This is a genomic window from Winogradskyella schleiferi, assembly GCF_013394655.1.
In the GTDB taxonomy this organism is placed as follows: domain Bacteria; phylum Bacteroidota; class Bacteroidia; order Flavobacteriales; family Flavobacteriaceae; genus Winogradskyella; species Winogradskyella schleiferi.
This window is the reverse complement of record NZ_CP053351.1, coordinates 2392230-2622915: the sequence shown is the minus strand read 5'-3', so window position 1 is coordinate 2622915 and position 230686 is coordinate 2392230. Positions and strand designations below refer to the sequence as shown.

The 230686-nt window shown below is 34.2% G+C and carries 192 protein-coding genes, 3 pseudogenes and 1 riboswitch (2 of these 196 only partly in view); of the genes and pseudogenes, 123 read left to right on the top strand and 72 right to left on the bottom strand.

Annotated features, from left to right (window positions below; all coding sequences use genetic code 11):
• The 4 genes from HM990_RS11330 to HM990_RS11315 all read left to right on the top strand — a co-directional run.
• On the top strand, positions 1 to 3845 hold the 3' portion of the coding sequence (locus tag HM990_RS11330) for a PKD domain-containing protein (RefSeq protein WP_178989045.1). It extends 1831 nt beyond the left edge of the window; the window shows 3845 of its 5676 coding nt (coding positions 1832-5676); the start codon falls outside the window, past its left edge; it ends in the stop codon at positions 3843 to 3845.
• Positions 3846 to 3852: 7 nt separating this feature from the next.
• A complete protein-coding gene (locus HM990_RS11325) occupies positions 3853 to 4857 on the top strand; it encodes a PorP/SprF family type IX secretion system membrane protein (protein ID WP_178989044.1) in 1005 nt (334 codons plus the stop codon).
• Positions 4858 to 5068: 211 nt separating this feature from the next.
• The gene (locus tag HM990_RS11320) at positions 5069 to 5467 is read left to right on the top strand and encodes a transposase (RefSeq protein ID WP_178987625.1); all 399 of its coding nucleotides are present in this window, start codon (positions 5069 to 5071) and stop codon (positions 5465 to 5467) included.
• Positions 5468 to 5475: 8 nt separating this feature from the next.
• Complete coding sequence (locus HM990_RS11315) at positions 5476 to 6312, top strand: IS3 family transposase (RefSeq protein ID WP_178987626.1); 837 nt, start codon at positions 5476 to 5478, stop codon at positions 6310 to 6312.
• 39 nt (positions 6313 to 6351) lie between these two features.
• On the opposite strand, the gene HM990_RS11310 is transcribed toward HM990_RS11315, so the two are convergent.
• Positions 6352 to 7794, bottom strand: coding sequence for an SLC13 family permease (locus HM990_RS11310; RefSeq protein ID WP_178989043.1), 1443 nt, complete (start codon positions 7792 to 7794; stop codon positions 6352 to 6354).
• A 266-nt stretch (positions 7795 to 8060) separates the two neighbouring features.
• On the opposite strand from HM990_RS11310, the gene HM990_RS11305 reads away from it, so the two are divergent.
• From HM990_RS11305 to HM990_RS11225, 17 genes are all read left to right on the top strand, one after another.
• Positions 8061 to 9632 carry a T9SS type A sorting domain-containing protein gene (locus HM990_RS11305; protein ID WP_178989042.1) on the top strand — a complete coding sequence of 524 codons (1572 nt, stop codon included), beginning with the start codon at positions 8061 to 8063 and terminating at the stop codon, positions 9630 to 9632.
• Positions 9633 to 9872: 240 nt separating this feature from the next.
• On the top strand, positions 9873 to 11333 hold the full coding sequence (locus HM990_RS11300; protein WP_178989041.1) for a hypothetical protein: 1461 nt from the start codon (positions 9873 to 9875) through the stop codon (positions 11331 to 11333).
• A 311-nt stretch (positions 11334 to 11644) separates the two neighbouring features.
• Positions 11645 to 12196, top strand: a complete 552-nt coding sequence (locus HM990_RS11295) for a hypothetical protein (RefSeq protein WP_178989040.1) — start codon at positions 11645 to 11647, stop codon at positions 12194 to 12196.
• Between the two features lie 188 nt (positions 12197 to 12384).
• The gene (locus tag HM990_RS11290) at positions 12385 to 13152 is read left to right on the top strand and encodes a LytR/AlgR family response regulator transcription factor (protein WP_178989039.1); all 768 of its coding nucleotides are present in this window, start codon (positions 12385 to 12387) and stop codon (positions 13150 to 13152) included.
• Positions 13149 to 14261, top strand: a complete 1113-nt coding sequence (locus HM990_RS11285; RefSeq protein ID WP_178989038.1) for a sensor histidine kinase — start codon at positions 13149 to 13151, stop codon at positions 14259 to 14261. Before HM990_RS11290 ends, HM990_RS11285 begins: the two co-directional genes overlap by 4 nt.
• A 778-nt stretch (positions 14262 to 15039) precedes the next feature.
• The gene (locus HM990_RS11280; protein ID WP_178989037.1) at positions 15040 to 15840 is read left to right on the top strand and encodes a hypothetical protein; all 801 of its coding nucleotides are present in this window, start codon (positions 15040 to 15042) and stop codon (positions 15838 to 15840) included.
• 2274 nt (positions 15841 to 18114) lie between these two features.
• On the top strand, positions 18115 to 19170 hold the full coding sequence (locus HM990_RS11275; protein WP_178989036.1) for an endonuclease/exonuclease/phosphatase family protein: 1056 nt from the start codon (positions 18115 to 18117) through the stop codon (positions 19168 to 19170).
• 78 nt (positions 19171 to 19248) lie between these two features.
• Positions 19249 to 20775 carry a hypothetical protein gene (locus HM990_RS11270; RefSeq protein ID WP_178989035.1) on the top strand — a complete coding sequence of 509 codons (1527 nt, stop codon included), beginning with the start codon at positions 19249 to 19251 and terminating at the stop codon, positions 20773 to 20775.
• A 74-nt stretch (positions 20776 to 20849) separates the two neighbouring features.
• On the top strand, positions 20850 to 23657 hold the full coding sequence (locus HM990_RS11265; protein ID WP_178989034.1) for a type I restriction endonuclease subunit R: 2808 nt from the start codon (positions 20850 to 20852) through the stop codon (positions 23655 to 23657).
• Between the two features lies 1 nt (position 23658).
• On the top strand, positions 23659 to 24927 hold the full coding sequence (locus HM990_RS11260) for a DUF6161 domain-containing protein (RefSeq protein WP_178989033.1): 1269 nt from the start codon (positions 23659 to 23661) through the stop codon (positions 24925 to 24927).
• Positions 24924 to 25085 carry a type I restriction-modification enzyme R subunit C-terminal domain-containing protein gene (locus tag HM990_RS11255; protein ID WP_178989032.1) on the top strand — a complete coding sequence of 54 codons (162 nt, stop codon included), beginning with the start codon at positions 24924 to 24926 and terminating at the stop codon, positions 25083 to 25085. The genes HM990_RS11260 and HM990_RS11255 overlap by 4 nt, the downstream gene beginning before the upstream one ends.
• Entirely contained in the window at positions 25085 to 26725 is a 1641-nt protein-coding gene (locus HM990_RS11250; protein ID WP_178989031.1) for a hypothetical protein, read from the top strand. The genes HM990_RS11255 and HM990_RS11250 overlap by 1 nt, the downstream gene beginning before the upstream one ends.
• On the top strand, positions 26722 to 28002 hold the full coding sequence (locus HM990_RS11245) for a restriction endonuclease subunit S (RefSeq protein WP_178989030.1): 1281 nt from the start codon (positions 26722 to 26724) through the stop codon (positions 28000 to 28002). Before HM990_RS11250 ends, HM990_RS11245 begins: the two co-directional genes overlap by 4 nt.
• A gap of 5 nt (positions 28003 to 28007) precedes the next feature.
• The gene (locus tag HM990_RS11240; protein WP_178989029.1) at positions 28008 to 29075 is read left to right on the top strand and encodes a DNA/RNA non-specific endonuclease; all 1068 of its coding nucleotides are present in this window, start codon (positions 28008 to 28010) and stop codon (positions 29073 to 29075) included.
• Positions 29076 to 29379: 304 nt separating this feature from the next.
• Positions 29380 to 30678, top strand: coding sequence for a DUF3883 domain-containing protein (locus HM990_RS11235; protein WP_178989028.1), 1299 nt, complete (start codon positions 29380 to 29382; stop codon positions 30676 to 30678).
• Positions 30675 to 32195, top strand: coding sequence for a class I SAM-dependent DNA methyltransferase (locus HM990_RS11230; protein WP_178989027.1), 1521 nt, complete (start codon positions 30675 to 30677; stop codon positions 32193 to 32195). The genes HM990_RS11235 and HM990_RS11230 overlap by 4 nt, the downstream gene beginning before the upstream one ends.
• A 175-nt stretch (positions 32196 to 32370) precedes the next feature.
• Complete coding sequence (locus tag HM990_RS11225) at positions 32371 to 33252, top strand: phospholipase D family protein (RefSeq protein ID WP_178989026.1); 882 nt, start codon at positions 32371 to 32373, stop codon at positions 33250 to 33252.
• A 160-nt stretch (positions 33253 to 33412) separates the two neighbouring features.
• Here HM990_RS11225 and HM990_RS11220 read toward each other — a convergent pair whose 3' ends face one another.
• Together HM990_RS11220 and HM990_RS11215 are read right to left on the bottom strand one after the other, a co-directional pair.
• Positions 33413 to 34156 (bottom strand): LytR/AlgR family response regulator transcription factor, encoded by a 744-nt coding sequence (locus HM990_RS11220; RefSeq protein ID WP_178989025.1) that lies wholly within the window; start codon positions 34154 to 34156, stop codon positions 33413 to 33415.
• A complete protein-coding gene (locus HM990_RS11215; RefSeq protein WP_178989024.1) occupies positions 34157 to 35197 on the bottom strand; it encodes a LytS family sensor histidine kinase in 1041 nt (346 codons plus the stop codon). It abuts the gene before it with no gap.
• 186 nt (positions 35198 to 35383) lie between these two features.
• Between HM990_RS11215 and HM990_RS11210 the strand changes: the two genes are divergently transcribed.
• From HM990_RS11210 to HM990_RS11185, 6 genes are all read left to right on the top strand, one after another.
• Positions 35384 to 35521, top strand: coding sequence for a hypothetical protein (locus HM990_RS11210; RefSeq protein ID WP_178989023.1), 138 nt, complete (start codon positions 35384 to 35386; stop codon positions 35519 to 35521).
• Positions 35522 to 35800: 279 nt separating this feature from the next.
• Complete coding sequence (locus HM990_RS11205; protein ID WP_178989022.1) at positions 35801 to 36163, top strand: hypothetical protein; 363 nt, start codon at positions 35801 to 35803, stop codon at positions 36161 to 36163.
• Positions 36164 to 36405: 242 nt separating this feature from the next.
• Entirely contained in the window at positions 36406 to 36549 is a 144-nt protein-coding gene (locus tag HM990_RS11200; protein WP_178989021.1) for a hypothetical protein, read from the top strand.
• Between the two features lie 333 nt (positions 36550 to 36882).
• Positions 36883 to 37668 (top strand): hypothetical protein, encoded by a 786-nt coding sequence (locus HM990_RS11195; protein ID WP_178989020.1) that lies wholly within the window; start codon positions 36883 to 36885, stop codon positions 37666 to 37668.
• A 223-nt stretch (positions 37669 to 37891) separates the two neighbouring features.
• Positions 37892 to 38653 (top strand): NYN domain-containing protein, encoded by a 762-nt coding sequence (locus HM990_RS11190; RefSeq protein WP_178989019.1) that lies wholly within the window; start codon positions 37892 to 37894, stop codon positions 38651 to 38653.
• A gap of 2267 nt (positions 38654 to 40920) precedes the next feature.
• Complete coding sequence (locus HM990_RS11185) at positions 40921 to 41343, top strand: DoxX family protein (RefSeq protein WP_178989018.1); 423 nt, start codon at positions 40921 to 40923, stop codon at positions 41341 to 41343.
• Between the two features lie 286 nt (positions 41344 to 41629).
• Here HM990_RS11185 and HM990_RS11180 read toward each other — a convergent pair whose 3' ends face one another.
• On the bottom strand, positions 41630 to 42358 hold the full coding sequence (locus tag HM990_RS11180; protein ID WP_178989017.1) for a hypothetical protein: 729 nt from the start codon (positions 42356 to 42358) through the stop codon (positions 41630 to 41632).
• A 260-nt stretch (positions 42359 to 42618) separates the two neighbouring features.
• Between HM990_RS11180 and HM990_RS11175 the strand changes: the two genes are divergently transcribed.
• The gene (locus tag HM990_RS11175) at positions 42619 to 42909 is read left to right on the top strand and encodes a GIY-YIG nuclease family protein (RefSeq protein ID WP_178989016.1); all 291 of its coding nucleotides are present in this window, start codon (positions 42619 to 42621) and stop codon (positions 42907 to 42909) included.
• A gap of 193 nt (positions 42910 to 43102) precedes the next feature.
• Here the strand turns inward: HM990_RS11175 and HM990_RS11170 are convergent, their stop codons facing one another.
• The 7 genes from HM990_RS11170 to HM990_RS11135 form a co-directional block, all read right to left on the bottom strand.
• Complete coding sequence (locus HM990_RS11170; RefSeq protein WP_178989015.1) at positions 43103 to 43711, bottom strand: porin family protein; 609 nt, start codon at positions 43709 to 43711, stop codon at positions 43103 to 43105.
• A gap of 127 nt (positions 43712 to 43838) precedes the next feature.
• Positions 43839 to 47198 carry a preprotein translocase subunit SecA gene (secA, locus tag HM990_RS11165; protein ID WP_178989014.1) on the bottom strand — a complete coding sequence of 1120 codons (3360 nt, stop codon included), beginning with the start codon at positions 47196 to 47198 and terminating at the stop codon, positions 43839 to 43841.
• 249 nt (positions 47199 to 47447) lie between these two features.
• The gene (locus HM990_RS11160; RefSeq protein WP_008272287.1) at positions 47448 to 47669 is read right to left on the bottom strand and encodes a DUF2795 domain-containing protein; all 222 of its coding nucleotides are present in this window, start codon (positions 47667 to 47669) and stop codon (positions 47448 to 47450) included.
• A gap of 245 nt (positions 47670 to 47914) precedes the next feature.
• Positions 47915 to 48490 carry a cob(I)yrinic acid a,c-diamide adenosyltransferase gene (locus HM990_RS11155; RefSeq protein WP_178989013.1) on the bottom strand — a complete coding sequence of 192 codons (576 nt, stop codon included), beginning with the start codon at positions 48488 to 48490 and terminating at the stop codon, positions 47915 to 47917.
• 445 nt (positions 48491 to 48935) lie between these two features.
• Positions 48936 to 49625, bottom strand: coding sequence for an ABC transporter ATP-binding protein (locus tag HM990_RS11145; RefSeq protein ID WP_178989012.1), 690 nt, complete (start codon positions 49623 to 49625; stop codon positions 48936 to 48938).
• Positions 49626 to 49712: 87 nt separating this feature from the next.
• Positions 49713 to 50483 carry an O-methyltransferase gene (locus HM990_RS11140; protein ID WP_178989011.1) on the bottom strand — a complete coding sequence of 257 codons (771 nt, stop codon included), beginning with the start codon at positions 50481 to 50483 and terminating at the stop codon, positions 49713 to 49715.
• Positions 50484 to 50663: 180 nt separating this feature from the next.
• The gene (locus HM990_RS11135) at positions 50664 to 52526 is read right to left on the bottom strand and encodes an ABC-F family ATP-binding cassette domain-containing protein (protein WP_178989010.1); all 1863 of its coding nucleotides are present in this window, start codon (positions 52524 to 52526) and stop codon (positions 50664 to 50666) included.
• A 100-nt stretch (positions 52527 to 52626) separates the two neighbouring features.
• Here HM990_RS11135 and HM990_RS11130 point away from each other — a divergent pair, with 100 nt between their 5' ends.
• From HM990_RS11130 to HM990_RS10970, 33 genes are all read left to right on the top strand, one after another.
• Positions 52627 to 53427: a polysaccharide biosynthesis/export family protein gene (locus HM990_RS11130; protein ID WP_178989009.1), complete on the top strand. Its 801-nt coding sequence runs from the start codon at positions 52627 to 52629 to the stop codon at positions 53425 to 53427.
• Between the two features lie 6 nt (positions 53428 to 53433).
• Positions 53434 to 55905, top strand: a complete 2472-nt coding sequence (locus HM990_RS11125) for a polysaccharide biosynthesis tyrosine autokinase (protein WP_178989008.1) — start codon at positions 53434 to 53436, stop codon at positions 55903 to 55905.
• Positions 55906 to 55925: 20 nt separating this feature from the next.
• Positions 55926 to 56516 (top strand): sugar transferase, encoded by a 591-nt coding sequence (locus tag HM990_RS11120; protein WP_262886548.1) that lies wholly within the window; start codon positions 55926 to 55928, stop codon positions 56514 to 56516.
• Positions 56513 to 57808 carry a nucleotide sugar dehydrogenase gene (locus HM990_RS11115; protein ID WP_178989007.1) on the top strand — a complete coding sequence of 432 codons (1296 nt, stop codon included), beginning with the start codon at positions 56513 to 56515 and terminating at the stop codon, positions 57806 to 57808. Before HM990_RS11120 ends, HM990_RS11115 begins: the two co-directional genes overlap by 4 nt.
• Positions 57808 to 58788, top strand: a complete 981-nt coding sequence (locus HM990_RS11110; protein ID WP_178989006.1) for an SDR family oxidoreductase — start codon at positions 57808 to 57810, stop codon at positions 58786 to 58788. Before HM990_RS11115 ends, HM990_RS11110 begins: the two co-directional genes overlap by 1 nt.
• Before the next feature lie 186 nt (positions 58789 to 58974).
• Positions 58975 to 59838, top strand: coding sequence for an ABC transporter permease (locus tag HM990_RS11105; RefSeq protein ID WP_178989005.1), 864 nt, complete (start codon positions 58975 to 58977; stop codon positions 59836 to 59838).
• A 95-nt stretch (positions 59839 to 59933) separates the two neighbouring features.
• Positions 59934 to 61202, top strand: a complete 1269-nt coding sequence (locus tag HM990_RS11100; RefSeq protein WP_178989004.1) for an ABC transporter ATP-binding protein — start codon at positions 59934 to 59936, stop codon at positions 61200 to 61202.
• 4 nt (positions 61203 to 61206) lie between these two features.
• Positions 61207 to 61953, top strand: a complete 747-nt coding sequence (locus HM990_RS11095; RefSeq protein WP_178989003.1) for a sulfotransferase family protein — start codon at positions 61207 to 61209, stop codon at positions 61951 to 61953.
• Positions 61950 to 62813 (top strand): polysaccharide pyruvyl transferase family protein, encoded by an 864-nt coding sequence (locus HM990_RS11090; RefSeq protein WP_178989002.1) that lies wholly within the window; start codon positions 61950 to 61952, stop codon positions 62811 to 62813. Before HM990_RS11095 ends, HM990_RS11090 begins: the two co-directional genes overlap by 4 nt.
• Complete coding sequence (locus HM990_RS11085) at positions 62806 to 63648, top strand: glycosyltransferase family 2 protein (protein WP_178989001.1); 843 nt, start codon at positions 62806 to 62808, stop codon at positions 63646 to 63648. Before HM990_RS11090 ends, HM990_RS11085 begins: the two co-directional genes overlap by 8 nt.
• Before the next feature lie 302 nt (positions 63649 to 63950).
• Positions 63951 to 64883 (top strand): glycosyltransferase family 2 protein, encoded by a 933-nt coding sequence (locus HM990_RS11080; protein WP_178989000.1) that lies wholly within the window; start codon positions 63951 to 63953, stop codon positions 64881 to 64883.
• 2 nt (positions 64884 to 64885) lie between these two features.
• The gene (locus HM990_RS11075; protein WP_178988999.1) at positions 64886 to 65674 is read left to right on the top strand and encodes a glycosyltransferase; all 789 of its coding nucleotides are present in this window, start codon (positions 64886 to 64888) and stop codon (positions 65672 to 65674) included.
• Positions 65674 to 66918 carry a glycosyltransferase family 4 protein gene (locus HM990_RS11070; RefSeq protein WP_178988998.1) on the top strand — a complete coding sequence of 415 codons (1245 nt, stop codon included), beginning with the start codon at positions 65674 to 65676 and terminating at the stop codon, positions 66916 to 66918. The genes HM990_RS11075 and HM990_RS11070 overlap by 1 nt, the downstream gene beginning before the upstream one ends.
• Positions 66905 to 67918: an ATP-grasp domain-containing protein gene (locus HM990_RS11065; RefSeq protein ID WP_178988997.1), complete on the top strand. Its 1014-nt coding sequence runs from the start codon at positions 66905 to 66907 to the stop codon at positions 67916 to 67918. The genes HM990_RS11070 and HM990_RS11065 overlap by 14 nt, the downstream gene beginning before the upstream one ends.
• A gap of 3 nt (positions 67919 to 67921) precedes the next feature.
• On the top strand, positions 67922 to 69151 hold the full coding sequence (locus HM990_RS11060) for a glycosyltransferase family 4 protein (protein ID WP_178988996.1): 1230 nt from the start codon (positions 67922 to 67924) through the stop codon (positions 69149 to 69151).
• Positions 69152 to 69159: 8 nt separating this feature from the next.
• Complete coding sequence (locus tag HM990_RS11055) at positions 69160 to 69864, top strand: class I SAM-dependent methyltransferase (RefSeq protein WP_178988995.1); 705 nt, start codon at positions 69160 to 69162, stop codon at positions 69862 to 69864.
• Between the two features lie 13 nt (positions 69865 to 69877).
• Positions 69878 to 71050: a glycosyltransferase family 4 protein gene (locus tag HM990_RS11050; protein WP_178988994.1), complete on the top strand. Its 1173-nt coding sequence runs from the start codon at positions 69878 to 69880 to the stop codon at positions 71048 to 71050.
• 26 nt (positions 71051 to 71076) lie between these two features.
• Positions 71077 to 72255: a glycosyltransferase family 4 protein gene (locus tag HM990_RS11045; RefSeq protein WP_178988993.1), complete on the top strand. Its 1179-nt coding sequence runs from the start codon at positions 71077 to 71079 to the stop codon at positions 72253 to 72255.
• A gap of 587 nt (positions 72256 to 72842) precedes the next feature.
• Complete coding sequence (locus HM990_RS11040; protein ID WP_178988992.1) at positions 72843 to 73676, top strand: FkbM family methyltransferase; 834 nt, start codon at positions 72843 to 72845, stop codon at positions 73674 to 73676.
• Positions 73676 to 75004, top strand: coding sequence for a glycosyltransferase family 2 protein (locus HM990_RS11035; protein WP_178988991.1), 1329 nt, complete (start codon positions 73676 to 73678; stop codon positions 75002 to 75004). Before HM990_RS11040 ends, HM990_RS11035 begins: the two co-directional genes overlap by 1 nt.
• Positions 75001 to 76098 carry a glycosyltransferase family 4 protein gene (locus HM990_RS11030; protein ID WP_178988990.1) on the top strand — a complete coding sequence of 366 codons (1098 nt, stop codon included), beginning with the start codon at positions 75001 to 75003 and terminating at the stop codon, positions 76096 to 76098. The genes HM990_RS11035 and HM990_RS11030 overlap by 4 nt, the downstream gene beginning before the upstream one ends.
• A gap of 43 nt (positions 76099 to 76141) precedes the next feature.
• Positions 76142 to 77587, top strand: coding sequence for an MBOAT family O-acyltransferase (locus HM990_RS11025; RefSeq protein WP_178988989.1), 1446 nt, complete (start codon positions 76142 to 76144; stop codon positions 77585 to 77587).
• Positions 77587 to 78534: a hypothetical protein gene (locus HM990_RS11020; protein ID WP_178988988.1), complete on the top strand. Its 948-nt coding sequence runs from the start codon at positions 77587 to 77589 to the stop codon at positions 78532 to 78534. Before HM990_RS11025 ends, HM990_RS11020 begins: the two co-directional genes overlap by 1 nt.
• Positions 78531 to 79574, top strand: a complete 1044-nt coding sequence (locus tag HM990_RS11015) for an acyltransferase family protein (protein ID WP_178988987.1) — start codon at positions 78531 to 78533, stop codon at positions 79572 to 79574. The genes HM990_RS11020 and HM990_RS11015 overlap by 4 nt, the downstream gene beginning before the upstream one ends.
• A gap of 28 nt (positions 79575 to 79602) precedes the next feature.
• Positions 79603 to 80733: a glycosyltransferase gene (locus HM990_RS11010; RefSeq protein WP_178988986.1), complete on the top strand. Its 1131-nt coding sequence runs from the start codon at positions 79603 to 79605 to the stop codon at positions 80731 to 80733.
• An 80-nt stretch (positions 80734 to 80813) separates the two neighbouring features.
• Positions 80814 to 82418: a hypothetical protein gene (locus tag HM990_RS11005; RefSeq protein WP_178988985.1), complete on the top strand. Its 1605-nt coding sequence runs from the start codon at positions 80814 to 80816 to the stop codon at positions 82416 to 82418.
• The gene (locus HM990_RS11000; RefSeq protein ID WP_178988984.1) at positions 82415 to 83491 is read left to right on the top strand and encodes a hypothetical protein; all 1077 of its coding nucleotides are present in this window, start codon (positions 82415 to 82417) and stop codon (positions 83489 to 83491) included. The genes HM990_RS11005 and HM990_RS11000 overlap by 4 nt, the downstream gene beginning before the upstream one ends.
• Positions 83488 to 83961, top strand: a complete 474-nt coding sequence (locus HM990_RS10995) for a hypothetical protein (protein ID WP_178988983.1) — start codon at positions 83488 to 83490, stop codon at positions 83959 to 83961. Before HM990_RS11000 ends, HM990_RS10995 begins: the two co-directional genes overlap by 4 nt.
• A gap of 3 nt (positions 83962 to 83964) precedes the next feature.
• Positions 83965 to 84660 (top strand): TylF/MycF/NovP-related O-methyltransferase, encoded by a 696-nt coding sequence (locus tag HM990_RS10990; RefSeq protein ID WP_178988982.1) that lies wholly within the window; start codon positions 83965 to 83967, stop codon positions 84658 to 84660.
• Positions 84661 to 84874: 214 nt separating this feature from the next.
• Positions 84875 to 85612 (top strand): transglutaminase domain-containing protein, encoded by a 738-nt coding sequence (locus HM990_RS10985; protein ID WP_178988981.1) that lies wholly within the window; start codon positions 84875 to 84877, stop codon positions 85610 to 85612.
• A 73-nt stretch (positions 85613 to 85685) separates the two neighbouring features.
• A complete protein-coding gene (locus HM990_RS10980; RefSeq protein ID WP_229719251.1) occupies positions 85686 to 87041 on the top strand; it encodes an O-antigen ligase family protein in 1356 nt (451 codons plus the stop codon).
• On the top strand, positions 87001 to 88011 hold the full coding sequence (locus tag HM990_RS10975; RefSeq protein ID WP_178988980.1) for a glycosyltransferase family 4 protein: 1011 nt from the start codon (positions 87001 to 87003) through the stop codon (positions 88009 to 88011). The genes HM990_RS10980 and HM990_RS10975 overlap by 41 nt, the downstream gene beginning before the upstream one ends.
• A gap of 56 nt (positions 88012 to 88067) precedes the next feature.
• A complete protein-coding gene (locus HM990_RS10970; RefSeq protein WP_178988979.1) occupies positions 88068 to 89462 on the top strand; it encodes an exopolysaccharide biosynthesis polyprenyl glycosylphosphotransferase in 1395 nt (464 codons plus the stop codon).
• On the opposite strand, the gene HM990_RS10965 is transcribed toward HM990_RS10970, so the two are convergent.
• Together HM990_RS10965 and HM990_RS10960 are read right to left on the bottom strand one after the other, a co-directional pair.
• Complete coding sequence (locus tag HM990_RS10965) at positions 89456 to 90637, bottom strand: lipoprotein N-acyltransferase Lnb domain-containing protein (RefSeq protein WP_178988978.1); 1182 nt, start codon at positions 90635 to 90637, stop codon at positions 89456 to 89458. The genes HM990_RS10970 and HM990_RS10965 overlap by 7 nt on opposite strands.
• 9 nt (positions 90638 to 90646) lie before the next feature.
• A complete protein-coding gene (locus HM990_RS10960; RefSeq protein ID WP_178988977.1) occupies positions 90647 to 91717 on the bottom strand; it encodes a putative type IX sorting system protein PorV2 in 1071 nt (356 codons plus the stop codon).
• Positions 91718 to 91874: 157 nt separating this feature from the next.
• Here HM990_RS10960 and HM990_RS10955 point away from each other — a divergent pair, with 157 nt between their 5' ends.
• Complete coding sequence (locus HM990_RS10955; protein WP_178988976.1) at positions 91875 to 92633, top strand: CDP-alcohol phosphatidyltransferase family protein; 759 nt, start codon at positions 91875 to 91877, stop codon at positions 92631 to 92633.
• A gap of 38 nt (positions 92634 to 92671) precedes the next feature.
• Complete coding sequence (locus HM990_RS10950; RefSeq protein ID WP_178988975.1) at positions 92672 to 93553, top strand: DUF808 domain-containing protein; 882 nt, start codon at positions 92672 to 92674, stop codon at positions 93551 to 93553.
• 556 nt (positions 93554 to 94109) lie between these two features.
• Here the strand turns inward: HM990_RS10950 and lptB are convergent.
• The 4 genes from lptB to HM990_RS10930 all read right to left on the bottom strand — a co-directional run bounded on the left by lptB (position 94110) and on the right by HM990_RS10930 (position 97273).
• On the bottom strand, positions 94110 to 94850 hold the full coding sequence (gene lptB / locus HM990_RS10945; protein ID WP_178988974.1) for an LPS export ABC transporter ATP-binding protein: 741 nt from the start codon (positions 94848 to 94850) through the stop codon (positions 94110 to 94112).
• Between the two features lie 255 nt (positions 94851 to 95105).
• On the bottom strand, positions 95106 to 95462 hold the full coding sequence (locus HM990_RS10940; protein WP_178988973.1) for a carboxymuconolactone decarboxylase family protein: 357 nt from the start codon (positions 95460 to 95462) through the stop codon (positions 95106 to 95108).
• 3 nt (positions 95463 to 95465) lie between these two features.
• Positions 95466 to 96308 carry a twin-arginine translocase subunit TatC gene (gene tatC, locus HM990_RS10935; protein ID WP_178988972.1) on the bottom strand — a complete coding sequence of 281 codons (843 nt, stop codon included), beginning with the start codon at positions 96306 to 96308 and terminating at the stop codon, positions 95466 to 95468.
• On the bottom strand, positions 96308 to 97273 hold the full coding sequence (locus tag HM990_RS10930) for a KpsF/GutQ family sugar-phosphate isomerase (protein ID WP_178988971.1): 966 nt from the start codon (positions 97271 to 97273) through the stop codon (positions 96308 to 96310). The genes tatC and HM990_RS10930 overlap by 1 nt, the downstream gene beginning before the upstream one ends.
• Positions 97274 to 97361: 88 nt before the next feature.
• Between HM990_RS10930 and recQ the strand changes: the two genes are divergently transcribed.
• Positions 97362 to 99563, top strand: coding sequence for a DNA helicase RecQ (gene recQ / locus HM990_RS10925; protein ID WP_178988970.1), 2202 nt, complete (start codon positions 97362 to 97364; stop codon positions 99561 to 99563).
• Between the two features lie 419 nt (positions 99564 to 99982).
• Here recQ and HM990_RS10920 read toward each other — a convergent pair whose 3' ends face one another.
• A complete protein-coding gene (locus HM990_RS10920) occupies positions 99983 to 100423 on the bottom strand; it encodes a hypothetical protein (protein ID WP_178988969.1) in 441 nt (146 codons plus the stop codon).
• A gap of 214 nt (positions 100424 to 100637) precedes the next feature.
• Between HM990_RS10920 and HM990_RS10915 the strand changes: the two genes are divergently transcribed.
• From HM990_RS10915 to HM990_RS19975, 5 genes and pseudogenes are all read left to right on the top strand, one after another.
• Entirely contained in the window at positions 100638 to 101573 is a 936-nt protein-coding gene (locus HM990_RS10915; protein ID WP_178988968.1) for a peptidylprolyl isomerase, read from the top strand.
• Positions 101574 to 101673: 100 nt separating this feature from the next.
• Positions 101674 to 102378, top strand: a complete 705-nt coding sequence (locus HM990_RS10910) for a tetratricopeptide repeat protein (RefSeq protein ID WP_178988967.1) — start codon at positions 101674 to 101676, stop codon at positions 102376 to 102378.
• Between the two features lie 60 nt (positions 102379 to 102438).
• Positions 102439 to 102867, top strand: coding sequence for a hypothetical protein (locus HM990_RS10905; RefSeq protein ID WP_178988966.1), 429 nt, complete (start codon positions 102439 to 102441; stop codon positions 102865 to 102867).
• Between the two features lie 245 nt (positions 102868 to 103112).
• Entirely contained in the window at positions 103113 to 104585 is a 1473-nt protein-coding gene (locus tag HM990_RS10900; protein ID WP_178988965.1) for a T9SS type A sorting domain-containing protein, read from the top strand.
• 102 nt (positions 104586 to 104687) lie between these two features.
• Positions 104688 to 104807 (top strand): annotated as a pseudogene (locus tag HM990_RS19975) (IS110 family transposase); the annotation flags it as partial.
• A 72-nt stretch (positions 104808 to 104879) separates the two neighbouring features.
• On the opposite strand, the gene HM990_RS10895 reads toward HM990_RS19975, so the two are convergent.
• The gene (locus HM990_RS10895) at positions 104880 to 105365 is read right to left on the bottom strand and encodes a hypothetical protein (RefSeq protein ID WP_229719250.1); all 486 of its coding nucleotides are present in this window, start codon (positions 105363 to 105365) and stop codon (positions 104880 to 104882) included.
• A gap of 461 nt (positions 105366 to 105826) precedes the next feature.
• On the opposite strand from HM990_RS10895, the pseudogene HM990_RS20000 reads away from it, so the two are divergent.
• The 3 genes and pseudogenes from HM990_RS20000 to HM990_RS10880 all read left to right on the top strand — a co-directional run.
• Positions 105827 to 106302, top strand: a pseudogene (locus HM990_RS20000) (IS1182 family transposase); the annotation flags it as partial.
• Between the two features lie 225 nt (positions 106303 to 106527).
• Positions 106528 to 107037, top strand: coding sequence for an antitoxin Xre/MbcA/ParS toxin-binding domain-containing protein (locus HM990_RS10885; protein ID WP_178988963.1), 510 nt, complete (start codon positions 106528 to 106530; stop codon positions 107035 to 107037).
• On the top strand, positions 107037 to 107504 hold the full coding sequence (locus HM990_RS10880) for an RES family NAD+ phosphorylase (protein WP_178988962.1): 468 nt from the start codon (positions 107037 to 107039) through the stop codon (positions 107502 to 107504). The genes HM990_RS10885 and HM990_RS10880 overlap by 1 nt, the downstream gene beginning before the upstream one ends.
• A gap of 120 nt (positions 107505 to 107624) precedes the next feature.
• On the opposite strand, the gene HM990_RS10875 is transcribed toward HM990_RS10880, so the two are convergent.
• From HM990_RS10875 to HM990_RS10865, 3 genes are all read right to left on the bottom strand, one after another.
• Entirely contained in the window at positions 107625 to 108053 is a 429-nt protein-coding gene (locus tag HM990_RS10875; RefSeq protein ID WP_178988961.1) for a DUF4268 domain-containing protein, read from the bottom strand.
• 149 nt (positions 108054 to 108202) lie between these two features.
• Positions 108203 to 108877: a ZIP family metal transporter gene (locus HM990_RS10870; RefSeq protein ID WP_178988960.1), complete on the bottom strand. Its 675-nt coding sequence runs from the start codon at positions 108875 to 108877 to the stop codon at positions 108203 to 108205.
• An 8-nt stretch (positions 108878 to 108885) separates the two neighbouring features.
• Entirely contained in the window at positions 108886 to 109641 is a 756-nt protein-coding gene (locus tag HM990_RS10865) for a class I SAM-dependent methyltransferase (RefSeq protein WP_178988959.1), read from the bottom strand.
• Between the two features lie 55 nt (positions 109642 to 109696).
• Between HM990_RS10865 and HM990_RS10860 the strand changes: the two genes are divergently transcribed.
• Entirely contained in the window at positions 109697 to 110854 is a 1158-nt protein-coding gene (locus tag HM990_RS10860) for a THUMP domain-containing class I SAM-dependent RNA methyltransferase (protein WP_178988958.1), read from the top strand.
• Positions 110855 to 111170: 316 nt separating this feature from the next.
• On the opposite strand, the gene HM990_RS10855 is transcribed toward HM990_RS10860, so the two are convergent.
• The 9 genes from HM990_RS10855 to uvrA all read right to left on the bottom strand — a co-directional run bounded on the left by HM990_RS10855 (position 111171) and on the right by uvrA (position 124126).
• A complete protein-coding gene (locus tag HM990_RS10855) occupies positions 111171 to 111647 on the bottom strand; it encodes a hypothetical protein (RefSeq protein WP_178988957.1) in 477 nt (158 codons plus the stop codon).
• A gap of 115 nt (positions 111648 to 111762) precedes the next feature.
• A complete protein-coding gene (locus HM990_RS10850; protein WP_178988956.1) occupies positions 111763 to 114174 on the bottom strand; it encodes an alpha-ketoacid dehydrogenase subunit alpha/beta in 2412 nt (803 codons plus the stop codon).
• A 266-nt stretch (positions 114175 to 114440) separates the two neighbouring features.
• Complete coding sequence (locus tag HM990_RS10845; protein WP_178988955.1) at positions 114441 to 117281, bottom strand: gluzincin family metallopeptidase; 2841 nt, start codon at positions 117279 to 117281, stop codon at positions 114441 to 114443.
• Positions 117278 to 118552, bottom strand: a complete 1275-nt coding sequence (locus tag HM990_RS10840; RefSeq protein ID WP_178988954.1) for a T9SS type A sorting domain-containing protein — start codon at positions 118550 to 118552, stop codon at positions 117278 to 117280. The genes HM990_RS10845 and HM990_RS10840 overlap by 4 nt, the downstream gene beginning before the upstream one ends.
• A gap of 187 nt (positions 118553 to 118739) precedes the next feature.
• Positions 118740 to 119426 (bottom strand): LOG family protein, encoded by a 687-nt coding sequence (locus tag HM990_RS10835; RefSeq protein WP_178988953.1) that lies wholly within the window; start codon positions 119424 to 119426, stop codon positions 118740 to 118742.
• A gap of 173 nt (positions 119427 to 119599) precedes the next feature.
• The gene (locus HM990_RS10830; protein WP_178988952.1) at positions 119600 to 119767 is read right to left on the bottom strand and encodes a lmo0937 family membrane protein; all 168 of its coding nucleotides are present in this window, start codon (positions 119765 to 119767) and stop codon (positions 119600 to 119602) included.
• 148 nt (positions 119768 to 119915) lie between these two features.
• On the bottom strand, positions 119916 to 120752 hold the full coding sequence (locus HM990_RS10825) for an IS3 family transposase (RefSeq protein ID WP_178987626.1): 837 nt from the start codon (positions 120750 to 120752) through the stop codon (positions 119916 to 119918).
• An 8-nt stretch (positions 120753 to 120760) separates the two neighbouring features.
• The gene (locus HM990_RS10820; RefSeq protein WP_178987625.1) at positions 120761 to 121159 is read right to left on the bottom strand and encodes a transposase; all 399 of its coding nucleotides are present in this window, start codon (positions 121157 to 121159) and stop codon (positions 120761 to 120763) included.
• 138 nt (positions 121160 to 121297) lie between these two features.
• Positions 121298 to 124126: an excinuclease ABC subunit UvrA gene (gene uvrA, locus HM990_RS10815; RefSeq protein ID WP_178988951.1), complete on the bottom strand. Its 2829-nt coding sequence runs from the start codon at positions 124124 to 124126 to the stop codon at positions 121298 to 121300.
• A 349-nt stretch (positions 124127 to 124475) separates the two neighbouring features.
• Between uvrA and HM990_RS10810 the strand changes: the two genes are divergently transcribed.
• Positions 124476 to 124613: a hypothetical protein gene (locus HM990_RS10810; protein ID WP_178988950.1), complete on the top strand. Its 138-nt coding sequence runs from the start codon at positions 124476 to 124478 to the stop codon at positions 124611 to 124613.
• 131 nt (positions 124614 to 124744) lie between these two features.
• Positions 124745 to 125359 carry a fumarylacetoacetate hydrolase family protein gene (locus HM990_RS10805; RefSeq protein ID WP_178988949.1) on the top strand — a complete coding sequence of 205 codons (615 nt, stop codon included), beginning with the start codon at positions 124745 to 124747 and terminating at the stop codon, positions 125357 to 125359.
• A 39-nt stretch (positions 125360 to 125398) separates the two neighbouring features.
• On the opposite strand, the gene HM990_RS10800 is transcribed toward HM990_RS10805, so the two are convergent.
• The 7 genes from HM990_RS10800 to HM990_RS10770 all read right to left on the bottom strand — a co-directional run bounded on the left by HM990_RS10800 (position 125399) and on the right by HM990_RS10770 (position 132554).
• The gene (locus HM990_RS10800; protein WP_178988948.1) at positions 125399 to 125839 is read right to left on the bottom strand and encodes a sensor of ECF-type sigma factor; all 441 of its coding nucleotides are present in this window, start codon (positions 125837 to 125839) and stop codon (positions 125399 to 125401) included.
• Positions 125840 to 125845: 6 nt separating this feature from the next.
• Positions 125846 to 126349, bottom strand: a complete 504-nt coding sequence (locus tag HM990_RS10795) for a hypothetical protein (protein WP_178988947.1) — start codon at positions 126347 to 126349, stop codon at positions 125846 to 125848.
• 64 nt (positions 126350 to 126413) lie between these two features.
• On the bottom strand, positions 126414 to 126956 hold the full coding sequence (locus HM990_RS10790) for an RNA polymerase sigma factor (protein WP_178988946.1): 543 nt from the start codon (positions 126954 to 126956) through the stop codon (positions 126414 to 126416).
• Positions 126957 to 127378: 422 nt separating this feature from the next.
• Positions 127379 to 129214 carry an ABC transporter ATP-binding protein gene (locus HM990_RS10785; RefSeq protein ID WP_178988945.1) on the bottom strand — a complete coding sequence of 612 codons (1836 nt, stop codon included), beginning with the start codon at positions 129212 to 129214 and terminating at the stop codon, positions 127379 to 127381.
• Positions 129215 to 129217: 3 nt separating this feature from the next.
• Positions 129218 to 130945 (bottom strand): phospho-sugar mutase, encoded by a 1728-nt coding sequence (locus HM990_RS10780; RefSeq protein WP_178988944.1) that lies wholly within the window; start codon positions 130943 to 130945, stop codon positions 129218 to 129220.
• A 92-nt stretch (positions 130946 to 131037) separates the two neighbouring features.
• On the bottom strand, positions 131038 to 131988 hold the full coding sequence (locus tag HM990_RS10775; protein WP_178988943.1) for a glycosyltransferase family 2 protein: 951 nt from the start codon (positions 131986 to 131988) through the stop codon (positions 131038 to 131040).
• A 53-nt stretch (positions 131989 to 132041) separates the two neighbouring features.
• A complete protein-coding gene (locus HM990_RS10770; protein ID WP_178988942.1) occupies positions 132042 to 132554 on the bottom strand; it encodes a DUF4199 domain-containing protein in 513 nt (170 codons plus the stop codon).
• A gap of 160 nt (positions 132555 to 132714) precedes the next feature.
• Here HM990_RS10770 and HM990_RS10765 point away from each other — a divergent pair, with 160 nt between their 5' ends.
• From HM990_RS10765 to HM990_RS10735, 7 genes are all read left to right on the top strand, one after another.
• Positions 132715 to 132966 carry a type B 50S ribosomal protein L31 gene (locus tag HM990_RS10765; RefSeq protein ID WP_178988941.1) on the top strand — a complete coding sequence of 84 codons (252 nt, stop codon included), beginning with the start codon at positions 132715 to 132717 and terminating at the stop codon, positions 132964 to 132966.
• Between the two features lie 142 nt (positions 132967 to 133108).
• Complete coding sequence (locus tag HM990_RS10760) at positions 133109 to 134284, top strand: GlmU family protein (RefSeq protein WP_178988940.1); 1176 nt, start codon at positions 133109 to 133111, stop codon at positions 134282 to 134284.
• A gap of 69 nt (positions 134285 to 134353) precedes the next feature.
• Entirely contained in the window at positions 134354 to 135067 is a 714-nt protein-coding gene (locus HM990_RS10755) for a hypothetical protein (RefSeq protein WP_178988939.1), read from the top strand.
• A 20-nt stretch (positions 135068 to 135087) separates the two neighbouring features.
• Positions 135088 to 137874: a carboxypeptidase-like regulatory domain-containing protein gene (locus tag HM990_RS10750; RefSeq protein WP_178988938.1), complete on the top strand. Its 2787-nt coding sequence runs from the start codon at positions 135088 to 135090 to the stop codon at positions 137872 to 137874.
• Positions 137875 to 139089: a DUF4249 domain-containing protein gene (locus HM990_RS10745; protein ID WP_178988937.1), complete on the top strand. Its 1215-nt coding sequence runs from the start codon at positions 137875 to 137877 to the stop codon at positions 139087 to 139089.
• A complete protein-coding gene (locus HM990_RS10740; protein WP_178988936.1) occupies positions 139077 to 140819 on the top strand; it encodes a hypothetical protein in 1743 nt (580 codons plus the stop codon). The genes HM990_RS10745 and HM990_RS10740 overlap by 13 nt, the downstream gene beginning before the upstream one ends.
• Before the next feature lie 85 nt (positions 140820 to 140904).
• Complete coding sequence (locus HM990_RS10735; RefSeq protein WP_178988935.1) at positions 140905 to 141816, top strand: TolB-like translocation protein; 912 nt, start codon at positions 140905 to 140907, stop codon at positions 141814 to 141816.
• 136 nt (positions 141817 to 141952) lie between these two features.
• On the opposite strand, the gene HM990_RS10730 is transcribed toward HM990_RS10735, so the two are convergent.
• The gene (locus HM990_RS10730) at positions 141953 to 143590 is read right to left on the bottom strand and encodes an ABC transporter substrate-binding protein (RefSeq protein WP_178988934.1); all 1638 of its coding nucleotides are present in this window, start codon (positions 143588 to 143590) and stop codon (positions 141953 to 141955) included.
• 45 nt (positions 143591 to 143635) lie between these two features.
• On the opposite strand from HM990_RS10730, the gene mtaB reads away from it, so the two are divergent.
• Together mtaB and HM990_RS10720 are read left to right on the top strand one after the other, a co-directional pair.
• The gene (gene mtaB, locus HM990_RS10725) at positions 143636 to 144967 is read left to right on the top strand and encodes a tRNA (N(6)-L-threonylcarbamoyladenosine(37)-C(2))-methylthiotransferase MtaB (protein ID WP_178988933.1); all 1332 of its coding nucleotides are present in this window, start codon (positions 143636 to 143638) and stop codon (positions 144965 to 144967) included.
• Positions 144968 to 145031: 64 nt separating this feature from the next.
• Positions 145032 to 145580 carry a lipocalin family protein gene (locus HM990_RS10720; protein WP_178988932.1) on the top strand — a complete coding sequence of 183 codons (549 nt, stop codon included), beginning with the start codon at positions 145032 to 145034 and terminating at the stop codon, positions 145578 to 145580.
• 123 nt (positions 145581 to 145703) lie between these two features.
• Here HM990_RS10720 and HM990_RS10715 read toward each other — a convergent pair whose 3' ends face one another.
• Positions 145704 to 146000, bottom strand: coding sequence for an N-acetyltransferase (locus HM990_RS10715; RefSeq protein WP_178988931.1), 297 nt, complete (start codon positions 145998 to 146000; stop codon positions 145704 to 145706).
• Positions 146001 to 146163: 163 nt separating this feature from the next.
• On the opposite strand from HM990_RS10715, the gene HM990_RS10710 reads away from it, so the two are divergent.
• The 3 genes from HM990_RS10710 to cls all read left to right on the top strand — a co-directional run bounded on the left by HM990_RS10710 (position 146164) and on the right by cls (position 149295).
• Positions 146164 to 146826, top strand: a complete 663-nt coding sequence (locus HM990_RS10710) for an alpha/beta hydrolase (RefSeq protein WP_178988930.1) — start codon at positions 146164 to 146166, stop codon at positions 146824 to 146826.
• Between the two features lie 63 nt (positions 146827 to 146889).
• Complete coding sequence (locus tag HM990_RS10705) at positions 146890 to 147843, top strand: lytic transglycosylase domain-containing protein (RefSeq protein WP_178988929.1); 954 nt, start codon at positions 146890 to 146892, stop codon at positions 147841 to 147843.
• A 3-nt stretch (positions 147844 to 147846) separates the two neighbouring features.
• A complete protein-coding gene (cls, locus tag HM990_RS10700; protein WP_178988928.1) occupies positions 147847 to 149295 on the top strand; it encodes a cardiolipin synthase in 1449 nt (482 codons plus the stop codon).
• Here cls and HM990_RS10695 read toward each other — a convergent pair whose 3' ends face one another.
• Complete coding sequence (locus HM990_RS10695; protein ID WP_178988927.1) at positions 149296 to 149874, bottom strand: DUF2892 domain-containing protein; 579 nt, start codon at positions 149872 to 149874, stop codon at positions 149296 to 149298.
• 173 nt (positions 149875 to 150047) lie between these two features.
• Here HM990_RS10695 and rpmH point away from each other — a divergent pair, with 173 nt between their 5' ends.
• The 3 genes from rpmH (at position 150048) to HM990_RS10680 (ending at position 153689) form a co-directional block, all read left to right on the top strand.
• A complete protein-coding gene (rpmH, locus tag HM990_RS10690) occupies positions 150048 to 150209 on the top strand; it encodes a 50S ribosomal protein L34 (RefSeq protein WP_115818167.1) in 162 nt (53 codons plus the stop codon).
• A 131-nt stretch (positions 150210 to 150340) separates the two neighbouring features.
• Complete coding sequence (carB, locus tag HM990_RS10685; protein ID WP_178988926.1) at positions 150341 to 153196, top strand: carbamoyl-phosphate synthase large subunit; 2856 nt, start codon at positions 150341 to 150343, stop codon at positions 153194 to 153196.
• A 76-nt stretch (positions 153197 to 153272) separates the two neighbouring features.
• Positions 153273 to 153689 carry a T9SS type A sorting domain-containing protein gene (locus HM990_RS10680; RefSeq protein WP_178988925.1) on the top strand — a complete coding sequence of 139 codons (417 nt, stop codon included), beginning with the start codon at positions 153273 to 153275 and terminating at the stop codon, positions 153687 to 153689.
• Positions 153690 to 153755: 66 nt separating this feature from the next.
• Here HM990_RS10680 and HM990_RS10675 read toward each other — a convergent pair whose 3' ends face one another.
• From HM990_RS10675 to HM990_RS10650, 6 genes are all read right to left on the bottom strand, one after another.
• Positions 153756 to 154295, bottom strand: a complete 540-nt coding sequence (locus tag HM990_RS10675) for an acyl-CoA thioesterase (RefSeq protein WP_178988924.1) — start codon at positions 154293 to 154295, stop codon at positions 153756 to 153758.
• On the bottom strand, positions 154288 to 155004 hold the full coding sequence (locus HM990_RS10670; protein ID WP_178988923.1) for a DUF3307 domain-containing protein: 717 nt from the start codon (positions 155002 to 155004) through the stop codon (positions 154288 to 154290). The genes HM990_RS10675 and HM990_RS10670 overlap by 8 nt, the downstream gene beginning before the upstream one ends.
• On the bottom strand, positions 155001 to 155615 hold the full coding sequence (locus HM990_RS10665; RefSeq protein WP_178988922.1) for a transcriptional regulator: 615 nt from the start codon (positions 155613 to 155615) through the stop codon (positions 155001 to 155003). The genes HM990_RS10670 and HM990_RS10665 overlap by 4 nt, the downstream gene beginning before the upstream one ends.
• Before the next feature lie 133 nt (positions 155616 to 155748).
• Positions 155749 to 157134, bottom strand: coding sequence for a DNA recombination protein RmuC (rmuC, locus tag HM990_RS10660; RefSeq protein WP_178988921.1), 1386 nt, complete (start codon positions 157132 to 157134; stop codon positions 155749 to 155751).
• A 53-nt stretch (positions 157135 to 157187) separates the two neighbouring features.
• Positions 157188 to 157850, bottom strand: a complete 663-nt coding sequence (locus HM990_RS10655; RefSeq protein ID WP_178988920.1) for an SCO family protein — start codon at positions 157848 to 157850, stop codon at positions 157188 to 157190.
• Positions 157851 to 157864: 14 nt separating this feature from the next.
• On the bottom strand, positions 157865 to 159595 hold the full coding sequence (locus tag HM990_RS10650) for a tetratricopeptide repeat protein (RefSeq protein ID WP_178988919.1): 1731 nt from the start codon (positions 159593 to 159595) through the stop codon (positions 157865 to 157867).
• Between the two features lie 374 nt (positions 159596 to 159969).
• On the opposite strand from HM990_RS10650, the gene purB reads away from it, so the two are divergent.
• Positions 159970 to 161313, top strand: coding sequence for an adenylosuccinate lyase (gene purB / locus HM990_RS10645; protein ID WP_178988918.1), 1344 nt, complete (start codon positions 159970 to 159972; stop codon positions 161311 to 161313).
• A 13-nt stretch (positions 161314 to 161326) separates the two neighbouring features.
• On the top strand, positions 161327 to 161557 hold the full coding sequence (locus HM990_RS10640) for a hypothetical protein (protein ID WP_178988917.1): 231 nt from the start codon (positions 161327 to 161329) through the stop codon (positions 161555 to 161557).
• A 45-nt stretch (positions 161558 to 161602) separates the two neighbouring features.
• On the opposite strand, the gene HM990_RS10635 is transcribed toward HM990_RS10640, so the two are convergent.
• Genes HM990_RS10635 through HM990_RS10620 form a run of 4 tightly spaced genes read right to left on the bottom strand, consistent with a single transcriptional unit; the run spans position 161603 to position 163728 of the window.
• Positions 161603 to 162148: a DUF4252 domain-containing protein gene (locus tag HM990_RS10635; protein WP_178988916.1), complete on the bottom strand. Its 546-nt coding sequence runs from the start codon at positions 162146 to 162148 to the stop codon at positions 161603 to 161605.
• A gap of 4 nt (positions 162149 to 162152) precedes the next feature.
• Complete coding sequence (locus HM990_RS10630; protein WP_178988915.1) at positions 162153 to 162725, bottom strand: DUF4252 domain-containing protein; 573 nt, start codon at positions 162723 to 162725, stop codon at positions 162153 to 162155.
• Positions 162726 to 162746: 21 nt separating this feature from the next.
• Positions 162747 to 163232, bottom strand: coding sequence for a hypothetical protein (locus HM990_RS10625; RefSeq protein WP_178988914.1), 486 nt, complete (start codon positions 163230 to 163232; stop codon positions 162747 to 162749).
• Entirely contained in the window at positions 163219 to 163728 is a 510-nt protein-coding gene (locus HM990_RS10620) for an RNA polymerase sigma factor (protein WP_178988913.1), read from the bottom strand. Before HM990_RS10620 ends, HM990_RS10625 begins: the two co-directional genes overlap by 14 nt.
• Before the next feature lie 172 nt (positions 163729 to 163900).
• Here HM990_RS10620 and HM990_RS10615 point away from each other — a divergent pair, with 172 nt between their 5' ends.
• Positions 163901 to 165337 (top strand): S41 family peptidase, encoded by a 1437-nt coding sequence (locus HM990_RS10615; protein ID WP_229719249.1) that lies wholly within the window; start codon positions 163901 to 163903, stop codon positions 165335 to 165337.
• 83 nt (positions 165338 to 165420) lie between these two features.
• On the opposite strand, the gene HM990_RS10610 is transcribed toward HM990_RS10615, so the two are convergent.
• Complete coding sequence (locus tag HM990_RS10610; RefSeq protein ID WP_178988912.1) at positions 165421 to 167367, bottom strand: TonB-dependent receptor plug domain-containing protein; 1947 nt, start codon at positions 167365 to 167367, stop codon at positions 165421 to 165423.
• A 64-nt stretch (positions 167368 to 167431) separates the two neighbouring features.
• Positions 167432 to 167700, bottom strand: a riboswitch (cobalamin riboswitch).
• 201 nt (positions 167701 to 167901) lie between these two features.
• On the opposite strand from HM990_RS10610, the gene HM990_RS10605 reads away from it, so the two are divergent.
• From HM990_RS10605 to HM990_RS10595, 3 genes are all read left to right on the top strand, one after another.
• Positions 167902 to 169044, top strand: a complete 1143-nt coding sequence (locus HM990_RS10605) for an ABC transporter substrate-binding protein (protein ID WP_178988911.1) — start codon at positions 167902 to 167904, stop codon at positions 169042 to 169044.
• Positions 169045 to 169124: 80 nt separating this feature from the next.
• Entirely contained in the window at positions 169125 to 170147 is a 1023-nt protein-coding gene (locus HM990_RS10600; RefSeq protein ID WP_178988910.1) for a FecCD family ABC transporter permease, read from the top strand.
• Positions 170148 to 170224: 77 nt separating this feature from the next.
• On the top strand, positions 170225 to 171019 hold the full coding sequence (locus HM990_RS10595) for an ABC transporter ATP-binding protein (RefSeq protein WP_178988909.1): 795 nt from the start codon (positions 170225 to 170227) through the stop codon (positions 171017 to 171019).
• A 208-nt stretch (positions 171020 to 171227) separates the two neighbouring features.
• Here HM990_RS10595 and HM990_RS10590 read toward each other — a convergent pair whose 3' ends face one another.
• Complete coding sequence (locus tag HM990_RS10590; RefSeq protein ID WP_178988908.1) at positions 171228 to 171788, bottom strand: adenylosuccinate lyase; 561 nt, start codon at positions 171786 to 171788, stop codon at positions 171228 to 171230.
• A gap of 39 nt (positions 171789 to 171827) precedes the next feature.
• Between HM990_RS10590 and HM990_RS10585 the strand changes: the two genes are divergently transcribed.
• Both HM990_RS10585 and HM990_RS10580 read left to right on the top strand, forming a co-directional pair.
• A complete protein-coding gene (locus HM990_RS10585; RefSeq protein WP_178988907.1) occupies positions 171828 to 172301 on the top strand; it encodes a heme-binding domain-containing protein in 474 nt (157 codons plus the stop codon).
• A gap of 87 nt (positions 172302 to 172388) precedes the next feature.
• Complete coding sequence (locus HM990_RS10580) at positions 172389 to 173621, top strand: glycosyltransferase (protein ID WP_178988906.1); 1233 nt, start codon at positions 172389 to 172391, stop codon at positions 173619 to 173621.
• 19 nt (positions 173622 to 173640) lie between these two features.
• Here the strand turns inward: HM990_RS10580 and HM990_RS10575 are convergent, their stop codons facing one another.
• Together HM990_RS10575 and HM990_RS10570 are read right to left on the bottom strand one after the other, a co-directional pair.
• Positions 173641 to 174231 carry a hypothetical protein gene (locus HM990_RS10575; protein ID WP_178988905.1) on the bottom strand — a complete coding sequence of 197 codons (591 nt, stop codon included), beginning with the start codon at positions 174229 to 174231 and terminating at the stop codon, positions 173641 to 173643.
• Positions 174232 to 174401: 170 nt separating this feature from the next.
• A complete protein-coding gene (locus HM990_RS10570; protein ID WP_178988904.1) occupies positions 174402 to 175220 on the bottom strand; it encodes an RluA family pseudouridine synthase in 819 nt (272 codons plus the stop codon).
• 989 nt (positions 175221 to 176209) lie between these two features.
• On the opposite strand from HM990_RS10570, the gene HM990_RS10565 reads away from it, so the two are divergent.
• From HM990_RS10565 to HM990_RS10555, 3 genes are read left to right on the top strand one after another with little or no spacing between them, the layout of a single operon-like run.
• The gene (locus HM990_RS10565; protein ID WP_178988903.1) at positions 176210 to 181783 is read left to right on the top strand and encodes a T9SS type A sorting domain-containing protein; all 5574 of its coding nucleotides are present in this window, start codon (positions 176210 to 176212) and stop codon (positions 181781 to 181783) included.
• A 13-nt stretch (positions 181784 to 181796) separates the two neighbouring features.
• Positions 181797 to 182006, top strand: coding sequence for a PID-CTERM protein-sorting domain-containing protein (locus HM990_RS10560; protein WP_178988902.1), 210 nt, complete (start codon positions 181797 to 181799; stop codon positions 182004 to 182006).
• Entirely contained in the window at positions 182006 to 182602 is a 597-nt protein-coding gene (locus HM990_RS10555) for an archaeosortase/exosortase family protein (protein ID WP_178988901.1), read from the top strand. Before HM990_RS10560 ends, HM990_RS10555 begins: the two co-directional genes overlap by 1 nt.
• Positions 182603 to 183215: 613 nt before the next feature.
• Here the strand turns inward: HM990_RS10555 and HM990_RS10550 are convergent.
• Positions 183216 to 183893, bottom strand: a complete 678-nt coding sequence (locus HM990_RS10550; RefSeq protein ID WP_178988900.1) for an SIR2 family NAD-dependent protein deacylase — start codon at positions 183891 to 183893, stop codon at positions 183216 to 183218.
• 160 nt (positions 183894 to 184053) lie between these two features.
• On the opposite strand from HM990_RS10550, the pseudogene HM990_RS10545 reads away from it, so the two are divergent.
• The 3 genes and pseudogenes from HM990_RS10545 to HM990_RS10535 all read left to right on the top strand — a co-directional run bounded on the left by HM990_RS10545 (position 184054) and on the right by HM990_RS10535 (position 185652).
• Positions 184054 to 184709, top strand: a pseudogene (locus tag HM990_RS10545) (TrmH family RNA methyltransferase).
• 42 nt (positions 184710 to 184751) lie between these two features.
• Positions 184752 to 185282 carry an SRPBCC family protein gene (locus tag HM990_RS10540; protein ID WP_317166910.1) on the top strand — a complete coding sequence of 177 codons (531 nt, stop codon included), beginning with the start codon at positions 184752 to 184754 and terminating at the stop codon, positions 185280 to 185282.
• 7 nt (positions 185283 to 185289) lie between these two features.
• Positions 185290 to 185652: a VOC family protein gene (locus HM990_RS10535; RefSeq protein WP_178988899.1), complete on the top strand. Its 363-nt coding sequence runs from the start codon at positions 185290 to 185292 to the stop codon at positions 185650 to 185652.
• An 8-nt stretch (positions 185653 to 185660) separates the two neighbouring features.
• Here the strand turns inward: HM990_RS10535 and HM990_RS10530 are convergent, their stop codons facing one another.
• The 3 genes from HM990_RS10530 to HM990_RS10520 form a co-directional block, all read right to left on the bottom strand.
• Entirely contained in the window at positions 185661 to 186458 is a 798-nt protein-coding gene (locus HM990_RS10530; RefSeq protein ID WP_178988898.1) for a carboxypeptidase-like regulatory domain-containing protein, read from the bottom strand.
• Positions 186459 to 186709: 251 nt separating this feature from the next.
• Positions 186710 to 188608, bottom strand: a complete 1899-nt coding sequence (locus tag HM990_RS10525; RefSeq protein ID WP_178988897.1) for a DEAD/DEAH box helicase — start codon at positions 188606 to 188608, stop codon at positions 186710 to 186712.
• Positions 188609 to 188773: 165 nt separating this feature from the next.
• A complete protein-coding gene (locus HM990_RS10520) occupies positions 188774 to 189496 on the bottom strand; it encodes an SDR family NAD(P)-dependent oxidoreductase (RefSeq protein ID WP_449489502.1) in 723 nt (240 codons plus the stop codon).
• 469 nt (positions 189497 to 189965) lie between these two features.
• On the opposite strand from HM990_RS10520, the gene HM990_RS10515 reads away from it, so the two are divergent.
• The 4 genes from HM990_RS10515 (at position 189966) to HM990_RS10500 (ending at position 193946) form a co-directional block, all read left to right on the top strand.
• Complete coding sequence (locus HM990_RS10515) at positions 189966 to 191366, top strand: alanine/glycine:cation symporter family protein (RefSeq protein ID WP_178988896.1); 1401 nt, start codon at positions 189966 to 189968, stop codon at positions 191364 to 191366.
• Entirely contained in the window at positions 191344 to 191601 is a 258-nt protein-coding gene (locus HM990_RS10510) for a DUF4212 domain-containing protein (protein WP_178988895.1), read from the top strand. The genes HM990_RS10515 and HM990_RS10510 overlap by 23 nt, the downstream gene beginning before the upstream one ends.
• Positions 191602 to 191620: 19 nt before the next feature.
• The gene (locus tag HM990_RS10505; protein ID WP_178991956.1) at positions 191621 to 193315 is read left to right on the top strand and encodes a sodium:solute symporter family protein; all 1695 of its coding nucleotides are present in this window, start codon (positions 191621 to 191623) and stop codon (positions 193313 to 193315) included.
• A gap of 61 nt (positions 193316 to 193376) precedes the next feature.
• On the top strand, positions 193377 to 193946 hold the full coding sequence (locus HM990_RS10500) for a class I SAM-dependent methyltransferase (protein ID WP_178988894.1): 570 nt from the start codon (positions 193377 to 193379) through the stop codon (positions 193944 to 193946).
• A gap of 126 nt (positions 193947 to 194072) precedes the next feature.
• On the opposite strand, the gene HM990_RS10495 is transcribed toward HM990_RS10500, so the two are convergent.
• The 3 genes from HM990_RS10495 to HM990_RS10485 form a co-directional block, all read right to left on the bottom strand.
• The gene (locus HM990_RS10495) at positions 194073 to 196247 is read right to left on the bottom strand and encodes a hypothetical protein (RefSeq protein ID WP_178988893.1); all 2175 of its coding nucleotides are present in this window, start codon (positions 196245 to 196247) and stop codon (positions 194073 to 194075) included.
• Positions 196248 to 196264: 17 nt separating this feature from the next.
• Positions 196265 to 198193, bottom strand: a complete 1929-nt coding sequence (locus HM990_RS10490) for a transglutaminase-like domain-containing protein (RefSeq protein WP_178988892.1) — start codon at positions 198191 to 198193, stop codon at positions 196265 to 196267.
• A 97-nt stretch (positions 198194 to 198290) separates the two neighbouring features.
• Entirely contained in the window at positions 198291 to 199205 is a 915-nt protein-coding gene (locus HM990_RS10485) for an AraC family transcriptional regulator (protein WP_178988891.1), read from the bottom strand.
• Positions 199206 to 199377: 172 nt separating this feature from the next.
• On the opposite strand from HM990_RS10485, the gene HM990_RS10480 reads away from it, so the two are divergent.
• From HM990_RS10480 to acs, 3 genes are all read left to right on the top strand, one after another.
• Positions 199378 to 200877: an aldehyde dehydrogenase family protein gene (locus tag HM990_RS10480; RefSeq protein WP_178988890.1), complete on the top strand. Its 1500-nt coding sequence runs from the start codon at positions 199378 to 199380 to the stop codon at positions 200875 to 200877.
• Between the two features lie 157 nt (positions 200878 to 201034).
• Entirely contained in the window at positions 201035 to 201391 is a 357-nt protein-coding gene (locus tag HM990_RS10475; RefSeq protein WP_178988889.1) for a DUF779 domain-containing protein, read from the top strand.
• 35 nt (positions 201392 to 201426) lie between these two features.
• Positions 201427 to 203334, top strand: a complete 1908-nt coding sequence (acs, locus tag HM990_RS10470; RefSeq protein WP_178988888.1) for an acetate--CoA ligase — start codon at positions 201427 to 201429, stop codon at positions 203332 to 203334.
• A gap of 520 nt (positions 203335 to 203854) precedes the next feature.
• Here the strand turns inward: acs and HM990_RS10465 are convergent.
• Positions 203855 to 204016: a hypothetical protein gene (locus HM990_RS10465; protein WP_178988887.1), complete on the bottom strand. Its 162-nt coding sequence runs from the start codon at positions 204014 to 204016 to the stop codon at positions 203855 to 203857.
• 195 nt (positions 204017 to 204211) lie between these two features.
• Between HM990_RS10465 and HM990_RS10460 the strand changes: the two genes are divergently transcribed.
• Both HM990_RS10460 and ahr read left to right on the top strand, forming a co-directional pair.
• A complete protein-coding gene (locus HM990_RS10460) occupies positions 204212 to 204874 on the top strand; it encodes an HAD family hydrolase (RefSeq protein WP_178988886.1) in 663 nt (220 codons plus the stop codon).
• Between the two features lie 64 nt (positions 204875 to 204938).
• Complete coding sequence (gene ahr / locus HM990_RS10455; protein WP_229719248.1) at positions 204939 to 205943, top strand: NADPH-dependent aldehyde reductase Ahr; 1005 nt, start codon at positions 204939 to 204941, stop codon at positions 205941 to 205943.
• Between the two features lie 195 nt (positions 205944 to 206138).
• Here the strand turns inward: ahr and HM990_RS10450 are convergent, their stop codons facing one another.
• Entirely contained in the window at positions 206139 to 207617 is a 1479-nt protein-coding gene (locus tag HM990_RS10450; protein WP_178988885.1) for a helix-turn-helix domain-containing protein, read from the bottom strand.
• A gap of 119 nt (positions 207618 to 207736) precedes the next feature.
• On the opposite strand from HM990_RS10450, the gene aceB reads away from it, so the two are divergent.
• Both aceB and HM990_RS10440 read left to right on the top strand, forming a co-directional pair.
• The gene (gene aceB / locus HM990_RS10445) at positions 207737 to 209329 is read left to right on the top strand and encodes a malate synthase A (RefSeq protein WP_178988884.1); all 1593 of its coding nucleotides are present in this window, start codon (positions 207737 to 207739) and stop codon (positions 209327 to 209329) included.
• An 84-nt stretch (positions 209330 to 209413) separates the two neighbouring features.
• Positions 209414 to 211045 (top strand): isocitrate lyase, encoded by a 1632-nt coding sequence (locus HM990_RS10440; protein ID WP_178988883.1) that lies wholly within the window; start codon positions 209414 to 209416, stop codon positions 211043 to 211045.
• Between the two features lie 159 nt (positions 211046 to 211204).
• Here HM990_RS10440 and HM990_RS10435 read toward each other — a convergent pair whose 3' ends face one another.
• The 4 genes from HM990_RS10435 to prfB form a co-directional block, all read right to left on the bottom strand.
• Positions 211205 to 213739 (bottom strand): TonB-dependent receptor domain-containing protein, encoded by a 2535-nt coding sequence (locus HM990_RS10435; protein WP_178988882.1) that lies wholly within the window; start codon positions 213737 to 213739, stop codon positions 211205 to 211207.
• A gap of 119 nt (positions 213740 to 213858) precedes the next feature.
• Positions 213859 to 214329 carry a hypothetical protein gene (locus tag HM990_RS10430; protein ID WP_178988881.1) on the bottom strand — a complete coding sequence of 157 codons (471 nt, stop codon included), beginning with the start codon at positions 214327 to 214329 and terminating at the stop codon, positions 213859 to 213861.
• A gap of 10 nt (positions 214330 to 214339) precedes the next feature.
• Positions 214340 to 214681 carry an arsenate reductase (glutaredoxin) gene (gene arsC / locus HM990_RS10425; protein WP_178988880.1) on the bottom strand — a complete coding sequence of 114 codons (342 nt, stop codon included), beginning with the start codon at positions 214679 to 214681 and terminating at the stop codon, positions 214340 to 214342.
• A 42-nt stretch (positions 214682 to 214723) separates the two neighbouring features.
• Positions 214724 to 215828 (bottom strand): peptide chain release factor 2 gene (prfB, locus tag HM990_RS10420; protein ID WP_178988879.1). Its coding sequence is split into 2 segments (ribosomal slippage): positions 214724 to 215764 and positions 215766 to 215828, totalling 1104 coding nucleotides; the frame shifts between segments, so codons are not numbered across the junction.
• A gap of 217 nt (positions 215829 to 216045) precedes the next feature.
• On the opposite strand from prfB, the gene HM990_RS10415 reads away from it, so the two are divergent.
• From HM990_RS10415 to HM990_RS10405, 3 genes are all read left to right on the top strand, one after another.
• The gene (locus HM990_RS10415) at positions 216046 to 217068 is read left to right on the top strand and encodes a threonine aldolase family protein (RefSeq protein WP_178988878.1); all 1023 of its coding nucleotides are present in this window, start codon (positions 216046 to 216048) and stop codon (positions 217066 to 217068) included.
• An 85-nt stretch (positions 217069 to 217153) separates the two neighbouring features.
• On the top strand, positions 217154 to 218176 hold the full coding sequence (locus HM990_RS10410; RefSeq protein WP_178988877.1) for a glycosyltransferase family 2 protein: 1023 nt from the start codon (positions 217154 to 217156) through the stop codon (positions 218174 to 218176).
• Positions 218177 to 218188: 12 nt separating this feature from the next.
• Positions 218189 to 219208 carry a glycosyltransferase gene (locus tag HM990_RS10405; RefSeq protein WP_178988876.1) on the top strand — a complete coding sequence of 340 codons (1020 nt, stop codon included), beginning with the start codon at positions 218189 to 218191 and terminating at the stop codon, positions 219206 to 219208.
• A 244-nt stretch (positions 219209 to 219452) separates the two neighbouring features.
• On the opposite strand, the gene HM990_RS10400 is transcribed toward HM990_RS10405, so the two are convergent.
• Both HM990_RS10400 and HM990_RS10395 read right to left on the bottom strand, forming a co-directional pair.
• On the bottom strand, positions 219453 to 220652 hold the full coding sequence (locus HM990_RS10400) for a hypothetical protein (RefSeq protein ID WP_178988875.1): 1200 nt from the start codon (positions 220650 to 220652) through the stop codon (positions 219453 to 219455).
• A gap of 265 nt (positions 220653 to 220917) precedes the next feature.
• The gene (locus HM990_RS10395) at positions 220918 to 221241 is read right to left on the bottom strand and encodes a YbaB/EbfC family nucleoid-associated protein (RefSeq protein ID WP_178988874.1); all 324 of its coding nucleotides are present in this window, start codon (positions 221239 to 221241) and stop codon (positions 220918 to 220920) included.
• A gap of 108 nt (positions 221242 to 221349) precedes the next feature.
• On the opposite strand from HM990_RS10395, the gene HM990_RS10390 reads away from it, so the two are divergent.
• The 3 genes from HM990_RS10390 to HM990_RS10380 all read left to right on the top strand — a co-directional run bounded on the left by HM990_RS10390 (position 221350) and on the right by HM990_RS10380 (position 225994).
• Positions 221350 to 223413 (top strand): S9 family peptidase, encoded by a 2064-nt coding sequence (locus HM990_RS10390; RefSeq protein WP_178988873.1) that lies wholly within the window; start codon positions 221350 to 221352, stop codon positions 223411 to 223413.
• A gap of 72 nt (positions 223414 to 223485) precedes the next feature.
• Entirely contained in the window at positions 223486 to 224523 is a 1038-nt protein-coding gene (locus HM990_RS10385; protein WP_178988872.1) for a PLP-dependent cysteine synthase family protein, read from the top strand.
• 211 nt (positions 224524 to 224734) lie between these two features.
• The gene (locus HM990_RS10380) at positions 224735 to 225994 is read left to right on the top strand and encodes an aminotransferase class I/II-fold pyridoxal phosphate-dependent enzyme (protein WP_178988871.1); all 1260 of its coding nucleotides are present in this window, start codon (positions 224735 to 224737) and stop codon (positions 225992 to 225994) included.
• A gap of 90 nt (positions 225995 to 226084) precedes the next feature.
• On the opposite strand, the gene HM990_RS10375 is transcribed toward HM990_RS10380, so the two are convergent.
• Both HM990_RS10375 and HM990_RS10370 read right to left on the bottom strand, forming a co-directional pair.
• Positions 226085 to 227203: a GTP cyclohydrolase gene (locus HM990_RS10375; RefSeq protein WP_178988870.1), complete on the bottom strand. Its 1119-nt coding sequence runs from the start codon at positions 227201 to 227203 to the stop codon at positions 226085 to 226087.
• A gap of 18 nt (positions 227204 to 227221) precedes the next feature.
• On the bottom strand, positions 227222 to 228190 hold the full coding sequence (locus tag HM990_RS10370) for a transporter (protein WP_178988869.1): 969 nt from the start codon (positions 228188 to 228190) through the stop codon (positions 227222 to 227224).
• Between the two features lie 149 nt (positions 228191 to 228339).
• On the opposite strand from HM990_RS10370, the gene HM990_RS10365 reads away from it, so the two are divergent.
• Together HM990_RS10365 and HM990_RS10360 are read left to right on the top strand one after the other, a co-directional pair.
• The gene (locus HM990_RS10365; protein ID WP_178988868.1) at positions 228340 to 228612 is read left to right on the top strand and encodes a DUF4834 family protein; all 273 of its coding nucleotides are present in this window, start codon (positions 228340 to 228342) and stop codon (positions 228610 to 228612) included.
• Between the two features lie 85 nt (positions 228613 to 228697).
• A protein-coding gene (locus HM990_RS10360) for a YfhO family protein (RefSeq protein ID WP_178988867.1) crosses the window boundary here: on the top strand, positions 228698 to 230686 show its 5' portion. It continues 438 nt past the right edge of the window; 1989 of the gene's 2427 nt are visible here — the first part of the coding sequence; the start codon lies at positions 228698 to 228700; its stop codon lies off the right edge, out of view.

Below are 230686 nucleotides of genomic sequence, written 5' to 3'. Positions count from 1 at the left end.
GTTGGGTATCTAATGCGCCTGCAGGACTTACAGGTTATGCACCAAACGGAACGTCAAACACCATTCCGGCGCGAACCATAATTAATACGACAACGAATCAAATTACCTTAGCATATACAGTGACACCAGAGATTGATGGATGTGAAGGCATGCCAGTCGATTTTCTTATTATTGTAGAACCTGCGCCTTTGATAACTATGCAACCGATATCAGATGGTGTTTGCCAAAATGGGACCACAGCTGATTTATCAGTGGCTTACCAAGGCACTGGAACTCCGGTATATCAATGGTATGAAAACTCGGTTAACGATACCACATCCGGAACGGCGATTGTGGGAGCAATGTCTGCAACATTCTCACCACCAACAGATACAGTGGGCATCACTTATTATTATGTGATTATAACGTTTTCTTCAGGTGGTTGTAATCAGATTTTATCTGATACCGCAGAAATTGAAGTTGCCAATGCGCCACAAATTGACACGCAGCCATTAGCTGCACAATCGATTTGTGAGGGAGGAAGTTCAGAAGACCTATCTGTTAGCGTTTCTGGAGGATCAGGAACGGCTTCATACCAATGGTTTAGTAATGCCACAAATAGTAATTCTGGAGGTACACTAATTTCGGGAGCTACAGCTTCAACTTATACACCTCCTGCATTCAATACTGTCGGGACCTTTTATTATTATGTTGAAATTTCTTTTGTTTCCAATGGCTGTTCAGCACTTGTAAGTGACGTTTCAGAAATTGAGGTGGTTGATGACCCAGTGGTAACTACACAACCCTTAGATTTTCAAAGTTTATGTCAGAATTCAACGGTTCAGGATTTAGAAGTTATAATTGCAGATGGGTTAGGTACGCTATCTTACCAATGGTATGCAAATACGTCAAATAATACAACCTCTGGAACGTTGATTGCTGGAGCGATTTCAAGTACCTATACGCCTCCAGGAACTACCGTCGGAACACTTTATTATTACTGTATCATTACACAAGATGTTTCAGGTTGTGAAGTTACAAGTGCCATTGCTGAGGTTGAGATTAGCGCTGGTGCTCAATTTAGCGCACAACCTATTTCAGATGAATTATGTTTGGGAGAAACTACGGTTGCATTGAATGTAGCTTATACTAACGGTACAGGAACAGCGGCATACCAGTGGTATCTGAATCCTGCAAATGATACCACAACCGGAACGCCTATTGCAGGCGCAACATCAGATACGTATAATCCTGAGGTCAATGTGACAGGAACTTTATATTATTATGCGATTATTACCTTTAGTTCTGGCGGTTGTACCGAAATAATATCCAATACAGCAGAAATCATAGTCAATGAAACGCCGATTATTGAGGATTCAGCAGCGTTGATTTGTAGTGGAAATACCTTCGAATTTGTACCAGATACAACTAATACGGGTGATATTGTGCCTTTAAATACGTTATACACATGGACGACTCCAGTAGTGAGTCCTGCAGGAAGCATTACAGGCGCAACTGAACAGTTGACACCAATAGCTACGGTGTCTCAATTTTTAGAGAATACAACTACGAGTCCAGCGACGGTAACGTATACGGTAACGCCAATCTCAGGAAACTGTCCAGGGTTGGATTTTGAAGTGGTGGTAACGGTTAACCCTTCCATTTCTGTAACGTCTTCTGTCACCCAGAATTTATGTTATCAAGTCAATACGGCATCCATAGACATCAGTATTGTTGGTGGCGTGCCTTTTACAACAGGAAATGCTTATAACATCACTTGGTCAGGACCTAATGGTTTCATGAGTAATGACGAAGATATTTTTAATCTTGAAGCTGGTGAATACACCTTAAATATTGAAGACGATGGTGGTTGTCCATATTCAGAAAATATAACCATTACCGAACCTGATGAGCTTGTATTCAGTAGCGTGGATTTTAACCCTGAAACCATTTCTTGTTTTCAAGCAGATGATGGGGAAATAGGAATTGATATTGCTGGAGGAACACCTCCTTATGTCTATAATTGGACTTTAGATGGCGTACCATTTTCGACGGATGAAGATTTAGCGGATTTAGGACCCGGAATCTATACAATCGTAGTAACTGATGCTAATAATTGCGGCCCTATACAAATCAGTTTCGGCATTCAAGAGCCAGACGAATTGGAAGTTACGCTAGATACTAAAACTGATGTCCTTTGTTTTGGCGATGCCACAGGACTAATAAATGTAAATGTCATAGGCGGCCGAACCGCTTATAGTTTTGCTTGGACTGGACCAAATAGTTTTTCAAGTAATAATCAGAATATTGATACCTTAATTGCAGGGATTTATAACCTTACCGTTACCGATAATTCGGGCTGTACAGATACTTTAGAAGTGGAAATCCTGCAAAATGACGAAATCGAAATAGATCTTAGTGTGAACCAAATTTTTTGTTATGGAGATAATGATGGCTCCATAACAATTAATTCAATTTCGGGAGGTGTGGCGCCTTATACGATAGGCTGGAGCAATTTAGGCACTGGAAATAGTCAGACGAATTTATCGGGTGGGACTTATACAATAACCATAACAGATGCTGAAAATTGTGAACGGCAGTTTCCAGTGATTATTGATGAACCTCCTGTATTTTTAATCGACCCTGAAATCACACAAATGTCTTGTGCAGGCGAAAATGATGCGAGTATCACCTTGAATTTTGTCGGTGGCATTGATCCTGTAACACTTGTTTGGGACGATGATGCTACAGCAGGTACAGAACGAAATAATTTAGCGCCAGGAACATATACCGTAACCATAACGGATGGTGTGCCTTGCGTTATTCAAGAAAGTTTTACCATTAACAATGTCTTACCATTAGCGGTTTCTGCAACCATTACCAATGCTTTGGATTGTGAAGACACCAATAGTGGAGCGATTAATTTGCTAATACAAGGAGGCACGCCTCCTTTTGATGTGGTTTGGTCCAATGGAGCGCTTACGGAAGATTTAATCGATATTCCACCAAACACCTATATCGCCACGGTTACGGATGCCAATGGTTGTATGATTGAAGGCAGTTGGGAAGTAACCCGTTTTGAACCTTTGGTTTTAAATGTTGAAGAGCAAGTGGATGTGAATTGTGATACCAAAACTATTGAGCAGACTTTTGTAGCCATTGCAAGTGGCGGTGTGCCACCATTCCAATATAATTGGTCCAACGGAACCGTAAGCGGTCTTAATAATGAATTTATGACCACTGACGAAAATGGTTTAGTGGTTTTAGATGTGACCGACAGTTTTGGTTGTTCAACAAATTATACCTTTAATGTAGAATTAACCATTTTAGGCGATGCCGATTTTGAAACGACGTCCTTCGGCTATTTAAACTATGGTGTATATGCGATTCAAGATCCTATTGAATTCATCAATGCGGCAACAGGAAATTACGAAACCATCCTTTGGGACTTTGGCGATGGCAGTTTTTCAGGAGAAGAAAATCCATTTCATACCTATTTTACACCTGGCAGCTATGTCGTAAAGCAAACGGTCACGTATCCTTATGGTTGTGTGTACGAAAGGACAATAACACTCATCATTGAGGAAGGTTATAAATTGGTAATGCCAGATGCATTTACACCGAATGAAGATGGTATCAATGATTTCTTCGGACCTGTTTCCATTGGCCTTAGTAATTTGGAAATGAATGTGTACGACACTTGGGGAAGCCTCATTTATAATGAAACTGGAGATGCCATTAGAGGTTGGGACGGCAAAGTAAAGGATGAAGAAGCTGAAAACGGTAATTACTATTACACATTTACGGCCAAGACCTTCTACGGAAACGATGTTAAAAAACAAGGCGCTTTTGTATTTATCAAATAAAACCAACATGACAATCAGAACACAGATCACAATTATTATAGCGGTTTTATTAGGGTTGAATGCTAAGGCCCAAGATCCTATATTTACGCAATCGAACTATATACAAGAAACGATAAATCCTGGGTTTTCAGGCTTTGAGGATAATGACAGAATCAGTGCCGGCATCCTAACACGTACGCAATGGCCCAATTTAGATTTAAGGGTGAGTACACAATATTTCTATATCAATAAATCCTACGAAAACAGAAACAGTTCAGGTTCAGGGATAGGATTTAGTGCGCTCTGGCAAAATGAATCTTTCAGCAATTATAATTTTTATCAGGCGAATGTCAATTACATGCATCGTGTGAATCTTAATGGCGGATGGTTTTTTAGACCAGCACTTGAGGTGGGCTTTGGCTTTAAGGATATCGGCTTTAAAAGTTTAACGCTTGCCGATCAAATTAATATTAATACAGGCGTTATTGCACCAGTATCTGTAGATCCCTTTAGTGGCAATACCGAAAATGTATTCTTTTTTGATGTGTCGTCAGGATTTGTGTTTGAAAAACAAGGTTACAATGGTGACACTTATTGGTTTGGAATTTCCGCCAAACACCTCAACCGACCGAATATTTCCTTCTTAAGGGATCAAAATGTACCATTGGATATATTCTATTCCATTCATGCTAATTACCGTTTTCCGTTCATGATTGATTATAATATGATGATGACGTTCAACTACATGCAGCAAGGCCAGTATAATCGTTTGGATGTGGGTACGCTGTTTCAGGTGAATCAGTTTTTATTGGGTGTTACTGCGGCTACAAATCCAGCTCGAAATGATAATAACAGTCATTTGGTCACCTCACTAAATGGTTTTCTAGGCTTGGAATACACCAATTTTAGATTCGGCTTATCCTACGATGCCAATATTTCAAAAATCGGAAATACCAATGGCGTGTATGAGTTCTCACTAACCTATATGTCGCGCTGTAGAAGCTGCCCAACGAATCGTAATCGAAAGCGGTAAAAAGAAGTGGGTGAGAGGTGAGAGGGGAGACTGAGTATTGAAAACTGAATTCAAAATAATACATTACGACCTACACTTTACACTTTATGCTGATGATGTAAGACTGAAGACAGATGGAAGACGGAAGACTGATCACTGCATACTGAACACCGAACAGTGAAGACTGTATGTCCCTAGTATAGGTTGACCACTTTAAACAAAGTGTAAACTTATGAAAGCAAACATTAAACTATTAAAAAAGAAACGAATTTATTCTGAAGAATTTAAACGACAAATCGTAAAAGATTTTGAATCTGGTCAATTTAGCGTGCCTCAATTGGAAAAATTACACAACATAAGCAATACATCAATTTACAGTTGGATCCATAAATTTTCTACCTTTAACGAAAAAGGTTCAAGAGTTGTAGAGATGAAAAACAGTAGTGCCCAAAAGATGAAAGAACAACAAGCCCGAATAAAAGAGCTTGAAGCCATAGTTGGGCGTAAACAGATAAAGATAGATTATTTGGAGAAGCTAATTGATATTGCAGAAGACGATTTAAGTATAGATATCAAAAAAAATTCCAACACTCCGCAATCAACTGGTTCAGAACACATAAAGAAACACTAAGTTTTAGTATGAACCAGCTTTATAAAACCATAGGCATCAGTAAACAAGCCGTTAACCAGTATGCAAAGCGGCAAGCGGTTTTCGATAGTCGAGTGTCTCAATTAATATTAGAGGCAGATGATCTTCGGGAGGATCATCCTGGTTGTGGAGTAGAAAAGATGTACAATATATTAGATCCGGATTTTATAGGTCGAGACCGTTTTATAGAAACCATGATGGGTCTTGGTTACAGAATTAAAAAGAAAAGGAATTATAAACGCACAACAATAGCAGGTAAAAAGTTTTATCCCAACCTAATAAAAGGTCTAAGGGTAAACGCACCAAACGTGGTATGGCAATCGGACATAACCTATCTGCCGCTCAACGGAAAACACTATTACGCTGTGTTTATAATAGATGTTTATACAAAAAAGATTGTTGGGTTTATCGTATCTGATAACATGAGAGCGCAAGCGAATGTAGAAGCACTTAAAATGGCAATCAAGGAAAATAATGCACCCGAGATCCATAACTCGGACAGGGGAAGCCAATACACTTACAGTAAATACATAGACTTACTGGTAAGCAATGGCACTAAGATAAGTATGTCTTTAAGTGGACTGGACAATGCATATGCAGAACGAATCAATAGAACTATAAAAGAAGAATATTTAGATTATTGGAAACCAGAAACCTTCTTTCAATTAAAAAAATGTGTAGCAAAAGCAGTTAAGAATTATAATGAAAAAAGAACACATAAAAGTTTACCAAAAATGAGCCCAGACAATTTTGAGAAATATTGGTCAACCTTAAAACCAAAAAATAGACCCATAATGACTATTTTTAACAATGAAGTAAATAACTAAAAAACGGTCAACTCTATTCAGGGAAGTACAGACTGAGAACTACCCCAAATCCCAAACCAAAGGCAAAACAAAATAAACAATTAGCGTAACCAGGATTATCGAAATCACATTCATCCAAATCCCTTTCTTCACCATATCTTCTATTTTCAAATAGCCTGAACCAAATACCACAGCATTAGGCGGTGTAGCTACCGGAAGCATAAAGGCGCAAGAAGCAGCTAAGGTGGCACTGACCAATAATATATAAGGGTGAATATTGAGCACTGCAGCTAAGGCCACCAACACTGGTAAAAGCATGGCCGTCGTTGCCATGTTGGAGGTTATTTCGGTTAAAAAGTTTACGGAAACAATCAATACCAATAGTAATATAAAAACGGAAACGCCAATCAAAGAGGTTAATTGATTGCCAAGCCAGGCCGCTAATCCACTAGTCTCAAAACCGGTGGCTAATGCCATACCACCACCAAATAACAATAGTATGCCCCAAGGTAACTTTACAGCATCTGACCATGATATCAGTGCATCGGTTTTTTTACGGTTTGGAATTAAAAATAATACCAAGGACGCCATTATCGCAATAATAGTATCATCAATGGCAGGTAACCATTTAGAGAGTATAAACGATCTACCAATCCACGCGATAACAGCGCTAATAAATACCACTAACACCGCTTTCTCTTCATAAGCCATTTTGCCTAAAGCATTGAGTTGTTTTTCAATTTCTTTTCGGCCTCCAGGAAACTCTTTTTGTTCAAACTTAAAAGCAAATCGGGTTAAGTAAAACCAACATATGAATAACAGCACTATACTGATGGGAAACCCAAACATAAACCATTGTGAAAAAGTGATTTCGGTATTATAGGTGCTTTCCACCACACCAGCCAAAACTAAATTTGGAGGTGTTCCAATAAGGGTGGCCATACCTCCAATGGAAGCACTATAGGCAATAGCCAACATCAATGCTTTTCCGAAGATTAGATTTTCATTGGCCTTGGTATTGGGATTATCCTGAAGTTGCAATACAATAGCAATACCTACAGGCAAAATCATAACAGCCGTAGCCGTGTTGGAAATCCACATGGATAACAAAGCAGTGGCAATCATAAAGCCGAGGATAATTCGGCTTACATTGGTGCCCACCAGTTTAATGATATTTAAGGCGATGCGTTTGTGCAAGTTCCATTTTTCAATGTCGATGGCGAGTATAAAACCGCCGAGAAATAGAAAGATATATTTGTGCCCATAAGACGCCGTAGTTTCACCTATGGAAATACCACCAGATAAAGGGAATAAAACAATAGGCAGTAAAGCCGTGACTGATATGGAAATAGCCTCGGTAATCCACCAAACAGCAATCCAGGCGGTTGATGCTAAAATGGCATTGGCCGCATCATTCAAACCTTCAGGATGAAAAAATACTTTAATGCCAATAAATAAAAGTGGGCCTAAAAAGAGGCCTATGATTTGTTTGGTTGTTTTCATTAAGTTTTTTAAACGAAAGGTTAGTGTTATTATATAGTAATCTTTTTCCTATTTATTATGGATTCTCATTTTCAAGTATATTTCTCCCTCAAGATATTGTATTAACTCGACATATCAATTTAAGAGCTTAGGTGAAATCTGTAATTTTTCTTACTTTTCAAGCTTAAGTCTCTGGAAATACAGGTATAAAATGTTAATAACTTTTTAAATTTAATTCTAATAATTATTGTTAGTTCTGTTTTTTTGTAATCCCAAAACTACTAAAAATGAAACTATTTTACCTTACAGCATTTGCTGTGGCTTTTTGTTATGTTACAAAAGCACAAGACTCCTCTCGTACGATGCATATCAGTGCAGGTACTTCAGTAATCGTGTCATCAGACACCAAACTTTCAGCATCAGAAGTCAACCTTAAATCTACATCAGACCGCTTTGCATGCTTGTTTCTAAACGACGATTTAGAGGCTTCTATCGTTGTGAATTATGATCGTTATGTTAACCAAATAGGTTCGTCAAGCCAATATGGAAACGATCTTATTTCTTTACCCGTAAAGACCACAGCGGACGTTACGTTTGCTGATTTTTTAGAGTATACTGATGGTACAAACGCCAATTCAGCTATTATTCCAAATGCACCATCTATCCCAACGCTATTTGCTTTTGGACCTTATAATAACACAAACCAATCCTACACCAATTATAATACAGCGACAGATGGTGGTGTTATACTTGAGAGAGCCGTAGGTTACAGAGCTGGAAGTTATAGTGGACAGACCGTGAGATTTACGGGTACAGTATCTACGGTATCAGAAACTGTTGACATATCTACAAATAATAACCGATGGAACTCCGTAGGTAATCCCTACCCAACCTATATAGATTCGCAAGCTTTTCTATCTGCAAATGCTGCCGTCTTAGACCCTAACGCACAAGCTATATATGCTTATAATAGTGGCACGAATACCGATACAGGTGCTGGAACCTTTGGTAATTTTACCATTATTAATGCACTTACTAATACAGACATCAATATTGCGCCAGGTCAGGGCTTCTTAGTCGCAAATGATCCTGTGGAACCAACAAACCAAATAAGCTTTACTACAGCTATGAGAAGTTTTGATGGAACGGATGATTTTATATTAGGTAGAAGCGCCAATCAAAATCAAATGTTACGCCTTCAAGTTGAAAATGGTACCGAAAATTTTGCAACAGAAATTTACTTTAATGCGAATTCAACTGCAGGTTTAGATCCTGGATACGATGCCATGCTTTACGGAGGTGGTAATAATTTGATGGTTTATTCTCATTTGGTTGACAATAACCAAGGCAATAATATGGCTATTCAAAGTCTAGGACTTCATACACAAAACGATGTTAGTATTCCTCTAGGACTAAAAACAGCGCAAGGACAGCAAATTACATTCAGTATTGAAGCCTCTACCTTGCCAAATGAGGTTGACGTTTATTTAGAAGATGCCCAAACCAATACCTTTACCTTATTGAATGCTAATAGCTATTCATTTACCGCAAACAACGCTATTTCTGGTACTGGACGCTTTTTCCTGAGATTTGAAAACACGTCGCTATCAATTTCAGACTTAAAAAGCGAAAACTTACAAATCTTTGCAAGCCAGCAGACCCTTTTTATCAACGGACTACTTCTAGCAGATACGGACGTCTCGGTTTACGATATTCAAGGACGTTTAGTGCTTTCTTCCGTTTTAAAAGAAGCATCGGACAAAAACACCATAGATACGGCGAGTTTAAGCCAAGGCATTTACGTCGTTAAGTTAAATAATAAAGTACAACAGCAATCCAAAAAAGTGATTATTAACTAAGTTGTAATTCACGGTTTTAGTCACTTTAGATATCGCAAAAGACACGCCATATTAGGAAAGATTACTAAAACTGTGGTCGAACACTGCAAATAAAAACAGAACTAAGCCTGTTGGTTTTAAGACCACTTTCAATCGATACTTCATTATGAATACGTACTCAAAACAATAATAAAAACGATCATTCAAGATGATCACCATTCATTTACCCCAAATATATATTAAACTCACACCCCTAATTTTATGAGACATTTTAAAACCTTACTTTTTAGTTTATTACTTACCATTACCGGATTAGCTACTGCACAAGTAGGAATCGGTACAGATCAACCAGATGCGTCGTCGCTTTTGGATTTAAATTCGAACTCTAAAGGTTTGTTAGCACCGCGCATGACTACCTTAGAACGCGAAGCCATTATTAGTCCTGCAGAAAGCCTATTGGTTTTTGACACGGACGTAGAGGCGTTTTATTATTATAATTCCACCACTAGCACTTGGGTAGAATTAGCAAATAGCAACGCCGTTAAAAGAAATAATTACAAACTTATCAAATCTGCCGACGATTTAGGTCCAGAATTAACTGCAGGAGGCGGAACGAGTTATCAACTGGACGAAAACACCTATTATGAAATCAATGGGACTATTACCTTATCGGCGCCTATTGATTTAAACAACGCCTATATTTCGGGCCTAGATGCTTTTGAAGATGTACTTTCAGCAACTGGTGTTGTTTTTGAAGGCAGTACAGGTGGAAGTGTTAGAAATTTGACTTTAAAAGGCACTAAGGCATTTGAAATTACAGGTCCAGGTTTGGCAACGTCTGCAACGCTTATAGTTCAAAATGTATTAATCGATGGAATGACTTCAAGTGTAGGAAGCGTTTCAGGATTGGGATTATTTTTTGGTAATATCATTCAATTCATAAATAATACGAATGGAATAACCTATTCTGACATTGGCAATTTGTTATTGAATAATCAAGCATGGTTAAGCAGTAACAATGGCACTTTCGAAACCTTCTCTGGTAACTTCGGGTTAATAGAAAAAGTTAGTGGTTTTAGTAGGGTAAATGGATCCGATATAGCTATAGATGTCAGCAGTGGCAGTCTTAACGTTGGGACTGGTATTTTGCAGGGAACCGTATTTACAGGAACGACAACAGCACCTTCAGGATATATCAAAGGCTATACCACAGGGGCTTATCTCGATTATAATTTTAATAATGATTGGTCTGTAAGTGCACCTGGTATCCCAAGGGAAAATGATGACGCCAGCTCTGGTAACTTATACTATGATGAGGATAATGGTGCTCCTATAGTTAACATTACCAATGCAACACCTTTTAAACTTCCTGTATATACAGAGGCGATTAGACTTTTTAGAATGGCAGAAGGTACAGGCGCAAATAGTGATAACCGTATTGTATATGAAGGTGAAACAAGACGATCTCTAAATATTTTTGCAACAATCTCTTTCACAGCGACTGCTGACACTCGATTAGGATTCTCTATCTATAAAAACGGTGCTAAAGTGACAGGAACAGAAACTATAGTCGATGTGATTCAAACCAACGCTAGACAATCGGCTTCAATTATTGGAACCGTTAATGTGGAGAAGAATGATTATATAGAAATCTATGTAAGAAAAACATCTTTGAGTGATGAACAATTTTTAGTGACTTCTTACAATTTAATAGTGAACTAAATACTTTGCTAAATCTAATTAAAAGCCTTCGGTATGAACTATCGAAGGCTTTTTTGTGTTTTCTTGCAAGGACAATCCAAAGGTAATGCACTCATAAACCCGAAACGGACTTTAGAACCATTGAACAGCCGGTTTCTGGATGTTTTGGGTTTTCTTTAATTCAAAAACAACCCATTTCAATACCAAAATTTAGCCATTCACATCATTCCATCAAAAAAACGGAGCTCTTGCTGTAATTTAGTGGATGTAAAATAAAACAAACCAGTGGTTTACAATTAAAAAAACATTCATTAATCTAAAATTCATCAATCATGAAAACTCTAATCATTTTTTTATTTGTCGTTGCAACGACGACATTCAGTCAGGCACAGGAAGTCACACGTTTGGGAGAAGTCAAAGTCGGCTTTGCACCAATCAACACAGAAATCATTAAAACACCAAATGGCTTCACATTCGTCATCGATAAGGTGCGTTCTATTGAGTTCACGAGCAATCCCATTGGTTTTATGTATGACAATTTTGATATTGAAAATTTCATTGCGGCATTAGACAATGATCGCTATAGCAATTATGAAGTGTCATTGGAATGCAGCCGTGGTTCAATGGTCGCCTTTTTTGACACAAAGGGCAATTTGATGTCCACACATCAAAATTTTAAAGATGTGTTATTGCCATTGGCCCAACGACGCGAAGTTTACAAAAACTATAAAGGTTGGACCATGACGAAGAACAAGTATCGTGCAAAAACCAAAGGAAAGGTCATTACTGACGAAACCTTTAAAATCACTTTGCAAAAAGGCGACCGCAAGCAACGCATTAAAATCGCCGGTAACAATCAAGGAATTAGTCTGGCGAGCAATTGAAAAACGAACAGTTTTAAAGGCAAGCTAAAAGGTCATCAAAATACTACATTTTGATGACCTCTTTGTCAGAATAGGCACAACCCAGTATGGCGAACCTAATGATAAAAAAGACATCATAAATTGAATAACTTTAAAAAGACAATCGTATTTTTATAATCAACCCTTATAATTGTCATTTTTTTTGAACCATGAAAGCACTTGTAATAGATGATGAGGAATTGGCCCGAAAACGGGTTTTGAATTTGTTGGAAACCGTACCCGAAATTGAGGTCATCGGTGAGTGTCCCAATGGGAAACAAGCCATTGAAAGCATTAACGGACTGCAACCCGATCTCGTTTTTTTGGATATTAACATGAAAGATATGAACGGTTTTGAGGTACTTCAAAAGGTGAAGATTTCGCCCAAACCCATTGTCATCTTTGTGACCGCTTATGATAATTACGCCTTAAAAGCCTTTGATGTCGATGCCTTTGATTTTCTCTTAAAACCCTTTAAGGATCAGCGTTTTTTTCGCACCATAGATAAAGTATTGCGGATTTCAACCTCGGAAGCAGATGCTAATTTCGAAAAGCGCATTTTGGAATTGTTTAATCTATACCAATCGAAATCCGGAGAACAAGAATTAACCCAAAAACTCCTCATAAAACAGGGCAAGAAAACAATTCTACTCGATCCAATGGATATCATGTACATTACCGCTTCAGGCTGTTATGCCGAGTTGTTTGTTAAAGACAAAAAGTATGTGATGCGCGAGACCTTGAGCAATCTTTGCGACAATTTAGATAAGCAAGTCTTTTTAAGAATCCATAGATCTACCATTGTCAATCTCAACCATGTGAAGGAAATTGTGCATTCAGATTTCTCTGAGATCGATGCCCGAATGACTGATCATCAATTGTTGCATATCAGTAAATCCCATAAGCAGGATTTTCTCGAAAAAATAGGAATTCAATGAGCTTTTTTAAAAACAAAAAGAACTATATAGATACCAAATTGGTGTTGGTCTTGGCAGGATTTTATGCCCTATTCGATGTGGTGCTAATTTCCAAAATCCTGTATATGCAGTCTTTTGGATATGAAAAAGGGTACTTCTCATGGTATGATTTCTTGGTGTATAATATCCTCTTCGATTATGTCATTGTGGTCACTTTTATGACCTTGATTGCCATAAGTACCAAACGGTTTCTGAATAAAAACTATTCCTGGGTCAAAATAATTTCCATACATATCATTTTCTCCCTGTTAATTGGTATGGTGATTCGGTTAATTATTGATTTACATGGCTTGGTTACAGGCATGATAACGTTTCAGGAATACAATATTCAGACCAGTTTTCGCCGCTTTATGACTGTTATCGATTTAAACTTCCTCATTTATTTCGCCATGGTGTCCATCATCTATGCCTATTATTATATAAAGGTGGTTAAAGAGGCTGAAAAGAAGCAAAATAAACTGCAAACACAGCTGGTTAATGCCAGAATGAAAATGCTTTCATCGCAGCTACAACCGCATTTTTTGTTCAATACGCTCAATTCCATTGCCGTGTTGACCGATATCGATGTCAGTAAGGCGAAGGATACCATTGCAGATCTCAGCGATTTTCTAAGGGAAATACTTTATGACAATGATAGCAACACCATAAGCCTCGAAAAGGAACTCAGGGTGTTGGAATATTATCTCAACATCCTTAACGTACGGTTTTCCGATCATCTGGTTATTAAGAAAACCATTGACGACACCTTACTTTCCAAACAAGTACCAGCCTTATTGCTGCAGCCTATTTTAGAAAACTCCATTAAACATGGCTATTCCTATGATCATACGGATTTGGAAGTCCACATTACCATTACGTCTGAAGGGAATTACCTAGTGATCACCGTAGAAAACAATGGTGCACTGTTAATGGTAGATCATGCCGCACTGTTAAAAAAGGGGATGGGTCTCGCTAATATTAAGGATCGTCTTAGCAATCTCTATGGGAAGGATTACTTTTTTGAAATTAGTAACAACGCTGATGGCACAGGTGTACGGACCTTGATTAGGATTCCTTTGGATACACTTTGAGTATCTATATAACATATCTTCAATTTTAAAGCTAAAAAAAGCTAGTGGTACACTATTGTATTCTATTGCATTGGTATTAGGTTTTGGATGTAAATAAAAAAATGCATTTAGTACTTTAGATGTTGTCCTTTGTATAGGATGCTTTAATTTTCTGATTATGGTTTATTTATTTCGCTACTGTCTTTTTTTGTAGGAATAAACTATAGCTAACCCGCTTATGATACGCTTATGACCCGACTATGATACGGTAATGCTACGGGTATGACATTGTCTCTTGCTTTACTGAAACATGCCATTGAAAACGGATTATTTTGATGTCATTGTTCTGTTTTACTTGCTTTGTTTAGTGGCATCACTTCGTTTGTTTATATAATTTCGTATTGTTTCTTCGGGTATAAACAGCTGATAATTAAAGTTTTGTGAATTTTAATTTTTGTGTAAATACATTTTTATGACATTCTTAATTGGTATTCGGGTTGGGCTGTGAATACTTAAATTATAGTATTAAAATACATGGCTGAAATACAAGATTTTTAACAAATGGCCGTATTTATTGTAAAAACTTAAAAATGAGTTACTTAGCAATTAAAATATTTTGTATATGTTTGACAAACAGTTGTTTAGTAAATTGATCATTTGCACTTAAACAATTACCGGAATTGTTTGCAACTGTATGATTACCCCTTTTATATATAATGTCCAAATCGTTTGGACAAAACTTAACCAGATATGGTGTGGCTTCTATGCCATTAGCTTCACCTATCATAAAACTTGAAATATGGCACGAAATAATTCATTTATCAGATTAGAAGGTACCCTGGATGGGTTGACCTTTTACAGAAAAAACGGAGAGTCTTTTGTAAAGACGAAGAACCGTGTTAGTAAAAACCGCATAATGAACGATCCTGCTTATGCGAGGACTCGTGAAAACATGCAAGAATTTGGAGGTGCTGCCAAGTGTAGTAAAGCTCTAAGAGAAGCCTTTGCTGCCATTACGCGATTGGTTTCTGATTCTTATGTGAGTTCACGTATTACAGGGAAGTTTAGAAGTATCGTTGGAAATGGTACAGGCTTGCGTGGAGAGCGTTTGTATAATATTGTGGATCATGTGACGCAATTTATAGGCTTTAATTTTAATATCGATAAGCTTTTCGATGCTAATTTTAATGCGCCGTCTGACGGTCCGGTTATTAATGCCGGTAGAGATACTGTGACTTGGGATATTCCCGATTTTAGTACCGATACTTATGTACGAAAGCCCGAAGGTGCTACGCATTTTAAGCTAGCGTTGGCTGCAGGTTATACGAGTAACTATGAGTGGGAGACTGCGACTAAGAGCTATGTGCCTGTGGAGGACGTTCCTAATGGAATTGGTGTGGTTACTTATAGTGATGCCATTGCTATAGGAGGTATGGTTGGCACTGCCACGAATCTTACCGCAGATTTAACGGCTTATGCACCGATCCCTGCTACTACGGCTTTGTTTGGCGCTACCGCTATTGTGTTTTTTCAAATGGTGAATGGTGAGCTTTATGAATTGGCTCAAGGTCATAGTATGAAAATTGCTGTTGGTGGTTGATTTTGGCTGCTAGCCTTAGGCCTTAGGTTTTGGCTGTTTGAATCCCGTATTGGTTTGTCCTTTACGGGATTTTTTTTGGTTATGATACTTGAATTGTGATTTGTGCTTGGGTTTGTGTGTTTTTGTTTTATGTTCATTTTGCCTTGATGCAAAACGAACCAAAAAATCAAAACGATTTATTAGGAAATTACCTAAGGTACCATTCGCTGATACATTAGTATTAAGTTTAATTTATGTTATTCATCTTTCCAATCCTAGATTTAGTAGTTTAACTTTATTTATGGCTCATTATTTCTGAAAATCGTTGGTTCCGACGTTGTCGAAATTTGGGTTTTGCTTATTTGGTTGCTTCTGGTTTCTTTTCTTCTTTTATTAGAGCTTAAATTGGAATTATAGGGTTGAATATTTAGGATTGTCCCCTTGAGGATTAATGAGAAACAAAATATGTTTTGTTTGGAAATTAGCTAGCGTAGCTGTTAGGGGTGTTTGTTTCCTGATTCATTTTTGAAGGACCAAAAACGAACCAAAAAGTCCTTTGCTGTCGAAGGTATTTTTTATAGCCTTTAAAAGCTATAAAAACCATAATCAAAATCCTAAATAGCTTCCAAGGCTTCAGCTATTTTTTACGGATTTTAATTATCTATACTGCCGACAGCGGTTTCCGACGTTGTCGGAATTTGGGTGTTGCTTATTTTTTTGGTTTTGTTATCTTGACTTATCTCTTCTTCTTTTTCTTCATTCTTAAGCGCATGACATTGGAATGATTATATTGAGTTGTTAGTGATGTCCCCTTGAGGATTAATGAGAAACAAAATATGTTTGGTTTGGAAATTAGCTAGCGTAGCTGTTAGGGGTGTTTGTTTCCTGATTCATTTTTGAAGGACCAAAAACGAACCAAAAAGTCCTTTGCTGTCGAAGGTATTTTTTATAGCCTTTAAAAGCTATAAAAACCATAATCAAAATCCTAAATAGCTTCCAAGGCTTCAGCTATTTTTTACGGATTTTAATTATCTATACTGCCGACAGCGGTTTCCGACGTTGTCGGAATGCGGGTACTGCGTGTTTTTTTTGTTTTGTTATCTTGACTTATCTCTTCTACTTTTTCTTCATTCTTAAGCTCTTCACATTGGAATAATTATGTTGAGTTGTTAGTGATGTCCCCTTGAGAGGACTTTAGGGGTGTTTTTTATATATGTTCATTTTATTCGTCTATTCTTATTGTTTATATAGGAACTCATGATGTGCTTCGCAGTTGCCTTGATGCAAAACGAACCAATCCCGATAGCTATCGGGACAAAACGATTTGTTAGGAAATTACTTATGGATTTTTATTGTTTTAAAACGGAATTCGTGAATGCTATCGCATTTGTCAAGCACCATTCGCTGATACATTAGTATTAAGTTTGATTTATGTTATTCATCTTTCCAATCCTAGATTTAGTAGTTTAACTTTATTTATTGCTCATTATTTCTGAAAATCGTTGGTTCCGACGTTGTCGAAATGTGGGTATTCTTTATATATGTTCATTTTTTTCTTGATAAAAAAACGAACCAAAAAAATCAAGACTTCCGATTTTTTAGCTAAACATATTGTTCGCTTCGGCACAAAAATGATGGTCAGTGGTTTTTTTGATAATTTGATTTACCAATTAGCTGATTGGAGTTTAGATTGATTTTTTTACCATCGATTTTTGCTTAATCCTACGCTTCACTGCATGTTTTACGCTAAATAATAGGAGGTCGTGGTTTCCGACGTTGTCGGAATGTGGGTGTTGCGTATTTTATTGGTTTTGTTATCTTGACTTATCTTTTCTTTTCTTCATTCTTAAGCGCTTGACATTGGAATAATTATGTTGATTTGTTAGGGATGTCCCCTTGAGGGGACTTTAGGGGTGTTTCTTTTTTGGTTTCTTAACTTCTTCTTCTTCTTCTTCTTCTTCTTCTTCTTCTTCTTCTTCTTCTCTCTTTCTTTCTTTCTTTCTTTCTTTCTTTTATTTGGTGAAATTGGGATTATGGTGTTGAAATTTAAGGGGTTGTTTGTTTGGTTGGTGGTGTGTTTTTGATTTTAAAACTACACTTTATAGTTAATTTTAACATTTCAACTGATTTTTTTATAGATCTCATTATAAATAGTATAACTTATTCTCGATTCCTAAGTGCCTAACCCTTAAGGTGCTGAACTAAATAATTCGTTGTTGATATACGATAGTTGTAAATACCCGTAACAGGGTATGTGTAGCTATTGATTTAAACTAATTAACAAGCAACTGAATTATGCCGTTAAAGATTTCCACTTGGAATGTAGAACACGCTAAAGCCTTAACTGTAGATCAGCCATCCTCCGCTGTTGCGGATCGGATTGGACGTGTGCATGATACCATACAAAGCATTGATCCAGATATTCTTTTAATGGTTGAAGGGCCACGAGGGGAAGCTGATATCCTTAAATTTTGTGACCTAGTTCTCCAAAATCAATGGTTGCCTGTATTGCTGAAAGGCGCGAACGACCAGATTGGTGATTGCGATCGGGATTATGGTAATCATATGGGTGGGACGCAATGGCTTTGGTTTTTAGTTAAACCAGCTATTGCCGCCAAATGCCGTTTGCAAGCCGCTTCTGTTTGGCAGTCTTTTGTCAATGCCGATCGCTGGCGTGTGAATTATTGGGGTAAAATTGTACCCGAAAACTACAAACACTATCGTCATCCGCAAGTATTGGTCTATCAATGTGATAACGGCCAAGAGATAGAGTGTATTGGCGTGCATCTTAAATCTAAAATCAACCTGAATCGTATTACAAGAGATGCCCATGGTAACCTTACCGGTAAGTATATAGAGACGGCATTAAAAGCACGTGTGAAATTGGCGACCCAAGCCCGAAACATAAGGCATTATGTGAATGCTAAGTTTAACCAGTTGGAAGCGCCTGGTATTATTATTCTTGGGGATTGTAATGATGGCCCAGGACAAGACTTTTTTGAAACCCAATACCTCTTTTTTGACCTGATACAAAATCTGCAGGGCGATGTGATGTTGGCTGAGCAGTATTTTAACCATGGCTTGTTTGATTATGCTGCTGACCTAAGATGGACGGCTAAATATAGAGACGCCATTCTCGGCCTTTCTGCCAACGACAACCCACTGCTTATAGACCATATATTAATGAGTCAACCGCTTTGTGATGGTAGCTTTCCGTTGGAGGTGAATGCCAAAGCGGGTAAGGTAGAGCACGAGATTTTTGAGCGTGCTAATGCCGGTTCTAATAGGAAAACTCGCACTAGTGATCATAGGCCTGTGTCTTTGACTTTGACTGAAACTGCTTTGGTGTAAATATACCTTTTGTTGGGTATGGTTTGCTGTGGGGCTTCTAGGTAATTTTAACTATTAACCAACTAAACTATATGGATTATGAAAACTCAAATATTTTTTGTTCTGTCACTGATTTTATCTATGATTTCTTTTGCGCAAGTAGAATTTGAAAAAAAGAATGGATTAGTAAGTAGTAAAGCTTACAGCAAAAAGATTGCAACAGACTTTAATTATCTGATTTTAGGCGAAAACTCACCTCAACAAGGTATTAGTGCCACACTGAATGACGCTAAAAGTAATATTAAACTTAGCGGACTATTGTATGCGAGGAGCAGTGGAGTACTATCCGTAGAAGCGGATCTTAGTTCAAGTAATGGTATCTATTTTTTCGATCAAGAAAAAGGTAGTGAAAAAGGGAAAATAACATTTAATTATTATCGTCCAATTAAGAGATGGTCAGAGTATTATAAAGTTGATAACCTTACAAAGGTTACTGCTAATTTACAAATTCTTGATTTAATTACTAAAACTAAAAATGAATACGAAGGGTTACGTAAATTAATGGATAGTATTAATATTCATAATAAAAATAATGAATCTATTTATATTTATGAAAAAGATGATGGAGCAGATGATGCATACAAAGTGTTAAGAGAAATTATTGATAAATATATAAATTCGATTGATTCAAAAGGTTTCGATAGAATTAAAGAGGAAAAAATAGATGAAGCTCCTTATTTTATAAAAGAGAAAGCAACTGATTTCAAACAAAATAAGCCAACAAGCAGTGATGAAATAATTGAAATAAATAATGGTAAGAATTCAAAAATTATCATTGAAAATGGAAATGGACTTAAGCTTACCAAATTACTTCAAGACTATGCTGCCAAACGTGAATTTATAATAAAGCGTCTCGAGGATAGTATTAACAAAATAGAATTAAAAACGGTCGAAGCTCAATGGGCAGGAAATCACATCTTCTTTGTGGGTATTAATCCATTTTACGAACGACAAAGTTTTAACAGATTTACATACGATAGTACTCAGACTTTTCAGAAGATGTTTGTCAAGGAAAGAGGAAACACCTATGGGCTTACTTTCTCTCTGAATTATAGTTTAGAAAAAGGAAAAGGCTCAAGAAACATATATAAGCCCGAAAGTTTATTCTTAAGACTTTCTGCATCTGTAAGCAGAACTTCAAATATTTCTAGTTTTAAAAATAGTACTTTGGATATTACTACACCTGTTGGAAATGATGTAAATGGTAATCCCGTTACTTTTACTAATACCGATAGTGCATTTATAGGAGATAGTATATATGAGTTTGGTTTTGGCCGAAAGTTTGTTTTCGATGCTTATTATTATCCATTTTCACTACCCGTTGGTATTTTTGGAATATTAGGTTATGAACGTATCGTATTTAACAGAAATAGTTTAATAGATGATAAGGAATTGTACCCTATGCGTTTAGGTATGCTTTTTAGCTTAGCAAACAAAGAAAAAAATAAACCGTTGATTACAATACAAGCATTTATCGATAGGACAGATTTAAATCTAAGTCCAAATAGCGAAGACAATGATTTGAGATTTGGATTAGGAATAGGGCTACCTATTAATTTTAATTGATACTTTTAAATTGAATTTGCTTTACTATACAAAAGATTCCTATTTTTAAACTTTTATAGTTAACTTATATATAAATGTCAATCAACCAAAACCCAGAACAATTAGCTCGTGATAAAATCGATACTATGCTTCGAGAGGCTGGATGGTTGGTTCAGTCTAAAAAGAAAGTTGACTTATCTGTTGGAAAGGGAGTTGCAGTGCGTGAATACCAAACTGATGTTGGGCCAGCCGATTATGTGCTGTTTGCAGACCGAAAACCCGTCGGGATTATAGAAGCAAAACGGGAAGACGAAGGACACAGACTTACAGTTGTTGAGGAACAATCTAAAGGATATGCTTCAGCAAAACTAAAGTACTTGAACAATGACCCCTTGCCTTTCGTGTACGAAAGCACAGGAACTATTACACGTTTTACAGATTATCGAGATCCAAAACCGAGAGGTAGAAATGTTTTTAGTTTTCATAAACCAAGTACCATTGCGCAGTGGTTAAAAAAAGGGAAGAGTCTAAGAGACCGCTTATTATCAATGCCTCCTTTAGATGATACAGGTTTGCGTCCGGCTCAAATTGTAGCCATTAATAACTTGGAACATTCTTTTAAAAAGAACAGACCAAAAGCCTTAATTCAAATGGCGACTGGAGCGGGAAAAACGTTTACAGCAGCAACTTTTGTGTATCGTTTACTAAAACACGCAGATGCAAAACGTATTCTGTTTTTAGTGGATACCAAAAACTTGGGTGAACAGGCAGAACAGGAATTTATGACCTTTCAGCCTAATGACGATAACCGAAAATTCACAGAATTGTACAATGTGCAGCGTTTATCTTCCAGTTATATCGCTTCAGATAGTCAAGTTTGTATTTCAACCATACAACGTCTGTATTCTATTTTAAAAGGAGAAGACTTAGACGAAAGTGCCGAACTGGATAACCCAAATGAAAACTCGTGGTTACAGAACAAAATGGCTAAAAACAAAGCTGTTCCTGTTGAGTACACCCCAAAAGTACCCATTGAACAATTTGATTTTATAGTCATTGACGAAGCGCACCGTTCTATTTATAATTTATGGAAACAGGTATTGGATTATTTTGATGCGTTTTTAATTGGTTTAACTGCAACACCAGACAAAAGAACCTTTGGTTTTTTTAATGAAAACGTAGTGAGCCAATATACGTATGAAGAATCTGTAACAGATGGTGTAAATGTACCTTATGATGTTTATACCATTGAAACAGAAATTTCTCAAAATGGAGAAACTATAAAAGCAGGTTGGTTTGTGGACAGACGAGATAAACTAACACGTAAAAAACGTTGGCAACAAGAAGATGAAGATACAGACTACAAACGGAACGATTTAGATAAAAAAGTTGTCAATCCAAGTCAAATAAGAAATATCATTCGTGAATACAAAAGAGCTTTAAAAACGACTATCTACCCAAATCGTATTGACGAAAATGGAGAATATGAAGTGCCAAAAACATTAGTGTTTGCAAAAACCGATAGTCACGCAGACGATATTATAAAAATCATTCGAGAAGAATTTGACGAAGGAAACGACTTTTGCAAAAAAGTAACTTACAAAATTGAGGAAGACCCAAAATCTATTTTAAACCGTTTTAGAAATTCCTATTATCCTCGAATTGCAGTTACAGTTGATATGATTGCAACAGGAACAGACGTAAAACCTTTAGAAGTTTTATTGTTTATGCGAGATGTAAAAAGCATCAACTATTTTGAACAAATGAAAGGTCGTGGAACACGAACTATAAATAGTGATTCTTTGCAATTAGTAACTAAAACAGCTAAAACAAAAACGCATTTCGTAATTGTAGATGCTGTGGGTGCAACAAAATCTAAAAAAACGGACAGCAGACCTTTAGAACGTAAACCATCTGTTCCAATGAAAGATTTATTAGGAGCAGTAACAATGGGAGTTGCAGACGAAGATTTGTTTTTGTCTTTAGCAAACCGATTAATTCGTTTAGAGAAACAAATTACAGAAAAGGAAAAAGACAAATTATTGGAGTTTTCTAATGGTAAAAACTTAAAACAAATTACCAAAGAATTAATTACTGCTTTTGACCAAGACGAAATTGAAACGAAAGTACAAATTGAAATTGACAAAATTCCTGTTCAAGACCAAACACCAGCTTTAATTGAAGATGCAAAAAAGAATGCACAAGAAAAATTGATTTTAGAAGCTAGTAAAACGTTTAACGGAGAATTAAACGATTATCTAGACAATGTACGTAAACAACACGAACAAATTATTGATAGTGTAAATATAGATACCGTTACAAAAAGCGAATGGGAAATTACTTCTGTAGATAAAGCAACAGAAATTGTAAAAGATTTTACCGAATATTTAGAAGCAAACAAAGACGAAATCAAAGCTTTGAGTATTTTTTATAATCAACCGTATAATCGTAGAGACATTACGTTTAAAATGATAAAAGATGTGATGGAAAAACTACAATTAGAAAAACCATTGTTAGCACCTGATTATGTTTGGGATGCTTATTCAACTTTAGAAGAAGTAAAAAGCAAACAACCAAAAGACGAATTAACTGCTTTGGTTTCTTTAATTAGAAGAGCTTGTGGCATAGACAGCGAATTAAAAGCCTACGACAAAACCATTGAAAACAATTTTAAAACCTGGATTTTTAAGCAAAACGCAGGACAACACAACCGTTTTACAAAAGAACAGTTAGACTGGCTACGAATGATAAAAGACCATGTAGTTAGTAGTTACCATATAGAAATAGATGATTTAGAGTACACCCCTTTTGATGCCAAAGGTGGAAAAGGAAAAATGTACCAATTATTTGGTAATCAAATGAATGATATTATTAACGAACTCAATGAAGTATTAGCGGCCTAACATGAACGTAACAGAAATAAGAAAAGCCATAAGGCAATCAGAGCATAAAGCTTGGTATAATTCGTTAGAGGTGCATCTTGATTTTAAATTTGCCAATTTCGAAATTGATTTAGTTGGTATCGATATCATATTTCAATTTTTTAAAAATCAATTAGATTTTTTTGAAAATAATGAGCCTTTACCAGAAACCTTAAAGCCGAGTAAAAGATATTTCAGTCACTGCAAGACTAAGATTGAAACTTTTGTAACTGTAAATGTTATTAATCAAAGGTCGCACAAAGAAGGTGAATGGAGTACCTTAAAAAAAGAACTTACTAATACAGGCAACAGTGCAGAACGATATTTCAATAAAGAGTCTGAAACAACAGATTTCCTGATTAAATTAGATAGTGAATTCAAAGGTGCATCTATTGGTGCTTTTGATTTCTTTACAAACCAAAACTTTGATTATAGCCGTTCAGATAAAAACTATTTCATTGGTTGGCAACGTGCGTATGAGTTTTTTACTCAAGATTCGGATTTAGTAAAAAGACGAAATAATGAGCGCCAAACTTTAAGTAGAATACGGTCAGAATATGTCAAAAATCTTGAGCAAAATGATAAAAATGTTAGTGACCATATTGCCGAAAAAGAAAATGAATATATTGAAAAAGAAAAAGCAATTTCCCGATTAATTCGAAAAAAGAATACTGAATATGAAAAATGGAAAACTGATAGCCAAAATAAGTTTTCAGATTTTCTATCTGACTCTGATAAAGCCTTTAAAGATTTAGAAGTCATCTATAAAGAAAAACTAAAACTAGAAGCACCAGCTAAATATTGGAACGATAGAGCAGTTAAGTTAAAAGCTGAAGGACGAAAATGGTTAATAGCGTTAATAACTTGCTCAGTAATTGCTATTTTGTCTTTAAGTGCTGTGCTATACTTTATATCAGACGGTACAATAAAAGACTTGTTTGCAACCTCTGCAAGTGCAATACGTTGGTCCATTGTTTTTATAACCTTTGTATCATTTTTAGCATTTGCCATTCGGATATTTTCTAAACTAACCTTTAGCTCTTACCACTTGGTGAGAGATGCGGAAGAACGTGAGCAATTAGCCTACGTGTTTTTAGCTCTTAAAAAAGAAAAAAACATAGACCCAACCGAGCAACATTTAATAATGCAATCATTATTTAGCCGTGCAGATTCTGGTTTGCTAAAAGACGATGCATCGCCAACTATGCCTGGCGGAAGTATGATTGAAAAATTAATGGGAGGTAATAAATGATTTTAAAAGACCACGTAGTGAGCAGTTACCATATAGAAATAGACGATTTAGAATATACACCTTTTGATGCCAAAGGAGGAAAAGGAAAAATGTATCAATTATTTGGTAATCAAATTAATGATATTATCAATGAACTTAATGAAGTGATGGCGGCGTAATGGCAAGATTACAAATTTTAGGACACGCTTTTATTAGCTACGAATACGATTTAAGACATGTCTATTGGTCAGAAATGTCTGAAAAAGTAATTAATAAATTTGGGAAGAAAGTCTTTACTGATAATGTTGAAGTAGAAGAAATTTTGCTTTTTTGTTTTCAATACTTTATAGTAAAGTTTAAAGAAATAGTGTTTTCTGAAAACAGTTTTACTTTTTACATGTACGTCTTTTGGTTGCATGAAGAATCATTAAAGATATATTTACAATATAATCAAGGTGCTAGTCTACATCCAATTGATGAAAATGAATTTGCTAGGTCTAGACGAATCCTAAAGGCTGTTTTAGAGCAAGGATGTGATATAGATTTGAAATGGGGAGAATTTCCAAAAGATTCTAATGAATTAAATAGATTTGATGAAAAAATTCAACACTTATTATATGCTGGTACATGGCTTTATCATTTCGCAGACCAAATTGCTTATCAAAAAATGATTGAAGAGTGTAATTTTATTCAATTTGATGAAAATGATTATATATCGATAGATTTTCAACATCATTATGGAACAGCATACCACAAATTGTTTCCTGCAATTGGAGAAGAATATGAAAGAGGAGCATTTGAACTAGAAATTGTTCATGAATTAAAGCAGAAAATTAATGAGTGCTTTAAAATTGACTACGACTGGGCTGGTGCCATTATCTACGAAATTAAAAAACATCATAATTCTAAAGATTCCACATTGCAAACAATTGAGCCTTATATTTTGCCAAAAAACCTTGCGATGCAATTTGGAATAACTGAAGATGATGCTAAGCTATTCTATGATGGTTTAACTATTTCTAGAGAGAATAAAATGTCTTTAGAAGATTTAATTTTAAAGCCATATTCTATGGATAGATTTATGTACCGACCAATTTTAGTTTATGAAATAGATGGTGTAGAAAGAGCTTTAGTCGGAGAAGAAAAATATCCGGAAAGCGTTATGGTTTTAGCTACGAATGCTTTAAAGTGGAATACCCTACCAAAAGAATGGTTGCAAAATGATTGTATGAAAGTATTTATGCAACTAAAAGGAAATGAGCATGACAAGCTGTTGGAAGATGAAGTTGAAAAGATTTTGATAGAAAAGAAAACACGATTTATAAGAAATGTTAAGTCATTTAAGCAAAAATCCAAAATCAATGTGAATATTGATAATGCAATCTGCGGTGAAATCGATTTTTTAATTATAAACACAAAGCTCAAAAAGCTGTTAGTTGTAGACTGTAAATATAATAAAGCACGCTATGAAGCGGTTGGCTACAGGACAGATGATACCAATTTTAAAACTAAATATGAGCCAAAAATGCTTAAGAAACATAATTGGGTATTGAATAATATAACTGTTGTCAATGACCATTTTCAAATCATATATCAAGATGAGAGTATTGATGTTAAAGGATATGAAGTGGAGACAGTATTTTTTATTAATACACCTACTTTTTATATGTTTAATGGTGATTATAAAGCCATAACATTAAGCCAAATTCCAGATTATTTAGATGGAAATTATAAATATAATTTACTGTCCATTAAACATGATGGTGAAGAAATTAAGCATCCTTTTTTTAGAAAACAAAAAATGAAAAGCGAAGAATGAGAGAAGATTGGATTGAATGTACATTGGGCGAAGTTTGCTTTACTACTTCAGGAGGAACACCCAGTAGGCAAAACAAAGACTTTTATAAAGGTAATATACCTTGGATAAAATCTGGTGAATTAGATAAAGGTATAATCTATGATTCTGAAGAACATATTTCAGAAGAAGCAATCAAAAAGTCAAGTGCAAAAATATTTCCTAAAGGTACATTGCTTTTCGCTCTGTATGGAGCAACAATAGGAAAAATGGCGACTCTAGGAGTTGATGCAGCTACAAATCAGGCAATTTGTGGAATTTATAAAAGTGATGTTTTTAATTCTGAATATTTATATAACTTTTTGTTTTCTCAAAAAAACTTTTTAATTCAACAAGGTATTGGTGGAGCACAGCCAAATATCAGCCAAACAATATTAAAAAAGTTAAATATTTCTATTGCACCATTAGTAGAACAGAAAGCAATAGTCAATAAAATAGAAGAACTCTTTAGCAGTTTAGATAGCGGCATTGCAGACCTAAAAAAAGCACAGGGCCAATTGGTTATTTACAGACAAGCGGTTTTAAAAAAGGCTTTTGAGGGAGCATATTCAGACAAAGAATATAAAATTGTTACAATCGATACTCTGTGTGAAGTAGTTAGAGGTGGCTCACCAAGACCTGCAGGTGATGAGAGGTTTTATAATGGAGATATTCCTTTTATGAAAGTAAGAGATATTAGTAGAAATATTGGAATCTATGTTGATAATGCAGAACATTCAATAAAAGAAGCTGGATTAAAGAAAACAAGATTTGTAGATGCTAATACACTTTTGCTAACAAATAGTGGAGCAACGCTTGGCATTCCAGCTATTACAACTATAAATACAACTTTCAATGATGGTATTGCAGCTTTTCTATATTTAGATGATGATTTGCGTTATCACTACTATTATTGGTGTAGCAAAACAGTTTATTTGAGAAATTTAAATCAAGGTGCAGCGCAACCAAACCTTAACACGAGTGTAATTGGAAAAATGGAGATTCCAATTTATGAAGATAAAGATGAACACAAAAAAATTGTTCAAGAAATTGAAAGTCGTTTATCGGTTTGTGATACAGTAGAAAAAGACATTGCAGGCAGTTTAGATAAAGCACAAGCTTTACGCCAAAGTATTCTTAAAAAAGCATTTGAGGGTACATTGTTAGGTGAGGCAGAAATTGCTAAATGTAAAGCAGATAAGGATTATGAGCCTGCTAGTGTTTTGTTGGAGAGGATTAAAAAGAAGAAAAATAAAAAATGATGGATATGAATACTTTTAAATTAAAACTACAAAATGACTATCTAGTTGAAGAAGTAATTCTAGAGGCTATAAAAGATGATAATTTATCCAATAGGAAAGGATATGATTCCAAGTTTTTAGGAGATGGTGACAATGTAGTTAAACTTCCAACTCTAATTAAATTAAATTTTGGAGATATTGCCATAAATCAAAGACCTTCAGAAAATGGCAAAAACTATCTTGATTATTTGCATTTTAGTATAATGCATAATAAAAAATTGAAATTACCATATATAACGGCTGTTAACAATTATGGAGTCAAAAATTATTTAGCTATGGATCATGATTCTAGGTCGGGTGATATTTGGGATCAAGATGATAGAATTAAAATAGCTAACGATAATTTTCAATTCGATGATGAGGACTATTATAAGTCTGGTTTTCACAGAGGTCATATAGTTAGATATTACGATCCTGCTTGGGGAGAAACAGAAATAATTCAAAAAACAGCTATTGGTGATACTTTTTATTACACCAATTGTTGTCCACAAGTAGCTGGTTTTAATACAGGAAAATGGTTAGATCTAGAGAATTATTCAATGGTAAAGGCAGTATTTAAAACCGAAAAAATCTCAATATTTGCTGGCCCGGTATTTAATGGGATTTTTGAAACAGATACTTTAAATATACCTGTGACATATTGGAAGGTGTTAGCATATATTAATGAACAAAATAAACTGGAAGCTGTAGGTTTTTTGATGAGTCAAAAAGTTGTTTTTAATAAGTATAAAATAAGTTTGCTAGAGCATGCTGAATTGCTTAAGGAAGGGAGAAAACCGTCAAGTTTAACTCCTGCAGATATAACAAAATACTGGAATACAAGAAATGTAAGAAGGTATCAGGTTAAAATTAGTTTAATTGAGGAAAAAACAGGATTAGATTTTGGACTAAATCATGTTGACATAAATAGGAAACAAGAAAAATTCTATTTTAAAGACGTGGATGAAGATATTAGAAAAAGTATTAAGTTAATGGAGTATAGTTTTCAACCAGAGAAAGATTTTAATGATTTAGAATTTATTAAAAGTCTGTAATATCTAATTTGGACATCTGTTTTCAAAATATAATAATATTTAATTAGAAATTAAATTATTAAACGAACAACACCAAATCGTTCAAGAAATATAAAGTCATTTATCAGTATGTTATAAAGTAGAAGAAAGCATAAAAGAAAGTTTAGAAAAAGCCCAAGCCTTACGCCAAAGCATCCTTAAAAAAGCATTTGAGGGTACATTATTAAGTAAAGAAGAAATTACTAAATGCAAAGCAGATAAGGATTATGAGCCTGCTAGTGTTATGTTAAAGAGGATTAATAAAGAGAAATTAAACAAATAAATAATGAAACTTGCAGGTATTACAGATTCCCATATTAAGCTAGCAGCCAAGGAAATTGATTTTTCAGGTATTCAGCATAACTCTATTAATAATAAATATTGGGTTAAAGTTGGCAAAAGAGAATACCCTTTTAAATATCTAACTAATGAAGCTTATAAGTTAGCCAATAACACTAAAGAAGATTTAGACTTTCAATCCACAAAGCCATATAGAGATTATGTAGAGGGTTTAGGTTTTAAAATTAAGTTTTACCCGCAAAACTTAAACTTCTTTAAAGGTTATGAAATTGAAGATTATAATAAAGTTGCTGGTTTAAAATATAGAAAATCAAATGATGAAAATGTTAGATATAGCAAATTGATTCTGCCAAATGTAAAGAAGATAAATTTTTGGGCAGCAAATTCGTTGATTGAGGACTTTTATGCACAGAAAGACAATCATTGGCAGTGGTCGGGAACTTTTAAATCTTACTTATGGATTAGAATATATAGAAAGGGCGGTAGTAAAAAAGTATATTTTGTTTTAGGAATTAATGAGGATGGTAATCTTTCCATTCATTTAAATTGTCAAAGATCTAATCATACAGGAGGTAAAACGAAAGCGCTACCTCAACATCTTATAAATAATTTTGATTCTTATTTAAATGACGCTGACTATTCACCAAAGTATATAACGCCTGAAATATTAAAAAATTATAATTGGGAAACATTAATAGAATTTACTCAAAACTATTTTTATGATTATGCTTCATTATATGATGAACTAGAGTCATTAATTAAAACCATTGATTTAACAGCAACGAAGCAACAATTTACATTATTTCCAAGTAATATACCTGATGAAACAAAGTCTTATGTAAATCGACAGAGAAGTTTTAAAGGTCAGAAAACAAATTGGAGCAAGAAACAAGTTGTTTCAAGTAAATTAGGTTTACTCGGTGAGGAATTGGTAATTCATATAGAAAGAAAAAAGTTGGAGAAAATTGGTTTGACCGATAAAGCTGAAAAAGTAGAAAAAAAGCTCGATGGTGAGGGATACGATATTTTAAGTTTTGACGAAAATGAAAATGAAATATACATCGAAGTTAAAACAACCACAGGCAATTCTGATGAACCATTTTATCTTTCAATAAATGAAAAAGTATTTTGTGATTTAAACAGGGATAAGTATATGATATATAGGTTACATAATTATAATTATCAAAATAAAACAGCGAAGATTTATAAAGTTAGTGGAAAGGAGTTGTATACATTTGATTTACTACCTACTAATTTTGAAGTTTCTAAAAGCACTCAAAAATGACAGACTCAACAATAATATCAAAAATCTGGAACCTTGCTAATGTACTACGTGATGATGGCGTTGGTTATGGAGATTATTTAGAACAAATCACTTATTTGCTATTCTTAAAAATGGCAGATGAACTAAACAAACCACCTTACAACAAAGGTTTGGTGTTTCCTAAACTAAAAGATACAGAAGGTAATGAGATTGCAGATGCTGAGGTATGTAATTGGGAAACATTGTCAGGTAAACGCGGGGCAGAATTAGAATCTTTTTATAGTCAATTACTGCGCTCATTGTCCACAGAAAAAGGCACGCTAGGACAAATATTTACCAAGAGTCAAAATAAAATACAAGACCCAGCCAAATTGCTGAAAGTGATTAATCTTATAGATAAAGAAGATTGGTCTCTAATGGGAGCAGACATCAAAGGTAAAATCTATGAAGGATTGCTAGAGAAAAATGCAGAAGACACCAAAAGTGGCGCAGGTCAATATTTCACACCACGTTCTTTAATTAAAACAATGGTAGCCTGCGTGCAGCCTCAACCAATGAAAACCATTTCAGACCCAGCTTGTGGTACAGGTGGTTTCTTTTTAGCGGCTTATGATTGGATTGTTGATACGCATAAGCTAGATAGAGAAGAAAAAGAGTTTTTAAAGAATAAAACCTTTTATGGCAACGAGATTGTTGCTAATACGCGTCGCATGTGCTTAATGAATATGTATTTACACAACATTGGTGAAATAGATGGGGAATCCTTTATCAATCCAAATGATGCTTTAATTGCCGACGACGGACAACGCTATGATTATGTATTAGCGAATCCACCATTTGGTAAAAAGAGCAGCATGACCTTTACCAATGAGCAAGGCGATATTGTAAAAGAAGATTTAAGTTATAACCGTCAAGATTTTTGGGAAACAACCTCAAACAAGCAACTTAACTTCTTACAACACATTAAAACGCAACTAAAAATTAACGGGGAAGCGGCAGTAGTTTTACCAGACAATATCTTGTTTGAGGGTGGTGCAGGAGAAGAAGTGCGCAAACAATTATTAAAAACCACAGAACTGCATACCATACTCAGATTACCGACAGGTATTTTTTATGCACAAGGTGTTAAGGCAAATGTGTTGTTCTTTAACAATAAACCGGCAAGTAAAGACCCTTGGACAAAAGACATTTGGTTTTATGATTACAGAACCAATGTGCATCATACACCAAAGAAGAACCCAATGCGTCAAGAGCATCTTTCAGAATTTATTGAACTTTACAATGGTGAAAACATCAACAAACGAAAAGAAACCTGGAGTGAAGACAATGAAGAAGGAAGATGGAGAAAATATGGATATAATGAAATCATTACGCGAGACAAAACGAGCTTAGATATTTTTTGGCTAAAAGACAAAAGCTTAACCGATTTAGACAATCTGCCAGACCCAGACATTTTAGCAAATGAAATTATTGAAAATATAGAATCGGGTTTAAGTAGTTTTAAGGAAATAATGGAGACCTTAAATTCTGAACAATAAAAAAAAAGATTGCTACGTCCTTCGTCCTCGTGTTGACGGTTCAAAGAAGGTCAGAGAAGTAAAAACAGCATAAAATATGTTTCTATTCAAGACTTACTGACTATAGATTCTCTTAAGAAGAATGTTTAAACAAAACAACAAAATTATATAAACCAAATTAAATTATTTACCTACAATGAGTACATTTTTAACTGGCGATAATCTTAATAACGCCATTGATGACATTATTACCAATGCTAAAAAGTTTATTTATATTACTTCACCGTATATAAAACTAGACGCACATTATAAAGAACGATTTGATTTAATAAAAAATAATCCCAATATTTATCTACAAGTCATATTTGGTAAAAATGAAGCCAATTTTTACCGCAGCATGAGAAGTGAAGACCTAGATTATTTTAAAGCTTTCCCGAACGTCTCTATTATTTACGAGCCAAGACTTCATGCTAAAAGTTATGTTAATGAATCTGAGGGGATTATTACATCCATGAATTTATACGATTATTCAGCTGAGAATAATGTAGAATATGGAGTAGCATTTTCTAAAATTACTTTAACGGAGAAAGTGTATCAAGAACATGAAAATCATCATTTTGATTTGCTAGAAAATAGTGCACACTGCGTTTATATAAAACGTCCTGTATTTAAAAAAGCGTTATTAGGCTTGAGTAGAAATTATTTAAGGTCAGAAGTCTTATTAGATATATTTGAATCCTTTGATCCTAATAAAGATGGTTATGAACGGGTTGTTTATCAAGATATAGATGTTGTAAGTTTAGATGATAAAGAGGTTATTCCTGAATTAAAAACTAGATCGGAAAAAAGATTAGAACAAAACCAAAAACCTGAGGTTCCGAAAAAGAAAGAAACTAAGAAAGAAAATATTGTATCTAAATATAAAGAAAAAGGGTATTGTATAAGGACAGGAGAAGAGATTGCTTTTAACCCTGAGCGCCCATTTTGTTATAAAGCATACAAGTCTTGGGTGAAGTTTGAAAACTATGAATTCCCTGAAAAGTATTGCCATAAAACAGGAGAGCCTTCAAATGGCTAAACTAGTATGGCAAAACCTATTTTAGAAAATTAGGTTAGGCTCTAAAATACATAGATGTTTAATTAAACAAACAAATTAAATCATTTTAAAAGTATAAGATTTTAGTCCAAAGTGAAAATTTGGCTGTTTTTTTGCAAGTTCGAATTAATGCGCAATCAGATTAAGAACGTAATTTGCTAATAATAGCTTCTTTTTCACTTTCTCCAATATTAAAGGTTTCCTCACAATGTTTTAAATGCAGTTCTTTATTAAAGCGCTTGTCAAACATGTTTAAGTTGATTAAAGTACTTTGGTTTATCTTTTCGAAACCATAAGGTTTTAATTTTATAGAGAGTTGTGCAACAGTCAATCTAACATTTGGAGCAATGACCTCGTCTTGTGCTCCAAAAAAATGGACACAGTTTTTACTAGCTTTTTCTCCATTTTTCGTTTTAGAACTTGTAATGTAATAGATCTTGTTTGGGTAAAAGCCAATATCTTGAGTTACACCAGTGGCTATGGTTACTAAATCACCTTGATTATAGGCGATATTTGTTTGGAGTTTACCAATAACCTTATGTTTAAGGATCTCTTCAAATTCCTCAATATCAAAAGGTTTACTTAAATAACCAGAAATATCTAGACTATTAATGACTTTTTTTTCATTATTTGTAGTTGATGTTAAAAAGATGATTTTTTTGTTAGTTGCAATTTTTTGTGCTAGTTCAATGCCTTTATAAACGGGCATTTGATAATCTACAATCAATAAATCATATGTGTCTTCCTGTACTTCTTCAAAAGCTTTCTTAGAACTAGAATAGCTCGCTATGTGCTTTAGTTCATAATCTTTAGCAATGCTATCTATTTTAGCTTTTACTCTTTCTAAAATCTTGGGTTCATCATCAACAAGTATATAGCGTATCATTTAATTGAGGCTTAATGTTAGTTCGGATAAATATTGGTTATTTGGTAGTGTTTTATGTTCTAAGGAACTATTTGGGTAGTAAGCATTTAATAATTGTTGTAAGGCATTTAATCCAAAATTTGAAGTTTGTGTTATTTTATCTTCCTGTTCTATGCGTTGTTCGGCACTATTTACTAAGCAATAGCTTAATTGTTTATCTGTGTTTTCTTTTAATACGATGCTAATAAAAGAGGCTTCTTCGTTTAGGCTTCCATGTTTTAAAGCATTTTCAACGAATGGAAAAAATAGGGTAGGTTTTATTTCTATTCGATTTAGTTGTGCCTCGGTTAACCTATTTTTTAATTCAATTTTGGTGTTTGGTTTTAGGTATTTAATTAAATCTAAGAACATTTTTATATGCATTAACTCGTCATCAATACTTGTTTTTTCCGTATTAAGAGCAGAAACATTATAATCTAATAGTTTAAAAATGCTTTTTAAAGCTTTTAAGGATGGTAATTTACTTTTTGCAGTGTTGGTTTTATAAGAAATGCCTAAAAAGGATTTATAACTTTCTTCAGTTTCTTCCAAGTCTTCGTATATCTGGCTAATTACATTTTTAATAAAATGCGCACCAAGTCTGGTATTGTTTGCTTCTACATTTTTGTAGTTTACATAGCGTTCGTAAGCTTTTTGCTGGTGGTTGTTCGTTTCTTTTTGTTTTGCAATTTCTTTGTCCTTTTCACTTAAAGTCGCAAAGAATTTTTGTTTGTAGTCTTCTATCTCTTGTTGTAACTGAAAAATCTCACTGTGTTTGTTGGCTAATGCGTTTTCTAATGAGGCAATTTTTTGTAATTCTTTATCGAAGTTAGCAATACCTAATTGGCTAGCTTCTAACTGTGCTTTTAGTTGTCTATTCTTTTTTCTGAAATTACGCTTTTTGTAAAGGTTGTACCAATTTCTAATTACCACTAAAACTAATACGCAAAAAAGTATAAAAATAAATGATTCTAATATGTCAATTTCTTCTAGTGCTTCTAAGTACTTGTAATAATAATTCATGCAATTGGTTTGGTATCATTAAGGCGTTTTTGTGATTTTGTCACAAAATTTCTAGTTCATATCCCAAATATAGCTTGTACATCCCAAATGAAAAAAAATACATTAAATAATTATGACCTTTGAATTATAAACGGAAGGGAAAGTAAGCTACTAACCTTCAATAACATTAATTTTAAACCAATAATTATGAGTAAATCAAAATCAATGACAACAAAAGCTGCTTCGAGAATTCAAAGGGCTACGGCGAAAAAATCAAGCACAGGAGGCGTATCAGAAAAAAGTTTTGCATCTAGAGCGCAACGCAGTGCTGCAAAAAAGAAATAGTGATACAGCTATTTTAGTTAAACAATTAAATTATTAATTTTTAAATTCAATTATTATGAAATCAGACAGAGATGAAGATCAAATTCAAGCAGACAACGACAATCATGCCAATCAATTAAATCCTAATAATGATGAATATCATCATTCAAGAGAAGGTAATTAAAATTAGTTTTTTTGTCAGAATCTCGTTAAGCAAATGTTGTTTAACGAGATTTGTTTTTTAAGTATTTTTGGGGATATTATACCACATTAAAAATATAAATAAGTAAACCCTTCCAAATGACAATAACTCAACTACCAGGAACCTACAAAATTATAGGGAGCAACCAAGATAAAAACGGCATAGCTTACAAAGGTATATTAGAATTAGCCTTAGATGAAAACAATAGAATAGAGGCGAAGTGGTTGATTAATAATAATCAAGAGCAATTAGGAACAGGTTTTTTTAAGGATAATATCTTAGTCATTAACTTTAATTACAAAGGAGAGGATATTAAGCTTTACAAAGGTGTTGCAGTCTATAAGTGCATTACAAAAGATCTGTTAGATGGTTTTTGGTCAGAGAAGCATGGCAACCCAATGTATCTAGGGGAAGAACGTTGCTATAGGGTAAGTACACAACGACGGGAACTCGTCAATTGAATTCTGGTATTTAGGTCGGAGTTGTTTTTTACGCCATCGCGAGACTAACGAATCAATCTTACCAAATGAGATACAAACAACTACAAAAAAGGCCCAAACAACAAAACCAACCAACTTTACCAAACCACTACCCAAGTGTTAAATTAACGCTAAATCTTTGATATTTAGTCGATTTACGGGTGTTGCCGACATCCAAAGTCAGATTAGCTTCGTAACTTTGGTAACATCAAACACTACATGCGATGACACATTTTAAAGAATTGATACAACGCCTATTTAAGTTGAAGCCTGCAACGCAAACAAACAATGCCAATGGCAAGGACTCTAAAGCCAAAACGTTAATAACAAGGTTTACTAAGGACGAGGATACTATTATGTTTATATAGGTCTGTGGTTAAGAAGACACGGCGAAAGCATTAAGCATTGAAACATCTTTGAGTAGGTGGCTTGTCTTAGGTTTTCACAATGATGGTACAAAAGACGCTAATGGTGTAATTTCTGATAACCATATAGCCTTAAATTCTAGTTCGAAGCTAAACTGATGACCAAGTAAGTACACTTTAGAGCTCTAAAAGAGGTCAATCTGAAGGCAACATGACAACCAAAGACTACTAAGATTTTATTGCCCATAAATTTAATTCCTTTCGAAAAAGTACATTCTGGTCGCAAAATTTAGTTATTTTAGCCCACCTACTTAAACTAAAATAACCCAAATCGACTTGAAAAAAACCTACATTTTTCTATCCCTTTGTTGTGCAACGTATTTAAATGCTAATGCACAATCCGACTGTTCAACAGCTTATGCGCACATTGTATATGCCTTATCACATTCAGAATCTGCTTTAGAAGCTAATAATGTGACCCATGCCAAGCATTTCGCAAAGCGTGCTAAAGAGGCCTTTATAAAAGTGCAAAAATCTATAAGTGATTGCGAATGTGATACAGTAGATGATACCGTTTATGACGCCATAAACTATTTATCTAAAGCCAAAAATTCAACAACCTTAGAAGATGCTTACTACTATGCCCATAAGGGTAAAAAACTAGCCAATGCCACCATAGCGCAGTTAGATGACTGTACCATTGCCGCAGAAACACCAATAGTCGAAGCGATAGTTATGGAAACTCTTGACGCTACCGACGAACAGGCTTCATTAGACGCCTCACAAAATCAGTTATTACAACGGCAGCAAGAACTTGAACGCCAACAAGCCGAATTACAGGTGAAAATAGCTGAAAAGCAAAACGAAGAATTACTTTTACAGAAAGAGCATCTGATTGCAAAATTAGAATCTTTGGTTACTCAGAATGTAGATACGTTTAATAATGCCTTGGAAGCTTGTGATTGTAGTACCGAAACTTTAAAAGCTACGGTTGAAAAAGAGCAACTAAAAGCAAAATCCATACATGAAATTAAGGGATCTGTCATAGGACTTATTAAGAGTTTGACCTCTAATTACATGAAGCAATTGGCGGATTGTGATCGGGAAGATGACAATGACTAGTTAAGAAGCAGCACGAAAAAGTTTCTTTTTTCTTTACAGTTTCTAATGAAAATATCGTAGAGCGCCATAGACCTACACTTGGTTGTTGATTTAGAAATTACGTCATAGAAACATGAGATGACCTTACACCATGTTGGTACACTCTTTTAAAACCTTAGCCTATTCAATACCATTTCTAAAATAATCCCACTACCTTTAACCCTCACAAAACAACCTAAACCAAATGGACATAAAACTAGCCGTGCTCATCGATGGTGATAATATCCCATCAGCCTACGTTAAAGAAATGATGGAGGAAATCGCCAAATACGGCAATCCCACCATTAAACGGATTTATGGCGATTGGACCAAGCCGCATTTATCCAAATGGAAAAACATGCTCTTGGAAAATGCTATAACACCCATACAACAATACGGTTATACCACAGGAAAAAATGCTACGGATTCCGCCATGATTATCGATGCGATGGATATTTTGTATTCGGAGAAAGTAGATGGGTTTTGTTTGGTGTCTAGCGACAGTGATTTTACCCGTTTAGCAACGCGTTTGCGTGAAGCTGGCATGAAAGTCTATGGTATTGGCGAAAAGAAAACACCGAATCCGTTTATTGTGGCTTGCGATAAGTTTATATATATAGAAATTCTTAAAAGTGAAACGGAAGAGTCGGCTTCTAACTCCAGTACAAAATCGGTAGTGACCAAAAGTAAGTATGATAATATTACCTCTAAAGATATTAAATTCATAGCCACGACCATAGATGATGTTGCCGATGATGATGGTTGGGCGTTTTTGGGAGATGTTGGGAGTTTGTTGCAAAAAAAACAGCCTAATTTTGATTCCCGGAATTATGGCTTTCAGAAATTAACGCCGTTGATTAATTCCATTCCTGCTTTTGAGATTGAACGCCGTGAGGATTCCAAAGGGCACAAGAAGCTTATTTTTGTAAAGTTGAAGGAGGAGGGTTCTAAGGGGAAGAAACGGTAAGTGTTGTTCATTTTGCCTTGATGCAAAACGAACCAAAAGATCAAAACGATTTATTAGGAAATTGCGAGCACCACTCGCTAATATATTAATACTCGAAGGTATTTAATAAAAGTGGTTTCTAATCCTTGATATTCTAAATTAATACCATGTCTTGCTCGTTATTTCTGAAAATCGTTGGTTCCGACGTTGTCGGAATTTGGGTGTTGCTAATTTGCGATTTTCGTGCTTGCGCTTGTTGTCTTTTTTATTTTCAATCTGGTTTGTTTTAGTGGGACATTTAAATATAAATGCAAACTAATCTCACAGTGTCGGGACAAAACGATTTATTAGGAATTACTCATGGATTGTTATTTTTTAAATGGGAATTCGTGAATGCTATCGCATTTCGCTAATGCGCCACTCGCTAATGCATTAATACTCGAAGGTATTTAATAAAATTGGTTTCTAATCCTTGAGATTCTAAATTAACACCATGTCTTGCTCGTTATTTCTGAAAATCGTTGGTTCCGACCTTGTCGGAATATGGGTGTTGCTTGTTTGTAATGTTAGGGCTTGAGTTTGCTTTGTTTTTGTCTTTGTTTGTTGCTTTCTTGTCATTATAGTTTTCAGAAATTAACGCCTTTGATTAATTCCATTCCTGCGTTTGAAATTGAACGCCGTGAAGATTCCAAAGGGCATGAGAAGCTTATTTTTGTAAAAATCAATGAGGAAGGTTCTAAGGGGAAAAAAACGTTAGGGTTCTTTTGTTCTATTCATTTTAGTTCCTATGGTTTCTATTTTATTAAATCGGTAGTCATGAATGCTATCGCATTTGTCTTGACACACTATTTAGCTTGAAATGTCTAGTAGACATTTTAAGATGAATACATAACCAACCTGCCTGCTGGCAGGCAGGAAAGTCAAAACGATTTATTAGGAATTACTCTTATATTTTTATTTTTTTAAAATGGACTTCGTGAATGCTATCGCATTTGCCGAGCACCACTCGCTAATGCATGTATGTTCTAGGATTTGAATTACATTATTGTTCCAATCCTCAATTGAATTTCAAAACATTACTTATGGCTCGTTATTTCTGAAAATCGTTGGTTCCGACCTTGTCGGAATTTGGGTGTTGCTAATTTGCGATTTTCGGGCTTGCGCTTGTTGTCTTTTTTATTTTCAATCTGGTTTGTTTTAGTGAGACATTTAAATATAAATGCAAACTAATCCCACAGTGTCGGGACAAAACGATTTATTAGGAATTACTCATGGATTGTTATTTTTTAAATGGGAATTCGTGAATGCTATCGCATTTCGCTAAGGCGCCACTCGCTAATGCATTAATACTCGAAGGTATTTAATAAAATTGGATTCCAATCCCTGATATTCTAAATTACACCATGTCTTGCTCATTATTTCTGAAAATCGTTGGTTCCGACTATGTTGGAATATGGGTGTTGCTTGTTTGTAATGTTAGGGCTTGAGTTTGCTTTGTTTTTGTCTTCGTTTTTGTTTGTTCCTTTCTTGTCATTTTAGTTTTCGGATATTAATGCCTTTGACTAATTCCATTCCTGCTTTTGAGATTGAACGCCGTGAGGATTCCAAAGGGCATAAGAAGCCTATTTTTGTGAAAATGAAGGAGGAGGGTTCTAAGGGGAAAAAACGTTAGGGTTTAGTATTGTGATTAATGCTTTTATTTTGTATTACGTTCATTTTGCCTTGATGCAAAACGAACCAAAAGATCAAAACGATTTATTAGGAATTACTCTTATATTTTTATTTTTTTAAAATGGACTTCGTGAATGCTATCGCATTTGGCAAGCACCACTCGCTAATGCATGTATGTTCTAGGATTTGAATTACATTATTGTTCCAATCCTCAATTGAATTTCAAAACATTACTTATGGCTCGTTATTTCTGAAAATCGTTGGTTCCGACCTTGTCGGAATATGGGTGTTGCTTGTGTGCAATGTAAGGGCTTGAGTTTGCTTTGTTTTTGTTTGTAGCTTTCTTGTCATTATAGTTTTCAGAAATTAACGCCTTTGATTATTTCTAGTCCTGCGTTTTGAAATTGAACGCCGTGAGGATTTATGAGCTGAATATTAAAAAGCAAGAGTGTAAATACCTATCGTTTCAACCATAGGGATGTTCAGAAATGTCACACAAAAACACTGGTTATCAGTGGGTTGTTTGAAATCTGATACTCAGATTTTAATCAAGAACGAATTAATTTCTCAGTAAAAATTTGTAACTTTAGAGTAGTTGAATCAATATCAGTACTATTATGGGTTATATAAAATCACTGAACAAATGGGCTAATGCTCACACGTATTACCCACTTGATCTACTTCGAATTGCGCTCGGCATATTTTTGTTTTACCAGGGCGTTTACTTTATGTCTAACTTACCGTATTTAATAGAACTTTATGAGCCCATAGAATTTTTAACGGGTAATGTGTTATTAGTGCATTATATTGCACCAGCACATTTTGTAGGTGGGCTATTAATTATTTTCGGATTATTGACACGTTGGGCTATCCTAGTACAATTACCAATACTAATTGGTGCTGTAGTTATTAACTTTATTGGCGAGATGAACACGACGAACCTCTTGTTATCGTCGTCAGTATTATTAGTATGTCTGTTCTTTTTGTTCTACGGTTCGGGTAAGCATTCGGTGGATAAGTATTTAAAAATGCAACAGTAATATAGTTAGCTTTAAGAGGTTTATAGTTTACTTACATGCTGCTTGGATGTGTTTGTGCTTCCATTGGATCCAGTATTCCTGCAGCCCTTCTGTGGTTGTTTTTAAATCGCTAATGTCTAATTGATGCCCTTGCATCACCACACTTTCGAGTTGGGTTTTACGATGGGAAAGGGCAGGCGTATGGTTCCTTCGTCCAGCATCATCAAAAGACAAGTAAGCTTATCGGTTCAAAATTCTAAAAAAAAGAATTTCATTCGAACTGATATAGAAGTTATTACTTAAATTCCTAATCTTCACCCTCAGGCAAAGGCGAAATCATAATATGTGCTCTATGGGTTCCAGGATTCATAATCCAAGGATGGTTGGATGCTACTGGAGCTTCTGGTAGACCTGTGGCTTCAGCCGTAGCAAATGGCAAATACACCACATAACGACGTTGTGCGCCATCGACTTTTGAAGTATTAGGATCGTATTGGGTATTTGGTCCAGAATAGACGTGTAAGGTTGCTCCTGTAGGCATTTTAAGTTGACCCGATTTAACTTCTTCTTCACGGATATCAAATATCTCTTGGTGTTTTTTGCCTTCGGCTTTTAAGGCTCGTCCTCTTGCCATAAACGGTTCAAGGTCTTTATGGTAACATGCTGCGCTAAAGCCATCTTTTTTAGGATCGTCCGCCAGTACGATAAATTCGTTGCTGCCTTCTTTTAGCGTTACAAATTCGCCAGCCATATTATGTCCAATCACTTTGCATCCCGATCTGCTGGCTTCAGGAGCAGCCATTAATGCGGTGGCGATTAAAGCTTCGTCAGAATCAATTGGTTTTAAATTTTTAGACTTATCCGTTGTAGTGCTTTTTTCTGTAATTTCTATTTCAGAGGATGCTTCTACCGTTGTTTTAGTATTGTCGGTTGAGTTGCATGATAATAATAGTCCTGTAAAAATGAACGCTGTGATGAGATGTTTACTCACCTTGCTATTATTATTTTTACGGAGTTTGTGAATCTTTGATGTCATGGGTGATGCGCTTTTGTGAGTTTTAAAGTTACTAAAATTCAGGCGTTATTCCATGAGAGGTACTATGGATATTTAGTTTAAATAGCTTCTCGATACAAAATTTTCTAAAAAACGAAAATTTCACTCGAAGTGACGATGGTTTTCCAGTGTAACCTTTACCGTCAGTTCGAGTGATCTTTGAGGTACGAACGCTGTACTTCGACTGCGTTCAGTAGAACTATTGAGAACCAATTAAATAAGGAACTTTATATCTTTATACCATGAAACCATCTTATGTATATATCTTAAAATGTTCGGACGATTCTTATTATACTGGTGTGACATCTCGCTTAGCCAAAAGATTTTCAGAACACCAAATAGGAACATATAAGGATAGTTATACCTATAAAAGACGACCATTGGAATTGGTTTTTTATGCGGAGTTTACAGATATAAATTTAGCTATTAAAAGCGAGAAACAGATAAAAAAATGGTCTAGGGCAAAAAAGGAAGCTTTAATTAATGGAGATTTTGATAAATTACCGAATTTGGCTAAAAAGAGATTTCACTAATAACCCTTACCGTCAGTTTGAGTGATTTGTGAGGTATGAGCAGATTGTATCGAGAACCAATTTAATCCAACTCTTCTCGATACAAAATTCCAAAAAAGGAATGTTACTCGAAGTGACGAATTTTACTACTTCAATGTTATTGCAATATGGGTTGTTTTATGACGTGACGCTATGCATTCATGTAAAGATTATCTTAATTTGACAACGTATATACAAAGTTAATTTGAAGGATACCTTGTTTTATCTTGCCTGCATCGACGTCGCTATTGTTCAGTTTGGTAAGATCCCTAGTGTACCTTAAACCCGCAGCCAAACCTGGAACCAACATGTCTAATTGGTATAAAGCACCTAAAGCAAAACCAAAAGAACCCGTTTTATAGTATTTACTTAGGTCCTCAAAACTATCGTCCACATCATCAATTTTTTGCTTAACGGAGAGTAAAAAATTGTATTGTATTCCGGCTTCTGCAGATAGGTGCTCTATAACTTCATATTGTGCCAATAAAGGGATGCTAATCATACTGGTTTTTACCTTTCCTGTAGTGTCACCATTATCATAATCCCATTTATTTCCACCCATACTGTAAAAGACTTCCAATTGTCCGCTTAGTTTTTCATTGATTTCGTAATTGACAAATCCGCCAACATGGGCACCAATACGAGGTGAAGTGCTATAGTCCTTGTCTTCAAATTTAATACTGGCAATGTTAACTCCGGCTTTGGCTCCAAAATTGATGTCTTGTGCGGTGATTGTAACTAATGTAAAAAGGAAGAATGTAATGCTTAATGCTTGATTTTTCATGATTATAAGTTTTGGTTCTATCTTATAATCGCAGTGAGCTTAAAATGTCATCATAAAAAAAATCCTGATGGGTTGCATCAGGATTTTTAGGTTCTATCACAGGATTCCTGCCTTCGCAGGAATTGGGTTAGTCATTCACCAAAACCCATTCCCCTTTGTCTATCAACGGAATCGCTTGCTTGTATTTTACTTCTTTAGCTTCACCGCTCATGACATGTTTAATAGTCACACGATCGTTACGTCCAATTTTTGGTTGTTCCCTAACAATGGTCTCAACCACTTGCTGTTGTTGACGCGAGGCACCTTCACCAGCTTGTCTGTTTTGGGCAGCACGCTCGTCCATATTTGGAATCTCGTCTTTCTGCGTTTCCAACTTTTCTTGCTTACGAGCTCTGGCTTCTTGAATGGTATTTGCTGTTTCTTGTGGAATTTCACCTTTAAATAAGAATGAGATCACATCTTTATTAACTTGATCAATCATCAACTTAAACAGCTCAAAAGATTCGAATTTATAAATTAATAATGGATCTTTCTGTTCGTGAACAGCCAGCTGAACGGATTGTTTTAATTCATCCATTTTACGTAAATGCGTTTTCCAAGCATCATCCACAATCGCTAATGTAATGTTCTTTTCAAAATCATTGATCAGCTGCGTCCCTTTGGTTTCATAGGCTTTTTCCAAGTCTGTCACCACCTGAAGATTTTTTACGCCATCTGTAAATGGTACGACGATACGTTTAAACTTATCGCGCTGTGTGTTATATACATTTTCAATTACAGGAAATGCTAAATCCGCTGCGCGTTGCATTTTTTCCCTGTAGTGCTTAAAGGCGGCTTTATAAATGATGCCAGCAATCTCCTGAGCACTCTTTTTTCCAAATTCAGCTTCAGAAAGAGGTGATTCCATTGAGAAGTAACGGATCAATTCGAACTCAAAGTTTTTATAATCGTTAGCGTTTTTGTTGTTTAGTGCAATACCTTCAGAAGTATCGTAAATCATGTTGGCTAAATCAACTCTCAAACGTTCACCATGTAAGGCATTACGACGACGCTTGTAAACTACTTCACGCTGGGCATTCATGACATCATCATATTCCAATAAACGCTTACGAACACCAAAGTTGTTTTCCTCTACCTTTTTCTGCGCACGTTCAATAGACTTGGAAATCATGCCGTGTTGGATGACTTCACCTTCCTTCAATCCCATTCTGTCCATCATCTTAGCGATACGTTCAGAACCAAACAAACGCATTAGGTTATCTTCCAAAGACACATAGAACTGTGAACTTCCTGGATCTCCTTGACGACCAGCTCTACCACGCAACTGTCTATCGACACGACGCGAATCGTGACGCTCTGTACCAACAATGGCCAAACCACCTGCGGCTTTTACTTCGTCACTCAGCTTTATATCTGTACCACGACCAGCCATGTTTGTGGCAATAGTCACTTGGCCAGCATTACCAGCTTGTGCTACTATTTCAGCTTCTTTTTTATGTTGTTTCGCATTTAAGACGTTATGGTCTATTTTACGAATACTCAACATTTTACCTAAAAGCTCTGAAATCTCAACGTTGGTTGTACCAATAAGCACTGGTCTTCCTGCTCGTGACAACTCTGTCACTTCATCGATAACCGCATTGTATTTTTCACGCTTTGTTTTATACACTAAATCGTCTCTATCATCTCTAGCGATTGGTTTGTTGGTAGGTATTTCAACCACATCCAATTTATAGATTTCCCAAAGTTCACCAGCTTCAGTAACCGCAGTACCTGTCATACCAGACAATTTACGATACATTCTGAAATAATTTTGAAGTGTTACTGTGGCGAATGTTTGTGTTGCTGCTTCAATCTTTACATTTTCTTTAGCCTCAATCGCTTGATGTAAACCATCAGAATATCGACGACCATCCATAATACGACCCGTTTGTTCATCGACAATCATCACTTTATTCTCCATAACCACATACTGGTTATCTTTTTCGAAAAGAGCGTAAGCTTTTAATAATTGGTTCAGTGTATGAATACGTTCCGACTTAACACCAAAATCCCTAAATAAATCTTCTTTAAGGTTCGCCTCTTCTTCAGACGATAAGCCTTTGTTTTCAATCTTAGCGATTTCAGTTCCCATTTCTGGCATAACGAAGAAATCTGGATCATCTTCACCCGAAAGAAATTCGACACCTTTATCGGTTAATTCAACTTGATTATTTTTTTCATCAATCACATAATAGAGTTCTGCATCTACTAAAGGCATTTCCCTATTATTGTCTTGCATGTAATGATTCTCAGTTTTTTGAAGCAATTGCTTAACGCCTTCCTCACTTAAATACTTAATTAAGGCTTTGTTTTTAGGAATACCTCTGTAAGCTCTTAATAACTGGAAACCACCTTCTTTAGTGTCACCAGCTGCAATCAGTTTTTTAGCTTCTGCCAAAACACCGACTAAATATTTACGTTGGACGTCTTCAATTTGCTGAACTTTTGGTTTTAAGGCATCAAATTCGTGTTCATCTCCTTTTGGCACAGGACCAGAAATAATTAAAGGTGTACGTGCATCATCAACCAATACCGAATCGACCTCATCAACAATAGCATAATGGTGTGGACGTTGTACTAAATCGTCTGGCGAATGCGCCATGTTATCACGTAGATAATCAAAGCCAAATTCGTTATTTGTTCCGTAAGTAATGTCAGCGTTATAGGCTTTGCGACGTGCATCAGAATTTGGCGTGTGGTAATCAATACAATCGATACTCATACCATGAAACTGGAATATAGGCGCCATCCAAGCGCTATCTCGTTTTGCTAAGTAATCGTTAACCGTTACCAAGTGAACCCCTTTTTCCGCCAATGCATTTAAATATACTGGAAGCGTTGCGACCAAAGTTTTACCTTCACCAGTTTGCATTTCTGCAATTTTTCCTTGGTGCATAGCCACACCACCAATTAACTGCACATCGTAGTGAATCATGTCCCAAGTAATCGGTTTTCCGGCTGCATCCCAAGAGTTCGACCAAATCGCTTGATCACCTTCTAAGGTTACATAATCATTTTCTCCAGAAATTTCACGATCAAAAGCATTTGCCGTTACAGGAATTTCTGTATTGTGCACAAATCGCTTAGCGGTTTCTTTTACAACGGCAAAGGCCTCAGGAAGTATATCGTTTAAAACACCCTCGGTGACGTCATAGATTTCATCATCAATTTTATCGACTTCGAGATAGATATCTTCACGTTCGTCAATATCTTCCGTGACTTTAGCTTTTTCTAAAAGTTCTTCTTTTTTGGTGTTTAGCGGTTGCCTTGCTTCTGCTATTATAGTTTTGAATTCGATTGTCTTTGCCCTAAGTTCATCATGTGATAAGGCTTCTAGCGCTTTTTCAAAGGTCTTTATTTTTTCAACAATGGGCTTAATGGCACTTACGTCTTGTTTGGATTTATCTCCAACAAAAACTTTAAGTACTTTGTCTAAAAAGGTCATATTATATATTTTGAAAGGGATTGAATGGTTTCAATCCTTAGTTGTTATTTCAGTTAGTTGTTTGTATAACATTTTCATGTTTGTCATGCTGAGCGTAGACGAAGCGCAATTGTACTTGATGGTAGTGTAGCATTTCGACTGTGATCAGTATGAAAGTATCTTTTATTTCAGATAAAAAAACCATCTGAAAATAAAAAAAGTCTCCCAGTTATGATAACGCAAGAGACTTTTTTGTGATAATTTTATATGTTAGTATTCATCCTCATTCCAGAGGTAATCTTCGTCAGTTGGATAGTCTGGCCAAATTTCTTCTATAGAATCGTAAGAATCTCCTTCATCTTCTATTGCTTGTAAATTTTCAACAACTTCTAGAGGAGCTCCTGTTCTAATAGCGTAGTCAATGAGTTCGTCTTTTGTTGCCGGCCAAGGTGCATCACTTAAATAAGATGCTAATTCTAATGTCCAATACATAATTGTGTGTGTAATTTAATTTTTGCAAAAATAATTTTTTAGTTGAACAATTCAAGAAAAAATTAAATTAATTAGCTCATGACTTAAATAAATTAATTTATCGGTCTTGCTGAACATTTATAGTTATGTGTTTTGAATCCTTCAAATTTCACTTATAAATGTTTATTCATTAATAAAAAGAACGTGTAATTTTCAACATATATAGAAGGCATATTGCATTATTCGCCATCTAAAAGGCTTTTGATCTAAGAATTCTTTTCAGGAATCCACTTTATCTCTTCAGCCTGCAAATCATGTGACAACTTCCGTGCCAATACAAAAAGGTAGTCAGATAGTCTATTGATATACATTAGGGTTTCGGGCTGAAACGGTTCTAAATCATTAAGATGAGACGCCAAACGTTCCGCTCTACGACAAACCGTACGTGCTATGTGACAGAATGACACGGTTTGGTGCCCTCCAGGTAAAACAAAGTGGGTCATCTGAGGTAGACTGTCTTCCATGAGATCCATTTCTTTTTCCAGTTTTTTAATGTCTTCATTGGATATCTTAGGAATTTTTAAACGTTGCTCCCCATTTTTTAAGGTTGCTTTTTCGGGATCGGTTGCCAATATTGCTCCAACTGTAAATAGTCGATCTTGAATATGCATCAAAGTGTTTTTATAAAGTTGATCAATGTCTTGATCCCTTATGAGTCCAATGTGCGAGTTTAGCTCGTCAATGGTGCCATAGCTTTCTATTCTTATGTGGTGTTTAGGAACGCGAGTACCACCGAAAAGTGCTGTTGTGCCTTTGTCTCCTGTTTTTGTATATATTTTCAAGGTTTAAGGTTTAAAAAATTGTATTCAAAGTTAAGAATTTAAGATGGGAAATTTTACGTAAATATGCAGAGTTGCAAAGAAAAAATAAGGAAATGTGCTTTATTATAAGTTTGTTTGCCAATTGATATGGGCGTAGGACATGTGAATCTCTTTTCTGTCTATTTATTCATTTTGTCTTGAAACAAAACGAACCAAAAAATCACAATCAAAATATAGGAAATTGCTAAAGCACCATTCTCTTTCGAAACTTCATGCTTGAAGCTGCGCTTCGCACTTACGTTTCTTCGTTCATTATTTCTGAATTTTGATGTTTTTCGACGTTGTCGAAATTTAGGACTTGAGTATAAACTATTGTTATGTTCTAATTCTTAGAATATGACTTTCTAAGAATATGAATGTATATTTAGTGTCACTGCCAACTGGAGCCAGCTATCTGATGACTTTGTTATACATTAAAAGTATCACTCTCAATGACACCATCCCTTAAACGAATAATACGTTTTGCATGAGCCGCGACTTCTTCTTCATGCGTTACCATAATTACTGTATTTCCGGATTTATGAATTTCATCGAATAGTTGCATGATTTCATGGCCCGTTTTAGAATCTAGATTTCCAGTTGGCTCATCAGCCAGAATGATAGATGGTTTGTTAACTAAGGCTCTACCAACAGCAACACGTTGTCTTTGTCCACCAGACAGTTGATTGGGTTTGTGATCCATTCGGTCTGCTAGTCCGACATCAGTTAAAACCTGAGACGCTCTTTCTTGACGTTCTTTTTTGGAAGCACCTGCATAGACCATAGGTAAGGCTACATTATCTAAAGCAGTGGTTCTTGGTAATAGATTGAAGGTTTGAAAAACGAAGCCAATCTCTGTATTTCTAATGTCTGCGAGTTCGTCATCGCTCATTTGGCTCACGTCATTTCCGTTTAAATTATAAGAGCCAGCCGTGGGCGTATCTAAACACCCTAATAGGTTCATTAGTGTGGATTTTCCAGAACCAGATGGTCCCATAATTGCCACATATTCGCCACGCTTAATGTCTAAATCAATGCCTTTTAGAACATGGACGATTTCTTGCCCTAATTTAAAGTCCCTAATGATATTTCTGATTTCAATGACGTTGCCGCTCATAATTAAAGTCTCTTGATTGCTGAAATGTTCCTGCAAGATACAGGATTAAATAACTTGAAACAATAGGACGTAAAAGTTGTGAGGTTGTTACAGTCTTATTTTAAAATGTTCTTTTTTTTGTTCTTTTCTGAAAAAAACAAAGCCTAAATGGAAGCTATCTACGGTTACGGTTACCGCATTATGGTTCTTTATATGTTCCCATGCTTCGGTCATGCCTTTGGACCAATAGATATCATCGAAAACAAAAACGGTTTCATTGTGCGCTTTGGATAATAAAGTTTCAAAATATTGAATGGTTGCTTGTTTATTATGATGACCATCGAAGAAGATAAAATCGAAGGTGTCGTCTTTTATACTGGGAATTTTCTCGCTGAAACTTCCTATTTCAAATTCAACATTTTTAACGCCATGTTTTTCAAGTTGGGATTTTGCAAAATCAGAAGTATTTGAACAGCCTTCAAGGGTTGTAATTGTAGCATTGGGATTCGCTAATGCCAAGGCGTAAGTTCCCATACCTAAAGAAGTCCCTAATTCTAAACTGTTTTTAAAGTTGAAATATTTTGAAATTCTAAATAAGAGTTGTGCATCTTTTTTTGAACTACTAGAGGTTTTGGCCATTTTACTGATACTTCTTTCATTAGCGTCAAGTGTTTTAGAGCCTTCGCCAAAATCTGTGATTTGTAATGTGGTCTTTGAGTTTTCTAACGTTTTCTTATAGTCAAGGAGTTTAGTGTAAGCTTTGTATGCTGTTTTATTATATAGACATTTAGTTATGAAATTATAGACAAAAGGGGAGTGGACGCCGTGTTGGTTTGTGGAGTTTAGTAGGAATTTTATGTATTCTTTTATTTGGTACATATGTTTCTCGCAAGGTTTTTTAATCGCGCAAAGCCGCAAAGGGGCAAAGTGTTACGGTTAAAAAAAGGTAATGCATTTAAAGACGTAATTAAACACTAATATTTTTATAATCTTTCATCTTCTATAAAAAATAAAAAAGATAGTATTGATTATTTTTTCTTTGCGCCTTTGCGAGAGACTTTAGGTTTCTAATTTCTCAGACAACTCAAACCACCGCATTTCCTTTTCTTCAATCGTATCCATGATTACTTGAAGTTTATCAGAGAGTTTTTTAATGTCGTCTTGTGATAAATCGGGATCAAGAAATTTAGCTTCCAATGCTGTTTTATCTAATTCCAACGCACGGATTTTAGATTCTAAATTCTTGTATTCTTTTTGTTCGTTGTAATCTAACTTATTGGCTTCGTTTTGTTTTACAGCTTTGGTGTTATCCACTTTTTCGGCTGGCTCAATTTCCTTCGTTTGGCTGTTGTCATAAGCTCTAAAATCTGAATAGTTACCTGGAAAATCATCAACCACACCATCGCCTCTAAAGACAAACATGTGATCTACAATTTTATCCATAAAATAACGGTCGTGAGAAACCACTAATAGAACTCCTGGAAAATCCATTAGAAAATCTTCTAGTACATTTAGTGTTACAATATCCAAGTCGTTTGTAGGTTCATCAAGAATCAACACATTGGGATTCTGAATTAAAACGGTACATAAATAGAGTCGTTTTTGTTCGCCACCACTTAGTTTTTCAACAAAATCCCATTGTTTTTTACGGTCAAATAAAAACCGTTCTAACAATTGTTGGGCACTAATTTGTCGGCCTTTTGCCAAAGGAATATAATCGCCAAACTCCTTGATGACATCAATGACCTTTTGGTTGGGTTTTGCTTTAATTCCGCCTTGCGTGTAATAACCGATTTTAACCGTTTCTCCAATGACAATTTTTCCAGCATCAGGTTGTAAGCTTTGGGTTAATAAGTTAAGAAATGTGGATTTACCAGTTCCGTTTTTTCCAATGACACCAATACGTTCGCCTTTTTTAAAGGTATATTCAAAACCATCCAAAATAGTTTTGTCTTTAAAGGATTTAGAGACATTATGAAACTCTATGATCTTGCTACCCAAACGTTCCATGTTGATCTCCAATTGAATTTGGTGATCGTTTCTGCGTTTGTGCGCTTTAGATTTTATTTCAGAAAAGTCATCGATTCTACTCTTGGATTTTGTGGTACGCGCTTTTGGTTGGCGACGCATCCAATTGAGTTCTTTTTTAAAGAGTTGCTTGGCTTTGCCAACTTCTGTAGCTTCGTTTTCGATTCGGGCTTCTTTCTTTTCTAAATAATACGAATAGTTTCCTTTGTAGGTGTAGAGTTGTCCTTGGTCTAATTCTATAATTTCATTACAAACCCGCTCCAAAAAATAGCGATCGTGAGTGACCATAAACAAGGTTTGTTGCGTTTTAGCAAAGTAATCTTCCAGCCATTCAATCATTTCTAAGTCGAGATGGTTAGTAGGTTCATCCAAAATTAAAATATCTGGTTTACTCAATATGGATTGTGCTAGTGCCAAGCGCTTTTTTTGCCCACCGGAAAGTGTGTTCACTTTTAAAGACAGATCATCTAACTTTAATTGCGATAGGGTTTGTTGGTATTGCGTTTCAAATTCCCACGCATTGTTTCTATCCATCGCCTCGAATGCTTTTTGATACCCTTCTGTGTCTTCAGGATTTTTTAAGGCTTTTTCGTAAGCCTCAATAATTTTAATGATTGGGATATCTGAAGCGAAAATAGTTTCTTCTAGAGTGAGATTAGGATCTAAATCGGGTTCTTGATCCAAAAATGCTAAACGAAGCCCTTTTCTAATGACTATTTGCCCTTCATCTGGTGCATCTTTACCAGATAAAATATTAAGGATAGAGGTCTTTCCGCTTCCATTTTTGGCCACAAAAGCAATCTTTTGATCTTTATGGATGCTAAAGGATAAATCTTTAAATAGAACGAGTTCTCCAAAAGATTTTGATATGTTTTCTACGTTGAGGTAATTCAAACTTTTTTTTGCAAAGAACGGAAATAAACCAAAAATAATAGTATTAGTTTTGATATTACTATTGATACATTATATTTGTCTCTAAAGATCCATTGTATATATGAAGCGGATAAAGCTTTTGATTATTTTGTTGAGTTGTGTCATTGTTAGTTCTTGTATCCCTCATAAGGACACTGTATATCTTCAAAATAAGGAGAATTCTAAATATGATAGTATTCCAAATAATTTAACCGAAGTTCAGAAACCTTACAGAGTTCAGATTAATGACATTTTAAATGTAAGAGTTAAGGCATTAGATCAAGAAACAGTATCTATTTTAAACCCGGCCGGAGATGCGAATTTGAATGCTGGTAGCGCTGAGCGGGCTTATTTTGATGGATTTACCGTTGATGTACACGGTAATATTAGGATACCGACCTTGGGTTATATAAATGTTCTAGGGTTTACTACTGAAGAAATTGAAAAAAATATTGAAAAAAAATTGCTTGAAGAGCAATTTAAAGAAACTGCAAATATATTTGTTACTGTTAAATTGGCAGGATTAAGGTATACGGCCAATGGAGAAGTTGGTAATCCCGGAAGTCAGGTTTTATTCACCGAACGTGTAAATATATTTGAAGCTATTGCCAATGTTGGTGAAATACCAGTGACTGGTAATAAAAAAGATGTCAAAATTATTAGGCAATATCCTCAAGGTCAAAAAATACATAGTTTGGATTTAACCGATGTTAAGGTTATGCAATCTCCATATTATTACATTCAGCCGAATGATATCATCTATGTAGAACCTTTAAAACAAAAGTCAATTGGAACAGGTGAAACTGCCATTTCTAGTATCTCAGCAATAGCTTCCATTCTTTCACTACTTACAACTGCGATATTACTTTATTCAAGACTTTAAATTAATATGAGAGATTACGAAGAATTAGAAGACCATGAGTCTCAAAATATAAGTTTTGACTTTAGAGGCTATCTTTTTAAAGTATTAAATCTATGGAAATTTGTCTTGCTTTGTATTGGTGCTGCTATGCTAATCGCTTACTTCATAAATGTGAGAAAGCAGAATGTTTACAAGTTAGATTCGTTGATCTCAGTAGATAACGATCAAAACCCTTTTTTTACAGCCAACACCAGTATCTCCTTTAATTGGGGAGGGGTTTCTGGAAAAGTTGGTAAAATACTAACGGCTATAAAAACTAGAAGTCACAATGAAAAAGTAGTGGATTCTCTTCAATATTACATGGAATATCTAGTTGAAGGAAAATATAGAAAAGAAGATATTTATAAAAAAGCTCCTTTCGAATTTATAATAGATAAAACAAAGAATCAGGTTATTAATTATCCTGTAGGAATTAGATTTATAAGTGATGATGAGTTTGAGGTTTTCACAGCTTTTGAAGTTGCAAGTGCATCTGCCCAGAAGTATGGTGATCAATCCATTTCTAGGATAAAAGTACCAGTTGGTACGTTCAATAAGAACTATAAAAATGGGGAAAACATTGCCTTGTCTTTTCTTAATGGTAAATTATTGTTGAAGCCATCTCACGATATTAAGCCTGGGTCAGAGTATTTTTTAAAGTTTAGAAGTTATGACGCCGTTGTTAATAGTTATAAATCAAGAATTATAATCGGATCTTATTCCCAGTTGTCTTCTTCTATTTTGAAGTTGGAACTTGCAGGGAATAATAAATCTAAAATCGTAGATTATCTCAATGCCACATCTTCTATATTGAGTAGGACAGAACTAGAAACGAAAAATTTATACGCTACAAATACCATTAAATTTATTGACAGCAGCCTCGCTGCGGTAAACTCTGACCTTAAAAATGTTACGGACGAAATGAATAAATTTAGAATGGAAAACCAGGTTTTTGATATTTCAAATGAAATGAATCAAATATCCGAACAACTTAGGGAATTTGAATTGGCAAAACAAGAAGAAGAAGCAAAATTAGATTACTTAAATAATCTAGAGTTTTATTTGAATACCAAAACAGATTATACAAAAATTGCGGCACCAACCAGCGTTGGCATTAACGAAGGGAATATTCTTAATAGCGTATCTAAAATTGTAAACTTAGCGGCAGAACGACAAAATCTTGAATATACGACTAAAGAAGGTTCTGGACTTTTTAAGGAAATTGACCGACGTATCGATTCTGAAAAAAATGTCTTGCTTGAAACGATAGATGCCACAAAGCAAACAATCAGGATAAGAATTGGGACTATGAGCCGCAATATTGTAAATCTAGAGTCGAATTTAAGTGGGTTACCTGAAGATGAACAACAGTATTTAAAAATTCAAAGAAAATTAGAAATCAGCCAAGAAGCATACGATATTTATATGACTAAACGAAGTGAAGCTGCAATTGTTAAAGCGGCTAATATATCAGATATCACAGTTATAGATGAGGCTAAAGACATTGGAGGAGGTTTAATTGGGCCAAATAAGTCGCTAAACTATATGATGGCTTTAATGATGGGCTTTTTTATCCCTATGTTTTTGATTTTTATTGTTTATCTTTTAGATAATACATTACATGGATCTGATGAGGTTACAAGGATGTCTAATATTCCGATATTAGGATTAATTGGTAAATACCGCTATAAAAATAATTTGGTCGCTTACGAGAAACCAAAATCGGCTGTAGCGGAATCATTTAGGGCCATTAGATCGAGTTTACAATTTATTTTTAGCAAAAAGGATACTGGAAAGAAATCCAATACTTTGATGATTACCTCGTCAGTTAGTGGTGAAGGAAAAACGTTTACATCAATTAACATTGCAACGGTTTACGCACTTTCCGGCAAAAAGACCATTCTGTTAGGTCTGGATTTACGTAAACCCAAAATATTTAATGATTTCAATGTGACCAATGATAAAGGTGTAGTAAATTATCTCATAGGAGATAATGATATGGAAGATGTCATTACGCACACGCACATTGAGAATTTAGATATCATTCCATCAGGGCCAATACCTCCAAACCCTTCTGAGCTGTTAATGAGCGGAAAATTGAAAGAACTAATAGCAACCCTTGAGCACGAATATGATATGATTATTTTAGATACGCCACCTTTAGGTTTGGTGACGGATGCATTAGAGCTAACACAATATGCTGATGCGACTATCTTTATGGTAAGATTGGATTATACTAAAAAAGGAATGCTTCAGTTGGTTAATGCAAAGAATCGTACAGGTGAGCTTAAAAATGTCAGTTTTGTATTAAATTTTTACAGACATAAAAACAATAGTAACTATGGTTATGGCTACGGTTACGGTTATGGCTATGGTTATGGTGTTTATGGTGAAACATATCACGAAAAAGATAATCCTTCAATATTCAAAAAAATAAAGAATTTCTTGAGAAGAATTTAAATTGTTTTAATTCCAATATTTTGATTACTAAAACTCAACTTCAGGTTAAACGTATATTTGATGTGGTTTTCGTAATTATATTATTGCCATTAATGTTGGTGCCTATTCTAATACTTGTGATTATAGCGACAATAGATACGAAAAAAATCGGCATATTTTCTCAATATCGCGTTGGTCAACATGGCAAATTATTCAAAATATATAAAATAAGAACATTAAAACACGGCGAGCATCAATTGGGTCATTTAAATCATTACGCAACACCTATTGGAAAATTCCTTAGGCGTACAAAACTAAATGAGTTTCCTCAGCTTTTTAATGTATTAATAGGTGATATGAGTTTTGTTGGTCCAAGACCTGATATACAGGGTTTTGCGGACGAGTTAGAAGGTGGTGATAGGATTATTTTGAAGGTAAAACCAGGAATTACTGGGCCGGCATCCTTAAAGTATCGGAATGAAGAGCTGGTATTAGAACGACAAAAAGACCCAAATCAGTACAATAGAACGATTATATGGGTAGATAAAGTGAAAATCAATAAAAAGTATGTTAAGAATTACAGTTTTTGTTTAGATTTGAAACTTATTTTAAAATCTACTTTAAATAAATGACACATTCAGAAGATAAAATTGCAATCATAGGATTAGGTTATGTCGGTTTGCCCCTTGCCGTAGAATTTGCAAAACAATATTTTGTAGTAGGTTTCGATATCAACAAGCAGCGTATCAGTGAATTAAATAATGGTGTCGATAAAACACTAGAAGTTGAAAACGATAATTTAAAATCAGTATTAACTACAGATTTGAATGCGAATAAAGGGCTTTATATTACAGATAATGTAGAAGAATTGGCTGTAACGAATGTTTATATTATTACGGTGCCGACACCAACAGACGCATTAAACAAGCCAGTGTTTACACCATTGATAAAGGCAAGTGAAACTGTTGGTAAAGCAATGTCTAAAAATGATATCGTAATCTACGAATCGACTGTTTATCCTGGAGCAACTGAAGATATATGTGTTCCGATCTTAGCAGAATTTTCTGGATTAAAATATAATGAAGACTTTTTTGCAGGTTATTCTCCAGAACGTATAAATCCAGGTGATAAAGAGCATACCGTTACTAAAATTTTAAAGGTAACTTCGGGTTCTACACCAGAGATAGCTCAAAAAGTTAATGATTTATATTTAAAAGTTATAACAGCAGGAACGCATTTGGCACCTTCCATTAAAGTAGCCGAAGCGGCAAAGGTAATTGAGAACTCACAACGCGATATCAATATTGCTTTCGTCAACGAATTATCGAAGATATTTAGATTATTGGATATAGATACCAAAGCTGTTTTAGAAGCTGCTGGTACCAAATGGAACTTCTTAAAATTTTCTCCAGGTTTAGTTGGCGGTCATTGCATTGGCGTGGATCCATACTATTTGGCACAAAAAGCAATTGAGTCTGGCTATAACCCTGAAATTATCTTGGCTGGTCGAAAAATGAATGACAGTATGGGAAGCTACGTTGCTACGGAAACGGTGAAGATGATGATTAAAAAAGGAGCGACCATAAAAGGATCAAAAGCTTTGGTATTAGGTATTACTTTTAAAGAAAATTGTCCGGATATTAGAAACTCTAGAGTTATTGATATTATAGAAGAATTAGAGACTTACGATGTTAATGTGGATGTTTATGATCCATGGGCATCAAAAGAAGAGGTGAAGCATGAGTATAAGCTAGACTTAATTACTGATTTTGGTGATTTAAGTTCAGATTATGATGCCGTTATTTTAGCCGTTTCTCATAATGAATTCCTAGAAATAGATATCACTAAATTAAAATCACAAACAGGTGTTGTTTTCGATGTAAAATCTTTACTTCCAATAGACACCGTAGACGCTAGATTATAATGTACTCAAATCCACATCATACCACAGACCTTTCAAAGTTAAGTTTCTTAATCACAGGTGGTGGAGGCTTTATTGGCTCTAACCTTACTGAATACCTATTAAAGTATAATGCTAAAAAAGTACGGATTTTAGATAACTTTTCAAATGGTCATCGCGAAAACTTAACAGAGTTTATGGATAATCCTGCCTTCGAACTTATTGAAGGTGACATTAGAGAATTAGAAACTTGTAAAAAAGCAATGGATGGGATTGACTATGTCTCTCACCAAGCCGCTTTAGGCTCTGTTCCGCGTTCTATCAATGATCCAGCTACAACTAATGAAGTTAATATTTCTGGATTCTTAAATATGATGATTGCGCTGAAGGATAGTCCAACCGTGAAACGTATGGTATATGCAGCGTCAAGTTCAACTTATGGTGATAGTAAAGCCTTGCCTAAAGTTGAAGATACGATTGGAAAACCTTTATCTCCTTACGCTGTGACAAAGTATGTTAACGAGTTATATGCAGATGTATTTGGGACAACCTATGATACCGATGTTATTGGTCTTAGATATTTTAACGTTTTTGGGCCAAAACAAAGTCCGAGTGGAGCATATGCCGCGGTAATTCCGTTATTTATGCAAGCGCTTAAAGATAATGAGCCTTCCAAGATCAATGGAGACGGAGAACAAACAAGGGATTTTACATTTATAGATAATGTTGTGCAAGCTAATGTAAAAGGATTCTTTGCTTCAAAAGAAGCGAAAAATGAAGTTTTTAATGTGGCTTGCGGCGAACGTATTACTATAAATTACCTATGGGAATCATTAAGGATAGCTGCAGATTCTGATTTAAAAGCTATTTATGGGCCTAATCGACAAGGGGATGTTAGAGATTCTTTAGCAGATATTTCTAAAGGTGAAAAACTTCTTGGTTACAAACCAAAATATACCGTAAGGGAGGGCTTGAAAATCACATGGGATAGTTTTAATTCTTAGTTAGAACTTGATATTAAGAAGACTTTAGTTTAAATTCCAGTTAAAGCCTATATTTAAATTTAATACATTTTGTTTTTCAAATACAGTCCTGTTTTTAATTGCCCTAGAGTAACCATTATTTTATAGACTATTTTTCAGTATTACTACGGAATTATTATATTTACCCAATCAAAAACAGGACTTACATTGAGCAAGATAGATGATGACGGGTGGTTGTACACCATTTCTTCAAAACGGAAGTTAATCGACTTTAACTTTAAAGAAATTTGGCGCTATCGCGATTTATTGTTCTTATTCGTTAAACGTGATGTGGTTACTGTTTATAAACAGACCGTTTTAGGACCGCTTTGGTATTTAATTCAGCCTTTATTTACTGCACTTACATTTACCCTCATTTTTAATAAAGTAGCTAATATAGAAACCGGTACAGTACCACCGTTCTTATTTAATTTAGCAGGAGTATCTATCTGGAATTATTTTAATACCTGTTTAACTGCCACTAGTGATACATTTACAACCAACGCTGCAATTTTTGGGAAGGTTTATTTTCCTCGGATTATTATGCCTTTATCCATAATAATATCCAACTTATTGAAATTTGGTATTCAGTTGTTGATTTTTATAGCCTTCTATGTATTTTATTATGTCAGTGGAGCTGATATACATTTAAATAGTGGTATTCTGTTTTTTCCTTTGGAGGTGTTATTCATGGGCTTATTGGGACTTGGATTTGGAATGATTATTTCTAGTTTGGTAACAAAATATAGAGATTTGAAATTTTTAGTGAGTTTTGGAGCGCAATTATTAATGTATGTTTCTGCAGTAATGTATCCCCTGGCATTAATGCGGGAAAAATTACCAAAAATTGCCTGGATTGTAGAATATAATCCGTTAGCTTATATTGTAGAGACTACAAGGTATATGTTGTTAAGCACAGGCACGTTTAGCTGGTTTGGGGTTTTGTACACTGTTGCAGTTACACTGTTTATTTTGTTTTTAGGAATTATTATATTTAATAGAACAGAGAAGACGTTTATTGATACTGTTTAATCAGTTATGAGTTGTGAGTTTTAAGTTATGAGTTATGAGCTATGAGTTGTGAGTTATTAGTTATGAGAGAAAAGAATAAAGTATAAGAATTTTCAATGGTAATACTTAAGGCCGAAAATATAAGTAAACAATATCGACTTGGATTAGTAGGGACAGGCACCATTAGTCATGACCTTAATAGGTGGTGGGCCGGAATCCGTGGAAAAGAGGATCCCTATTTAAAGGTTGGTGAGGTAAATGATAGAGCCACTAAAGCCAATAGTGATTATGTGTGGGCTTTGCAAGATATTAATTTTGAAGTTCATCAAGGCGAGGTTTTAGGTATAATTGGTAAAAATGGAGCGGGTAAAAGCACTTTATTAAAAATATTATCACGAGTAACTATCCCGACCACAGGCCAAATAAAGACAAAAGGACGCATAGCTTCTTTATTAGAAGTAGGCACAGGGTTTCATCCCGAACTTACAGGTCGTGAAAATATCTACCTCAATGGTGCTATTTTAGGCATGAACAAATCTGAAATAAAGTCTAAGGAGAACGAAATTATTGAATTTTCTGGCTGCGAACGTTATGTAGATACACCTGTAAAACGCTATTCTTCCGGTATGCGCGTGCGCTTGGCATTTGCTGTAGCTGCATTTTTAGAACCCGATATTTTGGTTATTGATGAGGTGCTTGCTGTTGGAGATGCAGAGTTTCAGAAAAAGGCTATTGGTAAAATGCAAGATATTTCAAAAACCGATGGACGAACAGTTTTATTTGTAAGTCATAATATGGCTGCAGTTAAGAGCTTATGCACTAAAGCAATTGTTTTAGAACATGGCAAAAAAGTATTTAAAGGCACGTCTGATGAAGCCATCAATTACTATCTAAAACTCGGGAATGAAGTAGGAGTTTCTAATTTCCATAGCTTTAGTACTTCTGAATTTGATGCATTCGATTTCAAAATTAAAAGTATTGGTGCTAAATCTAAAGATAAAAATTTCGAATTTCCCATTACAAGAGAAGATGAATTGCAAGTAGAATTTCAGATAGAGAAGTATGATCAAGAGCCTATTAATTTTATCTTGATGTTTAAAGATGATCAAGGCAGATGCATTTTTACGGCAAATAATAATCATAGTAAATTTTTAATAAATAAGGAAGGCAATTATACTGTTGTCTTAAATTTGCCTAAACTATTTTTTAATGAAGGGAATTTCTATGTCGATTTTAGAATTACAAAAAATAGAAAGCGTGTTTTTTCAATGAATGATGTCATTCAATTTTCTGTAATACAAGAAACAAAAGCTTTAGGGGAATGGATGGGAAAAACTCCTGGTTCATTAAAATTAATTTTTGACTGGGAATTAAAAGTAAATTAAACGTATGTTGTTTTCAAAAAAAGCCATAGATAAAACATTAATATTTATAATAGGTTCTGGACGCTCTGGAACGCACTTATTAGGTAGAACAGTCGGTCATATTGCTGAAGTTGAAGCGTTCATAGAAGATCCAAAATTATTTAAAAAAGTTACTGACGTTGCAATAAATCCAAATAGAAAAAAAAGTGATATAAAGAAGATATTAAAGCTTTATAATTCAGTATTTAGACAAACTAATAAATCTTTCGTTTTGGAAAAAACACATCCTAATATTTGGTTGGTAGAAGAAATTCTAGACTATTTCGAAACCGCTAAGTTTATAGGGATAAAACGGAACGTTTATGCCACAATAGCTAGTATGTTAAACCATAAAGGTGTTTTGGAATGGTACAACATATTGCCTTTAAATCAGGTTAATCCATTTCTTGGAATAACTGAAAAAAATTACGAATTGTTTAAGGATTTACCTTTGGAGTCCAAATGTGCTTTAAGATGGAAATCGCATTATGACAGACTCACTTATTTGGAAACTAAATTTCCTGAAAATGTATTAGTTGTCGATTATGAAGATTTTTACAATGATTATAATGGGTTAATGATAAAACTTGAAAGGTTTTTAAAACTTGAAAACCATATAAATTCTGAAGCACTTATTTCGAGTAATATAGATCGGTGGAAATCGGAATTAACAGATGATCAAATTAAAAATATAGATGAAGTTCTTGAAGATAATTATACAGCTCTAGTATGAAAGATGTTTACTGGTGGTCCAAAGCTAGATTTGAAGATTCAAAACTTGAAAATTTTGGCGATGCTTTAGTGCCATATTTGCTTCAAAACACTACTTCAGAGGATTTTCAGTGGGTAAGACCAAATACCAATACCACATTCAAAATTTTTAAAAGAAAACATTACTTAATAATCGGGAGTATCATTAGTGCGGCTACAACGCACAGTATTATTTGGGGTGCCGGAATAATGCACTCTAAAGAAAAAGTGAAAAAGGGAAAATTTTTAGCTGTAAGAGGACCCAAAACAAGGGAAAGATTGTTAGAGTTAGGTTATAAAGTCCCGGAAGTCTATGGTGACCCAGCTGTTTTGTTGGCGCTGTTCTTTAAACAAAAACCAGAAACCATTAAATATGAATATGGTATTGTCCCGCATTTTGTAGATTACGATAATGTGAAAGCACAGTATTCCAATCAAACAAACATAAAAATCATAAACCTGATAACGGACAATGTAGAGGATGTTATTAATCAGTTTCTGCAGTGTGAACATATCTTGTCATCATCTCTTCATGGGCTAATTGTTGCCCATACTTTTAGGATTCCGGCACTTTGGACTAAAATATCGGATAAATTAGCAGGAGATGATATTAAATTTGAAGATTATTTTAGTTCAATAGGTTTAAAGACTTCAAAGCCTATAGAATTTAAACCCTACGATTCATGTGAATTAAAGTCTATTTTTGAAACACATAAGGCATCGTCTTTGCCCACAATCCATTTCCTAAATAAGATAATTAAAGATTTAACACGTACTTTTCCTTTTCAAAAGACCAAAAGATTTAAATTATTAATTAGAAGTTATTTTGAAAACCATGCCTAGTACACCTATAATCTCCATAGTGGTAACTTGCTACAACCAAGCACCTTTCATTGATGAGGCACTTAATTCCGTTTTAGAGCAAACGTATCAGAATTGGGAATGTATTATTGTAAATGATGGCTCTACAGACCATACGGAAGAAGTAATATTAAAATGGTTAAAAAAAGATATTCGATTCCAATACATCGCTAGTGTAAATAAAGGCGTAAGTAATGCTAGAAATATCGGTATTGAAAAAGCTCTTGGTACTTATATTTTACCATTGGATGGCGACGATATATTTGGGACTCGTTATGTAGAGCTAGGCATTTCGGAATTCAATAAACATCCGGATTTAAAAGTAGTGTATTGTAAGGCTAAAAAATTTGGAACAGAAACTGGGTATTGGGTACTACCCGTTTTTTCCATGGAAAAACTACGGTATGTCAATATGATTTTCTGTTCTGCAATATTCAAAAAAGAAGACTGGAATGCCATTTGTGGCTATGATACAAATATGACCCATGGGCTCGAAGATTGGGAATTTTGGATTGCATTACTGAAAAATGGAGGCGAGGTTAAACAATTAGATTACGTAGGTTTTTTCTATAGAATAAAAGAAAGGTCCAGACAAGCGGACTTAAGTATAGACTCCAATAAAAACGAAATGATGTGTGCTTATATTAGTAAAAAACATGCAGACATATACATTGACGATTTTGGTTCGTTTCAAAAGATCCATAAGGATTACGCAAACTTAAAAAAATCATATAATAAATTATCGAAAGATAAAAGAGCGATTGCCAATCTGTTTTTTAATACGTTTTTTGGCTTTAAAATTTTTAAGGAAAAATAATATTATTGGTGTCCGATTAAAATAAAGTGTGTTCGTTGGATTTGTTGGTTTTATAGGGTTTTTAGAGGTTTAAAAATTTTAGACTATGCTATTTAATAAATCATGAAACTTAAAAACGGTACAATAATTTTATTTTGTTTCTCAGTTAGTTACAGTTTAGTCTAATGTTCCTTCCTGCCGGCAGGAAGGTAGATTCTAATAGTGGAGCGATCTTTTGTCTTTTATCGGACAATAATGTAATAATTTCAAAAAATAAGGGATATTAATAAATACGCTATTTTATAGGCATCAAGTTAATTAAAATGACTAAAGTTTCCGTAATCATACCAAATTTTAACCATTGCGATTATTTACACCAACGTATCGATAGTGTGTTGAATCAAACTTATCAGGATTTTGAAGTCATTCTGTTAGATGATGTGTCAAAAGATCAAAGTGTTCGCATATTGGAAACGTACAGGGACCATCCAAAGATTGCCCATATTGTGATAAATAAAAACAATAGTGGCAGTCCGTTTGGCATGTGGCAAAAAGGATTTGATCTTTCTAAAGGCGATTTAATTTGGATTGCAGAAAGTGACGATTGGGCGGACGCAAGGTTTCTCGAAACCTTGGTTCCCAAATTTGAAAATAACGATGTTGTTGTTGCGCATTGCATTAGTAACAACTACTATATGAAAACCAAAGTCACAAAGATTAATAGTTGGTGGACAACCTTCAACGTTAACCTTTGGGATTCGGATTTTGTGGAAAATGGAAAACGAATGCTAAGTAACTACGGAAAATACAAATGCCCAGTAATAAACGTAAGTTCAGCATTAATAAGAAAACGGGTCTTGAAAACTATAGAAATCCCGATTCAATATAAATACTGTGGCGATTGGTGGTTTTGGGTGCAGGTCTTTGACCAAGGCGATGTTGCCTATACGGCAAAAGCGTTGAATTTTATAAGGGTTCATGATGCTTCTGCCTCTAGTAGCAAAAACTCTAAAACCATTTTAAAGATTAAGGAAAATATAAAGGTTATACAAAACGCTTCGAATATTTTAGGGCAAGATGTGTCTTATCATGCAAATTACAAATGGCTTATAGATTTTTGGGTAAAGCAAACGGTAAATTCAAAAGACTATTTGAAAAGGGAATATTTATTTCCTAAAGTACCAATATCGTTTTTAATTGTATATTATAAGCAACTAATTTATACACTTTTTAACAAAGCATTCAGTCAAAAATAATAATGATTCCAAAAAAAATACATTACTGTTGGTTTGGTAGTCAGCCAATGTCACAAACGATTCAGGAATGTATAGAATCATGGAAAAAGCACTTGCCAGATTTTGAACTTATTTTATGGAACGAATCAAACTCGGACCTAAGGCATCCGTTTGCACAACAGGCACTAAAAGATAAAAAATGGGCTTTTGTATCGGATTATGTGAGGCTAAAAGTGCTGTCGGAACAAGGAGGTGTCTATTTAGATACAGATATGCTATTGCTAAAGGATTTTTCAGAATTATTGGACCAACCTTGTTTTGTAGGATTAGAGTCAAAAACATACATTAGCTGCGGAGTTATTGGAGCAGAAAAAGGGCACTCTTACATATTAAATTGCCTAAAGTATTATGATACTGTGGATGTCTTGAAACCCGTTAATTATAAAAATTTAATTATTCCAAAAATATTTACTTCAGTCTTTAAAAAAACATATCAAACAGAAGCGCTTGAAGCCAAACCCTATTCCGATATTTTAATTTTGGATGTCCAGGCTTTCTATGCTTATCCGAATCCAGACTCAAAGTTGAGACGAAAAGAAAACGATTATCTAATCTACGTAACCGAAGCATCTTATGCGGTACATTTGTGGGCCAGATCATGGAAGGGCTATAGTGAGTTTCAATTAATACACCAAAGAAGGTATTGGAAAGCTTTTTTGGTGATACTTAAAAATGGAAACCATAAAAAATTAGAACCAAAAAAATATTACGGAAAATTACTATCTACCATTAAAACCGCTATTTTTGGGTAATGAAAAGTGATGTTTTAATAGTTTATGGTTCACTAAATTCTGTGCCATCTCCAGAGGGAGCGGCTCCTGCGAAAGTCATTTTTGAAACGGTTGAATCCTTAAATGATAGTCGATTTAAAGTGCTTTCGAATTATAATCCTAAACTAAAATCCTTTTCATACAACAGGGACGTTTTTCGGCATGTGAGGTCTAATTTTATGGACACACTCGTTCTGTGGATTTTGAAACTTATTTACCCTTACAAAAAAAGAAAACAGAAGTTCATTACAAGTGCAGACAAACAACTACTTTATTTTATTTCTGTTTGTCGTTTTTTGTTTTTTAACGGGAATAAAAAAATCATTGTACATGTTAGTGTTGGCTTGGTAAACATGATTAAGTTGTTTTTTCCAAAGCGCGAAGTGGTATTTTTTCATCATGGTACATCGTTGCATACAAAATATAATGAACAACAGTGGCTAGAATTAATCAGCAATAGCAAAGCTATTTTTGGGGTTAATAAAATTGCGCTTGAAAAAGCGAACAACACATTTTCAAACCAATTGAAAACAACGCGATATTTTGGTATTCCCAACGCGATTGTTCCTAAAGTCACCCTAGAACAGTCAATTGGGTATTATAAAAACAGATCTTATGGAACCAATACTTTTGTGTTTGCCTTCTCAGGAAGAATATGTGTAGAAAAAGGGGTGTTAAATTTATTAAAAGCATTCCAACAAGTATATGATCAGAATAAAAATGTAAGATTAATTGTTTTTGGAGGTGCTGGAGCTATTGGTAAATATGATAAAAAAACGTCTTATATAGAAAAATGCCTTAATTTTTCAGAAGACCATAAATTGCCAATAGAATTTACGGGTTATATTGAAAATAATGATTTAATTAAAAGCTTATCCCAAATTGATACCTTAATTTTACCAACTGATAACAAACGTTCTGAAGAAGGAATGCCTTTATGTTTAATTGAAGCTATTTCATTAGGAAAACCAATTATTGCAACAAACTCAGGTGGTAATTCTGAAGTTGTGGAAGATAATGTAAATGGATATCTTATCAATTCTAATCCATATATAGATGAACTTGCGGAAGCTATGTTAAAAATGAGCTTAGATAAAGCACGTTACGCAAAGTTTTCAAAAGCAGCCTATGCATCGTATATTGAAAATCATACCTATAAAAAATACACTAAAAAATTTACTGATATTTTAAGTCAAATAAGTTATATTGAAAATGGTAAGCGATAGTAAAATAGCAATACACTACAGGGAAGGAGGCTATGCTAAACGCTGGATTGAATTTTGTCAAGAAAACAATCTAAACTTTAAAACAGTAAACTGTTATTCAAATACTATTGTATCAGACTTAGAAGGTGTAGATGTTTTGTTATGGCATCATCATAGATATGAGTTTAAAAATGCTAAAATTGCTGAAGCCATTTTAACAATTGCTGAACATAAAGGGATTACTGTCTTTCCAAATAAAATGACTAGAGTGTCATTTGATGAAAAAATCATTCAGAAATATTTATTAGAATCCGTTGAAGCACCTTTTCCTAAAACATTTGTTTCATTCGATGAGGAAGAATCAAAAACATGGTTAGAACAGCAAAATCAGCCTGTTGTCTTTAAACTTAGCAAAGGAGCTGGTTCTAAAAATGTAAGGTTGGTTAACAGTTCTGATGCAAAAAGTATCATCCATAAAATGCATACTAAAGGAATTGAGTCTTTTAAGGCACCACTTAATCTTAACTTTAAATTGCCTTTAAAAAGTATACTCTATAATTTTTACAGATATTTTTCTGTGAGAATACCATTAGCTAAAATGAAAAACAAGCGTGTTGGTAATGAGTTTAGCTATTCTTATTTTCAAGAGTTTTTGCCTAAAAACGATCATGATATTCGAATTGTTGTTATTGGCGACAAAGCTATTGGATTAAAACGATTAGTTGCTAAAAATAGCTTTAAGGCTTCTGGAAGTGGTGTTATTTTATACGACCATAAATTGATACCAATTGAGTGTATTTCAAAAGCATTTAATGTTCAAAACGATTTAGGTTTTCAATGTATGGCTTATGATTTTGTTAAGCATCCTACAAAAGGATATCAAATAGTAGAAATATGCTATGGTGTCTCTGCTAGAGCTTATGATCAATGTCCAGGGTATTGGACAAAAGATTTAGAATGGAATCCTAGCACTTCAGTTTTAGTGGAAGATTTAATAATTAAATCCATTATAGAAAAATAGGAGATGTCTAAGTTAAACGTCATATTGGTTTCTGGTTCAAGACATACAATTCCGCCAAATAAAAATAGCCCTGGAGTCCCAAGAATTATAGAAGCTCTGTCTAAAAATGATTCCGCCTCAATGAGTTATAAAGTGCTAAGTAAGTACGAGGATAATTTAGACCATAAAGCTTACGATAGAAATAAATATCTTCATATAAAACCAACACCTTGGAACCGCTTTTTCGAGAACATATTACATTATGTACCTCTAAAAATTAAAAAACGCATATTTGGTTATAGTTTAGAGGACCGAATTGTTTATTATGAAGGTATAAAGCGTTTTATAAAAAAAGAAAAACCTGATGTTGTCATTACATTTATGCATTTTGAACTGTTCAAAAAACTATGTAAAGCTTATCCAAAGGCCAAGCATATTTATTTTTTTAGAAGTACAGATTTAAAGTTGCGGTTAGGCCTTAAAAATATAGATTTTTTATTAAAAAATTCAAGTGGTTTTTTGGCCAATACAAGAGCGCCAATTGATGAACTCAAAGCACTTTCGCCTAATTTAAATTTCCCGACCCAAACCATATATAATTCGGTTAATTTAAGTGACTTTTCGGATAAGATTAGCGATGGTCTTTCAAAACAATATCGCAAAGAATTTAATTTAACTTCTTCAGATTTTATTGTGGGATATGCAGGCCGACTTAGCGAAGAGAAATCTATATTGGAACTGTTTGAAGCGGTACATTATTTAAATAACAAAGGACTGAAAATTCATTTGTTTATAGCTGGAAGTATAGAAATCGAAACCACACCTAATATCCATTATTATAAGGAAATTATTAAATTTGCAGAAGAAAACCTTACCGATCAAGTACATTTTTTAGGTTGGCTCCCAAACAAAGAATTATATGAATTCTATAACGCTATAGATATAGGAGTGCTATTATCAAAATATAGTGAAGGAAACTCTATGTTTTTAATAGAATCGCTTTCCATGGGAACACCAATTATAGCAACGAGTATTGGCGGCAATCTCGAAATTATTACCAATGGGGAAAATGGGTTTCTAATCGAAGTTGAAAATGTAAAGGAAAATTTGATTGAAAAACTTGAGATGATCGCAAACGATAAAAAACACTTAAATCAAATGTCTATAAATGCTCTAAATTATATAAAACAACACCACACAATTGATATAATGGTCGGTAAGTTTAATAACTTTATGCAAAATTTTGAAGCGTAGTTTTTATTATGGATATTAAAAATCAAATTGAGTTTTATGACGCTTATTGGTCCGGTAGGAAGGTTCTAAACAACTTAAAATTAAGACGTGCTGTTAAAATTTTAGACTATTTTGTTACTGTAAAACGCGAAATAAAAGAACCTAGAATAATAGAACTTGGTAGTGGAGATGGAAGATTTACCGCATTTATAGGAGAATTTGGCAATGCAGATGCCATAGAACTTTCAAAAGAAGCTGTGGTAAATGCCAATAAACTTTATCCACATGTAAATTATATACATGGTAATGCATTAGAGTATCCACTTGAACATGCCATATACGATGTTGTAATTTCGCAAGAAGTCATCGAACATATTGAAGAACAAGATAAATATTTTGACGTTTGTTTTAATATTTTAAAACCTGGAGGTTATCTTATATTAACAACGCCCAACAAAAAGGTATTTGATCATATGGAAGGCGGCAATTGGTCTAGACAACCTATTGAAAAAGTCTTAACACCAAAAGAACTCAATGCACTTGTGAAAAAGAAATTCAAAATTATAGATTATGATAGTATTATACTTAATTTTGGAAGACTTGGTCACTTTAAAATTATAAATAGCAGTTACATTACAGGGTTTTTTAATAAAATTGGATTAAAGAAGACAAGAGAAAGAACTTTAGGGAAATTAGGTTATGGTTTGCATCAATGTGTGTTTGCAAAAAAATAGGATTTATTAACAAATGAACATAGCAATCTACAATGGTAATTTACAACCTACAACTTTTGTTTTAAGATTGGCTCAAGTCGTTAATGAGGAACATTCGGTCCTGATTTCCGGAACCTCTACAAAATTATATAAGTATTGCAAGAAAGGGATTTTTTTCTTGCCTACAGATTCGAGCAATAGATTCGTATTATTGTTTCAATTGGTATTTAAGCTGACCACTTTTTTCTGTTTTTACCCTAAAACATGTAAACAATTTATTGCCAAATTACGCCATTCAAAAAAGCCGTTTCAAATTAAGGTTAAACAGTTTTTAATATGGTCAAAATTCTTTTCTAATAAAGTAGAAGTTATTCATATCCAATGGGCTTCCCATATTTACCTATTTGAAGAGTTATTGGACGACTCGTATTTTAAAACAATGGTAAGCTTAAGGGGACGATTAATTAACATTACGCCACTTGCAGATACTGAAATACAAGCCTTGTATGAAAAAACGTTTCCAAAAGTAAATAAGTTCCATGCCGTAACTTACGATATTAAAAAGCAGGCAATGATTTATGGCGCTGTCGAAGATAAAATTAAAGTTATATATTCTGGTGTTGAGATACCAACCTTTGAAGCCTTTAAAAAGGAAGATTATTCAAAAGGCGAAACGTTGCAGATACTTTCTGTTGGGAGACAACATTGGAAAAAAGGCTATAACTATGCCCTAGAAGCTTTTAAGCTCGTGCTTGAAAATAACGTAAAAGCGACTTATACAATTATAGGAGCGGCAGAATCTGAAGAGATTATTTATTCATTGCACGATTTAAATATTGTAGATCATGTTGTTTTGACTTCTAAAATGGAATATTGTGACGTTTTAAAGTCAATGCAAAAAGCGGATGTTCTAGTTTTGCCAAGTGTTTCCGAAGGTCTAGCAAATGTGGTTATTGAAGCTATGGCACTTGGATTGCCAGTGATTAGTTCAAATGCCGTAGGAATGTCAGAATTGGTAGTTAATAAAAAAACGGGATTTTTATTTGAAAATAGAGATGTAAACAATCTGGCAGAGACCATAACGTATTTTAATACAGCGCCTCAAAAGGAAATTGAAAACATATCTGAAAAAGCATTTCAAAAAGTTCTCGAACAGCATAATTGGAAATTGTTTAAAGAAAACTTCAATAAATTCTATCAATGTTAACGAAACATTAAATTAAACACGTCTAAATGAAAATAGGATTGGTCCTTTCTTCAACACCTGGCTATTCTGAAACCTTTTTTACTTCAAAAATAAAAGGACTTTTAGAAAATGGCTTTAGTGTTGTATTGATTACCCAAACGGCTCAAACTGATTTTGAATTATGTCCAGTTGTAAAAGCACCAAAGAATTATAAAAATTCGTTCTTTCAAGTCATTTCTGTAGCTTTAGTATTTTTAAAATTATTATTTCATTTCAGGGCTTTATCCAGATATATCAAATTAGAACAGCAAGAACATACCTCTGTTGGTCGTATTTTTAAAAAGATATATCTTAATTCACATTTATTAAGTCAAAAAGTTGATTGGTTGCATTTTGGGTTTACAACACAAGCATTGGAGAGCGAACTTATAGCAAAAGCGATAGGAGCGAAAATGGCGGTTAGTTTTAGAGGATTCGATATTAATGTTTATCCTGTAAAACATCATAATTGTTATGATTTGGTATGGAAACATGTAAATAAAGTCCATAGCATTTCTAACGGCTTACTTCAAAAGGCTTATGGTTTAGGACTTAGTGAAAATATATCATATAGCATTATTACACCCGCTGTTAATGTATTAAAACTTAATAAAAGACGGAATTTTAAAACCGATAGCAATAAGTTTCAGATTTTTACCGTGGCAAGATTAAATTGGATAAAAGGATTAGATCTAGCATTGGATGCCATGAAGATACTCAAGGAAGAGGGCTTGGATTTTGAATACCATATCATTGGTTCGGGAACACCAACGGAAATAGAACGCTATACCTTTCAAATTCATCAAAATAAAATTCAAAACCAGGTATTTTTTCATGGTAAGTTATCGCATAAATCGACATTGAAGAAATTAAGTTCTGCAGATATATATTTACAGCCAAGCATTCAAGAAGGGTTTTGTAATGCTGTTTTAGAAGCGCAAGCAATGGGTTTATTATGTGTAGTGACTAATGCAGGAGCACTCAAAGAAAATATAATACACGATAAAACAGGATGGGTAGTTCCAAAAAGACATCCAAGATTACTTGCAAAAAAAATCATTGAGGTGGTTCAGTTACCCACAGAAAAAAAAGAACAGTTCCGGCTACAAGCCATAAATCGAGTACAAGCAGATTTTAATATTAAAAAACAACAAGATGCTTTTGCTCAATTTTATAGAGACATCTAAAATAGTTGTCTTAATAGTTTAACAACTTGAGATATACTAGAATTCATTTGTGACTGATTAAATTATTCGTAACTATTCAGCCTACTAAAATATGAGATAGAGCATTTTCAATCATAGAGTTATAAATTTTAACCGCAAAGTTTACCAAGATTTACACAAAGGGTCACAATGCATTAAAACGTTGAATTTAAACACATTGCGAACCTTGCGATTTTTCCTTGCGTTTCTTAGCGGTTAAATATTCGTTCTGAAAATCGGTAAGTTAGGTTTAAAAGTGCATACTGATTAGTTACAATTATTCATGGACCTTTTAATGCGTTGGGTTTCTTGGGAATTTGAGAATTTTTAATTTAAGATACCTTGTTTTTTCAAAATTGGTAAAGTTTAATATAGGAAAAATGATTGTTACTTTGTTTATCAGTTAATTAGGATTTAGTCAATGTTCTTTCCCGTATAGCTATCGGGACTAACAGCGAGCGGTCTTTTGTCTTTTATCGACCAACAACAATTAGAATTAATAATTTCTATTCAATTCTAATCTTTATATTTAACTTGCATGCCAAAATTATATTTAAAACCTCTTAGCAATGAATTTCGAAAAGGCAATAAAAAAGCTTTATTATTCCGTTAAAACAAAGCGAGATAATTTTGTTGGCACTAACTTATGTGGGATTCCTTTAAATGTTATTCCAAGTACCGTTAGAGCGCAAGTAGATCAAGATGATACTTGGTGGTTTTATCTATGTAAGCATCACAATTTGGTATATGATGTGGGATGCAATATTGGTTATACAGCCTTGCTCGCGCTAATACAAGACCCAAATAAGCAAATTGTTCTTGTAGATCCCAATCCCGTTGCTTTGCAAAATGCGGCATTGAATATTATTAATAATGGATTAGGAAGCAGAGTACGATATATTGCCGCCTTTGTTGGCAATAAATTGGACGATACCGTAAAATTTTATACGGTTGGTTCTGGAGCTGCAGGAAGTATGTATGCTTCGCATGCAGAAACGGCGTCTGCAATGAATTCCTTTATTAACGTTAGAACCATTACCTTAGATTACATGTATGACTTTTACGGATTAAAGCCAGACTTGGTTAAAATAGACGTGGAAGGTGCCGAAACATTAGTAATGGAATCTGCCACTAAGTTGGCTAGGGAAGCTAAATGTACTTTTTTTATAGAAATGCACAAAGTTGAAGGTTTAGGTATGGAAGCTGCAGGAGATATAATGGTAAAATGGTGTAACGAAAATAATTATGTGGCCTGGTATCTTAAAACAGAAGACGTATTGACTTCGGGAAAGACAATAGCAACCAGAGGGAAATGTCATTTGCTTTTATTGCCTGAGGGTAAACCCTATCCGGATTATCTTAAAGGTATAGCACAAAATAGTCCACTACCTAAATCAATTTGATGCCGTTCAGTTTCTTAAAATATTTACAACCAACCCATTATTTTCAGCGCTTTACTAAAAATGGTCAATCTATATTCCCTAAAGCACATGACTTGCCAGTGGATATTATTGATCAATTACAACCAGATAGTCTATATTCTTCAGCAGAAGCAAAGGATTACGATTTATCTTGGCAAGCCATTCAATTGGGTTATATTGGAAATACGGAAACCTATAGAAGTTTTTCAAAAGTGCCGATTAAAGACGAGTATCACTTCATAAGAAAAAACTTTCACTCAGCTTGGGTGTTTTTTGTGTTTGTATTGCGCATACTTTCATTTCATAATCCATTTAAAGAATCTAAATCTTGGTTTAGCACAAGAAACACTAATCAGCTAAAAGCATCCAATAATTCCATTGCTTATGAGACATGGGAACCCTTTCAGTCTCAATTGATAGAGGAGAAACCACTTGTAAGTGTAATAATTCCAACATTGAATAGATACGATTATTTAAAATCGGTTCTAAAAGATTTAGAAGCTCAAGATTATTCAAATTTTGAAGTGATTGTTGTTGATCAGTCAGATGATTTCAACGTCGCATTTTATAACGATTTTAAACTCAATTTTCAAATTATAAATCAAAAGGAAAAAGCGTTGTGGTTGGCAAGAAATACGGCAATTAAAGCGAGTAAAGGTGAATGGGTTGCCTTATCTGAAGATGATGTAAGAATTAAACCCGATTGGATTCGTATGCATTTAAAATGTCTCGATTTTTATAATGCCAAGATTTCAGCTGGAGTATTCTTTCCAGAAGGTCAGCAGATTCCTAAATCACGTTCGTTTTTTGCGATTGCTTCTCAGTTTGCCACTGGTAATGCAATGCTTCAAAGAACTGTTTTTGAAAAGGTTGGCCTATTTGATCGTCAGTTTGAAAAGCAACGTATGGGAGATGGAGAATTTGGAATGCGACTATATCTTAATGGCTTAAAAAGTATTTCGAATCCAAAAGCTTTCTGTATCGATGTAAAAGCAGGAACTGGAGGATTAAGGGAAATGGGAAGTTGGGATGCCTTTAGACCTTCAAACTTTTTTGCACCAAGACCAATACCTAGTGTACTGTATTATTTTAGAAAATATTATGGTAACGCTTCAGCACGTTTAGCATTGTTGAGAACGGTCCCAATATCAATTTTTCCCTATCAATTTAAAAAGAACAAACCTTTAGTGCTCATCGGATTATTTGTAACCCTATTAATCTTACCTATTGTAGGATTTCAGGTTTGGAAATCATGGCATTTATCCAGTAAAAAATTAAAAAAAGGTGCGATAATCGAGCCATTGGTATGAGGGATTCCAGTTTAAAGATATTAATTGTTACATCAGAGTTCCCACCACAGCCAGGTGGCATTGGAAATCATGCTTACAATTTGGCACTACACCTTAGCCAGCAAGGTCATCGCGTTAAGGTTATTGCAGATCAACGTTCTAGATCAGGCACTGATGAAGCGCATTTCGATGCCGCTTTGACGTTTTCAGTAAAACGCATAAAATTGCATAACTTTCGGTTTATAATGTATTTAAAACGCATTGTCCATACCGTAAAATCTACTAAAAGGACAACGCATTGTATCGTAACCGGGAAATTTTCATTGTGGAATGTCGCTTTTTCAAGTTTTTTATTTAATAGAAAAACAATTGCTGTGGTTCATGGGACCGAAGTTAATTTTAAATCTATTTTAATCCGAAATTCCATAGATTTTTCATTAAAACGTTTCGATAAAATTGTTGCGGTGTCTAAATATACTAAAAGCCTAATATCGGAGTTGAACAAGGAAGTTGTTGTAATCCCAAATGGAATCACTGTCTCCCAATGGAAGGCTCCTAATGAAAAAATGAAGCTAAAAGGTGATCCGGTAATAACTACAGTAGGTCGAGTGAGTATAAGAAAAGGCCAATTAAATGTAATTAATCAACTTCCTGAACTTATAAAGACATATCCGGACTTACATTACCACTGCGTTGGTATTCCTACGGAAGCTGATGCATTTATTAAAGTTGCTGAGTCTTTACATATCAATAATCACGTTACGTTTCACGGAAGTGTGGATGAAGAGACATTGAAACAAGTATTAGACGCAACAGATATTTTTGTAATGTTGAGCACTGAAAGTAGCACAGGAGATGTGGAAGGTTTCGGAATTGCAATTTTAGAAGCTAATGCTATGGGAATTCCTGCGATAGGAGCTAAAGGATGTGGTATTGAAGATGCCATTGTCTGTGGGAAATCAGGAATTTTGATAGATACCAATAATAGTAACGAATTTGTTGAAGGAATATCTAAAATACTTGGGAATTTATCGCAATTCAGATCAGAAGCTAAGGCTTGGGCAAACACTCATGATTGGTCTCATATAATTAAACACTATGAAGCGTTATTATAGTATATATGTGCTCGAAATAAATAAATACCTGGAATTGTAGCTAATGCTTTTTAACTCTATAGACTTCGCTATTTTCCTGCCAATCGTTTTTGTGCTGTATTGGTTTGTAGTGCAGAAAAATTTAAGATTTCAAAATTTGCTGTTGGTCGTTTCCAGTTATATTTTCTATGGCTGGTGGGATTGGCGTTTTTTATCCTTAATCGCGTTTAGCACCATAGTAGATTACGCCGTTGGTGTTGCTTTATCCAAACAGAATGATTCAGGTAAGCGTAAAATACTCTTGTGGATTAGTATTCTTGTGAACTTAGGATTTCTAGGCTTTTTTAAATACTATAACTTTTTTCTTGACAACTTTATAACCGCTTTTACTTTTTTTGGTTCTGAAATCCAAGCCAATTCCCTGAACATCATTTTACCTGTTGGAATAAGCTTTTATACATTTCAGACATTGAGTTACACCATTGATGTGTATAAAAATAAGCTAGAACCAACCAAAAATTTTATTTCTTTTGCGGCATTTGTGAGTTTTTTTCCCCAATTAGTGGCTGGCCCTATTGAAAGGGCGACCAATTTATTACCTCAATTTTTTAGACATAGAAGATTTAAATATAATCATGCAATTGACGGCTTGAGACAAATACTTTGGGGTTTGTTTAAAAAAGTGGTCATTGCAGATAATTGTGCTACATATGCCAATTATATTTTTGATAATTCTGTCGATTTAAATGGAAGTACGTTAGTTTTAGGTGCTGTATTCTTCACGTTTCAGATTTATGGAGATTTTTCTGGATATTCAGATATTGCCATTGGTGTGTCCCGTTTGTTCGGATTTAATTTAAAACAGAATTTCGCGTTCCCTTATTTTTCAAGGGATATTGCCGAATTTTGGAGACGATGGCATATTTCCCTGTCCACATGGTTCAGGGATTATCTATATATTCCGGTCGGTGGAAGTAGAGGTACATTGGCGAAAACCATAAGAAATGTATTCATAATCTTTATAGTCAGTGGGTTTTGGCATGGGGCAAATTGGACTTTTATTATTTGGGGAGCATTAAATGCGGTTTATTTTTTGCCCATACTTTTAACCAAAAACAATAGGAACCACTTAGACATCGTTGCAGAAGGAAAATACCTCCCAAGTTTTAAGGAATTTGGTCTCATGTCATTCACGTTTATTTTAACCGTATTTGCATGGATATTTTTTAGGGCAGAAACCTTAGAGCACGCTTTTAATTATGTGTCTGGTATATTTTCCCATTCAATATTTTCAGTTCCATATTTTAAAGATGGCTCATTGGCAATACCAACATTGATTTTAATTGTATTTTTTATCTTTATTGAATGGATTGGAAGACGAGACAAATATGCAATAGAATCTATATTTATACGACAAAGCGTGTTAAAATGGTCATTTTACTATCTGATTTTGATTTTAATTTTTGTTTTTGCAGGCTCTAACCAAGAGTTTATTTACTTTCAGTTTTAATGAAGGCATTCTTTTATAAAATAGTAGTGTTTACGATTCCGATTATTGTATTGGCTTATGGCGTTGACCTCTATTTATCCCATTACTTGAAAAAATCGAATTTATTTGCTCATCAAGAATATACGATCTGGAATGATATTTTGGAAGGAAACCTCGATGCCGATATCTTAATTTACGGTAGCTCTCGCGCTTGGGTACATTTTGACCCGAAAATTCTCCAAGATACTTTGCATTTATCTGCTTATAATCTTGGCGTTGATGGCCATACCTTTAATATGCAGCAATTACGACATAAATTGGCTTTAAAATATAACAAGAAACCTAAAATGATCATTCATTCTGTTGATGCAACCACTTTAGAGAAAGGCAATTTTTTTAATTCAGAACAAATTTTACCTTATGTGCTATGGGAAGAAGATTTCGAAGAATTTACGGCAAACTATAAGTCTTATAATGTCTTGGACTATAATATCCCTTTGTTAAGATATTATGGTCAAACCGAAGCAATTTCAACAGCAATAAAAATGAGTTTAACTTCCCAGAATAAAAAAGAGCAAAGAGTTAGGGGATATCAGGGGCAAGAGCGCGTGTGGAATAAAGATTTTGAAAACGCAAAAAAAAGGATGAAAGGCTATAACGTAAATATCAATGTGGATATTAAACAAAGTTTTGATAATTATCTTAAAAAATGCAAAGACAATGCCATTGTGGTTGTCCTAGTTTATGCTCCTGTTTATATTGAAGGACAGGAATTTATAAAAAATGAAGCCATATTAAAACAGACTTACACGAGTTTAGCGGAAGCTTATAATTTCAAATTTCTTGATTTTACAGATGATGATATCTGTTATAATAAAGCCTATTTTTATAATACAAGACACATGAACAAAAAAGGGTCTGAACTATTTACTAGAAAATTGGCGTCTAAATTAAAAACATTCAATTGAGAATTGAACAATTAACATTTACAAGATTTATTGCGGCCATAGCTATAGTGGTTTTTCATTTTGGTAGAGAAAGTCAATTATTTTCCAATGATTATGTCGATTTCATTTTTAATAACGCCAATGTTGGTGTAAGTTACTTTTTTGTACTATCTGGTTTTGTAATGATTATTGCCTATTGTGAGAAAAACTTATCATTCTTTGACTATCTTAAAAACAGGTTTGCGCGAATATATCCTGTTTATATTTTGGCAATTATCTTATGGCTAGTTGGTAAAACCTTACACGATATCAATAAAGTGGATTTGTTCTTAAATGTGACCATGCTCCAATCTTGGTTTAGTGAAAGAGCACAAACGATAAATTATCCTGGTTGGTCACTTTCAGTAGAATTATTCTTCTATGTTAGTTTTCCTTTTCTATTGAATTATATTTATAATAAAAAAAGTTTAAAGGCCATAACTATTGTTATTTTAGGATTTTGGCTGATTAGCCAATTATTATATCACGCAATAATTTATAACCGATTTTCTGTACCCATATATACGGTTAATGATATCTTTTACCATCCCATAATGCACTTTAATGAGTTTTTGATCGGTAATCTTACTGGACTCTATTTTTTAAAAAAGAATGTTGTTCAATACAATAAAAATTATTTACCACACCTTGTATTGTTATTTCTATTCTTACTTGTTTTATTGAAGTTTAAAATAGGACTTAACTTTCACAATGGATTATTGGCTATTGTGTTTGTGCCCATCATCTATTTATTGTCTTGCAGTAAAGACATGATCAGTAAAATAATCTCTAAAAAACCTTTTGTTTTCTTAGGTGAGATCAGTTATAGTATTTATATATTACAAGTTCCAATATGGCTCTTTCTAACGGATTATAGACTAAAGAAATACTTTGGACTAAATGAGGATTTAGAAATTACATTAGCTTTTATGGTTAGATTGTTCATTCTAATTGTTTTCTCTTCTTTTTGCTATTTATATATAGAAAAACCATTAAGAAAGAAAATTAAATTCTATTTTTAAAACCCTGATTTTAATTATTCAGTATGGCATGAAAACACTAACCATTATATCGCATACAGAACATTACATGCAGCCCAACGGTTCTGTTGTTGGTTTAGGTTCCACGGTGACTGAAATCAATCACCTATTAAGTATATTCGATAAAATTAATCATATAGCAATGTTACATTCGGTAGTAGCACCTTCTAGTGCATTACCTTATGTCTCAGAAGATATTACATTAATTCCCATTAAAGCAGTTGGTGGTCAGGGTATTATGGATAAATTTTCTGTGATTGCGCAAGCTCCTAAAGTATTGAGTATTGTTAGCAATGCACTGAAAGAAACTGACTATTTTCAGTTTAGGGCACCAACAGGTATTGGCGTCTATGTTATTCCGTATTTAATGTTTTTTAGTGCTAAAAAAGGTTGGTTTAAATATGCCGGAAATTGGAACCAAAAAAACGCACCATTGGCCTATCGTTTTCAAAAATGGCTTTTACAACATCAGGATCGACACGTTACTATAAACGGGTCTTGGCATAACCAAAAAAATCAATGTCTAACTTTTGAGAATCCTTGTTTGAGCAATGATGATATTTTAAAAGGGAATTCAGTAGTTAAAAATAAGGTGTTCAGTAATAAATCGATCATTTTTTGTTTTGTTGGAAGACTTGAAGAGGAAAAAGGTATTGGATTGCTCATAGATGCTTTTAAAAGCTTGAAAGAAATTGACGTATCCAGAATAAGCCATATTCATATTGTAGGTGACGGAAAGGATTTTAGGACCTATAAGACAAAAGCAAGAGAATCGAAATTGAATTTTCATTTTCATGGGTTTTTATCGCGAAAAGCGGTTCATGATATTTACATTAAATCTCATGTTATAGTATTGCCATCGGCATCAGAAGGTTTTCCTAAAGTAATTGCCGAAGCATTAAATTTTGGATGTTTACCAATAGTTTCTGATGTTTCGGGAATTTCAAATTACATAAAAGATGGTGTAAACGGGTTTTTATTGAATGCTATTTCGGTAGAAGCAGTAGCTTTAAAATTACAAAATGTATTGAAACTATCAATTAAGGACTACGCAAAGATGATAGATTTTGAAAGAGATGCTATTAAAAGATTCACGTTTAATTATTACAATGCTAGAGTCAAGAATGAATTGTTGAAATAATCTTTATACGAAATTCCATAAGATTTCGCTAGATTTTCTCTTAATTTGCTTATTCAATTTTTAGACAATAAGATGGATTTATGATTAAATCAATACAGCTTTTAAGTAGTGACATCGATAAAAGTATTGGCTTTACAGAGATCCATGACCATAAGACGGTACTTAATGTTGAAGCCATTGAATTGGTATCGTTTACATTAAAAATTGAATTGTCCCAGCCCATAGTTTTATTTAGAAACCATGATTATACTTGGGTCGATGTTAATAAAAAAAGGATAGCAAATTGGTTTGCGCCAAAACTCTTAAAACTTAAAAACAATAGAATAGTCCAAGCCAATCAAAATTCTGGTATTTGGGAAGTTAATCCTAAAAAAAATACAATTTTATACTGGCATTTTAACCCCAAGAATGCAAACCCAATAGCAAATTACGATAGAAATAACACGAAGCATATTATAAATGCCGTATCCCAAAATATTTTCGATAAACCATTGGCACTTCTGTTTACCAATGATTTTGGAATTGAAGTGAGTAGATCTAAATTTCCGTTTTCTGCAATAGTATGCTTCACCGACCATTGTGATTTTGATACTGAGGAAAATTTAGTATTACAGCGCCAGTTTTTTAAGAGACATAACATTAAGGTAACAAAGGGCTTTTTTCTAAACCATTTTTCTAAGCGAGAAGATACGGCTTCTTTTGAATTTAATAGCGCGGAAATAGAAGCATGGATCAAAGATGGGCATGAGTTGGCCTATCATTCATTATCACAATCCATAAAATCAGCTAAAGAAAGTTTTCAGGATTTTTTAGCCTTTAAACCTCCTTTCGGGATTATAAAAACATGGATTGACCATGGTTTTCAGCCCTATAATTTTACTTTGTACAGTAGCAAAGATGAAATTAAAGACCAATATGGCCATTATTTAAAGAAAAGAAATATAAGCCAGTTATGGAATTATATAGATTCTGGTACCGCAGTAGATGGAGTGATAAATCAGATTAACCCACAACAGTTTACATTAAAAGCCTATTATAACGGAATTAAGCATTTAGGCATAAAGAATATTGTGAGCTTAATAATTAAAGAAGTGGTATTTCATTATAGAAATGACGATTATGGAATAAGATTATATAGAGAAATTGTTAAATATGCCAAAACTATTAAGCATAAAAAAAGCCGAATAAAGCATGTGTATTTTGTTTTTAATATAGTAAAATTTGTCATATACCTAATTCCTATTTTATTGTTTTGGATTATACACAACAAAAAAATATATCCTTTAGCAGAGTATACACCGCTTTTTTTTGAGCATGAACTCAATGGACAGACATTTACGGTTTTTCAAACCTTGGAAATGATAAATTTCAAAAATGCTTTACATTCCAAGAACTTAGACTTGCTAATAAAAGAAAAAGGGCTATTTATAGCACATACTTATTTTTCAGCACCAATGAATTATCATGATGGAAAAATATTCGGGGAAAAGGATAAAATCAATACTGGAATAGAAGAACGCTTTAATTATTTGTCACAAAAAATGGCATTAGAACAGATATGGAATCCAACCTTAAGTGAACTAATTGGTTATATGGAAAAAACTAAACATGTGAAATATGATTGCAATAAAGACGGAGAAATTTTTATTAGTAATAATGAATTAATTTCTAGGCAAGTAAGATGATACAATTGATTTTTACCAAAGACTTTGAATGGCAAAAGAAATGGGATGAATTTTTGATTAACAATCCAAAGGGAAGCCATTTAATTTTGACCGATTGGCTAAAATCCTTTAAACCCTATGGCTTTGATTTTGAATTGGGTCTATTCTTAGAGAATGACAAAATTATTGGAGGTTATGGAGCCGTAATTCCAAAGTTTTTGTTTTTTAAGTTTTATGTTATTCCTCATGGATTAGTTTATGAATCTGGTTACGAGGATAATTTTAAGAACCATATTTTGCAAGTTATAGCACACGCCAAAACAAGCAGAAATTGCTATATACAGTTAAGCGTTCCGAAATCATCGAACAAAAAAATTTCTGAGCATGTTTATCATCCAAAAAAGGTGGATTTTTTGAATTCTATATTTCAACCGGGTAAACTTTTTAAATATGTTTATAGTTCTTACGGCATTAATTGGGTCGATTTTAATGGATTCAAAGATGCAGAAGAATTTTTAGCTCAATTAACCCCAAAAGTGAGGCGAAATATTAGAATGCCTTATAATAAAGAAGCAAAAGTTACATTTGTTAAGGATGCTAAATTAATTGAAGAAGGATATAAGGTCATTACTGAAAACGCAAAACAAGCTAATTATAGCGTACGGGATTTTAAAGATTTTCAGTCAACAATTTTTAATTTAATAAATAAAGATTTAGCCTATTTTATAAATTGCGAGGTAGATAACGTTATTAAAGCTTCGGGCTTTTATGTAAAATCCAGTGGTTATATTACTAATATTACAGGAGGCGTAATTCGTGAAAAACCAGACATTAAATTAGGGTATATGTTACAATGGGAGATTATAAAAAAGGCTTTAGAAAATGGATGTAAAGGCTACAACATATCCATGGGAGGTTCCAAAGGTGTGCAAGATTTTAAACGTAGATTTAGCACTGAAACAATCAATTATGAAAATCCCCATTACCATAAAGTATTAAACAAAACGTATTTCAGATTATTTCTCTTTTTTGATAAAAATTTAAAACCATATAAAGCAAATATTTCAAAAATTTTAGCAAAGTTGAAGCGATGAAAAAATTACTAAGACGATTTAAGGTAATTTCCATTGATGTTTATATTTATCAAATGTTAAATTATAAGCCCTTTGCGGATGCTCTACCCAATTATAAAATAGAAAAATCAAACCTGCGTAAAGGGAGAAGATGCTATTTCATAAAAGATTCCGGAAACATAGTTCATAGAAGTTATTTAATTTCTAAAGTTTTTTTGCTAAAATCTATAAACAAAATTGGTCCAGCAATAGGAGATTGTAGCACTGTAAATAGTCATAGAGGTCAATCTATTTATCCATTTGTAATTAATAAAATTGCTCAGGATGTTTTAGATAATGATCATAAATCGGTATTTGTAATAGTAAATAAAGACAACTTAAGTTCCATAAGGGGTATTGAAAAAGCTGGTTTTTCAAAAATCGCATCTATTGTTGCAAAACGCTGGTTGTGGATTTATTTTAAAAGAGAAATAATTTATTTTAATAATTAATTTATGAATTCGAAATTAACTACAAAATTTAAGATAATCCTGTCCAAGGTTATCCCTAATTCTGAAAAGCTCAGATATTTATTTTCATTGCCAAAATTAGAAGCTTTTAACACTGCATTTGGGTCTAAAGGAACGTTTTTGAAAACAAGAACACAATTATATGATTTTATTAACCAAAGTATAGATAATGCCCCAATTTCCTATTTAGAATTTGGAGTATTTAAGGGTAAGAGTATGAAGTATTGGTCTAAAATAAATACACATCAGGATTCTCTATTGCATGGTTTTGATACATTTAGTGGATTACCGGAAAGTTGGGATAATTTTACTGGAGGACTAGAAAAAGGGTTCTTTGATACTAAGGGACAAGTGCCACAAATAGAAGATAACAGGGTGTCTTTTTATAAGGGATTGTTTAAAGATACTTTTCCGCCATTTTTAGACCACTATAAATCAGAAAACACCTTAATAATAAATATAGATGCCGATTTATACTCATCAACTCTTTTTGTATTAACGATGTCTCATAAAATACTTATAAAGGGCTCTATTATTATATTTGATGAGTTTTCAAGCATACTGCATGAGTTTAGAGCTTTTGAAGATTACTGCAAATCTTATAATGTAAATTTTGAAGTGCTGGCAAGTACCAAGGCTGCAAAAAATTATTATGCCCATGTTGCTGTTAAAATCTTATAAAATTTATGCTTAAAAATAATTTTGTTGGTGTGTATAACAATAATAATAACCAAGATGCATTTTTGTAATGTTTTGATTTATTTGGTGTAACAAAAAAATAAATTTATTTTAGCCTTTACTTGCATTAACACTGTAACGATCATTTATGATTTTAAAAAAAATACTCTGGACAGTTAAGCGTCATCCATTTTTGTATTTGACAAGATTTAGATTGTTGTCTAAAAATTCTAATGTTAATGAGCTAAGTGATTACTCATATAATAATAACAATAGAAAAACGGATATTCCAGCGTATTTTACAGAGGTAAATAATAAAATATTCGAGGATGGTAAGCCCGAATCTGACATTGATTTAGTTAAGAAACTTTGTACTTGGTTAGAAAATAATATTCAAGGTGGTCCAGGACTAAGTGTCTCATCAGAACAGGCATTAAAAATAATGCTCTCAAATAAAGGAGGTGTTTGTAGTGATAAGGTTCAGGTATTTAATAATTTTTGTGTTATTAATGATATTAAAATTAGAGAATGGGGCGTGACCAGAGCTCCATTTAATACCAAGTATGGTGGGCATTCCTTTAACGAAGTTTTTATCAAAGAATTAAATAAGTGGATTATGATAGATGTTTCTTATTGTTCTTTGTTTTATTTTGAAGATGATAAGCCTTTATCGGTTACCGAATTTTATACCTTACTTAGAAATGGTGAAAAAGTCAGCTATAATATATTTAACGACGCTATGGACGTAGATCACAAGAGTATAGATAAGAATTACTTAAACCCAGATAATGTGCCATTTATTATTCATAATTATTCAAATAAAACATATGATGCTTTCTTAAAAACTTTGCGACCAGTACTTCCCGTTTTTATTATTCACTTTGTAGTATATTTAATTGCTAAGAGTTATAAATATAAATTTCCGTTAGACGATTATAAGAGAATATTTTCGTAATAATTGATTATATTCTAATTATGATCCGAATTTTTGTAATCCGAGAATCAAAATTCTATATTTTAATAAATAATTGAAAACAAACATTACATATATTAGCGCGATAGGTTTACATATAGCTCTGGGATTTGTAATTTATTTAAATGAGAGTATAGCAAAGGCTTATTTTGTAATTGCCGTATTATATTTTTTATTTCGTCTTATCACAGGAGCAAAAAATCGTAAAACATTTGAGGTACTAAAGGCCTGTGCCTATTTTGTTGGAGCCGAGGTGTTTTTTAGAACAACAAAGGGAGCTGTTTCTTATGAAGCAGGAAAATACTTGGTTATCGTTTTCATTATATTAGGTATGTTTTATAAAGGGATTTCTGGAAAGGGATATCCTTATTTTATCTATTTAATGTTACTAATTCCTTCAATCTTTGTGGCCTCAACAACTTTGAGTTTCGATGCTAATTTCAGGACCAATATTGCTTTTGTTTTAAGTGGACCCGTTTGTTTAGGGTTAAGTTCTTTATTTTGTTATGATAAGACCATAACTTTCAAACAGATGTCAAAGATTTTGCTTTATATGCTCTTACCAATTATAGCTCATACCGTTTATGTATATTTTTATGCACCAGACTTAAAAGATCTTTTAACTAGTACGGCATCAAATAGGGCCGCAGCAGGTGGTTTTGGATCTAACCAGGTAGCAACAGCCTTGGGCCTTGGTATGTTCATTGTAGGAATTCGGTTATTCGTAAATTCACCATCTATTGGACTTAAAATATTAAATGTAGTACTGTTGGTATTTATTTCATACAGAGCTGTGGTTACTTTAAGCCGTGGTGGTGTTGTTGCTGCTGTTATTTGTTTAGTTGCATTCATTATAATGTATTTTAATAGTGCCAGATCTAAAGCAAAAAATCAAATAATAGGTGTTACTATACTTTTTGTTGGCGCTTTATTTGCCGCTTGGGTTGTGAGCTCTGATCAAACCAGTGGAATGACAGAGAAAAGATATGCTAACCAAAATGCAGCGGGAATTGAGAAAAAAGACGTCACCACAGGTCGTAAAGAATTATTTTTGGGTGAAATAGAAGGATTTATTTCAAATCCGTTTTTTGGAATTGGATCCAGCAGAGCAAAAGATGAACGAATAGAATTAGAAGGACAAGGTGTTACGTCACATAATGAAATTAGTAGAATATTAGCAGAACACGGAATGTTGGGTATTGTTATTTTAGTAATATTAATCTTTAAACCTTTAGATTTCAGAACTAAACATAAACAAAATTATTATTTTTATGCGTTCTTATGTTTTTGGTTTGCTACCATAAACCATTCATCGATGCGTGTAGCCGCACCAGCATTTGTATATGCTCTAGCACTTTTAAACGTCAAAAATGAAAAACGTCCTATACATAGGAAACAACTTAAAGAGTAAAAATTCTAATATTTCTGGAATTCAGACACTCGGTGCGTTGCTTGAAAAAGAAGGGTATACCATGTATTATGCATCCTCTAAAACTAATATCTTTTTTCGATTGGTAGATATGTTTTGGAGTGTTGTGAAACTCCAGAAAAAGGTTGACATTGTCTTATTGGATACCTATAGCACCACTAACTTTTATTATGCCCTAATCATTAGTCGTTTATGTCAAATTTTAAGTCTTAAATACATTTCCATTCTACACGGAGGGAATCTAGAAAACAGATTAAAAAAAAACCCTAAATTAAGTGGTCTCATTTTTAAAAATGCTCACAAATTGGTAGCACCATCAAACTTTTTTCAAACCGTTTTTGAAGCTTATGATTATAATGAGGTAATATTCATACCTAACAGTATAGAAATTGATAATTACAGTTTTGATAATCGACGCATAGACCGAATAAAATTATTATGGGTAAGATCTTTTGCATCAATATATAATCCCGAATTAGCGGTTTTAGTTTTAGAAAAATTAATAGAAAGAAATTATGATGCTGAACTCACTATGGTTGGACCTGATTCAGATGGCTCATTGATAAAAGTTAAGACATTAGCCGAATCGAAACAATTAAAAATACATTTTACAGGAAAATTAGCTAAGTCAGCATGGTTAGAACTTTCTAAAAACTCTAATGTTTTTATCAATACTACTAATTTAGATAATACACCGCTCAGTGTTATTGAAGCTATGGCACTCGGTTTACCAGTAGTATCAACCAATGTTGGTGGTTTGCCATATTTAATTTCCGATCATATTGATGGGTTATTGGTTGAAAAAGAGAATGTTGACGCCATGGTCGAAGCTATTATTGAGTTAAATTCAGACGAAAACCTTAGAAGTAAATTAGTTACCAATGCACGAGCTAAGGTTGAGAATTATGATTGGAAAGTAGTAAAACCAAAATGGGAAGCCCTTTTGTCTTAGATTAATTATAAAAATCGTTTCATCTTATTATCTTTACAGCATAGTTTACCCTCTCAATGGCTAAAAAAAAAGGTATTCATTTCGAAGTTTCCGAACGCAAGATCTTACTAAGAATTATGGATTTAGTGATGGTATTCCTAGGCGTGTATTCCCTAAGTCTTTATTTTGATTTTGAATATATTGTTGTCAGTGCAGATAACAATGTGGCTTTAATTTTATTGGGAATTTATGTTTCTATCTTTGCGACTATTTTTGAACTATATGATTTGCAAAAAGCGAGTAGACTTGATACCACATTTCAAAATATTGTAATAACCGCCTCGATTGTTGTTTTATTTTATCTCTTTACTCCAGTACTCTCTCCTTTCTTACCTGAAGAGCGAATGCAAATCGTATATTTATATTTAACCATTATTGTATCTATACTTTTATGGAGACTTGTTTATATCAATTTAATTGAGTCTCCACGCTTTTATAAGCGTGTGCTATTAGTTGGTGAGGTGTCTAACATTGATGGATTGATAAAAGCATTGGATACATCAGATCCCAATTATAAAATTATAGGTTTTATTAATAGCGAAATTTCGACTCCTGAATCTGTAAAATTCAAGGGACTAAAAGAATTTGAAGCTAAAGATTTTTTACAAATCATTAATAAAGAAAAAATTTCAGAGATTTTAGTGGCTAGTTTTAATACCGAAGCCATAACGGCCGAAGTTTATCATGATTTAATGTTGCTTTTGGAACGTGGATTCAAGATAAGAGATTATACTCAGGTTTATGAAGAGCTACTTAAAAAAGTACCAATTCAGTTTGTAGGAAAGGATTTCTATAAATATTTTCCCTTTAGTCGTAGTAACGAAAATAAGTTATATATCTTTTTTCATCGTGCTTTTGATGTTATTTTCTCCTTAATTGGATTGATATTGGGAGTCATATTTATACCGTTTATTTTAATAGGAAATTTAATTGGAAATAAAGGTCCACTTTTTTATATGCAGGAACGTGTTGGTAAAAACAATAAGAGTTTCAATATTATTAAACTTAGAACTATGGTGGTAAACGCCGAAGAAGAAGGCGTAAAGTGGGCAAAAAAAAATGATGTCAGAGTTACAGCTTTTGGAAAATTCTTAAGACGTTCACGATTAGACGAGATTCCTCAGTTTTACAATGTACTGAAAGGCGATATGAGCATTATTGGACCAAGACCCGAACGACCGTTTTTTGTTAATGAACTTTCGCGTATCATTCCTTTTTACCAAACGCGCCATATAATAAAACCAGGTTTAACAGGTTGGGCCCAAGTGAGCACCAGATATGGAGCTTCCATAGATGATAGTCTTACAAAACTTCAGTACGATTTGTATTATATAAAGCACAGAAGTATGTTTTTGGACTTTAGTATCGCAGTAAAAACATTAAGTACCATTCTATATTATCGAGGTCAGTAATTTGAATTCTTATTATAGAATTTAACCAAATAAATATATCTGATCAATAAGGCTAAAAGTATAGGAATTAACCCAATAGCAAATACTTGGACTCCAATAAGCCAATGTAAGGTCATTAGACAGAGCATTATAATCAGAAATTTTAAATAACTCTTAAACCAGTTCTTTATTTGAGGTTTCAATAATTGTCCGATGACGATAATATTCAAAGGAAAAGCCCATAACAAATTATAATTTTGAGCTGTTGCAGAATGGTCAGTTGCAAACCATAATAACAGAATAAGAATTCCAATAACACCTGTAATTATAAATATTATAATATCTAGCCACTTGCTTCTCGTATTGTTTTTATAATCCTTATATGTTAAAAATAAAATCCCAAGGCCAATTAATCCCATAATCATCAATGGACTAAATAGAACATTTGAAGACGAATCAGTTTCTTTTTTTTGATAAATCGTCGTCGATTTTTTAACTAAATTTTCAGTACCATTCAACTTTGCATTTTCAAAAAAAGTATGAATATAATGTGGTAAAAACATATGCTCCCAAAGAGAGGCTTTTTTGTCAATGACACTTCCCAAAGCAATATCAATACCAAAACTGCCCCAAGTATTTAAGCCAACATGATCGTGAATAAGGGTTCTAAAGGTTTTAGGTTCAAAATTTTCAGGTGCATTGAATTCAATCTTCCGATTTGTTATTTTAAGCGTTACATCTCTAATTCGTGTAGCACAATTATCATAGAAAAAATCATATAAATAACGTCTGTTTTTTGGTTTGTAATTGTTTTCTAAAAAGTCGAACAAGTTTTGTTTTTCTTGATTGGTAAGGTTCAAAACCTGCTCGTCTATCGTACGATTGTAGTAGGTGTAATGATATTGAAAATCAGAAAAATTATGTCTGCTTATCAGATAGTTCAGTTGGCCTTGGGCAAATTTCAAATAGAAATTTGGCGCATCAAAATCATAGGCGCCGTAACCATAAACCACATCTATTCCTTGGCTACTGTCTTTTACTCTAAACCCATTATGACCAAATGCATCATTCAAAGATTCACCAGGTCCAATCGTTAATACAGATATTTCAGAATTTGGAGATAGTTGAATTTGTTGCGCAAATGGAGAACCTAAGGCAAACAAGAATAATAAAAAGAACAGTAAAAATTTCTTCATAATTTACGATTATCGAAAAACGCTAAAATCTATTTTTAAAGAAAATACGTTTGAATACAAAGCCGCGCTCTGGTCGCCAATATCGGTAAAAGCATAATCTATATGTATGCCCTTGTATTTAAAGCCAACACCAAAGTTAGGCTGAAAAGACACCTGCTCAGAATCGTCAATCTGTATTTCATTCTGAAAATTACCAACGCCTGCTCTTAAAAATACTAGGCCTGTATAACCAAACTCAAAACCCAATGCAGGATTGATACTGGCAAAAGAGGTTGAGATAATATCGTTATTTTCAGCAAAACGCATGTTTAAGTTGAAGGCTGCTAATAAAGAATAATCATAATGAAAAATCCATTTTTTGGACATCCCTAATTGTAACTTTGGAATTGTTATTTCTGTGGTCTCTGGTAATTCCTGATTTTCCCCTTCAATCGCAGCACTAATTTGTGCAAATTTCTCTTCGTCTATGGACCATGCATTATAAGTCGTCGTAATGTCCCTAGCCATAAAACCAAATTTCCAATCATTTTTACTTTCAAATTGAATACCTGCATCCAAACCAAAGCCCCAAGATGAGGCAAAATCACCAATAATCCGACGTATTATTTTAGCATTGACACCAAAATTTAAGCCGTCTAGTGGTAATTTTTTGGCATATGAAAATGTGAGTCCATAATCTGCTGTTGAGAACGTACTTATCCTATCATAATTAATATTCCCTTGATCGTCTATTAATTGTGTGGTATCCAAAATATCATCGACACCAAATCTAATTAAAGAAATTCCTAATGCGCTTTTAGTATCCAAAGGCATGGCATAAGCGATGTAGTTGTAATTGGCGATATTAGCAAAATAACTGGAGTGCATTAAGGCCAATTGGTTGTCTTCAAGATGCACCAATCCTGCTGGATTCCAATATCCAGAATTTACATCATCAGTTTGCGACACAACAGCGTTACTCATACCCAATGCGGCAGCATCGACACCAATATTCATAAATTCATTCGAATATTTTCGTGTGGTCTGTGCCGAAGCAATAAATGTAGTAAGTGTTAAGAGAATTACATAGTAACTTTTCAACAGCAATATTTTTTTACAAAGATGCGCATTATTTTTCTAAATAGCATATACGTCTTTAACTGTTAAAAGGCGTTCTTATTGTTTTGAGTGCATACAATTTCAAAAAATAAATCATATAAGACGCAATTACTTTTATATTTTTACAAAAATTAACTTTATGGGTTTAAAACGACACATTCCGAATATAGTAACGCTCCTGAATTTATTTTCAGGTTGTATAGCCCTAATATTTGCAGTCTATGGCAACTTTGTTGCAGCTGCAATATTCGTTTTTTTAGGCATATTTTTTGACTTTTTTGACGGTCTATTAGCCCGAAAGTTAAACGTGCAAAGTCCACTAGGTATTCAGCTAGATTCACTTGCAGATTTGGTGACGAGTGGAGTAGTGCCAGGAGTGATTATGTTTAAACTTATTTCATTGGCGACCGATGCTCCAGATTATGGCAGTTATACGGATAGTTGGAACTCCATTTTTCATTGGCAAGGCTTCAAAATGTCTGTGTTACCTTTATTTGGTTTGTTAATAGCCTTAGCATCGGCTTATCGCTTAGCCAAATTTAACTTGGATGAAGATCAACAAACCTATTTCAAAGGATTACCAGTACCAGCAAATACTTTGGTGATATTGTCGTTACCATTAATTTTAGAATATCAGAATAGCGATGCAATGAATTCTATCATAATCAACAAATGGTTTTTAATTGGTATCACACTTTTAAGTTGTTATTTGTTGAATTCCAACATTAAATTGTTTGCACTAAAATTTAAAAATTACAGATTTAAGGATAATTCAGTGAGATACATTTTTTTAATATTGAGTGTAGTGTTTTTAATTGTGCTACATTTTGCTGCGATACCTTTAATAATAGCTTTGTATATAATTTTATCTTTATTAACAAAGTCTAAAATTGCTTAATTTATCATATAATTAATTAAAAAACACAATTATAATTAATGGCTTCAGGATTTTTTGCATTACTAGATGATATTGCGGTTTTAATGGACGATGTCTCTGCGATGACCAAAATAACAACTAAGAAAACCGCTGGTATTTTAGGTGATGATTTAGCAGTAAATGCTGAAAAAGCGTCTGGTTTTATATCCTCTAGGGAAATTCCCGTATTATGGGCAATTACAAAAGGGTCGTTCTTGAATAAATTGATAATTCTGCCTCTAGCTTTTTTAATGAGTGCATTTTTACCATGGGCAGTTGTGGTGGTTTTGGTATTGGGTGGATTGTATTTGGCTTACGAAGGTGCGGAAAAAATCTATGAGTTTTTTGTACCACATCCAAAAGAAGTTACCGTTGATCTAGACAAGGATTTTACTGAAGAAGAACTGCTGGAGTTAGAAAAAACGAAAATAAAATCGGCAATTGTAACCGATTTTATATTGTCTGTTGAAATTGTAATCATTGCGCTAGGAACTGTAGCTAACGAGCCTTTAACGACGCAAATTATCGTCGTATCAATTGTTGCTTTAATTGCGACTGTTGGTGTATATGGAATTGTGGCGTTAATTGTGAGAATGGACGATCTTGGGCTAAAACTGATTGCTAAAAGTAATAGTGAATCAGGGTTTTTATTTTCAATTGGCAAATTTTTAGTTTGGGCCTTGCCAAAAATCATTAAAAGTTTGTCGGTTATAGGCACCATAGCACTAATCTTGGTTGCTGGTGGAATTTTTGTTCATAATATAGATTTCTTTCATCATTTTTTAGAACAGATACCTTCGATATTGAGGGATTTTATCATTGGGTTAGCAGTTGGAGCTGCTTGCCTACTTCTCGTTAATTTAATTAAAAAGTTATTTTTTCGTAAAAGTATAAACCATTAAAAAAATATAATTGTTATTTTTAAGCACTTGGTAAATTTTTTAGTTGGTTAATAGCAGAACCCTAACCGACCAATATGATAGAGATATTGTATGGTACTAAACTAAAACGAGTATTAAAATGAAAAAATTTAAACTTAAAGAATTCTTAATCGTTTTCTTTGTTCTGATAGTAATTCAATTTATTATCGGTCTTTCTGAAGTTCTGCTGTCCCGAGCAAATAATGAACTATCTTCAATAACGTCAATGTTGCTAGACATATGTAGTTATCCTATTAGTTTAATTAATAGTAATTTACCTTTTTACGTTCCCGAAGATTTATTTATGGTTGTGATATATTGGATTATAAATGTAATTATTCAATCAGTATTTGTTTATGCTGTACTTATTGTGTTAAGAAAAATACGAAGCGAAAACTAACTGTAGTTTTAGGTTTCTGCTTGTTTTAAATATAAGTCTTGCTTTTTGCATTCTAACGGAAACTGAGTACCAACGAGTTTCAGTGAATCTTATCCACCCATATAATATAATTGAAAAGGCTAATTTATATAATGAAGTTTAGAATTCTAACTTCTTCTTTCTCAATTCAAAATTCTGACCTAAATACACCTTACGTACCATTTCATCACTAGCTAATTCTTCGGGTTTACCAGCTTTAAGAATTTTACCTTCAAACATCAAATAGGTTCTGTCTGTAATCGCTAAAGTTTCTTGCACGTTATGGTCAGTTATCAAAATGCCAATATTTTTTTTGGTCAATTTAGCAACAATACGTTGAATATCTTCTACCGCAACAGGATCTACACCTGCAAACGGTTCATCTAAAAGTATAAAGTTAGGATCGGTTGCCAGAGCACGTGCTATTTCTGTTCGGCGTCGCTCGCCACCAGAAAGCAAATCGCCTCGGTTGGTTCTAATGTGTCCCAAACCAAATTCTTCAATCAGCGATTCCATTTTATCGGTTTGTGCTTTCTTACTTAACTTAGTCAGCTGAAGTACACTCAGAATATTATCCTCAACACTTAATTTTCTAAATACCGAAGCTTCCTGTGCTAAATATCCAATCCCATTCTGGGCACGTTTGTACATGGGAAACTTGGTAATATTGGTGTTATCTAAAAAGATATTTCCGCCATTGGGTTTAATAATCCCAACAATCATATAGAAAGAGGTGGTTTTACCAGCGCCATTTGGACCTAATAACCCAACAATCTCACCTTGATTAACTTCTAGTGAAACATCTTTTACCACTTTTCGTCCACTGTAGGACTTCATTAAATGTTCTGCTCGTAACTTCATATCTTTTATATATCCTTCTTAATGATGAAATCGCAATAATAAAACGCCCTTTTTTGCCTGTCGGCATATAGGTTTCCTTTCTTCTCAACATAAAAATAAACCGTAACTAAGGCTATGCTTTATTTTTCTATTTTGAATAAATAAAAAAATCATCATTTTATTTTATTCCTATTTCATCATTAAAAAGGAATAAGAGCGCTAAAATTAATAAAATCATATAGATTCTATTGGCTTTGGCAGTCATTTATTAAAAGTTTAACCTTGTTGGTTGTGCTGCTCAATGGCTTCCCAATATTCATGGGCACGCCTCAGATGTGGAATCACGATAGTACCACCAACCAAAGTCGCAATACCAAGGGCCTCGCTGATTTCTTCTTTGGTCAAACCTTCCTTATAGGAGGCTTCCAAATGATACTTAACACAATCATCACAACGTAAAACAGTTGAAGCCACCAACCCTAAAAGTTCTTTGGTTTTTTTATCTAAAGCACCAGCTTGAAACGCATTGGTATCAAGATTAAAAATGCGTTTAACAATTTTGTTGTTATCGGCTAATATTTTATCATTCATTTTAGCACGATAATCATTGAATTCCTCTACAATATCAGACATAATTTAAGACTTAACTTTAGATTTTTTATTTGCTTTTGCCGTTTTTCTAGCTTGATTTCTAACCACCACGGCAGAAATATATATACTCACTTGGTACAATAATAATATTGGTATGGCCACAATAACCTGACTGGCAATATCCGGAGGTGTAATTATGGCAGATAATAATAATACAACCACTAGAGCATATTTTCGGTATTTTCTCAAGATTTGAGGGGTAACTAGTCCAACTTTAGTTAAGAAGTATATGACAATTGGTAACTCAAAAACACAACCTGCAGCCAAGGAAGATGAGCGAACAATGGAATTATAGGAACTTAAATCAAAGGCATTTGAGACTTCTTCAGCAAACGTGTAATTGGTTAAAAAGTTTAATGATAGAGGTGTTATTACATAATACCCAAAAGCAACACCCAAAAAGAAGAGAAATGATGCGATAAGAATAAATCCTCTTGAGCTTTTACGCTCGTTATCTTGTAATCCTGGACTTATAAAACTCCACAATTGATATAATACATAAGGAAACGCAACTACGATGCCTGCATAAATAGAAGTCCAGATATGCGCAGAAAACTGACCTCCAACGGATCTGACTTCAATTACAAATGGTAGCTCATTGGCGCAGAAAGACATATCCATCCCAAAAAACTTAGACAGATTACAAAGTGCAACATAAGTCGGAAAATCCATGTGTTTTGGGGCCATTATAATCCCAACCACAAAGTCTTTAAAAATAAAAGCTAAAGTCGCTGCAATTATAACACTAGCAACAGCTCTTATTAAATGCCATCTTAAATCTTCGAGATGGTCTAAAAAAGACATCTCATCCATTTGTTTTTTCGCCATTATATAATGCCTTCTTTTATTAAATCATGAAGATGAACTACACCTGAAAATTTACCATCATGTTCCACCAGCAATTGGGAAATTCCAAATTCTTCCATAAGCTCCTTAGCATCTACTGCCATAGCGTCTTCTGCAATCCGTCGTGGATTATTGCTCATAATATCTTTGGCCCTTAAACCTGAAATATCATCACTTTTGCTCAACATACGTCTTAAATCGCCATCAGTAATAATGCCCACAATTTTATCGTTTTCGACAACTGCTGTAACACCAAGCATTTTTTCGGTAATTTCTACAATCACTTCTTTTAACGACGCTTCAAGTCCAACTTGTGGCTTCTGGTTTTGGGATGATAAATCATTGACGCGTAAATACAAGCGTTTACCAAGTGCACCTCCTGGATGGTATTTTGCAAAATCCTTACTCGAAAATCCACGTAAATCCAATAAGCAAATCGCTAATGCGTCTCCCATAACCAGCTGTGCCGTTGTACTTGTTGTTGGTGCTAAATTATTCGGGCAAGCTTCTTGTGCCACGTACGCATTCAAAATAAAATCGGCTTGTTGTCCTAAGTACGATTCAGTATTTCCAGTAATGGCAATCATTTTGTTATTTGCATTTTTAATAAGCGGCACCAAAACTTTAATTTCTGGCGTGTTTCCACTTTTAGAAATACAAATGACCACATCATCTTCAAGAATTAGCCCAAGGTCGCCATGGATAGCATCCGCAGCATGCATAAAAATTGCTGGAGTTCCAGTAGAATTTAAAGTGGCGACAATCTTATTGGCGATGATAGCACTTTTACCGATTCCTGTGATAATAACGCGTCCTTTAGACTTATAAATGAGTTCTACGGCATCCGCAAAATCGTTCGTTAGTAAATCTGATAAATTATCAATAGCTTTACTTTCTAATTTTATGGTTGCTCTCGCAATTTTTAGGATGGATTCCTTAGTGTTCAAAACTTATTTTTTATAGAGTTTTCTAAGTTTAAAGAATTTGTTATCTTTAAAGTTGTTGCAAATGTATATAAAATACCAATAGGGATTAATGAGTATTGCAGAAATTGATTTACACTCCGCATTAAAAAAGTACTTTGGGTTTTCAGCGTTCAAAGGCCTTCAAGAAGAAGTAATTAAGAACGTCGTAGCTGGTAATAACACTTTCGTTATTATGCCAACTGGTGGCGGAAAATCGTTATGTTATCAACTGCCGGCTTTAATAAAAGAGGGTACTGCCATTGTGGTATCTCCATTGATAGCGCTGATGAAAAATCAGGTAGATGCTATTAGAGCTGTGTCTGAAAATGAAGGTGTCGCGCACGTTTTAAATTCATCTTTAAATAAAACGGAAGTCAAACGCGTGAAGGATGATATTACAAATGGTATTACAAAATTGCTTTATGTTGCTCCAGAATCTTTAACCAAGGAAGAATATGTTGATTTTCTTAGGACGGTTAAAATTTCTTTTATGGCAGTGGATGAAGCCCATTGCATTAGTGAATGGGGACACGATTTTAGACCAGAATACAGAAATTTAAAAACGATTATAAAACGTATTGGAGATGATATTCCAATCGTAGGACTGACGGCAACGGCAACTGAAAAAGTACAAGAAGATATTTTGAAGAGTTTAGGCATGCCAAATGCGGTTACGTTTAAAGCCTCATTTAATAGGCCAAATCTTTATTATGAAGTACGACCAAAAACGAAAAATGTAGATTCGGATATCATTCGTTTCGTAAAGCAGAACGAAGGGAAATCTGGAATTATTTATTGTCTAAGTCGTAAACGTGTTGAAGAATTATCGCAGGTGCTTCAAGTCAATGGGATAAAAGCAGTGCCTTATCACGCAGGTCTTGATGCTAAAACCAGAGTGAAACATCAAGATATGTTCTTAATGGAAGATACCGATGTTGTGGTAGCCACCATAGCTTTCGGAATGGGAATTGACAAACCCGATGTGCGTTTTGTAATTCATCATGATATTCCTAAAAGTATTGAAAGTTATTATCAAGAAACAGGAAGAGCTGGTAGAGATGGAGGCGAAGGACATTGTTTGGCTTACTATGCCTATAAAGATATTGAGAAGCTTGAAAAATTCATGGCAGGAAAACCTGTTGCTGAACAAGAGATAGGACATGCATTATTGCAAGAAGTAGTTGCTTTTTCTGAGACGTCTATGTCCAGACGAAAATTTATCCTTCATTATTTTGGGGAAGAGTTTGATAATGCAATAGGCGAGGGTGGCGATATGGATGATAATGTACGGCATCCTAAAAAACAGAAGGAAGCTAAAGATGACGTGCAGATTTTATTGGATACCGTACAAAAAACCAATGAAAAATATAAGGCCAAGGATTTAGTTCAAGTCCTTGTTGGAAATTCAAATGCCCTTATTTCGTCTCATAAAACTGATAGTCAAGAATTTTTTGGAGTTGGAAAAGATAAAGATAAACGCTATTGGATGGCGTTGATTCGTCAGGTTATAGTCGCTCGTTTATTAAAGAAAGATATTGAAACTTATGGTGTTTTACGATTAAGTAAAAGTGGATTGGATTTTATTAAAAATCCAAAATCCTTTATGATGGCAGAAGACCATGTGTTTGATGAAGATACAGGCGATGGTATTATAACCAATGCTAAAGGTGGTGGAGCAGTAGCCGACGAGAAATTGATGAAAATGCTAAAGGATTTACGGAAACGTAATGCCAAAAAATTAGGGGTACCTCCATTTGTAATTTTTCAAGACCCTTCATTAGAAGATATGGCGCTGAAATATCCTATTACTATAGAAGAATTGTCTAACGTACATGGCGTTGGAGAGAGTAAGGCCAAAAAATACGGTAAGGATTTTGTGGGTTTAATTGCTGATTATGTTGAGGATAACGACATTATGCGACCAGATGATATGATTGTCAAATCTACTGGCACAAACTCTGCCATAAAATTATACATTATACAAAATGTCGATAGAAAATTGCCTTTAAGTGATATTGCATCTTCAAAAGGCATGGAAATGAAAGCGTTTATCAAGGAAATGGAATCTATTGTCTTTTCGGGTACCAAGTTGAATATCAACTATTGGATAGATGAGATTTTAGACGAAGACCAGCAAGAGGAAATCCATGAGTATTTTATGGAATCTGAAAGCGATAAAATAGACGATGCCATTGAAGAATTTGATGGTGATTATGATGATGAAGAATTACGTTTGTATCGCATTAAATTTATGAGTGAAGTAGCTAACTAGTTCCCCTTTATCCTTTGGACATTTAATTCAGTAGTTTATATTTTATTTATTTTGATTCATTGAATCTTCGATGTCCCCAAAGGGGAAAGTTTGAAGTCGCAGTCTCTCCTGATAGCTATCGGGATCAGTAGATTAGTTGTTCATTTAAAAATTTAGTTTTTAAAGTATCATTTGTACCACATGAAACCTCTGCGAATCTCAGTATAATTTTTTACGCAAAGCCGTAAAGGAATTAATTTGTAAAAAATTTGTGTAATTCATGTCCAATTTCAAATTATTACAATTTCTCTGAGAATCTCCGTGTAAACGCTGTGAATCTCTGCATAATAACTTTACGTCAAGGATTTATGACGTAGATAATTTGTGAAAATTAGTGAAATTCGTTGCAAAAATTTGACCAGTGCAATTTGCCAAAAACTCTATTCTTCCTCATCGATAGCGTCGTCAACAACATACTTGCTAAACAAAATTTCATGTTTTTTAACTTTCAGCCGAATACTTCTAAGAGTAGCATTCTCCAATTTTTTTACTTCACTTTCCTCAACCTGAAAATCAATCTTAGTTACATTTCTTCCTTTTATATCAGAGCCTTCAGATTCAAATTCTGGCATATCAGATTTTAGTTTTAATTCAAAATTATCACCTTTAAAAATCAGATCAGCGCCAGTCTTACATTTCACCTTAAGTTGCCCGACAATAACAGTTTGAAAAAAGAAATAACCACCCAATTCATTCAAACCTGCAAAAAGCACATTGTTTTCTGAGACTCCGAAAGGTCTGTTCTCGACGTCAGTTATAATTGCCTCAACGGTATCATCAGATTTAGTTTCAGAGCCGAAGAGTTTAGATAAAAATGCCATGTCGTTTTTTTTTCAAAACTAACTTTATTAATTCGAATTTCAAATATTTCGCTATTTAAGTCGTAATTCTTTGTTCTCAATCCACAATCCTGACAGTTCAATATTTCGTAGTCCGTCTTCCGTCATTTTTTTAACAATCATCCAAAACTTGAATCTAAATTCGTAAATCATAAATCATTGACTATCTTTGCACCTTCAAACAAAAGAAAACACAATGCAAGACGGTTTATACGCAAAATTCAACACCACAAAAGGTGAGATATTAGTGAATTTGGAGTTCGAAAAGGCTCCAGGAACAGTTGGTAATTTTGTGGCCTTAGCTGAAGGAAACTTAGAAAATTCGGCTAAACCACAAGGAAATCCTTATTATGATGGTTTAAAATTCCACAGAGTTATCCCAGATTTTATGATACAAGGTGGTTGTCCTCAAGGTACAGGAACAGGAAATCCTGGTTATAAATTTGATGATGAGTTTCATCCAGATTTAAAACATGATGGTCCTGGTGTCTTGGCTATGGCTAATTCAGGTCCTGGAACTAATGGTAGTCAATTCTACATTACACATGTTGCTACGGATTGGTTAGATGGAAAGCATACGGTTTTTGGAAACGTTGTTGAAGGACAAGATGTTGTAGATGCTATTTCGCAAGGCGATAAGATTGAAAGCTTAGAAATCATAAGACAAGGCGACAAGGCAGAAAAGTTTAATGCTATTGAAGCGTTTAGAACTTTTGAAGGTTCTCGTGAAAAGCGTATCGCAGCAGAACGCGAAGCAGCAAGTGCAGAATTGGATAAATTGGCTCAAGGATTTGACGAAACTGAATCTGGTTTACGATACAAAATCATTCAGAAAGGAGAGGGTAAAAAAGCTGAAAAAGGAAATACGGTATCTGTTCACTACAAAGGTCAACTGGCAGATGGCACGGTTTTCGACTCCTCATACAAAAGAAATTCGCCATTAGATTTTCAAGTAGGCGTAGGTCAAGTAATTCCAGGTTGGGATGAAGGTATTTGTTTATTGAACGTTGGCGATAAAGCACGTTTGGTAATTCCTAGTGATTTAGCATATGGTGCTGCTGGAGCTGGAGGCGTCATTCCACCAAACGCAGTTTTGGTATTCGATGTGGAATTAATGGATGTAAAAGCCTAAGGTTTATCATTTTTAAGTAACAAAATAGAAAAAGAATCGTCTCACATATAGTGGGACTTTTTTTATGTTCAAAATTAAACGCAACCAAACTTTTCTCAATATGAAACTAAAAACACTTTTTTTATTACTATCACTTTTATTCATAGTGTTTAATTGTTCAAATAATATCGACTATTCAGAAGCATTTAAAAATGAAACTTCAGGAAGTTACCTTTATCATTACGATGATTTAATTGAGGTTTACTATGAAAACAACACACTTTTTCTAAATTGGCGAGGAGGGAAAATTAAACCTGTAGCTTTAGACACGAACGAATTTTTTGTGGCAGATATGTATAAGAAATTCCGTTTTGTACAACATCCGGAAACGAAAGAACGCTACTTGTCTGCAATTTCAGAAGAAAATGAAAACCAAATTACCTACGACTATCTAAAAGTACCAGAAGGTTATAAAACGCCAAGTGCTCATCTAAAAGAAGGTAATTATGACAAAGCACTAGCTGGTTATTTAGAAATTAAAAAACAAGATTCTACAAGCATCTTTATAAACGAACGGGAATTTAATAGCATGGGTTACCAACACATAAGAAAACATGAATATGCAAAAGCAATTGAGATATTAAAAATAAATGCAGCATTGCATCCTGAAAGCGCTAATGTCTATGATAGTTTAGGAGAAGCTTATTTATTACATGGCGATAGTTTACAAGCCTATACCAATTATAAAAAGACGCTAGAAATTAATTCTCAGAATAGACGAGCCAAGGAGTTTGTAAATGCTTATATAGCTGATAGCAATGAATAAATGCAGCTAAGCCTTATGAGTCTATTTTTTTATTATAAAGAAATTTCCTAACTTAACCATATGTTAAGTATAAAACATAGCAATTTATATTCGGAAGTTCTCAAAGAACTGAATTATAAGTTTGGCGATGTTTTTATTTTTGACGGTTTTGTTATTTCAGAAGTCAAGGAAGGTGAGAGCTATTCTTGGGAAGATCATGGAAAACTTACCGTTAAAGATGTCATTGATTTCACGAAAACCGATGGTACCGACTTGGTTTATATATCCCATAGAATTAATTCATATTCGGTAGTACCAATGGATTGGCTTAAATTTTATAAGCATAGCCTTGACTTAAAAGGTTATGGTATTGTTTCATACAATAATGTTAGTTCGGTAAATTCTGCAATTGAAAACATTTTTTTTAAAAAGAAAATAAAACGTTTTACTACAATTGAATCGGCTGTACAATGGGCTAAAAATATGAAGCTTGTTGATGTCAAGGATTAATCTATAAATAATTATCTTATTCCTAGTCATAAATAATCTATACCTTAAGTCTGCGATAAATTTAGATTACCATTAATTTTATTCTATCAAGCTTTTACAAATCTATCCAATTCTATATTTAGGAAATAATTTTTTCAAACTCTAAAGTTGTCTTGAAATTTAAAATATTCTATTAAAGTTCCTTTTTTAATAGCCATAACAGGCAATATTTTATAATTTTATCAAAATTCAAAAAACACAACCTTATGAAACAACTATTACTCAATTTATTTACTGTTTTTGGCTTTGTCAGTATGCTTTCTGCACAATATACCACACCAGATACAGGTATGACCTACAGCTTGGATGATCTAGTTGCGGCGAGTCCTGCTACTATTTCAGTATCAGGAACCACCTATACTTTAGTGGAAGACCTTACAATTTCTGCGACCGATACGTTTCTCATCAATTCTGATGTGACTTTAGAAATTGGAGCAGATATAAGAATAACCATTTTTGGAACCTTTAACGTCGACGCTAACAGCGTAATGTTTACGGCTGTTGACACCAATGCACCTTATGACGGTTTTCGTTTTGAGGAATTTTCAGATATTAATATTCAAAACGCAACTATTCAATATGGAGGAGGTCTTCGTGTATTAACTGAAACCTTCACTATTAATAATTGTTTACTTACCAACAATGTTTCTGGTGTTTCTACAGGAGGTGTTATTGGACTTTCTAGAGGAATGCCTCAAATTACCAATAATACTATTACCTTTAATGAAACTACAGGCATTGGATCTGGAGCTACAAATCAAGTTTCTCCTTATATTTTTAACAATTATTTTGAAGGTAATAATCAAGCGAATTCTAACCGACCACAAATTAATTTAGGACCTTCACTTACTGATCAGCCGACACAAATTATTCAGAACACCATAAAAGGTGATCGTAATTTAACATTGGTAGGCGGCCTTTCTGTTTCTGACCTTTTAGGTTCTGCAGGTGTGAACGCTATAATCGATGATAATATCATAACTGACAATCGTTATGGTATGGTTATTCAGAGTAACAATGTATCTGCATTTATTAGAAATAATGTTATTGAAGACAATAATACGCAAGGCGTTCCTTTCCAAGGCGGAAGTGGTATTTCATTGGTAGCATCTGTGGAAGGTAATAACATTATTGCAAGTGGTAATGAGATTCGAAGAAATTTATGGGGCATTACACTTCAAGGCGAATCCATGATAAACTTAGGTGACAACGTTGATAATGTTGGGCAGAATGTGTTTTCCGATAATGGTAATGGTGGCGCACTCTATGCGCTTTTCAACAATACAGACAATCCATTGACGGCATTGCACAATTGTTGGGATGAAGACAATGTTCCTAATACACTTGCAGATGCAGAAGCTGTAATTTCACATCAAAACGATGATAATTCATTGGGATTAGTTACGTTTGACCCTGTTGATTGTGCATTTTTAGGTATTGATGATTTGGCTTTTAATGGGCTTAGTATTTATCCGAACCCTACAGATGGTCAACTGAATTTTGATAATAATACGGCTTTTGAACACTTGAATGTTTATAGCATCGATGGGAAATTGATAACAGAAAAAACGCTACAATTAGGTGCCAATACTTTAAACCTTGATTTGAATTCTGGTATTTATATGTTGGAATTTAAAGGTGAAACTGCTAGAGCCGTTAAAAAGCTAATAGTTAAATAGTTTTTTAATGGATTGATATTGAAAAGCTTCATCTTTTGGATGGAGCTTTTTTATTTAGTCACGTTCGTAATTAAATCTGTTGTACGCTTGCAGAGATTTATAAAGGGTAAGCGTAAAAAACTGGCGTTGATTGCAGTGTGCAATAAGCTGCTAAAACAGGTCTTTGCAATAGCTAAATCAGGATTAATATATGATGGAGAATATAAGATAAGAGTACTCTAGTGAAAAATTAAAGGGATTTTACTTGTTTTTACTACAGTACTTTGTTAGCCGTTGTTATTTCCGTAAAGCATATTATTCTCTAATACTCCAAATTTCATGAATTGGATCTCCTTTACTTGATAATCCCGAATGATGCCATTTATCATTAATCAATTCATAACTAAATTTCAACTTGAGTCCTATTTTGGAATCGTCTTTAGAAAAGAACTCAATGTTCTCAATATATTCTCCATTTTTGGTAATATATGTTCCACCACCAGTTCCCATAAACTTTTTAGTTTCTGTATTGTACGCTATCCATTGGAATCGAGTTCCTGATAAAATTTTCATTGTCTTACGTGGTCTGCTTGTATCCCTCAATTGAGTTTCACCATCCTTAATTCTACCAGACATTAACCAAGCACCTTGCAACTTGCCTGGCAAGCCGTTATCTAATCTTTTCAATTTCAGACGAATGTCAACGAATTCAATTTCATTGTCTGAAATGCGTACTTTAAAGCTTACTTGTGTTCCTACGAGTTCCGGAGTGCTTGTATCAAACTCCATTTTTTTAGTCATTGTATTACCTTCTAATTTCCATGTGCCACCAATGGTGCGAATGAATTTGCCAGTAGTACCATTATATGTGGTTGATACTTGATAGCCGTCTGCAAATATGACTACACTTTTTATTAGGTCTCCATTTTTTTAAGTGAAAGAGGTTTCCCATGCACCAATAATTCCTTTGGCATGAAGTACAAAAGAAAAAGATATACAGATGAGAAATATAATTATTTTTTTCATGGATATATGTTTTTAAATAGTTGGTGATGATGAAGGCTAACGATGTTGTATATGATTTCGTTGCGTGTTTAAGCACTAAAGTTAGCAAATAAATCACAGATAGAAAGTCCGCGTCCCGAAAGCTATCGGGATTCGTAAGTAGGCTAGAACTAGCAATAAAATACACACGTTGTGCCTGTTGCAAATCTCTGTTGATAAAGTTAATCACCAGATTGATACCGCCAAGGTTAAGTTGTGTCATTACAAATATTAGAGCTTATCACGCCGACAAAAAAGACAATCAATGTCTTCTGGATATCGTTGGACGATTAAGATCAAGGTTACACCTGTTAGGATTGCTTTGGGGCAACTGTGTAGCCGACACAGGTTATAGCAGCGGAGAGAACTACGCTTTTCTAGAGTAGATAAATTTATTGAGTTTTATTCCGCCACATGGTACTTACAAAGGTGGACCAGGTGGATGTTCACAATGGGTAATAGGATTATTATGTCTGTCCAGAGAGTGTCAACAGTACGAGGGGAGGTTCTATGAAAGGCAAACGCGAAAGCACGGTAGAGCCTGTTTTTGGAACATTCACGCAATTCATGGGCTTGAGGAAAATTAACACCTTGGGTATAGCTCAGGCAAACAAGGTGATGCATTTATCGGCAATGGCCTATAAAGAAGTACTTAAAGTTTGTTCAAAAACTGGCAAAAACCAATGCAAAAGCACTTGATCTTATGTTTATGGAAATAAGAGTACTACGAAAGTGGATATCTTTTAATTTAAACCTATTAAACTCATTAATTTAATTATTAATGGGTTGTGCAGCGGTTACCGTTGTTGGCAGTAGTTTTTATTTTTTTTAGTAAATTCTCTACAAATTTTAATAAAAGTCTGAAATAGTTCTATATAATATTGTATATTTACTATAGGTTGGGCGTAAAAATACTATAATGGAAGTCAAGAGAAAGACAGAGAATTCGAATAAAAAACAGGGTTCAGTTAAAGTTAGGGTTGCTAAAAAAGGAAAAAATCCGGTAAGTTCAAGACATAGCAAGTTTTCACCATCTTGGGTTGTCGTTCATTCTAAGGATGCGCCTGGGTTCAAAATGGAATTAATAGATCGTATTAGAGAAGGTGTGAAAAAGTCAGATTGGAAACAATTGATTCAATACACTGATTCCACTGAAAAAGAGTTTGAACATATTCTTCCTGCATCTATAAGTAGTATGCAAAAGAAAGCTATTTATGGAAAAGAGACATCAGAGCGTATTTATGAGCTAGCTAGATTATTTGGATTAGGTTATGAGGTTTTTGATTCCAAAGAAGATTTCAAGAAATGGCTAATGACTCCATCAAAAACTCTTGGGAATAAAATTCCATTTGAGTTACTTGATAGTAGTATTGGTTTTGAAATGGTAGAAAACGAAATCATTAGAATTCAATATAATGTTTATAGTTAATGATTGTTTACAGAGTTGCTAATGTAAAATATAAAGACTTAACATTATCAGGAATTGGTGCTGAAAAAGTTGGTGGAAGATGGAATTCAGTTGGTACGAGAGCTGTTTATTGTTCAGAAAATATTTCATTAGCGTTATTAGAGTATTATGTGCATTCTGAAAATATTGCATACTTACCTAAAAAAATATTAATTGCAAAAATTCAATTTCCAGACGAGTTTGTAATCGAAGAATTAAAAGAACTTCCCGAAAGATGGAATCAATATCCATACTCTTCCAAAACCACAGATGTTTTTACTGATATAGCAAAAGATCGAAATAAATTTGCTTTAAGAGTACCATCGACTATTGTCGGTCTTGAATCAAATATTATTCTTAATCCTTTATTTAAAGAATTCGGAAAAGTTGAAGTAGTCGAGTTTATTGAATTACCAATTGATGAAAGGCTAAAAAAACATAAACGATAATAATCTAGGTATTTGGGTCAGAATAATTACTGCCAACTGGTTATATCAAAACAAATATAGTTATTTAAACATACTAATTTCGGGATATCAACACTTTATGTATCCTATAGTCTTGCAAAATCAACCCTTTATCACATCCCGATAGTCATCAAAAAAAGCTTCAAATAGGCTCATATTCTTATTAAAGAATTCCATCACTTCGCGCCAGGTATTTTTGTTATGTATAGATACGTTTTCGTCTAACACCAAGTAGATGCGTGAGATTTCTTTACCGTTTTCTAAGTAATATTCTTCTTCGTAAATGGCTTCTGGTAAGAATTCGCTTTTTAATAGGCCCTTTAAGGCCACTAACTTTTCCCAGCAGTTGATGCGGTTTTCCAAATCGTCTTCAAGGTCTAAAGCGATTAAGGCTTGCTTGGTATCGAAATGAAACTTGAAAGCTACGCCTTTGATTTTGGTATCATATAAAAGCCATTTACGTGGAAATGACTTTCCGAAGCTGGTCCAAAATTCTTGTCTGAGTTGTCTAGATTCTTCTTTTGAAAACAATGTGTTTTGGTTTTGGTTTCAAATTTAGTGATAAAATGGATTGTTTAAGTCATTACGAATTACTAAGCATTCCTCAGAATTTTAACTTTCAAGTTATTATTAAACAGAATGCCTTACTTCGACTACGCTCAGCACAGGTAGTTTAATTTTTAAATAAAATAAGCAATCAAAATACCCAAACAAATCGCCACCAACTTTGATAAATTAAACTTATGACCTTCGCCAGTTTCAAACAGAATAGTGGTAGAAATATGTAAAAAGATACCAATAACAATGGCATTGATGACATCCACATAATTGGTCATTATACTAGAATGGTTGGAAATATACGTACCCAAAGGAGTCATGACTGCGAATACCACCAAGAAACTTACCATTTGAAATTTGCTATAGCTAGACTGTAATAAAAAAGCCGTGATTAAAATAGCGATTGGGATTTTATGGATCAGCACACCATAAACCATATCGTTGTGCTGGTGAATAGGAAAACCTTCCAAAAAACTATGAATACATAAACTGATAAATAATAACCAAGGAAATTGGGTATCGTTTTTATGAATATGCACATGGCCATGTTCGGCACCTTTTGAGAAAAACTCTAAAATAATCTGAAGCAAAATACCACACATAATGTACAAACCTGTTAGTTTGGCATCGATATGATGGTAGACTTCTGGTAATAAATCGAATAGCGTGAGTGCCAATAAAAAAGCACCACTAAAAGATAACAACAACTTGGTGTAAATTGACTTTTGTTTCTTGGTCAATAAAGCAATGACAACGCCAATGATAACTGCTAGTAATGGTAGTAAATAGCTATTCATTTATAGGTTTACTTAAAAATCATGATTAAGCGTTCGGATGTTTTGGCATGGAATTTTCGTAATTTATAATCGCCAAATACATCTAACAAATGAACGCCTGCTTTTTCAAACAATGTTTCAAAATCTTCTAAAGTAAATGCTTTTACCCGTTCTTGAAATTCATAGTGTTCGACATCCATACTTCGACTTCGCTCAGCAGGCACTTGAAAACTTATATCCTTTATAATATAACCGTCTTTTACATAGCGTTTTTGATGAAAATCGATGCCTTCAACGGTTTTCACATTCTCAGCCACTAAATGTTCAACCACGTAATTAGTATTCATAAAATCGATGACACCAAAGCCAAATTCATTTAGTTCCGCTTTGATGGATGTTATGGTTTTTAAATTACAGTTCTCGTCATCAAAATACCCAAAACTCGTAAACAGGTTAAAAACGGCATCAAACGTATCTGGATAGGGTTTGCTCATATCATGCACAGCAAACTTCAAGGTTTCGTTTTCGTATTGCTTGGCGTGTGCAATACTTTGTTCCGATAAATCGACTCCTGTAACATCGTAGCCTAAAGAATTTAGATACACCGAATGTCTACCTTTGCCGCATGCTAAATCAAGGATTTTACCGCCTTCGGGCAGATTGAGATAGTTAGTAAGATTATCCATAAACCCTTGGGCTTCATCGTAATCCCGGTCTTTATATAAAATATGGTAGTAAGGTGTGTCAAACCACGATGCGTACCATTGTTTTGTAGATTTAGTCATAACATTAAATGTCCTGCAAAAATACTGTATTTTTGCAATCTATTAAGCGGAACTTATGGACAATAATTATAAGATGTTAGCCAAGACTTTATTTGGCTTCGAAGATATTTTAGCAAAGGAACTGACACAACTTGGTGCCATGGACGTGGAAAAAGGGGTCCGAAACGTGAGTTTTGTTGGCGATAAAGGCTTTATGTATAAGGCCAATCTTGGTCTAAGAACGGCTATTAAAATATTAAAACCCATTCATTCTTTTCGGGTTGCTAGGGAAGAGGATCTTTATAAAAATGTAAAGCAAATGAAGTGGGAAGATTATCTAAAACCCACAGGTTCTTTAGCGGTTGATGCCACGGTTCATAACAGTGTGTTTACACATTCGCAATACACAGCACTAAAAACCAAGGATGCGATTGTCGATCGGTTTAGGGATATTGATGGCACACGACCAGATGTGGATTTACGTTTTCCAGATTTAAAAATCAATGTTCATATTGATAGACAACGTTGTACCATTTCTTTAGACACTTCAGGCGAATCTTTGCACCGACGCGGTTATAAAACAGCCACTAATATTGCTCCAATTAACGAAGTTTTAGCCGCTGGATTAATTATGATGAGTGGATGGGACGGCCAAACCGATTTTATGGATCCAATGTGTGGTAGTGGCACTATACTTGCCGAAGCTGCGATGATTGCTTGTAATATTCCACCAAATTTAATGCGAAAGGAATTCGCTTTTGAACGTTGGAAGGATTGGGATGTGGATTTATTTGAAACAATTGAGGAATCCTTATTGAAGAAAACAAGGGATTTTCATCATAAAATAATTGGTTATGATAAGTCGCCTTCTGCAATTGCCAAAGCGAAGGAAAATATAAAGAATGCGCATTTGGATGAATTTATATATATTCAACATGAAGATTTCTTTAAAACCCAAAAATCAGGTAACGAGAAATTGCACATGGTTTTTAATCCACCATATGGCGAACGTTTAGAAAACTTGAATGTTGAAGAATTCTACGGGAATATTGGGACCACCTTAAAACATGGTTATCCAGGAACCAATGCATGGCTAATTACGTCTAATTTGGAAGCTTTAAAATCAGTGGGCTTAAGACCATCACGAAAAATTAAGGTATTCAACGCTAAGCTTGAAGCGCGATTAGTTAAATACGAAATGTATGAGGGTAGCCGGAAGGCTAGCAAGCAGTAGAAGCCCCTTTAGTTCCCCAGAGGGGAAAATTAGTTCGCAGTCTTTGTCATATTTAGGCAGTAATTTTGTTTACAGTCTGAGTTTATATTTGTGAATCCTAAAGATTTTAATTTAACAAGGCTATTATTTTATTTTTATCCGTGTTAATCTGTGAAATCCGTATCAAGTTATTTCAGCGCAATAATTGGTGAGAATTAGTGAAATTTGTGTCAGCTTTTTTTCTTCGTGAATCTTTGTGTCTTCTCCGATTAACATTATGTAATAGTTCTAAGCCTAAGTTTCTCTGCGTACAGCTTAGCGCCTCTGCGAGAAATTTTTAGCGTCCAAACTCCTCCAATTGCAAATTATAATCATACTGTAAATCCTCGTGCAGCACACTAATTTTCTTTTTGATGGAAAGAATCTGGCGTTCATAAAGATTACTCAACGTGGTGTTTCGATGAATTGATGGTTTTAATTCGTTTAAGCGTTCACAGAAATAGAGCAGGAGTTCAACTTCGGTTGTTTTCTTAAGTGAATATCGACTATAAATCCGAATCTGTCTTAGAATTTTTCGAATCGTTTTCTTCATGTAAAAATAACTGTCTGAGTTAATCCCTTCAAACAATTCGTCTAGAGTTAATTTGACACTTGCGATGTAACCATCTTCATCATGGGATTCAAATAACAAATAGGTCAATAACGCTTTATTTTCCTTTTTGAACTTTCCCAAACGTAGACAAAGCTCCAGAAGTTCTTCTTGCGAAAGATGTTTTAATTCTTTTTTTATGGTGACTATGGATTCAATCTTCATATGATAAATATAGGCATTGTATAATTGGTTAAATATAAAGATTTTGATAAAGGGAAAAGCAGTCAACTATACACTAATTAACTGCTCTAATTTGTCTTTTAATAAAAAATGTAGTTTATCTCAATTTTGGATAATCATGAGGACTCAATTCATGCATAACCTCATAAATCGCTTCAAAAATATCCTCTACAGAAGGTTTTGAAAAATAATCGCCATCAGTTCCGTAAGCTGGCCTGTGAGGTTTGGCTGCTAAAGTTTTTGGTTGGCTATCTAAATATTGAAACGCATTTTGCACATTCAATATTTGATCTAAAATATAAGCCGAAGCGCCACCTTTGACATCTTCGTCAATAACCATAACTCTGTTTGTTTTGGCTATACTTTTTACAATATCATGGTTTAAATCAAACGGTAATAAAGACTGCACATCAATAATTTCTGCATCAATACCAACGACTTGAAGTTCTTTTGCAGCTTGTTCTACCAAACGCAAGGTAGAGCCATAGGAGACTAAGGTAATATCGTCGCCTTCCCTAATTTTTTCGACCACTCCAATTGGTGTTTTAAATTTTCCAATATTGTTGGGTAACTTCTCTTTAAGTCGGTAACCGTTTAAACATTCAATGACTAAAGCTGGTTCGTCACTATCTAACAGCGTGTTGTAGAATCCGGCAGCTTTAGTCATGTTTCTTGGGACTAACACATGGATACCTCTGACCAAGTTTAATACGCCTCCCATTTGTGATCCAGAATGCCAGATGCCTTCCAAACGATGACCACGGGTTCTTACAATTAATGGCGCTTTTTGGCGACCTTTAGTTCTGTATTGTACCGTTGCCAAATCATCACTCATGATTTGAAGTGCATACATAATATAATCTAAGTACTGAATCTCAGCAATAGGTCTTAAACCACGCATAGCCATCCCAATACCTTGACCGATAATGGTGGCTTCCCTTATCCCTGTATCAGAAACCCGAAGCGCTCCATATTTTTCCTGAAGCCCTTCCAAACCTTGATTCACATCTCCAATATAACCAGCATCTTCTCCAAAAATTAAAGCTTCTGGATAACTATTGAAAATAGCATCAAAATTTTCCCGTAAAACAACGCGTCCATCAACATCTTTGGCATCATCGGCATAGGTTGGTATAATTTCAGATTGATTCAAAGCATTGTGCTCTGATTCGCTATGTAAATGTGAACTGTATTTAGGCTGAATTTTAGTGATGTAATTATTTATCCAATTCTGAAGCGCCAATTTCTCAGAAGATGATTCTGAAACCACATACCGCAATGCTCTTCGTGTGGCAGACAATATATCGCGTCGTAATGGCTCATCTAAAGCTTCTAAATCGTTTTTAAATTTTTTGATGAAAACGCCATTCGGGCTAGAAGCTGCTAATTTATCTAACAAGTTTAGTGCTTCAGTGCGCTCGGATAAAATAGGATTATGGAATGCTGTCCAAGCGGCCTTTTTAGCGGCTCTAACTTCTTTTTTAATGCTACGTTCCAAAACAATCAATTCTTCGGTCGTGGCAATATTATTTTCAATAATCCATTTGCGCATTTGCGCATTACAATCGTATTCGGCTTCCCAAGCTAAACGTTCCTGATCCTTGTAACGCTCATGGGATCCAGATGTGGAATGCCCTTGCGGCTGCGTTAATTCTTGAACATGAATCATTACAGGCACATGCTCTTTTCTAGAGATTTTAGCAGCTCTTTGGTAGGTATCCATTAATTCTGGATAGTTCCAACCATCGACTCTGAAAATCTCATATCCTTTATCGTCTTCGTTGCGTTGAAAACCTTTTAGAATTTCAGAAATATTTTCTTTTGTAGTTTGGTGTCTGGCGTGTACAGAGATACCATAATTATCATCCCAAATACTAACGATCATTGGCACTTGTAAAACACCTGCTGCATTTATGGTTTCAAAAAACAAGCCTTCACTTGTACTCGCATTACCAATGGTTCCCCAAGCAATTTCATTTCCCGATTTAGAAAAATTTGTAGTATCAATGCCTTTAACTTTTCTGTATATTTTAGACGCTTGTGCCAACCCTAAAAGTCTAGGCATTTGTCCTGCTGTAGGTGAAATATCTGCACTTGAGTTTTTCTGCTCTGTTAGATTTTTCCAATTCCCATCAGCATCTAAACTATGCGTTGCAAAATGGCCTCCCATTTGGCGACCGGCTGACATTGGTTCGTCTTTTATATCTGTATTAGCGTATAATCCTGCGAAGAACTGTTCGATGGTCAATTCGCCAATGGCCATCATAAAAGTTTGATCCCTGTAATAACCTGATCTGAAATCGCCATTTTCAAAAGCTTTTGCCCAAGCAATTTGTGGGATTTCCTTTCCATCTCCAAAAATACCAAACTTTGCCTTTCCTGTTAAAACTTCCCTACGACCCAACAAACTACATTCTCTACTGGTTACTGCCAGTTTGTAATCATTTAAAACTTCAGCTTTAAAATCTTCAAATGTAATTTCTGTTTTGGTGTTAGGGTTGGTCTTCATGCAAGTACTGTTTAAGTGTAGGTCCAAATAAATTCCAAAATAATAATAAGAATCATTTTAAGAAGTATCTGGTATTGCGAAAGTACGAAAAATTAAAATTTTATGCAATAGCATAGAACGTTATAATCTTGAATTATTCTCAAAAAAGTAAACTAAAGACGGAGAATTGTTTAAATAAAATCAGAAATTTAACTTTTCAATAAGAATTTGCTAATAATCTCATTATAGGTTTTCAGTTTTAGCGCATTAAAAAGGTTGAAATCAGATCAATACCATTTTCTTCTAAATAAACCTAAAAGTACTTGCGGATCTACAGTGAACATAAATCGAATACGTTGGTCGTAATCTTGTTCCGCAATTTCCCAACCAAGATTAGAATACACAGGAAAGTAGATTTCAAAATAATCTTCGACAAGCGTTAATCGGATACCGGAGTCGTAAACAAATTTGGTGTTTTCATATTTGTTTTTTACTAAACCAACATCACCATAAGCTTGTATATATCTCCAAATAGACGTACTAAAATTAGCCGTTGTCATCCATTGGTTGGCAAAAGGTGTTTCTAATTTAGATTTAAAACCACCCTCTGCAATTATGATTTGTTGACTGAATATTCCGGTGGCTTCAGAACGCCCCAAATAGTTAAAGTCAAACAAGTAATCCGTTGGTCTATCCAGAGCGAAACTAAAATAATTAGATCCTAAATCGGAGTTGTTTTCTAAAAAGAAACCTGCAAAAAACCTGAAGCTGATATTTCGATTGCTTTTAGTCAGTTTTCTAATTTCATAATTAAAAGATACTTTACTGAATTTATCCGCAATTTGAAGATCGGTTCTGATTGTAGAATAATTAATGACTCCAGGATTTGAATGCACGTACCTTAAGTTGAAGACACCATAATCCGGTTCATCTACAACCACAGTTGCGTTTTCTCCAATTTCTCTTTTTATGCTTATATACCTTGCGTTTATATGATCTGTTTTATTGGATCTTAAGTCAGTATTATCCCTAAAACTAAATGAAATGGAAGGGCGGATTCTTGTAAAAAAAGCATCTTCTCCAAAGGATTGGTAAGCCGCTGAGATTCCATAGGAAATATCATAAAGATTTTGATTTTCTAAATTATGGGAATAATAAACACTTAAACCTCCTGTAAACGACTTAGAACTTGTTCCATATTGCGGAGAGAACTTGTAATTTAAGCGTTTTCTTAAAATGGTTTTATTATAGAATTTAGCGCCTAATGTCAATCCGTCGTATATGTTGTTGAATTCCACTAAAGGCATCAAGAACACCTGATTATAATTTGGGTCCTCAATATCCTTAAACAATCGAAACTGTAAAGGTTTGTTGTTCAGAAAAGATCCTTTTGCCGCTCTATAATTATCACGTTGATTAAATTCGGGTATAACATTATCATAGTCTAATATAAACTTCTCGGTACTGTCCTTTGGTAGTGAAATGGTTTTGGTGCCTTTTATGTTCTCCACCCATAATTTACCCATTACCGAATCGTTTTTCATCTTAAAGACCGAAATAGGCATGGTATTGTTCCTTTTGTTCTTTATGGTTAATTTTAAAGAGTCGTCGGTAGTTTCTAAATCAGTAATCTTAAAGTCTATTTTCTTTCTGGTATTGATATAATCTGTAAAAAACCAGCGTATGTCCTTATCCGTTTGTGAGGTTATAAAAGTTTCAAAATCGCTGATTTTAATCTGTTTTAATCGATTTGTTTCTAGGAATTCCGTAATTAATTCAGATAAATTGATATCTTCTGCAAACGCATCTAAATAGTTAAGTCCGACGCCTGCTTTATACTTTCCGGCAATATTTGAATTGAATTTTGTGAGAGAATCTTTGGACATGCTCAAAGGTTGATCTTTATTTTTCCGGGCAATTTCCATCGCATATAGAAAATAGCGAAAGTTAAAATTAAGATCTGCCGCATGAAATGCCTTTATGCCCCAAATATCAGATAAGGTTCCCAATAGTTTTAAGTCTGGATAATACTCATCAACATACTTGGCCAAATAATAGATTTGAAGCCCTTCACTTAACCAGTGTTCTTTTCGTGGATTTAGTAAAAGCACATTATCAATATATTTTTTTAAAGCGGTTTTCACCAATTTTAATTCGTACTGAAGATCATCTGGAAAAGGTCTGAAAAATGCAGGTAATTGATTCAGCCCATAAAGTGGGTTTTTCCTGTAATCAATTGAAGTAACCATCAATTGCCTATGCGGATAATCGCCTAATTGTTCCGATAGATATTTTGTTACGCGGTCTGTTATAAGCGCTTTTTCGGGACCTTGTAAACCTTTTTCGCTAATGTTTGAAATTAGAATAAAATCATCCGTTTGTATAAAGCCATAGGGAGGAAATTTATGTAATGATAAAAAGGTGTCGATACGATCTTTTCCAGTTAGAATTGTAGTTTGGGTATTGTCGTCTTTATCAAAACCCACAGCACTAAAATTTAACTCAGAAGTAACTCTATAGTTTCTTGGATGCGTAATACTTATAGTGATATCCGACTTTGGAACAAACATATCATCTAAATTCTTATTGCTATAATACTGCCATTCTCCGTCATAAACTGCAGGTGTGATATACCAATATTTTAAATCGAAGTCATTAGTTTTAGTAAATCCATAATCTGTAAAAGTAGCGTCTGGTATTTTAAGTTGATAGTTGAGCGTTAATGTGTACGTTTTGTTGGGTAATAAAGGATTTTCTAGTTTCACCTTTATCACATCTGGATGTGCTTCCAAACGGTTGTGTTCTAAAGAGGAGTCATTCTCGTTTTTAATTGAAGTTATAACCGTAAAACCACGTTGTTCATTTTTCGCCAAATGAAATTTGGTACTGAACTCTTCTTCAAAACGTTTGGCTAAAGGCGTGGATTTTGTAGAATAGCTATGATTCCAATCGTTGAGGTAAATTTCCCTTAATACATCGTTAGATTCATTTTGATAAACAATAGTTTGGGAAATGGAAATGGTTTTGGTTTCCACATTTACCTTGGCATTAATATCCATTGCGTTTTGAGCCTCTATGGTGAAGCCAAAAACAATTAAAAGGACTGTTGTAATGAGGTGTTTATTCAATTAGCAATGATAAATTTAATAGGGTTAGATGGGATATTGGATACCTTCAAATAATACAAACCATTTTGCAAATCGGAAACATTAAAATGTTGTTTGCTGTCAGAATTCATCAGAAATGTCTTTACATTTTGTCCCAAATTATTATAAATGTTTAAGCGCTCATTGTATAAATCGAAGTGATCAATATTTAACGTGAGGTTCTGATTAATAATTGTAGTTTCCAACTGCATTCCAGATAAAAGTTCAACAGCTTCGTTACTTAAAAAAGTGGCATCCGTTTCCAATGACACAGTAACGGGAAGATGATCGCTAAAATTGTGTAATGCATTCCTTAATTCATACGAAAATTGAGAGCCTGTGGTTTCACAATCGGAAGAATTTATGGATTTATTCCAACAAGAAATCAAACCGTTGTTGCCATATACTTGATAAGAATTAGGAACATATGTCACATCTGCCGTACTCGTCATGTTTTCAGAAGTAAGTATAAAATCGAATCGGTCATCAAAACCACCTGTTGAGCCTCCCAATCCGTTTTGAGTACGTGTAGATTGGGTAAAAACATCAACATAATTAGGATTGTTGTGCCAACTGCCAATTCGGTTAGCAGGATCTACGAACGTAATTGAATTAGCACTGCTTATTAACGTTTGAAAGGCGCCTTCACTATTGGTATATACATTTAAATCGCCTCCCAATAAGACATTAGTGTCTGTTGGTAAAGTATCTAAATACGTTTCTAAATCCTGAACCATCTCAAAACGCTTCTGTGCATTAAAAGTTCCGCTGGATGCCTTTAAATGACAAATTATGACATAAATTTCAATAGGATCTGTGGCCTGATTTATAGTGTTTAATTGTATACGGTAAACATTAAAATCGCGTAAATACGTAGGCACAATAATTTCTTCTTCTATTGTAAATTTTGTGCTATCGTAATAAAGTAGATTTTGTAAATCATTTTGATCCCCAAAATTATCATCTGAAGTATTAGATACATAAGTGGCCATTTCAAAATTAGAATTAACGGCAGACTTAACGGTATTTAAAACATCCATAGCTCCAGTGATGTTATTGAGCTCACAGACTAAGAATAAATCAGGCTGATAGTCATTAAGAATGTAAGATAGGTCATCAATCCGATTTGGAACGGCTTCTTCAAGAGGGTAATTTAATAAATTATAAAACATTACTTTAACTGTTTCTTGTGCAGAAACATGGGTAAAAGCAAGGCATATAATCGTGAAAAAACCTAGAATTTTCTTTTTCATAGCGTTGAATAAAAATTATGGTTTTGGTAAATTTATTTTAACTTTTTCAATTGGCTGCAAAATAATCTTTTTTACTCACTTTACATCAAATTTCGTTCTGTAGCTCAGGCTATGCAACTTAAAAATGGTTTCAATTGTGAAAACTATTCTCAGTTTTTCGCTAGAATCAGAAAGTATGCATTGAATTCTAAAAGTTAGGACTAAGGTCGTACTCTTTATAAAAATCGTTTAGAATTTCTATGACTTCATCTGCGCTGTCTACTAAATGAATTAAGTCCAAATCTTTAGCGCTTATATTTTTAGCATCTATAAGTGTGGTTTTTACCCAGTCCATCAAACCTCCCCAAAAATCTTTTCCTACTAAAATAATAGGAAATGATTCTATCTTATGAGTTTGTATTAAAGTCATTGCTTCAAACAATTCATCGAGGGTTCCAAAACCTCCTGGCATTACCACAAAACCTTGAGAATATTTTACAAACATTACCTTTCTAACAAAGAAGTAGTCAAAATCTAAGCTTTTGTCGCTGTCTATGTATGGATTGTCATGTTGTTCAAAAGGCAATTCGATATTTAAACCAACGGAAGTTCCACCTGCAATATGTGCGCCCTTGTTACCTGCTTCCATGATACCTGGTCCACCACCTGTAATAACGCCATAGCCTTGATCTACAATTTTAGTAGCAACTTCTTCGGCTAATTTATAATATTTATGGTCTGGTTTGGTTCTTGCTGAACCAAAAATAGAAACACAAGGTCCTATTTTACTCAATTTTTCGTAACCGTTTACAAATTCTCCCATGATTTTAAAAATCGCCCAAGAGTCGTTTGTTTTTATTTCATTCCAGCCTTTGTTTTTAATTTCGCTTTGCATATAATTGATAAAATTTTGTATAACAATATAAAAGCCATATTAATATATGGCCTTGTCTAAATATAAAGACCACCAAAGTTAAGATAAATTGAGGGAATCTTGTTCTAATATTGACAAAAAAATAAGCGTACCCAAATGAATGGATACGCTTAATGTTTAAAATTTCAAAGTGTTTATAAAGGTTTTCTACCCGATATAATATTATATAGGATTATAATTACAGCGATTACAAGTAAAATATGAATTAAACTACTAGAACCAAGACCAGGAACAATTCCTAATAATCCTAATAACCATACAACGATTGCGATTACGGCAACAAGCCAAAGAATACTTTTCATAATGTTTTGATGTTTTTTTGTTAGATACTACAAGTTAAATAACATTATGAAGACCACCATAGAATTTAATCAATTGGGTTAACAATATAAGTAAATGCGCAACAATTTGCTTTTTCAGTGTACTTCCCTGAATAGAGTTGACCGTTTTTTAGTTATTTACTTCATTGTTAAAAATAGTCATTATGGGTCTATTTTTTGGTTTTAAGGTTGACCAATATTTCTCAAAATTGTCTGGGCTCATTTTTGGTAAACTTTTATGTGTTCTTTTTTCATTATAATTCTTAACTGCTTTTGCTACACATTTTTTTAATTGAAAGAAGGTTTCTGGTTTCCAATAATCTAAATATTCTTCTTTTATAGTTCTATTGATTCGTTCTGCATATGCATTGTCCAGTCCACTTAAAGACATACTTATCTTAGTGCCATTGCTTACCAGTAAGTCTATGTATTTACTGTAAGTGTATTGGCTTCCCCTGTCCGAGTTATGGATCTCGGGTGCATTATTTTCCTTGATTGCCATTTTAAGTGCTTCTACATTCGCTTGCGCTCTCATGTTATCAGATACGATAAACCCAACAATCTTTTTTGTATAAACATCTATTATAAACACAGCGTAATAGTGTTTTCCGTTGAGCGGCAGATAGGTTATGTCCGATTGCCATACCACGTTTGGTGCGTTTACCCTTAGACCTTTTATTAGGTTGGGATAAAACTTTTTACCTGCTATTGTTGTGCGTTTATAATTCCTTTTCTTTTTAATTCTGTAACCAAGACCCATCATGGTTTCTATAAAACGGTCTCGACCTATAAAATCCGGATCTAATATATTGTACATCTTTTCTACTCCACAACCAGGATGATCCTCCCGAAGATCATCTGCCTCTAATATTAATTGAGACACTCGACTATCGAAAACCGCTTGCCGCTTTGCATACTGGTTAACGGCTTGTTTACTGATGCCTATGGTTTTATAAAGCTGGTTCATACTAAAACTTAGTGTTTCTTTATGTGTTCTGAACCAGTTGATTGCGGAGTGTTGGAATTTTTTTTGATATCTATACTTAAATCGTCTTCTGCAATATCAATTAGCTTCTCCAAATAATCTATCTTTATCTGTTTACGCCCAACTATGGCTTCAAGCTCTTTTATTCGGGCTTGTTGTTCTTTCATCTTTTGGGCACTACTGTTTTTCATCTCTACAACTCTTGAACCTTTTTCGTTAAAGGTAGAAAATTTATGGATCCAACTGTAAATTGATGTATTGCTTATGTTGTGTAATTTTTCCAATTGAGGCACGCTAAATTGACCAGATTCAAAATCTTTTACGATTTGTCGTTTAAATTCTTCAGAATAAATTCGTTTCTTTTTTAATAGTTTAATGTTTGCTTTCATAAGTTTACACTTTGTTTAAAGTGGTCAACCTATACTAGGGACATACACAGGCTAGTTTTCGGTATTCAGGCCTCAGTGTTCAGTAAAAAGTGTAACGTATGAGGCTCAAGGTATTTTCCGATTATACGTTTTTACGCTTTAAGCCAGCTCCTTCTTTAGAAATTGAGCAGTATAACTCTTTTTATCCTTTACGATTTGCTCTGGAGTGCCTTTCGCAACGACATTTCCACCCCCTTTTCCGCCTTCATAACCAATGTCAATAATATAATCTACGGTTTTAATCACATCTAGATTGTGCTCAATAATTAAGACGGTATTCCCTTTATCTACTAATTTATTGAGGACTTTCATCAAGACTCTAATATCTTCAAAGTGCAAACCTGTGGTAGGTTCGTCTAGAATATAAAACGTATTTCCTGTGTCGCGTTTACTGAGTTCCGTCGCTAACTTTATACGTTGTGCTTCACCACCAGAAAGTGTGGTACTTTGTTGACCTAAAGTGATATAGCCCAAGCCAACATTTTTAATGGTTTTTAGTTTTCTATGAATTTTTGGAATATTTTCGAAGAAACCGACAGCTTCTTCAATCGTCATATTCAAAACATCACTTATCGATTTTCCCTTATATCGTATTTCTAAAGTTTCTCTATTAAAACGTTTGCCTTGGCAGGTTTCACACTCCACATAAACATCTGGTAGAAAGTTCATTTCAATCACACGTAAACCAGCGCCTTGGCAAGTTTCGCAACGTCCACCTTTTACGTTGAAGCTGAAACGCCCAGGTTTATAACCACGAATCATCGCTTCGGGAATTTTAGAAAACAAGCTTCTTATTTCATCGAAGGTTTTGGTATAGGTTGCCGGATTACTTCTCGGTGTGCGTCCAATAGGTGATTGGTTAATGTCAATCACTTTGTCTAAATGCTCTAGACCTTTGATACTTTTGTAAGGCATTGGTTTTTTAACGCCATTAAAATAATGTGCATTGAGAATAGGGTAGAGGGTTTCATTAATTAAGGTCGATTTTCCACTTCCTGAAACTCCCGTAACACCAATCATTTGCCCTAAAGGAAACTCAACATCTACGTTCTTCAGGTTGTTACCTGTGCAACCTTTTAAGACCATTTTTTTACCATTGCCTTTTCGTCTGGTCTTTGGGACTTCAATTTCCTTTTCACCGTTGAGGTATGCCGCAGTTAACGTATGTTGTTTCAGCAATTCTTTTGGTGTACCTTCACTGATGATTTCACCTCCATGTTTACCAGCAAAAGGACCGATATCTATCACATGGTCGGCACGTTCTATCATATCTTTATCGTGTTCAACGACGATTACCGAGTTACCAACATCCCGTAACGACACTAATGAATTGATTAGTTTTTCATTATCACGCTGGTGTAAACCAATACTTGGTTCATCAAGAATATACAGGACGCCTACCAATTGTGAGCCAATTTGCGTTGCCAATCTTATACGTTGTGCTTCGCCTCCGGAAAGCGATTTAGAACTCCGGTTTAAGCTGAGGTAAGTGAGTCCCACATCGAGTAAAAACTGAACTCTATTTCTTATTTCCTTTATGATTTCAGCTGAAATCTGTTGTTGTTTTTTGGATAATCGATTTGTTAGTCCATCTAACCAAGCTCCTAATTCAACAACGTCCATCATTACCAATTCTGCAATGCTTTTACCATCCACTTTAAAGTAAAGCGATTCTTTTCGTAATCTTGAACCCTCGCAAACGGAACATTCTATCTTATCCATGTACTCTTTTGCCCATCGTTTTAGTTTGGTTGAGTCTGAGTTGAACTGACTTTCGATAAAATTGGCGACACCTTCAAAATCTATTTTATAATCGCGTGAAACCCCTAACAATTTACTCTCAACGGTAAACTTATCTTTTCCGCCATGAAGAATAACTTGTTTGGCTTCTTCGGGAATGTCTTTCCAAGGGTCACTTAATGAAAACTCAAATCGCTGCGCAATGGTTTCGAATTGCTTAAAAATCCAGCTTTTCTTTTGAGGACCGTGTGGTGCTAATGCGCCATTTTTTATGGATAATGATTCGTCTGGCACCAACTTGCGATCATTGACCACATATAATTCACCAATACCGTTACAATTTTGGCAAGCTCCTTTTGGTGAGTTGAATGAGAAATTATTCGGTTCTGGATTTGGATAGGATATTCCAGAGGAAGGACACATTAAATTCCGGCTAAAAAAACGAGGTTCGTTGGTATCTTGGTCAATAACCATTAGAACATCTTCTCCATGATACATCGCTGTATTGATGGATTCCATTAGGCGTTTTTCATTGTTTTCTTTGTCGTCAATCTTCAATCTATCGATTACAATTTCGATATCGTGGGTTTTATAACGGTCTAGTTTCATGCCCTTTTCAATATCCACAATCTCGCCATCTGTTCTCACTTTGACGAAGCCTTGCTTGGCAATTTGCTCAAACAATTCGCGATAATGTCCTTTACGAGAACGGACCACAGGAGATAAAATATTGATTCGTTTGCCATTGTACGATTCTAAAATAAGGTCTTTTATCTGCTCATCGTTATAGCTTACCATTTGTTCGCCAGTTTCATAACTGTAAGCATCCGCTGCTCTGGCATATAATAAACGCAGAAAATCGTAGATTTCAGTAATGGTACCAACTGTAGAACGTGGCGATTTGCTCGTGGTTTTTTGCTCAATGGCTATTACAGGTGACAGACCGTCGATTTTATCTACATCAGGACGTTCTAAACTCCCTAAAAACTGACGTGCGTAAGCCGAAAAGGTTTCAATATAGCGACGTTGTCCTTCGGCATAAATAGTATCGAAAGCTAATGATGATTTTCCACTACCAGAAAGACCGGTTATAACAACTAGTTTATCTCTCGGAATGGTAACATCTATATTTTTTAGGTTGTGAACGCGTGCTCCTTTTACTTCAATGGAATCGTTGAATTGGCTCATAAATGTTTAAATCCTTCTTTTATTTTTAGCAATTCTGCAAAGGTACTGATTTTAGATGTTAATTTAATGTGAACGTTTATTTGGATTTATTAATGTCAGTCTCAGTCTCAGCCTCAGCCTCAGTCTCAGTCTCAGTCTCAGTCTCAGTCTCGGACAAGGTCGCATTCGCAGTTCTGTTAGGGAGGAATTCAATATTTACCTATAGATTACAAAGTGCGCTGTACGTTAGAACCCAACTTTCGTTGTTGCAATGTAAATGGATTAACAATCGTAGTTTAATAAGCAACTTCGTTAGAAAGTTTAAGTTAGCTTTGTGACTATACGAATCAAAAAAAATAGATAACCGAATATGGAAAAATTACTCAGAATTATAGGTGCGGCTTGGGGCGCAAAAAAAATAGGAGGTGGTAAATGTGGTTGTATTGGAACAATTGTCGTGTTTTTTATTCTGTATTGGTTATTGGGTTATGTGTTTGATATGTTTTAAAGTGAAGATTGAAGTTCGAAGTTGGTAATCTTCTAATGTTTGTTCTTAATAAAATGCAGTGTTGAAATTTTTACTTGTCTATAATTACCTTTTGTATCTTTATTATAACAAAACGAAACCCATAAACCATCATGAAAATCATAGGAATAGGCAAAAACTACGTCAACGATAAATCAGAAATTAATGCTATAAAAACAGGAGCACAAACGATATTCACTAAACCAGAATCAAGTTTGGTGACCGGCAATAAGGACATTGATTTTCCAAAAATCACAAATCAATTGGCTTATGAGGTTGAGCTGGTTGCTAAAATAGGTAAACGAGGGAAGGACATTAGCTTAAAAAATGCGAATTCCTTTATTTCTGAAATAGCCGTAGGTATAGATTATACCGCCAAGGACGTATTGGCTGCGAGTAGAGAAAATAAAGGGCCTTGGGCTTTGGCTAAAGGTTTTGATGGTGCTTCACCAGTTTCAGAATTTAAACCTGTTTCAAACTTTTTGGATTTAGAGGCAATTAACTTCAATTTAAAAATTAATGGTGAACAAAAACAAATTGGGACGACGAGTTTAATGATTTATAGTTTTGCCGAAATCATTGCTTACGTATCATCTTTTATGACCTTGGAAGAAGGAGATCTAATGTTTACGGGAACTCCTGCAAGTGGAACAGGATTAGTCGTTAAAGGTGATCATTTACAAGCGTCTATTGAAGAGGAAGTGTTATTAGATTTTAAGATGATTTAAACTCGATATGATGGTTAAATACGTAACCTTTTTGAGGACTTAATTCTTTTTCATTCTTCTTTGACGCTCTTTGTATTCTTCAATCATTTTACGTCTGAATGATTTTTCTGCTTGTACAAGGGCAACAATTTTTTTTGCTGGTAAAATTTCCAATAAATCGTTGAGCAATTTGGAGCGTAATTCTGTTTTTTCCTTTTCTATGCTAATCATGTTAAGAAGATATGTTTCCGCTTCACTTTCGGTTAATTCATTTGCGGATTTTTCATTGCGCAGAGCGCTAAACTTTTCCCTAAGTTGATCTTCAGCGTCTTCATTGTCATTATAAATTGGCCAAAATTTTTGCGCTTCCTTTTTGGATAAATCCATTTGCTCGGTAATATGAGCAATCTTTAGAGCTTTTATTTTTTCTCTATCTGGTCGTTGTGCAAATACACTCGCAGAAACGAATAAGGTTAGGAGTAAAATATGAAATGTCTTCATGGATTTTTAATTTAGAATAAAATCTTCAGTATCTGTGTTTTCCAAATATTCATTGATTGTTTCGTTTGAAATGTTCACATCAATAAAATCTGTTTCTGAAATATCATCTGTAATGAAAAGGGACGCCAAATCCTCATTTGAATAGTCCTCTTGGTATAAATAATTTTCAATACTCGCCGTTTCTATAGTATTGATATTAATTTTTTCGCTATTGGCAATATATAAACTGAATAGTAACACAAAACTAGCTGCAAATCCAGTTACATAATAAAGTGCTTTTCTAGAATTTAAGCGGATCACTGGATTTTCTTCCGTATTAAATTGACTTATAATGTCATCTTCAACCGTGTCAAAATAATTATTTGGCACAGTGAAGCCAGGATTTTCTTTAGATGTAATCAATTCCTTTTCATAAATGCGCTCGAGAAGTTGATCTTCCAGCGTATCAAAATAATCTTCTGGAACTTCAAATCCTGATGACTTAATATTATGTATGTTTTCTTTTTTCACGTTATGCTGAATTAATTTCAGTATTTCAGTATCTATATATAAGACTTCAAATTAGTAAAATAGTTTAATCTGAAGTCAAATAGGCTTCTATTTTCTTTGCGGCAATATGATAGGAGGCCTTTAGTGCACCTTCACTAGTATCCAAAATTTCCGACATGTCCTTATATTTTAACTCCTCAAAATAGCGCATGTTAAAAACCAATTGTTGTTTCTGTGGTAAGGTTGCTATTGCCTTTTGTAATTTAAGTTGAATAGCATCACCATCAAAATAATCATCTGAGGTTAAGTTATCTATAGCTCTGTTTTGATGTTCTTCGTTTGTAATCTGTAAGCGTTTAGCATTCTTATTGATGAGTGTAATGGACTCATTTGTAGCTATTCTGTATAGCCAAGAAAACAACTTGCTTTCTCCTTTAAATTTGTCAATGCTACGATGGACTTTTATAAACGTATTTTGAAGCACATCGTCAGCATCATCATGATTCAGTACAATTTTTCTTATATGCCAATATAAACGTTCTTTATAGAGCTGCAGCAGTTCTCTAAAAGCCGCTTCTTTAGATAAAGGATTTTGTAAACGCTCTATAAATTCTGATTCGTCAATCAAGTGTTTTACTTTGGTACTAAGACTGGTTAAATTACAAAAAGTTTAATTAATTATTAATTAAAATTAGTGCTAATTCGTTTTATTGATTATCAATGTGTTAAAGCTTTTAAATACGATAAAATGCAAAAAAATACGACAAAAAGCATATTTTTCTTGTGTAATAGTTTTATTTAATCTATGTTTGTCTCAGCTTAACCTATTACTCGTTATCAGTTCCCCAAATCTGGTAACAAAAGAGAAGGATGTATTTAAATATGCATCCTTTTTTTTATTGTTAATTTACAAGTGTTATGCAGATTTTTTTTAATGCTACCACTGAAATAATGGGCTTTCTAAATAATTAGTAATACTGCGGAAAGATAAAAAGTGAAGTAAAAATCCAATATGTATAATTTTAAATTAGAAGTAAAATATCACTAGCACTAATCAAAACTCTGCATGTCAACAAGTTTTCTATACACACCATTTTTAGCGATCAATTCAGCGTGCGTGCCCTGTTCTGCAATTTCACCTTTGTTCATCACTACAATTTCATCAGCATTTTGAATTGTTGAGAGTCTATGTGCTATAATGATAGAGGTTCTATTTTTCATCATATTTTCAAGCGCATCTTGTACTAAACGTTCGCTTTCGGTATCTAAAGCTGAGGTCGCTTCATCTAAAATCATAATTGGCGGGTTTTTTAGCACAGCTCTTGCAATACTTAAGCGTTGTTTTTGTCCTCCAGACAATTTACCACCAGCATCTCCAATATTAGTATCAATTCCTTTTGATAAATCCTTTACAAATTCCCAGGCATTCGCAATTTTTAAAGCATCTATGATTTCTTCGTCAGTAGCATCTTCTTTACCTAAAAGTATATTGTTTTTAATACTCTCATTAAACAAAATGGAATCTTGTGTTACCAATCCCATTAGACGTCGCAAAGAATGTTTTGTAATGTCTTTTATATCTTCGCCATCAATGGAAATGCTGCCTTCATTAACATCATAAAAACGGGTAACGAGATTCGCAATGGTACTTTTGCCACTTCCAGATTGTCCAACCAAAGCAACACTTTTTCCTTTAGGGACTTGAAGAGTGAAGTTTTTAAGAACCAAGTCGTCTTCATACTTAAACGAAATATTATTTAGTTTTATGTCAGAATTAAAATCAGTTTTTACTCTAGCGTTCTCGACATCTTGAATGCTTGATTCTGTATTTAAGATATCTAAGACACGATCTGCAGATGCATTGCCTGCTTTTACTTTGTAAGTTGCCTTACTGATTGCTTTTGCCGGTGTTAAAATATTGTAGGCCAAAGCCATATAGGTAATGAATTGATCTGAAGTCAAGGTTTTATCAACCAAGACCATTTGCCCTCCATACAATAGAATAACTGCGATTACAACAATACCGAGGAATTCTGAAGTTGGCGACGCCAGATTCTGTCTATGGGCTAAATCATTTGAAAACTTGTATAATCTAGACGTTGAGTTTTTAAATGTTGACGTAAATTTTCTTTCAGCATTAAACCCTTTGATGACTTTTAGACCGTTTAAGGTTTCATCCAACACCGACAAAAATGCACCATTTTCTTCTTGTACACGTTGCGAATGTTTTTTCAAACTTTTACCTACTCTAGATATAATTATACCAGAAATAGGGATAAATATGAATACAAAAATGGTAAGTTTTAGGCTTATGGTAAACATCACAATAATTGTGAAAATGATGGTTAGCGGTTCTCTTACTAGTAATTCTAAAATAGCCAACAATGAATTCTGAATTTCGTTGACGTCAGCCGATATTCGAGCTATAATATCGCCTTTTCGTTTTTCTGAAAAATAGGATATAGGAAGGCTTACAGTTTTTTGATAGAGTTCATTCCTAATATCTTTCAAGATACCATTTCTAAGATATGCTAAAAAGAAATTTGAAAAGTATCCAGCCGCATTTTTAAGTAAAAAAGTAGCCAATACAACACAAATCATTATAATTAATACGCTGTATTGACCGTCCGCTTCAATTTTTTGGGTAATAAAAAAGTTAAGAGAATCTTCAAGATAGTTGCCATATTCTAGAATCCCATCGTAATTAGATCTTAGTGGTTTTTCAGCAATAGGTTCTGCTGTTTTCAGTAATACCTTTAACATTGGCATTAGAGAAACAAACGATAATGTTCCAAAAAGGGCATATAAAACGTTGAAGAAAATATTTAGAAACGCATACTTTTTGTACGGAACAATAAACCGTGATAACTTTTTTATATAATCCATTAATTATAAATTCATATCCTTGAGAATGGCATCAATTCTGTCATCCAATAACTGCTCCGTTTTTTTGAAGTCTGCCTTATTGTCAAGATCAGTATTTACGCTGATATAGAATTTTATCTTAGGTTCTGTCCCACTTGGTCGCAATGCTATTTTACTACCATCTTCAGTATAATAGATCAATACATTTGATTTTGGAATATCTATAGTCGTTTCTTCGTTGTTTTGAAGGTTTTTTGAAATTGATAAATCATAATCTTCAATCAAAACTACTTTTTGGCCATTGATTTCTTTCAGCGGATTAGCTCTGGCATCAATCATCATTTGCTTAATTTCCTGTGCACCAGAAATCCCTTTTTTAGTTAGAGAGATTAATCGTTCTTTGAAGAAACCGTGTGCCACATACAGATCAATCAATTCTTGGTACATGGTCTTACCTTTTGCTTTGGCTTGTGCAGCAATTTCACAAGCTAAAAGTGTAGAGGTTACCGCATCTTTATCTCGAACAAAATCGCCAACCATATATCCAAAACTCTCTTCGCCACCACCAATAAAATCAAGTTCCGGGAAGTCTTTTATCATTTTAGCAATCCACTTAAAACCAGTCAGACCGATTTTACTTTCTACATCGTAAGCATTGGCTAAAACCGTCATCATTGGTGTAGAAACAATAGTAGAAGCTACAAATTGTTTCCCATTGATTTTTCCAGAATTTTTCCATTGTTTCAAAAGGAAATCGGTCATTAGCAACATGGTCTGGTTACCGTTAAGGATTACTAATTCGTTTTCTAAATTACGTGTCACCACACCTAAACGATCACAATCTGGATCGGTTCCGATGACAATATCGCCATCCACTTTTTCTGCTAATTCCATGGCCATTTTTAAAGCCTCTGGCTCTTCTGGATTTGGAGAAACGACGGTTGGGAAATCGCCATTTGGTAATCGCTGTTCTTCAACAATATTTACGTTAGTGTAACCCGCTCGTTTTAATGTTTCCGGTATCGCTGTAATTGAGGTGCCGTGTAGAGATGTGAATACAATATTTAAGTTGGCTTTAGCTTCAGCAGACGTATCAAAACTTCCATTTTTCACAGAGGCATCAATAAAAACATCATCAACGTCTTTTCCTATGTATTGAATTAAATCTGAATTGGCTTCAAACTTAATTTCAGAATAATCCAATTTATTAATTTCAGCAATTACGGCTGAATCATGTGGTGGTACCAATTGACCTCCATCTTGCCAATAGACTTTATAACCATTGTATTCAGGTGGATTGTGCGACGCGGTCAACACAATGCCACAATGACAGTTTAAATGTTTTAAGGCGAAGGATAATTCCGGTGTTGCTCTTAAATCTTCAAATAAATAAACTTTGATGCCATTGGCTGAAAAAACATCTGCAACCAGTTTACCAAAGGTGTTGCTATTATGTCTGCAATCGTAAGCAATCGCCACCTTTATTTCTTCATTAGGGAAGGACGCTTTTAAATAATTACTTAAACCTTGTGTGTTTTTTCCTAAGGTGTATTTATTGATTCTATTGGTGCCCAATCCCATTATTCCTCGCATTCCACCAGTTCCAAATTCAAGATCTTTATAAAAACTCTCTTCCAATTCTTTTGGATTAGAGGCAATCATATTTTTAATTTGTGTTTGGGATTCGTCGTCAAAAGTTGGCGTTAGCCAGGCGTTTACACGATCTAAAATTTCTGGTTTAATGTGAATCATGGTTGTATGGATTTATTAGCTGAATAATTTGTTTAACAAAAATAAACAATTCGCAATTTGAAACCGACTAACAAGCTTATAAATTCTGAACCTTATTGAAGATTCAAATTTTCTTTAATGAAATACCGTTGTTGATCCCGTTTAGAACGTAAAACAAGTTCGCCCAGAAAGCCTGCGATAAAGAATTGCGAACCAATAATCATTGTTGATAGTGCAATGTAGAATTGCGGTCGATCAGTGATAAGTCTTCCGGTTGGATTCAGAAATAATTTGTCAATGCCCAAATAGAATGCAAATCCGAAACCAATAATGAACATCATGACGCCAAGCGCACCAAATAAATGCATTGGTCTTTTGCCAAAGCGCGAAATAAACCAAATAGTGATAAGGTCTAAAAAACCGTTGATAAAACGATTCATACCAAATTTGGTATGGCCATATTTACGTGCTTGATGTTGTACCACTTTCTCACCGATATTTGTAAAACCTGCATTTTTAGCCAACACAGGAATATAGCGATGCATTTCACCATAGACATCGATATGTTTTACAACGGTATTGCTATAGGCTTTTAAACCGCAATTAAAATCATTGAGTTTAACTCCTGAAGTTCGTCTTGCAGCCCAATTGAATAATTTTGAAGGTAAATTTTTAGAAAAATAGGAATCATAACGCTTCTTTTTCCAGCCGGAAATCAAATCGAAATGCTCTTCCTTTATCATTCTGAAAAGTTCAGGAATCTCTTCTGGATTATCTTGTAAATCGGCATCCATGGTAATGACCACGTTGCCTTTGGCTTGCGCAAATCCTGCATGCAAGGCTTGTGATTTTCCAAAGTTTTTTAAAAACCGAATCCCTTTTACATTCGGGTTTATTTCCACGAGTTCGGAAATAATTTGCCAAGACTTGTCAGTACTACCATCATCTATAAATAGAATTTCATAAAAAAACTGATTGGACAGCATCACTGATACTATCCAATCGTGTAATTCTTTTAAAGATTCCTCTTCGTTGAGTAGTGGTATTACTACTGATATGTCCATAGAGTTTTTGTCTAATTTCTAGACTTCAAAAATAGAGAAAATTTTTAAGGATACTATCGGTCATTTTTCAGAATTGCAGATATAATTAGAGCGACAATAAATCCAAAAAATAAACTTCCGAGTAGCATCATAGTCGCAATAAAAAATTCTGAAGTTGTTATGTCAATCATTTTCATTGCCATTTCTAATGAGTCACCTTCCATATTTGGGTTTTGTGACATCATATCAGCGATTGCTTCTTCTTTTTTGCCTAATAGAAATTCTGGAATAATCAATGTATAATGTATTGCGGCATATACAGCAGAAATGAGACCTCCAACTAAAGCAATTCCCATTCCTGTTTTTAAGCCATCTCTAATGCTTAATATATTGCCATTCATTTTCTTGTAAGCGTTAATTCCAAAGTAGAATATTGCAATGGTTGCCATGGTACTTATAACGCTAATAATCCAATGACTTTCTATATTTAAAACATACAATATTACAAGTCCGGCTATTGTTAAAAGTCCTGAATAAAGGCCATAATTATATGCAATTGGTTTAATAGATGGTTTAGTGTTTTCCATAATTATTAGTTGATTTCTGAGTTAATTGACTAGTTAGTATCCAAAGATATAGAAATGTTACATATTTTTGTGAAATAAAATTCATCAAAAAGATTGTACATTTATAAAAATTACTTAAATTTGCACCTCGAAAAATCGAATACATTTAAAGCATTTAGTGATGAAAGCAGGAATACATCCAGAAAATTATAGAATAGTAGCGTTTAAAGATATGTCTAATGACGATGTGTTTTTAACAAAATCTACTGCAGATACAAATGAGACTATTGACGTTGATGGTACTGAATATCCATTAGTTAAATTGGAAATTTCTAGAACATCGCATCCATACTACACAGGTAAATCTAAATTGGTAGATACAGCTGGTCGTATTGATAAGTTCAAAAACAAATACGCTAAGTTTAAAAAATAAACGAAGCTTACCGATAATCGAAAAAGCCTTTCTAACAACAGAAAGGCTTTTTTGTTTTCTATAATTAAATTACTTTTGATCCACTAATTAGTGGAACTTAGAGTGATAACTTCTATTTTCGAGCTTCTAACATCAATCATTTATGAACTATATATTATTTGATGGGCCATATCGCAACAACTTGTTGCCATTTACCTTTACAAGACCTGTGGCGGATATCAGAGTTGGTATTTTAACTATTCGACAAAAATGGGAATCCTATCTAGAATATACAACCACAACTATTACTGAAGATTATTTGGCAGATAAGTTTCCTATGGTTGAAATGGATGATAATATCATGATCAATGCTTCATTTCTTCCAAATTATGAGGTTGCTGAAATTGTAAGGAATTTAGAGCATAATCAAGCATTGTTCAAAGATGAAGACGTCATTGCATTTTATGCTAAAGAAGGCGAAGAGCACTCGGATTTTTCAACATTTGAAGCCATAGAACTCCAAGGAGATATTTTAAAGATTGAACATACTTGGGATATTTTTTCTAAAAACGGAGACGCCATTGCAGAAGATTTTAATTTAATTACAAAAGATAGAAAGTCACAACCTATTCCTTCAACCGTAAATACCCTCAACCCTGAAAACATTTTTATCGAAAAAGGAGCTGTCATAAATTTCGCAACCTTAAATGCAAGTTCTGGTCCCATATATATTGGTAGAGATGCGGAAATTATGGAAGGTTCTATGGTTAGAGGTCCTTTGGCACTTTGTAATAATGCAGCCTTGAAATTAGGTACTAAGGTATATGGACCTACAACGGTTGGACCATATAGTAAAATTGGAGGTGAAGTCAATAACTCTGTCATATTTGGTTTTTCTAATAAAGGACACGATGGCTTTTTAGGTAATTCAGTTTTAGGCGAATGGTGTAATCTCGGAGCAGACACAAATAATAGTAACTTAAAGAATAATTATGCTGAAGTTAGACTTTGGGATTACCAAACCGAGGGTTTTGCAAAAACTGGATTACAATTCTGCGGTTTAATGATGGGAGACCATAGTAAATGTGGTATTAACACCATGTTTAATACTGGAACAGTTGTTGGTGTAAGTGCTAATATCTTTGGAAGTGGATTTCCAAGGAATTTTGTGCCAAGTTTTTCTTGGGGAGGAAGTAAGGGGTTTGTAACCTATAAAACTAATAAAGCATTTGAAGTTGCTGAAGTAGTTATGGCAAGACGAAAAGAAGAATTTACAGACCAAGACAAGTCCATTTTAGAACACATATTTGAAGAAACAAAACAATATAGAAAAGACTAATAAATATAGGTCTATAAACTTGGCATAATCCGTTTTAATCTTAACTTTGACCATAATTACTTAGCCCTAATGAAATTCAATATTAACGTAGTATTTTATTTACTTATTCCTGTCACAATTTTTTCACAAAATAATTCTTCAAATAACTATAAAGAGTTTGATAAGATCGTAGGAACGATTAATAATGATTTAAGTCAAGGTATAAGGTTTGTAGATGATTTTAATAGGACCTATTCAAAAAATGACTTTAGATTTTTTAAATCCAACGTATATACAACAGCTTTTCTTCAATATAATGGTCAACCTTTCTTCGATGCTAATATAAAATACGATCTCCTTGAAGATCAGATTGTTTTTAGAAACAATACAGAAGATAAGAGTTTTGAAATTATTTTAAGTTCTTTGCATATTGATGCTTTTAAAATTTATGGTTCTACGTTTTTGAGACTACCACACAAAGCGTCAAAATTTTCATTTTATAATAATGGTTTTTTTGAGCAACTTTATAAAGGTCAAAACTTCAATTTATTTTTAAAGCACCAAAAAAATATAAAAAAGCGACTTGTTGATAAAACCGTTCTATATGAGTTTTTAGAGTCTGAAATTTTACTGCTAGAATATGATACAGAATATTATCAATTGACTTCAAAAAATGATATCATAGATGTATTACCACAAGAAAAGTCGAAAATAAAATCATTCTACAAAAAAAATAAAATTTTAAAAGTACGAGATTCGAAAGCTTTTATGATTTCTCTTTTTAGTCATTTAGATACTGAATAATTTAAACTCTGATATATTGAATGAAAGGACTCATCCTATTTGTAATATGGTTTCTATGTTTTCAAAATTTGTATGCACAACATACAGATAAGTTTTCAATCACTTTTGATGAGACTTCATTAAAGGAAGCTTTGCTAGAGTTGGAGAATTTAACTCATCAAGATTATTACTTTCAAGAGTCTTGGTTAGAGGATATAAAAGTCTCAGGTGCTTTTAAATCCCAGACTTTAGATTTTATACTTAAGACCATTCTGCAAGATACAAGCCTAAATTATTTAATTTATAACGACACTGTCATATTCACACAGAATAGTTTAATAGTTGATACGTTACCAAGTGTTTTTTTTAATGAAGATCTTAAAAGTGCTGAAGATAGCATTTCGGATACTGAAAGTAATTTAGACTCTATTAATTCTCGAACTCCTGTACTCATAAAACAATATACAAATGTGAAAATCAGAACCGGAGGAACTGTGGTTGCGATTGGTAAAGCTAGTAAATCAGCAGTAAAAAAGCGGTATAAAATAACTGGTCTTGTGAAAGATTTAAATACAAATAGACCGATTCCGGATTTAATAGTCAATGTTGTCAGTAAAGACATTAATGCCGTTACAGATAGTAATGGAAATTACGAATTGAAATTACCTAGTGGATCTTACATTATAGAAACCAAATCAATAGCTTACGAAACTAATGCACAAGAAGTTGTTGTCTACGGAGATGGTAATTTGGACTTTTCTCTTATAGAGTCTTTAACGCTATTAGATGAAGTTTTAATTGAAAATGATAGGGATGCGAATGTTAAAGAAGTAATGTCTGGAGTGACATCTATAGATGTAGAAGCTATTAAAACTGTGCCATTGATATTAGGTGAACGTGATGTTTTAAAGGTAGCCACAACTATGCCAGGGATTAAAACTAATGGGGAAGGGGCTTTAGGTTACAATGTGCGAGGAGGGAAAACGGATCAAAATCTTATTTTAATGGACGATGCTGTAATGTATAACCCATCACATTTTTTCGGTATTTTTTCGGCTATTAATCCATTTACCACTGGAAGTGTTAATATATACAAAGGCAGTGTTCCTGCTGAATTCGGCGGTCGCTTATCATCTGTTATAGATATGACTACAAAATCATCCAATACTGAGAAATTTTCTGCTGAAGGTAGTATCGGGCCAGTAACTGGTAATTTAGCTGTAGAGGTGCCTATTGCAAAAAATAAATCTTCAATAATTGCTGGTGTTAGAGCTACATATTCTGATTGGATTTTAAATACTATAGACGAAGAAACCATAAGTAATAGCGAAGCCTCATTTTATGATGGTATCATAAAATATAGTTCTAAAATTGATGATAAAAATGATGTTAGCGCTATGGGATTTTATAGTAAAGATAAATTTAGCATTACATCTGACTCGTTGTTTGATTATAGTAATCGCTTGGCATCTTTAAAATGGAATCACACGTTTGATAACAAAAATCGAGGAACGATAACACTTGCTAATACCCAATATAAATTCAAAATCACTTATGATAGTGATTTTAATAACGACTTCGGCTACGATTATACTTTAAATGAAACAGAGCTTAAATTAAATATGAAATATTTAATGAGTAAGCAACATAAGTTCGATTATGGTATTAGCAGTAAATTATATAATATTGAGCCAGGAAATATAAAACCATTAGATGAAAATTCTAATGTTGAATCTAACCGTATTGAAAAAGAAAAAGCATTAGAATCTGCCATCTTTATTTCCGACTTATTTAAAATCAACGATAAGCTTTCCTTAGATTTGGGTCTAAGGTATTCACTCTATTTTGCTTTAGGACCAGGAGATTATAACGTTTACGATTCTTCTCAGCCAAAATCGGATAATAGTGTAATAGAAACAAAATCCTTCGAGAACAATGCGATTGTAAAAACCTATGGTGGCTTAGAATACCGATTATCTGGTCGTTACTTTTTATCGCCAACACTATCAGTAAAAGGTTCCTATAATAAGACCTTACAATATATCCATTTACTTTCAAGTAATACAACGATGTCACCTGTAGATACTTGGAAATTATCTGACTTAAATATTAAACCACAAGTAGCACACCAAGTGTCATTTGGTATTTTCAAGAATTTTTCAGATAATAACTATGAATTAAGTTTTGAAACGTATTATAAAAAAATGTCAGACATTTTGGACTTTAAAATTGGAGCTCAATTAAGTTTGAATGAAAATATAGAAACCGAAGTTTTACAAGGAAAAGGCAAAGCATATGGTTTAGAACTTTTGGTTAAAAAAAATAATGGTAAATTAAATGGTTGGTTAAGTTACTCGTATTCGCGATCATTAATACAGCTACAAAGTCAATTTTTAACTGAGACAATAAATAATGGTAATTATTTTCCGGCCAATTATGATAGACCACATGATTTTAATATAGTCTCTAACTTTAGACTTACTAAGCGTTATAGTTTTTCTATGAATTTCAATTATCAGACGGGAAGACCTTTAACTTATCCGGTCGGAAAGTTTATATTTAATGGAACTGAACAAGTTATTTATAGTGATAGAAATAAAGCAAGGATTCCAGATTATTATAGATTAGACCTTGGTGTGAATATTGAAGGCAGTCACAAACTTGAAAAGTTAGCACATAGTTTTATAAATATATCTGTATATAATGTTTTAGGTCGAAGTAATCCGTATTCTGTTTTTTATGTCAATAATGAAGGTTCAATACAAGCCTATAAAACATCTATTTTTGCTATACCGATTCCTACAATTACATATAACTTTAAGTTTTAGATGAAAAGAAAACACTATATAAAGCTCTTTTATTTTTCTGCTATTGTCAGCTTATTTATGAGTTGTACTGAACGCTATGAATTAACAGAAAAAAACTTTGAGAGTTTATTGGTAGTTGAAGCTACTTTAATAGATCAACTAGGACCTCAAAAAATTCAACTATCCAGAACAATACCATTAAATTCTGAACAGCCAATTTATGTAAATGATGCTCAGGTTTGGGTAGAAGACGGTAATCAAAATATCTATACATTCAGTAATTTCGGAATGGGTAATTACATGTCTAATAGCAATTTCCAAACCTTTGAAGGTGAAACATACATACTGCACATAGCTGCAGCGGATGGATTAAACTATGTCTCAAGCCCAGAGATAGCTCCTCCAGTTTCAGAAATTCAAAATCTTAGTGCGGAATTACTAACAGTTAATGGAGAACAAGGCGTTCAAGTCCTCGTTAATAGCGCAGCTGGAGAAGCCACATTTTTTAAATACGATTATGAGGAAACCTATAAAGTGATAGCTCCATATTACAATAATTTTGACTTTACAATAGAAAATGTTGTTGGTTCGGGTGACTCTCTAGAGTATGATATTGTTCTTCAACCAAAAGATGAAAATGTCAGGGTATGTTACTCTACAAAGAATTCGACGGCTATAATTCAAGCGTCATTAAATGAGTTGGAGGTCAGTTCGATAGTAGATTTTCCGGTCAGATTTATAAAACAGGAGAATGCAATTTTGAGAGAGCGCTATAGTATTTTAGTTAAACAGTATGTTCAATCTTTTGAAGCTTATAATTTTTATAGAGTATTAAAAGAATTGGGAATAACAGAAAACCTTTTGGTAGAAAACCAACCAGGTTTTGTTCAAGGTAATATAACCTGCGTTGAAAATCCAGAACAAAGTGTAGTTGGCTTTTTTCAAGTATCGTCGGTTTCTTCATCGCGTTTGTATTTTAATTATTCGGATTTTAACATTCAAAAACCACCTTATTTTTCTGAATGTGAATTTTTAACTGATCTCGATTATATTGATAATACAACAGAAGATTTTGACCGAAATGATCGTAGCTACATGTATAGTATATTTTCAGTGGCAGAACCAGAATTTCTATATTTAGGAGGACAACATCCAATATTTAATTTTGTAAGAGCCGAATGTGGAGATTGTACAAGAATTTCATCAACTGTAATACCAGAATTTTGGGAAGATTAATCACAAATATTGGCATAGTATTTTTTGTCCTAACTTTTAGTTACATTGGAAATGCTCAAAAGGATTCCAATAAATTATCTTTGACTCAAGACGTGCCTTCCGAAAAGGTGTTCTTAAAAATTAACGATAGTATTATTTTATCTGGGGAAACTTTATATTATGACTTCTATAGTCTAATAACAAACTCATATAGTGATATTAGTAAGATAGCTTATGTAGAACTAGTTGATCGTAATAGAAATGTAGTTTTTAAGCATAAATTAAAACTGCTAAATGGCAGAGCCTCAGGTGATTTTTTCTTGCCTACTTCATTAAAAACTGGACAATACAAACTAATAGGCTATACCAATTGGAGTTTAAATAATTATGAGAATGCCTATGCTCACAATGACGTGTATCTGATTAATCCATTTTTGAATGCTTGGGACAATAACCTTATAAGCACATTTGGAGCTACAGAAAAGTATATTGAAATTGGTTTAGTCAATAAAAAATTAATGACTGAACAAAAAAATGTCAATTCAGAAATCACTTTATTTACCATTGATAGTGTGTATGCCAAAAGACAAAAAGTTACGCTTCAGATTGAAAATAAAGAAGGGGCTTCCAATTTTGGCAGTTATACGCTTTCAGTAAAAAAAATGAATTCGATTTTTGTGGCACATAACAACACCAATCAAAATATAGAAAACGAACAAAAGGTGAAAGAACTGCGTCTACCAGATTACAGAGGTGAATTAATATCTGGTAAGGTTATAAACATAAAAGACAATAAACCAGTAGAGAAGATTTCGGTTTCGTTGTCCATGCAAGGAGATGATGTGATTTATAAGTCGGCAACAACAAATAAGTCAGGTGAGTTTTATTTTAATATGATTGAAAACTATGATGATAAAGTTGGCTATTTGCAATTAGAACTAAAAGATCAACATTATTATAAGATACTATTAGACTCAACATATTTTGATGCTTATGATGATTTGAAGTTTTATCCCTTAAAAATTAATAAGGATATTCGGAACTGGGTCGAGAATCGAAGTGTTTTTAATCAAGTAGAAAGTGCCTATTTCAACCTAAAACGAGATAGCATCATAAATCAGCAGAATCCGTTACCTTTTTACGGAAAGCCAGATTTAGTATATGTTTTAGATGATTATACACGTTTTAAAACACTAAAAGAAACATTTGTTGAGGTGGTGCAGCAAGCTGCTATTAGAAACGATGGACAAGACTATAAGTTTTTGGTTTATGAGAATAACGCTATAGATAATACTAGATTATTTGATGAAGCAAGTCCATTGTTAATTTTCAATGGAGTACATTTTATGGACGAAAAATATGTTGTGGAATACGATCCAAAGGAGATAGAGTCCATAAACTTGGTGAAAGGCACATATATTGATGGATTGATATTTTATAATGGCATAATTGATATTAGACTAAAAACACCAAATAATTTTAACTTTGATCAAGGCAGTGTACTTAAATTAAATGTGAAACCAGTAATAAACCCTAAACGTTACTTTTACCAAACTCACGAATCAATTGATAAACACGTGCCAGATTTTAGAACGCTATTATTATGGAAGCCAAGATTTATAGTAGATGCTCCAAGAAAGGAAATTGAATTTTATACCTCTAGTGTGACAGGTTTTTACGAGATAGTACTTGAAGGATTTACGGAACAGGGTGAAAAAATCTATATAAATAGTATTTTTGAAGTTAAATAGAAAACATAAAAATTTTAAAACCACTTCTACAAGGCCATTTTAGAACACATATTTGAAGAAACAAAACAATATAGAAGAGAATAACATGAAACCATTACCCAAATTTACCCTACTTTTTTTATTTTTTATAAGCCTTGGATTTTCGCAAGAGGTTGAGATTAAAAATCTTAAAATCAATAATAAACTTGATCATTTTGCTGCAAGAGTTGTAAATGATAAAGTCCTTTTGAGTTCTAACTTAGTGACCAAAAGAGGTCGTGCTATTTTAGACAAATTTTCTCAACAACTTTTTGGTATTTATGAAGGTACTATAGATGAGGATGGTGAAATTAAAAATGTTGAGCTTCTAAAAAGACCAGAGGTTGGCATGTCTAATATGTCGGTAGCCACTTATTCTAAAGATGGGAAATATATGTATTTTACATCTAACCATACGGAAAAAGGAGAGAATAAATTACAAGATAAGAATACGTTCAACCTATTGATCCAGCGTGCCGAATATGAAGAAGGCATAGGTTGGACTAATTTTACAACATTGCCATTTTGCGATCCTGACCATAATTTTGCACATCCTGCGTTAAGCCCTGATGGCTCTACGCTCTATTTTATTGCCGATGTAAAAGGCACAAAAGGAAAATCAGATTTATATAAAGTATCGGTTTCTGACCATAAAACCTATGGTGAAGTTACTAAATTAAGCGAAAAGATTAACTCCTCTCGAACCGAGATATTTCCATTTGTAAGTGCAGATAACAAGCTTTATTTCTCTTCCGATAGACGCGGTGGAAAAGGAGGTATAGATATTTACAGTTACGATTTGGAATCCAATGATGAGGACCAAAAACCAGTCTCATTAGATGCACCAATTAACGATCGTGGAGATGACTTTTCATTTTTTTTGAATGATGATTTAACAACAGGCTACTTATCTTCAAGGCGATTAAGAGGAGAAGGTGGTGACGATTTGTATTATTTCTCGGGATTTTCTGGTAAATAATTATTTTAGGGACACATCGCGACTTAACCATAACATAATAGAACTTATTTGTTAAGCGAATTCTTTATTTCTTTGTGAAGCTTTATGCCTTTTTTGTGGAACTTTGTGCTAAAACTTTTAGCTCTTCCGTCTTCTGTCATTCAACTTCCGTCATATTAAATGACTTTCTTACAGATTTCAATTCCAATAAATTAGTGGCATTGATCCCTAAGCCTTGCACATTCTTTCTCGTAAACCTAACAACTTCATCATAAAATAAGGGTACAATAGGAGCCACGTCCATAATCAAGGAATCCATTTTGGTATAAAGTTGCGCTCTCAATTCTGGATCAGTTTCTAAATATGATGCTTCATACATTTTGTCGAATGCTTCGCTTTTGAAATGTGTATAATTTGGGCCGTTTGGTGCAAAATTATTGCTGTAATATAATGACAAATAATTTTCAGCATCAGGATAATCTGCAATCCAACTCGCTCTAAAAAAATCGAGCTGGCCATTCGCTTTGGCATCTTTTAAACTTGAAGCAGGTATCACATCGACATTCACGTTTAAACCTGTTTTTTGAAGCTCGCGCTGAATAAATTCACAAAAACTCAAATAATTGCTTGTAGTAGTTAAGGTAATTTCAGGGTTTTGTATTCCTGTTTCAGATTTAAATTCGGATACTAATTGTTTAGCTAATTCGGGTTGATAAGTAAAACCTATGGAAGCATCAAAACCTGGCAATCCCTTTGGAATAAAACCTCCATTGGCAGGAATTCCGATGCCGTTTCTCAGATACGTCATCATTTTGCTTCTATCGAAACCAACGTTAATCGCTTTCCTTAATTTTCCGGATTGAATGGTGTTGACTTCAGTTTCCATAAAAAACGCCAAATATTCTGTGTTGAGATAGGGGCCACGAATCATTTTTACATCATGGGCATAGCTCGCTCTCAATTCTCCTTCAGCCGTTAAAATTTCATCCTTATAAGAGCCATCTAAACCCGATACGAAATCTATATTACCTTGTGCAAACTGGAGAAACTCACTCTGTTTGTCTGGTAAAAATGTAATGGAAATAGCTTCAAGATAGGGCAGTGGTTGCCCTATTGAATCGGTTTCAAAATAATGATTATTGCGTCTAAAGACCAATTTCAAATTTTCTTCCCAACGCTTGAATTTAAATGGTCCCGTTCCGATTGGGTTCGACCTAAAATCTGAGCCATAATGTTCTACAATCTCTTTTGGGACAACAGAACAATATTTCATAGTCAGTAAACCCAAAAACGCAGGAAATGGCTGTTTTAATTTAATTTGAAATGTTGAATCATTGAGGGCTGAAAAATCGTCCACCTTATTTAGAACCCAACTTCCAGGAGATGCAATGAATCTGTCTCTCAATCGGTTGAAACTATATTCAAAATCTGAAGCAGTTGTTTTTCTTGTGGAATCTCGTCCGAACAATTCATGTTTATGGAATAGAACATCTTTTCTCAAGTTGAACGTGTAGGTCTTTGCACTATCGGTTATCGTCCAATTTTTGGCAATACACGGCTTAACGTTTAATGCGTCGTCCATCTGCACCAACCCGTTAAATAACTGGTGTGTTCCCCAAATATCAGCCAAGTCTTTTGAGAATGCGGGATCGAGTGAGCCGATGTTTTTGTGTTCGTTATATCTAAAAACGAGATCATGGTTTTGAATGTTATCTATAGACGTACAAGAACATATCATCAAAAATAATGTACCAAAAAGAAATCTATTGAATGAGAACGGTGTGAGTTTTAGCATATAACTTATATGTTGTAAATTTGCCAACTTGGTAAAAGTACAAGAATGAATCCAACAAAAAAAGTCGCATTTTATACACTAGGTTGTAAACTTAATTTTTCTGAAACTTCAACAATTGCCAGAGGTTTTACAGATGAAGGTTTTGATCGTGTGGATTTTAAGGAGAAGGCGGATATTTATGTGATTAATACCTGTTCTGTAACCGAAAATGCGGATAAACGATTTAAGTCTATTGTAAAACAAGCTCAAAAAAATAATCCTGAAGCATTTGTGGCAGCCATTGGATGTTATGCCCAATTAAAACCTGAAGAATTAGCAGATGTGAATGGCGTGGATTTGGTTTTGGGAGCAACGGAGAAATTCAAAATCACGGATTATTTAAATGATTTGACTAAAAACGACTTCGGAGAAGTGCATTCTTGCGAAATTGAAGAAGCCGATTTCTATGTCGGCAGTTATTCCATTGGTGACAGAACCAGAGCATTTTTAAAGGTTCAAGATGGTTGCGATTATAAATGTACGTATTGCACCATTCCGTTGGCTAGAGGTATTTCCCGTAGTGATACTATGGCTAATGTTCTTGCGAATGCCAGAGAAATTTCAGAACAAAATATTAAGGAAATTGTATTAACTGGAGTGAACATTGGCGATTACGGAAAAGGTGAATTCGGGAATAAAAAACACGAACATACTTTTTTAGATTTAGTTACTGAACTCGATAAAGTGGAAGGTATTGAACGACTAAGAATTTCATCCATTGAGCCCAATTTATTAAAAAACGAAACCATAGATTTAGTCTCAAAATCTAGAGCATTTGTACCACATTTTCATGTTCCGTTGCAAAGCGGAAGCAATGACATCTTAAAAAAGATGAAACGTCGCTATATGAAGGAATTATATGTCGATAGAGTTTCAAAAATAAAAGAAGTTATGCCTCACGCTTGTATTGGAGTGGATGTCATAGTTGGCTTTCCTGGAGAAACGGATGAACTTTTTTTAGAAACTTACAATTTTTTGAATACATTGGATATTTCTTATTTACATGTGTTCCAATATTCTGAACGCGACAATACAGAAGCAGCAGAAATGGAAGGTGCCGTTTATAAAAATGTTAGGGCAAAACGCAGTAAAATGCTAAGAGGATTATCGGCTAAAAAGCGACGTGCGTTTTATGAAAAGCAATTAAACACGGAAAGAACTGTATTGTTTGAAGGCGAAAATAAAGAAGGTTACATTCATGGTTTTACGGAGAACTACGTTAAGGTTAAAGCACCATGGAATCCGGATTTGGTAAATACACTTCATAATGTGATTCTCACTAACATAGATGACGATGGTTTAGTAAGGTTAGAGTTTATAAATGAACTGGTAGAATAATATATTTGCGTAGTTTGATTCTAGTCCTATATTTACAGCCAAATTAAAAAAATTCAAATTAATTATGAAAAAATTTATCTTAGGTTTATTTGTTTTAACAAGTTTATCTTTAACAACAGCATGCTCAAGTGACGATGATGATAACACGTCTAGTAATATTGAAGGTGCTTGGAAACTTACAGCTTGGAATGTTTCAGGGTCTTCCTATGATTTAAATAATGACGGTACTGCGAGCACCAATTTATTAGAAGAAATGAATTGTTACAATAATGAAACCATTGTTTTTAATAACAACGTAGCAACATATATGACTACCTCTTATGCTGATATATATGCCGAATTAGTAGCGGGATCTACCTCAGATTATGTCTATACAATAGAGTGCCAAGATGAAGTAAGTAATAGTCCTGCGAGTTATTCAGTAAATGGGAATACCGTTACTATTACTACAACATATGAAGAAGATGGCACAATCTACGAGGTTATTTTATTGGCAACTTTAAATGGTAACACTTTATCGTTTGTATTGGAAGAAGGGTTGTATATTGAAGAAAATGTTGGTTTTGATGTTATTGTTGAACAAGATTTAACATTGGTATTTACTAAATTGTAAGTCTGATCCTAAAAAAAACAAAAAAATCCGAAACTTCATCAAAGCATCGGATTTTTTTATATTTCTAACGTCTAACGTCTAACGTCTAACGTCTAACGTCTAACGTCTATCTAACGTCTTAAATTATATACGAATACCAACGGGTAACATCCGTTTATATTTTCTGTTTCGTCTTACAAATTTTGCGATTTCAGGGCTTGTTGGTACCACACTAATGTTTCGTTCCTTAATGTTTGAGAATACCAAATCAATAAAATCCAATTCAAATTCGTCTGTTCTAATGGCATCAGGAATAATCATCTTTGTTAAGAATATCTTACGTTCCTGTAAGGAATATTCAATAATAGCCATGTCGTTTTCAACCTTTAATTCAAATTGACGAAGAAAATCATTGTCAATCAGTTCAGCAGTTTCTGTCATAATTTCTCTTTATTAAATTCAGCGGTTGGTAGCGTAGATACTATAAATTTATATAGTTTTGCTGGGCAAAGGTACAAAAAATCAACCAAAAAATTAGGTTATTGTTGTTAAAACCTTAAATTGTAAATCTTTAAGGCGTCCCGAGTAAAATGTTTTAAGACCTATGAATCCCAAATTGACTCATGTTTATTTGATGCCAGGCATGGCGGCAAATCCTTCTATATTCGAAAATATCAAGCTACCAGAAGATAGGTATAAGATACATTGGTTAGAGTGGCAAATTCCCAATAAAACAGAAACACTTAGTGCATACGCCCAACGTATGTGTAAATTTATTGAGCACGATAATGTAGTGCTTTTAGGCGTTTCGTTTGGAGGTATTTTGGTACAGGAAATGAGTAAGTATCTAAAGCTTAAAAAACTATTTGTGGTTTCTAGTGTAAAATCACATCACGAATTACCAAAACGGTTAAAATTACTCAAAGTAACCAAAGCTTATAAGATTTTACCGACCCAATTGGTAAGCAACATTGACTTATTGGCTAAATATGCTTTTGGCGAAACCATAAAAAAGCGTGTGGATCTTTACAAAAAATATCTGTCCGTAAATGATAAAACCTATCTCGATTGGGCCATAAAGCAAGTGGTTTGTTGGGATCAAGAAGAAGCACATCTAGATGCCATATATATTCATGGAGATAACGATGCTATTTTCCCCTATTCCTGTGGAGGAAATTGTATTGTTGTCGAAGGCGGAACACACATTATGGTCATTAATAAATACAAATGGTTTAACGAAAATTTACCAAAACTTATTGAAAGTTGAATTTGAAACTTGTCCGTAGATTGATTACATTTATAAAACGAAAAAGAATTAAAAAATAGAATTATGAAAATCATAAAAAATAGTTTAGCGCTAATAGGAGTGATCTGTATATCAGGCTTTTTTATCTTTGCGATGCAAAAGTCACCAGACGAAAAAGCACCTTCAGATAATTTATTAGTAAAAGAAGATCCGATTGTAAATAATTACAATGTTTATGCTCTTGAAATGCCAGAAAATTTGAATTTTGCAGGTGAAGCCGTTCCGATCGAAAATCCAGATATCTACGAACGTATGGATCGAGAGTTGTTGGTTAATACCTATTGGCAATCAAATGGCTTGTTAATGTTCAAACGTGCACAAAAGTACTTTCCTATTATAGAACCAATTTTGAAGAAAAACGGAGTCCCAGATGATTTTAAATATTTAGCGGTGATTGAAAGTGGATTAATCCAAACTGCAAAATCACCAGCAGGTGCCAGTGGTGTTTGGCAAATTATGTCTGCTACGGGAAGAGAAAATGGTTTAGAGGTCAATGATAATGTGGATGAACGCTATAATTTAGAAAAAGCTACAGAAGTTGCCTGTCATTATTTAAAAAAAGCCAAGGAAAGTTTAGGATCATGGACTAAAGCAGCAGCAGCTTACAACGCTGGGAACTATGGTGTTTCTAGACGATTGAAGGAACAAGATGTGACTGGGTATTACGATTTGTTATTAGGAGAGGAAACTGGCCGTTATGTATTCAGAATTGTAGCGTTAAAAGAAATTCTCTCAAATCCGAGTAAATATGGATTCAACTTTAATAAAAGTCATTTGTATAAATCAGTACCAACCCATAAAGTGGAAGTAGATACGGCAGTTACTGATTTTGCCCAGTTTGCAAAGCACTTCGGAATAAATTATAAAATTTTAAAACTTCATAATCCTTGGTTAAGAGAGCCACATTTGAATAATAAAACTCGTAAAACATATTTAATTGATATTCCTGAAAAAGGATATTACACGTCTACACCTTAATATTTGGAATTTGTTAGAAACCATATCTGGCAAATCATTTTTGTGCTCAATTATACGATCGCATTGTCTGCGGTTATTACAATTCTGCTTAAAAAACTAAATCCAACCAAGGCCATAAGTTACATTATTGGCTTGTTGGCTTTACCATTTTTAGGATTAATCGTTTATTATCTTTTTGGACAGGAATACCGTAAAACGAAACTGTTTAGTAGAAAGCATGTTTTAAACCAATCTGTAGTAGAAAGAATTCAAGATCAGTTAGAACTCAACACCAAAGAGATTGAAGAAATTGATGATCTTCTTGAAGAAAAATCAAAACTCATTCCTTTACTTTATAATAATGAAAAATCAAAACTGACTATTAATAATGATGTGAAACTTATCAAAAATGGCGACGCAAAGTTTAAGATGCTCTTCAAGGATCTAAAGGAAGCAAAGCATCATATACATCTAGAATATTTTATAATCAACGATGATGCAATTGGTACAGAATTGCTTAATCTATTGATTGAAAAAGCAAAGGAAGGTTTAGAGATTAGAATAGTGATTGATGATGTAGGAAGTTCAATATCTTCTAAAATGAAACGTCAGTTAAAAGATTGTGGTATAGAAATGTATCCCTTTATGCCTGTTTGGTTTTCTAATTCAACAGGTAAAATGAATTATCGCGACCATCGAAAAATCGTGGTTCTTGATGGGAAAATAGGTTATGTTGGAGGTATTAATGTTTCAGACGACTATGTCAATTCAAATAATAATAGATATTGGAGAGATACGCACATTCGTATCGTTGGTGAAGCTGTAAAACCGCTACAGATTTTGTTTTTTACATCTTGGGATTTTGTTAGTGGCTCAGAATTAAACATTACAAAAAAATATTTTCCTGAACACACTTGTAAAGAAAACATCCCACTTCAGATTGCGGCAAGCGGCCCAGATACCGATTGGTCAAATATTATGGAAGCCATATTTGTTGCCATTACCAATGCGGATGATCATGTGTACATTACAACGCCATATTTTATACCTAATAGTGAGATTATAACAGCGCTTCAAGTCATAGCCAGAAGCAATAAGGATGTTAAAATTATAGTGCCCAAAAAGTCAGATTCTTGGATTGCGGAATACGCAACCAATTCGTATTTGGAAAGGTTATTAGAAGCAGGCGTTGAGGTATATCATTATACGAAAGGATTTATTCATGCTAAAACTATGGTTGTCGATGGAGTTTTTAGCACAGTCGGAACAACCAATATGGATTATAGAAGTTTCAATATTAATTTTGAAGTGAACGCTTTAATCTACAATAAAGAAATTAGCAGCCAACTCACAGATTTTTTTAATGAAGACTTAAAAGATTGCGAGCAACTAAATTTAGAATCTTGGCAAAACCGTTCTAAACGCACAAAACTCATTGAAGCGGTTGCCCGTCTCATGGCACCATTATTATAATTATCGTCTACTTCTACGGTTCTGTCTTGCCGAAGTTGGCTGACCATATTGTTGTTTAGGGATTACAGCTTTTTTCATCTGTTGCTTCATCATTTTTATCTGATCTTTAAGCATATCCCTTTTGTCCAATTTTTCAGCTTCAGCCAATAACTTCATGGCTTCAGGCTTGCGTCGCTTAGAAAATGCGATTCCTGCTAAATTTAATTTTGCCATGGCCAAATCATGATCCATGGATAATCCTAAATTAATCGCTTTTTTAAAGTAACCCTCAGCTTCATTCATATTGGTTTGAGATACCATGATCCCATTGAGGTAATTTAAATAGCCTTGTTGTTTTTTTACCAAGGCTCCTTCTGGATTTTTTATTTTATCCAGCCATTTTTTCGCACCAGCAAAATCTTGCTTTCTTAATCTTAAAAAAGCCAATAAGATCAACTCATTTTTAAAGTAAAGGAAAATAAAAATGGTAGAAAGTAGGATATACATGATGCCGTTGCCAATATAACCTTCTGTGAATTGATAGATCCCAAAAGCAATTATTAAAGTGGCAATGACTAATTTTATATTTTTATTAAACATATATCTGTGTATTTTTGCAGAGCGCAAAGATAATAAAAACTAAGAGTTTAAAATCTATTCAAAAATTTTCTTTTTGCTATTTGCTAAAGTAAAAACTTGTTGTATATTTGCACGCAGTTTTGAGATAGCTCTAAACCCATTAAAAAGAATATTAGTTTTTAAAAATATAAGACATGCCAAAAAGAACGTTTCAACCGTCAAAAAGAAAGAGAAGAAACAAACACGGTTTCAGAGAAAGAATGGCTTCTGTTAACGGAAGAAAAGTTTTAGCACGTAGAAGAGCTAAAGGAAGAAAAAAATTGTCAGTTTCAACTGAATCAAGACATAAAAAATAATGATTAACAATTGTTAATATATTAAAGGCGTTACTTAGGTGTAACGCCTTTTTTTGTATCCTATTGTTACTTATTTTTGCACAGCCAAATCAATAAAAAATAAAATCGCATAACACTAAATAGAACGTCTCATGCCAAAAAATAAAAACTTAAAGTCCATTTTACTAATCGGTTCAGGTCCTATCGTTATTGGGCAGGCCTGTGAATTTGATTATTCAGGGTCTCAAGCTTTACGATCTTTACGAGAAGATGGAATTGAAACTATTTTAATCAATTCCAATCCTGCAACCATAATGACGGATCCACAAATGGCAGATCATGTGTATTTGCTACCATTGACAACTAAATCATTAATTCAGATTTTAAAAGACCATCCTCAAATTGATGCGGTTCTACCTACAATGGGCGGACAAACGGCTTTAAATCTTTGTATTGAAGCTGACGAGAAAGGAATTTGGGAAGATTTTGGTGTCAATATTATTGGTGTTGATATCGACGCGATTAATATTACTGAGGATAGAGAAAAATTTAGGGAGTTAATGCTAAAAATAGGTGTTGGTATGGCACCTCAAGCAACAGCTACCTCATTTTTGAGAGGAAAGGAAATAGCCCAAGAATTTGGGTTTCCTTTATGTATTAGGGCATCATTTACTTTGGGCGGAGCAGGAGCGGCCATAGTATATAATGAAGAAGAGTTTGATGAATCCTTAACCAGAGGACTGGAAATTTCCCCTATTCATGAGGTTATGATTGATAAAGCATTATTAGGCTGGAAAGAATATGAACTTGAATTATTAAGAGATAAAAACGATAATGTTGTAATAATCTGTACCATTGAGAATATGGATCCTATGGGAATTCATACGGGTGATTCCATTACGGTTGCGCCAGCAATGACCTTATCTGATAAAACACAGCAAAAAATGCGGGATATGGCAATTCATATGATGCGCAGTATCGGAGATTTTGCAGGTGGTTGTAATGTTCAGTTCGCCGTGAGCCCTGATGAAGAGGAAAAAATTATAGCTATAGAAATCAACCCTCGTGTATCACGTTCTTCTGCTTTGGCAAGTAAAGCTACAGGTTACCCAATCGCTAAGATTGCGGCGAAGTTAGCTTTAGGTTATACCCTAGATGAATTAAAGAACCAGATCACAAAATCAACTTCGGCATTATTCGAACCTACCTTAGATTACGTAGTAGTAAAGATTCCACGTTGGAATTTCGATAAATTCGAAGGCTCTGACAGAACATTGGGTCTTCAAATGAAGGCTGTTGGTGAAGTTATGGCCATTGGTCGTTCGTTCCAAGAAGCATTGCACAAGGCCACCCAATCGTTAGAAATTAAGCGTAATGGACTTGGTGCCGACGGTAAAGGTTATAAAGATTATGATACTGTAATTGAGAAATTGACCCACGCAAGTTGGGATCGCGTATTTGTAATATATGATGCTGTTGCAATGGGAATACCGTTGAGCCGAATTCACGAGATTACAAAAATCGACATGTGGTATTTAAGACAATACGAAGAATTGTTTCAACTTGAAAAAGAAATTTCCACCTATACGATTGGTACTATTGAGCGCGATTTATTACTTGAAGCGAAACAAAAAGGCTATGGAGATCGACAAATCGCGCATATGCTGCGTTGTTTAGAAAGTGAGGTTCGCAATAAACGAATGGAATTTAATATTAACCGTGTTTTTAAATTAGTAGATACTTGTGCTGCGGAATTTAAAGCACAAACACCATATTATTATTCAACCTTTGAAAGTGAAGTTGAGACTCCAGACGGAAATCGGTATGTACATAATGAAAGTGTAGTAACAGATAAGAAGAAAATCATCGTTTTAGGCTCTGGGCCTAACCGAATTGGTCAAGGTATTGAGTTTGATTATTGCTGTGTGCACGGCGTTTTAGCTGCAGCCGAATGTGGATACGAAACCATCATGATTAACTGTAATCCTGAAACCGTTTCAACCGATTTTGACATTGCAGATAAACTCTATTTTGAACCTGTGTTCTGGGAACATATTTATGATATCATTCAACATGAAAAACCAGAAGGAGTTATCGTACAATTAGGAGGGCAGACCGCATTAAAATTAGCTGAAAAATTAGAAAAATGGGGTGTTAAGATTATGGGAACCAGCTTCAAATCGCTCGATTTAGCTGAAGATAGAGGAAGTTTTTCAAACATATTGAAAGAAAACAATATTCCTTACCCAGAATTCGATGTGGCAGAATCTGCCGATGAGGCCTTAGCGATTGCTGATGTTCTGGACTTTCCAATCTTAGTAAGACCTTCTTACGTACTTGGTGGACAAGGGATGAAAATTGTGATTAATAAGCAAGAACTGGAATCTCATGTGATCGATTTATTAAAATCTATTCCAGGTAATAAACTATTATTGGATCATTATTTAGATGGTGCCATTGAAGCCGAAGCAGATGCGATTTGTGATGCAGATGGTAATGTTTACATTATTGGGATTATGGAGCATATTGAGCCATGTGGTATTCACTCAGGTGATAGTAATGCGACTTTACCTGCTTTTAATTTAGGTGATTTAGTCATGCAGCAAATCATAGATCATACCCACACGATTGCTAGAGCTTTGGATACTGTAGGTTTAATAAATATACAATTTGCTATAAAAGATGATATTGTTTATATCATTGAAGCCAATCCAAGAGCATCGCGAACTGTTCCATTTATCGCCAAAGCTTATAAAGAACCTTATGTAAACTATGCGACCAAAGTAATGTTGGGCGAGAAAAAAGTGACGGATTTTGACTTTAATCCTCAATTAGAAGGTTATGCGATAAAACAACCGGTATTTTCATTTAATAAATTCCCTAATGTGAATAAACAATTAGGACCAGAAATGAAAAGTACTGGAGAAAGTATTTTATTTATTGATAGTTTAAAGGACGATCAGTTTTACGATTTGTATGCAAGACGAAAAATGTATTTGAGTAGATAATTGGCATAGTTTTCGATGAAGTGTAAGTGTTATTCATTAATATTTACTAACTTAGCTATAACAATACCCAAATTGTATGAAAAAATTATTACTCAGTCTTATATCAATATTTACCCTTGGTACTATGTTTGCCCATTCGGCTTCGTATCAAAATAGTGCTATTGAATTTATAGAACATGCAGATTTTATTGGTGCTTCGGAATCCTATAATTCTTTGTGTTTTTTAAATCTTGAATTGAATGATGATTTATTTCAAGATGAAAGTTTCAAGATTTCACCAAACCCTTCGAAGAATAAGTTAAATATCAAATTACCAAGAACATCAGATAATATGATACTTGAAGTATTTGATGTTTTAGGAAAACGAATTCATAAAAGTACTATCACGCAGTTGGAAGCTTCTGTAGATGTCTCGGGTTGGAAAACTGGCGTGTATCTGGTTAAAGTTTCGGACGAAAACGAATCACAGACCAAACGATTTATTAAACAATAAAGACATTTAATATATTTTAAGTTAAAGCTATTTCAGTCCTGATAACTATTGGGAGAAATGGCTTTTTTACTTAAAATCAATTTTCACATTATAATTTTTAAGCTGTTCCAAGTGGTCATCAACGTTTTTATAAAGATTTTCTAAATCCTCACTTCGCTTGGTGTCGCTTTCTTTTCTGATTATGGATTTAATAAAACGCTTGGCAGCCAATTTATTAGTTAAAATTAAGCCTGGAACGGTTAAAGTATTTCCATCCTCATCCACCGCGACCATTATAAAATAAGACGAGTTGCAATGTTTCTTTTCTCCTGTTGTAATATTTTCAGACTCTACTCTAATACCAACGACCATAGACGATTTACCAACATAATTAACCGAAGCTTTCATGGTCACCAATTCACCGACCTCAATTGGATTTAAGAAGTTGACCTTATTCACGGATGCTGTGACACAATATTTACGGGAATGTTTTGAAGCGCAAGCAAAAGCCACATTATCCATTAGGCTCAAAATATAACCACCATGGATTTTTCCACCGAAATTAGCATGATGTGGTTTCATTAATTCTGAAATTTGAATCCTGGAATCTTCAGTGGTTTTAAACATATGTCAAAAGATTTAAATATAGCAAACTAGTGATTATAGCAATGCCAAAACTGATTAATGTACCTATTAAAATGTATTCCGTTAGTTTCCGTTCTTTGGAAGCAGTTAAGTCACCAAATCGAAAAACGGATTTAGCGGTTATTAAAAATCCTACAGCTTCCCAATGACCTACAACAATAAATATAAATACCAAAAGACGCTCTAAAACTCCAATATATTTACCGGCATCTTTTAGCGATTCGTTGTCTTTGGTAAGTTTGGAAATGTTCCATTTAGAAAAAATGGTTTTCATGAAAATGGAAGTTGGTTGCGTTAAAAATGCGACACAAATAATCAATAAGATAAATTGGTTACTTAAATCTAAAGTAAAATCGAAATCAGTACCATAAAGAATAAACGTTAATCCTATTATTGAAATAATGTGCAATACCTGGTCTATAAAAAAGAACAACCGTTTTGTTTTTTTACGCTGTAAAATAAGTTTTAATCCATCAATGATGAGATGTATTAAACCGATTCCTAAAATTAACGGCGTATACGATAAATCCCAAATCAGCAGAAACATTAATGCCACATGAATCGCAACATGCACATATAGCCAAACAGATTTTAGTTTGTTTTTTTCTTTATGCTTAACCCATTTGTGTGATTGCAGAAAGAAATCACCTATAAGATGCGCAAAAATGAGTTTTAAAATTATAAGGATCATAGTAATGTGGCTATTTTTTTTCTGAAAAGTGCATCCAATTCTAAAATTTCATCTAAGTAAGCACGTTTTTGCCTTTTGCTTACGGCATCTTGATTAATGCCGATTATTTTTGCCAATTTAGATTGAATCATATCAGGATGTTCTAAGCTTAATTTTACAATTTCTGCAGAATTAACCGTCCAATTGTCCATTGCAATTAACGCCAACCTAAAATATAGATTTAATTCTTCATTTAGCGTATCGTTGCTGGTTTTTATTTTCAGATTTTGTTTTTCTTTTTTGAGATTATCAAAGGTTTCTCCAGAGAATATATAAGCTTCACCATTAGATTCACTCACAGTATTGCCTTCATAATCTTTTGTGCCAATACCAATTGACATTCTAACATCTATACCTTTAATGGATTTCAAAAATGCTTTAATATATACAGATGTTCTAAAGCTGTCTTCAATGGAATTAGACTCTAACTGAAAACTATCTCCTCTATAAATATCATAAAATGAAGCATCATTGGATAATTTAGATAATGCTGATTTTAATGGAATAAGCCATAGCTCTTCACTTATTGCATCTCTAGATTTTATAATGTCGCCTGTTATTACGCTGGTCATACTATTTATATTTCATTTCAAATGTATGCCTTTTCAACGGAATAAACAAATTTATGCCTTTAAAAAGGAATAAAATAATATATGCCATATTTAAGGCATATGATTAATTATTCCTTAGAAGTGGACTAATAGACTAATTCTCTTCATTTGCACGTTTAATAATACTTTCAGGAAGTGCTTTCTTGGCTTTTGCACCCATTTTTTTAATTTTTTCAACGCGTGAAATCAAATTACCCTTACCATCCACTAATTTGTTCATAGCAGCTGAATAATCACTTTTGGCTGCGTCAATCTTTTTGCCGACACCAGTTAAATCGGTAACTAAACCTTCAAATTTATCATAAAGAGCGCCAGCTTGTTTTGCAATTTCCAATGCATTTTGTTGTTGTTTTTCATTATTCCACATGGAATCTATAGTGCGTAATGTCGCTAAAAGGGTAGAAGGTGTAACGATGACTATGTTCTGTTCAAAAGCTTTATTGTAAAGCGAATTATCTTCGTTTATCGCCACTGCAAAAGCGGGTTCAATAGGAATAAACATTAATACAAAATCAGGCGATTCAATATCATATAAATCTTGATAATTCTTGGCAGATAATTGATCCACATGTTTTTTGATAGAGTTGACATGTGCTTTTAAAAACAACGGTCGTTGTTCCTCTTCTGCATTTACAAATTGTTCGTAAGCTGTTAAAGAAACCTTCGCATCGATAATCATCTTTTTAGAATCGGGAAGATGCAACACCACATCTGGCATCACACGGGAACCATCTTCACGTTGAAAATTCTGTTGTACAAAATACTCTCTATCTTTTTCCAGTCCAGATTTTTCCAGCACACGCTCTAATACCAATTCGCCCCAATTTCCTTGGGTTTTACTATCGCCTTTTAAGGCTCTGGTTAAATTTGTGGCTTCCAATGCCATTTGTTGGTTCAGATCTTTTAAGCCTAATAATTGTTCTTTCAAAGCCGAGTGCATACTGATGCTTTCCTTTTGGGTGTCTTCAACTTTCTTTTCAAAAGTTTTAATTTTCTCTTCAAGCGGATTTAAAATATTCTTGATATTCTCTTTATTCTGAAGTGTGAATTTTTCTGACTTTTCATCTAATATTTTAGAAGCCATCAATTCAAAATCCTTTCGTAGTTGTTCTTGTTGTTGGGCTAATTCTTCATCACGCTTTAGGTTTGCTTTTTCAAGATTTTCATATTCGGAATTTCGTCTTGATAATTCTGAGTTTAATAAGTCTTTTTCTCGTCTTATGGCTTCACGTTCCGTTTCAATTTTAGAGATGTTTTCTTTCAATTCATTTAATGATTGATTGAAATACTGATCTTGTTTTTGGTTTTCGGCTTCAGAAAATTGTTTAAATTCATTGAATTGTTGCTGCAAATTAGCGTTGCGTTCCTCCAATGTGCTTTTATCGCTTTTGCTTTTTAATTGTGAAAATTTAAGACCTATAAAGGCACCAATACCAGCGGAAATAATGATTGTAATTAATAGAATAAGTGTGTCGTTCATATTGAAAAGAGAAATTTATCAAAGATAATATAGTTAAGGAAACTCTCTTAAACTTAGTGGCTAGATTTTAAAGTTTTTATATCTGTGATTAATTGTTCAATAGCCTCGCTATTTGTACCATCATAGATACCGCGAATTTGTTTCTTTTTATCAATTAGAATAAAGTTTGGCGTATGAATAAAGTCTTGTAATCCACCATCCTCTTGTTCTACAACCGCAAAATAGCTTTTGCGTGCCAGTTCATAAATATGCTTTTTGTTTCCTGTGGTAATATTCCATTTAGAATCTATAACACCTTTATTATTGGCGTATTCTCGTAATACAGAAATACTATCAATTTCTGGTGTGACTGACAGGGACAAAAGCATAATATCATCATCATTCAAAAATTCCTTTTGTATTTGAGCCATATTACTCGTCATAATTGGACAAATACTACCACAACGTGTAAAAAAGAAATCCGTTACATGAATTTTGTCTTCATAATCCTCTTGAGTGATGGTTTTACCATTTTGATTTACGAGATTAAAATTTGAAATGGTGTGGTTTTTACTTTTGTTTTGAAGATTTTTATCGACTAATTCTGGATTAAAATCAGAAGGATTATAAACTGGTAATATTTTGCTTTGAGCGTTATTTTCAAAATAAAAATAAACTAATACACTAACTATGATGATGAGTATAATTGTTATCCAGTTATTTTTTGTTAGTGACATTGATAATCTTTTAGTTACAAAACAGAATTGTCAATTTTTATGTCTGAATCTTTCCAAGCAATATCAAACTCTTTTTTTATAATATCTGCTTCATCATTTTTTCCTTGTGCTTTAAGGGTTTTATACAATCCTATTAATGACCATCCATTTTGTCTTAAAATGTTTAAGTCTTCTTCATATACTTTTTCTGCATCATCATATTTTTTAGCTTTTAATAAAATTGCGCCTAAGTTTTGCCTTGTTGGAATATGCCATGCTGCAGGTTCGGTATAGGTTAAATCATCTTCGAAAACCACGGCATTTTCAAGATGTTCAATAGCTTTGGGAATGTTTCCTTTTAAGGCTTCTAATTCTCCTGCTACGACTTCATAGGCGATATTAGCAGAATGAATTGAGGCATTATTGGCTGTGGCGATTAAGGTTTCTAATTCTGGATCATTTTTTAGAACCACGATAGCGTCCAATTCTTCTTGGGCTTCTTTAATATTACCTTTTCGAATAAACGCAATTCCTCTTGCATAATGACGCATAAGGTTAAGGTGTTTAATTTCTGACTTAGGCGCAGGAATAGTTAAGATTTCATTCCATTTACCAAATCGAGTATATGCCAACAATGGAGTAGCGGCAAAATCTTGAAGAAAGGGCATTTCAATAAATTCACCAACAGGCACTTTTTCTGCTGTTTTTTTTGCCGCATCAATTGCAACATCACTGGCTCCCAATAAACTTGCGGAAGACCACAAAAAATGAATGTTATGAGGATAATAACCAAGAGGATAGAGCCCTTGGGCAAAACATTGAGATATATAATCTTCATCAGCTAAAATTGCTTTTTGGTTTGTAATAACAGCATCCTTGTAGCGCCCAACTCTTATATAAATATGTGATGGCATATGTACAATATGTCCGGCGCCAGGCATAAGAGAAGCCAGTTTATCAGCACTCTTCACGCCAATATCTGGATAAGGAAGTTCGACCATATGAATATAATAATGATGTCCGCCAGGATTTTCAGGTTCAAGCAACATAGCTTTTTCAAGAGCTGCTTTTGCTACCTTAATATTCGGAGACGGATTTCCATCCTTGTCCCAATAATTCCAAGGTACAGTGTTCATTACTGACGCTGCATATAGAATTTGAATGTTTGCATCCTCAGGAAACTGTGCCGCAGCTTTGGTCATTGCATGCATGTACATCATATTCAATTTAGGTATATCGGCAGTTAAATCATTACTATATCTATTAGACAATGCTTCTATCAACACTTGTTCTTTCAAACTTGCTTTTGAGGCCAGTTGTTGAGCCTTTGTAATGGCTTCGTTGATTTTTATTTTACGCTCTTCTGGTGGAAGAGGATCGTTAATATTTGGTCCGAGTGTAAATGCTTGTCCCCAATATGCCATAGCGGAATTTGGATCTAATCGCGATGCTTCCATAAACGAACGATGTGCTTCGGCATGGTTAAAAGCGTATGATAATTTTAATCCTTGGTCAAAAAATGCTTGAGCTCTTTCGTTTTCCGTACTAATTGAAAAATGCAGATTTCCTAGATTTTTAAATAGTGGCGAAATCTGTTTTGTGGTATCTACATCTTCTAATAAGAATTTTGTTGATGTACATTTTACAAAATTCATTGCTAATTTAGGCGCTTTTGGTGGCGTTGCTTCTGCCGGTTTATTAAAAGTGAAATAAGCCAAAACAACTAAAATAATACTTGCTAAAATAATATTCAAATGCGATTTCATGAGTTTTGAGTTTAATATTAATTATGAGGTTTAATAAATGATGTAGCTTTTTCTTTGCAACCAGAAATAATTGACATAAATAAAAAATAAGTTAATTTGAAAAATGGAGTATAAAGGTTCATAAATGTGAAGCTATTTATAATTCAAGTTAAATATAGGTTTTTAAAATGGTTAAGGGTTGAAAATCAATAAAATATATTATATGTAAAAATTTTTATTTTACACATTGCGTATCAGAAAATCCATAATTTTTATAAAAACATTTTAAATTCTAATAACTAATTTTAAAATTCTATAAAGGAAAAAACCCTGAACTCTAAACTCTAAACTACAAACTTATCAGTATATTTGATGCTTCAAAAAAACCAACATAAATGGCACTTTCTCCTCTTAATGCAATTTCACCAATTGATGGTAGATATCGATCTAAAGTCGAAAAATTAAAAGATTATTTTTCGGAAGAAGCACTGATTAAATATCGTGTGTTGGTAGAAATTGAATACTTTATTGCATTGTGTGAATTGCCATTGCCACAATTAGAATCTGTTTCAAGTTCTGTTTTTGAAGATTTAAGAGCGATTTACAAAAACTTTACAGCTGTAGATGCTTCTGCAATAAAAGAGATTGAAAAAGTAACCAATCACGATGTAAAAGCTGTTGAATACTTCATTAAAGAGAAATTTGATGCTTTAGAGTTATCAGCCTATAAAGAGTTTATCCACTTTGGATTGACCTCACAAGACATTAATAATACGGCAATTCCTTTAAGTATTAAGGAAGCGATGAACGATGTTTACGTGCCTGAATATGTATCACTTTTAGAAAAAATTCAAGGCTTGGCAAAAGATTGGGCAGATATCCCAATGTTAGCGAGAACACATGGACAACCAGCATCGCCAACGCGTTTAGGAAAAGAAATTGAAGTTTTTGCAGTAAGATTAAAGGAACAATTCAATTTATTGAATAATGTACCAGGTGCTGCAAAATTTGGTGGTGCAACAGGAAATTTTAATGCCCATAAAGTAGCTTATCCTAATATTGATTGGAAAGCATTTGGAACAACATTCGTTCAAGAAAAATTAGGTTTACAACATTCGTTTCCGACCACGCAAATAGAACATTACGATCATGCAGCTGCTTTGTTTGATGCTTTAAAGCGCATCAATACCATTATCATTGATTTGGATAGGGACATTTGGACCTATGTATCTATGGATTATTTCAAGCAAAAAATAAAAGCAGGCGAGGTTGGTAGTTCTGCCATGCCACACAAAGTAAATCCTATTGATTTTGAAAATAGTGAAGGGAATTTAGGTATTGCCAATGCTATTTTTGAGCATCTGTCTGCTAAATTACCAATTTCTAGATTGCAACGTGATTTAACCGATAGTACCGTTTTAAGAAATGTTGGTGTACCGTTTGGGCATACGATTATTGGCTTTAAATCTACTGTAAAAGGTTTGGGCAAATTACTGTTGAATAAACCAAAATTCGCTCAAGACTTAGAGAATAATTGGGCTGTAGTTGCAGAAGCGATCCAAACCATTTTAAGACGTGAAAGTTATCCAAACCCATATGAAGCTTTAAAAGGATTGACAAGAACCAACCAAGCAATTACCCAAAGTTCCATTTCAGATTTTATTGATACCTTAGAGGTTTCTGAAGCTATTAAATCTGAATTAAAAAAGATTACACCTAGTAATTATACGGGTATCTAAAATTACATAAAATTTGAAACAATTCATCCCACAAACCAAAGACGCTATCGCATTATCTTGCGTATCTATTGTTGCGTTGAGTTGGTTTGTTGCAGGTTTGTGTGATGTGCTCGATTATATTATTATTAAAGTCGTTTTATTCTTAGGTTTTGGAATTTTATTTGTTGTAGCCATTATATATGGTTTAAAAAATGATGCTAAAAAAAATCGTCCTGAAGACAAGCTCCAAGACGATTCATATTAACATTTAAATAATTGTCAGTTTATTTAAATTTCATTGAGACATTTGTTATTTAAAAAAATCTGTAAGGCCATTAAGATTGGTATCTTCAAATTTTGCATTTTGTAATACAGAACTTAACGACATTAATTTACTAGCATTCATATCATCTCCTAAAATTCTTGCGATCATAAAGCCTTTATTGTTGGCATTTCCAAAAATGATGAGTTCATCAATATTGTCTATATCACCTAAATATTTAATGACAAATTTTCCATCGGTAGAGTTGCCTCCACGCATTAGCTCTTCGTATTTAGGATCTTTTAGAATGGATTTTACCTTTTCTAGTTCTAGCGTATAGTCTTCAGCTTCTGTATCTTCTTTCATATAAGTGAGTACATTCAACTTATCAACAGAATTATAAGCTTCTTTCTGTTCTTTAGTCATATCAATGTTTTCAACATTAACAAAACTGGTTGGGACATCAAACGAAGCAAAACCAGGTTTTAACTCGTTGTCTACATAATAGGTTTGCAATGTTGGTCCTTGGTTGCAGCTGGTAAAAGCGGCAACCAAAAACAACACTACTATTGATTTTTTGATTGATTGTATCATGATTCTATTGTTTTTTATCTCCAGCTTTCTTTAACTGCTCACCTCCTGGTATATCCATTTGGTTAGTGATTTTAGAAACTTGTCTTAAATCTATATCACCTGTTAATGATAGTAACACGGTTTCAAACTCCCGTTTTTTACCATTAATTTCAATGTTTTGATCTTTGGTTAATTCTTTAAGACCACTTACAAACATTAAAAGTTCTTTTACATGGTTTTCGTCACTGCCTTCTTTTACATAGAATTTTACGGTTTGTTCGCCATCTTTCATTCGCATGAGTTCTTCAAGCTGAGATGATTTTAAATATTTATCAACAGTCGCTTTCATATCTGCTGAAACTTTACTGTCACCAGTTGTGAATACTTTAAGTCCAGTGATTTTTTTAACCATATTCATATATTCTTGGGCTTCAGGATCGTCCATGTCAATATCTATGCTGGCAATCATGCTGAACATTTTCTGATTAACAATTACGGAGGCGACCTCAGACATATCTTCGTATTTATCAAAAATACTTTGTGCTCCTGACATAAATGGTGCTACAATTAGCGCGATTATTACAATTAAATTTTTCATAATTTCTTAATTTTTTGTGTGTTACTTGTTTTTAAAAATTTTGTTTGTTGTTTCTGTAAATTCACTTAACCTTCCGGCTTCTTCCATTCCTTCATTTAAATTATCCGAAACTAAAATCAGCGAATTAAGTTGTTGTTTGCCTTCATTCATACCTATAGAGATTAAATTAAAAGCATCTATGGTTTGGTTATAAGCCAAAAGTGCTTCTTGTTTTTCTTCTTCTGTAGGACCAATAAAAGTTGGTACAATTAAACCAAGCATTAGAACGGCAACAGCTGCGACAGAAATCCATTGATACAATTTTGTGTTTTTAGTTTTTAATGGAACGTCTTTAGTGTACTGCTCATTTTTTGATTGCGAAAAGTATTGGAACATCGGTTTGTAATGCTCTAAATGTGGTGCTACTTTATCACTTAAGAAATACGCTTTTAATTGCGCTTCTTCCTGTAGCGTTGTCTCCGCATTGTTATACTTTTCTATTAATTTTTCTATATTATTTAATACCATGTCGATGTGTATTAGTTAATTTTTCTCTTATTGTTTTTCGTGCTCTCGATAAATTGACGCGTATTGCTGTTTCATTCATGTCTAGCATTTTGGCGATTTCCGCAAAATCATATTCTTCAATATCTCTTAATTGCACTATTATTTTTTGTTGTTCTGGTAGGTCTTCCATTATTCTAGACACCCAGTCCACGCTATCTTTTGCTTCAACTTGTTTTTGTAATGAAGAATTGTTATCCGTATAATTACTATGTACAATTTTTAAATTTTGCGCTTGTTTCGATTTTAAACGGTCCAAACAAAAATTCTTGGTCATGGTCATTGAAAACGCTTCTACATTTTTATAGTCACCAATCTTTTTATTGTTCTTCCATAATTTTAATAGTATCTCTTGAGTTGCATCTTCCGCTTCTTCACGAGACACTAATAATCGCTTTGCTAAACGAAATACTTTATCCTTAAACGGCATCACGATATCTACAAAATCTGCCTGTTTCATTACTTATTTGATTGGTTGGTGAAAACAATATTACTGCCTTCTATTATTACGACGATACACTTTACATTTTGTTACAAAGATTTTTATTTTTCACAATAATGTAAGTAAATTTAGAGTTTTACTGACTAAAGATTGACTAAAGAAAGAAATTGTACAATAAGAAAAATATACTATGAAGAATATTAGGGTTTTACTATTTACTTGTTTTGCTGCTTTGGCATTAACAAGCTGTTTTGATGATATGGATGATAATATCATTCCAGCTTCTACTTTAGAGATTAATGATTTTGTATGGAAAGGGATGAATGTTTTCTATTTATATAAGTCGGAGGTTCCTAATTTAGCAGACAATAGATTTGCCACAGATGAAGAATACAATAACTACTTAAATGATTTTGGTAGTCCTGAACAATTATTCGAATCATTAAAGCATAATCCAGGTACTGTTGATAGATTTAGTAGAATCTATGATAACTATTTTGATTTACAAAACCAACAAGCTGGAACGACTTTAAATAATGGCATCGAATTCAATTTATACAGAGTGCCAGGAAGTGAAACTGAAGTTTTTGGAGCTATAACTCTAGTTCTCAATAATAGTGTTGCGGATAATTTAGGTTTACAGCGCGGTCAAATTTTTAGAGCTATAAATGGTGAACCCTTAAACGATGCTAGCATAGACGATTTAAGTGACCCGATTTATCAAGATTCTTACACATTGAATTTTGCAGATTATAACGATAACAACACACCTGAATTGGCAGATGATACCATAACTTTGAATGGACAAAGTGCGGACTTAACTAAAGCCATTTACACTGAAAATCCGGTTCATGTATCCCAAGTTTTAAATGTCAATAATGAAAATATTGGTTATTTAATGTACAATCAATTCAATAGGAATTTTGATGCTGAATTAAATGATGCATTTGCGCAATTTCAGGCTGCAGGAGTTTCCGAATTGGTGATAGATTTGCGCTATAATGGAGGTGGCTCTGTGCAGACAGCGGCTTATTTGGGAAGTATGGTTACGGGTCAGTTTACAGGAGAAATTTATTCAAAACTATTCTATAATGAAAATCTAAGTAACAATAATCAAAATTTCTTGTTTACCAGTTCAATTGAAGGTGTTGGTGCCATTAATAGTCTAAATCTTTCTAGAGTTTATGTGTTAACTACAGAGCGACGAACTGCTTCTGCGAGTGAATTAGTTATTAATAGTTTAAGTTCTTATATAGAAGTGGTCGTAATTGGGGAAAATACAGTTGGAAAAACACAAGCTTCACAGACCATATATGATTCGCCCGATTTTTCCTTTGATAATGTTAATGTAAACCATACATACGCCATGCAACCTTTAATTGCGAATTCTACAAATGTAAATGATCAGCTTGTGCCACCAAATGGATTACAACCAGATATTGAATTGAGGGAACGAGCACATACATTAGGAACTTTAGGAGATGTAAATGAGCCTTTATTGGCTGCTGCAATAGCTAATATAACATTGGCAGACCGTTCTACAAATCAGTCTAGTGAAGCAATAATATATAGACCATTGGAAACTCCTGTTTCCGCTTTAGAACAAGATATGTTTATCGACTATTAGAATTTAAGCTTTAAATAGAAAAGCCGCTTTACCCTATAATGTATAAAGCGGCTTTTTAGATATTTAATTATTAATTTGAGTAATTACAGATTCAAATTAAGCCCTATATTAACACCTCGTCCTCTGGTGGTAAAACCAAAAAGTTCTTGATAGTCTTCATTAAAGATATTGGTCACATTGGCAAAAACAGTCATTTTGTGAGCAATGATTTTATGGCTGATATAAAAATCAAGTAATCCATAAGAATCTAGAGTGATTTTATCATTTTGAAAGGTATCAGGGTTGTAAACAGAATCGTCTCTATCGTCATTGTATTGATAGGATAAACTTAAAATAGTAGTATCAGATAAATCGAAATCCAGTCTGGTATTCAGTTTAATTTCTGGAATTCTTAAACTTAAATCTTCATCAACAGACGTGTAAGTTAAGTTGAGGTTTAGATTTAATTTTTCAATAAGTTTGGCTTGTGCAACAAATTCTAAACCACTAGCTGTAAAGGATGTTACAGTATTTTGATATTGAAACACAAAATTTCCAGTATCAACAAAATCAATAAAATTAGTTTCGTTTCTGTGGAAATAAACCAAACTAAGCGTTGCTTTGTTTTTCAATGAAATTTCTGTACCAACTTCTGCTGTAGCATTTTCTTCAGGTTGTAAATCAGAATTGCCAAAACTTGGTTCAAATAATTGGTAAAGCGAAGGCGTAATAAATGCTGTGCTATAACTTGTTAGAAATTTTAGGTAACCAAAATCTAAATCCACTTTGTAAGAAGGATTCACACCATATACAAAATGACTGCCATATTCACTGTGGTTATTCAGTCTCAAACCAACATTAAGGTTGAGTCCAAAATCTGAATTATAAACCACATTCGCATAAGGGTCTGTAATGGTAAATTGTGCATTTTCAGAGTCTATCGCTTGGCTAAATTCTGACGCGCCAAAAGGTATAGTAAAACTTTCCATCTGATTATCTTGATAATTAACACCTAAAACTGTATAAAATTTATCATTAAAGTTATTTCGGTTGAAAGCATCAACAACAATATTTTGAGCATTGAATAGTGTTGGAAAACTAGATTCTATCTCACGCTCCACGTCACTATAAGCAGCATTAACAGTTAAACTTCCATTTTTATAACTGAACTCAGGTGACAAACCGACTCTGTACTGATTAGAAAGCGAGACATGCTTAGCATCCTGCATAGCAAAACTGTCATCAAAATCGGCCTTAAAATTATCATAATTTGCATACGCATTCAATTTAAACGCATTGTTAAATTTATAACCCAATTTGAGATTAGCGTTGTAGCTATTGTAAGCATCGGATTCGGTTCCGGCTTCAATTGCAGACAATCCATCCGTAAATTGCTGTCCAAAACTGGCTAAATAATTAAGGTTACCAGGAGTTCCATTTACAGAAAGACTATTTCTAAAATCTTCTAATGCATAATTCTTTTCATCTGAAGATCGATTGGTGCCAAGTGTACTTCTTAAATTTAAATTAAACGCTTTTTTTGAAGCTTCCTTCAATTTAATATTAATCACAGCCGTTGCCGCACCAGTGCCATAAAGTGTACTGGATGCACCTTTTAGAATTTCAATGGATTCTACTTGGTCTGCGTTCAATAATCGTAAATCATAATCATTTGCAATTTGAGAGGCATCTGTGACTTGTATGCCGTCAATCATCACTAATACCTGGCGGTTACGACCACCACGAATTAAATAACTTAAATTTTGTCCGGAATTACTTCGCACACCGTTGATTTCTATTCCAGCGGTTCTACCAATGATTTCAGCAATGGATTGCCCTTGAAGTTTTTCTAAATCCCTTGAAGTGATTTTGGTAATCACTTTACCAGAATTTTCACGTTTAAGATAAAATCTAGAATCTGTAACAACGACTTCATTTAATTCTTCGACAGGAATTGAATCTTTCCCAATAGTAACTGGCAATTTTTGAGCATTACCAGTGCATAGCATACCAATACCAAGGATGCTACAAAACAGGTTTGTTTTGTTCATTTTAATTTTTAATTGTTCGAGAACATACCGAAATTAGTATGTAAACTTTTATCCCGAAAGTTTGACTTCTATGTTGAAATTGGCAGGTCTCCTGACTTGTTTTTTGTTACACTACCTTCCCAAGAATGGCATTTTGAAGTTGACTTTTTGTTAACGGTGCCAATCTCTCAGTGGTTTTGAAGTGAGTAACAACTCTTTTAAATAGATGCTGAAATTCAGCATAAAACTTACAGTTGCGGGAACAGTTCTGGACTTGATAAAAATAATCTCACCAGATTCCCTTTTAATCGACTTATATTTAATTGTAGTCGAACCTAATTTCGCCGTAAAACTAGACTTTTTAATGTAGTTGAAAGCTGATTTTTATCATTTTTTTTTATTCATTTTGTAGATTAAATAAATGAATCCGATTAAAAAATGGGCAATAATAATTCCAGCAACAATATATAGTGTTAAATTTGAATCGCCTCTCATGGTAGAATTTTTATCAAAATTAATGATAAGATTAAGATCTATAAGTTACAAATGTTACCAATGAAATTTATCAAAATTGTAATACTTCTTTTAATTGTTAGTTCATGTAAGAACGCATCTAAAAAAGAGATAAATTCAATTCCTGAAACAGAAAAACTCAATTTAAAATATGCTGAAGGTTTTTCGGTGGCTTATTATGAAAACTTTAAAGTTTTAAACATCACAAAACCTTGGCCACAAGCAGAAAAGTCTTATAGATACGTTCTTATTTCAAAAGAAAATATGGCGAAAACTACCTTTGCTAGAAATGAGTATGATGCCATAATTGTGAATCCTGCAGAAACCATTGTTGTAACATCTACGACTCATATTCCTGCATTGGAATTATTAAATGTTGAAGACGCTCTAATCGGATTTCCTGGTGTGGATTATATTTCTTCAGAAAATACGAGACTGTTAATCGACGAAAAAAAAATTAGAGAGCTTGGAAAAAATGAAGGTATAAATACAGAAGTTTTACTAGATATCAATCCAGATGTAGTGGTTGGTTTTGGTGTCGATGGCGTAAATAAAACGTTTGAAGTTATTAAAAAGGCAGGTATTCCTATAATTTATAATGGCGATTGGGTAGAATCCTCAGCCTTGGCAAAAGCGGAATGGATTAAATTCTTTGGTGTTTTATTTAGTAAAGAAAAAGAAGCCGATTCTATTTTTAATCATATTGAATCTAATTATGTAACAGCAAAAGCGATGGCAAAGAATGCTGCGGACAGACCTTCTGTTTTAAGTGGCGCCATGGAAAAAGATGTTTGGTATTTACCAAATGGTTCTAGTGCAGAAGCACAGTTTTTAAAAGACGCCAATGTTAATTACTTGTGGAATGAATCCACTGGCAATGGTAGCTTAGCATTAAGCTTTGAAACAGTATTGGTAAAAGCCAAAGATGCGGAACTTTGGTTGAGCCCATCATATTATAGTAGTTTAGACCAATTAGAAAAAGCCAATTCACTTTATACTAATTTTGAAGCTTTTAAAAACAAAAACATCTATACGTTTGCCAATAAAACAGGAGCAACAGGAGGTGTGTTGTATTATGAATTAGGAACGGCAAGACCGGATTTGGTGTTGAAAGATTTGATTAAAATTGCGCATCCTGAATTGTTAGACGGTTATGAAACTTATTTTTTTGAAAAATTAGAATAATCATAAAATTTACCTAGACCTTGCTGGTTTATTGGTGGCTGAACGTAGTCGAATTCAAAACTTGAAGGGTCTAATATCAAATGAAAACCAAACACACATATCCATTTATATTTCTAACAGTATTGTTATTGCTATGTTTTGTGGCTAACATTAGTTTAGGTTCAATAAACATTCCATTTTATGAAGTATTTGAAAGCCTTATTGGTACCGCCAAAAACGAAACTTGGGAAATTATAATTACTAAAGTAAGGTTACCAAAAGCCATCACAGCAATTATGGTAGGTTCTGGTTTGGGAATTTCAGGATTATTGATGCAAACCTTATTTAGAAACCCATTGGCTGGTCCATTTGTATTAGGAATCAGCTCTGGTTCGAGTTTGGGAGTGGCTTTGGTCATTTTGGGTTCAGGATTATTCGGTGGCGTATTTGCAACGGCTTTAATTTCAAAATGGAGTATAGTTATTGCTGCCAGTTTGGGTAGCTTTTTTGTGCTTTTGGCTGTTCTGGCGGTTTCGAGTAAAGTACGAGATACTATGGCTATTTTAATTATAGGACTTATGTTCGGAAGTATTACAGCCGCTGTGGTTAGTGTATTGTCTTATTTCAGTTCTGCAGAACAATTACAGCAATATATATTTTGGGGATTTGGAAGTTTAAGCAATTTATCTTGGGAAGAGCTATTGATTTTCTTCGGAATTTATGCCGTAGGATTACTATTAAGCGTAGTTTCAATAAAAGGATTAAATAGTTTGTTACTTGGCGATAATTATGCTAAAAGTTTGGGATTAAATTTGAAACAAAGCCGATTCGTCATTATTTTAGCAACTAGTTTAATAGCCGGAACTATAACCGCTTTTGCAGGACCAATTGCTTTTATTGGTTTAGCAATTCCGCATTTAACACGTCAGATTTTTAAAACCTCTAATCATAAAATATTACTGCCAGCCGTATTTTTATTTGGTGCAATTGTAATGTTAATTTGCGATAGTATTGCACAAGTGCCAACAAGTGATTACACGTTGCCGATTAACGCGATAACAGCTTTAGTTGGTGCGCCTGTTGTAATTTGGTTGTTGGTAAGGCAGCGAAAAATGATGTTTTAGAAATTGAAGCTCGAAGTTGGAAGCATGAAGTTTGACTTGTCAGGTTTTCAAAATCTTACAATTCTGAAAATAAATTAATGAAAGAAAATAACCAACATAGCATCCTTAAAGCAGCGCAACTTACCATTGGTTACAAAACCAAAAAAGTTGAAACTGTTGTTGCTTCAAACATTAATTTTGAATTACGAAAAGGACAATTAATTGGATTGGTTGGCGCTAATGGCATTGGGAAATCAACTTTATTGCGAACATTGATTAATGTGCAATCCGCTTTATCTGGTCATATTTCACTGAATGGAAAAATTCTAAATTCAATTTCGAATTTAGAACTAGCCAAACAATTGAGTATTGTTTTAACCGAACCTTTAATTTCTAAAAACCTTTCTGTTTTTGAGCTGGTGGCTTTGGGTAGACATCCTTATACCAATTGGATAGGAAATCTTACAACTGATGATATTGCTACAATAAATTCGTCATTAAGCCAAGTTAATATTTTGGAGTTAAAGGATAAAAGATGTTATCAACTCAGTGATGGTCAATTACAAAAAGTTATGATAGCACGTGCTTTGGCACAAGATACAGCTATAATTGTGTTAGATGAGCCAACAACACATCTCGATATGTATCACAAAGCTTACATATTAAAATTACTTCAAAAATTAACTAAGGAAACTGGTAAAACGATTCTGTTTTCCTCGCATGAAATAGATTTAGCGATTCAATTATGTGACACCATGATTGTGATGCAAAAAGATAAAACGGTTTGCGACCAGCCTTGTAATTTAATTTCCCAAGGTATTTTTGATTCCCTTTTTCCAAAGGATTTGATTGCTTTTGATAACTCTACAGGTAGTTTTAGAGTCACGAAATAACGTTTAGTGTTCAGTCCACAGTTGGCAGTATTCAGTGCTCAGTTAGCGATAATTAATAAGAAGTTTAAAGTAGTTAGTGTAAAGTAATAAGAGTGAAGTAAGACTATTAAAATTATTTTTTCCTAATACGAATCCTGCTTTGCACCTTTGCGTGATGATATTTTTCACGACGCTTTGAATTATATATCTTATTCTTCAGTCATAGAGCTCATTTTATCTTCTTCAAAATATGTCGAGCACGAGCCTTAAAACCAGAACTCTGCATCTGAAAGTCGCGTTCTAATATAATTACTAATTCATTATGAATCCAGTCATATTCATGTCCCAATAAAAACAAAGCGTTCATTGCGTAAGCTTTGGGAGCAATTTTTTCATCATTAATCATCCAATCGAAACTGGCCTCTATAATTTTTTCTTTATGTTTTTCTAAAAGTTTAGTTTTAATGATATGGTCTGTTTTGGAATAATTCGCTTTTACAAGATATTCACAAACCTTTGCCACAGGTCTAACCGCAGAATCTAAATGAACTTTAGACATGTTTTCAGTAAATGTGTCGAGATAGGGAATAATAGCTTCGAGTTTTTCACCACACATAAATTCAAAAACCCAAGCCGCTCTGCACGAAATTTTATCATCAACATCAAAAAGAATCTCCAATAGTGATGGAATTAATTCAGGATTATCCATGACCAGATAGGCATACTTCAATCGATTTTCGCGCGAATGATTCACGTAAGTTAATTCTTTGTAGAGTTCTGCTTTGTTCAATGGAAAATGATTAATTTTAAGGTCTAAAATTAATTAAAAATGAAGATTATTAAAAAAATAGGACTTTTACTTTTAGTAGTATTTATAGTTGCTCAGTTCTTTGGGCCAGAGAAAAATGATGGTGATGTGACTTCAGTTGAAGCTTTTTATGCAGATACCAATCCGCCGGAAGACGTAAAATTAATTTTGAAAAATACCTGTAACGATTGCCATAGCGATAATACGCGTTATCCTTGGTACGATAAAATTACACCAGTCAATTATTGGTTGGCAGAACATGTTGAAGATGGAAAAAAACATTTTAATATCTCCAAATGGAATGACTATTCCGACAAGAAAAAAGATCATAAACTAGACGAGTTAATTGAAATGGTGGAAGAAAAAGAAATGCCATTACCAAGTTATACATGGACTCATGGAGACGCAGATTTATCGCAAGAGCAAATTGATGCTGTGGTTTCTTGGGCAAAAACGGTGCGTTTGAAATATGCATTTTTAAAAGAACCTCAGTAAAAAAGGCAAATTTCAATCTCTAAATCCCAAATTCCAAAACTATGCCCATGTGAATTTGGGATACTTTTTATTTGGAATTTTTAAACTATGAAAAAGAAATTGTTGATTATTGGTTTTGTTTGGCCAGAGCCTAAAAGCTCGGCAGCTGGTAGTCGCATGCTTCAGTTGGTAGAACAATTTCAGAATCAAGGCTATGCCATTACGTTTTCTTCGGCTGCTAAAACTTCAGCAAATACCTATGATTTAAGCAGTATTGATGTAGAAACACGACCTATTCTTTTAAATGATTCCTCTTTCGATGCATTTATCAGAGACTTACAGCCAAAAGCCGTGTTGTTTGATCGCTTTATGACCGAGGAACAATATGGTTGGCGCGTAGCAGAGCAATGTCCTAATGCGCTAAGAATTTTAGATACCGAAGATTTTCATGGGTTACGGAAGGCTAGGGAAGTGGCTTTGAAACAAAATGAAGATGTTTCAATAAAACACTTGCAGAACGCTATTACTAAACGCGAAATTGCAAGTATGTATCGTTGCGATTTAAGCTTAATCATTTCTGAAGCTGAAATGGATATTTTAATAAGTCAGTTTAAAATCGATAAAAACTTACTTTATTATTTGCCGTTTTTGCTGAATGCCATTTCTGAAGATGACATAAAACAACTGCCGAATTTTAAAGCACGTCGACATTTCATAACTATTGGTAATTTTTTACACGCTCCAAATTATGATGCCGTTTTATATTTAAAACAAACCATTTGGCCATTGATAAGACAGCAATTACCGAAAGCAGAATTACATATTTATGGCGCTTATGAGTCTCAAAAAGTATTGCAACTCAACAATAAAAATGAAGGCTTTTTGATCAAAGGCTATGTGGAAGATCTGAACGAAGTGATGCAAAACGCAAAAGTGTGCTTGGCTCCTTTACGATTTGGTGCAGGATTGAAAGGTAAATTGATTGATGCTATGCAAAATGGAACACCTTGCGTAATGTCTGATATTGCGGCAGAAGGAATGTTTGGTGAATTGGAAACTAATGGATTTGTGAAAGTTGATGCTGAGGCTTTTGTTGAGAAAGTCATTTTGTTGTATAAAAATTCTGAAATCTGGGAACAAAAACAACAAATTGGCTTTGAAGTTTTGAGCCAACGTTTTGATAAAACAAATTTTGAATCTGATTTTGCTAAAATAATAGCGGAACTTTCAAATAATTTAAATGCATGTCGTGAAAATAACTTTATTGGTCAGTTATTAATGTATCAAAGTATGCAAAGTACAAAATATATGAGTAAGTGGATTGAGGAAAAGAATAGGTAATTTTAGGATTTACGTATAGCTACTTAAATAAGTCTTCCATAGCATACCTCACCATCTGCAGACTTAATCTATCACTATCGTCATAGCTTACTTTAATATTCAGCGCTTCCTCTAAAAATTTTTTCAAATCCTCTATGGTATAAAAAACAGTGAATTTTCCTTTTGAAATGTCATATATAATACCTGCTCGATAATTCGATCCAATTCTGTGATTTGAAGCATCGCTTCTACATTGAAAAAAGCTTTCAAAATAAAAATAATTATCATTACTTAAAAGGACTCTAAAATACCCAGCTTTGTCTATCTTATAGCTGTCATTTATTTTATTTGTAAAGTGCTGCTGTATTGAATTCGCTCTAAAGTATAAGTGGTTACCATCAAAAATGGCAAAGGAATCTTTAATTTTTTTACCGTTACTATTCTTCAGTCTAAAAGATGTACTTAATTTATTACGGTTCTGTTTTGCCGTAATAGTGTCTTGTAACTTAATTTCATTTTTTAGAAAATTATCATAGGTTTCAAAAATACCGGTTTGATATTGTTTCGTGGAAATTTGACCAAATGACAGACTGATATTGGTCAAAAAAAGAATGATAAAGATTTTTTTCATTTGAAGTTATTCTCGTACTGACTTGTTACTGAATCGTAGTACGCTTTAATTAATAGGGGTTCCATTTATTGAATTATGTCTGACATAACTGATACGATTACAGTAATAATAAACAAAACTAGAAATTTAATTTTACTAAGTCAAGTAATGACTCCTGGTATATTATACTACTATTTAGGACTAAATAACTTATTAAATTTTTTGGGTAATTCACTTCTTATTTCAACGGCTTCATTTAAAAATGGATGTCTAAACTTTAAAGAACAAGCATGCAAATACATTCCTTTTCCGTTTAAAATTAAAGGTTCTATGCCATAATCCTTATCACCTAAAATTGGGTTCCCTATTTCAGATAGATGAATCCGTAGTTGATGTCTGCGTCCTGTGAATGGTCTTAACTTTACCAAATTTAATTGACCAAACCGTTTTGATAAGACTGTTTTTTCAACTTTATAAATTGATTTAGAAGGCTTATTATCAATATCCGAAATTAAAGTACCTTTTCTGTTCATCTTTCCAATAGTTACCGCAAAGTAGGTTTTTTCAATGTCCTTATTTTCAAATTGTTTGTTTAAAGCTCTTATGGCGCCATTTGTTTTTCCAACAAGTAAGACACCTGTGGTTGCAAAATCCAAACGATGAACGGGTTGTGGTTTTGTGGCATCTGGAGAAGAACTCCGTTGTAAATTATGAACAAGCGCATTGGTAATAGTTCTAAAATGATTGCCACTAACCAAAATACCGGCAGGCTTGTGGATTACTGCCAGATAATCATCCTCAAATAATAGTTGTAGTTTGAGGTTGAATCTTTTTATAGAAGTTGTGTTTTCAGGAACGGTCAAAGTTATCGATTCGCCACCATTTATATATGTTGCTGAAGTAGCCACAATTCCATTAACTGTAATATAGTTTTTCTTGAGGGCTTTCTTTAAAGCTGATTTTGTGGGATAAGCATCAAAAATACCAACACCATATTCTTGAAGTCTCATGGGAATTTTGATGTTGGGAACGTTATGGGATTCTATGAGATTGATTGGACTTTGCTTTATATGATTCAATATTTATGAAACTTGTAGAACGCTAATTTTCTAAGTTAGGGTTTTCATTTTATAAAGTCAAGTTCAGTAAAATTTTTGGGGAACAAATAAATGTGGAGTATAGGTGTTTTTCAACAAACTATAAACGAATTAAAAGCTAATCGCTATTTGTCTTCAACAGTTTTCATTCTAAAACCCATATAGGTTCCAGTAATTAGGCTAGAACTAGCAATAAATTATTATATGGAATTGTGCGTATGTGCTTATTTCATCAGTTTATTTTTCACTAACTCGTAGCATTATAAAAAAGTAAACAAACAATTGCCTTTTGTAGTAGTAATAATCCATAAAAAATCTGTTTTCTGTTTAAGTCAGTTGAAAGATTATTTATATACACGTTTTTATTATCCGAAATTGCTATAGAATTCTTAATTGAAGCCACAAATGCGATTAAAAAGTTGAATCGATCAATAAATAAAACTTGTAAATAGTTAAATATGTGCTCTTCACTACAAGTGACTTAATTGTTCAAAGCATTTTTATTGAGCCGCCTTTAAATCAATTTTTGGCATTTTTTTGCAATTTTTATACCGATATATTTGTATTTCGTCGATTTTATTGAGGAATTATTTGTTTTTAACATTTTTTTTTGACTATTTTTAACACATTCATTTATCAGCGATTGATTAATAGCAGAATTTATCGCCCGATTCCTACCTTAACGTTGCAGTTTTAGAATTGAATATCATTAATTGATTATTCGTCTAAATTCCTGTTGATTCTTTTTTTGTTATGATAATGTTTAACAAATAAAAACTTAAAGATCAATGACTGGAAAACCAACTCTTCGCACCCGATCCAACAAATTTTATTTTTCAATTTTGAATAACGACATTCTTCATCCCTCACGGAAGGGTATATCATGTTTGTTAATGTTTGTGATGCTTGCCTTTTTTTGGCAAGGTTTTGCACAAGACGATTGTGCCTCTGCCGTACCTATTTCAGCAGGACCCCAATCTGGTACAGCTATTACGCCAGGAACAGGAAGTGGAGAAATGGGTGGTGGTCCTGATTCAGCGTGGTTTGCTTATACAGCACCTGGAGATGGTACCATTAATGTTAGTTCATGTTTCGGTGGTGCTGATACTGATTTAAGTATTGGAACTGGAACATGTGGATCATTGACTGATGTCATTAATAATGATGATTCATGTGACTTAGGATCTGGGGATTTTTACGCTTCTGAAATTCTTGGTTACCCAGTACTTTCGGGTCAAGTTTACTACATAGAATGGTCAAATGAGTGGGAGGAAGGTCCTTTTGATTGGACATTAGAATTTAATGTATTGCAACCAGCACCAGATAACGATACTTGTGCGGAAGCTGCTGCAATTGCATGTGGTGATACCGTAACGGGCTCAACTTTAAGTGCAACGGATACTGCTGGTAACGGTGCCTCGGATGTTTTCTATTCATTGGCAGGTACTGCTAATGGTGAAGAGATCACGGCAAGTTTGTGCGGATCATCATTCGATACTTTAATGCGCATCTTTGACGCTTGTGATGGAACAGAGTTATTTTCAAACGATGATTCATGTAGCTTACAATCAGAGATAACCTTTACCTCAGATGGCGCCACAACGTACCTCATATTAGTAGAAGGCTTCTTTAGTACTTTTAATGGAACAGGCGCTTCAGGCGACTATACTTTGGCGGTAACTTGTGCAGCACCACCAGAGTGCGCTGGACCGACAATAGACAGTTCAACTGTAGTTGACAATTGTAATGAAGACGGAACGGGAACATTCACAGTTGATATCGTAGTATCAGATGCCGGAGATGCAGGAACAGTGATCAGTGACGGAACAAATACCTTCCCAATAGTAGCAGGTACCGTAACAGCAGGACCATACAACAGTGGAGATACAGTAAACTTAATGGTAGATGCGTTAGATGATGATTGTGATGCTGACTTAGGGGAATTCACATTTACATGTCCTCCACCAGCACCAGACAATGATGCATGTATAGATGCTACTACAATAGCTTGTGGTGAAACAATCAATGCAACGTCGGTTGGTTCTACAGGTACTCAAGAAGGAGGTGCTTGTACAATGGGAGCAAATGGAATTTGGTTTACTTTCACAGGAACAGGAGGAGATATGACGTTGACGTCAGAAGCTAGCTTCGATCATGAAATGGCAATATCAAGCGGAGTTTGTGGAGATTTAACTAATATTATTTGTGATGATAGTTCTTTGGGAGCTGAAACGCACACGTTTGCATCAACACTAGATGAAACGTATTTAGTTTATATTGCACATTACAGTGGAACAAGTACAACAACTGGTACAATAGATGTCACCTTAACATGTGCTGAAATACCAACGTGTACACCTCCGACAATAGACAATATAACGGTAGTAGATAGCTGTATTGATGGAACAGGAACATTCACGGTAGATGTCGTAGTGTCAGATGCCGGAGATGCAGGTACTGTGATAAGTGACGGAACAAATACGTTCCCAGTAGTAGCGGGTACTGTGTCAGCAGGACCTTACAACAGTGGAGATACTGTAACATTAACGGTAGATGCAACAGACGACGATTGTGACTCTGACTTAGGGAATTTTACATTTACATGTCCTCCACCATTACCAGATAATGATTTATGTGCAGGTGCGCTTCCATTGGAATGTGGTGTAACCGTTACAGGTACTACAGAAGGTGCTACGGCATCAGGTCTTGATACTACTTGTGGTACTTTTACTTCCACTGACGGAAGGGATTTGTTCTACACATTTGATGCAGATGGAACTAGTAGTTATACGGTTAGCTTAGATCAACCAACTGGTTCTACTGGTTTGGATGGTGTTGTCTTTGTTTATACAGGGCCATGTGTGGACCTTACAAGTTTAGGTTGTAGCGATGGTGGTAACCCAGAAGAAGTTACTTTAGATACACCAGCCGCTGGAACATATACGGTAAGGATATTTGACTATTCAGGAACTGCAGCGTTCACACTAGATCTTACATGTGTGGCTCCACCAGAGTGCGTTGGACCGACAATAGACAGTACAACTGTAGTTGACAATTGTAATGAAGACGGAACAGGAACATTCACGGTAGATATCGAAGTTTCCGATGCCGGAGATGCAGGTACTGTGATCAGTGACGGAACAAATACGTTCCCAGTAGTAGCTGGTACTGTGTCAGCAGGACCTTACAATAGTGGAGATACTGTAACATTAACGGTAGATGCAACAGACGACGATTGTGACTCTGATTTAGGAGAATTCACGTTTACATGTCCTCCACCAGCACCAGAGAATGATGATTGTGCAGGAGCATTGCCATTAGAATGTGGTGTAACCGTTACAGGTAACACAGAAAATGCTACGGCTTCTGGTCTTGATGCAGAATGTAGTGGATTTACATCCTCTAGTGCACAAGACTTGTTCTATACATTCGATGCCGATGGCTCAAGTAGCTATACCCTTAGCTTAGACGATGCTTCTGGAGGATTTGCTTTTGATGGTGTAATTTTCGTTTACTCAGGCCCATGTGTCGACCTTACAAGTTTAGGGTGCAGTGATAGTGGTAGCCCTGAAGAAGTTACTTTAGATGCACCAGCAGCTGGAACCTATACAGTGAGAATATTTGATTATTCAGGAACTGCAGAGTTTGTACTAGATCTTACATGTGTGGCTGCGCCAGAGTGTGTATCACCAACTATAGAAAATATAGCAGTAGTAGATAGCTGTGACCCAGACGGTACAGGCACGTTTACGGTAGAAATTGATGTTACAGATGCTGGAGACGCAGGTACTGTGATTAGTGACGGAACAAATACATATCCAGTAGTAGTAGGTACTGTAACAGCAGGACCATACAACAGTGGTGATACAGTAAACTTAATGGTAGATGCATTAGACGATGAATGTGACGCTGATTTAGGAGAATTCACGTTTACATGTCCACTACCTGGACCAGATAACGATGCTTGTGACGTTGCAGAGGCTATTGCCTGTGGTGATAACATCATGGGAAATAGTGATGCAGCAACAGATTCTGACGGAAATGAAGACATAGATCTTTGGTATGCATTCACTGGCACAGTTGCTGGTGAAGAAGTTACTATAGAAACATGTGACTCTGATTTCGATACGAATATTACAGTTTACTCAGGTCCTTGTGACGATGCAAGTCAATTAGTGTTTAATGATGATTTCTGTGGATTACAATCATCAGTTACCTTTACTTCTGATGGATCATCTACTTACTTAGTAAGAGTTGAAGGTTTCAGTGGTGCGACAGGAAATATCGATATGAATGTAACTTGTGTAGACCCAATAGCAGTACCAGATAACGACTTGTGTTCAAATGCTGAAGTGCTTTCTTGTGGAGACACAGTAAGCGGAACTACAACCGGTGCTACTTTTGATGATGTAGGAACTTGTAATATCTCTAATACAGCCAATGGCGTATGGTATACATTTACTGGTATTGAAGGTACAACAACAATTAGTACTTGCGATATGGCTAACTTCGATACTAAAATAAGTGTATTCACTGGAGTCTGTGATGATTTAACCTGTATTGATGGAAATGATGATGGTACAAATTGTTCAGATTTCTCGTCAGAGCTTGCCATCCCTACAACAGCAGGAGTAGAATACTTTGTGCTGGTCCATGCCTTTGGATCAGGATCAGGCGATTTTGACCTAAGTATTACTTGTGAGGGTGTAGATCCATGTGCTGATTTAGAAAGTTATGTTTGGATAGGAAACGTTAACTCAGATTGGACCGAAGCAGGAAACTGGGCTTCTGGCTTAGCACCAGGACTGTCGGTCACTGGTAATGTATTTATCGAATCATCATCTAACTATCCTGTATTAATGGATGGACAAGATCTTTATATTGATGAATGTTCGACTGTGATTGTTGAAACTGGAGCTTCGTTAACAGTAAATCCAAACGCTGTGGTTACTAATGATGGTGTTTTTGATAATACTGATGGTACAGTTACTTTTGAATCGGATGATTCAGGGTCTGCTTATATAGGATCAGGTAATGGTATGTTCGTAGGTGATTATACGGTAGAACGATATATTCCTGCAAAAAGAGCTTACCGTCAATTAGGTTCGCCTGTAACAACAAGCACTCCTATATCTGAGAACTGGCAGTTAGATACCCATATTACTGGACCAGTAGGTAATATAAATGGCTTTGATGAAACAGAAACTGGTAATCCATCTATGTATATATTTGATAATATGGTTTATGACTATGTGCAAATGGCTAACACCAATGCCACTAATTTATATCCAGGAACTATGTATCATACCTTAATTAGAGGTGACAGAACAACGGATTTAACAAATAATGAAGCAACGCCGTCTGTAACCACATTACGTGCTACAGGGGAGTTAACTGCAGAGAATGAAGGATCTAAAACTATCTCAGTCAATGTACCTGAACAAAGATTCATTGCTGCTGGTAATCCATTCCAGTCTCAAGTAGATATGAATGTTGTGTTAACGACAAATGCAACAAATATAAGTCCTAATTATTACTGGGTTTGGGATCCAACCCTAGGTGCAAGAGGAGCATATACTGCTATAATTGCATCTTCTGGTACGGCTTCGTCAGGAGATTCTGATGCCAATCAGTATTTACAAGCAGGACAAGCAGGTTGGGTTTACACAGCAGGAGCTGGTGTATCGTCTGTAAGTTTTACACAAGCAAGTAAAAATTCATCCGGACTTGAAACATCAACATTTAGAGAATCAAGTGACTTGACTAGCCAAGGGCAATTACGTTTATCGTTATACGAAAGTAGTGCATTAGCTAACAACGAGACGGCTACAGATGGCTTATTGATTTTATTTGACACCGAAGGAAGTAATACTGTTGATGCTAATGACGCTCAAAATATTACTAACCTAGATGAGAATTTCGCAACTAATAATAACGATGTTTTATTGAGTATTGAAAGTAGAGCGACACCAATGGATGAGGAAGAAATCCAATTGGAAATTAATACCTACAGAAATACCAACTATACAATAGTGGCAGAAGGTATCTCTATGCAAGGTGCAACGGCATATTTATATGATAACTTTACGGATTCATATACGCAAATTCCGCAAAGTGGTATCGTTAATTATGATTATACAATCGATTCAGAAATTTCTGGTTCTATTGACGCTAGCCGATTTACGATAGTCTTTAGTGTAGAGGCTTTATCAGTTGGCACTTCAGATATGGAGGAAATCCTATTGTATCCTAACCCAACAAACATTGGTAAATTTTATTTAAATATTCCATTAGGCATGGATGATTTAGAAGTAACAATTTACAGTGTATTAGGTGCTAGATTATACAATGAAACTGGATTTACTGCAGGGCGTAGAGTCACTATTGATGCAACCTCAAAATTAGATTTGGGTACATATTTTGTAGAATTGAGTTCTCAAGGAAAAACAACAGTTAAAAAATTAATTATTAATTAATAAAATAGAAACAATGAAAAATTCAAAAATCAAATTTATTAAGGTCATTAGTACAGTAGTTATTGTTTTTGCAATAGTTAGTACAACGAACTTATACGCACAAGGACCTCCGGGAGGAGCTACTGACACTCAAGATGCTATTCCACTAGATGGTGGGCTAATTGCCCTGGTAATAGGTGCGGCGGCATATGGAGTAAAAAAATTACGAGATAATAATAAGTAATGATAAACGTAAGTTCGTTAAAGAATGAAATTCCATTACCAATAAGGCTTTTTTTAGGAAAAGCCTTATTGTTTTTTGTTGCATGGAAAATTATCTATGTTGGTTTTTTATTAGATTCAAAAATTTTAGATTACCCTTTAACTACGCATGTTGGTGAGGCATCGACAGAATTACTAAATCGATTTAGTTCCATGTCTGGATTTGAAGCTGTAAGGGAAGCTAAGACAACCTTATATGAAGGTGAATACACAACAGTAGAAGCCTCAGAAATATATCATAATGGTAAAAGTATTTTACATATAGCAGACGTCTGTAATGGATTGGAATTGATTGTGCTATATATTGGTTTTATAGTGTGTATGCCATCAAATTTTTGGCGTAAAGTACTGTACATTATCCTAGGAGCTATACTTCTAGATATGGTTAATATCTTTAGATGTATTGGTTTAATATATTTGCGTGAATATTTTGAATTATATTTCGATTTTGCCCACAAATACTTATTTAAAACAGCCGTTTATGGAGCGACTTTTCTATTATGGATGTTGTTTGCTAGAAAAATACATTTAAAAAATGAAGCTTTACAAATCCGATAGGGTTCGTTTTATTATTGGACTTATTATTATTTTTATCATATACTCCTGTTATTATATATTTATTGCAGAACATAAAAATACAGCATTAATTCCAAGGAAATTAAGACACTTAATTTCTCTATTATTTACTGTAGCTGTATACTTCGTAGGTACATTTCACCTTGGAAAATTGAAGGTTACTTGGATGGCATCTCTTTGGCACATTGTACATATTTTGGGATTATGTATTATTACATGTATTGGTATATATGATTGGGTGTTTCTAGAAGGAAAAACGGTTCTAAATTTAAGTCGTTTTGCAAGAACAATTCAAGAATTATTAATCTCTCCAGTTTTATATGTAGCTATGGGCTTGCTTAACAGAGCTCTAAATAACAAAACTTATTGACATAAAGTCGTTCTCATTATGTATATAATACGATAATAAAGTTAGATTACCTTATTAGTCAAAAAACATCGGTATTTCTAGACAGATCATTAAGTCCATAGAAGCTAATCATTATGTGCATTCAACGATTTTAGCTTTAAAGCTTTCTAATCTGTTTAATAAACCAGTGAATTACTTTTTTAAATTAAATGAAGACGATTAACTTAATTATAATATGTGTATATCTTATTTTAATATATCTATAAGTTCTGTCGTACCTTCCGTAGCAGATTTGGCAATAACAGTTACCTTACCACCACTGCTAATAGCTGGTTTTGGATCTATATAATAAATGGGCGTATCGGGTTGTACATAATCAATTAAACTCGCTGCAGGATAGACTTGCATACTTGTGCCTATAATAACCAAAATGTCTGCGTCATAGCATATTTTAACGGCGGTTTCAATTTCGGGAACGGCTTCTCCGAACCATACAATATGAGGACGTAATTGGTAACCTTTGCCACATAAGTCACCAAGATTAATATTCTCTGTCCAATCTTTGATGTCATTGTGGTTTCCCGTACTTCGTATTTTTCGCAATTCACCATGAAGATGTACTACATCAGAACTACCAGCTCTTTCGTGCAGGTCGTCAACGTTTTGGGTTATAATCGTGACTTTATAATCATTTTCAAGCTGAGCCAAATCTTTATGTGCTTGGTTGGGTTCTACCTCATTTAATTGTTTTCTCCTTTTGTTATAAAAGTTTAAGACCAATTCAGGATTTCTTGCAAAACCTTCAGGTGAAGCGACTTCCATTACATCATGGCCTTCCCACAGTCCGTCTGCATCCCTAAATGTTTTTATACCACTTTCGGCACTCATACCAGCTCCTGTCAATACGACAATATGTTTTTTCATAGACTAAAAATAAGAAAATTACCTCATTTTGAATTACGTTTTATTGCGTGATTTGGCAATTTCATCAGATTTACTTCAATTTAAGAGATTGCCACGTCATTCATTTCTCATTCCTCACAATGACAGTTCAATTTTAATTTAGGTTTATTATTTTTGAATCATGCAAGATCTAAAACTTCTAGAATACCTAGAAACTTTCGTAACCAAAAAACGAATAGAACGTTTCCAAACGGTTCTACACAATCGAACTAAGCATTTCACGGTTGCTACTGAAGACGTGTACCAATTGCATAATACCAGTGCCGTTATGCGATCTTGCGATGTATTTGGTGTTCAGGAACTAAATATTATTGAAGAAGTCAATTCTAAAGATATCGATAGGGAAATTGCAATGGGTGCGCAAAAGTGGGTGGACTTGAATCGTTATAATTCGGTTACGGATTGTATCAAGGATTTAAAGTCGAAAGGCTACCAAATTGTAGCAACAACGCCACATGTTAATGATTGTGAGCTAATAGATTTTGATATTACGGAAAAATCATGTTTTTTCTTTGGAGGGAAACAGAAGGTCTTTCACAACAAGTCATCGATGAAGCTGATTGCTTTTTAAAAATTCCAATGGTAGGATTTACGGAAAGTCTTAATATTTCGGTATCTGCAGCCATTATTCTCCAGCATGTCACTTCACAATTAAGAAAGTCTGACATAAATTGGAATTTGACTGAAGAAGAAATTATTGAAAAACGCTTTGATTGGATTAAAAAAACCATCAAGGATTATGATGCCATTATAGCACATTATCAATCTGAATCATAATTTTTCGTAAATTTATAGGACTAACTAAAAAATCAAATTTCCATGATGACATTATTCTATGTCGTGCTAACAATAATTGTGCTAATTGTTTTTTTAGCCCTCATTGCCCCTAAAACTTATGACTTAAGTCGAAGTATCACCATAAATAAGCCCATCGCTGAAGTTTTTAATTATCTTAAATATATTAAAAATCAAGATGATTGGTCGCCTTGGAAAAAAAAGGATCCTAATATGAAGCAAGAATTTACTGGTTTTGATGGAGAAGTAGGGTTTGTTTCAAAATGGGAAGGCAACAAAGACGTTGGAACTGGTGAACAAGAAATAACGAGTATTACGAAAAATAAATCCGTTAAAAGTCAATTGCGTTTTTTTAAACCTTGGAAGTCACAATCTGATGCTTATTTAACCGTAAATGAAATAGATGCCGAAACTACCAATGTGGTTTGGGGTTTTACTGGACATAACAAACCACCTTCAAATATTTTCTTTCTATTTTTTAATATGGATAAAACCGTAGGAAGGGATTTTGAAGCAGGACTGGCTGATTTAAAACAAATATTAGAATCTAAATAAAAAAGGTATGGTAGGATGGTTTGAAATTCTTGTAAACGATATGGATCGTGCAAAGCAATTTTATGAAACTGTTTTTAAAGTTGAAATTAGAGATGTGAATTTTGGTGGAATGAAAATGGGTTGGTTTCCAGATAATAATGGAGCTTATGGAGCCACAGGAACGCTCATTAAGCAAGAAACTTACGAGCCGAGTGAAAAAGGCACTTTGGTCTATTTTATGTCAGATGATGTTCAAAATGAATTAGATAACGTAGTAGCCGCTGGAGGAAAAATCTATCAAAAGAAAACCAAAATCTCAGATGAACATGGTTTTATGGGCGTATTTATAGATTCTGAAGGGAATAGAATCGCATTGCACTCTAAATCCTAAAATTAAGATTAGTTCTTCTTACTCTTTCGATCCTTACTACGATTAATGACTTTATATTCTTCGTAACATTCACTTATGGCATCCAATATCTGAAGATCGTTTGCCGTGTTTATAAAATCTTTTGAATAGTTACATTGATTGACTATTTCGTCTAAATCGTATTTGGTGACTTGAAGTAAAACGAGCAACATTTCTCTATCAAAACGCTTGGCTAATTGATTTCTAATCTCATCATCTTCCTTCATTTTCTTTAGCTTGTGCATCTCATTGGGCTTTCTGCCAAACATATTATACAAGAAATCTGCAGGATTGAAAATAGCACCCAAAACTTTGGTAGCAATATTGGGTTTTCCAGCTTCATAAGCTTGACCTGGTAAACCGGAAATTCGATAACGGTTGTTAGAAGTTACCGGAATTTGTTCCATGTCAACTTCTAAATAGCCTGTTAATCTCAGTTGCTTTACAGTCACTTCTTCTAGTGCTAAAGCTAATTCTGTCATTTGGATTTCGGTATCTCCAAATTTTAACCAGTCATTGGTCACTCTAACTCTAATGGATTTGTAACCTAAATAGGATAAGTGTAATGTGTCGTTGACTTTAGCTTTAATTTCAAATTCACCTTCATCATTTGTCGCAGTTCCGACAACTTGATTGATATTTACAATATTAGCTTGACTCAAAGGAAGATCAGTTGAAGCGCTAACTAGCGTTCCTTTAACTGTGGTAGGTGTTTTTGTGTTTGTACTGTCTTGACTATAGCTATTTACTGTAGTTAAACATAACAATAAGATTAATAAATGGCGCATGTACTTGTGTTACGAGGTAAAGGTAATAAACAAAACGGATTTAACATATGGCAGGTTTGTTTTTGACTAAATATTAACTTTTAGAGTATTCGGTCTTCAGTCTTCAGTCTTCAGTCTTAGGTCTTTAATTAATTAGTTAGAGTTTACTAGTTGTAACAGTCTTTAAATGAAAAATTCCAAAACCTAAAGTATCGCCTCAAGTCTTGGAATTTGTTATTTTATTTATTGGAATTTACTGCTTGTTTAACAGTTTAATCTCGTCTTCTAGAACGTCTAGGTCTATCCGAACCAGATCCACTTGATTCTGGGCGTCTATCGCCTCTGGAATCATTGAATTTTCTATCGCTTCGGTCACTTCCTGAATCGTCCGATCTTCTGCTGCGTCTATCACTGCGGTTTCCAGGAGCTCCTTCAGAGCGTCGGCCACTAGAGCGTCTTTCTCCTCTTGGTTTGTCATCTCTTCTGCGACTTTTACCGCCAGATCGTCTATCGTTGCCTCCACGACTTCTTCCGCCACTTCGACCACCACGACTTCTGCCTTTATCTTCACTGACTTCAACATTTACAAAACGACCTTCATGTTTAAAGTCCGTAAAGAATGCCAATACTTTTTCCTGCAAGGATTTTTCAGTATTAAAGAATGAAAAGCTATCTTTTACATCAACCTTAAAAACGTCATCACGTCCCAATTCTAATTGTTCTTTTAAGAAATCTTTCAACTTCATCCAATCAAAACCATCTTTACTACCAACATTTATAAAATAACGTGAATCGTTAGATTGTTTGCTGTAATCGCGTCCACCATCTCTATCACTTCCGCGGGATTCAACCACACTTAAATCTTTTGATTTTTGATAATAATTAAAGAAACGGTTAAATTCTACTGAAAAGAACTTTTTGATTAATTCTTCCTTGTCAGTATCTACAAATAATTCATTGATACTTTCAAGATGCTTATCAATTTCATGGTTGGTTTCTGTGGTATGGATTTTATTGGCTAAAGACATTAATTGAACTTCAACAATATCACTTGCAGAAGGAATTTCTTTCTTTTCGAACTGCTTTTTAATAATGCGCTCTATACTTTTAATCTTTCTAACCTCACTTTTGGAAACAATAACCATTGAGATGCCTGTTTTGCCAGCACGTCCCGTTCTACCAGAACGGTGTGTGTAAATTTCCGCTTCATCTGGTAATTGATAATTAATAACGTGTGTAATATCATCGACATCAATACCACGAGCAGCAACGTCTGTGGCTACCAACATTTGTATTTGCTGATTTCTAAAAGATTTCATGACCAAATCGCGTTGGTTCTGACTTAAATCGCCATGTAAGGCTCCAGCAGAGTAACCATCTTCAATTAAATTTTCGGCCACCTTTTGCGTATCACGTTTTGTACGACAGAAAATCACAGAAAAAATATCTGGATTGGCATCAGACAAACGTTTTAAAGCTTGATAACGATCTCTTGCATTAACTAAATAATACTCATGGGATACGTTACTTGTACTTTCATTTTTGTTTCCTACCGTAATTTCCGTAGGATCATACATGAATTTTTTGGCGATAACTGATACTTCTTTTGGCATCGTTGCAGAGAATAGCCATGTGCTTTTATCTTCGGGAGTATGCGATAAGATGTCTGTAATGTCTTCAAAGAAGCCCATGTTCAACATTTCATCGGCTTCATCTAAAACAGCGTATTGTATTTTAGAAATATCAACCATGTTACGTTTAATCATATCTTTCATACGACCAGGAGTCGCCACAATGATTTGTGCGCCACGTTTTACAGATCTGGCTTGGTCAGATATACTCGCACCACCATAAATAGCAGTCACATTTAAACCTTTGCAGTATTTACCATAAAGCTTTAATTCGTTGGTGATTTGCAAGCAAAGTTCACGAGTAGGCGATAAGATGAGACCTTGTGTGGTTCTGCTATCGATATCTATTTTTTGCAACATCGGAAAGCCGAAGGCTGCGGTTTTCCCAGTACCAGTTTGTGCCAAAGCGACTAAGTCTTTGTCTTCTTCTAATAAAATTGGGATGGCTTTTTCTTGGACTTCACTAGGGCTTTCAAAACCTAAATCCGTAATAGCGTGTAAAAGGTCTTCATTAAGACCGAGTTCTTGGAATGTGCTCATTCTTTGAGTTATGTATTCGATTAAGTGCTTTTGGTGTTACAAAAGAAGCGAATCGACATACTAAACACTTAAACTTCTAGGTAACACATCCTCACTCTGAGGAATTTACTAAATCCTAACTGTGGATTTTTTCAAGCTGCAAAGATACGTTAATTAATTGGATAATCAATTTTTGTTTTTATAGACGAAGAACCTATTGTAAACACCGCCATTGATGTCGAATGTAGCACCAGTAATAAAGCCATCATATTCGGAGGTGAGATACATACCTGCTCTTGCGACGTCTGCAGCATTTCCTGCACGTTGGATTGGAATTCCAGCCGTTGTTGCTGCTGCTGATTCTATGGTAGTATGTGTATTGTGAAACGAAGTCCCAAGGATAAGACCTGGTGCGACAGCATTTACCCGTACACCTTGTGCTCCCAATTCTGTAGAGAGCGCTCGTGTAAAGGTTAGAATAGCACCTTTGCTAGTTGAGTACACTAATGATCCTGGATGACCACCTTTACGTCCAGCAAGTGAAGCCAAATTTACAATACTACTGTTGTCATTTTTTGCTAAATAAGGCGCTGCGGCTCTTGTCACAAACATCATGGACGTAAGGTTGATGTCCATTACATTATGCCAGAAATCAGCTTCCATTTCACTCAGCATTTTCCGAGCAACCAAGGAACCTGCATTGTAAATTAGTATGTCTAAACCGCAAAGAACTTCTACAGTTTTTTCTACCATGCCATTTGCATCAGCTTCTTTGGTTAGGTGACCACTTATAGCAACCGCTTTTTGTTCTTTACGCTTTACATATTCTGTTAATTCATTTGCGGTATCAGCACTAGAAAAATAGTGAATGGCAACGTTGGCTCCGCTATCAATAAAGTGTTTGGTGATTGATTCACCAATACCTCGAGCTCCAGCTGTGATGAGTACGTTTTTACCAGTTAATTCCTGTTGGTTTTCATGGTGTTGATCTCTTAATAGTGTCGATATTTGTATTATTAATACTTGTTTTCATTGATGGTGAACTATTGTTCTTATAAATATAAGATAATAAAGTGTTTAAGTTAGTGAACTATAGAAGGTTTGAGTAATTTTTGTTTTCAAAGTTTTTGGTAATTATTATAATGGAGTATCAATTATGTTTTTTTATAATATTGTTTGCTTACGGTTTCGAAATTGCCATTTGATTTTGAAAATAAAGCCTAAAAATAGTACTACCATTTTGGTTGTGTTAATTCATATTATTGGAAAACCAAAGTTAGTAGTTCCCAAATTAGAAATCATCCCTTCAATATCCTAATCTCAAATTAATCGTAAACATTTCGGCATAAATTAAAACGGTTTACTACATTTATAATCTATGGAATTTTTGAACCAACTTCTTAGCGATTTTTCGTCCTTAGCTTGGGGTTTGCCTTTGCTTATTTTATTGATTGGTGGCGGCTTATATTTATTAATTCGTTCACATTTTTTACCGTTTCGATATTTAGGTCATGCTGTAAACGTGCTTCGAGGAAAATTTGATGATCCTAATGATCCTGGTCAGATTTCTCATTTTCAAGCGTTAACGACGGCTTTGTCTGCAACGGTAGGTATGGGAAATATTGCAGGAGTTGCAGTCGCCATTTCAATTGGTGGTCCTGGAGCGGTTTTTTGGATGTGGATTAGTGCTGTAGTAGGCATGTCCACAAAATTCTTTACATCTACTTTAGCCATTATGTTTAGAGGTCAAGATAGTGCAGGCGAAATTCAAGGTGGTCCAATGTATTTTATTATAGAAGGCTTAGGAAAATCTTGGGAACCATTGGCTGTTTTTTTTAGTTTATGTGGACTTATAGGAGCACTTCCCGTTTTTAATGTGAATCAGCTCACACAAGCATTAAATGATATTTTATTAATTCCGAATGGTGTGGAAGTTGGATTGAAATCTAACCTTATTATTGGTTTTGTTCTAATAAGTATTACGGCTTTAGTTATTTTAGGAGGTATCAAAAGGATTGGGTCTGTGGCCTCACGATTAGTCCCAAGTATGGTCGCTCTATACTTTGTGTTGGTCATTATTATCTTGGTGGCACATAGCGATATGTTGGTCTATTATCTTAAACTGATTTTTTCGGATGCTTTTGCCGCTAACTATTATCCTAAGGACGATACGTTTTTAGGAGGTGTTTTGGGCGCATTGATTCTTCATGGTATTAAGCGTGGAGCGTTCTCAAATGAAGCTGGAATTGGTACAGCGCCAATGGCACATGGCGCAGCAAAAACAGATGAACCAATTCGTGAAGGTCTGGTCGCTATGCTTGGGCCAGCCATCGACACCCTTATTGTTTGTACGCTAACAGCTCTGGCAATTTTGGTTACTGGTGTTTGGGAAACCACTTCAGATAATGGAGTAAGCCTTACGGCTTCGGCTTTCGCAGATGTGATGCCAAACTATGGCAAGTATTTATTGCTAATTTGTATTGCAGTTTTTAGTTTGAGCTCATTGTTTTCTTATTCGTATTATGGTACAAAGTGTATGTCCTTTCTTTTTGGTGACGATAAAAAACACTATTATAATTATTTCTATATTGTAAGCATTCTTATTGGAGCAACTACGAGTTTAAGCATGATGATTAATCTCATAGATGGCGTATTTGCCTTGATGGCTATTCCTACAATGATTGCGACCATTCTTTTAGCACCAAAAGTAATTGAAGAATTAAAAAGTTATGCCAAACGACTAAAACAAAGTGATAATGAAACCAAAAGCAAATCCTAAAGCCTATTGGCGCGAAAATATAAAGTATGTTTTAATTCTTCTGCTCATTTGGTTCACAGTTTCATATGGTGCTGGAATTTTGTTTAAAGATGAATTAAACTCCATTAAAATCGGAGGCTTTAAATTAGGATTTTGGTTTGCGCAACAAGGTTCAATGTATGTATTTGTTGTCCTCATTTTTGTGTATGTGAAGTTGATGAATAATCTCGACAAAAAATATGGCTATGATGAATAGATTATTACTTATAGCCGAAATGGATGTTCAAACTTGGACTTATATTTTAGTCGGCATCACATTTACACTTTATATAGGTATTGCGATTTGGTCTAGAGCTGGTTCCACCAAAGAATTTTATGTCGCTGGTGGAGGTGTTTCTCCTTTAGCAAACGGAATGGCAACTGCTGCAGATTGGATGAGTGCTGCCTCTTTTATTTCTATGGCTGGAATTATTTCTTTTGCCGGTTATGATGGTGCCGTATATTTAATGGGTTGGACAGGCGGCTATGTGCTTTTGGCATTACTCTTGGCGCCCTATTTGCGAAAATTTGGAAAGTTTACGGTTCCCGATTTTATTGGTGATCGGTATTATTCGAATACGGCACGTTTAGTTGGCGTAATTTGTGCGCTCATTGTATCGTTTACCTATGTCGCAGGGCAAATGCGAGGTGTTGGACTGGTATTTTCACGCTTTTTGGAAGTTGATATTAATACTGGTGTGATTATAGGAATGATTATCGTGTTGTTTTATGCTGTTTTGGGTGGAATGAAAGGCATTACATATACGCAAGTGGCGCAATATTGTGTACTCATATTTGCTTTTATGGTACCAGCGATTTTTATATCCATTCAAATGACAGGTAACCCGATTCCACAATTGGGATTTGGTAGCACATTATCTGATGGCTCAGGAACTTATTTATTGGATAAACTCGATGGATTAAGTACTGATCTTGGTTTTACGGAATATACAGAAGGTTCAAAATCTACGATGGATATTTTCGCTATCACGTTGGCTTTAATGGTAGGAACTGCAGGATTACCGCATGTCATCGTACGATTCTTTACCGTAAAACGGGTTAAGGATGCTAGGAAATCTGCAGGATTAGCTTTATTGCTTATTGTAATTTTATATTCCACAGCACCAGCAGTTTCTGTTTTTGCTAGAACAAATATGATTGAAACTGTATCAAATCAACCGTATGAAGAAATGCCAATATGGTTTAAGAAATGGGAAACTACTGGATTAATAACATTTACAGATAAAAATAATGATGGCATCATTCAATATGTAGCGAATACATCTAAAAATGAATTGGTGGTAGACAATGACATTATGGTATTGGCAAATCCAGAAATTGCCCATCTCCCAAATTGGGTTATTGCTTTAGTGGCTGCAGGTGCATTAGCAGCAGCACTATCTACTGCAGCTGGTCTGCTATTGGTTATTTCCTCATCAGTTTCTCACGATTTAATCAAGAAAATGATAAATCCTAATATTTCAGAAAATGGCGAATTAATTGCGGCGCGTTTATCAGCAGTTATAGCCGTTTGTGTCGCTGGTTATTTTGGTATTAATCCGCCAGGTTTTGTCGCAGCGACTGTAGCTTTAGCTTTCGGTCTGGCTGCTGCATCATTCTTTCCGGCTATTATTTTAGGCATATTTTATAAAAAAATGAATAAAGAAGGTGCCATAGCTGGGATGGTTGTCGGCATATCTGCCATGTTGTTTTATATGACTAAATTTAAGTTTGGCTGGTTTGGAGGTGGAGAAAAAGCCGATTGGTGGTTCGGGATTTCGCCCGAAGGTTTTGGGACTATAGCAATGCTATTCAATTTTATAGTTTCAATAACGATAATGAAATTTACAAAAGCGCCTCCTCAAGATGTTCAGGAGTTGGTGGAAAAAATTAGAATTCCTAGTGGAGCTGGTGAGGCTGTTGATCATTGAAACTATTAAAAATCTTGAACGAGTTGGTGCTATCTAAATAAGTTCGATGTAAAAAAGCGAAATGACTTTAATTTATGACAAATATTATCGGACCGAAAACCTGTTTGGAGAACCATACCCAAAACTGATAGAATTTTTTAATAAATATCCAAAAAATGGAAAAGTTTTGGATTTAGGTTGCGGACAGGGACGGGATTCCATTCCATTAGCTCGAATTGGATTTGACGTAACCGGAATTGACAGCTCGAAAGTTGGAATTGAACAAATGAACCAAATTGCGAGGGATGAAAATTTGGCCTTAAATGGTGTAATTGCCGATATATTCAAGTTTGAAAATTTTAAAGAATATGATTATGTGTTACTCGATAGTATGTTTCATTTCGAAAAGAATGACCGAATAAAAGAAACTGAATTTATCAAAAAAATAATATCCCAAATCAGAAAAGGATGTTTAGTCATTTTCTGTATTCAGGACACAGGAAAAAAAGTCCAAATTCTAAAAGACACCATTGGATTTGAAGAAAAAGTCCACCACATTGTGGAGAAAGGATTCAAATATATCTTTGAGGATAATGGACATAAATCTGAGTCGAATTATAGAATGATAGTAATTAATAAAACTAAACACTAAGGACCCAATAGAACCAAGACTTTGAGTAAAAACAAAATATTTAATCGAACCTTAGTAAAAAATAAATAAAAAACCTCTTGCGATTTTTCAAAGAATCACAAGAGGTCATAATATATGAAGCGTGATTTATTTCTTCTTCAACAAAATTTTCTCATTGGTAAATTGATTCGCTTCATCTAAAAACGCAATCATTTTACTCCAATTACTTTTTGGCTCAAAATTGTTTTTATATTGTTTTGTAGTATTTACAACCAGTCGATTGTCTTCAAGTACAGCTGTGCTGATAAAAGCGCCAGTTTCATTATCTACAGATTTATTTAATTTATCCAAGCCAGCAACTGTATAGCCATCGGGAATATTAAAGGTGATGTTGTAATTGTAACTTCTTGCGCTTGCTGTATTTATGTTTGTAGTACGCTCATGTTCTTTTTCTTCAATATCAATTTGCCCACCAATTAATTTTCCTATTTCAATAATATAGTTGGGACCTGCTTTTTTTATCAATGAATTCTTGGCTTCAAAACTTTCTGTAAATGTGAAATATGAATCGAAAGCGTAACGACCTGTATCTTTTATTTCAAAGGTATAGTCCTCAATATCGCCAACTTGAAATTCAGCTTTTGCGCTTTTTTCAAAGCGTTCCTTCTGTTTGACCTTAATTTTTTCAACAACAGCTGCGAGTTCCTTTTTATAGCGTTCCCTATTTTTTTTACGTTTAACTAATTCAATCCAAGGTTGGGTTTCATACTTTGCATAATCTTCCGTTACGTAGTCCATGAACATTAAGCGATCTAATTGTTCGTCTTTTTTGGAATGCCCTTTATAATTGGTTACAGCGCTTAAGTTAATACCCGAAAAATCATCATTAAGACTGAACGTAATATCCTTTTTTGTTTCATTGTCTAAATGTGTTGATACAGGTAATTTTCCTTTTTTTATGACATCAATTTTATTTTTCTTTTTTGTTGGATATAGTTCATAAACATCTGTATCTTCAATTAAAGGCGAAAATTCGTTAATATTAGTATGTACGCTAAAGTGGTCAGCATAAATAGGAGGGTTGGTTTTTACTTTAACTAGGGCATTTAAGTTTTTTTCAATCAATAAATCATCAATAGGACCGTCATAACGTTTTTTTGCGACTATAATTTCGTATTTTATATCTTGCTCGAATAAAAATGCTGTAAAGTGTCGAACAAATTGCTTTTGATTTTCAATAAAAACAGGCATTCCATAAAACTCAAATGGATTGTATAAAATTTCTGCATCCTTTACTATTATGGCTTCCACGAAGCGTGTTAGGTAATAATGCCTCATAAAGTAATAGCCCTCTATTACTTTTTCACTATCATTCTTAAAGGTTTTGTTTTTGAAATATCTTTCAATATCTCCAAGGTTACCAAAAGGTGTAAAACGTTTAGCGTAAAGTTCTAAAACTTCCTCTTTTGAAACCGATGTTTTGATTTTTTCTTCATTCTCTGGGAGAAAGGCCATCGCTCTATCTTCGAACTTTCCAGATCTCGCAAAATAAACTTGAAATTTATATGACGGTAACTCTAGAAGTGGGTAAGACCATCGTGTCGATTGAATCTTTTCTATATCTGAATCGATAAGTTCATAACGTCTCATGTTTCGTTTTTCGGTTGGAATTTCGGTCAGTTGAGGTGCGCCGTTAAATGAATTAAAATTGATAAAAAAATCATTTTCAGTCTCAAAAAACAATTTAAAATCTACCACAGGGTATTCTTCACCTAAGTACGTTTCCACAGGATCGAACCCAAAAGCATAGGTGGTTTTAAAAGGCTCTAAACGATAAAAATAATAATCTATAATGTCTCCGATTTCTAAGTTCGAAATCGCAAGTTTAGTTTCGCCATCGACTTCAACTGATTCTTCCTCTACATCAATTTCTACTTCGCTCCCGTCTGGTTTTACGATTTTTACACCAACGTAATTATTTCCTTTTTGCAAATAGGTGTAACGCCCTTTATCTGATCTGAAGCGCTTTTTAAACACAAATTCAGAAAATTCTTCTACGGAAGCCTTATCCAACAGTTTTATACGTTGTCTTATAGAACTTGTATAAGTCACATTTTTTCCAAACTTGTGGAAATCGTAATTTTCGTTTTTATATAATATGACAGCAGATTCATTGGCCCATTTTTCTGGAACTTCAGTAACCGTTTTATAAGCATCAGTGGCTCCCCAGAAAAAGTCTCTTGCGGCTAATTCCTCTTTGGATTGTGAAAAAATGGTAAATGTAAAAAATAATAGTAAAGCGTTTAGTGTTTTGGTTTTCATGTGTTAATTGCTAGTTGTTAGTCTTTTGTCAGGATAATTTGTTCTTGATAGATGGTGTTGAGATCTTTTATGAATGTATTCCATTCTTCAAAATCATTAGTTTCGATTTTTGCATTTTTAATCTCGAATAATTTTTTGTAAGTCAAGATGTTATTTTCAGTTTCGAAACTCACAGATAAATCATAATTATCACTTGAAACCTTAATGTTTTTCGGAACATGTGTAACTGAATATCCATTTGGTATTTGTAATTCAGTGGTAGATTCCAAGTATTTTTTTGAGCTGAATATAAAATCTACATCACGTTCCTTTAATTCGTAACCGTTGAATTCTTTATCTAAATCGAGATCAATGTATATGGAATTATCAAATGTTGAAACGGCATTTTTTACTTCAAGATCGTGAGAAATAGTGACGTTAAGTTCTCTGTTGGACAAATCGGACGTTGTAATGTTACTGACCTTTCTGTTGCTGTCTGCTCTGCTTAAATAAGATTCCAAGAACTCGTCCTTTTTATCTGTTTTCGATTGGTCAATGTAATACAGAAGATTAGATCGGCTTTCGCCATTAAATTCTTTTTCAACTTTACCAGTTAGGGTTTCATCGTCTAAAGTCAGTTGGTAATTATGATATTCCTTATTAAATACGGCATCGCTTGTTGGCACGTGTTTCAAAATAAAGGCATCGTCATCCTCAATTAAAACTTGCTTGCCTTGTATGCGATCTGCATATTCTCCAAAGGCATTAAACTTTTCTGTACCATCTAAAAAGATGATGTCATCATCTTTAAAAAGCGAACAAATCATATGATTGTCAACCGATAAATTTGGTGTGGAATAATCATAAGCGATACGCTTGGTGCCTATCCATGTGAGTCGCGCATCAAAGCCAGCTTCTATCAGCATTTGCTTGGTGAGATTTGCCATACCTTTGCAATCGCCATATCTTTTGTTGAAAACGTTGGCGGCTTCGTCTGGTTTAAATCCGGCGATACCATCTTCAAAAGCAATATATCTAATATTGTCCTGAACCCAATAATAGATGTTCTTTATTTTTTCTTCGTCCGTTTTGGCATCTTTGGTCAATTCTGCGACTTTGGATTTTAGGTCTGTATTGTCATTTTCCAAACTATTTACCAATGATATATACCAATTGTAGAGATCTTGGGTAGAATCGAAAATAGGCGTGGTTTCGTCTTTTATAGTATATGATTTTGCCAAGACCAATAAATGCGGATAAACGTAAGTCGGTCCAGGAGCATTGGAAACCTGGCGCATTGCAGGCACATTTTTCAAAGTATAGATGTGAATTTTAGATTTGTTCCTTGTGTTTGGTTGTATCGTTTTTTCAATGTCATAACCTTCAAAATTCAGTTCTTTTAATTCGAGATTTAACCAATCTGGAATTTCAACAGAAATTACCTTTTTTTCAATCGGATAGTCATCATTGAAATACAATTTTGTAAAATATTTAATGTCTTTGTAGGACTTTAAAATATGCGTGCCGTAACGGTAACCTTGTAAGGGGAAGTCAACGTGTGTGAATTTCACTCTTGAATCGACATGAAATAAATCGCTACTTACAGAAGCCTCATCTTTAATACGAAAACTAGCATTTTTGTTGTTTTTGTATAAGATTTCGAATTCTTCGATGGTGGATTGGTCATTATAAAAAGAATACTTTTGGATATCTGCACGAGAAATCATGTTGATCATTTTCTCTTTTAAATCATGACTGACCGTTACTTTTTGGTTGCGGTTGTCAAAATCGAAAGTCACATAGTCTATACTTTCTTCGAGTGCAATCTCGTCGTCTTTATGGTCAAATGTTTTTTTTAGTTGTTTTGCTTTGGCAATATCGTAAGCATCAGGTTCTATTTTTCGTTGACCAAGAGAAGTGGTCAGAAATGCTATAGTGAATATAGCTGTGAGTAAATATTTTGTCATCTAGATTTGTGTAAGACAGGCAATATATCTAAATGTTGCTAATATGTGAAATAATTAGTGTAAGAAGTAATTATGTTCGGTAAAATTACGAGGCTTCTTATTTACTCACGGAAAGTTTGAACTGTTGAGGCGTCATCATTTCCATTTTTTTGAATTGCCGGTTAAAATAACTTGTGTTGTTGAATCCAGATTTATAGGCCACTTCGGACATTCGTAAATTCCTGTATTGTTTAATAAGCTTTTTGGAAAACTTGATTTTTTCAGAATTAATATAATCAATAGGAGAGATGCCCAAGGTGTTTTTAAATTGTTTGTGAAAATGAGAGGTGCTCATGTAGGCTTTCTTTGCTAATAGATCTACTGAGATGTCCTTATTGGTTAAATTATCCTTAATAAATTTGATGACCGTTCCAATTCGGGTATCATTAAAAGTATTGTTGTCATTTATAATTAAGGATTTAGCTTTCGTTTGAAGTAGTCGTACAATTAATTCCTGAATCATTAAATCCAGCAGCACATCTTTAGATTTATTACTGTTCGTAAACGTATATGTCAATCGTTCTATTAAATGATTAACATCAACATTGTTTATAAGGTGCGATGTGGATTTGTCTAAGTCCCAATTGTTGTTTTCATTTTCTATGGCGACATTATGGTTAAACTTCGCTACAACTTCTTCAATCTTAAAAGCATCAATTCCCAAAGCCAGACATTGGGTGGGCTTATCTTTTGTGGCCAATGGAAAATCAATAACCATTTCTTTATTCGTTGGCATCACAACAGATTCCCCAGGAAAAAAATCAAAAGCTTCAAAACCATCAAGGTGCATTACTTTTTTTCCGGTAAGCATGCTGGCAATAATAGGAAAGTCAAACGTCAATGACACTTTTTCTGCAAAAGCATGGGTTTCATAAATATTGAGTTCTGCATATTCAGCATTATAGGTCGTCCTATTTTCTACTAAAGTAGATAGTTTTCTGTGGCTTTTATGCTGCGTTAATAAACTGCTCATATTCAATATTACGAAAAAATAGTCTTAAAAATAGTTAATAATAGATATGTTCAATAATATAAGCAATATGTTCTATTTGTTTGGGATTTGATAAAATAACTTTATCAAAATTACAATATAGTTATATTTTAGGCTATATAAATAAATAATTAACAATAAAACATATTAAGGTATGAGCTATTCTAAGCCAAAATTTAAAGAAAAATATTCCAATTTTATAAATGGAAAATTTGTGCCACCTGTTAGTGGAGATTATTTTGAAAATACATCTCCTATAGATGGAACGCTAATTGCAAAATATCCAAGATCTCAAAAAGAAGATGTTGAAAATGCGCTTGATGCGGCAAATGCTGCAAAAGATGCTTGGGGAAATACGTCTGCTGCTGAGCGTGCAGCACTTCTTAATAAAGTCGCGGACATTATAGAAGAGAATTTAGAAGAATTTGCATTGGTAGAAACCTGTGATAATGGTAAGCCAATTCGTGAAACGTTGAATGCAGATATACCATTAGCTATAGATCATTGGCGTTATTTTGCGGCTTGTATTAGAGCAGAAGAAGGTAGTGCTACGGAACTGGACGAGAACACGTTGTCCATGAATATTAAGGAACCACTTGGTGTGATTGGCCAGATTATTCCATGGAATTTCCCCTTGTTAATGTTATCATGGAAATTGCCTCCAGCTTTAGCAACGGGTAATTGCGTGGTCTTAAAACCAGCAGAGCAAACGCCATCTTCTGCAACCTTATTAATGGAAAAAATTGCAGAGGTGTTCCCACCAGGTGTTCTAAATATTATACACGGCTTCGGTCCAGAAGCAGGGAAACCGCTAGCTTCAAGCTCTAAGGTGGATAAAGTGGCGTTTACGGGTGAAACCACAACAGGACAATTAATTATGCAGTATGCGTCAAAAAACCTGAATCCTGTAACCATGGAATTAGGAGGAAAGTCTCCAAATGTGTTCTTTAATAGTGTGATGGATGAAGACGATGCATTTTTGGACAAAGCCATTGAAGGTGCTGTTTTATTTGCTTTTAATCAAGGAGAAGTATGTACATGTCCTTCTAGAATTTTAGTGCAGGAAGATATCTATGACAAATTTATGGAACGTGTTGTAGCGAGAACAAAAGCAATAGTGCAAACAAGTCCTTATGATTCTAATTGCATGGTTGGAGCACAAGCCTCTAACGATCAATATGAAAAAATTCAATCCTATTTCAAAATTGGAAAAGATGAAGGTGCAAAGGTCTTAACAGGAGGTGAAGCGAACAAATTGGATGGCGATTTAGCCAATGGCTATTACATTAAACCAACCATATTGGAAGGTCATAATAAAATGCGTGTATTTCAAGAAGAGATTTTTGGACCCGTAGTTTGTGTTACTAAATTTAAAGATGAAGCTGAAGCCATAGAAATTGCCAACGATACTATGTACGGTCTTGGAGCTGGCGTTTGGACACGAGATGCACATCAGTTATATCAAATACCAAGAGCAATAAAAGCAGGCCGGGTTTGGGTAAATTGCTATCATGCCTATCCAGCTCACGCACCATTTGGAGGTTATAAAAAATCTGGATTTGGTAGGGAAAACCATCTTATGATGATGAGCCATTACAGACAAACCAAAAATATGCTCATCTCTTATGATAAGAATAAATTGGGCTTCTTTTAAAAAATATTAATAGCTGATTAAGGCTGAATTGATTTCTTTGATTCGGCCTTTTTTAATATCTTAATGTTATGAAACATTCATTACTAAATTTTGATATCCAAGACAATGATTATATGGATGTTCCATCTGACCATTGAAAAACGATAGATATAAACACATGAAACGCGTAGAAATTACAGATAGAGCGGCAGAAATAGTTAAGCAACTAAAAGCAAAGCACGGCGATTTAATTTTTCATCAAAGTGGAGGTTGTTGCGATGGTTCTTCACCTATGATTTTCGAAAAAGACGATATGTATTTAGATGAAAGTGATATTCTTTTAGGAGCAGTTGAAGGTGTGAATTTTTATATGAACCAAGATCAGTTTGAATATTGGAAACACACGCACTTAACTGTTGATATAACAGAAGGTCGAGGTGCGAGCTTTTCATTGGAGATTCCACTTGGACTTCGATTTTTGATTCATTCTCGGTTATTAACTGAGGAAGAAGCTTCTTTTTTTAATTCAAAATAACTACCTTTTTCAGCTCAAAAAACAACGTTTAAAAAATGAGTAATTATCACATCAAACAGTTTGAAGAATATTTTCAAGTCTATAGAAAATCAGTACGAAATCCAGAACAATTCTGGGAAGAAATAGCTGAAGAACATTTTGTATGGCGAAAAAAATGGTCTAATGTGTTGAGTTATGATTTCAAAAATGCCAAATTCAAATGGTTTGAAGATGCTAAAGTCAACATTACCGAAAATTGTTTGGATAGACATTTACACACCAGAAGAGATAAAACGGCAATCTTATTTGAACCCAACAATCCGGAAGAAGAAGCGGAACATATTTCTTACAAACAATTGCATGAACGTGTGTGCAAATTAGCCAATGTGCTGAAGGATAAAGGCATTAAAAAAGGCGATGTGGTTTGTATTTACTTGCCAATGATTCCAGAATTGGCAATTTCTGTGTTGGCATGTGCTCGCATTGGTGCGATTCATTCGGTTGTTTTTGCTGGATTTTCTTCAACAGCGGTTTCTTCAAGAATTAATGATTGTAATGCCAAAATGGTCATAACTTCAGATGGGTCTTATCGTGGCGCCAAGACGATTGATTTAAAAGGCATTGTGGATGACGCTTTAAATGATACACCAGGTATTGAATCTGTTTTGGTTGTGAAAAGAATCAATTCAGAAATCAACATGAAAGAAGGACGCGATCATTGGTTAGAGCCACTTTTGGAGGAGGCTTATTCAGATTGTGTTGCTGAAATTATGGATGCAGAAGACCCTTTGTTTATTCTTTATACATCTGGTTCAACTGGAAAACCAAAAGGAATGGTTCATACCGTTGGAGGATATATGGTCTATACCGCTTACACCTTTAAAAATGTATTTCAGTATCGAGAGGATGATATCTATTGGTGTACTGCGGATATTGGTTGGATTACAGGTCACAGCTATATTGTTTATGGGCCTTTAGTGAATGGAGCGACCTCTGTAATGTTTGAAGGTGTACCGAGTTACCCAGATTACGGACGGTTTTGGGATATTGTTGAAAAACATAAAATATCACAGTTTTATACGGCTCCAACAGCGATTAGAGCTTTAGCAAAGCAAGGATCGGAATTTGTTGAAAAATATGATTTATCCTCACTAAAAGTTTTAGGATCGGTTGGAGAACCAATCAATGAAGAAGCTTGGCATTGGTACGATGAAAACATAGGAAAAAAGAAAAGTCCGATAGTGGATACGTGGTGGCAAACCGAAACAGGAGGGATTATGATTACTCCAATTCCGTTTTCTACACCAACGAAACCGACTTATGCTACCTTACCATTTATTGGAATACAACCGGCTTTAATGGACGAAAATGGAGAGGAACTGAAAGGCAACCAGGTAGAAGGGCGTTTGTGTATTAAATTCCCTTGGCCTTCTATGGCAAGAACGATTTGGGGAAATCATCAGCGCTATATTGACACCTATTTTTCGGCGTACGATAATATGTATTTTACAGGAGATGGCGCTTTGCGAGATGAAGTTGGTTATTATAGAATCACAGGTAGAGTTGATGATGTAATTATTGTTTCCGGACATAATTTAGGAACCGCACCAATTGAAGATGCCATTAACGAGCATCCGGCAGTTTCGGAATCCGCTATCGTTGGATTTCCACATGACGTCAAAGGAAATGCACTATATGGTTATGTCACGTTGAAGGATGTTGGTGAAAGTAGAAACCATGATAATCTTCGAAAAGAAATCAACCAGCTCATTACAGATCGGATTGGTCCAATTGCCAAACTCGATAAAATTCAGTTTACGGAAGGTTTACCAAAAACGAGATCAGGTAAAATTATGCGTCGAATTTTAAGAAAAATCGCTGCGAATGAAACGGATCAATTGGGTGATACGAGTACCTTATTGAATCCGGAAGTGGTTCAGGATATTATGGATAATGTTTTGTAAAGAAACTAAGAATTAAAATGAATAATTAATAATTAAAAATGAAGAATTAAGAGAATTGAATAAAGACTATAGACAAAAATTCCAAATTACAACAACTAAATTCCAAAACAGTATAACTTAGTATGTTGTATTAACTGATTGAGATTTATGATTTTTTGCCATTTTTTATGTTTACTTCAACTTAGAGAATCTTCTTCAATGGCAATGACGAATGTTTCAGTTTCGTGCGATATTAAAAAGGTACTCACAAATTTTTAGGTTCTATCGCACACCTAGTTCCGACAAAGTCGGACTCAACGATTTTCAGAAATAATGAGCAATGAATAGTGTTGATTTACTAAATCTAGGAATGGATAAGTAATTCTATAAAGAATCCTGACTAATAACGTATTAGCGAATGGTGCTTTACAATTTCCTAACAAATCGTTTAGATTTTTTGGTTTGTTTTGTATCAAGATAAAATGAACATAGGAAAAAAAACTAAGCTAAAACGAAGTCAAAAACACGGGGTTTTGAAGCTCTAATTACCGTTTTCTTTTTTAGCATTAGCCAATTCAACAATAGCCTTCAAACGCGCTTTGCGCTCAGCATTTTTTGATTTTATCTTATTCTTTTTCTGAGCAACTAATTTGCTGTGCTTGGCTTTGTTATTGGTATTTTTCTCTTTTCCTCTTTTTGCCATTAGTAGTTGCCGCAAAAGCGGAATCCTTTCAATTGTTAATAAATATGTACAACGCAAAGCTAAGCATTATTATAATCAGGAATTCAATTATGACTCCTTAACCCAAAAGCAATTATTGGATTTTGAAGTTTATTTTTAGGGATTTGCATAGGTTTAAGCATATACTTTTTTAATTTCGCCAAAAGATAAAAACCTATGCTAAAAGCCGTTTTATTTGATATGGATGGTGTCATTGTGGACACAGAACCTTTGCATCGTAAAGCCTACTATCAAATGTTTAAGGATGTAAATATTGAAGTCAACGATACACTTTACGAATCTTTTACAGGTCAATCCACTATCAATATCTGCAAACGCTTAGTCGATCATTTTAATTTAAATGAAGTACCGGAAATATTAGTCAATATTAAACGTAAACACTTTAAATACTTGTTTGAAAATGATTCTGGTTTGGTTTTAATTGATGGCGTTTTAGAACGGATTAAAGATTATCATGCCAATGGTATAAAGTTGGTTGTAGCGTCTTCGGCTTCCATGCCAAATATAGAGCGCATTTTTAATCGTTTTAATTTGAATCAATTCTTCATGGGAAAATTTAGTGGAGCAGATTTAAAGAGGTCTAAACCACATCCAGAAATCTTTATCAAAGCAGCAGAACATACAGGTTTTATTAAGTCGGAATGTATGGTTATTGAAGATTCCACCAATGGTATAAAAGCCGCACACGCAGCCAATATTTTTTGTGTAGGTTTTAAAAGTGAACATTCTTCAGGTCAGGATTATTCGAAAGCAAATATTATCATTTCCGATTTTGAGGAAGTGGCTTATTCGGAAGTACATAAATTTTTTAAACATTAACGTCAGTCTAACATAGTTTGTTTTTGGTTTTACCTAATTTTAAGGAAACCAAAAAAATAGAATTATGAAAGTAAATGCATACGCTGCAAGTTCGGCAGGATCAGATTTAGAAAAATTCAATTACAACTTACCAGAAATTGGCAAAGAGCATGTGGACATCAAAGTTCATTATTGTGGCCTTTGTCATAGCGATTTAAGCATGATCAATAACGATTGGGGAAATTCTCAATTTCCGCTCGTTCCAGGTCATGAAATTGTAGGAGAAGTTATCGCTTTAGGAAGTGAAGTTAAAGGACTTAAAATAGGAGATAAAGTTGGAATGGGATGGTACTCGGAGTCTTGTTTGCATTGTAATCAATGTATGGATGGTAAACAACACCTTTGTAGTGAAGCGGAAGGCACTATTGTTGGTCGTCATGGCGGTTTTGCAGACCATGTTCGTGGACATTGGTCTTGGGTAACCAAATTACCAAAAGGAATTGATATGGCTAAAGCAGGCCCATTATTCTGTGGTGGCATTACTGTTTTTAATCCTATTGTATTGTCTGGAGTACAACCTACAGATAAAGTAGGCGTAATCGGCATTGGTGGTTTGGGTCATATGGCGTTAAAATTTTTGAAAGCTTGGGGTTGTGAGGTTACTGCTTTTACCTCTAGCAAAGATAAATCGGAAGCCTTAAAGAAAATGGGAGCACATAACGTTGTGGATTCCACAGATTCAGATGACTTGGAAAGTATTGCAGGAACATTGGATTTTATCTTAAACACCACAAATGTGAAACTCGATTGGAATGCCTTTTTAACCACATTAGCACCACAGGGGAAATTACATACCGTTGGCGCCGTTTTAGAGCCGATGGAAATTCCAGCCTTCAGTATGATTGCTGGTGAAAAATCCGTTGGTGGAAGTCCATTGGGAAGTATAGCCTTAACCAGAAAAATGTTGGAATTCTGTGTGAGACACGACATTTATCCAACCGTTGAAGAATTTGAAATGGAAAATGTCAATAAAGCCATTAAACATCTACATGACGGAAAGGCTCGTTTTAGAGTGGTATTAAAGGCTTAGTAAGGTATACGTTTATCTTTAATGAATAGTAGTAATATCCTCTTATTTTTAGAGGTGATTTTACAGTTAAAAAAATATCGACTGTGAGTTATGTCGATAAGTTTGAGGACTTTTAAAGCGTCTCTGAGTAATTTAGGGACGCTTTTTTTACTCATTATTCGTCTAAAATCGGATCCTATTTCCAATTTCGTAGAGCTATTCACTAAATTTATTCTGCAATTCGTTCACAACATCTGCAATTTTGTTGTCTTTAAGTTGTGATAAAATTACAATAGGTTCTGCTTGTCGTACACTGCAATTCTCAATAGCGCAACGTTCACAAGTTACACCTACTTGAGTAGACGGTATGGACTTACTTTTCGCAAACGCTATTTTTCTGTTAAACTGATTGTTGATTTGAATGCCAATACTAACACTTCTGTAGCTATTGGAAACAAAGGGGTCTGTTGTTGCGGAAGATAGAACGAGATAACTTTTTTCTTCATTAGGGTAGTGCGAAATTTGAAGGTCAAACTCATGAGGATTATTTGATTTTTTAATTTCATTAATGACTTTCAGTGATACCCATCTTCTGCAATAGTGTTCATTGGTTTCATTAGCATGTGGCGACTGCTGTTTAGATAAGTGTAACTCTTTGTTTAACTCGTAATTTTGACTGTCTTTTTTATGGGAAAACCGTAAAAAGAATAAACTTTTAAGGTTGAAATCCTTTGGTAAAATATTGGTTAATCTTTGGTAAATAGATTCTGGTGAAGCATTATAATTGTTTATAATACGCTCAAAATCTTTATGTTTAAATGATTTTTTAGAAAACAACGATTTTAAATCGGCAACCAATCGTGTTCTCGGTATAATTAAAGCTCCTGCAAAATATGAAGCATAAAAGTTATTGAGGACTTGGTCGAAATTTTCAAATTTAATCCATGAAAACGTATAAAGACGGTCGTTGATCTCTAAATAGTTATACGCAATTTCTTTGGCATAAATAAAAGTTTTCTGCGCGTCATCAATATTTGCGGCTAATAGAAGTGTTTTCGTTTTAGGAACAAAAACGGAGCGTAAATTATCGAGTTCAGTGTGTGATTCTAATTCAGATGTATTGATGGTGTAACCGTATTCTTCAACTAAAATTTCTTTGAGCTCTTTGGAGTTAAGTGGTTGTGTTAAGTCAACTTGATAGGTCTTGGAAAAAGCGATAGCAGCTTGTTCCAAATGGTCGAAATAATTGTTGTTAGCTTCCTGAAAAGAGCGTACCGAAGCCAAATAGAAACTTTCTTTACTAAAACTATAATTTTTGGCAATTTCTATAATAGTACTTATAAAAGCTGTCACTTTTGAAGGTGCATTTGAAATGATATCAATCATGGTGCTTTCTTGAATCCCAAATAGCTCTAATGGAATTTCCTTTAGCAATTTTGTCTGTAAAATTTCACCAATGGGCGCTAGATTTTTATCCAATTTTAAAGATACCATTTCATCGTAAGGTACGTCCAGGTGTTCGGAAAGCGCAGCGATTTTATCGGGTTTAGGATATTTTTTTCCCTTCTCAATTTCATTGAGATAAGATTTTGAAAGTCCAGATAATTTGGACAGTCCAAATAGCGAAAGCTCTCTATCCGTGCGTATTTGCTTCAGTTTTAATCCAAATATTAGTTTAATATAGTCTTGCTCCATAGGCACAAATATACTACAATTTGCGAACTAATATAAATAGCGAATAAATAAAAACAGCGAACGTTCGCTTGTTTTTTCAAAAAATAGTTCGTAACATTGCTTCATCAAAATTTATCAATATGGAAACAATGACACAACAGAAAATGAAATTCGCGCCAGAGGTGACCAATTTCTACCCAAAACTTTTAACTGAGGAAGCATTGAAGTTTCTTTCAGCATTACAGGAGAAGTTTAACGCACCTCGTTTAGAGCTGTTAAAGCGCCGTGAAAAAGAACAAATATTTTTTGATAATGGTGGCTTTCCATCGTTTCCAACAGAAACAAAAGCAATTCGTGAATCCGAATGGCAAGCAGCAAAAATTCCGCAAGATTTATTAGATCGTCGCGTGGAAATAACAGGGCCAGTAGATCGAAAAATGGTCATTAATGCTTTGAACTCTGGCGCTAAAACATTTATGGCAGATTTTGAGGATAGTAACGCGCCAAGTTGGAAAAATAACTTGGAAGGCCAGCAGAATCTAAAAGAGGCTAATGACGGAACTATTGAACTAATAGATGAAGCCCGTGGAAAGCATTACAAACTCAAGGGTAAAACCGCTGTATTGTTAGTGCGGCCAAGGGGTCTACATCTTAATGAACGTCATCTATTACTTAATGGACAAGAAATGTCAGGGAGTTTATTCGATTTTGGATTATATGTGTATCATAACAGCGAAACCTTAATAAACAAAAACTCTGCGCCCTATTTTTATTTGCCAAAATTAGAACACTATTTGGAAGCGCGATGGTGGAATAGCGTTTTTGAGTTTGCGCAAGATTATTTAGAAATTCCCAATGGCACTTTTAAGACCACCTTACTAATAGAAACGATTACAGCAAGTTTTCAATTGGATGAATTTATTTATGAGCTTAAAGAGCATATCGTTGGTCTAAACTGTGGCCGATGGGATTATATCTTTTCGTACATCAAAAAATTTAGGAATCACAACGGATTTATCGTTCCAAATCGCGATCAAGTGACCATGGCAACACCGTTCATGGCAGCATATTCCAATCTCGTTATTCAGCGTTGTCACAACCGTGGTATACATGCTATGGGTGGAATGGCGGCACAAATTCCCATTAAGAATAATCCGGAAGCTAACAAAGCGGCGCTTGAAAAAGTGAGGGTAGATAAGGAACGTGAAGCCAAAAATGGTCATGATGGAACTTGGGTCGCTCATCCGGCTTTAGTTGAAGTGGCAATGAAAGAATTTGATAAATACATGCCAGAACTCAATCAGATTTTTAATAAGCGTGAAGATGTTACAATTACTGAAACCGATTTGGTAGAACTACCACAAGGCACTATTACAGAAAAGGGTATTAGAAAAAATATCAACGTCGGAATTTTATATCTCGAAGCTTGGCTAAGAGGTTTTGGGGCAGTTGCACTATATAACTTAATGGAAGATGCTGCAACAGCAGAAATCTCTAGAACCCAAGTGTGGCAATGGTTGAAAAATGAATCTTTTCTCGATGATGGAAGAATCTTTAATAAGAATTTATTCGATGAGCTTTTTGATGATGAGGTTGAGAAAATTATTAGTGAAATAGGAGAAGGGAAAATGATAAACACCAAATTTCCAGTGGCGATATCATTATTTAATCGATTGGTCACCCAAAAAGAGTTTGAAGAATTTCTAACACTTTCAGCATATCAATATATTTAAAAAAAATGTCTCGCATCTACGGGAATAGATTGCGAGACCTAATTATCAAAATTTGGAATAAACATTAATAATCAAAACAAAATTATGAAAAATTTACCACAAAGTAACTACCGTTCTGCATTGCGAACCGTAAGAGATTTAAAAGAAAAATATGGTCAAACTTGGCATGCCATCAATCCTGAAAACGCTGCAAGAATGGTAGCGCAAAATCAGTTTAAAACAGGATTGGATATCGCAAAATACACTGCAGCGATTATGAGAAAGGATATGGCTGCTTATGATGCGGATTCATCTAATTACACGCAATCTCTAGGCTGTTGGCATGGATTTGTAGCACAGCAAAAAATGATTGCTGTTAAGAAACACCACAAAACCACCAGTAAAAAATATTTGTATCTTTCAGGTTGGATGGTGGCTGCCTTACGTTCAGAGTTTGGGCCTTTACCAGATCAATCCATGCACGAAAAAACGGCTGTTTCAGGACTTATTGAGGAAATATATGATTTCTTACGTCAAGCCGATGCTATTGAATTGAATGATCTATTTAAGCGACTTGACAATGGCGAAGATGTGCAAAATGATATTGATAATTTTGAGACTCATATCGTTCCGATCATTGCCGATATCGATGCGGGTTTTGGAAATGAAGAAGCTACTTATTTATTGGCAAAAAAAATGATCCAGGCTGGAGCATGTGCCATTCAAATTGAAAATCAAGTTTCTGATGCCAAGCAGTGTGGCCATCAGGATGGAAAAGTAACCGTTCCTCATGAAGATTTTGTGGCAAAACTGAATGCGGTGAGATATGCATTTATAGAGCTAGGAGTTGATGACGGAATTATTGTGGCTAGAACTGATTCTGAAGGTGCAGGACTAACTCAAAAATTGCCAGTTTCTCAAAAACCGGGAGATTTAGCGTCACAATATTTAGCGTTTATCGAAGCTAAGGCAGTGGACATAGAAGAGGTGAAGGATGATGATGTGTTGTTGAAAAGAGATGGTAAATTGGTACGTCCAATTAGACTGGCTAATGGGCTGTACAAGTTTAAAGAGGGCTCAAACATCGATAGAGTAGTACTGGATTGTATTACAAGTTTACAGAACGGTGCCGATTTGTTATGGATTGAAACACCTACACCTAATGTAGAACAAATTGCATATATGGTAAATAGAATTAAAACGGTTGTACCTAATGCAAAATTGGTGTACAATAATTCGCCGTCGTTCAATTGGACGTTAAATTTCCGTAACCAAGCTTATGACGAAATGCTTGCAGAAGGGGAAAATATGACAGCCTATGATAGAAATAATTTAATGGATGCACAATATGATCATTCAGAATTGTGCCATCGTGCCGATAAAAAAATAAAAACCTTTCAATTGGATAGTGCGAGAGAAGCAGGTATTTTTCATCATTTAATTACGTTGCCAACCTATCACACTACAGCACTTCATATGAATGATTTAACCGAAGGTTATTTTGGAGATGAAGGTATGTTGGCTTATGTGAGAGGTGTACAAAGGCAAGAAATCAGAAAAAATGTATCTTGTGTAAAGCACCAGAGAATGGCTGGTTCTGATCTTGGTGACGCTCATAAAACGTTTTTTGCAGGTGATAAGGCCTTAAAAGCAGGCGGTGAAAAAAATACGTCAAATCAATTTGAAGTGAAATCAGCAAGTGAGCCAGTTGATGGCAAATTGGGTGTCGTTGCTTAAACGTAGCCATAACGCTAAATTATTGTTATATAAAACAAAAAGACACATTCCATTTTGGATGTGTCTTTTTATTTGTGAACTTAAATAGCTAAGTTCTTCATACGATTTACGTACTTTAAACAGGAATCATATTTGACTTCAAGCTCAGATCATTAGGTTCTACCCTTCAAAATCCATATCATCACCATCGCCATTATCACCTCGTTTAGAACGTTCACGTTTATCCAGTTTTTGATTGAATCGGTAAATTAAGGATAAGTTTACTTGGCGTTGTCTCCATTGGGATTCGCTGTAACGTTCAAAGAATGGTGTTGTAGTTGTAGATTGACGTTTTCTGGAATTCAGTAAGTCCCTTACGTTTAAGGATACCGTGAGACTATTGCTTACCACCTTAACCTCTTTACTAAGTGCCAAATCAATGGATAATAAACCTTCAGTATCTGACTGAGCGTCTTGTTGAGCGCCTCTATAAAAGGCATTCGTTTGCCAATCAATTTGTAAAGGTAAAGTTACTTTTGAACTAAACCGCGCAAACCAACTTGTGTTCTTTGCACTGTAATCAACATCATTAAACTCTCCTTCGGTTTCAAATTGGAAAAAATTAAAGCTAGTGTTTAGACGAAGCCATTTTTTAGGACTATACATTAATCCTAATTCTGCACCAGTACGTTTGTTTGAAGATAAATTAATTGGAATGGTTCTTATGATATTAATACCATCACTAGTTTGCTGACCTGTGTTTTCCTCAACACGTTCAAAGGAATCCGTTTCATGTTGATAGTATATAGAACTTGTCAAAGTCAATTTTTCCCAACGCTTTAAATACCCTAAATCGAAAGTACTAGAGAATGCAGGTTGTAAATTAGGATTACCTTGAAATACGTTAGTTCTACTAGATCGTGATGGGAATGGGTTAATATACCAACCACGTGGTCGATTGATCCTTCTATTAAAACCTAGCGTTATACTTTCTTCACTATCGGATTCAGTGCCACTTAAATTATAGATAAAATTAACGGTAGGAAAAAGACCAAGGTAGTTGTTGTCAAACTTTGTTTGAATAGGGAATTGATAAGCTTCTATAAGCTCTTCGTCGGTTAATCTAGAGTCTATGTTGCCTTTTAATTGTGTGTGTTCTAGACGTAAACCTAATAAAAATGAAAATTTCCCAAATTTGGTGCCATATTGTGTGTAGATGGCATTGACATTTTCGTCATAATCAAAAATATTGGTTAGCGTATCATTTACTTCTAAGAAGCCCGTAAGTGTGTTTTCTTGTACTAATCTATAATCAGTAATTTCATTTTCAAGATTACTTCTAAAGCCCGCTTCAAATCTAGCATCTTCGCCTATTGGCAAGACATAATCAGCTTGTATTAGATATTCTTTCTGATCTTCTGTCGTGAATTCTTGCTCAATTTGAAAATTTGATGGATTGGTGGCGTTGGTAAAGATATAGTCTTCATTAAGATTGGTAAATCCTTCTTCAGCATCATTTTCATATTGAAAATCCACCGTTAATTTATGGTCGCTGTCGTCTCCAAAACGTTTCATGTAATTAATAGCGATTTGGTAACTGTTATCTTCTTCAGTTTCTTTTTCCCTTCTCAGGGTTTCTTCAACAATGGCATTATTATTAAATCGTTCACTATTGTTCAGCGAAATATCCGCATCACTACCAAATCTATAAAATAAACTTCCAGTTATGGAAGATGATTCGTTTAGAAAATATTCCATTCCAATGTTGCCATTGTAATTCCTGTTTAAGCGTTCTACTTCTTGGTCTTCAATAATTCTTCTGTATTCTTGGACGACGGTTTCTCCGTCATCAAAGGTATCGAAATAAGTGACGTCGCTATAACTGTTTCTGGGTGCGTCATAATAACGCCAACCGAAGTTTGAAAATAGATTAAATTTTTCTGTTCTGTAATTTAGGTTTACAGATATCCCGACATTGTCCGGTTGTCCTCCAGTGACATTAATAGAGCCATTGAAACCTAATGTTTCTTTTTGTCGAAGAATAATATTCAAGATTCCCGCAGTACCTTCGGCATCATATCTGGCAGAAGGAGAGGTGATGACTTCTACACGTTCTATGGCTTCTGCAGGTAGTTGACTCAGTACATTGCTATCACCAAAACCAGCCATAGCAGATGGTTTTCCGTTAATTAATATACGGACGTTTTCATTTCCCCTAAGACTAATTGAGCCTTCTATGTCCACAGCTACCGACGGAACATTGTTAAGTGCATCACTTACAGTTCCTCCAGCTGTAGTTAAATCCTTGCCTATATTGTAAACTTTTTTGTCTAATTTGATTTCAACCGTTGTACGTTCGGCCACAACCATAACTTCATTTAAAGTATCTACATTCAACGCGAGATTAATGATTCCTAAATCGGTGTTTTTTGAAATGGTCTGTTCTGGGAAAGTCTTTGTTTTGTAGGAAATATATTCTACAGAAATGATATAAGTACCAGCAGGAACTTCGACATTAAATTCACCTTTGGTATCAGTGATACCACCAGTTATAATTTTGTTGTCTTCTTTTGTTTTAACAACAACTGTTGCATATTCTAAAGGGATGTTGGTGTCTTGTTCAAGAACGGTTCCTTCTATTTTAACGTCTTTTTGAGCGAAAGAGAAGGTAATTGTGAAAACAAATAATAAAGTAGTAAAAAGACGTAAATTCATTAAAAAGGTTTAAAAGTTAGTCTGATTTAGACTCACAAAAATACCTTTAGTTTAACTGAAATTGGTTAATCTTTTGTTAAACACATCTGTTAAAAAAGTATGCTTTTTTGATGTTAAAATTAGTCTTTATCTTTTTTACGTTTTTTCCTTTTACGCTTTTTCTTTTTCTCTTTTTTGACCTCTTTTTCGTCAAAATCACCTTTGATCATTTCTTTTATTTTGGTCATGTCATCTTCGGAAATAAGTTCTTCAAGGTCCTTAAAATGCGTGTTCTCAAGTTTTTCTATCGCACTTTTTCGATCAATACTATGATTGAACTCCGTTTTGAAAATAACCATTTTTTCATCAAAAAAACTAAGTATGTTTTGTTTGATGATATGCTTTTGAAATTCGTCTGCTTCTAATGTCGTTAAGAAGTTGTCAACATATTCTTCTTTGCGTTCTTCAATTTCCCGTTCTCGTTTTGCAATTTCTTCCTCAGTCGGTTCCCTGTTGGTTTGAGGAATGTTATTGGTAGTACTTCTGCGTCTTTGCGCATGGATATTTAAACCTAAAAGCAATGCAAAAACTATTAAAACTATTTTTTTCATTAGTTTGATTTTATATGATGTCATTGATGGATTCTGGTGGTCTGCCAATTACTGCTTTTTCGTTATTAACAACTATTGGTCGTTCTATAAGTTTTGGGTGGTTGACCATAGCCGCGATAATTTCAGTATCAGAAAGATTTTTTCCTTTATAATCCGATTTCCATATGGACTCGTTTTTTCGGACTAAATCAATTGGTTTTATACCTAGTTTATCAAGGATTATAGTTATTTCCTTTGAAGTTAACTTATCTTCAAGATATTTAATGGTCTCAAAATTTTGACCAGATTCCTCAAGTATGGAAAGCCCCTGTCTCGATTTTGAACATCTTGGGTTGTGGTATATTTTAATCATTTTATGCTTAATTTATTTCAGTAACGTTTCTGACTAATACAATTATAATGCCGAATCTTCTTTTTGTCCCATCATCATGAGATAGGCTTTTAAAAATGGTTCAATATCTCCATCCATAACTGCATCTACATTTCCGGTTTCGTGAGCAGAACGTACATCTTTTACTAATTTATATGGATGCATCACGTAATTTCTAATTTGGCTGCCCCATTCAATCTTCATTTTTCCGGCTTCAATATCATCACGTTGTGACATTTGTTTTTGTAACTCTATCTCATATAATTGAGATTTTAACATTTGAAGCGCTCTGGCACGATTATCGTGTTGAGAACGGGTTTCGGAACATTGAATTTGTATGCCAGAAGGTTTGTGTAATAGTTGAACTTTTGTTTCAACCTTATTTACATTTTGTCCACCAGCTCCACTTGATCGAGCAGTTGTGATTTCGATATTAGCAGGATTGATTTCAATTTCTATGGAATCATCAACCAATGGATAAACATAAACCGAGGCAAAACTTGTATGTCGTTTGGCATTACTATCAAAAGGAGAAATACGTACCAAACGATGCACGCCGTTTTCACCTTTGAGCCAACCAAAAGCAAAATCGCCTTCAATTTCTAAGGTCACCGTTTTAATACCAGCTACATCGCCATCTTGCAAATTGAGTTCTTTGACTTTGTAACCGCTTTTTTCTGCATACATTAAATACATACGCATCAGCATACTTGCCCAATCACAAGATTCTGTTCCGCCTGCACCAGCTGTAATTTGAAGCACAGCACTTAGGCTGTCGCCTTCTTCAGAAAGCATGTTTTTAAACTCTAACTTTTCAATAGCATTCACTGCTGCTTCAAAACGATTCTCGACATTTTCCATGGGAGCTTCGTCCTCTTTGTAGAATTCGTAAATGACCTCTAGGTCTTCAAATAAGGTTTTGGCTGAATTATAATCATTGACCCAACTTTTTTTCTCACGAATGGCTTTCATGACCAATTCGGCAGCTTTGGAGTCGTTCCAGAAATTAGGGTCGAAAGTTTGTTCTTCTTCGTTGGCGATTTCTATGAGCTTAGCATCTAAGTCAAAGATATTGTCTAAGTATGTCTAGACGGGAATTAAGATCTTTTATTTGATCTGATGTTATCATGGTTTCAAGTAATTTTGTACAAATATAGGATGTGGATTTAAAGTGCCATAATTTTGAGTGGATTTTTTGACAAGGTGGTACTTATTCCATGAATTAAATTGAAAATCAACAATTATATAGCGTATTTTGATGCCTTATTAAATTACGATAATTTTGAGTTGTTTTTAGAAATAGCGTAGTTTTATGTTTTAAAAACCCTTATCAAAAATATAGATTTATGATAATAGACTTAAGAAGTGATACCGTCACCAAACCTTCAGAAAACATGCTGGATGCGATGATGTCTGCTCAAGTTGGAGATGATGTCTTCAGGGAAGATCCAACAATTAATGCATTGGAAGAACGCTTGGCACAAATGTTCGGTAAACAAAAGGCTTTATTTTTTCCCTCTGGAAGCATGGCCAATCAAGTCGCCATTAAATTACATACCAACTCTGGAGAACAAGTGATTTGTGATAAATATGCGCATATCTATAATTATGAGGTTGGTGGTGTGGCATTCCATAGTGGATCGTCTTGTAAATTGATAGATGGAAATCGTGGCATGTTTACAGCGAAACAAGTTGAGGAAGCTATTAATCCTTCTGAATATTATTATAGTCAAACCAGTTTGGTGGAAGTAGAGAATACAACTAATAAAGGCGGAGGCGCTTGTTGGGATTTTCAGGAGTTTCTTAACATAAAACAAGTTTGTAAAACCAAAAACTTAGGTCTCCATTTGGATGGCGCACGATTGTGGAATGCAATGGTTGCAAAGCATGAATCGGCAATTCAATATGGTAAAATTTTTGACACTATTTCAGTTTGTTTGAGTAAAGGTTTGGGTTGTCCTGTAGGCTCTGTTTTGATTGGCGATGAAGACATTATGAAGAAATCACTCAGTTTAAGAAAACTTTTTGGTGGGAATATGAGGCAAGCGGGCTATTTGGCCGCAGCCGGCTTGTATGCTTTGGATAACAATATAGAGCGCTTAGCTGAAGATCATAAACGCGCCAAGGAAATAGGAGAAGTGTTGTCTAAATTATCAATTATTAAAAGGGTGGAGCCCATAGAAACCAATATTTTAATTTTTGAGTTGAACGATGGTATTGATGAATCCACTTTTATAAATCAACTTCTGGATAAGAATATTCGCATTATTGGTATGGGAAGTAATAAATTACGAATGGTCACTCATTTGGATTATACGGATGCAATGCATGAAAAATTGCTAACAATATTAAATAAATTAAGACTTTAATAGTGCTGCCTATACATATTAACGAGTTTATTTATTAGTTACATATATAAGGTATATTTTTCAGATTTGAACAAAATTCAACTGAGTGAAACTTAGCATACTAATACCAATGTACAACGCCGAAGAATTTATTGGTAATTGTATTGAAAGTCTTTTACGTCAAAATATTCCTGAACACGATTACGAGATTATCATTATGGATGATGGTTCTAGTGATAGCTCTATAGCTATTGTAAATGATTTTACCTTAAAACATCAAAATATAAAGCTTTATGCGGAATCTAATGTCGGTGCTTATTCTACAAGAAATAAGTTATTGAAATTGGCTAAAGGTGATTATATCTATAATCTTGATGCGGATGACTACCTTGTAGATAACTGTTTAGGTAGTTTAATAAAAATAGCAGAAGACCATAGCTTAGATCTCATTGGTTTTGAGACTAAAGAAACAACACAACTCAATCAGAGTGAGTTACATAACCCAATTAAAAATAGTGATGTGGAACTAAGTTCAGGTTCATCGTTTATTTCGAATCACAGATATTTAAGACATGAAATTTGGTGGTATTTCATTAGAAGAGAGTTTATAGAACATCATAATATGACCTTTAACCAAAATGAATACAATGCCGATGTTGTTTTTACTTTAGAGGCATTACTAAAATCAGATAAGATAGGTTACTTGCCTTTGTCTATTCATCGCTATGTTCAAACCCCAAATTCATTAATGAGGAGTCAACAATTTGAGATTCTTGCTGAGCGAATGATGTATTTACAAATGATGATTCTTGATAAGAGTAAGTTAATCAATTCAATTAATATTGAGTTTGCTTCAACAGAAGATAAGCTAATTGACAACTTAACATATAGACGGGATGTTTTTACATTTTTTAATATTTTAAATATCTATAGGAATCCGTTTAGTGTTTCATATTTAAAAAAGCACATAGCATCGTATAAAAGTGTTCAGGCCTTTCCCATCAAAAATTTTATTGGGAAAGAATATCATTCGGTCGCATATAAGTCGCTCCTTTTCTTTGTGAATAGGCCCTTTTTAATCTATCCTTTTTTACGTTTAAAAAACGTCTTCGTAAAACCAAAACTTTAATATATCTAAACTTTGAAGCTAAGTATAATTATACCAGTATATAATGTTGAGAAGTATATTTCAGTATGTTTAGACAGTTTGTTGAACCAAGATTTGAATAAGGAAGACTACGAAATTTTGATAATTAACGACGGCTCTACGGATAGAAGTAAAGAAATTGCTGAAGATTATAGTAGGGTTCATTGTAATGTTGAGTTATATAATCAGGAAAATGGAGGAGTAGGCAGTGCAAGAAATAGGGGTCTAGATCTCGCAAAGGGTAATTTTTTGTATTTTCTAGATCCTGACGATTTTGTATTACCCAATGTATTAAAAACCTTGATCGAATTTGCGGAAGAAAAAGATCTAGATATTTTAACATTTTTATCTAAACAGACAACAAGTTCAAATTTAACTCTTTCTTCGCCTAGTGATGCCAAATCAATAATAATTGGTCCAATTTATAAAGGTCAGGATTATATTGCCAACTATAATTACAGGAATGAAGTTTGGTGGTATATCATTAAAAGAGAATTTATAAAAAACACCGAAATAAAGTTTATTGAAGATCGCTGGATGGAAGATGCTATTTTAACTGCAGAGTTGTTTCTAAAAGCCAATAAAATGGCACGTCTTCCTCTCGACGCACATAGGCATTTAGTTGTTGAAGGTTCTGCAATGACAAGCAAGGAACCATCTCAATATTTAAGGGTAATTGACGATAATAGAAATGCAGCCATTGTATTTGAATCTCTTATAGAATGCCTAATAGAACAGAAAGCGAACCACAAATGCATAGAACGATTGAGAACAAGACAACAATCCTTTGTTTTTTTTATGATGGTCAGGATGCTAAAATCCACTATGAATTTAGAGCAAGTGAAAATAGTTATGGATAGCATATCAAATACAAATGCTTACCCTTTACAGCAGTTTTATGGGAAGGATTATAAAGGGTTTGTTTATTTTATATTAGTGAAGTTGTTTAATAATATGCCGGTTTTTTATTCTTTATTTAGAGGGTTCAATCCTTTGTCAAAGTTGAAAAAATAGAAAGCAGTTCAGGTATAAAAATTCAGAAAAAAAACGTTTATATTCTAATTAAAGGTCATTTCCTTTAAGATGATTCATTATTAAAACTCTTGCGCGAGACAAGAGTTATCTAAATTTATTTTTAAACATTTTGTATTTACTTCCTTGAATTAGGTTTATATATTTACTAAAAAAAAAAGAGGAGACAATTTTTTGTCTCCTCTTTAATATTACACATACTAAGTGTTGGTTAATAAACTTGTGTTTACCACCACCAGCACCAGTTGTAATTTGGTTCGTACTCACAAAGCTCACCGCCATCAGTACTTGTTCCACTCACTACTTCCATAACACCACGCTTATATCCAGGTCCAATGTTTAAGTGACAATCCGTTCTAAATTTAGTGTAATAGCAGTGACCTACATAGACATAAATCCACTTGCCAAAGGTGCCATCTGCATTAGTTCCATCAACCGTAAAGTCGTTGTCAGAACCTACAACTTCATCAAATATTTTAGTAGCATAGCAAGAGTTTTCGGAACGTTGGTAGAGTCTAACTCTGTAGTCATTATGCCAATTCCATTTAAAAGTTAAATTATCTACCTTACCCTGACAGTCGTCGCACTCATCTACTTTTGGTTCTATTCTAAAATTAAAATCAATTAGCCATAAAGGATCACAAGAAACAGGATCGATTAACCATCCCCAAGTACTAACACCATTTGCACCAACGTTAGAATCATAGTTTGCACCACCTGGACCTACGTGAGTCCCGAAATTAGGAGTGTTTGGGTCATTAGGATCTGGTCTTTGAGTTACACCAAAGGTTCCTACTTGTGCACAATCTCCACCTGTAGCAACCATCGTACTTTTTGTGTGGTCTATAACATACCAATTTAAGTCAGCTGAGTTAGAGGCGTAACCTGCTGTTCCTTCTTTTTTGTGTCCACCACCATCTGCAGACCATTCAGCCCAAGTCTTTTTGTTCTTAAACCATACATTTACTTCTACTGTACAAGTTCCGGATACGGTAGAACCGATAAGGCTAGCTGTACCGTCAGCATATTCAGTAAACTCTAAATTGTTACTGTCATTTGACGAAAAATAAGTTGAGGCATCAAAGTAATCTGATGCATCAGGAGTTTCGGACCACCAAAAGTTTGAAACTGGTTGTTGGGAACCGTAAGGATCTCTATCTGCATCAATAACATCGTAAGCTTGGTCCACCGCTGCACTGCTGGACCCAGATGATCTAGACATCAAAGTAATCGTTTCTTTAATGGTCTCACTATCTGAGGTAAAAGTCAGTTCTTTGTCTTCCTCGCCATCAGATATTACATTGCCGTCTTTAAATTGTAGTTCGGCTTCTTGTTGAAGGCCGTCTTCTGCTTTGACGTCTTCTTTTTGACACGATGCAAAAATTACCAACATCGCAATTAATAATAGTTTTGTTACTTTTTTCATAATAAATTGTTGAATTAATAGCATTAATAATAATTCAAAAATAAAATTTAACAAATTATTAGGAATTTTTTTTAGACTAACTGCTTAAATAACAGTACAAAAGGAGTTTTTTTCCATTTAAACGATAGAATTGGTTTTTGTGGGATCTTAAAATTGTAATAAAATTTTACATTTTTGAACAATCTTAAAATTGCGTTGTCTTTATTAAACAAAAAAAGTCCTCTACTTAGAGGACGTCATTCAAATTTTATTAATTAATATGCATTTATTTAAACATATCCATACCAGGAATATTCGGCATACCTTCTTTAGCCACAGCAGCAACTTCTGTTTCGTGAACGTTAGTGGCTTTTTCAATGGCTTTATTAAGTGTAAGAATCAAATAGTCTTCAAGCATATCTTTGTCTTGAAGTAAGTCGTCATCAATGCGAATAGATTTTATGGTTCTATTAGCTGTAATTGTTACCTTTAACTTATCGTCATTACTTGATTCATCAATTAAAACACTGTGTAAACGCTCTTTAGTTTCTTCAACTTTTTTTTGAGCTTCCTTCAATTTGCCCATCATTCCCATCATATCTCCAAACATATTCTTGTCTTTTAAATTTATACGATGTAAAAGTAGTAAATTGCTCGACTTTTTAGACTAAAATTTTCTTAAAACAAAATAAGATTCCCGCTTTCTCGGGAAATAAATATGATAAAGAATTCAGAAACCAAACCTCCTATTGCCAAAAAGATACCACATCAATTAGAAAAACACGGAGACATACGTATTGATAATTACTTTTGGATGAAAGATAGAGAGCACCCAGAAGTGATAGATTACCTTAATGCTGAAAATGATTATTGTGATACCGAAATGGCTCATACCAAGTCATTTCAGAAGGATTTGTTTGAAGAAATGAAAGCCAGAATAAAGGAAGATGATGAATCAGTACCTTATAAATATAATGGCTATTGGTACATTACAAAATTCGAAAAAGGAAAAGATTACCCGATTTACACGCGTAAAAGAGATAGCTTGGAAAATCCTGAGGAATTGTTATTTGACTGTAATATCATGGCTAAAGGAGAAAGCTATTTTAAATTGGCAGGAATTAGTATTAGTCCAGATAATAAATTAGTGTCTTATGGAATTGATACTACAGGAAGACGAAATTATACTATTCATGTTAAAAATTTGGAAACAAATGAAGTTGCTTTAGATCGAGTGCTAAACACCACAGGTTCTTCAAGTTGGGCAAATGATAATGAAACCTTGTTTTACACCAAAAAGGATGAGGTTACCTTAAGAGCTTTCCAGATTTATAAACACCGATTGGGCGATAATACTGAAGACGAACTCGTTTTTCAAGAAGGCGATGATACATTTGGAGTTGCGGTTTATAAATCAAAATCTAGAAAGTATCTCATTATTGCTTGTTATAGTACCTTAACAAATGAATATCACATTCTTGACGCAGATAATCCTGAAGGGAAATTTAAAGTGTTTCAACCAAGAATTAGAGGTTTGGAATATAGCATTTCACATTATGATAATCATTTTTATATTCTGACTAACAAAGACAAAGCGACCAATTTTAAATTAATGAAAACGCCAGAGTCTGATACTAAAGTTGAAAACTGGAGAGAAGTCATGGCACACCGAAAAGATGTTTTAATTGAAGGTATTGACATTTTTAAAGACTATTTGGTATTAAGTGAACGTAGTAATGGTTTAAACCAAATTAGAATAAAACGATGGGATGGAAGTGAAGATTACTACTTACCATTTGATAATGAAACCTACACAGCTTATACGGGAACTAATGTAGATTTTGATACTGAAATTTTACGTTATGGCTACAATTCCCTGACAACGCCTTCTTCAGTCATTGCATTTAATATGCGTACTAAAACAAAAGTCATTTTAAAGGAACAAGAAGTTTTAGGCGGAAAATTCAACAAAGACAATTATACGTCAGAACGTATTTGGGCAACTTCAGAAGATGGTACAAAAATTCCAATGTCCGTGGTTTATAAAAAAGGGATAAAGAAAGACGGGAAAAACCCACTGATGCAATACGCTTATGGAAGTTATGGCTCTACAGTAGATCCTTATTTCTCTACGATAAGATTAAGTCTATTAGATCGTGGGTTTATTTATGTCATCACCCATATTAGAGGTGGTGAATACTTAGGACGCGATTGGTATGAGAACGGCAAATTATTGGATAAGAAAAACACATTTTCTGATTTTATTGCGTGTTCCATTCACCTGATAAAAGAGCGTTACACATCTGCTCAGCATTTATATGCTATGGGTGGAAGTGCAGGAGGTTTGTTAATGGGAGCGATTATTAATCAGGCGCCTGAACTTTACAACGGTATTATTGCAGCAGTTCCTTTTGTGGATGTTATAACCACCATGTTAGATGATTCTATTCCTTTAACCACCGGAGAATATGATGAATGGGGAAATCCAAACGATATTTTGTACTACAATTATATTAAATCCTATTCACCATACGATAATGTTGAAGCTAAGGACTATCCGAATATGTTAATTACAACAGGACTTCACGATTCGCAAGTCCAATATTGGGAGCCGGCAAAGTGGGTAGCAAAACTACGTGATATGAAAACAGATGCTAATAAATTATATCTAAAAACCAACATGGATGCTGGTCATGGTGGAGCTTCTGGTCGTTTTGAAAGTCTAAAGGAAGATGCAGAAGAGTTTGCTTTTGTACTTGATTTAGAAGGAATTTCGAGTTAATTCAAAAAAAAATGTTACTTTTGCGAGGTTTTAGGTGTCTAATAAATAATGACTACTGAAAAATTTCATTTTATGAACAACAACAAAAATGTATTTGATAATGTGTTACAACTAATCGGTAACACTCCCCTAATCAAATTAAATAGAATGACTGCTAACTTCGATGGTGACTTTTATGCCAAAGTAGAAGCTTTTAATCCAGGTCATTCTTCTAAAGACAGAATCGCATTACATATTATTGAAGAAGCTGAACGCCAAGGTATTTTGTCTCCTGGAGATACGATTATAGAGACTACATCTGGTAATACAGGTTTTAGTATTGCTATGGTTAGTATTATTAAAGGGTACGAGTGTATTTTAGCCGTAAGCTCTAAATCTTCTGCAGATAAAATAGACATGTTAAAGTCTATGGGAGCAAAGGTCTATGTTTGTCCAGCACATGTAAAAGCGGACGATCCTCGTTCTTATTACCAAGTAGCGAAACGATTACACGAAGAGAACAAAGGGTCGATATATATCAATCAGTATTTTAACCAATTGAATATAGATGCCCATTACAACACTACTGGTCCAGAAATTTGGGATCAGACAGAAGGTAAGATTACACACCTTATTGCTTGTAGTGGTACAGGAGGAACAATTTCTGGAATTTCGAAGTATTTAAAAGAGCAAAACCCAAATGTCAAAGTTATTGGTGTTGATGCTTACGGTTCAGTTTTGCAAAAGTATCACGAGACGCGTGAGTTTGATGATAAAGAAATTTATCCTTATAGAATTGAAGGGTTAGGCAAAAACTTAATCCCTTCTGCAACGGACTTTGATGCTATTGACAGATTTGTAAAAGTCACGGATGAAGAAAGTGCGCATACAGCAAGAGAGATTTCAAATACTGAAGGACTTTTTGTAGGTTACACTAGTGGTGCGGCAATGCAAGCGATTAAGCAATTACAAGAGGAAGGCGAATTTAAACCAACGGATAAAATTGTAGTGATTTTTCCAGATCATGGATCACGTTATATGAGTAAAGTCTATAACGACAAGTGGATGGAAGATCAAGGCTTTTTTGATAGTAAATCTGAAGTACAAGCTACCATAGAATATATAAAGTGAAATATTGAAAATAGAAGGAAACCTATCGTATAAAATTATGATAGGTTTTTTTTTGTTTAAAACTTTGATAATAGTTAGAAAAAATAAATTATGCGGTCATCATATTATTGCCTAATTTTGCAGACACTACTAAATTAAATTAACTAATGTTGAGAGTGTTTTATGTGTTGGTTTTTAGCATTTAGGACAGGATTAATAGCAATTTTAAAGCATGAAGGATTTATTTGAAAAGATTTATAGAGACAAAGGGCCTCTTGGAAAATGGGCAGCTCAGGCAGAAGGGTATTTTGTATTTCCTAAACTTGAAGGTGAGATTTCTAATAGAATGAAGTTTCAGGGAAAAGATGTTATTACTTGGAGTATTAATGATTATTTAGGTTTAGCAAATCACCCAGAAGTTAGAAAAGTGGATGCTGAAGCTGCAGCAGCTTATGGCTCTGCTTACCCAATGGGTGCACGTATGATGTCTGGTCATACCGATTTGCATGAGCAATTGCAAAATGAACTCGCCACATTTGTCCAAAAAGAAGCCGCTTATTTATTGAATTTTGGCTACCAAGGCATGGTGTCTACTGTAGATGCCTTAGTGGGTAAAGATGATATTATTGTTTATGATGTTGATGCACATGCCTGTATCATTGATGGTGTAAGATTGCATCATGGTAAAAGATTTACCTATAAGCATAATGATATTGAAAGCCTTGAAAAAAATCTAGAGCGTGCTACAAAAATGGCCGAACAAACTGGTGGTGGAATTTTAGTGATTTCTGAAGGTGTGTTTGGTATGAGAGGTGAGCAAGGACGACTTAAAGAAATTGTTGCACTTAAAGAGAAATTCAACTTTAGATTATTTGTTGATGATGCACATGGTTTTGGTACTTTAGGGAAAACTGGGGCTGGAGCAGGTGAGGAACAAGGCGTACAAGATGATATTGATGTCTACTTTGCAACTTTTGCTAAATCTTTAGCAAGCACTGGCGCTTTTATTGCAGCAGATCAAGAAATCATAGATTATTTAAAATATAACTTACGTTCTCAAATGTTTGCCAAATCACTGCAAATGCAATTGGTGGTTGGTGCTTTAAAACGTTTGGATATGTTACGTACTATGCCAGAATTAAAGCAAAATCTTTGGACCATTGTTAATGCTTTACAATCAGGCTTAAAGGAACGTGGCTTTGATATTGGAACAACACAAAGTTGTGTAACGCCTGTATATTTAAAAGGAAGTATTCCTGAAGCGATGGCTTTAGTAAGGGATTTACGTGAAAATTATGGAATATTTTGTTCTATAGTAGTATATCCTGTGATACCTAAGGGACTGATTTTACTTAGAATGATTCCTACAGCAACACATACTTTAGAAGATGTAAGGGAAACACTTGATGCATTTGAGGCCATCAGAGAGCGATTGGTAAATGGAACTTACAAAAGAATGTCTGCAGCTTTAATTGCAGCTATGGGTGAATAATTAGAAACTCATTAGATAAAAAAAAACGGTTATCACTAAAAATTGTGATAACCGTTTTTTATTCGTTTTCAAGAAAGCTAAAAGCCAAAATTATAAATCCTTCACAAATGTTTTCCGCCTAGCATATATCTTAGGATCAAAATGCTTCCATATTTGTTTAATAGCAACATTATCTTCAAGTTCGGGAGTTCTGTAGCATGTTTTTATCCCTTTTGCTGTAAATGTTTCATAGTATTCATTGAAGATTAAGGCGTGTACGCCTTTATTTTGATACTCTGGAAGTATGCCAATGAGATAAAAAATAACTTCTTTACTATTTTTCTTCGCTTTTAAGATATGTGTAAATCCAAATGGGAAAAGTTTACCATTGGCTTTTTGCAAAGCTTCAGCAAATCGTGGCATTACAATGGCGAAACCAATGAGTTTATCATCCTTATCCAGTATAAATTTTATGTATTCTGGATTGATGAAACTGACAAATTTCTTTTTGAAATATTCCTTTTGAATATCTGTAATTTCCACAAAAGACGATAAGGAAGAATACGTTTCATTAAAAAGGTCGAACATTCGGTCCGCGTAAGGCATTACCTCTTCAGTTTTGGTAAAGGACAAAGCCCTTACTTGGTAACGACGTTTTATAAGTTCTTGTGCTTTTTTAAAAAACTCTGGCTTTACATTGCTAAACGGAAATCTACTTTCTGCGTACTCCTTTTCAATTTTGTAGCCATGAGAATTATAGTGCTTCACATAATAAGCATGATTGTACCAAGTAATCATTGTCGCCAAATGGTCAAAACCTTCAGTCATCACACCAACCTTATCTAAGTTGGAAAACCCAACAGGTCCTTCTGTATAACTTAATCCATGTTCTCTTCCAATGTTTTCAACTGTTTCCAATAAAGCGCTACTGACATCCAAATCGTCAATAAAATCAAACCAGCCGAAGCGCATTTTTTTGATGCCTTGTTTATTAACTTCCAAATAATTTATAATTGCAGAAATTCTGCCAACTATTTTACCAGCCTTATAAGCCAGGAAGAAACGAGCTTCAGCGTCATTAAAAATGGGATTTTTGTCCTTATTAAAAGTTTCTAATTCTTGTTTAATAATTGGAGGTACCCAATATTTTGAGTCTTTGTATAGTTCAAAAGGAAACTTAACAAACGCCTTTAAATCCTTTTTTGACGTGGCTTCTTTGATTGTAATCATGTAGTTAGGAGAGCTAAATTAGGAATCAAAATCATCTTCTTTTTTCTTTTTATTCTTGTTTTTTCGTTTTTTACGCTTGCCTTCATCCTTAGCGGAATTACCATTGTCAATCTTTTTATCCTTATGGAAATCTAAGCGATATGATGCTCCAAAAGCGATATTGAAAATGGTAGGTGTATCTTTAGTGTTAAATGCGATATTGGCATCGAGTTGGAAATCCTTGGTCCAAAGATATGCACCTCCAAACCTAAAAATATTGTCAGCATAAAAATCACTCTGAATACCTTGGGTCTCACCAAAAACGACCCATTGAGGCGTAAATGAATGCGTTAAGGTTAAGATATATGAAAAATCGGATTGATCTGTACCAATTCTATCTTTTATGAGATTCATCACAAAAACCCAACCGCCATTAAAGTTGTTTTGAGTCGCTATCATTACTTTTGGACTAAATCCTTCGATACCATAAGCTGTGTAAGGGTTATCTTTAGTATCAAAATTAGCTCCAACATATACGGAAACAGCTGGAATTAATGATTTCCAACTAAAACCTCTATTGGCATGGTAGCTATACAAATTTGGTTTCGCTTCTTCTGCATTTTTATAAGGATCATAAACGAGGTATTTAGCGCCTAAAGTGAAATTCTTAAAATTAGAACGTGGATCTTCAATCGCAATAGTTCCATTATTATAAGTTATTTTATCGTTTTGATAAATGCCATCAAGTGATAACTCCAGCTGCTCAAAAAGCAATCCATATCTAAGGGCAAAGTCGAGACCAAATCCTGAGACTTCATAATTTCGAAGGGCATGCTCTTCTTTAACGGTAAACGCACCAGCTTCAAACTGAACCACTCCTGTGCCAACAGAAAAGGCACTTTTTGAAACTCCAGGACGGTTAGAGTTAATAACTTCTGTATATTGTGCGAAAGTAGAATTAAAGGATATTACAAATAATAAAACAAGGGTCGATTTGAGTATTCTCATTGTTTAAGGATTTAAAACCATTCTATCTATTGAAGATTTGAGCCAAATATATAGATTTTATAGTTTTTTTAAGGAATAATAACGTAATATAAATGACGATAATTGTATTTTTGAATATTACAATGTTTATTATTCAATTACCTTGATCCATGGGATTACTGAGAACTATTTTAATTATTTTATTGGTTTACTTCGGTTTTAAGATATTGGCGCGTCTTTTTGCACCATTATTAGTACGCTTCGTGGCTAAAAAAGCAGAACAAAAATTCGGGGAACAATTCGGTGGATTCCAAAATCCTAACCAGCAAAGACAACAACAGAAGGAGAAGGAAGGGGAAACCGTTATTGATAAAATGCCAAACAAAAATAAATCATCCAATGATAAAGTTGGCGAGTATATTGATTACGAGGAAATTGAGTAAATCATTCTTGTGAAAACAGAAATCTTCTAAGTTGTTTCAAAAAAAAATAACTACTTTTCAGAATCATTCAACTTAAAGCATCTTCATGTCTTTTTCTATAAAACGTTTTTTGCCATATGTCCTAATTTTGATAGGATTTGTTATAGTGTCTTTAGCTTATTTTAGTCCTGTTTTACAAGGCAAAAAAATCAACCAAAGTGATATAATGCATTACATTGGTATGGCTCAGCAGCAAAAAGAGTTTGCCAAATCCACTGGAGAAGAAACGTACTGGACCAATAGTGCTTTTGGTGGTATGCCTACCTATCAATTAGGGGCTAAATACCCACACAATTATATTAAGAAACTCGATTTAACCTTACGTTTTCTGCCAAGACCAGCAGATTATCTATTCCTGTATTTTATAGGTTTTTATATTTTATTGTTGTCTTTAAAAGTTGATTTTAAACTTGCTGCCTTAGGTGCTTTAGCTTTTGGGTTTTCAACATATCTCATTATTATTTTAGGTGTTGGTCATAATTCCAAAGCACATGCTATAGCCTATATGCCATTGGTGTTAGCAGGAATTGTGCTCACCTTCAGAAAGAAATATATTCTCGGATTTATATTAACGGCAATCGCTTTAGGGCTAGAACTTGTTGCTAACCATTTCCAAATGACTTATTATCTTTTATTATTGGTCTTAGTTCTAGGCTTGGCGTATCTTTTTGACGCTTACAGAAAAAAAGTATTGCCACATTTCTTTAAATCAGTTGGGTTGCTTTCTGTTGCAGCCATTTTAGCCGTTGGTCTCAATGCCACTAACATTATGGCAACGCAAGAGTATGTAAAAGAAAGCGCTCGTGGTCAAAGTGATCTGACTATTAATCCAGATGGTTCACCAAAGGAAGTGACTTCAGGATTAAGCAAAGATTATATCACTGAATACAGTTACGGCATATTGGAAACCTTTAATCTCTACATTCCAAAATTTATGGGAGGCGGAAATTATGAGGATGTTGGTAAAGATTCCGAAACCTATAATGCCTATATTAATTTAGGAGCATCGCCAATTGAAGCGCTCGATGCTGCCCGAAATGCACCAATGTATTGGGGAAATCAACCCATAGTTGAAGCACCAGCTTATGTTGGAGCCGTAATAATTTTCCTTTTTGTTCTAGGTTTATTTTTAGTAAAAGGCCGATTGAAATGGTGGCTCGTTGGTGGTACAGTTTTATCGCTTTTATTATCCTACGGAAAAAATTTAGGGTTTCTTACCGATTTCTTTATTGATTATGTGCCGTTATATAATAAGTTTAGAGCGGTAAGTTCTATTCAGGTTATTTTGGAACTATGCATTCCTGTATTGGGCATATTTGCTTTGGTTCGCTTGTTTAATGACTTCCAGAAAGATGAAGAAAAGTTAAAAGCCTTGTTATATACTGTAGGAATCACAGCAGGTTTGGCTGTCATCTTTTTACTATTTAAATCCATACTATTTGATTTTGAAGGCCTAAGGGACGACCAATATATTGAAGCCTACGGACAACCTTTTATGGACGCTGTTATACAGGATAGAAAATCCCTAATGACAACGGATACCTTAAGAACATTGATTTTAGTGTTATTGTCAGCAGGAACGATTTACCTGTTTCTGAAAAAGAAATTATCAGAAACTTTAGTCGTCGTTGTATTTGCCGTTTTAATCCTTTTTGATTTGGTCAGCGTGGATAAAAAATATGTCAATAACGATGATTTTGTGTCTGCCATTAAAGTCGACAAACCCTATCAACCTAACAGTGCAGATAAGGAAATTTTAAAAGATAAAGGGCATTTTAGGGTGATGGATATGTCTTCCGAAGGTCAGCGAATGCCAGCAAAAGCAGCTTATTATCATAATTCGTTAATGGGTTATAGTGCTGCCAAATTAGGTCGTGCAGAAGAATTGTTGGAATTCCATGTGTATAAAAACAACATGAATGTCCTCAATATGCTTAACACCAAATACATTATTGCCGAGGAGCAAGGACAGATTTTTCCATATACCAATACAGAAGCCAATGGCAATGCTTGGTTTGTGTCTAAACTCAAAGCT

Coding starts and splice junctions, on each gene's coding strand:
- HM990_RS10955 (WP_178988976.1), top strand. CDS start 91,875: ATGGGTTTAAAACGACACATTCCGAATATAGTAACGCTCCTGAATTTA.
- HM990_RS11030 (WP_178988990.1), top strand. CDS start 75,001: ATGAGGGATTCCAGTTTAAAGATATTAATTGTTACATCAGAGTTCCCA.
- HM990_RS11235 (WP_178989028.1), top strand. CDS start 29,380: ATGAAACTTGCAGGTATTACAGATTCCCATATTAAGCTAGCAGCCAAG.
- HM990_RS10950 (WP_178988975.1), top strand. CDS start 92,672: ATGGCTTCAGGATTTTTTGCATTACTAGATGATATTGCGGTTTTAATG.
- HM990_RS10605 (WP_178988911.1), top strand. CDS start 167,902: ATGAAATTTATCAAAATTGTAATACTTCTTTTAATTGTTAGTTCATGT.
- HM990_RS10765 (WP_178988941.1), top strand. CDS start 132,715: ATGAAAGCAGGAATACATCCAGAAAATTATAGAATAGTAGCGTTTAAA.
- HM990_RS10825 (WP_178987626.1), bottom strand. CDS start 120,752: ATGAACCAGCTTTATAAAACCATAGGCATCAGTAAACAAGCCGTTAAC.
- HM990_RS10560 (WP_178988902.1), top strand. CDS start 181,797: ATGAAAAATTCAAAAATCAAATTTATTAAGGTCATTAGTACAGTAGTT.
- HM990_RS11175 (WP_178989016.1), top strand. CDS start 42,619: ATGAAACCATCTTATGTATATATCTTAAAATGTTCGGACGATTCTTAT.
- HM990_RS10625 (WP_178988914.1), bottom strand. CDS start 163,232: ATGGTATTAAATAATATAGAAAAATTAATAGAAAAGTATAACAATGCG.
- HM990_RS11075 (WP_178988999.1), top strand. CDS start 64,886: ATGATTCCAAAAAAAATACATTACTGTTGGTTTGGTAGTCAGCCAATG.
- HM990_RS11280 (WP_178989037.1), top strand. CDS start 15,040: ATGGCACGAAATAATTCATTTATCAGATTAGAAGGTACCCTGGATGGG.
- HM990_RS10535 (WP_178988899.1), top strand. CDS start 185,290: ATGGTAGGATGGTTTGAAATTCTTGTAAACGATATGGATCGTGCAAAG.
- HM990_RS10995 (WP_178988983.1), top strand. CDS start 83,488: ATGAAAAAATTACTAAGACGATTTAAGGTAATTTCCATTGATGTTTAT.
- HM990_RS11170 (WP_178989015.1), bottom strand. CDS start 43,711: ATGAAAAATCAAGCATTAAGCATTACATTCTTCCTTTTTACATTAGTT.
- HM990_RS11255 (WP_178989032.1), top strand. CDS start 24,924: ATGATTTTAAAAGACCACGTAGTGAGCAGTTACCATATAGAAATAGAC.
- acs (WP_178988888.1), top strand. CDS start 201,427: ATGAGTAATTATCACATCAAACAGTTTGAAGAATATTTTCAAGTCTAT.
- HM990_RS11080 (WP_178989000.1), top strand. CDS start 63,951: ATGACTAAAGTTTCCGTAATCATACCAAATTTTAACCATTGCGATTAT.
- HM990_RS11310 (WP_178989043.1), bottom strand. CDS start 7,794: ATGAAAACAACCAAACAAATCATAGGCCTCTTTTTAGGCCCACTTTTA.
- HM990_RS10735 (WP_178988935.1), top strand. CDS start 140,905: ATGAAACCATTACCCAAATTTACCCTACTTTTTTTATTTTTTATAAGC.
- HM990_RS10730 (WP_178988934.1), bottom strand. CDS start 143,590: ATGCTAAAACTCACACCGTTCTCATTCAATAGATTTCTTTTTGGTACA.
- HM990_RS10380 (WP_178988871.1), top strand. CDS start 224,735: ATGAAGGATTTATTTGAAAAGATTTATAGAGACAAAGGGCCTCTTGGA.
- HM990_RS10475 (WP_178988889.1), top strand. CDS start 201,035: ATGAAACGCGTAGAAATTACAGATAGAGCGGCAGAAATAGTTAAGCAA.
- HM990_RS11000 (WP_178988984.1), top strand. CDS start 82,415: ATGATACAATTGATTTTTACCAAAGACTTTGAATGGCAAAAGAAATGG.
- HM990_RS10835 (WP_178988953.1), bottom strand. CDS start 119,426: ATGCAAAGCGAAATTAAAAACAAAGGCTGGAATGAAATAAAAACAAAC.
- HM990_RS11130 (WP_178989009.1), top strand. CDS start 52,627: ATGAAGCGGATAAAGCTTTTGATTATTTTGTTGAGTTGTGTCATTGTT.
- HM990_RS10880 (WP_178988962.1), top strand. CDS start 107,037: ATGATTGTTTACAGAGTTGCTAATGTAAAATATAAAGACTTAACATTA.
- HM990_RS10395 (WP_178988874.1), bottom strand. CDS start 221,241: ATGTTTGGAGATATGATGGGAATGATGGGCAAATTGAAGGAAGCTCAA.
- HM990_RS10780 (WP_178988944.1), bottom strand. CDS start 130,945: ATGATTCACATTAAACCAGAAATTTTAGATCGTGTAAACGCCTGGCTA.
- HM990_RS10800 (WP_178988948.1), bottom strand. CDS start 125,839: ATGAAGACATTTCATATTTTACTCCTAACCTTATTCGTTTCTGCGAGT.
- HM990_RS10585 (WP_178988907.1), top strand. CDS start 171,828: ATGAAGATTATTAAAAAAATAGGACTTTTACTTTTAGTAGTATTTATA.
- HM990_RS11315 (WP_178987626.1), top strand. CDS start 5,476: ATGAACCAGCTTTATAAAACCATAGGCATCAGTAAACAAGCCGTTAAC.
- HM990_RS10820 (WP_178987625.1), bottom strand. CDS start 121,159: ATGAAAGCAAACATTAAACTATTAAAAAAGAAACGAATTTATTCTGAA.
- HM990_RS10575 (WP_178988905.1), bottom strand. CDS start 174,231: ATGAAAAAAATCTTTATCATTCTTTTTTTGACCAATATCAGTCTGTCA.
- HM990_RS10530 (WP_178988898.1), bottom strand. CDS start 186,458: ATGCGCCATTTATTAATCTTATTGTTATGTTTAACTACAGTAAATAGC.
- HM990_RS10865 (WP_178988959.1), bottom strand. CDS start 109,641: ATGACTAAATCTACAAAACAATGGTACGCATCGTGGTTTGACACACCT.
- HM990_RS10895 (WP_229719250.1), bottom strand. CDS start 105,365: ATGACTAAAAAAATGGAGTTTGATACAAGCACTCCGGAACTCGTAGGA.
- HM990_RS10375 (WP_178988870.1), bottom strand. CDS start 227,203: ATGATTACAATCAAAGAAGCCACGTCAAAAAAGGATTTAAAGGCGTTT.
- HM990_RS10850 (WP_178988956.1), bottom strand. CDS start 114,174: ATGAAGACCAACCCTAACACCAAAACAGAAATTACATTTGAAGATTTT.
- HM990_RS10635 (WP_178988916.1), bottom strand. CDS start 162,148: ATGATACAATCAATCAAAAAATCAATAGTAGTGTTGTTTTTGGTTGCC.
- HM990_RS10970 (WP_178988979.1), top strand. CDS start 88,068: ATGGCTAAAAAAAAAGGTATTCATTTCGAAGTTTCCGAACGCAAGATC.
- HM990_RS10785 (WP_178988945.1), bottom strand. CDS start 129,214: ATGGATTATATAAAAAAGTTATCACGGTTTATTGTTCCGTACAAAAAG.
- HM990_RS10540 (WP_317166910.1), top strand. CDS start 184,752: ATGATGACATTATTCTATGTCGTGCTAACAATAATTGTGCTAATTGTT.
- HM990_RS10710 (WP_178988930.1), top strand. CDS start 146,164: ATGAATCCCAAATTGACTCATGTTTATTTGATGCCAGGCATGGCGGCA.
- rpmH (WP_115818167.1), top strand. CDS start 150,048: ATGCCAAAAAGAACGTTTCAACCGTCAAAAAGAAAGAGAAGAAACAAA.
- HM990_RS10515 (WP_178988896.1), top strand. CDS start 189,966: ATGGAATTTTTGAACCAACTTCTTAGCGATTTTTCGTCCTTAGCTTGG.
- HM990_RS10750 (WP_178988938.1), top strand. CDS start 135,088: ATGAAAGGACTCATCCTATTTGTAATATGGTTTCTATGTTTTCAAAAT.
- recQ (WP_178988970.1), top strand. CDS start 97,362: ATGAGTATTGCAGAAATTGATTTACACTCCGCATTAAAAAAGTACTTT.
- HM990_RS11275 (WP_178989036.1), top strand. CDS start 18,115: ATGCCGTTAAAGATTTCCACTTGGAATGTAGAACACGCTAAAGCCTTA.
- HM990_RS10630 (WP_178988915.1), bottom strand. CDS start 162,725: ATGAAAAATTTAATTGTAATAATCGCGCTAATTGTAGCACCATTTATG.
- HM990_RS10600 (WP_178988910.1), top strand. CDS start 169,125: ATGAAAACCAAACACACATATCCATTTATATTTCTAACAGTATTGTTA.
- HM990_RS10435 (WP_178988882.1), bottom strand. CDS start 213,739: ATGAATTTACGTCTTTTTACTACTTTATTATTTGTTTTCACAATTACC.
- HM990_RS10650 (WP_178988919.1), bottom strand. CDS start 159,595: ATGAAATCGCATTTGAATATTATTTTAGCAAGTATTATTTTAGTTGTT.
- HM990_RS11065 (WP_178988997.1), top strand. CDS start 66,905: ATGGTAAGCGATAGTAAAATAGCAATACACTACAGGGAAGGAGGCTAT.
- HM990_RS10595 (WP_178988909.1), top strand. CDS start 170,225: ATGAAAGAAAATAACCAACATAGCATCCTTAAAGCAGCGCAACTTACC.
- HM990_RS10430 (WP_178988881.1), bottom strand. CDS start 214,329: ATGAAAAAAATAGTTTTAATAGTTTTTGCATTGCTTTTAGGTTTAAAT.
- HM990_RS11230 (WP_178989027.1), top strand. CDS start 30,675: ATGACAGACTCAACAATAATATCAAAAATCTGGAACCTTGCTAATGTA.
- HM990_RS10510 (WP_178988895.1), top strand. CDS start 191,344: ATGAAACCAAAAGCAAATCCTAAAGCCTATTGGCGCGAAAATATAAAG.
- HM990_RS10565 (WP_178988903.1), top strand. CDS start 176,210: ATGCTTGCCTTTTTTTGGCAAGGTTTTGCACAAGACGATTGTGCCTCT.
- arsC (WP_178988880.1), bottom strand. CDS start 214,681: ATGATTAAAATATACCACAACCCAAGATGTTCAAAATCGAGACAGGGG.
- HM990_RS10770 (WP_178988942.1), bottom strand. CDS start 132,554: ATGGAAAACACTAAACCATCTATTAAACCAATTGCATATAATTATGGC.
- HM990_RS10555 (WP_178988901.1), top strand. CDS start 182,006: ATGATAAACGTAAGTTCGTTAAAGAATGAAATTCCATTACCAATAAGG.
- HM990_RS10810 (WP_178988950.1), top strand. CDS start 124,476: ATGGAAAAATTACTCAGAATTATAGGTGCGGCTTGGGGCGCAAAAAAA.
- HM990_RS10990 (WP_178988982.1), top strand. CDS start 83,965: ATGAATTCGAAATTAACTACAAAATTTAAGATAATCCTGTCCAAGGTT.
- HM990_RS10920 (WP_178988969.1), bottom strand. CDS start 100,423: ATGGCATTTTTATCTAAACTCTTCGGCTCTGAAACTAAATCTGATGAT.
- HM990_RS11085 (WP_178989001.1), top strand. CDS start 62,806: ATGCCTAGTACACCTATAATCTCCATAGTGGTAACTTGCTACAACCAA.
- HM990_RS11005 (WP_178988985.1), top strand. CDS start 80,814: ATGATTAAATCAATACAGCTTTTAAGTAGTGACATCGATAAAAGTATT.
- HM990_RS10570 (WP_178988904.1), bottom strand. CDS start 175,220: ATGAGACTTCAAGAATATGGTGTTGGTATTTTTGATGCTTATCCCACA.
- HM990_RS10370 (WP_178988869.1), bottom strand. CDS start 228,190: ATGAGAATACTCAAATCGACCCTTGTTTTATTATTTGTAATATCCTTT.
- HM990_RS11045 (WP_178988993.1), top strand. CDS start 71,077: ATGAAAATAGGATTGGTCCTTTCTTCAACACCTGGCTATTCTGAAACC.
- HM990_RS10975 (WP_178988980.1), top strand. CDS start 87,001: ATGAAAAACGTCCTATACATAGGAAACAACTTAAAGAGTAAAAATTCT.
- carB (WP_178988926.1), top strand. CDS start 150,341: ATGCCAAAAAATAAAAACTTAAAGTCCATTTTACTAATCGGTTCAGGT.
- HM990_RS11055 (WP_178988995.1), top strand. CDS start 69,160: ATGGATATTAAAAATCAAATTGAGTTTTATGACGCTTATTGGTCCGGT.
- HM990_RS10705 (WP_178988929.1), top strand. CDS start 146,890: ATGAAAATCATAAAAAATAGTTTAGCGCTAATAGGAGTGATCTGTATA.
- HM990_RS10505 (WP_178991956.1), top strand. CDS start 191,621: ATGGATGTTCAAACTTGGACTTATATTTTAGTCGGCATCACATTTACA.
- HM990_RS10715 (WP_178988931.1), bottom strand. CDS start 146,000: ATGACAGAAACTGCTGAACTGATTGACAATGATTTTCTTCGTCAATTT.
- HM990_RS11160 (WP_008272287.1), bottom strand. CDS start 47,669: ATGTATTGGACATTAGAATTAGCATCTTATTTAAGTGATGCACCTTGG.
- HM990_RS11125 (WP_178989008.1), top strand. CDS start 53,434: ATGAGAGATTACGAAGAATTAGAAGACCATGAGTCTCAAAATATAAGT.
- HM990_RS10805 (WP_178988949.1), top strand. CDS start 124,745: ATGAAAATCATAGGAATAGGCAAAAACTACGTCAACGATAAATCAGAA.
- HM990_RS10490 (WP_178988892.1), bottom strand. CDS start 198,193: ATGACAAAATATTTACTCACAGCTATATTCACTATAGCATTTCTGACC.
- HM990_RS10465 (WP_178988887.1), bottom strand. CDS start 204,016: ATGGCAAAAAGAGGAAAAGAGAAAAATACCAATAACAAAGCCAAGCAC.
- HM990_RS10840 (WP_178988954.1), bottom strand. CDS start 118,552: ATGAAAAAGAAAATTCTAGGTTTTTTCACGATTATATGCCTTGCTTTT.
- HM990_RS10670 (WP_178988923.1), bottom strand. CDS start 155,004: ATGATCCTTATAATTTTAAAACTCATTTTTGCGCATCTTATAGGTGAT.
- HM990_RS11115 (WP_178989007.1), top strand. CDS start 56,513: ATGACACATTCAGAAGATAAAATTGCAATCATAGGATTAGGTTATGTC.
- HM990_RS10675 (WP_178988924.1), bottom strand. CDS start 154,295: ATGTTTAAAACCACTGAAGATTCCAGGATTCAAATTTCAGAATTAATG.
- purB (WP_178988918.1), top strand. CDS start 159,970: ATGGCACTTTCTCCTCTTAATGCAATTTCACCAATTGATGGTAGATAT.
- HM990_RS10500 (WP_178988894.1), top strand. CDS start 193,377: ATGACTTTAATTTATGACAAATATTATCGGACCGAAAACCTGTTTGGA.
- HM990_RS10760 (WP_178988940.1), top strand. CDS start 133,109: ATGAACTATATATTATTTGATGGGCCATATCGCAACAACTTGTTGCCA.
- HM990_RS11025 (WP_178988989.1), top strand. CDS start 76,142: ATGCTTTTTAACTCTATAGACTTCGCTATTTTCCTGCCAATCGTTTTT.
- HM990_RS11240 (WP_178989029.1), top strand. CDS start 28,008: ATGAATACTTTTAAATTAAAACTACAAAATGACTATCTAGTTGAAGAA.
- HM990_RS10900 (WP_178988965.1), top strand. CDS start 103,113: ATGAAACAACTATTACTCAATTTATTTACTGTTTTTGGCTTTGTCAGT.
- HM990_RS10905 (WP_178988966.1), top strand. CDS start 102,439: ATGTTAAGTATAAAACATAGCAATTTATATTCGGAAGTTCTCAAAGAA.
- HM990_RS11190 (WP_178989019.1), top strand. CDS start 37,892: ATGGACATAAAACTAGCCGTGCTCATCGATGGTGATAATATCCCATCA.
- HM990_RS11145 (WP_178989012.1), bottom strand. CDS start 49,625: ATGAGCGGCAACGTCATTGAAATCAGAAATATCATTAGGGACTTTAAA.
- aceB (WP_178988884.1), top strand. CDS start 207,737: ATGGAAACAATGACACAACAGAAAATGAAATTCGCGCCAGAGGTGACC.
- HM990_RS11200 (WP_178989021.1), top strand. CDS start 36,406: ATGACACATTTTAAAGAATTGATACAACGCCTATTTAAGTTGAAGCCT.
- HM990_RS11265 (WP_178989034.1), top strand. CDS start 20,850: ATGTCAATCAACCAAAACCCAGAACAATTAGCTCGTGATAAAATCGAT.
- HM990_RS10775 (WP_178988943.1), bottom strand. CDS start 131,988: ATGGACATATCAGTAGTAATACCACTACTCAACGAAGAGGAATCTTTA.
- HM990_RS11225 (WP_178989026.1), top strand. CDS start 32,371: ATGAGTACATTTTTAACTGGCGATAATCTTAATAACGCCATTGATGAC.
- HM990_RS10755 (WP_178988939.1), top strand. CDS start 134,354: ATGAAATTCAATATTAACGTAGTATTTTATTTACTTATTCCTGTCACA.
- HM990_RS10745 (WP_178988937.1), top strand. CDS start 137,875: ATGAAAAGAAAACACTATATAAAGCTCTTTTATTTTTCTGCTATTGTC.
- HM990_RS11040 (WP_178988992.1), top strand. CDS start 72,843: ATGAATTTCGAAAAGGCAATAAAAAAGCTTTATTATTCCGTTAAAACA.
- HM990_RS11035 (WP_178988991.1), top strand. CDS start 73,676: ATGCCGTTCAGTTTCTTAAAATATTTACAACCAACCCATTATTTTCAG.
- HM990_RS11185 (WP_178989018.1), top strand. CDS start 40,921: ATGGGTTATATAAAATCACTGAACAAATGGGCTAATGCTCACACGTAT.
- HM990_RS10365 (WP_178988868.1), top strand. CDS start 228,340: ATGGGATTACTGAGAACTATTTTAATTATTTTATTGGTTTACTTCGGT.
- HM990_RS10620 (WP_178988913.1), bottom strand. CDS start 163,728: ATGAAACAGGCAGATTTTGTAGATATCGTGATGCCGTTTAAGGATAAA.
- HM990_RS10480 (WP_178988890.1), top strand. CDS start 199,378: ATGAGCTATTCTAAGCCAAAATTTAAAGAAAAATATTCCAATTTTATA.
- HM990_RS10910 (WP_178988967.1), top strand. CDS start 101,674: ATGAAACTAAAAACACTTTTTTTATTACTATCACTTTTATTCATAGTG.
- HM990_RS10680 (WP_178988925.1), top strand. CDS start 153,273: ATGAAAAAATTATTACTCAGTCTTATATCAATATTTACCCTTGGTACT.
- HM990_RS10450 (WP_178988885.1), bottom strand. CDS start 207,617: ATGGAGCAAGACTATATTAAACTAATATTTGGATTAAAACTGAAGCAA.
- HM990_RS10665 (WP_178988922.1), bottom strand. CDS start 155,615: ATGACCAGCGTAATAACAGGCGACATTATAAAATCTAGAGATGCAATA.
- HM990_RS10695 (WP_178988927.1), bottom strand. CDS start 149,874: ATGTTTAATAAAAATATAAAATTAGTCATTGCCACTTTAATAATTGCT.
- tatC (WP_178988972.1), bottom strand. CDS start 96,308: ATGGCGAAAAAACAAATGGATGAGATGTCTTTTTTAGACCATCTCGAA.
- secA (WP_178989014.1), bottom strand. CDS start 47,198: ATGACCTTTTTAGACAAAGTACTTAAAGTTTTTGTTGGAGATAAATCC.
- uvrA (WP_178988951.1), bottom strand. CDS start 124,126: ATGAGCCAATTCAACGATTCCATTGAAGTAAAAGGAGCACGCGTTCAC.
- lptB (WP_178988974.1), bottom strand. CDS start 94,850: ATGAAGTTACGAGCAGAACATTTAATGAAGTCCTACAGTGGACGAAAA.
- HM990_RS11180 (WP_178989017.1), bottom strand. CDS start 42,358: ATGACATCAAAGATTCACAAACTCCGTAAAAATAATAATAGCAAGGTG.
- HM990_RS11050 (WP_178988994.1), top strand. CDS start 69,878: ATGAACATAGCAATCTACAATGGTAATTTACAACCTACAACTTTTGTT.
- HM990_RS10860 (WP_178988958.1), top strand. CDS start 109,697: ATGGACAATAATTATAAGATGTTAGCCAAGACTTTATTTGGCTTCGAA.
- HM990_RS11245 (WP_178989030.1), top strand. CDS start 26,722: ATGAGAGAAGATTGGATTGAATGTACATTGGGCGAAGTTTGCTTTACT.
- HM990_RS10855 (WP_178988957.1), bottom strand. CDS start 111,647: ATGAAGATTGAATCCATAGTCACCATAAAAAAAGAATTAAAACATCTT.
- HM990_RS11270 (WP_178989035.1), top strand. CDS start 19,249: ATGAAAACTCAAATATTTTTTGTTCTGTCACTGATTTTATCTATGATT.
- HM990_RS10915 (WP_178988968.1), top strand. CDS start 100,638: ATGCAAGACGGTTTATACGCAAAATTCAACACCACAAAAGGTGAGATA.
- HM990_RS11010 (WP_178988986.1), top strand. CDS start 79,603: ATGAAAACACTAACCATTATATCGCATACAGAACATTACATGCAGCCC.
- HM990_RS10550 (WP_178988900.1), bottom strand. CDS start 183,893: ATGAAAAAACATATTGTCGTATTGACAGGAGCTGGTATGAGTGCCGAA.
- HM990_RS10940 (WP_178988973.1), bottom strand. CDS start 95,462: ATGTCTGATATTGTAGAGGAATTCAATGATTATCGTGCTAAAATGAAT.
- HM990_RS11070 (WP_178988998.1), top strand. CDS start 65,674: ATGAAAAGTGATGTTTTAATAGTTTATGGTTCACTAAATTCTGTGCCA.
- ahr (WP_229719248.1), top strand. CDS start 204,939: ATGAAAGTAAATGCATACGCTGCAAGTTCGGCAGGATCAGATTTAGAA.
- HM990_RS10440 (WP_178988883.1), top strand. CDS start 209,414: ATGAAAAATTTACCACAAAGTAACTACCGTTCTGCATTGCGAACCGTA.
- HM990_RS11260 (WP_178989033.1), top strand. CDS start 23,659: ATGAACGTAACAGAAATAAGAAAAGCCATAAGGCAATCAGAGCATAAA.
- HM990_RS11210 (WP_178989023.1), top strand. CDS start 35,384: ATGAGTAAATCAAAATCAATGACAACAAAAGCTGCTTCGAGAATTCAA.
- HM990_RS11325 (WP_178989044.1), top strand. CDS start 3,853: ATGACAATCAGAACACAGATCACAATTATTATAGCGGTTTTATTAGGG.
- HM990_RS10610 (WP_178988912.1), bottom strand. CDS start 167,367: ATGAACAAAACAAACCTGTTTTGTAGCATCCTTGGTATTGGTATGCTA.
- HM990_RS10655 (WP_178988920.1), bottom strand. CDS start 157,850: ATGTCACTAACAAAAAATAACTGGATAACAATTATACTCATCATCATA.
- HM990_RS10720 (WP_178988932.1), top strand. CDS start 145,032: ATGAAAAAATTTATCTTAGGTTTATTTGTTTTAACAAGTTTATCTTTA.
- HM990_RS11090 (WP_178989002.1), top strand. CDS start 61,950: ATGAAAGATGTTTACTGGTGGTCCAAAGCTAGATTTGAAGATTCAAAA.
- rmuC (WP_178988921.1), bottom strand. CDS start 157,134: ATGAACGACACACTTATTCTATTAATTACAATCATTATTTCCGCTGGT.
- HM990_RS11295 (WP_178989040.1), top strand. CDS start 11,645: ATGAAAACTCTAATCATTTTTTTATTTGTCGTTGCAACGACGACATTC.
- HM990_RS10525 (WP_178988897.1), bottom strand. CDS start 188,608: ATGAGCACATTCCAAGAACTCGGTCTTAATGAAGACCTTTTACACGCT.
- HM990_RS10415 (WP_178988878.1), top strand. CDS start 216,046: ATGATAATAGACTTAAGAAGTGATACCGTCACCAAACCTTCAGAAAAC.
- HM990_RS11060 (WP_178988996.1), top strand. CDS start 67,922: ATGTCTAAGTTAAACGTCATATTGGTTTCTGGTTCAAGACATACAATT.
- HM990_RS10615 (WP_229719249.1), top strand. CDS start 163,901: ATGAAGAATATTAGGGTTTTACTATTTACTTGTTTTGCTGCTTTGGCA.
- HM990_RS10495 (WP_178988893.1), bottom strand. CDS start 196,247: ATGAAAACCAAAACACTAAACGCTTTACTATTATTTTTTACATTTACC.
- HM990_RS11140 (WP_178989011.1), bottom strand. CDS start 50,483: ATGTACCAAATAAAAGAATACATAAAATTCCTACTAAACTCCACAAAC.
- HM990_RS11300 (WP_178989041.1), top strand. CDS start 9,873: ATGAGACATTTTAAAACCTTACTTTTTAGTTTATTACTTACCATTACC.
- HM990_RS11305 (WP_178989042.1), top strand. CDS start 8,061: ATGAAACTATTTTACCTTACAGCATTTGCTGTGGCTTTTTGTTATGTT.
- HM990_RS11320 (WP_178987625.1), top strand. CDS start 5,069: ATGAAAGCAAACATTAAACTATTAAAAAAGAAACGAATTTATTCTGAA.
- HM990_RS10830 (WP_178988952.1), bottom strand. CDS start 119,767: ATGAAAAGTATTCTTTGGCTTGTTGCCGTAATCGCAATCGTTGTATGG.
- HM990_RS10400 (WP_178988875.1), bottom strand. CDS start 220,652: ATGAAAAAAGTAACAAAACTATTATTAATTGCGATGTTGGTAATTTTT.
- HM990_RS11250 (WP_178989031.1), top strand. CDS start 25,085: ATGGCAAGATTACAAATTTTAGGACACGCTTTTATTAGCTACGAATAC.
- HM990_RS11220 (WP_178989025.1), bottom strand. CDS start 34,156: ATGATACGCTATATACTTGTTGATGATGAACCCAAGATTTTAGAAAGA.
- HM990_RS10485 (WP_178988891.1), bottom strand. CDS start 199,205: ATGAGCAGTTTATTAACGCAGCATAAAAGCCACAGAAAACTATCTACT.
- HM990_RS11110 (WP_178989006.1), top strand. CDS start 57,808: ATGTACTCAAATCCACATCATACCACAGACCTTTCAAAGTTAAGTTTC.
- HM990_RS10870 (WP_178988960.1), bottom strand. CDS start 108,877: ATGAATAGCTATTTACTACCATTACTAGCAGTTATCATTGGCGTTGTC.
- HM990_RS11285 (WP_178989038.1), top strand. CDS start 13,149: ATGAGCTTTTTTAAAAACAAAAAGAACTATATAGATACCAAATTGGTG.
- HM990_RS11290 (WP_178989039.1), top strand. CDS start 12,385: ATGAAAGCACTTGTAATAGATGATGAGGAATTGGCCCGAAAACGGGTT.
- HM990_RS10385 (WP_178988872.1), top strand. CDS start 223,486: ATGAACAACAACAAAAATGTATTTGATAATGTGTTACAACTAATCGGT.
- mtaB (WP_178988933.1), top strand. CDS start 143,636: ATGAATCCAACAAAAAAAGTCGCATTTTATACACTAGGTTGTAAACTT.
- HM990_RS11020 (WP_178988988.1), top strand. CDS start 77,587: ATGAAGGCATTCTTTTATAAAATAGTAGTGTTTACGATTCCGATTATT.
- HM990_RS10580 (WP_178988906.1), top strand. CDS start 172,389: ATGAAAAAGAAATTGTTGATTATTGGTTTTGTTTGGCCAGAGCCTAAA.
- HM990_RS10460 (WP_178988886.1), top strand. CDS start 204,212: ATGCTAAAAGCCGTTTTATTTGATATGGATGGTGTCATTGTGGACACA.
- HM990_RS10965 (WP_178988978.1), bottom strand. CDS start 90,637: ATGAAGAAATTTTTACTGTTCTTTTTATTATTCTTGTTTGCCTTAGGT.
- HM990_RS11205 (WP_178989022.1), top strand. CDS start 35,801: ATGACAATAACTCAACTACCAGGAACCTACAAAATTATAGGGAGCAAC.
- HM990_RS11215 (WP_178989024.1), bottom strand. CDS start 35,197: ATGAATTATTATTACAAGTACTTAGAAGCACTAGAAGAAATTGACATA.
- HM990_RS11095 (WP_178989003.1), top strand. CDS start 61,207: ATGTTGTTTTCAAAAAAAGCCATAGATAAAACATTAATATTTATAATA.
- HM990_RS11100 (WP_178989004.1), top strand. CDS start 59,934: ATGGTAATACTTAAGGCCGAAAATATAAGTAAACAATATCGACTTGGA.
- HM990_RS10390 (WP_178988873.1), top strand. CDS start 221,350: ATGATAAAGAATTCAGAAACCAAACCTCCTATTGCCAAAAAGATACCA.
- HM990_RS10885 (WP_178988963.1), top strand. CDS start 106,528: ATGGAAGTCAAGAGAAAGACAGAGAATTCGAATAAAAAACAGGGTTCA.